The organism is Sulfitobacter sp. (assembly GCF_036960155.1).
In the GTDB taxonomy this organism is placed as follows: domain Bacteria; phylum Pseudomonadota; class Alphaproteobacteria; order Rhodobacterales; family Rhodobacteraceae; genus Sulfitobacter.
In genome coordinates this window covers 967,962-1,198,647 of sequence record NZ_JBALWB010000001.1, presented here as the reverse complement: position 1 = coordinate 1,198,647, position 230,686 = coordinate 967,962, and the positions used below count along the sequence as shown (strand labels likewise).

Here is a 230,686-nt window from a genome sequence, read left to right as displayed (position 1 = left end):
GGTAATGAAGTCACCCTGTTTCATGATTGCGAGTTCTCTGAGCTGACCCTGCGCCAGCTGCGCAATCTGCGCGAAGAGGATTTGGCCCCCTACGGTCTTAGGATGGATGTTTTCCGATTTGACGGTTCCTTCTTGTCCTTAGTTGTAGATCTACCAGAAGAAGCTGTTGATGGTCTCAAGCGCACGCATTTACTACGGATGGATGTCATCGTTGAGCTTGAGAAACCGATTGAAATTTTCGCCCGCCTAAACATCAAAAACGGGCCCAACACCGAACAAATTGTTCGCGAACTGGACCTGAGCAAAGATCAAATTGATGTCGAATTCGATCTGGCCTACTCAAATCTGAACGAACGCCGCGTTGAAGCCGCTTGGGTTGATCTGATTTTTGAGGGGCCAGAAATGAACCAAGTTGTACTGCGCGATCTGACGTTCTCACGTCGCCCACGCGCACAAATCTAATTACCAGTTTTACCACCCTATTCGGGTGACGGAGGATGTGATGACCAACCTTGTGCTGACCAAAACCCAAATGCGCCAAGGTGTCTGGGAAGGCATCCTAACTGGCGCATCCGAAGGCGGAGCGCTGCCCAAACTAGATGTCACGCATCAGGGCACACATGTGCAAGATGTCGCCATCGCGGCATTGGAAGCCGGAGCGGGCCATAGCGTACGGATTCCGATCCCGCCTGAGGCAATCACCGATGGTTTACAAACTCTGCTCATTGCCGATTCCGATACAGACGAACAGTTGGGCGCAATCACTTTGATGGCCGGAGAAGCACTTGGCGATGATCTGCGTGTTGAGGTCGATTTGCTGCGTGCCGAACTTGATATGCTGAAATGTGCGTTCCGGCGCCATTGTTTGGAAACAAGCTAGTCTGACCAAACGTAAAAGGCCGCCCTGTAACAGAGCGGCCTTTGCTTCAATCAATCAAAAGATATCTGACTGTTACTTGGAACCCAGCGCGGACAACCCTTTGAGGATATCGATGGCATAGGCCAGCTGGTAATCTTCTTCCCGTAGCTCTGCGGCTTCTTCAGCCTTTTCACGATCAGCTTTGATCTGGTTGATCTCGTCTTCGGTCAGGCTGTCGTTATTGAGGCTACCACGCAGGTCTGCCTCAGAACGCGAGCGGCGCGCTGGTACATTTTCATCTTCTTCGGTTTCTGCACTGCGTCGTGGCTGCGCTACAATGATGTCTGGTGAAACACCCAATGCTTGGATCGAACGACCTGACGGCGTGTAATAGCGCGCTGTTGTCAGGCGCATCCCGCCTTCATTGCGCAGCTGCATCACCGTCTGAACAGACCCTTTACCAAAGCTTTTGGTGCCGATGACAATCGCGCGGCGATGGTCTTGCAACGCGCCTGCGACGATCTCGGATGCCGAGGCAGAGCCACCGTTGATCAGGACCACAATTGGTTTACCTTCAGCCAAATCGCCCAAGCTTGCGTTGAACCGGTCTCCGTCGGCAGCTTCACGACCGCGCGTACTGACGATTTCACCTTCATTCAAGAAAGCATCTGAGACTTTGATCGCTTGATTAAGCAAGCCACCGGGGTTGTTACGCAAATCAATGACAAAACCATTGATCGCATCCATGCCGCCGGCAGTTTTAACTTTTTCGGCCAGCTGTTCTGCCAATTTGGGATAGGTATGTTCATTGAACGTACTGAGGCGCAGAACAACGCTGTCACCTTCCGTGCGCGACCGAACAACCGTTAATTCAATTGTGTCCCGCGTGATGGACACGTCAAACGGTTCAGATTCACCTTCCCGCACAATAGTGATTACGATGTCAGACCCCACAGGCCCCCGCATCAAATCGACTGCTTCATCCAGCACCAGCCCCAGCAGGCTTTCGCCGTCAACGTGGGTGATAAAATCGCCCGCTTCGATACCTGCCTCATCTGCTGGGGTGCCATCGATGGGCGAGACAACTTTGACAAAGCCCTCTTCTTGCGTGACTTCGATGCCAAGGCCGCCAAATTCGCCGCGCGTCTGTTCCCGCATTTTTAGGGCGTCTTTTGGTGACAGATAGCTGGAATGGGGATCAAGCGATGTCAGCATGCCATCAATCGCTGCCTCGATCAGCTCGGACGAGTCGACCTCTTCAACATATTGGGCGCGGATCCGTTCAAAGATATCACCGAAAAGGTCTAGCTGCTCATAGACGTTCTCGGTTTTGGCCGCCTCTTGTGCCAGCAAAGGTGCCGCGATCTGTGTTGTGGCGATAACGCCAGCAACCGTGCCACCTGCGGCAGCCATCAAAAACTTCTTCATTTAACTATCCATTCCTGTCGGTTCTGAACCAAGATGCGGGATCTTGGGGAACATTATCTTGTCTGACTTCTATATAGAGCGTTTCTGAGCGCGCAGTACCAGTGCCATCACCATCTGTTGACAATTCCCCGCCTGTCTCGGCACCACCCATCAACCCAATAGGCGCGCCAGCGGCAATTACCTGCCCAATTTCACCATAAACGGTTTCAAGACCAGCCAACACAAACAATGTATCTGCGCGGGGTTCGAGAATCATAACGTTTCCGAAGTTAAGCAGCGGACCCTGATAGCGGATCGTTGCAGCCGTGGGAGACGTAACAATTGCACGCGGCCTTGTCGCCAACAGCAATCCAGGGCGTTTGATACCTGCAGCATCTGCTTCGTTCATGCCACGCAGCACAAGGCTTTGAACAGGGAGCGGCAGTGCACCAATTTGCCCCTCGATGTTCACGGGAGTTTCAATATTGATATTCTCGCCTGTAACAATTTGCGACAGACCAGAGGCGAAACCATCAAGGGTTTCGGTTGAAGCGATCAGGATCGCGGTAGAAACCGGATCTTCGGTAAACCGCATTGGTAGATTGGTGCGCTCTGCCATGGCTTGGTTCAGGGCCGCGCGCGCTTCTTGAACGGCAGTCAGGCTGGCGCGCAGGCGTTCCTCGGCATCGGTTTGCAAGGTACGCAATGTTTGCACATCCTCCAAATCACGGCGCAGTTGGTCAGCGCGTTGATTTAGCGCAGGCGTAAGTTCGGCCAACAGCAATCCTGCGCGCGCAGTTCCGGTTGGTCCGTCAGGGTGCAACAGGACAGTTGGATTGGTTTGTCCAATGCTTTGCAACACTGCCAGCAGCTGACCAACTTCTTCGTCACGTGCTTCTAAACGTGCACTCAATTGTGCCTCGCGTATTGCCGCCTGTCTAAGCCCTGTGCGCATCGCGGCAAGTCCGGTTTCAAAAGCCTGGATCGTTCCGGTCAGAGCGCGCACCCTGTCTCGTGCACCATCAGCAGCATTCAGTTGCAGTGCCGCGTCTTCTAACATCCCAACAGCCGCGCGTGCCTGCGCTGCAGCATCGCTTTGTGCTGCAGCGGGTGTTGCAAGGGCAAATGCAAGAAGAGTGGCACGCAGAATCATGTGAGCAAGCTCTCGCCCGTCATCTCTGCCGGTTGATCCAATCCCATCAATGCCAACACAGTTGGCGCAAGATCAGCCAAACGCCCGGTGCGTAGGCCTGCATCTTTTGGTCCACCCACGACAACAACCGGCACGGGGTTTAGTGTATGCGCCGTGTGAGGGCCGCCTGTTTCAGGGTCGAACATCATTTCGCAGTTACCATGATCAGCCGTGACGATCATCGCACCGCCAACTTTTTCCAGCGCGTCTAACGCGCGGCCCAGCCCCCTATCAACGGCCTCACAGGCGACAATCGCAGCATCCAGATCACCTGTATGGCCAACCATATCAGGGTTGGCATAGTTCACAACGATCAGGTCATACTGTTCTTCAATGGCTTTCACGAATTGCTCAGTGACCTGTCCGCTAGACATCTCAGGTTGTAAATCATACGTCGCAACCTTTGGGGACAGCGGCATAAACCTGTCTTCGCCCACCTCAGGTTCCTCTGCGCCACCGTTCAAAAAGAACGTGACGTGCGGATACTTTTCGGTTTCAGCCAAACGGAATTGGCGCAGGCCCTTGGCCGCGACCCACGCGCCCAGCGTGTTCACGATCTCCGGTTTTGGATACATCGTGCTCATATACGCGGTGTGAGCAGATGAATACGCCGCCATCCCCATCACTGCAGACCAATCAACGCGCGCGCCCCGATCGAACGCATCAAATTCCGGTGCGGCCAATGCTTCCATAATTTCCCGCGCACGGTCTGCACGAAAGTTGAGGCAGAAAAAACCATCGCCATCTTGCGCGCCTACATACTCGCCGATCACGCAGGGCTTGATAAACTCATCTGTGGCACCAGCATCATAGGATGCCTGTACTGCTGCAGCGGCGTTTTCTACAGATGCGCCTGCTCCGGTCGCGATTGCCGCATAAGCTTGCTGTACCCGTTCCCAACGATTGTCGCGATCCAACGCGTAGTAACGACCTGTCAGTGTCACGACCCGAACACCTTTGGGCAATTCATCGAGCAAATGCGCCAGATCTTTAAGCGCGGATTGTGGTGCGACATCACGCCCATCCGTGAGCGCATGGATAACCACGGGAATACCTGCATCGTCCAGCGCACGCACCGCTGCGATCATGTGTGAGATATGCCCGTGCACCCCGCCCTGCGACACCAGCCCCATTAGATGCGCGGTACCGCCTGTCTGTTTCAGCGTTTTGATGAAATCTTGCATTGGCGCATGCCTAGCAAAGCTACCCTCTTCGATGGCCAGATCGATTTGACCCAAGTCCATGGCAACCACACGCCCCGCACCAATATTGGTGTGCCCAACTTCGGAATTACCCATTTGCCCACGCGGCAGCCCGACGTCTGGACCAAATGTAGTCAGGGTGGCAGACGGATAATTTTCCATCAACCTGTCCATATTGGGCGTTGCAGCGAGTAGCGGCGCATTGCCTTTCTGCGTCTCTCCGACGCCCCAACCATCGAGGATACATAAAACAACAGGTTTGAGGGACGACATAAATTGCAGGCTCCGACACAGAATTAGCGTTAGGGCCTTTTACCCACAGCATCGCAAGACGGGAACCTCTTTATGTATATCAGCTGCTGTTAGGTGGAATTATCCGTGTAATAGGCCCCCAAGGCTGCAGGTCGAACCAGCGGAAGACCTGAAATCTCGCATGGAACAGCTACCAAAATAAGGTCCACTGGGTGCCTCCGGCTGTTACGCCTTGGCGTCCTTGCTAAATCTACAGCACCTCCACCTCGGGGCATAAAGGGAGACAGAATATAATTCACATCGTTCTAAACATTTTTCTCTATGCAACTTTGATGCCCCTCCGGCGCGCTTTCTCGCAAACAAAAATTCGCCCAAATGGTTAATAAGTTACGAGATTCTGGTTAATCAGAACAATAACGGCCACCTGATACCCCATTTGGGTGATTATTTCTTACTGAGCGCCGCAGAACCCCATCTTGGCCTGCACCTCTTGCCCGCACGCCAAGCATTAGCCATAACAGCACAAACTAAACTCCCACACTCAAAGGGCCTGACATGACAGCGAACGCTCCCGAAATCCGCATCGTCGACACAAACAGAGTTGCCTGCGACGGCAGCGAAGGCGCATTGGGCCATCCGCGCGTTTGGCTGCAAATCCCTGCCGAAAAAGGCTGGGTTGAGTGTGGATATTGCGATTGCAAATTCATTCACAAAGACTTTGAAGGTAAAGTCTGAAGCACCTACTTCCATCACTGGGACTGCCACCAATTGTATACCTCATTCTGGCGATCGCCGGAGGCGTTATGCAATCGAGCGGCATCCCAGATCAATTTGTACGATCCCATGCTGTTTATCTGATCAATGGCCCCATCCACTAGGATTTCGCCTTGCCGCTGGATGATGAGGTGCGGACAGCATTGGGTGCACTCAACTATCCAGCGTTAGATGCTGTAAATGCTCAAACGTTAATCATCGGTTGGGGCCCGCAAACGTTCTATACAACTGTAGGCAACTATAGCGATATATCAGGCAACGCAATTTGGCGTGGGGTGTTCGGCGATACAAGCGTGATGCGGGTCGATGTGACCGGACATCTTCCTGAAAACCACAGTCTGCCACGCATTTTGCTCACCGACTTGGAATATCAACGCTTTTTGCAGGCTCTTGCAGACAGCTTTGCAGATACAATGGCATTACCACATAGCGGGCATACGGCCACTGACGCTTTCTTTCCGGCCAAAGGCACGTTCAACATACTGCAAACCTGCAATGTTTGGATTGGTCAGATACTACGGCAGTCTGGAGTGCGTTTTGGCATTTGGACACCCCTACCCCTGTCGGTGACCCTATCACATCGTTTGCACCATTCCGATTGATACTACCAAACTGCTGGAAGGTTCTGTCCGCTCATGGCAAAAGAAACATCACCGCATATAAGGAGCGCAGGCACATGGCATTTGGCAAAGGTCACCACCTTCATCTGATCGACGGCTCTGCCTTTATTTTTCGCGCCTATCACGCGCTGCCTCCGCTGACGCGGAAATCAGATGGTATGCCCATCGGCGCGGTTGCTGGTTTTTGCAACATGCTCCAGCGTTATATCGAGGGTAACACCGGCACTGATGCCCCTACCCACGTTGCCGTGATTTTTGACAAGGGCAGCCATACGTTCCGAAATGACATGTATGACCTGTACAAAGCCAACCGTGAGGCCATGCCCGAAGACCTGCGTCCGCAGATGCCGCTAACGCGCGAAGCAACCATAGCTTTCAACATCGCCTGCGAAGAAAAGGAAGGTTATGAGGCGGATGACATCATCGCCACGCTTTCCGTTCAGGCGCGCGAAGCGGGCGGGCGTTGTACCATCATCAGTTCGGACAAGGATTTGATGCAGCTGGTCGGCGGTGGTGTCGAGATGTTTGACGCGATGAAGAACAACCTGATTGACCGTGAAGGTGTTCACGCAAAATTTGGCGTCTATCCAGAGCGCGTTGTTGATGTTCAGGCACTCGCTGGAGATTCGGTTGATAACGTACCCGGCGCGCCCGGGATCGGGATCAAAACAGCCGCACTATTGATCAACGAATACGGCGATCTGGACACGCTGTTGGAGCGCGCAGGCGAGATCAAGCAACCCAAGCGTCGCCAGACACTGATCGATAACGTAGATCAAATTCGCCTCTCTCGCCGTTTGGTGCTGCTTGACGACAAAACGCCGCTCGACTTCACACTTGATGATCTTGAGGTCCGCGACCCTGATCCAGAAAAACTGATGACCTTCCTGACCCAGATGGAGTTCCGCACGCTCACAAAACGCATTGCGGATGCTCTCAAGGTCGAGGCCCCTGTCATTCCAGAACCTGCGCCCAGCGCGGGTGCGCCTGAGATCGAAACCGTGCCTTTCGACAAAGCCACCTACACGATGGTCGGCGACAAAGAGACCCTTCAAACGTGGATCGATAAGATTTATGCGCGCGGCTATGTTGCGGTCGATACCGAGACAACCGGCCTGAATGACATGACGGCTGATCTAGTTGGAATTAGCCTGTGCGTCCAAGCGGGCGAGGCTTGCTATATTCCCTTGATCCACAAAGCCAATCGCGGCGATGACCTGTTTGGGTCAGATGATTTGGCCGAAGGGCAGATGCCGTTCGAGGAAGCATTGCAAATGCTGACACCGATGCTTGCAGATCCTTCGATCCTCAAAATCGGGCAAAACATGAAATACGACGCAAAGATTTTTGCACAACTCAACATCGCCGTGACCCCGTTTGATGACACCATGCTGATGAGCTACGCCATGAACGCGGGCCTGCACGGTCACGGCATGGATACGCTGTCTGAACGCTACCTCAACCACACACCGATCCCGATCAAACCACTGCTGGGGTCTGGCAAATCTGCGATCACCTTTGACAAGGTTCCACTGGATGAGGCCGTGCCTTATGCGGCCGAAGATGCCGACATCACTTTGCGCCTATGGCAGCACTTCAAACCCGCCCTGCACCGTGCGCAGACCACCCGCGTTTATGAAACCTTGGAACGTCCCTTGGTGCCAGTGCTCATGCAGATGGAGCGTCATGGCGTCAAAGTAGACCGCGATACGCTGAGCCGTATGTCCAACGCATTTGCCCAAAAAATGGCGGGCCTTGAAGCTGAAATTCATGAGCTTGCTGGTCGTCCCTTCAATGTGGGTTCCCCCAAACAGTTGGGCGAAATTCTATTTGACGAAATGGCACTAGAGGGCGGCAAAAAGGGCAAGACAGGCGCTTATGCAACGGGTGTCGATGTGCTCGAAGACCTTGCAACCGAACATGAATTGCCCGCGCGCGTGCTGGATTGGCGGCAACTGTCCAAGCTGAAATCAACCTATACAGACGCGCTCCAAACGCACATCAACGCCGATACGGGCCGCGTACACACGTCCTATTCCATCACTGGCGCCTCGACAGGCCGCCTGTCGTCTACTGACCCCAACCTGCAAAATATCCCAATCCGTTCAGAAGAAGGCCGCCGCATTCGCGAGGCGTTTATCGCTGAAGAAGGCAAGACATTGGTTGCGCTGGATTACAGCCAGATCGAATTGCGCTTGTTGGCCCATATCGCTGATCTGCCTGCGCTAAAGCAGGCCTTTGAAGAAGGACAGGACATCCACGCGATGACCGCCTCTGAAATGTTCGATGTCCCTATGGACGAAATGACGCCCGATATCCGCCGCCAAGCCAAGGCGATTAACTTTGGTGTTATCTATGGCATCTCAGGATTTGGCCTTGCCCGTAACCTGCGTATCCCGCGCGCCCAAGCGCAGGGATTTATTGATCGCTATTTTGAGCGCTTCCCCGGCATTCGCACCTATATGGATGACACCAAGGCATTCGCAAAGGAGCATGGCTATGTTCAAACGCTGTTTGGTCGAAAAATAAACACCCCTGAAATTGCGGCCAAAGGTCCGCGTTCAGGATTTGCTGCACGTGCCGCGATCAACGCTCCGATCCAAGGCACCGCTGCCGACGTAATCCGCCGCGCCATGATCCAGATGCCAGACGCTATCGCCGATCTACCTGCCAAAATGCTGCTTCAGGTACATGACGAACTCCTGTTCGAAGTAGATAAGGGCGCAGAAGATGAGCTGATCAAAGTCGCGCGCGATATCATGGAAAACGCGTCTGATCCTGTTGTGAAGTTAGATGTGAAACTCACCGTGGATGCAGGCACTGGCAGCAACTGGGCACAAGCGCACTAATGGAGTTGCGCACCAGCAAGGAGCCGATCCTATACTCCTTTCGCCGGTGCCCTTATGCGATGCGCGCCCGCCTAGCCGTGATGGTATCTGGCGTTCAGGTAGAATTGCGCGAAATTGTCCTGCGCGATAAACCCCCAGCATTTCTTGCTGTTTCGGCGTCGGCTACTGTACCCTGCCTTGTTCAACGTGAAACAATTATTGATGAAAGCCTAGACATCATGTTTTGGGCGTTAAAGCAGAATGACCCAAGGGGTTGGCTTAATATGCCCGCTGCTTGCAAGGGTTGGATTGCACGCGCAGATGGGCCATTCAAACATGCTTTGGATCGTACAAAATACGCCAGCCGCTATCCAGATCAGGATGCTGAAGAACACCGCACAACTGCTTGTGCGTTTCTCGATGATCTTGATCAGGCGCTAAATCCATGGTTGTTTGAGCAACCCTCGCTTGCCGATTTCGCAATCCTGCCTTTCGTTCGTCAGTTTGCGTTTATAGACAAGCAATGGTTTGACGCTCAGCCATGGCCAAATCTGCACAGATGGTTGGAGATGTTCCTGAGTTCTGAAGATTTTCACGCGATAATGCATAAGTACCCTCAGTGGCAGCTAGACGACCCGCCTCTTATCTTGCGAGCCTGACAAAGATCGCCGTTATCATGGTGCTGCCGTGAGGCGAGCGACAATTCGGCGGACCAATGGTGCAGCGATCAGCACCGTGGGAAACGCAGCGGCCCAGCTAAACATCCATGAGGTCATCCACGCATCGAAAAATACATCCCCCTCGCCCACAGCACGAGATGTTGCGATCCCTGAGACGATACAGGACATTAAGCCCGACAAAAAAAACCAAATAACACAGGTGCAAAACGGCTGGGAATCATAGCATTTTCATCCAATCTAGTGTGGTCTCAGTTGGTGCATTTGGCGTGTATTCACCGCTGATCCACCCTTCATATCCTGCGGCTTTTAGCGCTGCAAACAGTTCTGCAAAAGCCACATCTCCGCTCCCAGGTGCTCCGCGGTTGGGTGTATCGCCTATCTGAACATGCCCAATCAGGTCCTTGTATGTCGTAAAAATAGCAACCGCATCACCATGGATCATTTGCGCGTGGTAACTGTCAAATTGCAGTTTTACGTTCGGCGAGCCAACTGCATCAATGATTTCAGCGGCCAATGCATAATTATTCAAATAGTATCCGGGCTGCGCATCGGGGCATAACGGCTCTAACATGAGGGTAAGACCCTTAGGGATTTCGGAAGTGGCCGATTTCAGGTTCCCAATCATTGTAGCTTTGGCATCAGATCCTTCTCCGACACCAGACATTACATGCAGCATGGGCACTTTCAGTTCCTGCGCATAACGGGTTGCACGCCGCATGTCGTAGGCAAATCGGCCTTCCCCGCCGATGGCTGCAGCAAAGCCTCGCGCTCCGCCTGTATAATTTGGCGGCGGCGCATTGATCAGAACCATTTGCAGCCCACCCCGCAGCAACGCCCGCTGGGTGTCTTTTGCGGCAACGTCATAAGGAAACAAAACCTCGACCCCTTTGAACCCAGCCATCGCAGCTGCATCAAAACGATCAAGATAGGGGAGTTCGGGCCAGAGATGGCTCAGATTTGCGGCTGGCTTCATTCGCGCAGTTATCCTTCTTGCGGCAATTCCACGGACGGGATGATTCTGAAGAACTCCCCATCCGACCACACGCCAAACCAACCGTCATAATGCACCCCAATATCTACCAGACGGTAAAAGCTTTTGCGATCAATCAAGGCCTCAAGGTTGCGGCGCACACTAACATATGGCGATGGTTCACCTGTGTTGGCATCGCGTACAAACCGCAATGGCGCATCAGGACCTGCGACAGTGACATCATCCAGATTGGTGGTGAAAGTCAGGCGTTGTGTGGTTCCCGCACCCGACGTTTCAAAGTCAACGGCAACAAAAGGCGCGTCTTGCACACGAATCCCAACCTTTTCGACAGGCGTCACAAGGAAGTAGTTTTCATCTTCCCGAATGAGAATCGATGCGAATAATTTTACCATTCCGGGCCGCCCAATTGGCGTTCCTTCATAAAACCACGTGCCATCACGCTGAATTTCCATATCAATGTCGCCGCAAAATGGAGGGTTCCATTGCTCAACAGGCGGCAATCCGCGTGATTTTGTCGCTTTAACCGCCTCAGCAAGGCTAGTTGCCGAGGGTGTCACGGTTTTTTGTCCACTCATTGCTTTTGCCATTCCATCATAACGAGATACACTTACATCATAACGATATAACCTGCACAGCGGAGAAGTCATGACCCAAGCAGATACAAAAGCGACCGAAGACATGGTCGAACAGATTGAAGCCTTGGGCGAAAAGCTGGGCGAAGCGCGCAAATCCATCACGGCGCGCTTTATCGGACAAGAGCGCGTTGTCGAACTGACACTCACAGCATTACTGTGTGGTGGGCATGGATTGCTTGTTGGGTTGCCCGGATTAGGCAAGACACGTCTTGTTGAAACACTAAGCACTGTGATGGGTATGGACGGCAAGCGCGTACAGTTCACGCCCGATCTGATGCCCGCTGATATTTTGGGCTCCGAAGTGCTGGACACAGACGACAATGGCACCCGCAGTTTCCGGTTTATCGAAGGGCCGGTTTTCTGTCAGCTCTTGATGGCAGATGAAATCAACCGCGCATCCCCTCGTACTCAGTCCGCCTTGTTGCAGGCCATGCAGGAAAAGACCGTCACGGTTGCTGGTCAAAATCGGTCTTTGGGCGCGCCCTTCCACGTGCTGGCCACTCAGAACCCAATTGAGCAGGAAGGCACCTATCCGCTGCCCGAGGCCCAGCTTGACCGCTTCTTAGTGCAAATTGACATCGACTATCCTGACCGCGCAACCGAGCGCGATATCCTGATTGCCACAACCGGCGAAACAGAAGCTGAGGCTGTTGAGGTTTTCACTGCGGCCGAATTGCTGAATGCTCAGAACTTGTTGCGCCGCATGCCTGTAGGCGACTCGGTTGTTGAAATGATCCTTGATTTAGTGCGCGCCTTCCGCCCTGACGAAGATGGCGTGAGCGCACGGGTGAAAGAAACCGTGGCATGGGGCCCCGGCCCGCGTGCTGCGCAGGCATTGATGTTGGCCGTACGTGCGCGTGCTCTGCTGCAGGGCCGTTTGGTCCCCTCAGCCGAGGACGTCATAGACATGGCGCGGCCCGTTCTGACCCACCGTATGGCGTTGAACTTTGCAGCAAGGGCGCGTGGTGATAGCCTGACCGCATTAATCGACGAAACCGCCGCCGCGCTTGCCGCGCCAAAGGCCGCAGTCGCGTGAGTGATCCCCTTTCCCTGCGCGCAAAGTCCGAGACCGAAGCCGCCGCGTTGCCAGCCCTTTTGGCGCGCGCCGAGCATTTGGCGGGTGCCGTCCTTTTAGGTGCCCATGGTCGACGCCGCGCAGGTTCAGGGGATGATTTCTGGCAGTACCGCCCCGCGCAAATTGGCGACAGTCGTCGCGCAATTGATCACCGCCGCTCTGGCATGGGCGACACAGAGTTCGTCCGCGAACGTGAATGGCAAATCGCACAATCAGTGATGTTATGGGTCGATCAAAGTGCGTCCATGCGCTTCACATCATCTGATGCAGTGCCGCAAAAAATTGACCGTGCAAGGGTGCTTGCGCTTGCCCTGGCGATACTGCTCAACCGTGGTGGAGAACGCGTTGGCCTAACAGGGACCGCATTACCGCCACGCGCTGGACGACCCCAAATCCTGTCTCTTGCAGCCATGTTTTGCAAAGATGACGACGCTGATTATGCTCCCCCAGAACACCGTGCGATGATTCCTCATGCCCGCGCCGTATTCATCTCTGATTTTATGGGGGATATCGATGGTGTCCGGACCGCCCTGACCAAGGCTGCAGATCGAGGGGTGCGGGGAGCTCTATGTCATGTTCTTGATCCTTCCGAGGAAGCATTCCCTTTCACAGGGCGCACAATTTTTCAAAGCATGGGCGGAACGCTCAGCCACGAAACGCTCAAAGCAAATGACCTCAAAGAGCGCTACCTAGAACGACTTGCCGAACGCAAAGCTGAGCTGCAATCACTTTGCGCCCTCACTGGCTGGCAATACGGCCTACACCATACAAACAGCACAGCCCAAGCCGGGCTACTTTGGCTTTATGGTGCTTTGGACGCGCGGGCGGTGGCAGCATGATTGTTTTGGGGCCAATCGGCTTTACTGCGCCGTGGCTTTTGCTGGCCTTGGCCGCGTTGCCTATTTTATGGCTGCTCTTGCGGGCTGTTCCCCCTGCACCAGTCAAACGACGCTTTCCCGGTGTGGCGCTTTTGTTGGGTTTAAAGGATGATGAAACTGTATCTGACCGCACCCCTTGGTGGTTATTGTTGTTGCGCATGTTGGTGGTCGCAGCAATTATTATAGGGCTTTCTGGCCCGGTCCTGAATCCTGAACAAGAACAGGTAAATGGCGATGGGCCTATCCTATTTGTGCTTGATGGTTCTTGGGCTGGTGCAACCCGTTGGCCACAACAACAAGAAGCCATCCAAGCACAACTAACCCGCGCCAGTCGCCTTGGCCGAACAGTCGGTTTTTTGACTCTAACAAGGCCTAAAACGCCTGTATTTCAATCGGCAGATGCTTGGCGCAGCAGGCTCGCGGGGCTTTCCCCTGCACCATGGCAACCCAGCAAAGATATGCTCGAAAGTGCTATTTCTGCAATTGCGCCAGTGGGTGATTTCGACACAGTTTGGTTCAGTGATACACTTGCGTATGAAGGCCGCGACGCGTTGCTAAATACTCTTCAACAACACGGTACAGTCGAGGCCTATCAAACCGCGCTTAATGTGGTGGGCATCCTGCCTGCAACCTATGAGGACGGCGCGGTTCAGTTACGTGTCCTTCGGGCCGCTGCGGGCCCCGAACGTGATGTGATTATTCAAGCACAGGGGCGCGATCCTGCTGGGAATGGCCGCATCCTTGCCTCAGCCACCGCAACGTTTGAGGATGGCGCAACCGAAGCTCAAACAGCCTTGGTTCTTCCATCAGAATTACGCGCCCGCATCACGCGATTTGATATCGCAGGACAACGTTCAGCTGGATCCAGCACCTTAAGCGATGACGGTTTGCGCCGCCGCGAGGTTGCGCTGATCTCGGCCCGTGAAAATCGGGAAGGACTAGAGCTGTTATCGCCGTTCCACTACATTGAACAAGCACTAGAACCGACCGCCGATCTGATTGATGGCTCGCTGGCGGATGTGCTGCCCGCCAATCCCGACGTAATTGTGCTGGCTGACGTGGCGACCCTCCCTGAGGCTGATATCTCGCCCCTAAACAAGTGGATTGAGAGTGGTGGATCGCTGGTCCGCTTTGCCGGACCACGCGTTGCAGCCAGTGATATATCTCGCATCGACGAAGATCCCCTAATGCCAGTACGTTTACGTGCAGGTGGTCGCAGTGTCGGAGGCGCAATGAGCTGGGGAGAGCCAAAGACGCTTTCGGCCTTTGCTGTTGGATCCCCGTTCTATGGGCTGAATGTACCCAGTGATGTCACCGTAAGCGCCCAAGTTATGGCACAACCTGATCCCACGCTGGCTGAACGGGTGATCGCATCCCTCAGCGATGGCACGCCGCTGGTCACGCGGAAAAACGTTGGCCAAGGGCAAATCATTTTGTTTCACGTTACAGCAACAGCAGAATGGTCCACCCTGCCGCTGTCAGGTCTGTTTGTCGAAATGCTGGAACGTCTTGCAGTGTCGTCTTCAGCGGCCAGCACAACCACTGCCGCACTTGAGGGAACAACATGGATACCGCGCCGCGTGTTGAATGGGTTTGGCGCGCTTTCGGATGCCGGTGCTTTGCCGGGTGTAGACGGGCCTATGCTTGTTGAAGCACCCACTGGCCCAATGCTTCCACCCGGTCTTTATACCTCGGGAGAGCGTACTCTTGCCCGTAACGTACTGACAGCCGGCGCAACGCTCACACGCAGCACTTGGCCTATCGATGTGCCTGTGCGCGGCCTCGCTGTTGCACCAGAGCAGCCTGTAGCGGGCTGGCTGTTGAGTCTCGCAATATTGCTGCTGCTTGCCGACGTGGTTGTGTCCCTTGCTTTGTCGGGCCGTCTACTGAATCGCAGCAATGCAACGGCTGCTGCCTTGGGCGCATTGCTGTTGTTTGGGCTTCCAGCGGATGCGCAAACAGCTGATGAAGAATTTGCATTGGCAGCAACTTCCGAACTGGTTCTGGGTCACATTATCACCGGAGACTCCAAAGTTGACGAGATCGCGCTGGCGGGCCTTAGGGGCCTCAGCGACACCCTGTTTTTCCGCACCTCCGTTGAGCCTGCAAATCCACTTAGCGTAAATATAGAGACTAACGAGCTGGCATTCTTTCCAATACTGTATTGGCCCATCACACCTAGACAACCGACGCCCTCAAAGGAAGCCTACGCCAAATTGAATAGCTATCTGCGTTCTGGCGGAATGATCCTGTTTGATACACGCGATGCAAATACCGCAAGTTTCGGCGCATCAAGCCCGAATGGGCGCAAACTACAAGAACTGGCAGCCCCCCTTGATATCCCTGCGTTAGAGCCGCTTCCAAGTGATCATGTCATCACCCGCACCTTCTATCTATTACAAGACTTTCCAGGTCGCCACGCGGGCCGCGATGTCTGGGTAGAGGCCGCTGATCCTAACGCTGAACAGATCGACGGGATGCCATTTCGCAATCTGAATGACGGCGTCACGCCTGTTGTCATTGGCGGCAACGATTGGGCGGCGGCATGGGCCGTCAATTCCGGCGGCGGACCTATGTTACCGGTCGGCCGCGGCTATAGCGGAGAGCGCCAACGCGAAATCGCCTACCGCTTTGGCGTTAATTTGGTGATGCATGTGCTCACTGGCAACTACAAATCTGATCAGGTCCACGTGCCTGCTCTGTTGGACAGGTTGGGCCAATGACATCTAGCATCGTATTTGATCCACTTGTCCCTTGGGCGCTCTTGGTCATGGTGGCCGTGATAACAGCGCTAGGCGTACTGCTGGCACTGATACGTGGCTTGCGTGGTTGGGGTTTGCGCGGATTGGCGGGCCTGGTGGTTTTGGCCGCGTTGTCCGGTCCCTCTTTCCAACAAGAAGACCGCGCGCCGCTCAGCGATATTGTTCTGATGTTGGAAGACGAAAGCGCCAGCCAACGTCTATCGGATCGTGCAGACCAAACAAGCACTGCAGCCAACAGGATTTCTGCGCAGATCAAAGCGCGTCCCAACACTGAGCTGCGCCGTATCACCGTGCCTGACGGGCAAGGCGACGCTGGTACAGAACTGATGACTGCCCTATCTGACGCATTGGCGGAGGAACCTCGCGCGCGCGTTGCCGGAATCATTGCACTGACCGATGGTCGTGTGCATGACGCTGATCTGCCAGTCGATCTACCTGCTCCCTTCCACGTGCTGCTAAGTGGCAAAGACACCGATTGGGACCGTCGCCTCAGCGTGATTGGCGCACCCGCATTTGCAATCATCGGTGAGCCTGTTGTTCTTACGCTACGCGTTGACGATCTGGGCGCGGCCCCCACAAGCGAAGGCTTTGCCGATCTAGATATTTCAATCGACAGCGACGAGGCCCAACGCTTTCGTGTGCCTATTGGTGAAGACCTTGAGCTGCCCGTTACCTTGCCACACGGTGGGCGGAACGTGCTGCGCTTTTCAGTGCCTAAAACCGATGGAGAACTGACAGACCGAAACAATGCGGCGGTGATCCAGATGAATGGTGTCCGCGACCGCTTGCGCGTGTTGCTGGTCAGCGGTCAGCCCCATGCGGGTGGTCGCACATGGCGCAACCTGTTGAAATCGGACAGCTCGGTTGATCTGGTGCATTTTACCATTCTACGCCCACCCGAAAAACAAGACGGCGTCCCTGTGTCAGAACTGTCGCTCATCGCGTTTCCAACGCGTGAGTTGTTTATGGAAAAGATCGATGACTTTGACCTGATCATTTTTGACCGCTACAAACGACGCGGCATCCTCCCTACATTGTACCTTGATAATATCGCAAACTACGTCCGCAATGGCGGTGCTGTTCTGGTCTCGGCAGGGCCGGATTTTGCCAGTGCAGACAGCCTGTACCGAACCCCTTTGGGCGAGGTTTTACCAGCGAGTCCTACCGCCCGCGTTTTGGATGAACCATATTTGCCGATTGTATCTGACCTGGGCAATCGCCATCCCGTCACATCCGAGCTGCCGCAGAACGGAGAATGGGGCCGCTGGCTGCGCCAAATTGACATCACAGCCACCTCTGGAGACATCGTGATGACAGGGATCGATGAACGCCCACTGCTGGTGCTTGATCGCGTCGAGGAAGGCCGCGTGGCACTGTTAGCTTCTGATCATGCATGGCTTTGGAGTCGCGGTTATGAGGGCGGCGGCCCTCAGTTGGAACTTTTGCGCCGTCTGGCCCATTGGATGATGGGTGAACCTGAGTTGGAAGAAGAGGCCCTGACGGCCAACGCCGAAGGCCAGACCATGTATATCGAACGCCGCAGCTTAAGCGAGGAAGTTCCCCCGCTGACAATCACCAGCCCTGATGGGACAGTAACCGAATTGCTGTTAGAACCTTCAGCCCCCGGCCGGTTTGGAGCTACATTTACTGGCTCTGAAATTGGTCTTTATAGGCTAGAGAACGGTGACCAAGTCAGCGTCATCGGCCTTGGTCCTGCAGCCCCACGCGAATTTGTCGAAACGATTGCCGATGCAACAATCCTGCAGCCAGCAGTCAAAGCATTGCGAGGCGGTGTTCAAGATATCGAAGATGGCTTGCCACGCATTCGCAATGTTCGCGCAGGCCGTCCTGCCGCTGGTCGCGGTTGGATTGGCTTCACACCGCGTGAGGCTTATGAAACGCGGGATGTGCGGCAAACACCCATCCTGCCCGGTTGGCTGGTCTTGCTGCTCAGCGGGGGACTAATTACCGCAGCGTGGTTGCGTGAAGGGCGTAGATAGTTCTGATGATCATTCGGGACCTGCATAGTGATGATTTTAAGGATGCGTTGCGGCTCTATCGAATTTTAACCCGCGATCCTGTACCTGTGTCGGACGATCCTGCGGACTTTGACGCGGTGTTAGATCACAATAGAACCCGAATTGTTGGAGTGGAACACCAAGATCAGATCATCGCGATGATCACACTGCACGTATTGCCAAACATGACATCCGGCGGCAGGCCATATGCTTTGATTGAGAACGTCGTTTGTGATCCTGAGCATCGCGGACAAGGTATTGGCCGCGCAGTTTTACAAGCAGGAATTGACCGTGCCCGTGACGCTGGTTGTTACAAAATCATGCTCATGACAGGCGAGGCCCGTGGCGTACGTGGTTTTTACGAAAGTGTCGGTTTCTCAGGCCACGAAAAACACGGTCTGATATTGCGTTTCTAAAGCAATATATGCGCCCAGATTGGCAACGCCAAAAGCGCCAAAACAACCTGCCATGTCATGATGTCAGCATATAACTCTGCGTCACCGCCCATCTGTTTGGCTACGATGTACCCGTTTGCGGCAGCTGGCGCTGCAAACACCAGAACACCCGCAAACACTTGAACAGACGGCAAATCTAATGCCGTTCCAAGTAGAACAAAGACGCTTGAGGCCAATACAGGCCGCATAAAGGCACCCAAACACACACGCCAATCGATCCGCGTGAGACGTCGCAAACTTATCGCGGCTCCAACCGCCATAAGCCCTACACCCAATGCGCCCCGTCCGATCATATCGAGTGTATCCGCGACAGGTACAGGCAGTGACACCCTACTAAGGTTCAACGTGAGGCCAATCGCACAAGCCTGAACCAGTGGATTGCGGATGAGTGTGTTCAAAATTCTGGAAATGCTCGCCTTGGACGGGCCAAAGGAAGCCAACACAACTATACATGTGATATTGATCAACGGGATCAGTACCGCGATTGCAATCGCCATGACGGCGATACCGCCCGGCAAGAACTGCTCTGCCGCCGCAAGCGCAACAAACGCGTTCCACCTGATGCTCCCTTGGAAAAGCGAGGTAAATGCTGCATTTCCCAGCTTCTGCTGAGGCAACAACCGTAGCGTCAGCGCCAACAACGCCAAAATGATTAACGTCCCGACAAGTGCAGCGCCAAATCCACCAAAACGGTCTAAAGACAAATCGGAGCGAGAAATGGCGAGGATCAGCGTCGCAGGGATAAGACCCCGAAACGATAGCGTCTCAATTGCGGCCCAACTGCCACGCGGTATGATGGCGGATTTCGCCAGCACATAGCCAGAGGCAATGATCAACAGCAGAGGTAAGATGGAGAGTGCAAGTGACATAGATGAGCAGTGTCACCAGCGCCGCAATTAGTCCAGCCGGATTTCAACGCTGGCACTGCGGCCTCTTGCGTCGATCACTGAAATGCGTGTGAACCCTTCGGCATCTAAGGCCAATACAGCATCACGTGCACGCAGGTGTGTAATCACTGGCAAACCGTTTACCAGCACAGTCAACGGTAACGCACCTGCCCGCAATTTGAGTGGCACACCAAAACCACTCCGCCTAAGGACCGCACCATCAGGCGGAAATGCGACAACGGGCCGATCAGGGCCCACTGCAAAAATAGCATCACGGCTGTGGAACTGGCGAAGTTGTTCAGGCAACTCCGCAGTTCCAACAATCAGTGCATCCTTTGGCGGCAGCGCAAGCGGGGCGCGTTCCGAGCTGATCCGTCCAAACGCTTCGAACAAGGCGGGAGCCGCAAGGGCACCGCCAAACACACCCGGTACAGGCGTCCCATCGGGACGTCCTAGCCAAACACCCACTACATGTCGCCCGTCAAATCCAACGGCCCACGCATCACGGTGACCGTAAGATGTGCCCGTCTTATACGCTATTTGACCCGCTGTGGCCGCTGACCCTTTAGGCGGCGCAATACCCGAAAGAATGTGGGACACCTGCCATGCAGCAACATCTGACATAAACCGAGTAGCCGTTTCATCTGACGCCTCTGACAGAACCTTCAAAGGCCGCGCCTGCCCCCCCTGGGCTATGCCAGCATACAGTTGGGCCAAGTCATGCAAGCTCATCCCGACACCGCCCAGCGCGACGGCTAAACCTGCCTTTCCCGATGGAAGCTGTGGCCGCGATCCAGCCCGTCGCAATCCAGCCATCAGTCGGGTTGGTCCCAATTCGTGGGTGAGCAGGACAGGTGGAATATTGAGAGACAGCGTTAAGGCATCGCGCACCGTGAGCATCCCGCGAAATTGGCCATCGAAATTCTGGGGCGCGTACCCGCCAAAACTCACAGGTGCATCGTTGATAAGGGTATCTGGATGCACCAGTCCTTCATCAAAGGCGAGACCATAAACCAGCGGCTTAAGCGTCGATCCTGGAGAGCGTTTCGCCGCCGTCATATCCACAAAACCAAGGGCGCCATCCTTGGACGCAAATACAGGCGACCCTACGTGAGCTAAGATTTCTCCGGTGGTATGGTCTGCAACCATGATCGCAGCCGAAACGCCGCGTTCCTGCCCCCAGATGATTCGCCGTGCTAATTCTTGCATGTTGCGCTGTAATTGGGCGTCAATTGTGGTGTCATGGCGCAAAGCCGCTGGGCGATCTCGGCGTAGCATCGCCGCCAGATGGGGCGCATCCTGCGGGATAGTACGCAAGGCACGTGGAATGTCAGGTTGGCGATTACCTGCGGCCAAACCCAGACGCTCCAACACTCTGGAACGTGCAGCATTAGCCGCTGCTGGTTGGCGGTCTGGCCTGCGCGCCTCTGGCGCTTGGGGTAGTGCGATCAAAAGTGCTGCTTCGGCTTGGGTTAGGCGATGCGGCTCTTTGCCGAACCACGCTAAGCTGGCCGCTCGCACCCCTTCAACAGCACCGCCATATGGCGCATGAAGCAGATACAAATTGAGGATTTCATCTTTGCTCAGACGCTGTTCTAGCGCCAAGGCAACGCGCATCTGACGCAGTTTGCCTGCCATGCTTCCCGTACCAGAGTTTTCCAGTAGCCGCGCCACCTGCATCGTCAGCGTCGATCCGCCCGAAACCACCTCACCATAACGCACTGCTTGTGTCCCAGCGCGGAGCAAAGCCCACAAATCTACACCGCCGTGCTGGTAGAACCGCTTATCTTCATACGCGATAAGCATCTTGATAAATTGCTGGTCAGTCTGGTCCACGCGCACGGCAAATCGCATACGGCCATCCTCGACCGGAAACGCGCGCAGCAAGGTGCCGTCGCGGGCCCGAACTTCTACTGCCACTTCGGACAGAACCGGGGGCAGGGTTGTTTGTGCAACCCAAATGTCCAGCCTGTCACGCCCATGCGCGGCCAGCCACAGCAGCACTGTGGCCACCGTCAGACAGGCGGCAATTCCTCTCATGGCGTAACGATCAACCGACCCGTTTCCGTATTCGCGCGGTACTCGGGGCGGTACATGTCAGACACAAGTGCTGCGGGATGATGATACTCCCCCGGTGTAACCGCGCGCACGACATAGGCCAGTTGGAAGGCTTCATCCCCTCTATGGTCAACTGCTGCCAAAAAGCGATCCGCTCGGAATTCGACATTCTGGGGATGGGTCGGTTTGATCCAATCAAGAGCCTTGACCGAGGCGCTGTTCAACAGATTGGGATTGACGATCTCAAATCCGCCGGGAAGGGGATCGTCGATCATCAATCGCGCACCGATCTCTTCAAACGGCTGTACGTCCAGAACGGCAACCAATCGCGTTCCCGATTTCACTGACCCTGTCACGGCTTCACCCTCCATCGTAAAGTACCTGCGGGTGAGCGCATAACCGTACCCACCTGCATCCGGAGCAACATTGGGAACTCCGTAGGAAGTTAGCGTGATATCTGTTGGTCCTTCGGCGATGTTTCGGATCAGTGATGTCGTCGGCGCGCGGTCGCTTATGGTTCGGACCAATTGACCAGTTACAGGCATGCTGTCGACCTCAATCCCCGCGAATGGTGCGCTATCCAATGCGTGGGCTGCCAGCACCACTTGCGCGGCTTCCTGGGTCGAAAGATTGCGGCCTACTTGCATCGATTGCGCCAGCCCGCCAAGATCGATCGCTTCACTGCGTGCTTCTGCAGCGAGCTTGAGCACCGCTGCGTGATCCCGCAAGCCACTGCCAAAATCATCGCGCCATAGTTTTTGATCTGGTGCCTTGAGAAGGAGTGCCCCTGCCCGCGCAAACATGCGATCTGCACGGGATGGATCTCCGTAAGCGGCCAAAGCTGCACCCAGTTGCGCAGCCGCCATAGGGGTAGAAAACGCAGCCGTCTTGGTATCGGCATAATACCGCAAATCGCCCATTTGAGCAGCGCCGGCACGTGCGAGCACCAACAGCGCATAAGCGATATCCTCACCGCCCGTATCAAAGTCGGGCGCAAAGTTGATGCGGTTGCGCAAATTGTCCAAAGCAGAGGCAAGCGCGGGTTGCGGCACAGCGTGACCTTGCGTCTGAGCGCGCCATAAAAAGTCGGTCACATAAGCATCAAGCCAGAATGCACCGGATTCGGCGCGCCATAACCCAAACGCTCCATTTGCCGATTGCCGGGCAAGAACACGTGAGATGCTGTCGGCAATCTTGGCGTTGATCTGTGCTGGCGCACCCAGACCTGTGTCCTCTGCCAGACCACTCAGATATAGTAATGGCAATGCACCAGAGGTGACCTGTTCGGTGCAGCCATAGGGATAGCGATCCAACTGGCGCAGCAAACCGGGCACATCAAAACGCGCAAGAGGTCCTGCAGTCAGCGTAGCGCTAGCCGTTCCCGCACGCAGACCAGTCAATGCCGCGGTATCAAAGGTGAACACCTCCCCAGCACCAAGGGTAAAGCGGCGCGTTGTTGCAACTTCGGGATCGTTAATCCGCACAGCCATCGCCAGTTCACGGCGCAGAACAGTGCCTTCAGGCGTTGTGAGTTGAACCGTGATTTTGTGATCGCCTATCTCACGCGCTGACAGATCAAGCGGCAGACGCAATGTCCCACCGTCAGAGATGTTCACCTCAGACGGCACCGAATCCATCGCAATTCCCGCATCGGCAAATACGTCGAGCGCCATCACGCCGCTTTCACCGCGCGTATGAATCATCTCAAGCAGCAATCTGCTTTTGTCTTGCGGAGCCATCAAGCGTGGTAGGCTCGCAGTTATGACAACCGGATCACGGGCGACAACGTCTTGAGTGGCATTGCCCACCGCTGTCTCGCTCCATACGACTGCCATTAGGCGAACCGTGCCGTTGAAAGCAGGCCGAATGACCTCGATCATTGCATTGCCATCAGCATCCACCCTGACTGGCCCACTAAAGAACGCCATCAACGCCTCGGTTGGTGGTGGCGATTGAATCTGCGCGGTGGCTACTGCATCCCCGCCTGAACGGGTGCTACCCATCGCGCCGTTTAACCCATCGATCAAACGTCCATAAACATCACGCAGCCCAACGCCCAAACGCCGTTGCCCAAAGTAGTGATCAGACGGATCAGGGACCTTGAAATCCGTCAGATTAAGAATACCCAGATCAACTGCGGCTAGCGTTACGTAAGCCGTCTCGCCTTGCGCAATCCCAGACACTTGAACTGGAACACGAAGGATACCTGCCTGCCCGTCCACTTCATCAGGGGCACCTAATGAGACATTCAATTGCTTGGTCGCAGGTAGAATACGAGCGTGTGCAATCCCAAGACTACGGGTTGGGTTTAGGCCCGCTTCTTCATTCATTGGGCGGATCACTGCGGCGCTCACATAAGCGCTGCTGCCCCAGTCTTCGGTCACTGTTAGGGGGATCACTGTTTCGCCCGCGCTTACGCTCAGAGTTTTTTGGTCGATCACCCGATTGGAAAGAACTGAAATCATGGCAACGCCAGCTTCGGGTGCGACAATCCTCAGGTTAGCGGTGTCCCCGACTTCATAGCTATCGCGGTCCAGTGACACTGCTAAGAAATCTGGCGTGGCAGAGCTGTCGCCTCCGCCGTACCAGCCCGATGCAACCGAGACCGAAGTAACCGCATATGGTTCGCTTAGGCTTTCTACTACCAATTCGTACTGGCCCCATTCTGTAGGCTGCGAAATGGCCGTTGGCTGAGCAGACAAAGTAAGCTCGCCGCTCGCTGAACGAATACGGCGTGTGATAGGTTCCCACGCCCAATTTCCACCGTTTTGATACCACTGATACCGCGTCTCGATGCGGTTAAAGGTCCAACGGACAGGCATTTCACCTTTGGTTGTGATGAGATCAAATTGCGCCTCAGCGCCCTCAGACAAAACGTCGTCGAATGCTGGTTTGATTCCAATCATTGAATTTTGCGGGGTTAGTGCCCGTGTCATGCGCCGCTCTACTGGGCGCCCTGAACCCTCAGAGATGCGCGCGACCAGAGACAACTCAAGAGGTTGGCTTGGCGCTTCATCAACTTTCGGCATATTGAGCAATAGACGCGCTGTGCCTCTTGCATCCGTGCGGGCCGGATCAAAATAGGTCGTGCGTGTGTTGAACCGTTGATCATGACGGCCAAACAGATACCCGTGATAGGCCTCAAGATGACGCGTTGTGCGCAGCCGCGCTTCGCCCTCAACCACCAGATCAGTTGCCGGTGCACCAAACAGGTATCGCGCATCTACTCCAAGCTGTGGCGCATCCCCAAGCTTTAGCGGCGCATCAGGCAAGGAAATATCAAATTCAATCCGGTCAGGCAGAAAATCCTCGACCAGAACGGTTTGAGATGACAGTGGCCCCTGCGCCGGGTCGGCAATCACGTCCAGACGCCATGCGCCGCGCGGTGCCTGATCCCCTATCGGCAAAGCAAACACATGCCCACCTGCAATAGCATTCGCACTCAATGCGCGGCTGTATTCCGCTCCATCAGGCCGTTTTAGCACGGCAACCAACGGTAAACCGTTCACCGCACGGCCCTGCGCGTCACGCGTCAGTACGGTTGCATATATTGTTCCGCCAACGCGATACGCCCCACGGTCAGTTGTAAGGAATGTGTCGACGGAAGGCGAAGGCGCACGGCCCTCCACTCCCCTGTCAGACAAATCAAACTCGGGATCAGTCAGCGATAAAAATGCGACATCACCTTGATTGTCATTCGCCAAAAGCAAGGCAGGCGCTGCTGCACCGCTGCCACGAGTCAGTCCCGCGGGAAAGTGAGCACGGCCTTGGGCGTCAGTCACCACCTCACCTAAAACGGCATTGGCGCGTGAGATTAAGCTAAGCGTGACACCACTGCGCACACCTGCATCACCAAGGCCCAGAACAGTGGCGTGTAACCCATCTATTCCCGACATCGTGCTTAAACCCAAGTCCGTGAGGATAAACCACTGCGTTGCAGCCGGATCATCATACGGATCAGCCCCTTTGATACTTGCTGTTAGCGCATAAATGCCTGCCGGTTGGTCGGCCAATGCATCGTTAAGCGGCAACCGTGTTGTCATCGCAGTATTGAGCGTGTTTTGCACAACGCCAGTACCGTTCCAGATATCCTGCGCGATCGTGGACGAAAAACTGTCTTCTTCATATTTGCTAAGCGGCTTACCAAAGTAGCTGTCTTGCATCGCTCTTAGCAGATTGCGGTCACTAACGCGGCGCAGCTTTAGCTCAACCGTGTCTGTGTTCACTGTCTCAATGGGCAAAGCAGCCTGTGAACTGCGAGGCAAAACATAAGACCGCCCCGCGAAACGGACCGAAGGGTCCCGGTCCCTAACATAAAGAGTGACAGATACGTCCTTGTGCAAAACTTCACCGCTGGCCGCTGGCAAGCCAGATCGGAAGGTCGCGGTATAGCGCTCGCCATGTGAAACGCCTTCAATGCAAAGCTCTCTTGCGCCAGTTTCCACAACCAATGTAGGGTTTTGAAGACGAACAAAGGGTTCATAATCAATTCCAGTTTTTACCAAATTTTCGGAGAATTCGGCGCAAATACGGGGTCGCGCACTGTTGTTGTCCACACGTGTATCGGTAATCCGGAACCCATATTTTCCAATTGCAATACCAAGCGCTTTTGCCAGCTCTTGCCGTGGCTCAGTCTCCTGCGCCAATCGCAGTGGCGCTATCATGTCGCGGCCTCGGTTGTTTGCCTCAAAGGCGCGGGCCATTAGATCAAGGGCCGTGACCTGCTCAGACTGCGTCTTGGCGCGTAGGAACGCATTGATGGATGCTGGCACAGCTTCGCGTCGAAGGCGACGAGCGAGATCGCGCGGGGTATCATCGCGCGGGCGCAAACCCAGCCATGCCATTTGCGCCCAAAGATCACCACGATCAGTTAATGCTACAGCACCACCCGCCCAACGGGCAGCAGCCCCAACATCCCCGCGCGAGATGGCCGCAGCCATCGCACCCATAATATCCTCTAGCGTATTGTTGCCAGCTAGATAGCGATCCGCATTGAATTGTACCAAGGTATCCGCAGCATCAAAGTCTGACGTTTTCAAAAACGCCAAATCATTTTTCCGAGATGCCGCTATTGTTTGAATTTCTGTTGGAGTGTTCAATTTGCGCGCTGATAGCGCGCCCTCAAAGAACTCTACTTCGGTCACATCAGATTTAGGAAAACAGGCATTCGAACGGGTGTTATATGTAAATGCGATGCACGCGGTCTGTGCATCACACGCCAGCGCACATGCCGTACGCGTAGTATCAAATAACGGACCCAAATCAGCACCGTAAAAATCGGCATCCTGTGTATAAACATACCGATGATCGGGCAGAGGTTCTTGCGCCATGCCCGCAGGAGCCAAGAGAGCAATCCAGAACATCGCTCCCGCCAAAACTTGCACAATACGCATGACAGAATCCTTTTTCCCTAAATACAGTCAGGGTGACATGTTGCCTATTACACAAGCAAGGGTATTGGCCTTAAGGCGATATTTACCTCCAGCAGCGCACAAACAAGTTTGCGACACGCTTCTAACGAGGGATGGATGAGCATACAGCAAAAACTCACCGAGGAACGGCGCGGCCGCTTGGCGGCTGAACGGCTTCTCGAACTCAAAAAAGCCGAGCTTTTTGCTGCTACCCGCAAAGTTGGCCGGAACAATCTGCAGCTTAACAACGAAATCGTGGACACACGCGCGTTGGTCGAAAGCATGGGCGAAGAGAATCGCAAAGTTAAATCTGACTTACAAGCCGCGCATCAGAAAATTGCTGTGGTGGAACGGCGTTTGTGGCATTCGATTTCTACAATCAAGGATGGTTTCGCGTTTTTCGACGGCGACAACCACCTCATTATGGCAAACGAAGCCTATTTAGCAGTTTTCGAGGGCCTAGAAGTAATCCAGCCGGGGGTGAACATCGTCACGATTCTGCAAGCCCTTACTGATGAAGGCATTGTGAACCTCAACGGCATGGAATCATCCGCTTGGCGGAAACGTTTGCTAACTAGGTTTCAGCAAGAAAAGCCGGATCCCGTGGTCATCCAACTTTGGAACGGCAATTACATCAAAATGGTCGATCAACGTGGCCCTAGCGGTGATATGGTATCACTCGGTCTCGATATTACGGCTACCGTAAAATACGAACGGGAACTGGATGCTGCAAGAGAATTGGCCGAGAGTGCTAACCGTGCAAAGTCGGCCTTCCTTGCAAACATGAGCCACGAAATCCGTACTCCTATGAACGGGGTTGTTGGAATGGCCGATCTTCTCGATGATACCATCCTGAACGAAGAGCAACGATTGTACGTTCAGACAATCAAAAATTCAGGCGAGGCCTTACTCGTTATCATTAATGATGTTCTCGATTACTCCAAGATCGAAGCAAATCGGCTTGAGCTAAATAATGAACCTTTTGATCTTGAGCGCGCCTGCCAAGAAGTGATCATGCTTTTACAACCCATGGCGCGTGAAAAGGGGCTGCAACTACTACTTGATTATGACCTATTCCTGCCAAGCGACCTATTGGGAGATGCTGGCCGTGTCCGTCAGGTCCTTACAAATCTCATCGGTAACGCCGTGAAGTTCACAACTGCGGGACACGTAATGATCCGCGTTACTGGTATGGCTGACGCGGATAATGGTACTGTTGCTGTACACATGGCAGTCGAGGATACGGGAATTGGCATCCCTGACCACATGACAGCGCATATTTTCGGCGAATTCAATCAAGTTGAAAACGAACGTAATCGTCAATTTGACGGTACTGGGCTGGGGCTTGCGATCACCAAACGTCTGGTCGAAATGATGAAGGGGGACATCTGGGTAACCTCTGAAGAAGGTATTGGGTCGTGCTTTGGATTCCGCGTTGAGATGGAGATCAATAAAAACGCCGACGCCGGGGCTCCTTCGATGCCACCGCAAATTCGCCGCGTTATGGTTGTAGATGATAGCGCAGCAAACCGCGCGATCCTTGAAAAACAGCTATTACAATTACAGTTGCAAACAATCCCTATTTCATCCAGCGATGCCGCGCTTGCCGCTTTGGATAAGTCGATTGATTTAATCATAACAGAGCACAATCCCCCCCACGTCGATGCACTATCATTGGCATCCGGATTGATAGATCGCGGCAGTGATGTTCCACTTGTTCTTCTCAGTGCTAGCCTTGTCAAACTAGAAGGAGACGCACGCGCAAGCCGGTTTTCTTCGATGATGCAAAAGCCATTACCACGTCGCGCGCTGTTTTCAGCGCTCAATCAAATCCCTCCAGAACCAAAGCATTTTCCGGCAAAATCAGTGCCCGCGCCAGTGCATCCGGGATCGCAAACGCCGCCCCAACAACAGCAAGAACTACGCAAGATGCGTGTTTTAGCTGCAGAGGATAATCGCACAAACCGGCTTGTGTTTAGCAAAATGGTCAAAGAATTAAACATCACATTGGAATTCGCCGAAAATGGCATTCAAGCGGTTGAAATGTATGAGAGTTTTAAACCTGATATTGTCTTTATGGACATTTCAATGCCTAAAATGGACGGCAAAGAGGCCACACAAGAAATCCGAAAAATCGAAACCTTAAGTGGCACGCACACTCCTGTGGTTGCGATGACAGCCCACGCATTACCAGATGATGATAAGTCCATTCTGGAAGCAGGCCTAGACCATTACTTGACCAAACCGTTGCGTCGGAAAATGATCGAAGATCACGTTATTCTTGCCCAACCAGAAGGGACAATTCCAGTCACAGAAATGATACCCTAGGCCTTTGCTTCCATCTTACCAAATCAACCGCATTTTTGGACCGGTTTGTGTTTTCGGGCAAGAACGTTCCCTTTTAAGGCCGAAAGGCGAATGCCAAACTGGGAACTCTCTATAAGATCAAATGGCCGTAAAAATTGGTTCTTTGCCAATGTCGCGAACACAACCAAGCTGTACTTCGTCGACTAAATTTCTAGTTTGCTGTTTTCAAGAAAACAGGACGGTCCGCAGTCGAAGTTTCCTTGTCAAAGGCATAACCACCTACATCAAACGAAGCCAAATCTTCGAGATCAGTGTAGCGGTTTTCCAAGGCCCAACGTGCCATCGCACCCCTCGCGCGCTTAGCAGAGAAAGAAATCATTTTCCGTACACCTTTTCGATCTTCTTCAAATCGTGGCGAAATGAAACGCAATTCTCCCAAAGCTGCTCGATCAACTGACTTCGAATATTCATCCGAAGCGAGGTTCAGAACTATGTTTGTCTGAACATCAGCAGCATCTTCGACCAATGCATTTGCGATCTTAGTCCCCCAGAATTTGTAAAGAGTTCCCGCCGAATGCCCCGGAACCTTTCGCCCCATCTCTAGTCTATACGCGCATACATCATCGGCCGGCCGTAAAAGCCCGTAAAGCCCCGAGAGTATTCTAAGCCGCCGTGTAGCTTCAGCCCGCGTGCCATCGTCCAAAGTTGCCATCTCTAAGGTTTTATAGACGTCGCCATCAAACATGTCGGCAGCGGCTTGCGCCTCGCCCGATTCCCGAGACCACGAAGAGAACCGCTCAGCGTTTAGTTTCGCAATTTTAGGTGAAACTTTCATCAAGTCTGCAATTTCAGTCTCTGACCAATTCCGCATTACCGCCATTAGCTCCTCAGCTTGATCGAGAAAACGAGGAGTAGTCGTTGCATGCCCAGCCGACCTGCCTTCGTTTAAGTTCTTAGCTGGTGATAGCAAAATTAACATAACGAACACTTTTCCTTCTTATAGGCGTTTTTAGAATTGAATGCAGAATTACCCTGATGATGGTTACATAGCTCTGCTGAGATTTTACACCAGAAATTGCACATAATTGCAGTTGAGGCACCCCTAGACTTGTAAACGCATAGTTTGGTGATTTTGGACCAGAGATATACGGGTTTGAGTAAGGAACTTCGGGTTTAAGTCAGTAAAAATGACAAGGTTAGATCGCATCAATTGGATGCAGTAGATCATACTATCCCATGGCCCCTATCCAGAAGTTAATCGGCGTCTTTTAGAACATCTAAAAACGCTGTCCCAAATCGTTCCGCACGACGGTCGCCCAAAAGTCGCTCGATAGCGCCAGCGTCTGCATTGCGCAGCTGCGCAACCTTAGCAAGCAACGACGCCGAACAGCTTAATGGCTTTTCTGTCCCCAATGCGCCACGTGATAGTTCCGCTTGTTTTTCCAACAACTGGTCATAGAGGGTCCCCGCGTCACGGCCTGCCAGCTTCAGGCGTTGCGGATGCATCATTTCGGCCTCACCGTTAATGACCTCCAAGAACGCGGCACCGTAACTGTCTAACTTCTTTGCACCAATTCCGTTCACGCCTGCCATCTGGTCCAGATTGGCGGGGCGGGTTTCGGCCATTTCGATTAACGTACGGTCGGTGAAAATGATATAGGCAGGTACTTTTGCAGCTTCTGCCAGACCGCGCCGCTTGGCCTTAAGTGCACTCAATAGCGGCGCATCTTCTTCATTCACCATTGCCTTGACTGCGGGGCGGCGCCCCGCGCCTGCCGCCTTGATGCTATCACGGCGTAAACTGATTTTTGCCTCGTCCCGCAAGATAGGTAATGCTGCGTCAGTCATGCGCAACGCGCCATGGCGGGCCGCATCGGGACGGATCAAATCTCGGCCCATCATTTGACGGAAAATGGCCTGCCACTCGGGTTTGGAGTATTCTTTCCCAACACCGTAGGTAGGCAATGACTGATGACCACGCTGCTTGACCTTATCAGTCTCGTTGCCAAGCAGAATATCTATCAAATGACCCGCGCCAAACCATTCTTCGGTGCGTAACATCGCTGACAGCCCTTTGCGAACAGCAGTTGTTCCATCAAATACATCAACAGGATTGTCACAAAGATCACAGCGGCCACAGGTGACCTCGGTTTCGTCGAAATACCCCAGCAGCGTCTTACGGCGACATTCCAACGCCTCCGCAAGCCCCAGCAAAGCATTCAGGCGCGCATGATCAGCGCTGCGCCGTTCAGGTGGTGCTGATCCTTCGTCAATTTGGGTGCGCCGTAGGCGGATGTCTTCGGGCCCAAACAACGTCAATGTCTCTGCAGGTGCACCGTCCCGCCCAGAACGACCAATCTCCTGATAGTAGGATTCGATGCTTTTAGGCAGGTCTGCATGCGCAACCCACCGGATATCCGGCTTATCAATGCCCATACCAAAAGCCACTGTCGCGGCTACAATCAAACCATCTTCTTGCTGAAACCGGCGCTCGGCGATGCGGCGGTCCTCAGCCTCCATACCACCATGATAGTGAATTGCGGTTTGCCCAACGTCATTCAGCGCCTTTGCGATGCCTTCAGTCTTGGCGCGGGTGCCGCAATAGACAATGCCTGATTGTCCGCGACGGGCCGCGGCAAAATTCAATATTTGATTCCGCGGGCTATTCTTTGCCGCAAACGCAAGATGAATATTTGGACGATCAAACCCACCCAAAAAGGAACGAGGTGCGGCGCCATCAAATAGCTTTTGGATGATTTCGGCCTGCGTCTCGGCGTCCGCTGTTGCCGTAAATGCCGCAAGCGGAACATCGAGCGCACGCTTTAGCTCTCCGATACGCAAATAGTCAGGGCGAAAATCATGCCCCCATTGGCTGACGCAATGCGCCTCATCCACAGCGATCAACTGTACACCAACCCGCTTGAGCATCCCCATGACAGATCCAGCTGCCAATCTTTCCGGTGCCATGTAGAGCAGTTTAAGCGTGCCCGCTTCCAACCCCTCCCAGACGGCGGCAGTTTCTTCTGGTGTATTGCCAGAGGTCAGCGCACCTGCGCCCACGCCAACTTCCTGTAGGGCGCGAACCTGATCACGCATCAGGGCGATCAACGGAGAGATCACCACGGTGACCCCCTCGCGCATCAACGCCGGAAGTTGGAAACACAGAGATTTGCCGCCGCCTGTGGGCATGATTGCCAACACGTTTTCACCGGCGGTCACTGCCTCAACGATCTCTTCTTGGCCGGGACGGAAGCCATCAAAGCCGAATACATCTTTTAGCAGCGGGGCAGCGCCGGACATAACTAAGACCTGAAGTTGGGAAATACAGCTTCCAGAGACTCACATATCGCCAAAGCAGGGGCAAGGGCTTCTCAGCCCTTTGCACCGTTTTTCAAACAGTCGTGAACCCTAAGATCAATAGAACAGCGCCGCGTTGTTGGTCAGCACAATCCGCGCAATTGCCACACCAATCAATACAGCAAGTGGCGCCAGGTCCATACCACCCATATTGGGCAACACACGGCGGATCGGCGCGTAAATTGGTTCAAGCAGACGATTTATCCCGTACCAAAGTTGCGCAACCAAGGGTTGGCGCGTGTTCAATACCTGAAAATTGATCAACCAAGACATCACCACATGGGCGATAATAAAGAACCAGAGGATGTTCAGCAAAAGCATCAAAATCATAAATATCGAAGTCACAGCATACGGTCCTTTTCCAAACGTCTGAACAGCAACTAAGCGCGCCATCCAAAAAGGACAAGGGTGCCGTGAGGTTTATAGTTGACGTTGCCTCGGCAAGGGTCATTTGACTGTGCCAAAGGAGACCCACAATGTTCCCGTTTATTCGACTATTTAAAGAGCTTTTTCTCGCCAGCCGTCAGCCCCGCTTTTCATCCCTGACCGAGACACACGTATCACACCATATGTGCTGGCCGCATGATTTGGACGGGTTTCTTGAACTGAATAATGGCCGCGCCCTGACATTATATGATTTGGGACGCGGCGCACTAGCCCAACGCGCGAGTTTAATAGCAATGTTGCGCCGCGAAAATTGGGCTTTGACCATGGCAGGGTCACACGTTCGGTTCCGGCACCGCATTCGCGGGTTTGAACGGTTTGAGATGCGTAGCCGCGCGGTATGTTGGGACGACAAATTCATCTATATTGAGCAGTCAATGTGGAAAAAGGACGGTAACTGCGCCAGTCACGTGCTTTATCGCGCGGCGGTCACAGACCACAACGGAATCGTCGCGGCCCCACGCGTTTTGACCTCTTTGGGGCTGGATGCGTCCTCTCCGCCCATGCCTGAGTGGATCGAAAGCTGGGTCCGCGCCGAAGCGATCCGCCCTTGGCCCCCTATGCAAGATAGCTGAGGCTACAGCAGTTTGCCTCATTCTCATTAGTTACAAACCGAACCTTGCGCCGCCGCATGCAGCCTGTTTTATGTTACTGTAAATGGGGAGAGACGGGTTATGAGTGCAATGTCAAAGCGCAAGCGTATTTGGGGATGGTATTTTTTCGACTGGGCCAGCCAGCCGTACAACACCCTTATACTTACGTTTATTTTCGGGCCATATTTCGCAGGCACATTATCAGACAACCTAATCGCCGAAGGAATGGCCAAAGACGCCGCCCGCGCACAAGCACAGGCTTATTGGGGCTGGGGCTTGGCAGTAACTGGTATTTTCATCGCTCTGCTTGCACCTGTTTTAGGTGCTATCGCTGATAATTCGGGTCGCAAGCTGCCTTGGATTTGGCTGTTTTCATTGATGTATTTCGTTGGCTCCGCTGCACTGTGGTGGACTGCGCCACAGGATTTCTCTGTCCTTTGGGCACTGTTCTTTTTTGGCATCGGCCTGATCGGGATGGAATTCGCGACGATCTTCACCAACTCCTATCTACCAGAACTAGATGACGACCCTGCCGAGCTGGGCCGCATCTCTGGTTCGGGCTGGGCGTTTGGTTATGTTGGTGGGTTGATCGCATTGGTGATCATGCTCCTCCTATTTCAGGCGACGCCAAATGGCACCACCCTCATTGGACTTAATCCGTTGTTCGGTATGGATACCGCCAGTAAGGCAGACACTCGGATTGTGGGGCCACTTTCTGCGATTTGGTTCGCCGTGTTTATGATCCCCTTCTTTCTGTTTACCCGCGATACGCACGCAGCGGACGCAAAGCGGTTAGTGATTGGCGACACTTTGCGCACTCTCGTCAAGACCCTCAAAGGCCTGCCAAAGCACCCTTCGCTGATGGCCTATCTGGGGTCGTCCATGTTTTATCGTGACGGGCTGAACGGTCTTTACACCTTTGGTGGTATTTATGCGCTGGGCGTATTGGGCTGGACCGTGACCCAGGTTGGGATTTTCGGAATTGTAGCGATAATCGCCGGTGCTGTTTTCTGTTGGATTTCAGGACGTGTCGACCGCAGGGTTGGACCTATGCCTGTGATTATTGTTTGCGTGAGTGTGCTGGTATTTGTATCCATTTTAATCGTAACAATCACGCCTCAGTCAATCCTGTTCATCTCCATATCTGAAGGAAGCAACCTTCCTGATGTCACCTTCTTTATTGCGGGTGCTGTGATTGGCGCTGCGGGCGGTGCCCTGCAGGCATCCTCACGCAACATGATGACACGTCAGGCAAATCCGGAACGCATAACCGAAGCATTTGGCCTTTATGCCCTATCTGGCAAAGCCACGTCATTCTTGGCGCCAGCTCTAATTGCAATAACAAGCCAGATCACGGGAAGCCAGCGGTTGGGTGTAAGTCCCGTTGTGGGGCTATTCATCATAGGATTGATTCTGCTAATCTGGGTTAAACCGAAGGGAGATTTTAGCAAATGAACATCCGAAAGCTAATGACAATTGCTGCCTTGGGCGTATTGGTTGCCAGCTGTGGCGGTGCCCGCGATATCAGCGGCACCAAAGAGCACAAACCTGAGTTGCCCACCATTGGAGAGCTTGCAGGACCACTTGCAAATGTTCAGGCCAAAAAGCTGTTCGGTACAAAATCTACAGCATCCCATCAGACCTCTGCTGCCTTTGGTAGCTACGCAAAGGGCTGTGTAGCAGGCGCAGAGCAGCTCCCCGAAAGCGGGCCGACATGGCAAGCCATGCGCCTTTCGCGCGGACGCAATTGGGGGCATCCAGAGTTGATCGATATGGTCAAAAAACTCAGCCAGTTTGCCGCTCAGCAACCCGGCTGGAACGGGTTGTATGTCGGTGATTTGAGCCAACCCCGTGGCGGCCCCATGTTGACAGGTCACCGCAGCCACCAGATCGGTTTGGACGCCGATATTTGGATGCTGCCTCCAAATTCCCTCAGCCTTACGCGCAAACAACGTGAGAATATCTCTTCTATCTCAACCCGCCGTGCCAAGGGCGCATATGTGAATAGTGCATGGACGCGTTCGCATCACCAGATCATCAAAGCAGCGGCCAAAGATCCGCGAACCGCACGTATTTTTGTGTTTCCTGGGGCAAAAGTGCAAATGTGTGCAGATGAGAAAGGCGATCGCAGCTATCTGCGCAAAATCCGCCCTTGGTACGGCCACCACTATCACTTCCATGTGCGTTTGGCCTGCCCCAAAGGTGCGCGCGGATGTCGCGACCAAAACCCACCACCAGCCGGCGATGGTTGCGCAGATGCGCGTGAATGGCAGGCAAACATCTTGAACCCACCAAAACCCAAGCCCGGGAAACCCGCAGCACCGCGCAAGGCGCGTCGCGAATTGGTTTTGGCTGATCTACCAGCTCAGTGCAAAGCTGTGCTCGACGCCAAGTGATTAGACTAGCGATGGTCCTTATCTGCCTGTGCGCAAGCGTGCAGGCAGAGCCATCACTCAAACACGTGGGCTCACTGCGTTGGGAGCAACCTGAACCTTGGTTTGGGGGTTGGTCTGGTATCGAGATCACAGACAATGGGTCGCGCATGACGGTCATCAGTGACCGAGGCCAAGTGACCCAAACAAAACTGCAGCGCACAAATGGACGTATTTCAGGCGTTGGTATCCTAAGTACAAAGCGCTTAGGGAAATCGGCTGGAGAAGCTTTGAACAAAAAGGCTGGTGACGCGGAGGGCCTCGCGATTGCAGACAACGGAAACGCATTTGTATCGTTTGAGCACCGCCACCGGATTATGCAGACCAATCTTATGACGGGCCGCACAAGCGGGCGAATCAACCTGCCTTTCAAAGACACGATGGGGGAGAATTCCGGCGTTGAGGCCCTTGCAATCAGCGCAGACGGGACATTGTTTGCTATGGTTGAACAGGCCCAATCAGGTGGGGCACCCTTTCCACTTTACGCGTACAAAAACGGCGCATGGCGCGTCAGTGCGCATATCCCAAGACGTGGTCCTTTTCGCCCTGTAGGGGCTGATTTTGACACCAAGGGCCGCCTATGGTTGCTAGAACGTGCAGTAACGCCATTAGGGTTTCGAAGCCGTATCCGTCTGTTTATCATCGACCCCAATGCGCCAAGCGAACACACTCTGCTGACAACCATTCCCGCACGTTATGACAACCTAGAAGGCATTAGCGTTTGGAACGCTAAAGACGGTCAAATGCATGTCACGCTGATCTCTGATGATAACTTCATGCACATCTTGCGCACTCAGATCGTGGAATACACCGTTGCAGAATAAGGTTGCACCAGTGAGCAAAGCCGCCTAAAGCCCGCCTGTCTGCGATCCTCGCAGGCCAAGTCGCCGCACCCTTGCAAAAAACGGTTATTATTATGACACGCACTCACCTACCAGGCATTATTGCCATGGCCACCATCGTTGTGGCCTCAAACATCCTCGTTCAATTCCTTTATGGAAACTGGCTGACGTGGGGTGCTTTCACCTATCCGCTAGCCTTCCTCGTGACCGACCTGATGAACCGCGTCTACGGAACAGCCGCTGCGCGCCGCGTTGTGTTGGTTGGTTTCGTTGTTGGCATCCTCTGCTCGCTGATCGGGACACAAATCATGGGCGAGTTCGGCCCGCTGGTTACTGTCCGCATCGCAATTGGTTCCGGCCTCGCCTTCCTTGTAGCGCAAATGCTGGACGTTGGTATCTTCGCGAGCCTGCGCAACGGCGCATGGTGGAAAGCACCTCTTGTTTCCACGCTTGTTGGCAGCAGCGTTGATACAGTGATCTTCTTCTCTATCGCGTTTTCTGGTGCACTGTCGTTTGTGCATCCAGCCACTGACGTGTCTTGGGCATCCGAAGTTCTGCCCCTGCTAGGCGTTGGTCCGGCGGCCCCTCTTTGGGTCTCGCTTGCCGTTGCTGACTGGGCGGTAAAGCTGTCGCTGGCACTGCTGGCGCTTATCCCATTCCGTATAATTACTGCGCGTTTGCGCGCCGTATAATTAACCAAAACTGGAAAAGAACACTGATCATCTGAGAAAATGCTTTGCGATTTGGAAAACTTGTGCAACGATTCAAGTGAGTTCAACAAATGTAAAGGAGGTGATCTAGTGTTAAGAACGGTACTGGAGAGAGGTGTCGGAACAGCTTTGGAGGTCGTTTGTTAGGGCAGCCCCTAGCACTCTAAAATCCGAAGTGGACCATCGGTCTAACCGATCCCACCTCCTATACAATTCGATTGGGCCGCTCTGTTTCAGGGCGGCCCTTTTCGCTTTTGAAGGCAATGCCCCTTCAACTCGCTCTCTAACACCCTATGTTGGCCGCTATGCTATATATCAATGACACCATCACTATTCAGGACTGGGAACTAACCGAGAGCTTCATGCGCGCCTCTGGTCCTGGAGGGCAGAACGTCAACAAAGTTTCTTCAGCAGTCGAATTGCGATTTGAAGCTGCAAGCTCACCCTCCCTTCCGTTGCCTGTCAAGAACCGCCTGCGTCGATTGGCAGGGCGGCGGTGGACCAATGAAGGGGCGTTGGTGCTGCAATGTGATGAAACGCGCAGTCAGGCCCGCAATCGTGAACTGATACGTGAGCGGCTCAAAGAGCTTATTGAAAAGGCAGTAACACCGCCCAAGCGCCGCATCGCAACGCGACCTACATTGGGCTCAAAAAAGCGCCGCCTGAAAGCCAAAAAGGTGCGCGGCGAAGTGAAGGCAATGCGTGGTAAAGTAGACCCTGACTAAGCTGCCAAAGTCAGCTTTTGCGCAATAGGTAGATATCCATGATCCAGCCGTGATCCGCGCGCGCTTGGGCCCGGGTCTGTTTGATCTTGGCAGACACCTCATTTAGCGGCCCTTCGATCACGATTTGCTCTTTCATGCCAACGTAAGCACCCCACCAGATGTGAATACATTTTGGATCAATCGCATCAAATGAACCGCCAGCGTCAAGCATAACGGCAACTGTATCTACGCCTTCGGGCCAACCTTCGTCGCATAGGCGGCGGCCCGTGGTAACAATAAACGGTGCGCCGATCTCATTTAGGACCGTTGCATGAGCTGCTGTGAGCGCCTGAAGGGACGTAATGCCTGGGATCACTTCGATCTGCGGCGCAGGGTCCAGTCGCGCCGCGATCCGTAGCGTGCTGTCATAAAGTGAGGGATCACCCCATACCAACAACGCAACCCGCCGTGCCGTGCCATGCGTGTCGATCGCTCCCTGCCAGACAGCGGCGATTGCGTCATGCCAATCATCGACACGTTGGCGGTAATCCAGCGTAGATTTATCGCGCACGGGCAATTCGAATTCAGCGATGTGTGTGTCAGTATTGGTTAGAACCTCGTCACAAATATCGCGGCGCAGTTGGGCAAGGTCATCCTTTCCTACGCCCTTATGTGGAATTAGGATCAGGTCTTGGGCGTTCATCGCTCGGATCGCCTGCAGTGTCAGGTGTTCGGGATTGCCAGTACCGATCCCAATCAGCGTGAGGTGAATGCTCATGCAGGGATCCTTGCGATCGCTTTGGTGCGTAGGTCACCCAGTACCCGCGCATCCGGAAATGTGCCGTCAAGCGACGCTTCATATAACACCGAAAAGGTCTCTAACGCGGGTAAATCCGCCAGAGTGATCTCACCAAATAAATATGCTGTCTTATCAGTCGCGCGGAAGGCTACTGTCTGCGCGCGCGTACAACCGGACATGCAATCAATTGGTTCGATTGTCAGATTAGGCAGCGCCACGCGCGCCTTTTCCAAGAACGCGTTGCTGTCTTCTGTGCAGGTTGTACACACGAACATTTTCACACCTCAGGCTCCGCAAGTGGGCCATAAAATATCAACGCAGGTGTGCTGGTTTTTGTATCCTGCAAATGCTGTGCCAATGTGGCTATTGTAAAACGCTCTAGCCGCTCGGCAGGGGTTGAGACGGCCTCGGCAAGCATGGCAGGCGTGTCAGCAGGCAGTCCGTGTTCAATCAATCGCGCAGCAAGACCAGCAAACGTGCGCTTGCCCATGTAAACAACTGTCGTCGCCATTGGATCGGCAAGTGCGGCCATGTTCACGTCAGGTGGCAAATCACCTGTCACATCCGCACCCGTGATAAACTGCACGCGCCGTGCCGTTAGGCGACGTGTCAACGGAATACCAGCAGTCGCCGCAGCTGCAGACGCGCTGGTAACACCGGGTACAATTTCGAACGGAATACCTGCTTCACGAAGAGCAGTGATTTCTTCCTCAAGGCGGCCGAACATGCCGCTATCCCCTGATTTAAGGCGAACAACCTTTAGATCAGCCTGCGCATATTCCACTAAAACGCGGCTCACATGGTCTTGTTTGGGGGACGGTCGACCAGCACGTTTGCCGACTCCGATCAAATCAGCATCCGTTCGCGCATGATTAAGGATTGGACCTGAAGACAGGTCATCAAACAGAACCACGTCCGCTTCTTCAAGGCGTTTAACCGCCTTAACCGTCAACAGTTCCGGATCACCCGGACCGGATGACACAAATGATACGAAGCCAGTCATGCTCCCTCCGCAATCAAGTGGAAGAAGGTACCAGAAACCTGCCCGCCACCGTCCATGCGACGGTACGTTCCCGTTTCTGGCACAGTGAGGCCGTTACTATCCGTGATTTGCGCAAGTGGTGTGTCCGGTTCTTCCAAAATAGTAGCATAATGGAATTCATGACCACGAAGCTGCGCACCTGCGTCCGCACCCGGAATTGCAGCGTTTAACGTCGCGCGGCGATACCCAAGGTGGAACTTTCGTTTCGCAAAAGAAGTCTCTAACCCGAGCAATCCAGCCATTTCATGCCGCACACCTTCTTTGTCGACCAGCCCTGCGCCCAGCGCCATATAGCCCCCACATTCACCGTGAACGTGACGGGTTTCGGCAAAGGCACGCAAACCATCGCGGAACGTTGTCGCAGCAGCAAGTTTTCCTGCGTGCAATTCCGGATATCCACCTGGCAGCCAGCAACTATCCGCATTGCTGTCTGGCGCTTCGTTTTTGAGTGGCGAAAACGGAATAACCTCAGCACCTGCTGCGCGCCATCCAGCCAAAAGGTGCGGATAGACAAAGGCAAAAGCGTTATCTTGGGCAAGCGCGATGCGTTGACCCGGTGGAATAATTTTCATCGGTTCAGTTACATGATCACGCGCGCCACGTGCGGCTGCACGCACGGCATCCAAATCAACATGCTCAGTCACAAATGCAGCGGCATCAGCCAAAATTTGGTCTAGGTTTTCTTGCTCTCCTGCTTGGACTAAGCCCAAGTGACGCTCGGGCAGTTCCATCTCGCTGCGCCGAGGTAAAACACCTAACACTGCAACCCCTGCCTGCTCCATTCCAACACGCACCAATGCCTCGTGGCGCGGTGATGCAACGCGGTTTAACACGACGCCAGCCAGCGTCACATCAGGGCGCATCATTTTGAAACCCAAGGCTGTTGCCGCCACCGATTGCGCTGCGCCAGATACGTCCAAAACCAAGACAACCGGCCAGCCCATATGCGCCGCGATATCAGCGCTAGCACCATTTCCCGATGCACCCTTGATCGCGACACCGTCAAACAGGCCCATTGATCCTTCGGCTAGGATAAGGTCGGCACCATCGGCATTGCCTACCAAACCTTCAATCCGCGCGCTTTCCATTGACCATGTGTCAATATTGAATGACGCGCGGCCCGACGCGGCAGTATGGAACGCTGGATCAATATAGTCTGGTCCACTTTTGAATGGTTGGACCGCGATGCCCTGCGCGCGAAAGGCCGCAAGCAGCCCCAACATCAATGTCGTTTTGCCCGTGCCTGACGCAGGGGCCGAGATCATCAAACCTGAAGGTATCATTCGGCCTCCGGAAAACGTGGTGAAGTTCCGACAGGACGAAAACGCCTATCATAATCCCCGGCATAGAGGCGACTTTCGCCAAATTCCTCAGCCCCCAGCGCATGCCCTACAAGGATCAGCGCAGTCCGTGCCATTTCTTCGCCTACTGCGGTTTGCAGAGTGGAAAGCGTGGCGCGCACGACGCGTTCGTCTGGCCAACTTGCGCGCCAAACCACCGCAACAGGGCAGTCTGGGCCATAATGCGGTGTCAATTCTTCGACAACACGGTCAAGTACGTGAACCGACAGATGGATCGCAAGCGTCGCGCCCGTTGCCGCGAAATTGGCAAGGGTCTCTCCTTCGGGCATTGCCGTTGCGCGGCCCGACGTGCGCGTTAGAATAACTGATTGCACCACACCAGGCAGCGTTAGCTCGGCAGCGAGAGTAGCAGCAGCAGCGGCGAAACTGGGTACTCCGGGGGTCACATCATAGGCGATGTCTAACGCACGCAACCGCCGCAGCTGTTCGCCCATCGCAGACCAGATTGACAGATCACCGGAATGAATACGCGCCACGTCTTGCCCGTTGGCATGAGCGGTCGCTATCTCATCCATGATTTCATCAAGGGACAAACGTGCAGTATTCACGATATGCGCGCCTTCAGGACAGTGGGCAAGAATGCCTTCGGGCACCAACGACCCCGCGTAAAGGCAAACAGGGCAAGCCGCGATCAGGTCGCGCCCGCGCAGCGTGATCAAATCAGCAGCACCCGGTCCTGCACCAATAAAATGTACTGTCACGTGTTATCCTCTTCCACATCGGCAATTGCCGCCGTTGCCATACCATCGCCCGAGATGACACGCGCCGCAACCAGCCGCGCATCAGGGCCTGCTGCCACCAATGCCGCCGCTTCGCACAAACTGCCAGTGCCAAACTTGTCCAAAATGCGTTGTGACTGGGTTGGTGTCATCATTTGCGCCATATCTTCACTGCGTACACCCAAACCCGGAACGCCCATAGCCTGCGCAAGTTCTTTGAAAACAGGTGCACGGGATTTAGCGCTTTCAGTGACAAGTGCTTCAATCGCGGTGCTTCCCGAAATTTCAAGAGCGCGCATCAGTGCGTCTTGCAAGGATGCCATCGAGGCACCACTGCGAAATCCAACACCTGCTGTTCTCACAGTGTCACGCTCCATTGCAAAATCGGGCGTGCTGCTGTCCAGCCCCGCATGGGTCCCAATGGCGTTGCTTGGGCGATATCAAACCGCATCAATGTGCCACCTTTGTCTGCATGTTCGGCTGCCAAAAGCGCCTCAGTTTCCAGCGTGACGCCATTCACGACCAACCGAGTACCTGTTGGCAAGAGTGAATAAAGTGTCTCTAACAAAGCCTTTCGTGCGCCTCCGCCGATAAATACAGCATCGGGGAGTTCCTGATCCGCTACCAGTTCTGCGGCCAACCCCTTGATGGCCTGCATCTTGTGGGACAGGCCGAAATCATCAATGTTCTTCTCAATATTTGCGATGCGGTTTTCGCGCTGCTCAAACGCGATGGAACGGCCACCGTTAAGGCACCACTCAATTGAGATAGACCCTGATCCAGCGCCAATATCCCACAATAATTCTCCGCCGCGCGGGGCAAGAGCACTAAGCGTCAGCGCACGCACGGGTCGTTTGGTGATTTGACCGTCATGCGCAAAGCAATCGTCAGGCAAACCAGAAGCGCGCGACAGCCCAACACCAGCGGGAAGGGAGACGGCCACAGCAACGGGCGCCGTGATATCGGTAAGATCAAAAGCATCGGCTTGCACATTACGAAGACGTTCATTCGGGCCACCCAACCGTTCCATAACAGTCATTGAAGCATTGCCAGCGCCCTCTTGGCACAGCCAAGATGCAAGCTCTGCAGGCGCATCACCGTTCCGCATCAGACAAATCATACGAGCATGAGGTGCCAAGACACTGCGTAACCGCGAAAGTGGTGCGGCGTGCAGGCCATGGCACGTGATTTCTTCCATGCGCCAGCCCAGCGCCGATGCCGCAAGTGTAAAGGTCGAAGGAGCTGGAAACGCGCGCCATTCACCACGCTGTAAATCGCGTACAAGACTTCCGCCAGCCCCATGCCAAAACGGATCGCCCGACGCAAGGACCGCAACGCGTTGGCCACGGCAGGTTAAAACGGGTGCCGTTGAAAATGGAATTGGCCATGCTTCCCCCCGAGATCCAACCTGCGCCAAATCCAAGTGCCTAGGGCCACCAAAAACAATATCAGCTGCGTCCAATGCAGCACGGCTTGCAGGTGATAGGCCGTCCAAGCTATCTTCGTTAAGACCGATAATGCTTAGCCAAGGATCAGACATCATGCGCGTCCTTCTTTTGGGTGGCACTACCGAAGCCAGTGCACTGGCCAAAACCCTGAAAATCGCCGAAATAGAGACTGTTTTTTCCTATGCAGGACGGACCAAGGTGCCCGTCGCCCAACCTGTTCCCACGCGCGTAGGCGGTTTTGGTGGGCTTGCGGGCTTGCAAGACTATTTGCGCGCTGAAAAGATCACCCATGTTGTAGACGCCACGCATCCGTTTGCCGCGCAGATGAGCCTGAATGCCCATAACGCTTGTCACTCGCTTGCCGTTCCGCTTTTGCGGCTTGAGCGGCCTGCATGGACCCCTCAAAGTGGGGACGATTGGGTTACCGCCTCCGACATTGAGGCCGCATGTGATGCTCTGCCAGTTGAACCCGCGTGTGTGTTCCTTGCGATTGGACGCATGCACGTCGATCTGTTCGCCCGCAAACCACAACATCATTACTTGCTGAGACTGGTAGATGCGCCCGCTCAACCCATTGCGCTGGCTCATCACACCGCGGTCATTGCACGCGGACCTTTCAACGTTTTCGAAGACACCCAACTGCTGCGGGATCACAACATTACCCACGTCGTGGCTAAAAATGCTGGTGGGATCGGAGCAGTTGCCAAAGTCGAAGCCGCGCGCAATTTGGGTCTGCGCATGATCATGATCGCGCGCCCTGAACTGCCGGATGGGCTTGTAGCCCCCGACAGTGCAACAGTTATGCGCTGGCTTGCTCATAGTGCTGAACGTGGCGTGTAAACATAGGGGCCAACACGGCGTGTCGCCGAGTTGCCAACCAAAACAACCGTCCGCATATCGGCCATATCCTCGGTTGCTTCACCCAAAGTGACCGTGTTGAGCGTTTGGTCAGCATGGCTCACGTTGCGGGCAAAGGTGATCAAGCGGTCTGGTCCACATTCACTGCGCAAAATCTCCAATGCCTCACCAAATTGATGCGGGCGGGATTTTGAGCGAGGGTTGTAAAATGCCATCGCAAAATCCGCACGCGACGCCATTCTCAGGCGGTGTTCAATCACACTCCATGGTTTGAGATTGTCGCTTAGGTTTATTGCGCAAAAATCATGCCCTAGTGGCGCGCCAGCGGCAGCCGCGGCCGCAAGCATCGCAGTGATGCCAGGTTGAACATTGATCTCAACACCTTCAAACTGGGGTTGTGCCTCCAAGGTTTCGAATACTGCTGAAGCCATCGCAAAAACGCCGGGATCACCGGATGAAACAACAACAACACGCGCGCCTTGTTGGGCAAGTGTCAGCGCATGGGTGGCGCGGTCAATTTCGACACGGTTATCGGTCGCGTGCAGCGTTAGCCCTTCACGTGGCTCGATGCGTTTGACGTAGGGAATATACCCAATGACATCCGTCGCCTGTGCAATCACATCACGCACTTCGGGTGTCACCAGCGTTTCACGTCCGGGGCCAAGACCCACAATGGAGACCCAGCCGCTCATGCGTCTGCTTCAGGGCGTCGGCCCTGCCCATGCACCAAAACAATTGCAAAATACGGGCAATCATCGTCAGCCACATCTTTCAGTTTCGCTATACGTTCTTGCGGCATAGTGCCTTTTTCGACCAGCCATGCGTCGTCCAACCGTCCTGTTGCCTCAAGTGCGCGGCGCACGGTCGGCAGATTACGGCCTGTCTTCATGATCACCAGTGCATCAGCACGTTTCATGTGTGAGACCAATTCTTCTTCGGGCAATGTAGCCATTAGAACGCTCATCACATCATCCCCCCACGTGAAGGGAGTATCCAAACTGTTCCAGCATCCCACCATTCCGGGAATCGCAGGAAGCACCTCAACCTCTGCGCGTCCCTGAAGGCGCGTGTGTAGGTGCATGAACGATCCATAAAAAAACGGATCGCCCTCGCACAGGACAACAACTTCGTGGTCTTTTGCCAACGCCTCAAGCTTGTCAGCCCATTCCGCATAGAAATCGACCATGAGCTGTTTGTATTCTTCTGAGCTGAAATGCAGTTCGGTTGTGACGGGATATTCCATTGGATATTCAGTCACATCATCGCGCAACATGCCTGCCACAATGCTTCGCGCCTGACCTGCACGACCTTTTTTGCGAAAGTACGCCACGTGTTTCGCACCCCGAATGGTGCGATCCGATTTCACGCTCATCAATTCTGGATCACCCGGCCCAAGGCCAGCACAAATTACTCTACCCATCGTTTATTCCACCCTGCTGGCAAGTGCGTTGATTGCGGCAACGGTCATGGCTGATCCACCCAACCGCCCTTTGACGATCATTGAAGGGACAGGAGTTGCAGCCATTAGCGCATCCTTACTTTCTGCAGCTCCGATAAATCCGACAGGGCAGCCGATGATTGCGGCTGGGCGCGGACAATCCGGATCTTCGAGCATGTTCAGCAAGTGAAATAATGCCGTAGGTGCATTACCAATCGCAACCAAAGCTCCGGCCAGATGCGGTCGCCACAGCTCAAGTGCGGCGGCTGAACGCGTGTTGGCCATTTCTTTTGCCATCTCTGGCACGCGGGCATCCCGCAACGTGCAGATCACCTCATTTTCGCGCGGCAGGCGTTTTCGCGTCACCCCTTCGCTGACCATATAGGCATCGCATAGGATCGGCGCGCCGTCTTCCAGGGCGGCGCGGGCAGCAATCGCCATGTCTGGGCTGAAATGCACAAATTCCTCTAATCCAACCATACCTGCAGCATGGATCATTCGTACGGCCACGATCTCTTCCTCGGGGGTAAATCGCCCCAGTGACGCTTCGGCACGAATCGTGGCAAATGACTGGCGGTAAATCTCAGCGCCATCAGTGATGTAGGTGTGGGGCATATTATAAATGGTCTTTCAGATCATCGGGGGAAAGGCCGGAGTATTCCGGTGTATCACCAGCATTTCCGTCTCTAATAAGGGCATATCCGTTAGCTTCTGCGGTCACAGTCAAAGGTGCCGTATGCGGGTTTGCACAGCCTTTGGTGCAGCCCGAGACATGCAGTGTTTGATTTGCGCCCAAATACGGCGCAAGGTTTTTGCTTAGGATACGCGTCTCGCCCAACGCCTGAGGGCAACTGGGCGCGCCAGTGCAAGCGGTGATGCGTAAAAACGGATCGGTAGGGTCGGTGATGATACCGTCGACATTAGGTAGTTCGCTTGTGTTTTCCACAAGGATCAAACGCCAAGGCGTTAACCGCAATGCGCCGTGGTTTGCCAGCGTCGAAAGAGTCTCGACACGCATTTGACCAAAGGCCAAGCCTACCAGTGCACCGCACGACGTATAGCCAGGCGCGGGAGCAAAGCGTACCATATTGCGCGGTGTCGTTGCGCCGTCAGGTACAACACCCTTAGCGACTAATTTTTTCATGCGGGTAACGTCCCCCGCGTTGACAACAAACCAACGCGCTAATGCGATAGCTTCGGCAATCGCATTAGCGGCAGTGACCCGTTTTCCTGACGTCATCCCCTCGGCGACCAAAATAAGCTGGCCATTTGCATCATTTTCCAGCCGAATATCAGACGATGCGTCCTGCAACACTGGCGCGCCAGCTGTATCAACTGCAAATCCAAACTTGCCCGGCAACTCAGGGGCGTCAGCTGCAGCAAGCGCATCAGTTAACATCGCGGCAAGGGTTTCTGTCTCATCACTTGGTTCCCAAAACGGGGTCACCAAAATATTGCGACGGCTTTCGACCTCAGGTGTGGGGTCAATCAGCCCCATCAGCTTCAGGCCTTCAATCAATACTGGGTGGTTTTCTGGAGACACGCCACGAATCTGCAAATTACCACGGCTGGACACATCAACCAGCCCGTTGCCATGAGCCGAAGCAAGTGACGCAATTCCATCTGCTTGTGCACGGCGCAACCGCCCTCCAAAGGGGCGCACACGTACAACCAAACCATCACCCGACATCATCGGGCGCAGTGCACCCGGGCACCAGCCTTTGACTTCATGGGCAATCATTCAGCCGCCTCCATCGCAACCGAGATCGAGTTACGCCGTGTCACCCATAAGCCCGCATCGCGCAATGCACCAAATCGGCTACGCATTTCTTCCAGTGCTTTTGGGTTCTCCAGCTGTAGGAATTCAATCAGATCAGCGCGTCCCAAAGTCGCGTCAAAATAGAGATCAAACAGGTGTGCAGGCACATTTCGCGTGAGGTGTGCAAAGGCCGCTAGGTTATCCAGTGTCGCGGCAATCTCAGCTCCACCGCGGAAACCATGGCGCATCATGCCATTCGCCCAGTCGGGGTTTGCAGCGCGCGCGCGGACAACCCGCGCAATCTCTTCGGGCATTGTGCGGGCGCGCGGTGCTCCCATTCGGGTGCTGTCCACATGATACAGGGCTGGCTCATCGGCGCCCAAATGCGCCATCGCGGCAGCAAACCCGCCCTCGTGTGTTGCATAATCCGAAGACAACAACACATCCGTTTCTGTCAGGTCCTGAATGTGGGCAAACGCATCTGCAGCACGCAGGCGGGCCTCAAGGCCTTCGCGATCCTGTTGCGCCTCACCCTTAGCATTCAGGGCCCATTCCGACCCCTTGAGCCACGCTTCGCCAGCTGCGGAACGCCCCTCAGGCGAATAATCCTGAAGCGCGCTTTCCATGTTCATGCCGTATAACCCAGGTTTAGGGCCAAATACGCGAGGCGCTGCCTGTTTATACGGGTTCATATCGTCTGCTTCTTCGCGCGCGGCTAGTGCCGCGGTGCCAGCCTCAAATAACCCTGCCAAACCGGGAAAGATATCACGGAACAGGCCTGATATCCGTAGTGTCACATCGATCCGAGGACGGTCCAACAACGTCAGCGGAACCACTTCAAATCCTGAGACACGCTCTGACCCATCATCCCATTTCGGGGCGAGCCCAGCGAGGTGCATCGCCATGGCAACTTCTTCACCAGCCGTGCGCATCGTGGCAGAGCCCCACAGATCGATAACCAACCCTTTTGGCCAATCGCCGTTGTCCTGCAAATGGCGACGCAGCAGTTCTTCGGCCAGTTTCACGCCTTGGGTATATGCCGCACGTGATGGTACTGCGCGCGGATCAACGGAGTATAAATTGCGCCCTGTTGGCAGCACATCCGATCGACCGCGGTACGGGGACCCAGACGGACCCGACGCGACACGCAGACCGTTCAGCGCAGTCAGCAGGCCATCGTTTTCGCCCTCAGCTGCACCAAAGATATGCAATCCATCGCCGTATTGGCTTTCTTTAATATCACAAACAAAACGGTCGATCCGCGTCATGGCTTCAGCTTCGCAAGCGTCTTCGGGAATACCTAAATCTTGTTCTACACCTGCTGCCTGCGCTTCTTCACGGATTGTACTGACCAGGCGGTCACGCCGCGCAGGATCAAGACCATCTGCCGTCGAGTATTCATCAAGCAGGCTTTCGAGACGCAAAAGTGCGTCAGGTGTTTCGCTTTGCGCCAAAGGCGGCGGAACATGGCCCAACGTGACAGCACCAATCCGGCGCTTTGCCTGCGCTGCCTCACCGGGGTCATTGACGATAAACGGATAGATCACTGGTAGGTCGCCTGTAAGAACCTCAGGCCAACACTCATCTGACAATGCGACCGCTTTACCGGGCAACCATTCGAGGGTCCCATGCGCGCCGACGTGAACCAACGCATGGTGACCCAGCGCACGCAGCCAAAGATAAAATGCCACGTAAGAGTGACGCGGCACACGGGCCAAATCATGGTAATCCGTATCACGCGCGGCAATTGCACCGCGTTCAGGTTGCAACGCGACCAATGCGTTACCGCAAGCTTGCGCAGGAAAATGAAACGCGCCATCTTTGAACAGAGGATCACTCTCTGGCTCTGCCCATGCGGTTTGCAAATCGTCTTGCAAGGCCTGAGGCAGTGCTTCCAACGCTGATTTGTAGTCATCGAGCGGCCACGTGATGTGGCTTTTTGTGAGTGATTTCCCAAACCCGATGGTTGGCGTAACTGCATAACCTGCATCAGCTAAAGTCATGAGCATGTCTTCAACACTGGCCAGCGCATCAAGGCCAACAGCATGCGCGATCTGGTCTTCACGACCGGGGTAAGTTGATAACACGAGGGCCAGTTTACGCTTGTTAGGCTCAGTTTTTGATAGGCGATGCCACCCATCGATGCGGTCGACTACAGCGTCAATTCTTACGGCATGTGCACGATGTGAAAAACGTGAGTATTGCAGATCAGGATCTTTTTTCTCGGGAGCTTTGAAACTGATAACACCAGTGAATAGGCGTCCATCAACCTCGGGCAGCACCACGTGCATCGCTAGATCTGCGGGGGAAAGGCCACGCTCGGACTCTGACCACTCCTTCTTGCGTGCGGTCGACAATGCCACCTGAAAAACTGGACAACCCTGTGCATCCAATGGCGATGTACCGTCTGCACCACGGCCTGAAAAGGCAGTGGCGTTAACGATCGCTACAGGGTTCAATTGCGTCAACGCTGATGGCAGAAAATCACGAGCGACAGGGGATTTAAGCGAAGGCGCAAAAACACCCACTGCGTTGTAACCACGTGCGCGTAATTTTCGGATTAGCCCGTCAACCGGAGCGGTGTCAGCCGCTGTCAGATAGCTGCGGTAGAATGTAACCGCTATTGTGTCGCCAGTTGGATCAACTGCGGCCAAAACCCCTGCATCGGGGTCGTAAAAACCGCAGTCTGGAACTGTTTTTGAGCCTATTACAGGTCCGGCATACAGGCCCGCTGCCAGAGCCAATTGCGCAAGCGCTGCTTGGGCGGCGACCGCCCCTCCTGCGTCACACAAGTGTTGCAAACGACGTAGCGTCGACACAGGCAAAGTTGAATGAGCATCAAGCGCAGCATCTTCGCGCCCGTCTGCAGGTAAAACAGCAAGTGCAATGCCGTTACGACGGGCAAAATCTTGCACCTGCATGATCCCGTAAGGCCAATAGTTTTCTCCGCCAATGAGGCGGATCAAGATGCCTTTTGCGCCTGTTAGGGTCTGTTCAACATAATTATCAACGGATGCCGGGTGGCGCAGGGCAGTCAGGTTACACAGGCGCAGCGTGGGTAGCTTGCCATCTGCTCCGCCTGCGCGATGCCAGCCTGCCGCGAAAGCGCCAAGGTCACTATCAGAAAACGAAAGCACCACCAGATCAGCAGGCGTTTGCCCCGGATCGTACGGCGTTTCCGTATCCTCTAGCCCATGGCTTTCGCGGAAGACGACATGCATGGTTTAGGCGCCCAGCGCCGCGTGAATGGCTTGTGCATCCACGTGATCATGCTCGGCGATGACAACCAATGCGCCATTGCGCGGCTCCGCACCCCATGGACGATCGAATTGGTGGCGAACACGCGCTCCAACGGCTTGGACCAACAATCGCATGGGTTTGCCTTTGACGGCCACGTATCCTTTTACGCGCAGGATGTGCTGGTCGTTGGCGAGCTTTTCGATGGCTGCAACAAGGGCCGCGGCATCCTCAATCTCTGGCATCGGGACAACGATTGTCTCAAAATCATCATGTTCGTGATCATCGTGGCCGTCGTGGTGCGATGGACGAGACGCCAGATCATCTTCGGCTTTTGCATTCAGTCCCAAAACAACATTCGGATCGATTACACCTTCGGACATTTCAAGGATCGGGATTTTGCGGGGACTTTCCGCTTCGATAACTGCACGGGCTTTTGCAAGCCCTTCGGGACCCGCGAGATCGGCCTTGGACATGAGGATAATGTCTGCACAGCTGATCTGATCTTCGAACACCTCAGAAAGGGGCGAATCGTGATCAAGGCTCTCGTCGGCTTTGCGCTGCTCGTCCACGGCATGGACGTCTGAGGCAAAGGTGCCAGCTGCAACAGCTTCGGCATCGGCAAGCGCAATCACACCGTCAACGGTAATCTTGGACCGAATAGCGGGCCAATCAAATGCTTTGAGCAGTGGCTTGGGAAGCGCAAGGCCTGAGGTTTCGATTATGATGTGATCGGGCCGAACAGGCATCGCCATCAAGGCCTCGATTGTTGGGATGAAATCATCCGCCACAGTGCAACAGATGCACCCATTGGCCAGCTCTACGATGTTTTCAGCAGGGCAATCAGGAATCGCGCAGGACCGCAAGATGTCACCATCCACACCGACTGTGCCGAACTCGTTCACCAAGATAGCAAGACGGCGACCTTTTGTATGAGTCATCAGGTGACGGATCAGCGTCGTCTTTCCGGAACCAAGGAAACCAGTGATTACTGTTACGGGGATTTTTGACAGGTCGCTCATTCGGCAGCCTCCAGTGGAAGGGTAAATGCAGGGATGCGCGCAACGCTTTGTTTGCGGAAAATTACGGGGCGTTCACGCCAAGGCACAAGGCCGTCGTCCGTGGCGGCATAGGCAGCGGCCCCAGCTAGGATATCTGGCGCGTCTTCTTCGGTCATGTGCCCATAAACATACGTCCACTTGCCCGGCTCTGACAGGGCAACGGCAGCACCTGTCTTGCAGGCGGACAAGCACTCAACACCAACAATCTGCACACCTTCTGGTGCTCCGGTCGCTTGCAATGCGCGGTGCAGGCGTGCTCCCGGGCGTTGGCTGTCGTCTTCGTGTACTTCGTCGACCTTACAAGTCGTGCACACGTATAATGTAGCTGTCATATTATCGTTTCCCTCAACCCGGGTTCTATCTCAAAAGAGAGGGCGCAGAAAGCGCCCCCCACTTATTCAACTATCACGGTAGCTTTGGCCGCAATTGGAGTGCCATCAACAGCCAGCGGCCGATGATCATTGGTATTGAGCGTTACCTCAATCACCACGTCACCTTTAGGCAAACTGTCCAAGTGCATCCACGGGCCATAAAGGCGGCCCAGTTTAACACCGTTGGCGTAAACATGGGCATGCCCTTCACCCTCAACATGGGCCAAGCTGGCTGATTTTGGTGCAAAGATAAAATTGCCCACCATAACGTGGAGATTATAGCCCGACATTGGATCCTGCATAACCATGATATCCAGTGTTGACGCATCAACTGCATCCATCTCAAGCGGCTGATCATGCATCATAGCGTGATCCATATCACCGTGGCCCATGGCGGCATGATCAATATCAGCCATCCCGCCGTGTTGCGCAGAATCGGTATGATCATGACCGTCGAAGGTAATGCCATTGCCTGCCGCCACGACAAACCCACCAGCCGCACCAAAGGTCAAACCAATCAGGAACAGTACAAACGTTCTCATGTAGGTACTCCTTTCAAGCCTGACGGCGCTGCTCTTTGTCGAGGAAATAGGCAGCAAAACAGCCTAGTATCGCCCAAGCAGCAAGACCTACACCAAAGGCACGTGCCGCAAAAAGTGCGCCAAGTTCGGTTGGAACGGGTCCTGAAAAGCTGTCAGGTTCTGGTGCACCGATCAAATGCGGTGCAGCAAGCAAAATCACTGCAACACCCCACATCGCCCAGTTGCGGCCAAAGGCCAACAACCACATGGCGATGCCAGCTGCTGCGACAGTTGCAAACCACCAAACCTGACGGGCTCCAACATCTGCGGCAGCCACACCCGGCACTTCAGGCGCCAAGGTAAGGCCTGGCGCGAAATGCACAGCGATAAAGCCCGCCACACCCCAGATGATGCCCGAACGTGCAGTAACATCTGCGCCGCGTTCTTCTGCGAGCAGCATCAGTGCCACAAGCATCATCGCGTAGCCAGTATAGGTTAGCATCGTGAAAACGATGGTCAGAAGATCACGCACCGGATCAAAGCCAGGCAGTTCTGGATGAGCAGAAACAGCCGCAGCACCAAAATGCACAAGTTCACCGCTCTCGTACAGCTCCGCATGGAGCAGCACAGGCTGAACAAACACTAACTGCAGCAGGCCGGCAATCAGACCTGCTGCAGCACCAGCGAACAACGCGCTGGTCAGCAATTTTGAAATCATGGGTTAGTGGCAGGGAAAGCCAGTAGCGTGACGCATGTCGTGCGCCGCGTCATGCAGAGTATTCGCCTGCAAGTGGCCTGTCATGGTGATGATGGCTACGCCAAGCACCAGAGCAAAAAGGGCTGGAAGAGCTGCGGACCGTGTAGCGGCGACTGCTTTAACTTCTTTATTCATCGTTCTTCTCCTCGTCGTCACACCCGACGACATGATTGTTTCACCTTTGCCCGGCAGGTCTCCTGGCTCGCGGGTCGTGGCCTTTGCCTGCCTTCCCAGCCCTTTTGGGGGCAAGTGGCGTAGTGACAAAAGCTCACCGCTTACAGTCGCGGGGGCGGCTCCAGATCAGGACACGAAATATCACGTATCCCTACTGCATTCCCTTTTTCGGTCCCCAAAAGGACACCAAGCACGGTCAGTTATGCGGATTCCCCAAGTCGACGCAAGACAATTCAAAGGCTCCATGCGATTTGAACCGATCCTTTCTGGTCATTATCCTATTCCCGACACATCATGGCTCAATGAAGACTGATCGCACCCTCACTGCAGTGATATTATTGCTCTGCGCATTGACGCTTTTTGACGCAATGGGTCTGATCATCAAACATCTGTCGCCCCGTTATGGTGCCGCAGAACTTGCGGCTTGGCGTAATACCTTTGGACTGATTCCCTCGTTGATTGTTCTTTTTACTTCACGCGATTGGCACGCGAAGGGGCGGATATGGAAAATACGTCAGTGGCGATTGGCACTTACCCGTGGAGTGATTCTCACGTTTGCCCAGTTTTCCTTTTACCTGTCACTTGGGCTGCTCACCTTTGCCACCGCATCAACAATCACCTACGCCAATTCGCTGTTTGCCGTAGCACTTGCTGCGGTTTTACTTGGTGAGAAGGTTGGGTGGATCAGGTGGAGCGCGGTTTTGATAGGCTTTGCCGGCGTTGTTTGGATTGTAAGGCCAGGAGGAGACTCATTCTCTCCGGCGGCCTTACTGCCGCTTGGGGCTGCCGCGTGCTACGCGCTGGTTGGCGTGACAGCGCGCGTGATGGATAGCGAAGTTCCCACTCCTCTTATCAACCTGTATTCCAGCGTTGTCGCATTGTTTGGTGCGCTCATTTTGGCGCTATTTATGGGCGGCTTCACACCGTTGGAACATTCAACCGATCTGCTTTGGATTATGGCCATGGGTGGTTTGGGGGGGTCAGCGGTATTGCTGCTGATCTCAGCTTACCGCCTAGCTGAACAAAGCAATCTAGCGCCCTTCAATTACTTTGGCATACCGTTGGCTTTTGTTCTGGGCTGGTTGTTCTTTGACGAAGCGCCTTGGTCTGAGCTGTTTCCCGGTGCACTGTTGATCCTCGCAAGCGGCCTGCTGATTGTTATCCGCGAGCGCCGCCTAAAACAGGCCTAAGTCTTTTTGCGGCAATATAGCTCTAATCGATGATGCACGACTTCATAGCCCAATTCCCGCGCGATCTCGTCTTGGAGTTGTTCAATCTTATCAGATTGGAATTCGATGACTTCTCCGGTGTCGACGTCCAAGATGTGGTCATGATGTTCTTCATGTGTTGTTTCAAACCGCGCACCGCCGCCTTCAAAAGAATGGCGATGCACCACACCCTGCTCTTCTAACACGGATAATGTACGGTAGACCGTCGCCAAAGAAACGGATGGCTCGACCGTTTTTGCACGTTCATGAAGCTCAACCGCGTCAGGATGATCTGTTGCTTCAGCCAAAACCCCGAGCAAGGCAATACGTTGACGTGTCACCCGAATGCCCGCTTTGCGCAACGCAGCAGTCATTTTTTCGGCCGTATCGCTTTCACTGCTCATCGGTTCCACCCCATATTCGCATCCGCCTACTATCTTTGAGAATCGTTATCATTCTTATTTACAGTTGTGAATAGTTCTCATATTCATTTTTGAAATATCACCGCTAAAGGGGATGAAAAATGTCAAACTTTTCCAATTCACTAAAAACCATCGTGATCGCCACCACCTTTTCCATGCTCAGCACGGCAGGATTCGCCCAAGAAAAATTCAAAGCCGTCACAACCTTTACGGTGATCGCGGATATGGCTCGCAATGTGGCGGGTGATGTGGCGGTGGTAGAGAGCATCACCAAACCGGGTGCCGAGATTCACGGGTACTCTCCAACACCGCGCGACATCATTCGCGCGCAGGATGCTGACCTGATCCTCTGGAACGGCATGAACCTCGAACTTTGGTTTGAACAATTCCTCTCCAATCTCAAAGATGTACCTTCGGCCACGCTCACGGACGGGATTGAACCGATCAGCATTACTGAGGGTGAATATGACGGGAAACCAAATCCACATGCGTGGATGGGCTTGGCCAATGCGTCAATTTACGTCGACAATATTCGCGATGCGTTTGTGGAGCATGATCCCAATAACGCGGATACGTATCGTGCCAATGCAGAAAACTATAAAGCTAAAATTACAGCAACCATCGCACCTTTGCGGGATGCTGTGTTAGCCGTACCAGAGCAGCAGCGCTGGCTAGCAACATGCGAGGGTGCGTTCAGCTATCTGATCCGCGATTTCGGCATGAAGGAACTATACCTGTGGCCGATCAACGCAGACCAGCAAGGCACACCGCAGCAAGTACGCCGTGTGATCGACACGGTGCGGGAATATAACATCCAGTCAGTGTTCTGCGAATCCACTGTAAATCAAGCGCCTGCACAACAAGTCGCACGCGAAACTGGGGCGCAATACGGCGGAGTTCTATATGTAGACAGCCTCACTGAGGCGGATGGCGAAGTGCCGACTTACCTCGACCTGCTGCGCGTCACATCCGAGACCATTGTAAAAGGCCTAACTGAATGAACACTGGCATTTCAGCAAAAGACGTCACTGTCACCTACCGCAACGGCAACACTGCCCTGCGCGATGCGACGTTTGAAATTCCAACTGGCACCATCACTGCATTGGTTGGTGTGAACGGCGCTGGAAAATCGACCCTATTCAAGGCAATTATGGGGTTTGTTCCGGCAGCCAAAGGCACGATCACAGTCCTTGGCATGCCTGTCAAAGAGGCCCTTAAGAAGAACATCGTTGCCTATGTCCCTCAATCCGAGGAGGTTGATTGGTCCTTTCCGGTGTTGGTGGAGGATGTTGTAATGATGGGCCGTTATGGTCACATGGGCTTCTTCCGGCATCCACGCAAATCAGACCATGCTGCCGTTACAGAAGCGCTAGGGCGCGTAAACATGATCGACTTTCGCCATCGTCAAATTGGTGAGCTTTCTGGTGGCCAGCGCAAGCGTGTCTTTCTGGCGCGCGCTTTGGCACAGGAAGGCCAAGTGATTTTGCTGGATGAACCCTTTACTGGGGTTGATGTCCAAACCGAAGATCAGATCATCGAACTGCTGCGAGAAATGCGCGACGAGGGTCGCGTGATGCTAGTCTCAACTCACAACCTCGGCTCTGTGCCTGAGTTTTGTGACCGCACGGTGTTGGTCAAGGAAACTGTTCTAGCCTACGGCACTACTGCTGAAACGTTCACTCATGATAATCTCGAACTCGCCTTTGGCGGCGTGCTACGCCACTTTGTGCTTAGTGGTTCGGATTTACATGATGATGACGATGCCCGCTCGATCCGTGTGATTTCGGACGATGAGCGGCCGTTTGTGGTTTATGGTCATGAGAACGAAAAAGAGGACGCAGAGTGATGGAAACCCTGCTCCTACCCTTCAGCTATGGCTACATGTTCAACGCCATGTGGGTCAGTGCGCTGGTCGGCGGTGTGTGTGCATTTTTGTCCGCCTATCTGATGCTCAAAGGCTGGTCGCTGATTGGTGACGCATTGAGCCACTCAATTGTGCCCGGCGTCGCTGGCGCGTATATGCTGGGACTGCCTTTTGCGTTGGGTGCATTCGCAGCAGGAGGTCTTGCTGCAGGGGCGATGCTGTTTTTGAACCAACGCTCTGGCCTCAAGGAAGATACAATTATCGGGCTGATCTTTACCTCGTTCTTCGGGTTGGGATTGTTCATGGTATCGCTGTCCCCAACATCTGTAAGCGTGCAAACCATAACGATGGGTAACATCCTTGCCATCACACCTTCAGACACTTTGCAGCTCGCGATCATCGGATTTGTCACGCTAGCCATACTATTGGCCAAGTGGAAGGACCTGATGGTCACCTTCTTTGACGAAAACCATGCGCGTTCCATCGGGCTTAAGCCGGACCTGCTCAAGGTGATCTTTTTCATGCTTTTATCAGCCTCCTGCGTTGCGGCATTGCAGACCGTGGGCGCGTTTCTGGTGATTGCGATGGTCGTCACGCCGGGCGCGACAGCCTATCTGCTGACGGACCGCTTTCCACGATTGCTTGTTGTGAGTGTCGCCATTGGCACAGGTACATCCTTTTTCGGAGCCTACCTTAGCTTTTTCGTAGACGGCGCGACGGGGGGCATAATCGTAAGTTTACAAACACTGATCTTCCTTGTGGCTTTTGTCTTTGCGCCAAAGCACGGTTATCTCGCTGCACGGCGAAAGGCGCGGGAGGCACTCCAGCCATGATTGATACACTCCTCCAACCCTTCCAATTCGGGTTTATGCAGAATGCGTTTGTGATGATGTTGATCATCTCTGTACCAACCAGTTTGCTGTCTTGTTATCTGGTGCTCAAAGGGTGGTCCTTGATGGGGGACGCCATCAGCCACGCTGTGTTGCCCGGCATTGTGGCTGCTTACCTTTTGGGGATTCCCCTTATCATTGGGGCCTTCTGCGCTGGGATGTTCTGCGCATTGGCTACAGGGTTCCTGTCCGAGAACAGCCGGATCAAACAAGACACCGTAATGGGTATCGTGTTCTCCGGCATGTTTGGGCTAGGAATTGTGATGTACACAAAGATTTCAACCGACATGCACCTTGATCACATCTTGTTCGGGAACATGCTGGGCGTTGAAGGTTCTGATTTTTGGACGGCTGGCCTGATTGCCCTATTTGTGGCTGTCATTGTGATCGCCAAGCGGCGCGACCTGATGCTGCATGCCTTTGATCCTGTACAAGCACAGGCCGTCGGCCTTTGGGTGGGCTGGTTACACTACGGTCTATTAGCGCTAATTTCATTGACGATTGTTGCGACACTTTCAGCGGTGGGGATCATCCTGTCGATTGGGCTGCTCATTGCACCAGGAGCGATTGCGTTCCTGCTGACCCAACAATTCGCGCGGATGCTGCCGATTGCTGTGGGTGTGACCATGCTCTCTAGCGTGTTAGGCGTCTATGCCAGTTTCTATCTGGATAGCGCCCCTGCCCCAACGATCATCCTGATTTTAACGATAATCTTCATCGTTGCATTTATTAGGTCAAACATCGTCACGCGCCGCGCATCAGCGCGTAATACATAATCCTCAGGCGTTAAAATTCTTGCCAGTCTCTTCTGTTGTGAGGTAATATCGTTCAGAATATTTTGGTTAGGTGCGCCCGCATCTGTTTCACGGACCGTCGTCAAACGACAACGTCTTGTGCATCTTGATCACCAATTCCGAACACACGTTTATAGCGGGCGATCTCATCTTCGGGCCCCATCGCCTTGTTTGGGTTATCAGACAGCTTGACCGTCGGGGAACCATTTGCGCTGACCGCTTTGCAAACAAGGCTGAAGGGTGCCAATGCGTCCTCGGGTACGAACCCGCGGAAGTCATTCGTGAGCAGCGTACCCCACCCAAAGGAGATCGCAGTCTTATCCGCGAATTGCCCGTGCAGTTCCTTAATCTTGGCGACGTCCAATCCATCGCTAAAAATGACCCGCTTTTCACGCGGGTCTTCGCCGCGCGATTTCCACCAATCAATCGCCTGCTGCGCAGCTGTTGCGGGGTCACCACTGTCGATGCGGATACCAGTCCAACCAGCGAGCCAATCAGGCGCATTATCAAGGAACCCCTGTGAGCCATAAGTGTCGGGCAAAATAATGCGCAAGTTGCCTTCGTGCTCTTCGTGCCAATCTTTCAGCACCTCATAGGGAGCTTGGAAAAGTGCATCGTCATCCTTGGCCAACGCGGCATACACCATCGGCAATTCATGGGCGTTTGTGCCAATCGCTTCCAGCTCCCGCTTCATTGCGATTTTACAATTAGACGTTCCGGTGAACTTGCTGCCTAGCCCTTCGTTCATGGCCTGAACACACCAATCCTGCCACAAATAGCTATGGCGGCGGCGGGTACCGAAATCAGCAATCGACAGGTTCGGCACATCACGCAGCGCCTCTACTTTTTCCCACACACGCGTCATCGCACGGGCATAGAGCACTTGCAGTTCGAACTTTTCCATACCGTTTAGAACCGCACGGCCACGCAGTTCCATCAGGATCGCAAGCGCCGGAATTTCCCAGAGCATGACCTCGTGCCATTTGCCCTCAAACGTCAGTTCGTATTGGTCACCTTTGCGTTCTAAGTGGTATGGCGGCAGACGCAGGTTCTCAAACCACTCCATAAAATCGGGGCGGAACATTTGGCGTTTGCCGTAGAAAGTATTACCGCGCAACCACGTAGATTCTCCACGACTAAGCGAAAGTGTCCGAACGTGGTCTAACTGCTCGCGCAATTCACCTTCATCAATGAGATGAGCCAATGGGATATGCTTTGATCGGTTGATCAAGCTGAACGTCACCTGCGTATCCGGCTTATTGCGGAATATGGATTGGCACATCAGGAGTTTGTAAAAATCAGTATCAATGAGCGACCGCACGATGGGGTCGATCTTCCATTTGTGATTCCAGACGCGTGTAGCGATATCAACCATTGGTATAGGCTCCGTTAGACCCGTGGTTTGTGACGTAAGCCGCGTGGGGGGGCAAGTGGTTAGTCTATTGAGACTCCGGCCCCTGACATTGCTTTGTTTGCTTGCTCCAAAGAGCCATCCATATCAATTGCGCGACACAAATCACTGTGCACATTCACTTTGAAGCCCAAATTCGCGGCGTCGACAGCTGAAAAGTTCACACAGAAATCCAACGCAAGGCCGACAAGTGTCACCTCATCAATTGCGCGTGTCCGTAAATACCCTTCCAGACCAGTTGGCGTTTTGTGGTCATTCTCAAAAAAGGCAGAGTAACTGTCGATAGCCGGGTTGTACCCTTTACGGATAATCAAATCGGCGCGGTCAACGTTCAACCCCGGATGGAAAGCTGCCCCTTCGCTGCCCTGGATACAGTGATCAGGCCACAAAACCTGCGCACCGTAGGGCATGTCGATCAAGGAAAACGGATCATGCTCTTTGTGGCTAGATGCAAAGGAAGAATGTCCTGCAGGATGCCAATCTTGGGTCAGGATCACCGCGTCAAATTGGCCTATCAGTTTATTTATGCCCGAAACGATTTCACTGCCGCCAGCCACGGCAAGGGCACCGCCATGACAAAAATCATTCTGAACATCGATGACTAAAAGAGCGTGCATGGTGTTTCCTTTGCGTAGGCGAAAATCAATATTCGTGTGATTTTACCCCACAGCCCCCTTGCACAACAGCCCTTACGGGGCCTATTTCCAAAACCATGTATACTATTGCCGCGCTCTACCATTTCGCCCGCTTTGACAATCCCGAAGCGTTAAAGCCACCGTTGCTCAAGCTGTGTCTTGATCATGCGATCACGGGCACATTGCTGCTGGCCCGTGAAGGAGTGAATGGCACAATTTCCGGACCATCCCAAGCTGCCGTTGATGCCGTACTTGCGCATCTACGCGCATTGCAGGGTTGTGCTGATCTGGAACACAAGATCGCCCACTCTGAAGTGCCCCCTTTTGGTAAAATGAAAGTACGACTGAAGCGCGAAATCGTGACTATGGGCCAGCCGGATGTCGACCCACTTGCGGGTACTGGCCATTATGTCGACGCCGAAGACTGGAACGAACTGATCGGCCGTGACGATGTTGCCGTGATTGATACGCGTAATGACTATGAGGTAGCGATTGGCACTTTTGAGGGCGCTGTAGATCCTGAAACCACCAGCTTTGGTGAGTTTCCCGCGTGGTGGGAAGCGAACAAACAACGTTTTCACAACAAGAAAATCGCGATGTTCTGCACAGGCGGCATTAGGTGTGAGAAATCAACAAACTTCCTGCTGGGTCAAGGCGTTGAGGACGTTTACCACCTTAAAGGCGGCATCCTGAAGTACCTAGAAGCAGTGCCACAAGAACAAAGTACATGGAATGGATCATGTTTCGTCTTCGACAACCGCGTAAGCGTGGAGCACGGTCTGAAACCCGGACCTCATTTGTTATGCTTTGGGTGCCGTCGCCCTATCCTACCCACCGATACGCAGCGTGATGGATATGAAGAAGGTGTGAGTTGTCACAATTGCGTGGAAGAAACTACGGAGGAAGACAAAATGCGGTTCCGCGAACGGCAAAAACAGATTCTACTGAGCAAACGTCGCAAGTGGTGACTTAGGCCGCCAAGGCAACCGTTTTACGGGGGCGACTACGTGACAGTAGCCACAAAATGATTGCGATATTGGCGCCATTCCAGACAATGCCATTGACGAATGCCAACGTGTAAGAGCCGCTCAAGTCATAGATCCAACCGGACATCCAACCACCCAGCGCCATACCCATAATCGTAGCCATCAACACAAACCCTACCCGCTCACCTGCCTCTTTGGCAGGCATATATTCACGTACGATCAGCGCATAGCTCGGCACAATACCGCCTTGGCTTAGCCCAAAAACCAGACTCACGAGGTAAAGCGACACCATTCCGCCTGCAGGCAAGTAGAGGAAGAGGGCAATGCACTGCAGAAATGATCCGATTAGCAATGTCCGAACGCCGCCTAGACGGTCAGCGAGCAACCCCGATAGGATACGTGACCCAACGCCGCCCAACAACATTAGCGACAACATTTGCGCTCCCACAGCTGGCCCAAACCCCAATCCAACACACAATGCCACGATATGGACCTGAGGCATCGACATGGCCACACAACACCCAATGCCAGCAATTCCCAACAGATACTGAAGCGCACGAGGAGAAAGCCCCGATGAACGTACATTGAGCGTTGAAGCCTGCTGGGCAGCAATCTGAACCTCGTCGGGCACACGGCGCTGCAATGTAAATGCAAGAGGAATCACCACCACTAGCGTTGTCACCGCCAAGACCAGATAAACGGTTCGCCATCCACTGTCTTGCAGCACACCTGCCAATACAAGCGGCCAGATTGCGCCGGACAAGTAATTTCCGGACGCCGTTATTGCCACCGCAATACCGCGGCGTCGCACAAACCAATGAGAGATATCTGCAATCAGTGGGCCGAACCCCACAGCCGAAGCAAAACCGACAATGAGCTGAGCAAGCGACAACATTATCAAAGAGGTCGAAAGTGTTGCCAACCCATATCCCAGCGCTGTTACAATGGTCGCAACAATGAGTGACCATGTGATACCAAAACGATCTACCGCTCGCCCAATCACATAGTTTCCCGTAGCAAACCCGATCATCGTCAACGTGTAGGGCAGTGAGGCCATCGCGCGGTTGCCGCCAAATTCTGTTTCGACCGCTGGCATGATCACGATGATTGCCCACATGCCTGCATTGATTACCGTTCCAACCAGCAAAGTGATCGCAAGACGACTCCATGAGTAACGGCTATCAGTGACGAGAATATCCATAAGCGGATGTGGCCACGAAGTATTTATGATAGCAAGCTTTACCTCCTGCTAACCACTCATATTGCTGTTAGCAGTTTGATAACTCCTGCCCAGCTATTCCTGTTCTTGGGTGAAATAGAGGTGGTGGATATGAGTGCGCAAGCAAACAGCGCGCCAGTCATCATTAAACGTAAAAAAATCGTTAAAGGCGGTGGGCACCATGGCGGTGCTTGGAAAGTCGCGTATGCGGATTTCGTAACCGCAATGATGGCGTTTTTTATGTTGATGTGGCTGCTGAACGCGACAACAGAACAACAACGCGTGGGGCTGGCGGATTACTTTTCGCCAAGCATTCCAATTGTAAAAGTCTCAGGTGGCGGTGATGGCACCTTTGGCGGAGAAAGCATCTTTTCGGAGATGGCTATTCCAAAGGATGGCACAGGAGATCCTTCTGTGAAGGAAGACAAATCGGGCAATGATCCTACTGCCGACGAAACAGCCGAGCAGGACATGGCATTCAAGAGCCTTGATGAGCTGCTAAAAGGGTTCGGCGGAGAATCTGCCGTTATGGAAAACCTGTTAGAGCACATCGTTACGCGGATCACCGATGAGGGTCTAGTAATTGAGGTCTATTCGCAAAACGATTTGCAAATATTCGAAGGTGATAGCGACAATCCTACGCAGTTACTCAGAGAGTTAGCCGTACTGATCGCTCAGATCAGCAAAACGGTGACTAATGAAATCGCCATAGGCGCGCATGTCCGAGCACAGGCATTGGTGTTGATCGACAATCCGGTTTGGAATCTATCACACCAGCGTGCAACACAGATGCGCTTGTTGTTAGAAGGACAAGGCATTCATCCCGACCGCATCCAACGCGTCACGGGCCACGCCGATCGAGAGGCTGTAGTGCGTGACCCAATGGCACTGCGAAATGATCGCATCGAAATAGTGTTGCTACGCGATATATCCTGACGCCAAGAAGTAGACTGCATTTTATCTGTTAGCCCGACATTAAATTATGTCGGGCTATTGATGCCGAGACAAAAGTAATCGGCAGAGCAGAAAGGCGTGTCTAATGACAATCTCATCTTCGTTGAACGCAGGTGTTGCAGGGCTTCAAGCCAATGCAACGAAATTGGCGAGTATTTCGGACAATATCGCGAACTCATCTACCTATGGATACAAACGTGTCCAGACTGACTTCGAATCCATGGTGATTTCGAACAACGGTGGAAATTATTCGGCTGGCGGCGTCAGCGCCAACACCACCCGCGAAATCGACCTAAATGGCTCTCTTGTTTCAACAAGTAATGCAACCGACCTCGCTGTGCGCGGCCGTGGCATGCTTCCAGTTGCCAACCTCACTGACTTGAGCGTCGGGGACACCAATATGCTATTAACGACAACAGGTTCCTTTTCCACAGATTCGGAGGGTTATCTGACGACAGACTCCGGTCTTGTCTTGCTGGGTTGGCCTGCGAGTTCAGACGGCAGTATCCCCACGTTCTCACGCGACAACGAAGATAGCTTGGAACCGATTCAAATTAATGCAAACCAACTCACTGGCGAGCCGACTACACAAATGACCCTTGGTGTTAACCTTCCAGCGACCGCAACTGTTGCAGACAGCGGCGCAGTATCAGAGCAACTTGCTATCGAGTATTACGGCAACCTTGGCACGTCCGAAAGCGTGAATGTCACCTTCACTCCTACTATTCCTGCGACAGGTTCCTCAAATGAATGGACGATGACCATGACGGACTCGGTTGATCCGAGTGTGACCATCGGTGAGTATGTCTTGACGTTTGCGGACGACCGTACAGCAGGCGGTACACTGGCATCAGTAACCACAGTGTCGGGTGGTGCGTATGATGCAACGACCGGTTCACTGATCGTGGACGTCGACGGTGGCCCCATGGAAATTGACATCGGTTTGATTGGTCAAACAGATGCATTGACGCAATTGTCAGATGCTTTCGCGCCCGTCTCAATTACTAAAGACGGCTCGCCAGTTGGCAACATTACGGACGTCAGTGTTGACGGAAACGGATATGTGCAAGCAACGTTTGATACTGGTGTAACACGTACCATCTATCAGGTGCCCTTGGTCGATCTCCCGAACCCGAACGGGATGATCGCACTAGATTCGCAAACCTACCGACCGTCAGTCGACAGTGGTTCATACTTCCTTTGGGATGCAGGTGACGGCCCCACAGGTGACATTGTTGCTTATGCACGTGAGGAATCGACCACTGATGTAGCGAATGAGCTGACATCAATGATCCAGACTCAGCGCGCCTATTCATCAAACGCAAAAGTCATCCAGACCGTCGATGAGATGCTCCAAGAAACCACCAACATCAAACGTTGATCTGACAAGGCCAAAGAAGGGGCAGTTGCCCCTTCATTGCTGATCACAGGAGAACACCATGTCAATTACAGGCGCCATGAACGCGGCTATTTCCGGACTACGCGCTGCGTCGCTCGGAACCGAAATAGTCTCGAACAATATCTCAAACGCTCTTACCCCTTCTTACGGTACGCGCAGCATGGACTTATCCGCTCTAAATTTTGGGGCAACAGGTGGTGTGCGCATCGATGGTATCAGCCGTCAGGTGAACGAAAGTGTCATCGCAGATCTTCGATCTGCAGATGCCGCCCAACAAAACAGTCAAACCGCAGTCGATTTTTTTCTACAGTTAGAAGACGCTATAGGAATAGCAGGGGATGAAAACGGGTTAAGCGGACGCCTCGCTTCATTTGAGGAAAGTTTAATAGCAGCAGCCAGCAGACCCGATTTGACGGAACGCTTGTCAGACACTGTCGCTGACGCCGGGCGCCTCGTTGATGGAATAGCCAACGCTGCACAAGGCATTCAAGACATGCGAACCAGCGCAGACACAAAAATCGCACAAGATGTCGCTACTTTGAACACTGCGTTGGAGCAAGTTGAGCAACTCAACATCCAAATCACTGCAAACCTATCTCGTGGCGGGAGCAGCCCGGCCTTACTCGATCAACGTCAATCGGTGTTGGACACCATTGGAGCGATTGTCCCTATCAATGCCGTTCCGCGCGATAATGGGGCCGTGGCCATCTACACTGACGGCGGTGCTGTTCTACTCGACATTACTGCTGCGACTATTGGTTTTGATCAACAAAACGTCGTTACCGAATTTCAAACATTGGAAGCCGGGACCCTTTCAGGACTCACTATGAATGGGCAAGACATCCGAACGAGTGCTCTTGCTGGCGGTAGCTTAGGCGGAAATTTTGAAGTTCGCGATACCTACGGAGTCGCGGCGCAGGAACAACTTGATGCTTTTGCACGCGATCTTGTGGAGCGGTTTGCTGATCCTGCTGTAGATTCCACGCTCAGCACCGGAGACCCCGGACTGTTTACAGACGCCGGGGCCGCATTTGACTCGGCGGATGAAGTCGGATTGAGCAGACGTTTGGCATTGAATTTCGCCGTTGATCCGGAGGCTGGAGGAGAAATTTGGAGGATTCGAGATGGATTGGGCGCGACATCTACCGGATTGGTAGGAGATTCAACACTACTGAACAGCCTTCAATCTGCATTAGAGACGTCGCGCATTCCTGCATCTGGTGATTTCGGTTCTGGGGCCCTTACTACAGCAGATCTGCTTTCTTCATTCTCTGGATCACTCGCTTCAACTCGAAGCAACGCGGAGCAGGACCTGACCTTCACTTCGGCGCGCTTTACGGAACTGACCCAGCTAAGCCTATCCGAAGGTGTGGATTCCGATAAAGAGCTGCAAAACTTGCTTATCCTAGAGCAGGCTTACGCCGCAAATGCCCGCGTCATCCAAGCGGCGGATGAAATGATTGAAACTCTAACGAGGTTGTAAAAAATGCAAACTGGTTCACTGGGTGATTTGGCCCAATCCTATGCCATGCAGTCCCGTAACACTGTACTAAAACAAGACATTCAGCGGCTCACTACCGAGTTGGCTTCAGGCCAAGTCGCTGATGTTCGTCAAGCTATCTCTGGAAATACGGCATATGCCAATGATCTAGAGAGGAGCCTGACCAAACTTGACGGGTATGATCTTTCAACAACGGAAGCAGGACAATTAGCTGGAGGAATGCAAAATGCACTTACTCGAATTGGCGATCTGAACACCGCGTTCCGAGACACCTTAGTCTCGACGGGCAGTTCGCCGCTCAGTGAGACATCAAACAACATCCTAACTCAGGCTGACAGCACGCTTGATGGAATCATTAACGCATTGAATACGTCCGTCAGCGGCCGTTCACTTTTTGCTGGAGCATCCACTGATATTCAGCCGATCGCACCAAAAGAAGATCTACTTGACGGTCTTCGCACCGCTGTGTCAGGAGCAAGCAGCGTGGATGATATCCTAACTGCTGCACAAGCATGGTTTGATGATCCTGCAGGGTTCGCTAGCATCGGTTATCAAGGTGCCGATACATCACTAGCGGCTATTTCGTTGTCAGAACAAGAAAGTACTCAACTAGACTTGCGGGGAGACAACGCCGTTTTCAAAGATACGCTGATGTACCTTGCGACAATTGCGTTGGCCGACGACCCGACCTTGGGTCTCACAGAAGCTCAACAAAGTGAATTGATCCAAAAATCAATCGGTACTGCAGTTAATTCAAGCGGTCAGATTATCAGTCTTCAAGCAGAAGTCGGGATTTCCGAAAGCAAAATCGAGACCGCGTCAGTTCGCAATAGCGCAGAACGATCGAGCTTGGAAATTGCCCGCAATGACCTTTTATCGATCGACCCCTATCAAGCAGCAACAGAACTGGAGCAGGTGCAATTTCAATTGGAAAGTCTTTTCGCAATCACATCCCGCATGTCGCAACTTTCATTGGTGAACTTCCTGTGAGGGCTCTGATAAAGTACTGTCTTTGCCTGTCCATTTTAATGTCTGTAGTTGGTTCTGCAGATGCAAGCTCTGTCAGAATAAAAGACTTAGTAGATTTCGACGGAGTTCGCGGCAACGATTTGGTGGGATACGGCCTAGTTGTCGGTCTTGACGGATCAGGTGACGGCCTCCGGAACGCACCATTCACAGAAGACATCATGACCAACATTCTGGAGCGTCTTGGCGTAAATGTAACTGGAGAACAGTTTCGACCCAAAAATGTTGCCGCAGTATTGGTAACCGCTACATTACCTCCGTTTGCGAGAGCTGGCGGGCAGATTGATATTACGGTTTCCGCCATCGGAGATGCAAAAAGCTTACTTGGAGGTACCCTAATCATGACTCCAATGAATGCTGCAGATGGTGAAATTTATGCCGTAGCACAGGGCACGATCATTGCCGGAGGGGTTACAGCCGAGGGTGACGGCGGGCAAGTCACCCAAGGCGTGCCAACATCAGGTACAATTCCGTCTGGCGCAAGAATTGAGCGAGAAATCGATTTCAAACTCAGCTCACTTCGCGATTTACGCTTGGCTTTGAGGGAAGCGGATTTCACAACAGCTGGCAGAATTGAACAGGCCATTAACCAAAACTTCGGGCGCAACGTCGCTGTTATGCTTGATAGCGGCACCGTCATGCTCGACGTTACGGCGACACGTGCTCGGTCTGTAGCGCATGCTTTGGGTCGTATTGAAAACATAGAAGTTGAACCCGAGCGCAAGGCGCGTGTTGTCGTTGATCAACGATCGGGCACAATCGTAATGGGTGAAGACGTGCGCATTTCTCGGGTCGCAGTGAGCCAAGGGAACTTGACCCTTCGCATTCAGGAAGAACCACTGGTGGCTCAGCCCAATCCCTTTGCTCAAGGCGAAACGGTAGTCGTACCGCGGACACGTGCGGCAATCGAAGAAGAACCTGGTATTGGGTTGGCAGAAATCCCATCAGGAGCGTCTCTTTCCGAAGTCATCGCAGGCCTCAACGCCTTAGGTGTTTCACCTCGAGATATGATTGATATCCTAAAGAGTATAAAGGCAGCAGGCGCATTACATGCTGAGTTTATTGTACGCTAAGACTGCCATCAAAATAGCTTTATCTGCTTGTGAAACAGTGCTGTCAGGCCGGGCCAAATTCCACACTGCGTCAGCAAAAGGGCCGATACAGCCGCTAGCGTCAACTGAGAAACAGCAAATGTTAATGCAACATCTACGCCATCTGTCGCGCGCAATAGAAAGATGCCGGCAAGGAACATCGTTGCTGTTATCCCCCCAAGCACGTCATAAAATGTCCCCCGGTCGACAATCCGCATCAACAAACCTGTAGCGCCAAATAAGACAGGGGCGGATTGCCCAATCACAAGCCAGATAAGAATCTCCCTAAATTCGGGTTCCAACGCCGTAGCAAGATACGATCCACCACTTATCACAAAAAGCGCCATAGCTCCCGATATCATAAGATATCCGAGATTGACCCGCGCGGCCGCGGCCCGAAATGGTGTTTGTTCCTGTGTGCTGGCCAGCGAGCTAAGTACTGGCTCCACCTTGTTCCCCAAAATTGCTAACGCCATTGGTAAGCAAAGTGATGCTATTCGAGCCAAGAAATATACATAAAGAACCTCGAACTCAATGATCCAGGGAACTACCAATACATCAACATACCGAGTGCTAAAGACAAATACGGCCTTCAACCCACTGCGCCGAAGCCCCTCGCCTTCTCTCAAAGAGAGATCAATCCGCTCTTCCATTTTCCCACTCCAACTTTAAATGCCACCCCTGACATCAAGAACAAGAAATAGGAGAAGTATGTGGCTAGACCGTTAACAACGGCGGGAGGGATTGCCACGATCATTGCGCATTTTGAAACGATTTCGTCTAAAAATAACTTCTTACAAGACTGCCTGCAATTAAGGCCCATCCATCTGCAACCACAAAGAATGCAAGTTTGAATGGCATAGAGACGACAGCTGGCGGCACCATCATCATGCCCATGGACATTAAGATAGCTGCAACAACTAAATCGATGATGAGAAACGGGAGATATATCAAAAACCCTATCTGAAAGGCACGCGATATCTCAGACAACATGAAGCTTGGAACAAGCACCGAAAGAGGCGCATCTGGGGTTGGCTGGGCCGATATAGTGTCCGGGCGCAGCTCTGCCATGGCAAAGAAAGTTTCAGGATCCAAACGCCCCGCCATAAAGATACGAAAAGGCTCTAATGTAAGTAAAAATGCTTGCTCTACATCGATCTCTTCACGGGTCAGCGGACCGATACCATTGCTCCATGCGGCTGTGAAAACAGGCTCCATGATGAAATAAGTGAGAAACAGAGCTAGGCTGACAATCAACATATTGGGCGGAGATTGTTGCAAGCCGATCGCTTGCCTTAAAATGGAAAGAACTGTCACCAAAAACGGAAAGCAGGTCACCATTATTGCTAATCCAGGCGCGAGACTCAGAACGGTAATAAGCGCGAATAATTGAATGGTGCGCGCAGATATTGATCCATCGTCGCCCAAAGATATCGACAAATCCTGAGCCTCAACCATGTTTGGCAAAAGCAACACCAAACAGATGCCCAGGCCAAGCACCATATTACGAGACATCAAAGGCCCTGCTGCATATCGACAACCTCGGTCAGCCGGACCATAAGTTGACCTTTCGTTTCACCATCCGCCTCTTCCAAAATGCCCCGCGCAATGAGCTTTTCACCAACATAAAGTTCTACCGGGTCGTCAACGCGCCGGTCCAAAGTCAGCACTGCGTTTTCACCCAACATTACTAGGTCGCGAATCAAAGGTCGCGCCTTTCCCACGCAAACCGTAACTTCGATCGGTACAGAGGTGAAAGGATTGGAGGAATCGGTGGCTAAGGTCGTTTGATCAGGCATCAAGCTACTCCTTTTGACTATGAAAATTAAATGCGATCATCGCGCTTGTGATCTCTTGGCAGACGGCATCCAAATTGATCTCTTTTTCGTGCGTATCTAACGCGACGAATATCTGCTGTGCGCTGAGGTGGTCATCTGGGATAAGAGAGATGGGCGAGTTCAATTCAACCCCTTCCAACAGATCTTCGAGCATCTGCGTGTTTTCGCTTGAGAACCGCAATGTTATCCGCGCCTCTGATTGGGCCGCACTTAATTCCATCAATTGTTCAACCACATGGGCGCGTAGAGCGGCCTTGATTGTCTGAGGGAGAAGCGATGCAATTATTTGCTCGAACATCGGTCTGAGACCCCGATTGAGACAGGTCAATGCTTCTTGATGCGAGAACGAAAGGTCGCGAAGTGTCGCAAGAAACTCAGCATCCAAATTCTTTTGCTCTGCAGAATGATTTGCATCTGCATCTGTCCAGCCAGCTTGATATCCGTCCTCAAAGGCCTGTAGTTTTTGATCTTCAACACGCTCTATCGGGACGGACTCAGCAGGTTGGCCATCTGCGTCAAGTGGGCTAAAATCAGCATACCTGTGGGCAATAGAGGTCATACTTTTTCCTCTTTATCTTCTAGCCATCCACGTAAAATTTCGACTGTCTCTTCCTGCCGTTCACCTATCATGCTCCGCAGACGCTCTACTGGATCTAATGCCTGTTCACCTCCAAGCTCGCTTGGAGCCAAGGTGCTAACGGCGCTAAACCCTCCCCCCATTTCCTCAGCCTCAATGACTGTTGGTAGGGTATTCCCATTCTGTTCGTTCCCTGTTGCTGGCAAGGCATTTGTTTCATTTACCAGCCTGTCTGGCGCGGGAAGCCCGGTAGATTGCCTGCTGAGTACAGGGCGAATGACGAATAACCCCAGAATTAAAGTCACGATCGCTAGAACCGCCATTTGAATGGCAGACAATAAATCAACATCAAATTGATCAATCAGAGCCACGCTAGCAGCTGTACCTGAAGGGGCCACGCTTTGAAGTGCCATTGATTTGAGAGTTATGACATCTCCCCGTTCAGCGTCAAAACCAACAGCGGATGAAATAAGTTCTCTCAACGCATCCAGCTCAGCATCATCACGCGGCTGGGAAACAGTTTCACCCACTTCGTTCAAATTACTTGTCTCATTCACCAAGACTGCGACTGATAACCGCTTTATTGCACCTGGTGCACGTATGATTTCACGTTCTGTTTCGGACACCTCGTAATTGATTCGTTCGCGCGTCTCGCTGTTTTGGGATGAAGATTTATCTCCTGCACCAGCTCCACCTTGATCAGGTAAATTGCTCGCTACAGTTACGTCACCCCCAGTTCCTTCGGCGGTATTGGTACGTTCTTCAGTATCACTACTGATCGCAACACGGCCTTTTGGATCATAGCTGTGTTCGCGAATCGCCTCACTTTCGGTCACCGTGTCAACGCTAACTTCGACTACGGCATTCCCGAAACCAACACGCGCTTCCAATAGGCGCTGAACGCGATCTCGTAAAACCTTCGCTTTGTCGTCGCCCCCTACTGTTGGGGCTGTTTCTTCTGTAGCGCCTATCAAGGCTCCATTTGCATCAATAACGGCGACATCTTCCGGCGAAAGCCCCGCCACCGCGGATGCCACCAAGAAACGAACGGCCTTACCTTGAGCAGGTGAAATACTGCCCCCATTTGGGGTAAGAGAGACGGAAGCTTTCGGAGTAACCCCTCTCTGAAAGGGGTTTGAACCGGTGCTCGCTATATGCACCCTTGCCATGGAAATAGATGGATTCGCGACAATGGTACGTGCCAACTCACCTTCTTTGGCACGCCAATATGCCGCATCAAACATCTGACTCGTCGTACCAAACCCAGTTAATTGATCTAACAGTTCGTATCCACGATTCCCGTTCGCAGGCAAACCCTCACTTGCCAATGTCAGACGCAGTTGATCACGTTGCTTATTATCAACAAAAATTGACCCACCGCGCACATCAAATACCACTCCGCGTTGCTCTAACGAACGAACAACGTCTCCTGCTGCACTACTTTCCAGTCCAGCATACAGTAGCGTCATACTGGGTGCGGTTGTCATCCGCGCCATAGCGAGGATTGCGAAAAACATCGCACCCGTCGCTGCAATTACAATGATTTGACGCTTGATCCCAAGCTTCATCCAAACATTCAGGTATTGCTGCACAATTGCCTCCGTCGCACCGAACGTTCTGTTCAGCTTCTCCAACAGAAATGCCCGAACGAGCTTAACAACCCGTTAGTGCAATCGCGTCTATATCGGTTTGTGTACCAAAGGATGGAGATACCATGGCTGACGAAGATCCCGCTGTTGAAGGCGACCCGCCGAAAAAGTCCAAAATGCCTTTGATCCTTGGCCTTGTGCTCGCACTTGTTGGGGGTGGAGGAGGATTTTATGCAACCTGGTCTGGTATGATTCTCGGCTCGAATGCGGATTCGCACGAAGTGGTTGAAGAAGAAGTCAAAGATCCTTTCGGCGACATTGCTTTTGTTGAAATTGATCCGATGATCATTTCAGTTGATGCAACCCCCACAAGAAGGCTGCTTCGATTTCGGGCTCAACTCGAAGTTCCCAAAAGCCACCAAGAGGATGTGACCAAGTTGTTGCCTCGAGTCGTTGATGTCCTCAACAGTTATCTTCGGGCACTCGAAGTCTCTGATCTCGAGGATCAAGCCGCGCTGACACGGTTGCGGGCACAAATGTTGCGCCGTGTTCAAGTTGTTACTGGCCAGGGCCGTGTAAACGATTTTTTGATCATGGAATTTGTACTAACATAAAGGACGCCAAGATGGATTTGATTGCAGATATTCTGTTGACAGCGGGGGCCATTGGCGCCGGAGTTTACTGCTTTGTTCTCGGTCGTAGACTGAATCGCTTTAACGACCTCGAAAAAGGAGTGGGCGGTGCGGTCGCAGTTCTATCTGCTCAAGTAGACGACCTGAACCGCACGTTGAATGCCGCACAGCAAACAGCTGCCACATCTGCAGCAACACTAACCGAATTGACCAAACGCGCTGAAGACATGTCACGCCAGTTAGAGTTTCAAATGGCATCGCTACATGATGTGCCAGCAACGCCAGAGCAAAAAATTGCGGCTCCAGAAGCCACCCCAATTCAACATGCTCCGGCTGCACCAATGTTTGCGCGCCGCGCCCACTCTGCAACAACAGGAGACACAGTATGAGACTCCCCAATTTTTTTCCAACAGGCGTTCCAGCGGGGCGCGGTTCTGTAACGGTGATTGCAGCACTTCTTTTGGCATCTGCAACTGTGAGATTGATCACTGGCGCGACTGGAGCTTGGGCTCAAAGCGGTCAACTCCCCACAAATCCGATGCCCAGCGTTCAGGCAGACTCTTCCGCCCAAATGCATGAAAAGACAGCAGAGCCTTCTCAAAAAGAAATAAAAACAGCCAGCGCTTCATTCAATGATAGGAGCGATGTATCAAGGTTGCTTCAGGCGTTGAATGAACGTGAGGCACTTGTAATAAAACGCGAAAAGCAACTTGAGATGCGGATGCGAGCACTATCGGTGGCGGATACCGAGATTGAAAAGCGGCTCAAAATTTTATCCGATACCGAACAAACTTTGCGCGCAACGCTTTCTCTTGCAGATGAAGCCTCTGAAAAGGACTTACTAAGGCTCACTACGGTATATGAAAGTATGAAGCCCAAAGATGCGTCAAAACTGTTTGAGGAAATGGAGCCGAATTTCGCCGCTGGTTTCCTCGGGCGCATGCGTCCGGACGTAGCAGCGCAGGTGATGGCAGGTCTTTCTCCACAAGTAGCCTACTCAATCAGTGTTATTTTAGCCGGCCGCAATGCAACTGTTCCAAAAACCTGATCTGTCGATGAGGTTTTTTTAACCACCACCTGCAACACTGCAACAAACAAAAATTGGGGACTAAAATGATCGGCATCATCGGCATCATCACTATTTTAATCATGGTTTTTGGCGGTTATCTGCTAGCCGGCGGTAAAATGGGAATCATCCTTAAGGCACTACCGTTTGAAATGATGATGATTTGCGGCGCTGCTGCTGGGGCCTTTTTTATCAGTAACGACGGTTCAGCAATAAAGCACACGCTCAAAGACATGGGTAAAGTGTTCAAAGGCCCTAAATGGAAACATGAGGATTATCAGGATCTTTTATGCATGCTCTTCGAGCTGATTAGATTGGCGCGCCAAAACCCCGTCGCTGTAGAAGAACATATAGAAAATCCTGAAGAATCCTCAATCTTCTCAAAGTACCCTAGAATTCTAAAAGACGGAGAGGCGATTGCACTTATCTGCGATACGATGCGTTCTGCTTCCATGAATTATGATGACCCCCACCAAGTAGAAGAGGTGCTGGACAAACGCATGGACGCAAATCGGGAGCATGCCTTGCATTCAAGTCACGCTCTGCAAGTGGTTGCAGATGGCCTACCAGCGCTGGGCATCGTCGCCGCTGTTTTGGGGATCATCAAAACAATGGGCAAAATCGATCAACCACCAGAGGTCTTGGGCAAATTAATTGGTGGTGCGTTGGTTGGGACCTTTTTGGGTGTTTTTCTAGCATACGGTTTTGTTGGTCCATTTGCAGCAAAGGTAGGTGATGTTATAAAGGATGAATCAAATTTTTATCTGCTAATTCGGGAGGTTCTGGTTGCTAACCTACACAATCACGCAACTAATATTTGTATTGAAGTGGGAAGGCAAAATACTCCTTCCCACTGCCGTCCAAGCTATAGTGATCTTGAGGAAGCGCTCAAAGCGCTCAAACAGAGTGCTGCATGAAAAACCTTTGGTTCCTGATAGCCGTCATTTGGGTTGCAACTGGAGAGGCTCACGCAGAAAAATTGATCTTACGGTCAGGTGATCACCCGACGTTCAGTCGCCTAACAATTCCAATTTTAGGTTCCCAGAAATGGGAAGGGCAGCAAACTGATAGTGGAGTCGAACTGACGTTTCTCGGCTTTTTGGACGGCTTTGAAATCGAGGGTGTATTCTCACGCATGCGGCGCAATCGTATTTCAAATATTACATCGACAGGCAGCACACTCACTCTCGAAGTTTCATGCGAATGTAACGCGACCGTTTTTCGGAGCGGTTCATTGTTGGTAATTGATGTTGCGGACAATGGCACGCAACTAGCTGGTCCTGCGCTCGAAAGGCATCCTAACGGTAAATTAAATTCCAAAAAACAACCTGAGAAAGTGACTAAAGTTGCACAACGCACATTACCCTGGATAGGCGGAAATTCACCTTTTGGCGGGTTAACTACATTGAATGCGGCTGGGGGGCCATCGCCGACCATGCCAGAGAAGACGGTTTCCTCGGAAACTAAAACAGCACTACTCGAGCAAACCCAGAAAAATCTAGTTGAAGAAGTTGCCAGTGCTGCGAGCGCTGGCCTTCTTGAAAGCCGTTATAAAACACCAGTAATCGCTCCAAATCAATATCACCCAGCACCAGCCAGCATAGAACCGCAAGCATTGCCCGATGTTCTTACGACGCCATCCAGAAATATGCGCATTACCAGCAGCATAGATCATCCTTTCACATCTTCCTACAAACAACACAATGAGCTTGATTCAGGAATCGAATGCCCAAGGCTTGATTTCCTTTCAGTTGAAACTTGGGGTAACGATGATGGTTTTTCGGCTCAAGTTGGCCCCGCTCGGGCCGCCTTAATGGATGCTCGGGATCAGTTAGATTTGGACTCCGCGCAAACCCTTGCCCAGCTTTACATATATTTTGGTTTCGGGGCTGAAGCACTTGATGTATTGAAACTCTTTCCGCCAGAAAAAAGAACTCATTTCGAGTTAACCGCCATAGCTGAATTTTTTGAATATGGAGCAGCAAGCTCTCCAAATTCACTTGGTGACTTTATAGAATGTTCCAGCAATATTTCTCTTTGGGCAAGTCTCAGTTTTCATGAAATTCCAACAGATATTCACGTCGAAACAAGTGCTGCTTTGCGGGCCCTTAATAATTTGCCCAAGCACTTGCGCCAGATCATTGCGCCGGCCCTCAGCCAACGACTCTTGAAATATGGAGATATACCCTCAGCATCTGCCGCAATGCGCAGTATTGAAAGGCTTGCTGACCCATTGCTGCCTGAAGCCCAAATGGCCCAAGCAAAACTTGCCGAAGAAGCGGGTAACTCAGCGGACTCTCTTCTGGAGGACGTTCTAAAGGCCAATACAACAAGCTCACCAGAAGCATTGGTAAAGATTGTGGAAGGAAAGTTGGCTAAAGACGAACCTCTTTCTTATGAAACAGCCACATTGGTAGAAGCTTATGTTCAAGAACTACGTGGAACTCCTATGGGAAGCAAACTTCAACAAACTCAGATCATCGCATTGAGTCAAACACAGCGTTTCCAAGAATCTCTAGTTGCACTTGATCAATTGAGCCCTTCAATTTCACCTCAGGTCGCCACAGAGCTCAGGGAGACTGTACTCGCACAACTGTCAAAGCGAGCAGACGATCTAGTTTTTTTGGAGCACGTCTTTGCTCAAAACGAGCAAGAACTGCATAATCTCGAAAACCCAACCAAACTACTCATCGCATCTCGGTTACTTGCGTTAGGGTTTCCGGCGCAGGTGCAGCACCTGATTGCAACTATTCCAAAGACACCGCGAAGTGACGCGCGACAGCTGCTAGCAGCCCGAGCCGCTCTAAGCTTGGGCCAACCATTTCAAGCGCAAGCTGAACTGATTGGTATAAGCGAACCGGCAGCTGCAATCCTATTGGCACAAGCAAAAGAGATGACTGGCGCTTTCAGCGAAGCATCCGAAATTTTTTCGAATAACAATGCACCCGAAAAAGCAATCCAAGCGGCTTGGTTGTCAGAAGACTGGCAAAATCCAACACTGCAAGAGGCTACTACGTTTGGTGCAATTTCCACATTGATGGGTCAGAAAGTACCGAAGGTTGACCCTGATCTAGGGCCCTTAGGCCTAGCTACCCGCGCACTGATGGAAAGCCGCGATGCGCGCGGCACGTTGCAAAAAATGCTTGATGAACCAATTGTGCAGATCACTCCAGATTCATGATGGAAACACGGATCTGGTGACAAAAAATAAACCATGACTCGATAGCCTGACCATGATCCGCAGAATGCGGCAATGTAGAGGTGCAAAATGCAATTAAATTGGTGCGGTATATGCGCATTTCTGGCGTCACTTACTGTGGCCTCCGGCTCTTCAGCAAAGAATACTATAGAGAACTACTTTGACGCTGCGGTACATCACGCCACTAGGGAAACCGTTGCTCCAAAGTCCACTTTGCGTGAGATTACCAGTATCGAAACTGATTGCGGTTCTGAAAGAGAATTTGTGTCAAGGACAGTAGGCATGAAAGGTCGAGAAGGTTGGCCTAATACTGAAGGTCAAGCTCATGAATATGTGTTTCACCATTTTAAGCGATGCATCCGAAGGTTTTCTGTAGTCTATTTCCAATTCCATTCCCGTTGGGATGATCACGCCTCTAATTCTGCTGAAAAGAAGTTCTTCTCAAAAATCAGTACATGGTATCCAAGTGCCCGCTATAACGAGTTTGGCGATTGGTTTCATATAACGGAAGCATACCATTTGCGAATCCAAAAACTCTCAATTCGTTACATGAGAACCCGCAGAGACGTTCGCAGTGGTTTGCACAATGCCACTTCAGCAATCTCAAAACTTAACAAATCAAAGCCCCAATCCCATCCAGTTGACCAACTGATCTGGTACAAAATTTTGTTGGCCATAGGCGGTGTCAACAGTGAGGAGCTTGCCCCAACGAAATCAACCATAAGTAGCGATCTTCTGCTGCGCTCTAAAGATTGGTGGGTAATGTGATTTTTTCCATACGCAACTTATTCCAACCAACTGTACTTTTAGCGGTAGCGCTCATGGCAATCATCGTGATGATGATTTTGCCCATGCCTGCTTGGGTTCTTGATACTGGTCTTGCTGCATCTTTTGCTTTAGCGATTCTCATTTTCACCGTCACTCTCTTCATAGAACGGCCTCTAGATTTCTCAGCCTTTCCTACGATCCTATTGGCCTCGTTGATGTTACGCCTTTCACTCAATGTGTCCTCAACGAAACTGATCATTGGGGAAGGACACACTGGTACCGATGCTGCCGGAGATGTCATTCAAGGTTTTGCCCAGTTTGTCATGGGAGGGTCTGTTTTCCTCGGCCTTGTTGTATTTAGCGTATTGTTGATCGTTAATTTCATGGTCATTAATAAAGGCGCAACCCGAATGGCAGAAGTTGGTGCTCGCTTTGCATTGGATGCAATGCCAGGGAAACAAATGGCCATTGATGCAGACATGTCTGCAGGAGCCATCGGTCATGAAGAAGCAAGAGAGAGGCGTTTACGGGAACAACAGGAAACAACCTTTTTTGGCTCGTTAGATGGTGCTTCAAAATTTGTCAAAGGCGATGCTATTGCAGGCCTCCTCATCACGTTACTCAACCTCATTGCAGGTTTGGTCATGGGGACCTTCGTGCATGATATGCCGATTGGGGATGCTTTTGAAACCTACGCCATTTTGACTGTAGGGGATGGCCTAGTTTCTCAAATTCCCGCTGTAGTTATCTCGATTGCTTCGGCGTTACTACTTGCCCGAGGCGGCGCACAAGGCTCTACAGACTTAGCTGTTTTTGACCAACTCACCAAACATCCCGCAGCATTGGCAACTGTAGCGTGTCTAATGGCGCTTTTTGCGTTTGTACCAGGCTTACCTTTTTTACCGTTTATCCTTGGTGCACTGGGGCTTGGGTACTTGTCATACCGAAAATACAGTAATGCCTTATCGGGTCCTGCAGAAATCGTGGAAGACGCTGGCGAGGGGACTCCTCGTGAAAAATCTCTTGGGGATGTATTGGAACTCGACGACATTCACGTCGAATTCGCTCCAGATCTCGTCAGTATGGTATTGGATCCTGGTACTGGCCTAGATGCTCGTATTGTGAATATGCGCACACACGTCGCATCTGTATTCGGCGTAATTCTTCCTGAAATTCGCCTGACAGATAATCCTGGCCTATCTTCCGGAACCTACCTGTTAAAAATTCAAGGTGTAGAGCAGGCGCGCGCCGAACTGAATCCAAATCAGGTTCTTGCGCTTGTACCTGAAAATACCAAAGCACTACCTTCAGGCATTGATACCGTCGAACCTGTTTATGGTGCACCGGCTCGCTGGATAAATATCAAAGATCAAGAAGATGCGGCAATCGCGGGGATTACGCTCGTCACTCCTGCCGAAATACTTGCCACCCATCTGTTAGAAGTCGTCAAACGCAACTTCCCACGCCTATTGACGTTGAAATCTTTGCGCCGCCTTCTTGAGGAAATGGTGAATATTTCGTCCCCTGTTCGGGCAGAAGCGAACCGAAAACTACTGGATGAACTAATTCCTGATAAGGTACCAATTGATGTCCTGCATTCAGTCTTACGTCTGCTGTTGGCCGAACAGGTTTCGATCAGAAACCTGCCTTTGATCCTTGAAGCGACGGCAGAGGCCCGTGGACAAAATTCCCAACCCGAAGCTATCTGTGAATTGGTACGTCAGCGATTAGGATTTCAACTAGTAGCAGAGATGCGACGGGTTGATGGTACATTGCCGTTGGTTCAACTTGCGCCTGAGTGGGAAGAGACATTTAGCGCTTATCAAGTGGACGCTGACAGAGGGCTAGACATTGCCTTGCCTCCGGATGTCTTTAACCAATTGGCAAACGGGGTTAGCCAAAAAATCAACGATGCTCAACAAAACGGAATTTACCCTGTTGTCGTAACCAACACACATCGGCGGCGGTTTCTCCATACCGTTATGCGTGCCAAAGGAATAAGCTCTCCGGTGTTATCGTTCGAAGAAATTGGGCTAGACGCACAACCATCTCTCGTCGGTGTTGTTCCAGCATGATGCAATCATTGGCAACAATAATGGAAATGGCCGACGCTGCTTTATGGCAAGGATTCGTGGTATTCTTGCGGATCAGTGCCTTGGTTAGTTTGCTTCCAGCTTTTGGGGAGCAATCAGTACCTGCCAAGGTCAAACTGGCGATTGCGATGGCTTTCACTTTCATCATTGCGCCTGCGGCTCCCCCCCCCCCGTTTTCGATGGATGTTGATACTCTTGTATGGATTTGCCTGACTGAAATTACTGCTGGCCTCCTCCTAGGAATCGGCATCCGCCTACTCGTGCTAGCGTTACAGACGGCGGGGTCGATTGCAGCGCAATCAACCTCACTTGCACAAATTTTAGGTGGCGCTGTCGCCGAGCCCGTACCCGCAATGGGGCATATCCTTGTTATGGGAGGCCTTGCATTGGCAGTCATGGCTGGGTTGCATGTCCGCGTCGCCGAGATGGCCATTCTTTCTTATGACATGCTTCCTATGGGGCAATTTCCGTTAGGTTCCGACGTCTCAGAATGGGGGGTCGATCGAATTCGATACGCTTTTTCATTAGCTTTCACTCTAGCCGCACCCTTTGTCATACTTTCAGTGTTATACAACGTCGCTTTGGGTGTAATTAACAAAGCTATGCCTCAACTTATGGTCGCTTTTGTTGGTGCTCCTTTGATCACTGCTGGCGGTTTGTTGGTTCTCGCTCTGGCTTCGCCTTTGCTTTTGTCCACATGGATCGATGCGCTCCATAGCTTTATAGCCAACCCGCTTAAGGCCGTTCCATGAGCGACAGCGAAGATCCGTCAGACAAAAGTTTTGACGCCTCCCCACAAAAGCTGCAAGATGCGCGTAAAAAGGGTGACGTAGCAAAATCAAATGACTTGCTAACCGCATGTGCGTATTTTGGCCTATTGATTGCACTTACTACTGTCGGCGCTCGTTCAATAGATACAGTCGCCTCCGCACTCATGACCTTGATCGATCAATCAGACTCTCTCGTACCGCTTTTCTTCAACGACAGGGCCGCTGCACCAGCGGGAGGGATCATAAAGGCAGTTGGCTTAGGTATGGCTCCCATTTTTGCGTTGCCAGCACTAGGTGTTATCTTGGCTCTTTTTGCTCAGCAAGCATGGGTATTTGCTCCAAGTAAACTTGAGCCAAAGCTCAGCAAAATCTCCATGATATCCAATGCCAAGAATAAATTCGGTCGAGACGGTATTTTTGAATTCTTAAAAAGCTTCGTAAAGCTTCTAATTTTTTCAACCTGTCTTGCCCTCTTCATTCGTGCTTGGCTGCCTCAAATGATCGGCGTCCTGCAAACCGACCCTCAAACGGTGATCACGCTCTTAGCCAAAATCTGCATCACATTCTTGAGTGTTGTTGTCGTCGTTTCTGGATTGATTGGTGGAATCGATGGCTTGTGGCAACACGCCTCTCATATGCGCAAAAACCGGATGTCCCGAAAAGAAATAACCGACGAAACTAAAAACAGCGAAGGCGATCCTCAACTGAAGCAAGAGCGCCGTCAGCGCGCATTTACGGCTTCACAAACACAAATGATGAAAGATGTTCCATCCGCCGACGTAATCATTGTAAATCCAACACACTATGCAGTTGCGCTTAAATGGAATCGATTGCCCGGTGAAGCACCTACATGTGTAGCAAAAGGTGTTGATGAAATTGCTGCAACAATCCGTCGTCTTGCATCAGAATCTGGTGTTCCAATCCATTCGGACCCCCCTACAGCACGCGCATTGCATGCCTCCGTCGAAATTGGCGCTCAGATCCGTCATGAAGATTATGCACCTGTTGCAGCAGCCATACGTTTTGCCGAAGAAATGCGGCGGCGAGCTAAGGGCGCCATATGAATAAGCAAACAGAACTTACCTCGATGAAAAAGCTGGTCGACATCAAGTACCGCCAGCAACAAGAAAGCTTTGCTCGGTTTCTCATACAGGAAAACCGCATACGGTCAGCCTTGACGCAATTGGACGTACAGTTCATCCAAAATCGCGCCACTGAAGATGTTTTGCACAAGGCCATTGGAGCAGATGTTCTTTGGCAGGCTTGGCACAGCCGAAAAAAACGTGAACTCAATCTACAATTGGCGCAAATTCTCGCAGTTAAGGAACGTCATGTCGCCCAGGTGCGTAAAGCATATGGGAAAGTCCTAGCGACCGATACACTATTAAAGAACGTAACCTTGGCGGCCAAACAGAAAAAGGCGCAATCCCAACTGGACCGCGCCATTACTTCATTGCTATTCTAGAGGGTGCTAGTAATCCTGACGCGCTATCTCAATGATCAGAACATCTTTACCGACATCCTTGCCCAAATCTTTTTGTGCGACCTCCCGTAGGGCTGTACGCAATCGATCCAACATAAGTGCATCGGTGAAATTTCCTTCAAATCCACCGACATTTGCGTGATCAAACAACACCTGCAAAAAGCTGTCACGTAACTTTGGTTCCCGTAGATAGACCGTATCAGTTTTACCTGCAGGCACCTCAATGCTCAAAGCTAAAACAACTAGCGCGGACACTTTTTCGTCCAGTACTATCGGTACAACAAATTGATTACTTAGCTTTACATATTCGCTTTCACCCTCACCGTTGGCATGTTCATCATCATGTCCTTCATCATCTTTGGTGTCTTCAACGTGATCACCCGCTTGCTCTTCTTCAGATGCAGAGGCTGTCTTTATGTCAGGAGCTGGGCGCAAGAAAACGCCAGCACCAACGCCGGCGCCAACACCGATCAGTAACAATACTAGGGGCAGAAGTTTCTTCATTTGGGTTACTCCTGATTAAAATGGTAGAATAGCATCGAGTACCTGCTGGCCTATACGTGGTTGTTGTACATCACTGATTTGCCCACGTCCGCCGTATGACACCCGCGCTGAGGCGATCTTGTCATATGTGATTTCATTCTGGCGTGAGACATCTTCTGGTCGTACGAACCCTGTAACCAACAATTCACGAAGCTCGAAATTCACTCTAAGCTCCTGACTACCCGAAATAGAAAGAACACCGTTGGGCAAAACATCAATCACTGTTGCAGCGATTCGTAGTTCCAACTTTTCATTTCGTTTAACCGAACCATCACCAGATGAACTGCTTTGTGAAGTGATGCCTACCAACTCATCTGATGAGGCCCCCTCGGGCAACTTTTGATTCAACCGCTGCGGCAAACCGAAGAGCCCTGGGACACTTAGATTTTCCGTACCAGAGCGACTTCGATCAGAGGAATTCGAGATTTCTGCCTGCTCGTCAATTTCAATGACCACCGTGAGAATATCCCCCCGCACAACTGCACGCCGATCACCCAGTAAAGACGCGCGCGATGGCGACCAAAGTGACGCAGCATCAACTGGGCGCCGCTCAACTATGACGGCTGGCAAACCCGGTTCGATCATTGCTCGTGCTTCAGGTGCCTCTAGCGCTGAAGTGAAGCTAGGTGGAGAACCAATATGATCTGCCCGAGCACAAGCAAGGGTTAGGCTAAGAACAGCAAGACCGCCAATTTTTAGAGTGGTATGCATTAAATCAGTTCCTTACTTGAATCGTGCCATCGTTCAAAACTTGACCAAAAATCGTTGCGCGGGAACCAAGATTCATCACGCGGATCCGGTCTCCTACTGCGCCTCGCTCCAATGCGCGACCTTCGGTGCTGATATTGATGCCATTTGCATAATAACGCAGCCCAACAATCTGGTTTCGTGTAATGATGGCTGGTGGACCTATGTCACCCACCAGAATGGGACGTCCGGCGTAAAGCGCTACGCGGGACTCTTGACCGATCACATCAGACAAACGCGCAAAACCCGTCACTAATTCTCCTGCTGCGAAAGTCACGTCCATTTCTGTGATGATATGATTAGGTCGTATTGTTCGGGCCGACACCACAGTGTCAGCAAAAGCGGGAAAGGCCAGTATCGTGGCCGAAACGATTCCAAGAGTTCTCATTATCGAACCTGCGTCGTTGCGCTCATCATCTGATCAACAGCAGAGATGACTTTTGCGTTCATTTCGTAGCCGCGCTGTGCTTCGATCAACTCGGTAATTTCGCGAACGGCATCAACCGAGCTGTCTTCAAGGTAGCCCTGCCTTAGGGTGCCTAGCCCGTCTTCGCCGGGAGATGAGACAAGTGCGGGACCTGAAGCTTCAGTTTCAAGAAACATGTTGCTACCTATTGCCTCAAGGCCTTTGGAATTCGTGAAACCCGTCAGCGTAAATTGTCCCAACAGCTGGGCCTCGGCTGCGTCATCGAAGTAGGCATACACCTCCCCGTCAGAATTGATCGAAATACTGCGCGCGTCAGAGGGAATCGTAATCTCGGGGCCCACAGCAAAACCTTCGGACGTGACAATAAGCCCATCACCAGTCCTTTTAAGACCGCCATCACGTGTATATGCGGTTTGCCCACTCGGCAGAGTCACTTCCAGATAACCCTGTCCGTCGATAGCAACATCCAAGTCACCTTGTGTCGCAGACAGCGATCCCTGTTGTAGATGTAAACTCACCGCGGCGGGACGCACGCCCAAACCAAGTTGCACACCTGTTGGCAGAACGGTGCCATCTGACGCGTTAACTGAGCCAGCACGTGCCATCTGTTGATAGTGAAGGTCAGCAAACTCCGCACGGCGGGCATTATAGCCAGTTGTACTCATGTTCGCGAGATTGTTAGAAATCGTCTCAACCCGCATTTGCTGAGCGCTCATTCCTGTTGCTGCAATTGTAAGGGCACGCATATGCTCTCTCCTTTAATTTGAGTCAGTGAGGGTTTTGACGGCCGCGCGAACACGCTCGTCCTCGGTCTGCAAAAAGCTTTGACCCATCTCGTAAGCGCGTTGAACCTCGATCATTCGTGACAATTCCAACAAGGGGTTCACATTAGACCCCTCGATGAAACCTTGGAGGACACGGGCATCTTCTGCGAGTTCATCACCCGCATCCGCGCGAAACATCACACCATCCTCTCGCACCATTTCAAGGGGCTCCAAGGGACGGACAATAGCCATTTGACCAAGGGGTATGCCATCCATGCTAAGCGTGCCGTCGGAAGACACTGCAAGCGTGCCAGCCCCAGCCGGAACGAATAGCGGCGCACGTCCAGCATCCAAAACAGGAAAACCATCTGGAGTGACCAACTGCCCCTCCGCATTTGGCGAAAAGGCCCCAGCACGACTAAGTCGATCCCCCATCGGAGTTTGGATAACAAAGTATCCGTCCCCCTCAATCGCGAAATCAAAGGTACCATTTGTCTGGCGTAACCCGCCCTGCTCAAAGGACGTTTTTCCGATATTCCCCTGGCCCATCGAAAGAGAAGGGCCTTGATCAATCGATTTAACGTATTCAGAGAAAATCACACCTTCGGCGCGAAAGCCTGTTGTGCTCGCGTTGGCGATATTATTCGCTACTACTTGCATTTCACGCTGCAGGCCGGATTGACGGCTCAACGTGATATATCCGGTACTTTCCATATTTATCCTCCAATGATGAGCGGAATGATTTGGCCGTGGAAGAATGCTACAAGTGTGTTGGTCATGAAGTGCATCGACATCCAGAAAACGACAGCAATGGCTGCCAGTTTTGGCACAAATGTCAGGGTCATTTCCTGTACTGATGTTAGTGCTTGAAACAACCCGATCGACACACCTGTAACCAGTGCTGCGACAAGGATTGGCAGCGAAATAATGAATGCTACCCAAAGCCCTTGCCGCATGGTGTCAAAGAACACCAATTCGTCCATCATTAGACAGGCATCCGCAGAATTTCCTGATATGCTTCTACAACTTTATTCCGCACGTTAACGGCGGTTTCGACGGCCAATTCAGTCTGGGCGAGAGCCTGCACCAAAGCATGAGGATCAGCATTTCCCATCATGTTCGACTGCGCAATTTGCTCAGATTTAGCCAACGTAGAAGCGAAATCTCCTGCGACCCCTTTAAGAGCCGCAAACGCACCTTCTTCACTCTCTACAGGTGTCGTTGCTGGTTTTGCAGATGTATAATTCTGGATCGCATTAAGTGAATTCAATTCCATTCTGGAACTCCTATTTTAAGTTTGGCCCACGGCCAGGTAAGCGCCTTAGCGACGCAATAGTTGCATTAAACTGCTCGACATTTTTCGTGCTTGATCAAACATCTTGAGATTTGCCTCATAGCTACGCTGGGCTTCGCGCGCGTCAGCCAGCTCGATCAATAGGTCGACGTTAGAGCCTGAATATTGCCCTGTTTCATCCGCCAGCGGATGAGCTGGGTCATAGACTTTTGACAATTCAGTTTGATCTAAACTCACGCGGCCCACTTCAACTTTTGAAATGCTATCGCCTTGCCCAAGAGCCGTTTCAAAAGATATCAATTTTCGGCGATACCCAGGCGTGTCCGCATTTGAGATGTTTTCTGACAAATGACGTAGGCGCTGGGCCTGAGCCTGCATACCACTGGCGGACACAGAACGGGCCGATGAAAAATCAGTCATAAAACTCTCTCCTATTTAGTCCGGCCAGCGACACGCAGCACATCAAGCGATGACTTATAAATCGCGAGCGCTCGATCATGGTGTGATTTGGCTTCAGCCGCCTTAAGCAACTCTGCCTCTAACGTGACTGAATTTTGGTTAAGATTGTCGCTGCCGCGCATATCAATCGGTGCCATCTCTTGATTGCTCGTGGAGCCATGCAAATGACCTTCGCGTGTGGCACGCTGGCTACCACCAGTTTCCGACGGCTTATAAAGCTCCGCAAATGGCGGCATTTGTTTGCCCACATATCCCGGAGTGTCAGCGTTCGCGACATTTTGCGAGATCAGCGCCTGACTCTGGCCCGCATGACGCGCCATGGCCGAAGCCGTCTGAAAGACTGTTAAATTTTCGAACATCGGGATTCTCCCTGCAGTAATTTCAATGAATGCTTAAGGGTGATTCCTTTAGAAACAGTGAGCAGCCGAAAAAAGGGACACAATGACAGACACATCACTTATCGATGGGCTAGTCGCCCACATCGCAGAATTAAGCCCTGTCCGCCCCGTTGGGCGCGTGAGCCAAGCTGACGGAGCGGCATTACATGTCACAGGCCTGACAAACCATGCATCAATAGGTGATGGCCTGCAGGTCTACAGAAAACGCGGTGCTCCGTTACGCGGTGAGGTTGTCCAAGTCATGGGAGACAAATTGGTCATGCTCGCTGAAGCTCCGCCGGAAGGGATAAGCATAGATGACCGGGTTGCTCTCCTGTCTCCCGGCGTGATTGCACCCTCGTCGGAATGGTTAGGTCGAATTATCGATCCAATGGGACGTCCCTTGGATGGCAAACCATTGCTGCGCGGTGCAATTGCACGACGCTTATTGTGCCCGCCACCTAGTGCTGCTGTTCGGCGGCCTTTTGGGCCCCGATTGAGCACTGGGTTGGCTGTTACAAATACCGTTCTACCCTTGGTAAAAGGTCAACGAATGGGCTTGTTTGCTGGTTCAGGTGTTGGGAAATCTACTTTGTTGGGGCAATTCGCCCGCCATATGACTGCAGATATCGTTGTTATCGCCATGATTGGTGAGCGCGGACGGGAGCTTCGTCATTTTGTAGATGAGGTGCTCGGTGCTGAGGGTCTCGCGCGCGCTGTCGTTGTTGCCGCAACATCCGACCAGTCGCCTCTTCTTAGAAGGCGCTGCGCACTGACCGCCATGGCGGTTGCCGAACACTATCGTGATGGAGGTCATTCAGTGCTTTTCCTTGCCGATTCGATCACACGGTTTGCTGAAGCTCACCGCGAGGTTGCCGTTGCAGCGGGAGAAGCACCTGTTTTACGAGGGTACCCTCCTTCAACAACCCACCTAATCACGTCTCTTTGTGAACGCGCTGGACCAGGGGCAGGAACGCAAGGCGATATTACCGCATTGTTCAGCGTGCTCGTTGCTGGATCAGACATGGACGAGCCAGTCGCAGACATTCTACGCGGCGTACTAGATGGGCATATTGTTTTGGATCGTTCAATTGCTGAGCGTGGGCGCTTTCCCGCAGTTGACGTCTTACGTTCGGTTTCTCGCAGCTTGCCTTCGGCGGCGAGTAAACGAGAAAACGCGCTAATAGCCCTCACCCGTAAGATGCTGAGCCTCTATGATGCCAACGCGATGATGATTAGAGCAGGTTTGTATACCCATGGGAGCGATCCGGATATCGATAAAGCGATTCAACTATATCCAGATCTAGAAAACTTTCTCGCTCGGGCCGAACCGGACGATGCCCAAAGAAGCTTCAGTCAGTTAGAGCTAATTTTCCGTCGGGCAGGACTCAGCGTAATTTAACGGCCAGTCAGTAACGTTAGAGCAATAGCGTTTGACGAAAACGTCGCGTTAAAGTCGGCGATCTGATTTCGAACAACATATTTGGTGACCAAATCTTGAACTAAGGTAGGGTCACTAAATGCACTTAGATCGTCCGTTCCAAACTCTTTGTTAGCCCGTTCTTTGAATACACCTAATTGCTGCTCCAGGTCTATTTCCCCAAAGGCACTGGGTAGGTTAAGCGCTTTTTCAAAAATATTTCGTAACGGCGCATCAGCCATAATGGAGTACCATTTAGCATCATTTGACATGTCATCTGCTGCCAGAGCACCCATTTCACGCTCTGCATAGAGCGCGAACCGCATAGATTCATTTTGGTCACCTGCAGCGATCTCAAATTCGATAGCCTCGTACTGACTAACTATTTTCTCAGCAAAGAGAGGTTCGCCAATCTTGAGGGTTTCCCCTGGCCCAAACCCAAAGGCAGCTGACAGTTCCTTGTAGTTTGGGTCAGTAAATCTGTTCGCTAGAGAATCCTCATTCGTTGTCCCCTCTTCCAGGATCTTGCGAATGAAGAACTGACTATTGATATCGTCGTGTAGACTAAATGCTCCCAGCACTACCGATAACAACCGGTAGTCGCTCACAAGATCTTCAGCCGATTCGACATTTCCTATGTTTTCACGAAAGTAGTCGCCGTCACGCTGGAGCTGGGCACTCTGAGTAAAGGCTTCGAATTGACTGTCATAGGTTTGCTGCAGAAACCGCCATCCGCCCAAACCAGAAATCGGAATAATAGGCTGAAACATCAGTTTGGCCGCACGGCCATTAGCCGCCCTTCTCGTGGTAACAACGCACGCAGTGCTTTTAGCGTTCGATAGTGCTGTTTATCGATAATGGCCTGGCTCGCTTCGGCCAACATCTTGCGGCTGTCGTCATCAGTGAAGATTTGGCTCAATTCTTCTACTTGCCGCAGCAATGGCAAGTGGGCGCTCTCAGCATCCTTATCCCCAGACAGCACAAGCTGCACAGCAAACAAGGCGCGCCGAACTGGCGTTTTGGCGTCTTCGGGATGAATTGCGTCTCTAAGGCGCAGAATTTTTGCATCGGGCGTCATAATGGCTAAACGGCTACGTCGATCACCGTTTTCAATGACAGCGCCGTTAACCAGCACTCTTTCTTTCGGACCCAACTTTAAGACAAGACCGCTCATATTGGTTTCCAATCTATTTCAAGCCGCGCAAAATTGCGGTGTTAACTTCGACAAGTGGCATGGCAGAATCTTCACGCCGTATGACCTTGCGGGTGTGATGATCCGTAAATTCGGCGAGGTATATTAAACGCGCACGCAGCTCATCAGGCAGCAAATTTCCTGAACTTGCTACGTCCATCCCTAGCTTTCGCCAGAGAGTTCGGTTTTCATGCAAAGCGTCAATCAACTTACCGAAATTTTTCTCTCGCATGGCTGCAGTTAACCGCGAGGTGATGCGCGCGATGACATCATATTCTGCCTTACGGGCTGATTTTAAAGGTGCGGCCGTGGGTGCATATCCACGCTGCGCAAGTTGTGTTGTATTCACGGCTGTCCCTACTCGTTACTGGCAGTGGAGGAGGCGCGCACATACGCGCCTCCAACCTATTTTACCGATCCACCGTTTAACGGAAGAGAGACATGATTGTTGAAGGTGCCTCATTGGCAATCGACAGCGCCTGAACACCCAACTGCTGCTGAGTCTGCAGCGCCTGAAGTTTGGCAGATGCCGCTTCCATATCCGTATCAACAAGGGCGCCAATACCGGTTGTCAACGAGTCAGACAGTTTGGACACAAAGTTGGCTTGATCGTCCAACCGCTTGGCTGAAGTACCAAGGGCCGCCGCACCAGTGATCGCCGCGTCTAACATAGTCGTCAGCTCGGTGTAGGTTGTCGCGGCGTCTGTCGTATCAGCAGTGCCCGTCAGGGTGATATCCGTAACGGACGCCTCAAGATCAGCCGTCGCGACGGTAATCGTCGTCGCTGTCGCCGCGCCCGCACCAATGCGGTTGATGGAGCCTACGACATCCAGACCAGCCGCACCATTACCATCCGTATCGGTATTCAACAGGTTCACACCGTTGAACTGAGAGCCAGCCACGATGGAATCGAGTTGCTCCTTCTTTGCTGCCATTTCGAGATCAATCTGCGCGAAGTCTGCAGATTCTGATTGTGCAGAAATCGCCAGCGCCTGCATCTCCTTGATCGTTTCCACGATCAATTCCGCACCCGCACTTGCCACGCCAACCGCGGATTGACCAACCGCAAGGCTGTCCTGAACGGCATCCAGACCAGATACATCTGATTCCATCACTTTGGAAATCGCCCAGACCGAAGCGTTGTCTTTGGCTGAATTGATGTCCTTACCTGTGGAGATCGCGTTTTGCGTATCCGCCAGGTTCATGTTGATAGATTTCAAAGTTTGCAGGGCAACCATTGCGCTGTTGTTTGTAAGAATGCTCGACATTGTAGCACGTTCCTTATTTTCGTGTCGACGCTTTGCGCCGGATAGCGTCCTCACTAATGTGGGACAGGAATGCCATACTGACCTTTACATCTGCCCGTTCAGGCAGTGTGCCATCCGTGTATCGGATGCATGGACAATATGTGCTTTGTCCGCTTTCTAAACTCTTAATGCGCACAATCGCTGTGCAGCGCATTTTATTAAACTGACCATCAGCTCATTCTGGGTTGGTTTACTTGCTGAAGTATCGTTCACAAAACTCACGCCCGCTTTTCCAGTTTCTGTGTAACTTGCGTTACAACACGCTTTTTACGGCCTTGTGCATCATAGGTATCTAGTGATGTCCGAACTTCCCGCAATGCAGCCAATCGCGCCGCTACCGAGCGAATCCCCTCCAGTGCACCATCCAGCAATAATTGGTTGCGTTTCAGCTTACCTTCTAATGGCACGATTTGTTCATGGTGGCTTTCATCACCTTCTGACAAAATCTCTACCAATTTTTCTTTTGCAGGTAATAGTGTCCCAAGCCCGTTCAGATCGCCATTGAGCAGAAAGGCCCGTTCTTGATCAAGAAGGGTATCAAGTTCGCTCAGTTCAATGTGTTCATCAGTCATGTGTTTGTTCCTTCAGAGCTTCAAAAAGTGATTCGGCCAGCCCAATACCGCCAGCTTTTACAATGTGCTTTGCCTGTTCCTGAATCAGGAACGAACTGAATTGATCTTCTCCCGCGCCACCTCCAAAGCTTTCGCTGGTTTGGCCAAGCCCGGCTGACTGCAACATTTCAGCCAAAAACGCAGCTTCAAGATTCTGTGCAGCCTCCATCAAAGCACTGTCGCGAGACGGGGGAGACGGGGGAGACGATGTTGTCGTTATTGGAACCGAGGCAGGAATCGGAATCATTCGAAATACTCCTTAAATTGGATCAATTTTCCTAAGCATGTGCCAAAAGCGGTAAACAACCGGTAAGGAAGAATGTGGTTAGTGTGTGCAGATCGAGGAAGAACCCCGAAAGGCACCAGAATGAATACAACTACTGTACAAGTCGGAAATGCGGCGACCAATGGAACAGCGCTTAAATCCACGCCTGATGCTGCTCGGGCCACAAAGGCTATTCCAGATGAACGTACAAACCACTCTGGAAAGGATCAGCCAGACTTTGCAGAATTGCTTGCAAATCTCTCAGAATCAGCTTCGGAATTGGCCGACAACGAACCAGAAACCCTTGAGGTTCCAGTACAGACAAACATAGAAGCAGATAAAAGCGTATCAACACCTGTCCCAGAAGATAGCGAAGTCCCCAGCGGAGGGTTCCAGGCAGATTTTGAGCAAGCAGAACAAGGCTCATCAGCACTTTCATCTATGGCAATTGAACCTAACGCGGTTCCTATCAATAGCCGTATGATTTCAATCAGTGAACCTGACACCATTCCATTCCCGTTTGCACCAATAGCTACTGCTGCGCAAAATCCACCAATTGGACTTTCTGAGCGGATCGCTTCTCAGCGCATTCAAGCAATTCAACAATTAGAATCTGTAACTTTAGCGCCAACAGCAACCGCAACCGCAGTGCCAACAGCAACAGCTACCGCAGCGTCAACAGCAACCGCAGCGTCAACAGCAACCGCAGCGCCAACCGCAACCGCAGCGCCAACAGCAACCGCAGCGCCAACAGCAACCGCAGCGCCAACAGCAACCGCAGCGGCAACAGCAACTGCAGCGCCAACAGCAACTGCAGCGCCAACAGCAACTGCAGCACCAACCGCAACTGCAGCGCCAGCAGCAACCGCAGTGCCAACCGCAACGGCAGCGCCAACAGCAACTACAGCGCCAAAAGCAATTGCAGCACCAACCGCAACTGCAATTTCTGACGTTAAAGGCCATGCTACAGTCAACATGCCTGCTCAGTTCGCGATGATAATGGGCACTACGTCAACAATCCCACAAAATGAGCTTAAAGCCGGAAACCCGCTTTCCTCCAGTGAAAACTCTTCAAGTGATCCTTCGAATCCAACCTCAAAGCTGGAAGTGCCTTCTGGAACTTCGATCCTTGTGAAGCCAAAGACTACTGCAGCAATTGGTCAAAGAGTTTTGGATCAAAGCATTACAGCAACGCCTCAAGCTCAGTCAGAAGCATTCATTGAATTGGCTCCAACGAAACCCGCACTATTTTCTGAACAGCCGAACGTGAAAACAGTCATGAATGAATCTTCGCTACCTCCAGAGAAAGTTATTTTGGAGAAATCAGCCGCGTCAACCCAAGTATCGCGGAGTCCAATGGAGGCCATTGTATCGCTGGCATCAACTCAATTGGACCAACCCAAAATGCCATCAAGTCCTGTTGAGACAGCTCAAAATGCAAATATTTCCCAACCAAATCCCGTTCTTGTTTCGACTATTGGAATAGCTGCGAAAGTTCCCGTTTCGAACCCTCGAACCTTAATAACTGAAACTGGTAGAACACAGGACAGAATCATCTCCGACTCAGCGAGATTTTCTCAATCATCCAGCCCTTCCAGTATTCCCGTTGATATGACTGCCACGCGCATACCAACACCATTAGCCAGTGTGCCTTCATCTCAGGCCAATTTCAGTCTACCGAACCCTTCAGAAAATCCGGCCACCGCCATGAACGTTTTGGCTGCGCCTGAAGTTTTCAATTTGGATACAACCCAGCCCCTCTCACAACCACTGAATAGCACAGGTCAACTGCGCGCCGACCTCGCCCCTCAAATCGCCCGACAATTGGCTGAGGTTGCTACGCAAGCCTCAAGTCGGCCAGTAGAAATCGCTCTCTCCCCCCATGAGTTGGGTCGTGTTCGGATGTCCATTGTTTCAGACGACAATGCGATCACAGTCAGCATCGTCGCTGAACGAGGTGAGACGATAGACCTGATGCGCCGGCATATTGATCAACTTGGTCAAACTTTCCGAAGTATGGGTTATCAACAGATCAATTTTGAGTTTGGGCAAGGAGCCCAAAACAGCGATCACGCTGAAGACGGCCGCCCCAGCGAACAGACCGATACCAAGAACGGTTTGGACCAAGGAACCGATCAAGTACTTGTTGAAGAATCAACCATTGCCCAACTTAACGCCGCGTCCACCGACGGCGTCGACATTAGATTGTAAGGAACAACTATGATTTCCAATTCCGTCACTTCAACAGCTGCTTCAACTGCCACGACCGCTGCTATTGCTGATGCTCAGTCCAGTGCAGTTTTGTCATCAGATTTTGAGACCTTCATCAAAATGCTGACCACGCAGGCCAAATACCAAGACCCCTTAGAACCTATTGATAGCTCAGAATATGCGGCTCAATTGGCGCAGTTTTCGATGGTCGAGCAACAGGTGCTTTCAAATGACCTACTCACTGCGCTTACGGACCAACTGGGCAGCGGAACCATGGGGCAAATGGCCAGTTGGATCGGCATGGAGGGGCGTACGGCTGCCCTTGTACCGTTTGACAGCGAACCGATTACGGTGCTGCCAACCCCTCCGGTAGGTGCGTTAGAAATGGAATTGGTGGTGTATAACGAGAGCGGAACTGAAATCGACCGTAGCTCTCTGCCCGTTTCATCTGATCCTGTTGTTTGGGCTGGTGTCCAGCAAAACGGACAGCCGGTTGATCCAGGGCTATATCGGTTCGAGGTTGAGGCAACAGGTGGCGGCGGCACCCAGTTACCAGCCACGCAAGCTGAAACATATGCGCGCATTATTGAAGTGCAAAACATTGGAAACGAGGCAGTAGTGGTTTTTGCTGGTGGTGCCGAAGCAACAGCCTCTAGCATCACCGCGTTGCGCGAAGGGACTTAACGGTCAGCGAGCATAAGTCCCGCATAAGCAAACGGCATTGCAGCCCTGCGCCACTGCCCCAACTCAAACTTTCGAAGAGGTGATTTTATGGCGGCGGGGTATGCCATGTCTGGTTGTTTTCCTTGCACCAATTGCGCAAGGAGTCCGCCACTATAACTTCCCATCGCGACACCATTGCCATGATAGCACATTCCGGAAAAAAGACCCTGTTGCTGGGGAATTGGGCCAACAAATGGCAATAGGTCACGCGCGACGCAAACCATCCCTGACCAATTGTGCGTTGCCTCGACCTCTTTCCACGCAGGAAACATGGCTTCAAAATCAGACCGTATTTTGACTAAGGCGCGTGCCTCTGCTTTGGAACCTGTCCTGAGCCCGCCACGCATTCCAAATAGGAATCGTCGATCAGGCATAAGTCGAAAATAATGTAAAAGATTACGGCTGTCATATGCCATCTGATCGGTAGTCCAGCCTGCGTCAAATAGCTCTTGTTCCGACAGTGGACGTGTGACGATAACATTTGACTGGGCTGGCATGTAGCGCGCTGACAGCCAATCTGGCAAGTCCTCGGATGAATACCCATTCGTGGCTACAATCACGCGATCAGCGTGAAGCGAATAGCCATTCACATCAAGTGTCCAACCTCCTGACTGTTTCATTATCTTCGATACAGAGCTGGATTCGAATATCACGCCTCCGGCAGCTTGCACGGCCTTTGCCAATCCCTTTATATATTTGCGCGGATTTAGACCAAAACCAGCCTCGATTGTGATACCCCCGTAGAACGGGCCAGCCATACCCAAAGCTGTGAGATCCTCCGTTCCATGAAGGTGATAAGGCACACCATAGTTTTCTTGCACGCTCAGACCGTAGCTCTCTAATTCACCCATATCTTTCGGCCGGTGCGCCAGCGACGTCTCGCCCCATGAATGTCTATCCACGTTGATGTTATGTGCCGCAATCGTTTCCTCAACCAACCGGATCGCAGCCAATTCTGTGCGGCGAAAATCAACGCGACCCTGTTTGCCAAAACGGCGATCCAGCGTTGTATCGCTAGCCATGCTGCCGCCGAGACAACAAAAGCCACCATTGCGGCCAGAGGCGCCCCAACCGATACGTTTCATCTCGAGAACTGTAACGTTGATCCCATCACGGGCCAAATGTAGCGCGGCCATCAGCCCAGTAAAACCAGCACCAATAATGGCCACATCTGTATGCCCCGATTCTTTGAAAACGGGAGCAGCAGGAATATCGCACGTGACATCCCACCAGCACTTCGTACGGGGGCCATCACCATAGGCGTACTCGTCAAATATTCGTTTCATGCCGTACGTTCGGCAGCCCGCGCATCTTTTTGCGCACGCACCGAATTGCGTTTAGAAATGAGCGATGCTGAAATCACCCCAACAGTCACAATCCCGATCATCAGCGTTGATAGGGCGTTAATCTCCGGCGAAACACCAAGGCGAACTGCGCTCCAAATCTTGATAGGTAGCGTTGTTGAGGACGGGCCAGATACAAACGATGCAATCACTAGATCATCAAGGCTAAGCGTAAAGGCGAGCAACCAGCCGGAAATCACAGCTGGCGCAATGATTGGCAAAGTGACCAGCCGAAAGGCGTCAAATCGGTTGCACCCCAGATCAAGCGCCGCCTCCTCCAACGAGCGATCGAAACTGACCAACCGTGAAGAAACCACAACTGAAACATAGCACATCGAAAACGTCGTATGAGCCAAAACAATTGTCAGCACACCCCGATCTAGCCCAATCCCGATGAACAAAAGAAGCAGCGATAAACCTGTAATAACTTCGGGCATAACAAGCGGCGCATAGATCATGCCAGAAAACAGCGTACGTCCAAAGAACCGGCCAGAGTTCACCAACACATAAGCCGCCATTGTTCCAAGGATCGTCGCGAAGGTAGACGAGATCACTGCAACTTTGATCGTTACCCACGCTGCATTTAGAAACGCCTCGTCACGCAACAACTCACCGTACCATTTGGTTGAAAACCCAGCCCAAACCGTAACCAACTTTGACGCATTAAAACTATAGATCACCAGAAGAATCATCGGTAAATACAGAAATGCAAACCCGAGAGTAAGCGACGTGATGTTGAATGGGCTTAGACGCTTCATGCTTCTGCCTCCGCCTGTTTTTGCTGGTTCCGTTGGAAAAGCACAATTGGGACAATCAGGATCAGCAGCAGGATCACCGCCACTGCTGATGCAACGGGCCAGTCGCGATTGTTAAAGAACTCTTCAAACAAGACTTTACCGATCATCAGCGTACCTGAGCCCCCCAAGAGGGACGGGATAACAAATTCACCCAACGCCGGAATGAACACCAGGAAACACCCCGCAATGATCCCGTTTTTCGATAAGGGAATCGTCACCAACCAAAACGCAGATAGACGAGAGCAGCCAAGGTCTTCAGCGGCTTCAATCAAGCTGCCATCAAGTCGTTCAAGCGCGGCATAAATCGGCAAAATCATGAAGGGTAAATAGGTATAAACGATGCCGATATAGACAGCATAGTTTGTGTTCAAGATTGTGAGCGGTTCCGAAATCAAACCTGTCCACAGCAAGAATTGGTTCAGCAAACCCTCATTGCTCAGGATTCCAATCCACGCATAGACGCGGATGAGAAAGGAGGTCCAGAAAGGCAGGATCACCAGCATCATCAACGTGGCGCGCCACTCGTCCGGGGCACGGGCCATCGCATAGGCCATCGGGTAGCCAACCAAGAGCGTCAGGAGGGTGGAAATAAATGCAATTTTCAGGCTGCTCAAATACGCTTTGTAATACAGATCATCTGTGGTCAAGAAGACGAAATTTTCGAAATCCAAACCCTTGATCAACGCGCTGAAGCCGTCCTTGATCGTTGGCGTATAGGGCGGAATTGCAAGCGCTATGTCTGACAAGGATATCTTGAAAACGATCAAGAAAGGGACCAAAAACAGTGCCAACAACCACGAGTATGGCACCGCAATTAATGCAAACTTACGCATCACATTCCTCCTCGTTCAGATTGCAAATTAGGCACTATCTGTAACTGCGCCACAGTGTCTAAAAAGATGCTCTCACATAAGCTCATTCGGCCAATAGCACCCCAGCGGTCGCGTTCCAGCGGATCCAAACAGGATCTTCCCATGTGATATCACGGCGCGATAGGCGACGTGTATTTGCGGTCTGCGCTTTTATGATCTGCCCACCAAGGAGCTCCACGTGATAGGTACTCAAGTTTCCAAGATACGCGATATCAAGAACTTTGCCCTGAACCGCATTTTCAGCCTCTGCAGGTTTGTCTTTGGTAATAGAAATCTTCTCTGGACGAATGGCGAGATGGCACTCCTGGCCCTCAGAAAATGGCAGCTCGGATGTCGCTAAAATGGGGGCCTGATCGCCGGACCAATCAACAAAATACTGCTCCTTGTTTGCAGCCTTTGCAGTGCCTTTGATAATATTCACATCACCGATGAAATCGGCCACGTACACACTATTGGGAGTCTCATAGATCCCGTCCGGTGTTGCAACCTGAATGATGCGACCTTCGTCCATCACTGCAACACGTGAAGCGACTGTCATCGCTTCTTCTTGATCGTGGGTGACGATGACAAACGTGGTGCCTGTCGTCTCTTGAATATCCATCAATTCAAACTGTGTATCCTGACGCAGCTTTTTATCTAACGCGCCAAGCGGTTCATCCAGTAACAACAGTTTTGGCCCCTTGGCCAAGCTCCGTGCGAGGGCGACACGTTGACGTTGCCCACCGGAAATCTGGTGAGGTTTACGTCGACCGAATTTTTCTAAACGTGTCAGCTTAAGCATTTCGGAAACGCGCGCATCAATTTTGTCTTTTGGGAGCTTGTCACGTTTTAGACCAAAGGCGATGTTCTCATAGACACTAAGGTGGGGAAACAGCGCATAGGATTGAAACATCATGTTCACTGCACGTTGGTTCGGCGGCACCGCAGCGATGTCCTGACCAGCCAGCTCAATTGTGCCTTCGGTTACGGTCTCAAACCCCGCTAACATCCGCATCATCGTGGTCTTGCCACAGCCCGATGGACCAAGAAGAGCAAAGAACTCTTTCTCGTAGATATCTTGTGTCAGGTTGTCGATTGCTACGAAATCGCCAAAGCGTTTTGTGACGTTCTTGAACCGGATGAGGGGTTTTTCCGACAGATCGTCCCAAGGGGCAAAAACAGTTGTACTCACGAGTGTTAATCCTTGTACGCCACAGTGGAAAAGACGGCACCGTTTGATGCCGCCTAAGTCGTTTTCAAATCAGGTACCGGATTTGATTTTTGTCCAGCTGCGTGTCACAACACGTTGCACCTTTGGCGGGTAAGGTCTGGTTGTGAACAAGTTCTCTAGCGTGGCCGCATCAGGATAAATCGCGGGATCGCCACTTACGTCTTCGACCAAAAACTCTTGTGAGGCCTTGTTACCGTTTGCGTAGTAAACATAGTTCGACGCCGCAGCCATGTTTTCCGCATCCATGATAAAGTTCAGGAACTTATGCGCCGCATCAGGGTTGGGCGCATCAACAGGAATTGCCATCTGATCAAACCACATCTGCGCACCTTCTTTGGCCGCGTTATATGCAATTACAACACCATTATCGGCTTCTGCGGCACGGTCACGCGCTTGCAAGATATCGCCTGACCAGCCCACAGCAACGCAAATGTCGCCGTTCGCCAGCGCGTTGATGTATTCAGAGCTGTGGAATTTCTGAATGAAAGGCCTGATTTTCGTCATGACCTCTTCGGCTTTTGCGATGACTTCCGGATCGTGGCTATCGGGATCTTCACCGATGTATTTCAAAGCCATTGGCAGCATTTCGGCTGGCGCATCAAGGAAATGCACACCGCATTCTGCCAGCTTGGACATGTTGTCTGGGTTTAATACCAGTTCAAGCGAATCGAGCGGCGCATCTGCGCCCAACAGTTCCTGCACCTTTCCAACATTCGCACCAATGCCGGTGGTGCCCCACATATAGTTGACCGAGTAAGCGTTATCAGGGTCATATTGTTCCGTGCGGCTTTCGACTACGTCCCACATATTTTCAATGTTTGGCAGCTTGGATCTGTCCAGCTTCTGGAAAGCGCCTGCTGTGATCTGGCGCTGCAGGAATGTACCTGAGGGAACAACAACGTCGTAACCTGAACCACCGGAAAGCATTTTGGTTTCCAGCAATTCATTGCTGTCAAAAACATCATAGATCAGTTTGATGCCAGTATCTTCTTCGAATTTGGCAAGCAGGTCTTCGTCAATATAGTCCGACCAGTTGTACACGCGAACTTCTTCGGCAAAGGCAGTGCCAGCCAATAAGGCTACAGCTGCGGTGCCCGTTAAAAGTGACTTAATCATTATGAGACTCCCATAGGTGACGCTGGGTTGATCCCAGCATTTGGCAAAAAGATGATCAAACTTCGCACCGATTGCCAAGCCAATTCAGGTTCGGTGACCCTAGCCTGAGCTGTTTTCGAAGAAATTTTTATCATCAGCCTAATCTATATACAGCACAGTAAGATTGACCGCGCAACAATTTGATCATATTTTCCGATAATCGTATTCCAACCTGATAGGGGCCCTTTCATGACCACCACTTCAAATCATCTCCCCACTGCTGAATTGCAAAAGCTGGATGCAGCACATCACATGCACCCCTTCACCACCAATGACGAGTTGAGCGGAATTGGTGCACGTGTGATCACCAGCGCAAAGGGCATTTATCTGCGTGATAGTGAAGGCAATGAGATTTTGGACGCCATGGCAGGTCTATGGTGCGTGAACATAGGATACGGTCGCGAGGAGCTGGTTCAGGCGGCTACACGCCAGATGGCCGAGCTCCCCTATTACAACACCTTTTTCAACACGACACACACACCAGCTATCGAACTGGCGGCAGAACTGGCCAAACTAGCGCCAGAAGGGTTGAACCATGTGTTCTTTGCTGGTTCGGGTTCCGAAGCCAATGACACAAATCTACGGATGGTCAGGACATATTGGGCGGAAAAAGGTCAACCCGAAAAATCCCATATCATCAGCCGTAAAAACGCCTATCATGGCTCTTCGGTTGGGTCGGGTTCATTGGGTGGTATGGCCTATATGCATGCTCAAGGCGGCATGCCGATTCCCGGAATTCATCACATTGGTCAACCTGATTGGTGGACCGAAGGTGGCAATCAAACACCTGAGGAATTTGGCCTTGCCCGCGCGCAAGAGCTTGAGACGAAAATCCGTGAACTTGGGGCCGAGAAAGTCGCCGCGTTTATTGCTGAACCAGTGCAAGGCGCGGGTGGCGTCATCATCCCGCCAGCAACCTACTGGCCCGAAATTCAACGCATCTGCGACAAGTATGATGTCCTAATCATCGCCGACGAAGTCATCTGCGGATTTGGACGCACAGGAAATTGGTTTGGCTCCACAACGATGGGAATCAAACCGCACATCATGACAATCGCAAAGGGTCTCAGCTCTGGATACGCACCCATCGGTGGATCAATCGTATGCGATGAAATTGCCGAAGTAATCAACGCCATCGAATTCAACCATGGCTACACCTATTCAGGGCACCCCGTTTGCGCAGCGGTTGCATTAGCAAACTTGAGAGTCATGCAAGACGAGAACATTTTAGATCACGTAAACAACGTGGCTGCCCCCGCGCTAAACGCCGCGTTGGAAAAGCTGGCAGAACATCCGCTGGTTGGTGGAATGAACGTTCAAGGCATGATGGCCTCGCTTCCCCTGACACCCAACAAGGAAACCCGCGCCGATTTTGAAATGGACAAAGGCACCGTAGGGTTTTTTTGCCGCGAGCGCTGCTTTGCCAATGGTTTGGTGATGCGTCACGTAGGGGATCGCATGATCATCTCTCCACCATTGGTCATCACGCCGGATGAGATCGACATCTTTCACACACGTGCGAAACTCGCCTTGGATGAAACATATAAGGCGCTCAAGGATGGCGACATGTTGAACGTAGCATCCTAAGAGCCGCAGATTGCGGTGTGAGTTAATCATGCCCAGTCTGCCTTACGAACAGGCAAAATGCCTGAATTCGCATATTCATCAGGTAATTCGCCCTGAATTTCCTCAGATTATCGAATTTCAACGTTATCCAGTTGCAAAGCTGATCACAGGCGCGTTTACTTTGATCCAATGTTGAAAATAACAACAACCACGGGGAGCCAAAAATTTGGCCGATACTAAAAGTAGCAACGCGTTCGTTGAATTTGAACGTGTGCAAAAGAGTTACGACGGTGAAAACCTTGTCGTAAAAGATCTTAATCTCAGCATGCCCAAAGGCGAATTTTTGACGATGCTCGGTCCATCAGGCTCCGGCAAGACAACTTGCCTGATGATGCTAGCTGGTTTTGAAACGGCAACCCATGGTGATATTCGCCTTGATGGTGTGTCAATTAATAACATTCCGCCTCACAAACGCGGAATTGGCATGGTATTTCAAAACTATGCACTCTTTCCGCACATGACAGTTGCCGAAAACCTCTCCTTCCCGCTGGAAGTGCGCAAGATGGGGAAATCCCTGCGCGAAGAGAAAATCACGCGTGCACTTGGCATGGTCCAGATGAACGATTTTGCGGGCCGTCGCCCTGCACAACTTTCTGGTGGCCAACAGCAGCGGATCGCACTTGCACGTGCGTTGGTTTTTGAACCTGAACTGGTTCTGATGGATGAGCCGCTGGGCGCGCTCGACAAACAGTTACGCGAAACACTGCAGTTTGAGATCACGAATCTGGCACACGATCTGGGCATTACCGTGGTTTATGTGACCCACGATCAAACCGAAGCGCTCACAATGTCTGACCGCGTTGCCGTGTTTGATGATGGTCGCATCCAGCAGCTGGCACCGCCAGACAAGCTGTATGAAGAACCTGAAAACAGTTTCGTTGCGCAGTTCATCGGTGAAAACAACACCCTTGAGGGCGTTGTCAAAGAGATCAAAAATGGCGTGGCACTTGTTCAGCTAGACAGCGGCGAGATCATCGAAGCCAAACCGATCAACGTGACCCAAGCAGGTGAACGTACCCGTGTTTCAATCCGGCCAGAACGCGTCGAATACAACAAAGAACGTATGCGAGAAGGCGCGTTTACCTTGAAGGCCGAAGTGCTGGAGTTCATCTACATGGGTGACATTTTCCGCACGCGCCTACGGGTTGCTGGTCGCGACGACTTTGTTGTCAAAACACGTAACGCACCGGATCAGGATCGCCTTACACCGGGCACCCAGATCGAAATTGGCTGGTTGCCTGAGGATTGCCGCGCGCTAGACGCTTAAGGTCTACCGCGCAGGTCATATCGCGCAGCCTATGGCTGCGTGATCTATAAGAGGCGACAACTAAACCCGTTGTTGCCGCCTTGGAATATACCAACGGGATAAAACTGGGAGACTCTAAATGAACCTCACAAAAACATTGTTGGCCACCACTGCACTAACTGTTGCAGCTGGCATGGCGCACTCTGACGAAATGACGATCGTATCATGGGGCGGTGCTTACTCTAAGTCACAGCAAAACGCCTATCACACACCTTACACGGAAAAGACTGGCGTAAAGATCATCAATGATGAATCTTCTGCCGAAGCCGTTTCCAAGCTGCGCGCGATGAACGAAGCTGGTAACGTGACATGGGACGTTGTTGACGTTGTTGCTGCTGACGCTCTGCGTCTGTGCGACGAAGGTCTGGCGATGGAAATCGACCCTGACACAATGTTGGCCGATGCACCTGATGGCACAAAAGCCTCCGAAGATTTTGGCGAACTGTTGGTTGGCGACTGCTTCATCCCACAGATCGTGTATTCCACAACTTTTGGCTATCGCACTGACCTGGTCGGCGACACCGCGCCAACAGACATCTGCGCAATTTTCGACACCGACGCCTACCCGGGCAAACGTTCGCTCGAAAAACGTCCAATCAACAACATGGAATGGGCATTGCTCTGTGACGGCGTTGCAAAAGGCGAAGTCTATGACGTTCTGGAAACCGATGAAGGTCAACAGAAAGCTCTCGATAAGCTGGCAACTATCAAAGACGACGTGATCTGGTGGTCCGCTGGTGCAGACACGCCACAGCTGCTTGCTGATGGTGAAGTTGTTATGGGCTCCACATACAACGGCCGCCTGTTTTCACTCATTGCTGAGCAAGACCAGCCAGTTGCCATGTTGTGGGACGCACAAGTATTCGATCTGGACGGTTGGATCATCCCAACAGGCCTGAGCGAAGAGCGTCAAGCACGCGCACTGGACTACATCATGTTCGCAACAGACACACAGCGTCTGGCCGATCAGTCCAAGTGGATCTCTTACGGTCCTGCACGCAAGTCATCCGCACCACTGGTTGGCAAGCACGCAGAACTGGGCATCGAAATGGCACCACACATGCCTACCGACCCAGCGAACGCAGCGAACACGTTCCTGTATAACTACGAGTTCTGGGCAGACTACCGTGACGACATCGACGCCAAATTCCAGGCGTGGTTGGTAAAATAAGCTACCTTTAGCTTTAGGAGAGGGCCTATCGCGGCCCTCTCCACACATCATTCGTTAGTTACTTTACTACTTCCGACCAAGCCGATGGGGACACCATGAGCGAAGCAACACCAGCCCAAACAGCATCATCATCCGCCGCCGAAGCGCGCATAGCGGATGCCGCCCATACAGGGCCAATGCTCGCCGCCGATGGCACTCCTTTGAAAAAGTCGCTTAACCGCGCACTGCGGTTACAGAAAATGAGGGCTTTGGCCCTGATCGCGCCCTTGCTTATCTTTGTCTTGGTCACGTTTATCGCGCCAATCGCCGATATGTTGTTCCGCTCTGTTGAGAACGAGATCGTCTCCGAGACTCTGCCGACCACGACACAAATGCTAGTCGAATGGGACGCGGAAGGTACTGAGATTCCCGGAGAGCCAGTATTCGAAGCACTCTATGACGACATGTTCTTTGCCAAAGAAGCAAAGCTGCACACACGCCTTGGGTCCCGCCTCAATTATGAACTGACAGGTGTTTCATCTCTGTTCCGTAAATCAGGCCGCAAGATCGATGACATGGGTGAAGTCTATCAGGATCAGTTTGAAGGCCTTGATGCCTTTTGGAAAACCAATGAAAACTGGGCCAGCTTTATGGCCAGTGATGCATGGGTTGCCGCCATGGCAAACTGGAAAAAAACAGATGGCGCACAGCCCGCGTTTGAGTTGCGCGATGGAGTAGCAGAAATCTTGCCGGCAACTTCGGCCAGCTACTTGCGTTTTGCAGACTTCATCCAGAACGTAGATGAAGACAATCTTTACAAAGAAGACCCATGGGCTATCGTCTATTCCTCCCTGCACAGTGATCTGACAGGTGAGAACGGTGTATCTTCTTATACGGGTCCCGCTGCGACAAAACTCCAAGCAGCCGCAGCTGCCGCCTCAACATTCGAGACGGTCAACTTCTCCGAAGCATTTAAGAAGATCGACAAAGACTGGCACGATCTGGAAGTATGGCAGACGATCAAGGTCTACACACCAAAATACACGTCCGGTTACTTTTTGAACGCAGTAGATCGGCAGAAATCTGTTGAAGGCGTCGAAAAGCGCCCAGAAAACCAACGCATCTACGGCATCCTGTTCTTCCGCACGATGGTAATGTCAGTAGCTATCACACTGTCCTGCATTTTACTGGGCTACCCCGTTGCATGGATCCTTGCCAACCTGCCCGCACGCCAAGCCAACCTGTTGCTGATCCTAGTACTGTTGCCGTTCTGGACCTCACTCTTGGTTCGGACATCGGCGTGGAAGGTCATGTTGCAACAACAGGGTGTGATTAACGACACGCTTGTTTGGCTCGGTATTGTTGCAACCGATGACCGCTTAGCTCTGATCAACAATCAAACAGGCACGATCATCGCGATGACGCACATCCTGCTGCCGTTTATGATCCTGCCGCTTTATTCGGTTATGCAAACGATCCAGCCCACGTATCTGCGCGCCGCAAAAAGCCTTGGTGCAACGAACTGGACCGCCTTCTGGCGTGTCTACTTCCCGCAATCCATCCCAGGTATCGGCGCGGGCAGTATTCTCGTGTTCATCCTTTCGATTGGTTACTACATCACACCTGAAATCGTAGGCGGGACATCTGGTACATTCATCTCGAACCGGATCGCCTATCACATCTCCAGCTCTCTGAACTGGGGCTTGGGTGCTGCACTTGGTGCGATCCTCTTGGCAGCGGTTCTGCTGCTGTATTACGCCTACGACAAGATCGTCGGCATCGATAACGTGAAACTCGGATAAGGAGCAGACCCATGGTTGCACTCACACCCATCTCGCGCACCGAAACGAGCTTTTATGTTCCGGTTGTTGCAGCTTTCGGCGCCTTCTTTGGCGTCTTCATCGGCACTGGTCAGGGCAACCTGATCGCCGGCGTCCTTGGCGGCGCTATTCTCATGGCTGTCATTGCCTTTGTGCTGACAAAAATCATCAAACAAGAAAGAGCAGGCCGTTGGGGGCTTACCGTGCTCGGTGCCCTTGGTGGTTTTGCCTTCGCTGGCCTGCCTGGCCTATTTATCGGTACGTTTTTTGGCTGGTTCTTTGGATTCCTGATCTTCTGGCTATATGAAGGTCGCTATCGCGCAAAAGTGGCACCTTACCTGACACCTGGCCAGGTGCTGTGGCACTTTGCCTTCCGCACGATCTGTGGGTCCATCTTTGTGTTCCTCATCACGCCAATCCTTGTTGTGATGCCGCTTAGCTTTAACGCGCAGGATTTCTTCACGTTCACACCTGAAATGTTGCGTTTTGATCCCGCAGGTTACTCACTCAAGCACTATCGTGACTTCTTTACTAATGACGCATGGCAGGACGCGATGAAGAACTCGCTGCGGATCGCACCTATGGCTACGATTCTGTCAGTGACGTTTGGTACATTAGCCGCAATTGGCCTTAGCCAGCCACACGTACCATTCCGCCGCGCAATCATGGCAATTCTGATTTCACCAATGATTGTGCCGCTGATCATTTCGGCTGCTGGCATGTACTTCTTCTACAGCCGTATCGGCCTGCAAGGTACATACATCGGCGTTGTGCTTGCGCACGCAGCTCTTGGTATTCCGTTTGTGATTATCACAGTGACCGCGACATTGGTCGGCTTTGACAACTCTCTAACGCGGGCCGCTGCAAACATGGGTGCAAACCCTGTGACTACGTTCTTCCGCGTTCAAATGCCGCTGATCTTACCGGGTGTGATCTCGGGTGGCCTGTTTGCTTTCATCACCTCGTTTGATGAAGTTGTTGTTGTTCTGTTTGTCGGTTCTGCTGGACAAAAGACGCTACCATGGCAGATGTTTATTGGTCTGCGCGAACAAATCAGCCCAACGATCCTAGCCGTTGCGACGATCCTTGTCGGTATTTCGATCTGCCTACTGACCGTCGTCGAAATGTTGCGCCGCCGTTCCGAACGGATGCGCGGTATGTCACCGACTTGATTTAAGACGCTCAAGCAAGCGGGGAGAGGCGTAGCCATCAGGCACCTCTCCCTGCGCCACCTGCCACCCACGCACAGCATTCACCGTCAACGGCCCGATTTTCGCGTCGATCTTTTGGGTATCAAATCCCTGCGCAGTGAGCTCTTTTTGCAGCTCGATCCGTTCAACATAACTAAGCGCACGATCCTGCGTCGGCCAACCGCCCTGCAGACGCCCTGCACCAGCAATACGATCCGATAGATGGCCCACTGCAATTACGTAGGCATCCGCGGTATTGTAGCTTTCCAGCACTTCGAAATTCTTGAACACCATAAATGCTGCACCTTCTGCTCCTGCAGGCAACAGAATTGACGCGGGGCCGTGATCTAGGACAGCTGTTCCATTGATGTCAAAAACACCCAAATCAGCCCATTCGGTTGGTGATTTGGTCACATCGCGATTGGCGAGCAGATAATAAAACCCTTTGGGCACACTCACCTCTACACCCCACGGTTGCCCCGTCATCCATCCATTCTCCTTGAGGTAGGCACTGGCAGAAGCCAGCGCATCACGCGGATCAGCACCCCAAATGTCCCGCTTGCCATCACCAGTCCAATCAACGGCGTGATCAATAAAAGAACCCGGCATAAACTGGGTATGCCCCATCGCGCCAGCCCAACTGCCATTGAGGTTCCCCAACGTGGTATCTCCGCTTTGAACGATTTGAAGGGCCGCGATCACTTGGATCTCGAAAAACTCCGCGCGGCGCGCATCATACGCAAGCGACGCCATTGACGTTAATACAGGATCACCGCCCTTGAACGTGCCATAAGCGCTCTCCAGCCCCCAAATCGCCGTGACGATTTCTGCTGGAACCCCATACCGCGCCTCAATTTCATCCAACGCTTTTTGTTGACGTTTCAACGCCGCCTTTCCGTTGCTTACGCGCAAGTCCGACACAGCGGTCTCTAGGTAATCCCATATTGTTTTTGTGAATTCTGATTGGTTACGGTCGCGCTCAACAACCTTCGGCGCGTAGGACACGTTAGCCATCGCCGTATCAAAAACCGAAGGTGTGATCCCAGCAGCAATGGCCTTGGGTTTAAACGTTTCTATCCAATCCTGAAGACCTGCATCGCTGCGGTGAACTGCATCCCGCGGTACCGTTGTTTGCGCCCCAACAGGAAGCGCCAAAGACATCAAAAGAAGTGAAATAAAACGCATGGTGGACCCCTAAAGCATCGTTGCCGGATCGACCCTAACCACATTCATTTGCCGCGAAAAGCGTTAGCCAGAGATTGGGCGGTCTTTAGCCCTTTCCTCAGCCTCTGCGCGCATCACAGCAACAAAGTCGCGCAGTAATGGAACGCGTCGGGGTCTGAAGTTTCCACCTGTCAAGGAGAGGTCGCACATCCGGTCCAATCGGAATGCTCGAAAACCTGACCGCAGGTGGCACCACGCCAACAGCATGTGGGCGTTCTGCATAAAAACAATGCTGAGCGGATCAACACTACGCTCTGTAACGTCGCCCTTTCCATCTTCATACTCAAAAGAAACAGTAGCCTCATCCCAAGTCGCAGCGCGCAAAGCCTTCACATCAATACTAGGTTGTGGCGGACGAACAAACCGACGCGCATCAAGGACAGCATGTTGCAATCGATGGGTTTGACGCGCGGGCAAACGGGCCTTGAGCTTGGACAGCGCGGTCTGTGCCGCTTCGGCTAGCGCAGGATCACCAATCACTGTCACCTCCCTCAGGCCCAGTACGAGGGCTTCCAACTCGTCATCGGAAAAGGCCAATGGCGGCAGCGCTGCATCCTCAATCAGTGTGTACCCAAAACCTGCTTCACCATCGATCACAGCCCCCAATCCCCGCAATGCATCAATGTCGCGGTAGATCGTGCGCAATGACACGCCTGTTTCATCCACCAACGTCGAAGCCGTAACAGGCGCACGCAAACGGCGCATCAATTGCATCAGTTGAAACAAGCGGTGTGTACGGGTCATTTTGCATCCTTTCTTTAACTGCCATTCTTTCACAGCATCCTGTCATTTTCTGTCAGCAATGCTTGCTAGACAAGCCCAGACATTCACAAAGGAAAAGATCGTGATCAAACTCTACACATTCGCCGCAGGACTTGGACAATTCAGCTATAGTCCGTTTTGTACAAAAGCGGGCTGGTTGCTGAATTTGGCTGGCGTCCCATGGGAGCGGCACGACATGCAAGATCCACGTAAAATGCCGCTGGGAAAGCTGCCTGCGATTGGCCTAAAGGACGGCACCATCATTCCAGACAGCGACAATATCCGTACCTATCTGGAAAAGCAGGGGCATGATTTTGACGCTGGTTTGTCAGCGCGTGATAAGGCGACTTCGCGTGCCTTCATCCGGATGACCGAAGAGCACATCTACTTTCATCAAGTCATGGACCGTTGGGGCGATGATGCAAATTGGAACGTCATTCGGGAGGAGTATTTCGGCTTCCTACCACCCATCCTACGACGCATTGTTCCTTCAAAGCTGCGAAAAGACCTGATGCGCACAATGAAGGGTATAGGATTAGGCCGTTTCACCGTTCAGCAACGGCTAGAGCGGATCGAGCCGGATTTACTCGCCATCTCCGCTCAGCTGGGTGACCGCCCTTATCTGTTTGGCGATACGCCGACGGCAGCGGATGCCACCGTCGGCGCATTTATGAACGCAATCATGGCTTCACCTGTGCCAACTCCACTATCGCGGCGCGTTTCACAAGATCCGATCCTTGGCGCTTATGCGGCGCGGTGCGCTACCGCGATGGGCTAGTTGCGGCTGCGCGTTACCTTACGCTTAGTTGCTGCCTTCTTACCCTTCGCCTTCGTCCCTTTTCGGCGCGGGCTACGACCTGCAGGGCTTCGTCTGCCCTGCGGGATTTTTTCGCCTTCGATATCGAGTAACTCTAGCGCAATGCCGCCTGTGACTGGCGTGACTTCGGCCAAACGCACTGTCACCCGCTGGCCAAGGCCGATCGTCATGCCCGTATCCGCCCCCATAAGCGTCCCTGCGTCTGCATCGTGATGGAAGTATTCACGCCCGATATTGCGCATCGGAATCAACCCATCTGCGCCCGTCTCATCCAGTTTTACAAATGCACCAAAACGCGCGATGCCGCTAATCCGGCCTGTCATCTCATTGCCAACACGTTCAGACAGAAATGAAGCAAGGTAGCGATCAGTTGTGTCACGTTCGGCAACCATTGAACGCCGCTCGGTATCGGAAATATGCGTACCTGTGGCCTCTAGATCTTCGATGTCATGTGGCGACAAACCGTCCTTACCCCAACCATGGGCAGTGATCAGCGCACGGTGCACCAGCAAATCCGCATAACGACGAATAGGCGACGTAAAGTGAGCGTATGATCGCAACGCCAATCCAAAGTGCCCAATATGATCAGGACCGTAATAGGCCTGCGTCATCGACCGCAAAGTAGAGATGTTGATCAGCTCTGCATCGTCGCTTCCAGCAGCCTGATCCAACAGACGGTTTAGGTGCGCTGTTTGCAACACCTGCCCCTTGGCAAGCGTATAGCCAGCCGCCGCAGCAGTCTCACGCAAGGAGTCGAGCTTTTCTGGAGTCGGTTCTTCGTGCGTGCGAAACAGCAACGGCGTTTTCTTAGCGATCAAGGTTTCTGCGGCGGCAACATTTGCCAGAACCATACATTCTTCGATCAACCTGTGCGCATCCAGCCGCATGCGAAAATTGACCGAGCGAACAGTGCCATCTTCATCTAGTTCAATGCGCCGCTCCGGCAGATCGAGATCAAGCGGCTGCCGACGTTCACGCGCTGCAACCAATGCCGCATAAGCGGCGTAAAGTGGCTTTAGAACAGTCTCTAATAAGGGTTCTGTACGCTCATTCGTGTTGCCATCAATTGCCTCTTGCACTTCTTCGTAATGCAGACTGGCAGGGGAGCGCATAAGGCCGCGATGGAAATCATGGTGCAGCTTATTGCCCTCGGCATCCAGCACCATCCGCACGGCGATACAGGCACGCTCAACCCCTTCATGAAGCGAGCAAAGATCACCAGACAGGCGATCCGGCAACATAGGAACAACGCGGTCAGGGAAATAGGTCGAGTTCCCCCGCTTGCGCGCTTCACGGTCCAATGCGGAATTCGGCGTCACATAAGCAGACACATCCGCAATCGCGACCCACAGGATATGACCGCCCTTGTTGGCCGGATCGGTATCAGCCTCAGCAAAACACGCATCATCATGATCACGTGCGTCTGACGGATCAATGGTAATCAGAGGGACTTCTCGCAGGTCTTCGCGGCCTTTTAGGCCTTCCGGCTCGGCGGTATCGGCCTCTGCAATGACGTCATCAGGAAAATCATCTGGGATGCTGTGCTGATGAATGGCGATCAGTGAAACTGCCTTTGGCGCGGATGGATCACCAAGACGTTCAACAATACGCGCACGCGGCAGACCCATGCGGCCCTTTGGACCAGCCAGTTCAGCCTCAACAAGTTCACCCTCTTTAGCACCACCTGTGGCATCCGAGGGGACAGCCCATTCTTTGTCAGCACCTTTATCAATGGGCAGAATGCGCCCGCCTTCCGCATGTTTGCGGAAGATGCCGATGATCTTTTTAGGATTGGTTCCAATACGGCGGATCAAGCGACCTTCATAAGGATGCGCCTCGCCCTTAACCAAGGTAAGGCGCGCCAGAATGCGATCACCCTCGCCCAGCGCCGGATCACCAGCGCGCGGGATCATCAGAACGACAGGTTCTTGCCCTTCGCCCGTCCATTCCATCGGTTTCGCAAAAAGGTCGCCATCACCATCCGGCCCGGTGACCATCAGTACACTTACTGGCGACAAACGTTCTGGGTCATTGTAGGAATTCTTGCGCTTTTCCAAATGGCCTTCGGCCTCTAGCTCCTTCAAGAGCTGTTTCAGATCTATGCGCGCAGACCCTTTGATGCCGAATGCCTTGGCGATATCGCGCTTGGCAGTCAGGGTTGGGTTTTCCTCGATCCAGCTTAGGATCTCTTGCTTGGTAGGGATATTTTTCATGGGTTGGGCGTAACACGCACTTGGGCGCGCGTCACATTAATTTAGGTCTGCAACAGTATCCACATCCTGCAATGTCGCGACATGGCTAATTTTGTGGTCGGGAAGTGACGCTTTTGTATCTATCAGTGCATGTTCAGAGGACCACCGGACCCCCTTAAATATCGTTGGCGGAATCGCCCGACTGCGACGCAACCCTATCAGCCAATATCCGCCATCTGGCGCAGGTCCAAATACAGCATCATTGTTGCCCAGCGCCTTAAACGCTTCAGCGATCCGTGCAGCAGTAATGTCAGGAATGTCGCCACCAATCACACAAACAGGACCAGATGGTGCGCAACGCAACGCCCGTTCCATTCGGTCACCCAAAGTGCCGCTGCCTTGGGGAATGCGCTGCAAGTGCATAGGCCAAACGCGCGAAATCATGCCAGCGCGGTCAGGTGCCACGGCCAGCACCACGTTCCAACGCGGATCATCTATGCGGCGCAGCAATCGGCGCACCTGATGGCGAAACCACCAAGCTGCACCAACCATACCAATATCGCGACCAAGCCGTGTTTTAACACGGCCCGCACGCGGCTCTTTGAGCATGACAATCAATGTACGGTTCACGAAATCTGTTCCATCATCTGATGGGGTTCGTTTTCATCAGATCGATCAAAGCCCAACTTGGTGTAAAACCCAACCGCATGAGCCAGCGTACCACCCACAACACGATCCGCACTGTTCGTATGCACATGGGCTGTTGCGATAGGTATGCCCTCCTGTTGTGCAAGTAGATGCAAACGGTTCGTATCCAAGGCACCCACTTCACATTTGGCGGTACAATGTTGCTCACCGCCAAACACTTCATGGCGCAACGCATAGCAAACCTGCAGGTGTTCGGGTTGGTCGATCTGGATCAAGCGAAATAATCTCTCAAAATGCGCGAATAGATCGTCTTTAGCTCATGGATATGATCAACACGAACGTGTTCGTCCACTTGGTGCATCGATTGCCCGACAAGGCCGAATTCCACAACAGGGCAGTGCGATTTTACAAACCGTGCATCTGATGTTCCGCCAGTTGTGGACAGCTCTGGAGAAACACCAGTAACCGCCTCAACGGCCCCTGCAACCATCGCTGAAAGATCACCCGGCGGGGTGATAAAGCTCTCTCCGGAAATTTTCACAAGCGTCTCGATCTCTACGCTATACGCCTCACGGATCGCGACAACTTCTTCCTCGATCCATGCGCTTAGGCTTGCGCCTGAGTGGGTATCGTTAAAGCGGATGTTCACTGCTGCGGTACATTCGGCAGGGATAACATTGGTGGCCGGGTTGCCTGTATCAACCGTTACAACTGCCAATGTTGATTGATCAAAATGATCTGTACCTGTGTCCAGTTCATGACTGGCCAATCTGTCCATCAGTCGCATCATTGGCGGTAGTGGATTATTAGCGCGATGAGGGTACGCCGAATGACCTTGTTTCCCGATCACTCGGAACTTGACCGTCATAGAACCACGACGACCAATCTTGATCATCTCGCCCATCGTATTGGGGCATGTCGGTTCACCAACCAGACAGACATCCATCCGCTCACCGTTGTTTTCCATGTATTCCAACAACGCCAACGTGCCATCAATTGATTCGCCTTCTTCATCACCCGTTATGGCGATCACGATCGAACCATCTGGCGGAGTTTCGCGCACAAAATCCACCGCCGCAGCCGCAAATGCAGCCACGCCAGATTTCATATCCGTGGTACCGCGTCCGTACATAATGCCGTCTTTGATCTGCGCACCGAATGGTGGCATCGTCCATGCGGCTTCATCCCCGACAGGCACCACATCTGTGTGACCGTTAAAACCAAAACTTCGCGTGTTACCCTGCGCGCCCCAACGCGCAAAAAGATTGCGAATACCGCCCCGATCCGCCCATGCACAGGTGAAACCCGCATCACTGAGCAGTTCATGTAGAATATCCAATGCGCCCTCATCTGCTGGTGTGACAGAAGGGCAGCGGACCAAGGCCGCGGTCAGATCTACGGGGTCAACTGGGGTGAATTGGGACATGCGCCGAGGCTCCTTAGGTAACTCAAAACCCTTATCTATCCTGTGGTGCAAAAGTGCCAGCCCTTCGGCACCCCACGAAATCCCACTTCATTTATGTCAAAATTGTGGTAACCTGATTGATAATAATGACCCGAGGCAGGGCATGAGCAGTTCCATCACCTGAAAACAGGGATGGATACGTCCGAAAAACGGACATGATTGGAACAGGGGTGTACCTCTGTCTAGCTGCGACTTGTGCTGTCTCATTGAATGGTTTGAGGCAGTGATATGGTAACAGCATCCGAACTCGACATAGAGACAGTGCGTGAGGGCACCAGTGCCATCGATATGGCGCAGGAGATCTTTGGCAGCGGCGTGACCGTAACCGGCGCCACGTACTACGGTGATATCGACAGTGCGGGCATCTATTCAGGCGGCGATACGACATCACCCGGCGTGGTTCCCGGTGACAGCGGCCTGATCATGTCCACTGGCAACGCGGAGGACTTTACCAACGAAGCGGCTTCCGGCGGGAACGGCACGAACACCAACGGCAATAATGGCAACGGGAACGGTGTCGGGAACGGAAATGGTGGCGGGAACGGAAATGGTGGCGGGAACGGAAACGGAAACAACGGGAACGGAAACGGGAACGGCGGCAGCGGTAACACGAGCAGTGCCGGCGCAGACCCAAACCAATCCCCGAGCACATCGACGAACACATCGGGCACCAATAACTTTAGCCAGTACAACAATGCCGCCGGCGGTACGACCTATGACGCATCGACGCTAGATGTGGATTTTATCCCCGACAGTGACACGCTGACGATGCAGTTTGTCTTCAGCTCGGAGGAATATCCGGAATTCGCCAATTCGATCTATCAGGACTTCTTTGGTGTTTGGGTCAACGGGCAATTTGTAGAGCATGACGTGGGCGATGGGGAAACGGATCCGCTCAACATCTCGACCACCAACAACATCAACATGTATGTCGACAACACCAATGACGACTACAACACCGAGATGGACGGATTTACCATCACGCTCACCCTAACGATGACCGTGATCCCGAACCAGACCAATTCGATCCGGATCGCGCTGGCGGATGTGGGCGATAGCCAATACGATTCAAACGTGCTGATCGCAGGGGACTCCCTCCAGACCAATCTGGTTGCTATCTCGGATGATGTGAATGTCTATCCGGACGGCACTACAACCCTCGATGTTCTAAGCAACGACATCAATAACACGCCCGGAACCACCCTGACGGTAACCCATATCAACGGTCAGGCCGTTACTGTGGGGAGCACCGTCACATTGCCTACAGGACAGGTTGTTACGCTGAATGCCGATGGTACCTTCAACGTTGTGGGCGACGGCGATGTAGAAAATTTCAACTTTACCTACACAATCGACAACGGCACCGATACGGACGTGGGTTTCGTCAATGCCACTTCGGTTCCGTGTTTTGTGGCTGGAACGCTCATTGCTACACCCGACGGTGATCGCCGTGCTGAAACCTTGGTGCCTGGTGACATGGTCATGACCAAAGATGACGGCGCACAACCCCTGCGATGGATTGGTTCACGCAGGGTCGCCGCGGAAGGTGATTTTGCCCCAATCCATATTCGCGCGAACACGCTGGGCCAGCATCGCGATCTTCTGGTCTCGCCGCTGCACCGTGTATTGATCAAAGACATCCTCGCTGAGCTGCTATTTGGTGAGGCCGAAGTACTGATTGCCGCACGCGATCTGCTCAATGATCACTCAATCACCCGCCGCGAAGGTGGCGAAGTGACCTATGTGCATCTGTTGTTTGACCGCCATCAAGTTGTCTTTTCTGAGGGTTTGGAAACCGAAAGCTTCCTGCCGGGACCACAGACAGCAACCAGCTTTGAGGCTGAGGTAGTTGAAGAAATTTACAACATATTCCCCGAGTTAGACCCTGAAACTGGCGCTGGTTATCCAACTGCGGCGCGCCGCACCCTGAAACGTTATGAGGCGGAGCTATTGCGCGCCGCGAAGGTGGCATAAATGACTTGGCTTGCGCTTACTGACCATACTGACCGCCGCTTGTCTCTTCGTGGACTTGGGCAAGAAAAACGAAATGCACCAATACTAGCGGACGTGCCCGGACAAACATTGAACCGTGGTAGCATCGTGTTTGAAACTCAGGTTTCTGAAGACAGCAAGCCGCAGGTTCTTTTCGGTTACACAACACCTCATCCCAAACATCGAAGCCTGGTGTTTCAGGCGATCCCCGGTGGCGGTGTTGCGATGGTCCATGTGCAGGGTGATGATATCGCCCATGCCGCTATTGCGCACAAAAACGCTGGCCGCGCGGAAATCCTGCGCCTGACTTATGCGTGGGACATCAAATACAACTGGGGCCGCCTGACACTAGAACAAGTTGGCGAAGGCGCTGTTACCAGCGTTGCGGTTGAAAACCCTCTTCCTTTGACGCTTGAGGATCTGCGGGATCTTATGTTGGGGCGCGGTCAGCAAGATTATGCGCCCGACATGGTGTTCGCAGCGCTCTCTGACCAGATCGAACCAATTGGCGTAGGTCCAACGCTGTCACCTGATACGCCCGTTGCCACACCGTGGGGGTACCGCAATGTCAGCACCCTAAAACGAGGCGATACTGTTTACACAGCCGAAGGCGAAATCGTGCCAGTTCTGCAGACAATATCGCGCACTGTACCTGCACGGGGCAGCTTTGCTCCGATCCGGATGCGCGCGCCGTATTTCGGGCTCCAGGATGACATTATCATCGCGCCTGAACAGCATGTTGTCATTGACGGACCCGAAGTAGAATACTTGTTCTCGTGTGAGAAGGTCCTCACACCTGCACGCAATCTGGTGAATGGGTTTGCCGCGCGGACCGAACCTAGTGCGCATCTTACAAGCTACACACAGTTGATCCTACCTAATCACGAAACGATCCTTGCAGGTGGTGCCCCATTAGAGAGCATGTACATCGGACGCATGCGCCGCGACACACATCAGCTTGCCTCTAGCGTACTGTTCGGTGTGGACCGTCAAGATTTACCAGAGCACAAAGCACCGTCACACAAGGTTCTCAAATGGTATGAAGCCATCCATCTGGCCAAACGCCGCGCCGCTTAGCGGCTAGTCAAAGAACGGCGTCATCTGTGCCACGATAACCGAATTTTCTTCTAGCGCGCGTTTCATCAATGCGCGTTCTTCTTCGTCAATCTCATGACCTTCGGCTTCACGCTCTGCTAATGTGCCATATCCGCTCACATCCAACGGCGCGGTGTCCGCTTGTTTGAGGATCGCAACAGTCTCACGCACGGCCTCTGCTTCGTCGATGCCAGACGCAAAACACATCAGCGCAGCGCCCGTTGCCTTTTCCGGCAGGCCGTCTCCGGTCTTACGGCCGATCTCAACCAACAAGGTATAGACCTGCTGGCGCGAGGGTTTTTTAGGTTTCTTTTCGTCAGACATAGCAAAATAGCCTTAGCTCAAGGGAAATGAAGACCTAGACGGTCATTCCCGATTTGAAAAGCCCAGACCTATTCGCATTTGCGCAACATGCTGATGCGTGCGCCTTTTTGGATCACGGCAATGCCTGTTTCGGTCTTCATGATCATAATGCGTCGATGCCAAGGTGCACCATCCGCACGGCAGATCGCATCATATAGCGTAGCTTCCATACCACTCACTGCAACCGGATCACGCAGGGTACATCGGCTACCCAAGGCGAAAAACACGTTTGAAGTCAGAAGAACCGCACCGCCATCCTTGCCGATATCTTTGCAATCCCAACTGTCGCCAGACGAATGATCAGGCCGATAGCGTCCATCGTAGGGTCCCGCCCCTGCTGGAACTGCCAATGCAGCCAGCAGCAGGAGCAGAAAGAACCGCATCAGTCGCGCAGCAGTTCATTGATAGATGTTTTGGAGCGTGTCTTTTCATCAACGCGCTTAACGATGACAGCGCAATACAGGTGAACACCGTTTGTGGACGGCATGGAGCCAGCCACAACAACCGAACCTGATGGCACTTCGCCGTATGTGACTTCGCCTGTTTCACGGTTTAGAATTTTGGTTGATTGGCCGATGAACACGCCCATACCCAAAACTGATCCTTCGCGAACGATGCAACCCTCAACAACTTCTGAGCGCGCACCGATAAAGCAGTTATCTTCGATGATCGTTGGACCAGCCTGCATCGGCTCAAGCACGCCGCCAATGCCTACGCCACCAGACAAGTGTACGTTCTTACCAATCTGCGCGCAGGACCCGACGGTCGCCCATGCATCAACCATGGTTCCGCTGTCCACATAGGCACCAATGTTCACAAAAGATGGCATCAACACAACGCCCGGCGCGATATAAGCTGACTTGCGTACTACGCAGTTTGGAACGGCGCGAAAGCCCGCTTCTTTCCACTCTGCCTCGCCCCAGCCTTTGAATTTACTGTCGACTTTATCCCACCAGCCAGCGCCTTGTGGGCCGCCTTCGTGGTGTTCCATGTCCTTGATCCGAAAACCCAACAGAACAGCCTTTTTGGCCCACTGGTTTACATGCCAGTCACCGCTGTCTTGCTTTTCCGCTACGCGCAGCTTGCCCGTATCAAGCGCGGCAAGCGTTGCTTCAATCGCGTCGCGCTGTTCACCAGTGGTGGCAGATGAGATGCTGTCGCGGTTTTCCCACGCGGCCTCGATGGCTGTTTCAAGCTGTGCATTGGACATGTCGGAACTCCGTATAAAAAGAATTGTTAGCTGGCGCTATACGCGCAGCAGCCTTTCCACGCAATCCTCACGACCGACCCTCTACAGTAAGATTGCGAAAATCACCCTCATGCGGACTTACGCACAATGCCATAGTCAATACGGCCAATCACGTGCATTGTGCGCCGGAACTAAGAATTTCGAGGACTTAAATGACTAACAAATCCAAACACCCATTACGCGATGCCCATACAGACCGTGACGCGGCTGATGGCGTTCCCATTACGCCACAAACCCAAGCACCAGCTTATAAACTTGCGTTCAATGACTTTGATTTCATGTGTCGCGACGAACTGCGTCCCGTTCGCCTACAGCTCGAATTACTGAAACCAGAAATGATGTTGGACGAATACGGAGTCAAATCAACAATTGTCCTATTTGGCGGCGCACGCATTCCCGAACCTGCGAAAAAGGATACCGCTCGCACTAAAACGTTGGCTGATTTGTCGCGATTCTATGATGAAGCCCGCGAGTTTGCGCGCCTGATGACGCTAAAGTCAAAAGAGAGCGGCGGACAAGAGGATGTCGTGGTGACGGGTGGCGGGCCCGGTGTAATGGAAGCGGGCAACCGAGGCGCAGTTGATGCCGACGGTGTATCGATCGGCCTGAACATTGTTTTACCGTTTGAGCAGGCGCCAAACGAATACGTAACGCCAGACCTGTGCTTTAACTTCCACTATTTCGCGATACGCAAAATGCATTTCTTGATGCGCGCAAAAGCGATCTGCGTGTTCCCCGGTGGATTCGGCACCTTGGACGAAACGTTCGAAGCACTCACATTGATCCAGACAGGCCGGATGCAGCGTGTGCCATTCCTGCTGTTTGGTCGCGAATTTTGGGAAAGCATCATCAACTGGGATGCGCTTGCCGATGCGGGTACTATTTCTGCCGAAGACCTTGATCTGTTCCGTTTTGTAGAAACGGCGCAAGAGGCGGTAGACCTGATTGAAAACTGGGGCGAACCTTCGGCACGCGAAAGTGTCCCCGGCAGATAATCAGTTAAACAGTTCTTGAGGCAGCTCACACAATGCGACGTGATGGGGCAGTGTCTCAAGGACATGTTTGCCATCGTCTGTATCGCGGATGGAATAGCCATAGCCAGCAAGGCGGTGCTTCCATTCGCGGGCAGATAGGGCCACTGCACGTTCGCGGGAAACCATCTGCATGACTTCATCGGTGACGAAGGCGTCTTGTTTGATAATGATCGACATTGTTTCTCTCCTGATTATCTCTTCTCAGGAAACAGTCTCGTACTGCAGAGTGTCAGGAATCGGATACGATTGTGGCCGAAGATTGGTTTTTTGCCCCCTGAAGGTAGAAAAGGACGAAGAAACGCCTGAATCATCCATTTTTGACATCCCTTTGCGGTGTGTTTCAACGCAAGTTCGCAGCAGAAAATGTTATTTTTCCATTAAAATACAATAGGATAGAAAACCATCACATAAGAGTACCTGAATATACCTGCACATTGCTCAGAGGCCGGAATTTATCCACTTTTTCTATACGCAACGGGCAGCTAAAGGCACAAGACGCCACAAAACCTGACCCAAGACCAAAAAACGGGATGCGCGATTCACGAATCCCGAACTGCTGCGCACCCGAATACGATTCAATTGTATCTGATTTGCAAACAACCAAAGCGGCTAGCGTCGGCAAACTATCTAGCTGCGTGTCACGCCTGCCTCGGCCTCGATCTGACGGCGAGATTTACGTGCCCGTTCGGTCTCAGACTTGAGCTGACCGCAGGCGGCCATGATATCTTCACCCCGAGGTTTACGTATCGGGGAAGCATAACCTGCCTTGTGAACAATGTCCGAGAACGCGCGGATACGGTTATTGGAAGACCGCGTATACGGAGCACCCGGCCATTCGTTGAATGGGATCAGGTTGATCTTGGCGGGAATACCTTCGATCAACTTCATCAGACGGTGGGCGTCTTCGTCGCTGTCATTGATTCCGTGCAACATCACATATTCAAACGTGATCCGTTCGGAATTTGAGACCTTTGGGTATTCGCGCAATACGTCCAGCAATGCTTCGATGTTCCAGCGCTTGTTGATTGGAACAAGCGTATCGCGAACTTCGTCAGTTGTTGCGTGGAAGGATACAGCCAATTGGCAGCCAATTTCTGCAGCGGTACGTGCGATCTCTGGCACAACACCCGATGTGCTGAGGGTAATACGGCGGCGCGACAGCTGGATGCCTTCTGGATCCATCGCGATCTTCATCGCGTCCCGCACGTTTTCGAAATTATACAGCGGCTCGCCCATGCCCATCAAAACGATGTTGGACAACCGACGTGCTTCATAAGTGCGCGTGCCGCTTTTGGGCCATTCATCCAGATCATCACGGGCAACCATAACCTGGCCAATGATTTCCCCAGCGGTGAGGTTACGCACCAATTTTTGCGTTCCTGTGTGACAGAACGAACAGGTCAGCGTGCATCCAACCTGCGAACTCACGCACAACGTGCCGCGATCAGCCTCGGGGATATAGACCACCTCAACCTCATGACCGCCTGCAATCCGCACCAGATATTTGCGCGTGCCGTCTGTGCTAACTTGTTTGGTCACCACCTCTGGCACTTCAACAACAAAATGCTCGGCCAGTTCAGCGCGGAAGGTTTTGCTGAGGTTTGTCATGGCCTCAAAGTCGCGCACACCCCAATTGTAGATCCATTGCCAAATTTGGCCGACCCGCATCTTGGCCTGTTTTTCTGGCGTTCCAATAGCGATCAGCGCATCACGCATTGCATCCCGAGTCAGGCCAACAAGGTTCTGTGGACCTTCTGGTAGCTTGCGCGGGATGGTGTGAACGTCTTGGGTAATTGGTGCAGACATGAGGCGAATCCTATGAGGGGTTGGGTGCTATATAGGTGCTCTGTACATAAAATGAAAACAGCCCCGCCCAAGGATGGGCAGAGCTGCATAAATTCTATGGGTCGTTTTAGCCGCCGCAGCGTTTGGCCGCATCCTCAACCGCTGCAGTAAAGCCTAGCAGGGAAAAGGTATCTTCGGTTCTTGTGCCGCGACCGGAACGGCCTGTCAGCTTAGCATCTGCGCCACGCTTCATCGCAGTGATGATCTTGTTATCGTCCGATGTAGTCGCAGGCCACGCCCACTCACCTTCGGTGAACAACTCAAACGTTGAACCCGAAATATCCAAATTAACAGTAGAGCCGCTGGCGAATGGATAACCACCCGTAAAGGCAACCTGCCCTTTGGCGCCAGCGCTGGGGCGATAAAACACCATCAGCAAAATTTGGCCACGGTTCACAGCAACAACACGCCCATCGCGCGAGTTCACGGTTTCCTTGGGTGTTGAAACGCCCCAACATTCGGTTGGGTTATCCTCAACGAATACGCTCCAGTCGGTTTTTGCCGCGACACGGTTACTGCTCTGGCTTTGCGCCCAAGCGCCGCCGGCAATCAAACCTGCCATCAGTGCAGCACATACACCCGTTTTCAAAAATGCCATCTATCCAAATCTCCAGCCGTCTTGTTGCCTCAACATATAATGCAAATCCACGCTGTGACCGCTTTTGAATGGGCCATTCTATTGCTATGGTTTACGTTCTTCTCGACACCAAGCACCATAGCGCGAAAGACGCGAGTGGCGAAACCCCGCATTGGCAGGTTTTCGCCCATAAAAACTGTTAAAAGGAACCTACTATGACAGCTCCCGCACCGTTTGCCGAAATTTGGCGTGGCCCATTTCTGGAAAGTGTCCATTCCGGGCATGCCGTTATTTGCGATGCTACTGGCCAAATTGTTGATGCTTGGGGTAATCCTGATCTTGTTGTTTTGCCACGAAGCTCTTCGAAAATGATCCAAGCATTGCCTTTGGTTCGTTCCGGTGCTGCCGATGCTTTTGGTCTGACAACGCGGCAATTGGCCTTGGCGTGTGCATCGCACCAAGGCGCACAAATTCATGTTGATAGTGTTGGCGATTGGCTGAAGGGCCTCGGGCTAGGAGATGACGATTTTCGCTGTGGCACCGAAGAGTCACGTGACCGAGCAGTGATGGAAGCGCAAATCCGCGCCCATGAAAAACCTTGCCGCATTCACAACAACTGTTCAGGCAAGCATGCAGGATTCTTGACGCTCACCAAACATTTGGAAGGTGGTCCAGATTACACCAATCCAGATCACCCCGTTCAACGCGCCTGCCTTGAGGCGTTTGAGGATGTGACGCAACAAACAAGCCCGGGCTTTGGCATCGACGGCTGCTCGGCACCGAATTACGCCGCCACATTGCACGGTGTTGCTCGTGCTATGGCCCATTTTGCTGCCGCATCTGATGACAGCCCAGAGGCCCGCCTACACCAAGCGATGCGGCTGCACCCTGAATTGGTTGCAGGTGAAGGACGTGCCTGCACCGAATTGATGAAGGCCTGTGATGGCAAGGTCGCATTGAAAACGGGTGCAGAAGGCTTTTTCATCGCGATCTTACCTGAAAAGGGCTTGGGTATCGCGCTCAAAGCAGCTTGTGGCACAAGCAGAGCAGCCGAAGCCGCAATTGCCGCGCTGCTTGTCCGTCTGGGTGTGTTGGATGCAAACCATCCTGCAACGCTCAAACGGATCAACGCTCCAATCAAAAACTGGGATGGATTGGTTACGGGCGTTCTGAAACCCGCTGCTGGCTTGCTGTAATAGCTGCCTAGCTAGCAAAATCTACCTGACTGTATCCTTGCACAAACAAGAGTGCAGTCAGGTCGCCAAAATTGATCCGCACATTACACTGAGCAGCAACAGATGGTTTTGCGTGAAGGGCAACACCCATGCCCGCCAGCGTCAACATCCCCAGATCATTGGCACCATCGCCAACCGCGATCACATCATCCTCAGTTATTCCTAACCGCGCTGTGATCTCTTCAAGGGCATCGATCTTAGCCTGCTTTCCAAGGATCGGCATCCCGACCTCTCCAGTTAACGCGCCATCTGCGAGCAACAAAGTATTGGCGCGGTTTTCGTCAAATCCCAACTGCCCCGCTACTTGCGCGGTGAATGCGGTAAAACCACCCGAAACCAGCGCAGCATAAGCGCCCTGTGATTTCATTGTCGCGAGCAGAACTTTACCACCGGGCATCAACGTGATCCGTTCATCCAGCACTTTTGCAATCACACCTTCAGGCAAACCTTTCAAAAGGCCCACCCGCTCGTTCAACGCACCGTCAAAATCCAGTTCACCGTTCATAGCGCGTGCGGTGATGTCTTTGACACGTTCACCAACACCAGCCTCATCAGCCAGTTCATCAATGCATTCCTGCTGGATCATGGTGCTGTCCATGTCTGCGAGCAGCATCTTTTTGCGGCGCGCCTCAGTCGGGACAATAACCAGGTCAACACCCATGCTTTGACAGGTTTCCCAAACCTCCCAAAGGTTGTCTGGCATCACGCCTAGCGAAAACTCTGCCGCTTCATCCGGACTAAGCCATACAGCATCCCCACCGCCCCAAGCATTACGCAATGATTCAACTAGGGCAGGATCAAGATTACGCGCGGTTGGCGCAGTAAGAAGAACGGCTGTATACATATTCAAGTTTCCGATCAGCAGCAGGGACGTCGCAAAAAAGCTATTAAGCGGCGTTTTACCGTCGAATACGTTCGTGTGCCAGAGGGCAATGGCCGAGATGCAACAGCAGGTCAGCCCGGATCAATGCAGTTACCTGGCGATCATCTGTCCCGTACATGAATTTAGACCGCTGATTGATCAGCGTCACTTGCCCCATCCGGTTGTAGCGTAGCCCAAACGTAGGAATTCTTGCCACCCTTCTTAGCTTGATACATCGCTAAGTCTGCAGCATTCATGATGCCACTCGCTGAATTGCTGTGGGCTGGGAACAGTGCGACCCCAATGCTCATGCGTATTTTGCAGTCATGGTCCGCAAGGGTAAACAAACCATGGCAAGCCTCTAACAGCTTCTTCGCAAGCCGCTCACATTCTTCGGTGGTACTTCGGTCCGGTAGAATAAAGCAAAATTCATCACCACCTAGGCGGCAGGGCATGTCACGGCCCTGCATGAGATAGCGAAATCTATTGCCCAACTCTGTAAGAACCTGATCCCCAATGCCGTGCCCCAGCAAATCGTTGATTTGTTTAAACCCATCAAGGTCAGCAAAGATTACCGCGAACTCACGACCAGAATCTGTACTTTGACGGACGATATCGTCCAAAAAGCTAACGGCGTAACTGCGGTTTGGTAATCCGGTCAAACTATCATGTTGGGACATATGAATGAGCTCTTGCTTAAGCTGTTCCCGTTCAATGGCCAGTTCTTTGAATTCAACAAGAGCGTTGGCCATTTGACCAATCTCGTCCCTACGCTCAGCCACGGAAACGTTCACATTCAGGTCGTTCTTGGCCAGACTATTTAGCACACCCGTCATCGTTACTATTGGATGAGAAAGATCCGTAGCAAGGAGGTATCCTAAAATGGTGACGGCAAGTATCACCGCAATGCCCGCCAAAATGAGAAAAAGCGCCAAGTCATATACTGGCGCCAACACTTCTTGCCTATCCATCTCTGCAAGAACCGCCCAATTCACTCCCATAATATCAACCTGCGTAAAGGCGGACAGCACGGGAATACCACGGTAGTCTTCAACAAAATGAACGCCGTCTCTGCCTTCAAATGCAAATTCAACTGAGGACGTATCTACGGTTGTTGAAAGAATGCTGCGGCTTCCGATAAATCGGGAGTCACTGCGCATCAAGTTATCCGAACCAACAAGATAAATTTCGCCAGTCTCACCCATTCCCGCCTTAACATGCATGATAGCGTTGATGGCCTCGATAGAGATCTGAAATGCCAAAACACCCAAGTACTTGGCATTTTCGTCGAACACTGGTGATGCGACAAAGCCAGCTAACTGCCGGTTGCTAGGCCCATAATGGGTGAAATCAGAAAAGGCCAAAAGCGCGCGCGGCTGATCACTAAGAGACTGCACCTGATTTATGCGCTCAAAAAGATCGGCAAGCGATAACATGTCAGGCCTGTCCGAAACATTGGCCGCGAAATCGCTTTCTTTTTTAACTGTGTAAATAATATCTCCCCTGGGGGAGATCATAAGGATGTCATGAAATTGGTCGGTTCCTACCAAACTAACAAAAGGCGAGTGAAACCTGCGGTGACTGGCGCTGTACTGTGATCCATCTTCGGCCGTTAAAAGACCAAACTCCTGCCCGATAGAGAATGGGTTGAGGTCAATATAGTGCCTTTGAAGATACGTTTTTGGCGACCCATCGATTTGATCCCATGATGTTTGAAATTCCTGCAATGCATCAACAACAAGATCGCTTCGCGCATGGAACAACAGGCTATTTTCGATACTAGTGAAGTGCCTGTTCAAGGTTGTTGTTCGAGATTCTAGCAGCGATACAAGCTTTTCAGTAGATTGCTGTTTCACTACAGAGACAGCACTTCGATAGACGGTAGCGCCCATAACAAGGGCAGAGATCAGGGCAAAGCAAATAATAACGAGAGGGAACTTTATCGGGATTCTCAGGTTTCGAAGCACTATTGGGCACCTATCAAAAATTTATACTAACTAAGCAGTTACAAGAAGATCACATTTGGAAACTAAGAAACAGGGCGCATTTGGATGCCGTAACGACCGCCTTCTTCTCACATCCTCGATGCTTCAGCTGCGTCGCTTTTCCGCCCATCGGAAACATGCGTTCCGGTATCACATCGATCATGGCTACAATTGCGACAAAGCATCCGTTTTTGCCTGTTGCTGTTTTTACTGGGCTTCCGTATGTCGTCAGGTGGGACACCCTTCCCCAACGAAGGGCAATTATCTGTAAGGATAGCATCAATGGCTACTCAGCAACCGACCACGCGGCCGGCAAATCCGCGTTTTTCTTCTGGCCCCTGTGCCAAACCCCCCACATTTGAATTGGCAAAACTGTCTGACGCGCCTTTGGGCCGCAGCCACCGCGCCGCGCCCGGCAAAGCAAAACTGCTGGCCGCAATCGAGACAACCCGAGAGGTTCTCGGTGTACCTGCTGATTACAAGATCGGCATCGTACCCGCCTCCGACACTGGCGCATATGAAATGGCAATGTGGAACCTTCTGGGTGAACGTCACGTTGAGATGCTCGCTTGGGAGAGCTTTGGTTCTGGTTGGGTTACCGACGCGCTGAAACAGCTTAAGATTGACGCGACCGAAAAAACCGCGCCCTACGGTGAGATCGTCGATCTAGACGGTGTGAACTTTGATAACGATGTTTGCTTTACGTATAACGGCACCACATCTGGCGTCCGTGTGCCAGCCGCGTTTGATATTCCTGCCGACCGCGCTGGCCTAACACTGTGCGACGCAACATCCGCTGCTTTCGCCATGGACCTGCCATGGGATCGCTTGGACGTCACAACATTCAGCTGGCAAAAAGCGTTAGGCGGCGAAGCTGCTCATGGCATGCTGATCCTGTCTCCGCGTGCTGTTGAGCGACTGGAAAGCTACACTCCTGCATGGCCCCTGCCAAAGATTTTCCGCTTGACCAAAGGTGGCAAACTGATCGACGGTATATTTACTGGTGCAACGATCAACACACCTTCCATGCTGTGTGTCGAAGACTACCTGTTTGCGCTTGATTGGGCGAAATCAGTTGGTGGCCTGAATGGCATGATCGCACGTGCCGATGCAAACACTGCAGCGGTTACAGCATTTGTTGAAACACACGACTGGATCGAATTCCTCGCGGTTGATCCTGCGACACGCTCCAACACGTCTGTATGTCTCAAGTTCAACGACGCACGCATCACCGATGGCCCTGCATTCGCCAAAGCCGTTGCAAAGCGTTTGTCGGATGAAAACATCGCTCTCGACATCGGCGCATACCGTGACGCGCCAGCTGGCCTGCGCATCTGGTGTGGTGCCACCGTCGAGACAAGCGATATCGAAGCCATGCTTCCGTGGCTCGATTACGCATTCAACGCTGAACTCAACGCATAATTGCGTGAAACACTCGTGCCCTGCGGTTGATCCGTAGGGCACGCTCCTTCACGCACATCCCCTATTCCATTTAAAGGACCTCAATCATGGCGCCTAAAGTACTCATCTCCGACAGCCTCAGCGAAGCAGCTGTTCAAATATTCAAAGACCGCGGCATCGACGTGGATTTCCAACCGACATTGGGCAAAGACAAAGACAAACTGCTCGAAATCATCGGCAACTATGATGGCCTTGCCATCCGCTCTGCCACCAAAGCCACCGAGAAAATCATCGCGGCTGCCACCAACCTCAAGGTTATTGGCCGCGCTGGTATCGGTACAGACAACATCGACAAAGACGCCGCATCCAAAAAGGGTGTGATCGTCATGAACACGCCTTTCGGCAACATGATCACCACAGCCGAGCACGCCATCGCGATGATGTTCGCAGTGGCACGTCAAATCCCTGAGGCATCCGCCTCTACCCATGCCGGGAAATGGGAAAAATCCAAATTTATGGGTGTTGAGCTGACAGGCAAAACACTGGGCGTGATTGGTGCAGGCAACATTGGTGGCATCGTTTGTGATCGCGCACGTGGCCTGAAAATGAAAGTTGTGGCCTATGACCCCTTCTTGGGTGAAGAAAAAGCTGCGAAAATGGGCGTTGAGAAGGTTGAGCTCGAGGAACTTCTTGCACGCGCTGATTTCATCACGCTGCACGTTCCATTTACGGACCAGACAGCAAACATCCTCAGCCGTGAGAACCTTGCGAAAACCAAAAAAGGCGTTCGCATCATCAACTGTGCACGCGGCGGTTTGGTCGACGAAGAAGCGCTGGCTGACATGCTGAAATCCGGTCACGTTGCTGGTGCAGCGTTTGACGTGTTTAAAGTCGAACCTGCCAACGAAAACCCACTGTTTGATCTGCCTAACGTTGTCTGCACACCGCACCTTGGTGCCGCAACAACCGAAGCACAGGAAAACGTAGCGCTGCAAGTGGCCGACCAAATGGCTGACTTCTTACTGACTGGCGCCGTGAGCAACGCGCTCAACATGCCGTCAGTTACTGCCGAAGAAGCACAGGTAATGGGTCCATGGCTCAAGCTATCCGGTCACCTCGGTTCCTTCATTGGTCAGCTCACTGATGAGCCGATCAAAGCAATCAACATCCTGTATGACGGTGTTGTTTCCGAAATGAACCTTGATGCACTGAACTGTGGCGTTGTTGCAGGCATCATGAAGCGCGCCAACCCTGACGTGAACATGGTATCTGCACCTGTTGTTGCAAAGGAAAAAGGCATCCAGATTTCTACGACAAATCAGGACAAGTCCGGCGCCTTTGACGGCTACATCAAAGTGACCGTTGTTACGGACAAACGGGAACGCTCCATCGCGGGCACTGTTTTCTCGGATGGCAAGCCGCGCTTTATCCAGATCAAAGGCATCAACATCGATGCCGAAGTTGGCCAACACATGGTCTACACAACCAACGAAGATGTTCCGGGCATCATCGGTACACTTGGCCAGACCATGGGCGAAAACGGCGTAAACATCGCGAACTTTACGCTTGGACGTGCTGATGTGAAGGGCGAAGCGATTGCGCTGCTTTACGTTGACGAGCAGATCCCTGCGCCCGTTGTGAAAAAGCTGCATGAGACAGGCCTGTTCAACCAGATCAAGTTGCTGGAATTCGACGTCGCCTAAGCGTATCGATAGATTAACTGAAAGGCGCAACTCTGACGGGGCTGCGCCTTTTTCATTGGAGAGCACATGACCAAGCCTATTTATGCCATCGGCGACATCCACGGACAACACGCTGAACTGATCCGCGTTCTCTCCCTTATTGAGGCTGACGGCGGACCCGATGCCGAGATCGTGTTTATCGGGGATTATACTGACCGTGGGCCAAATTCAGCTGGCGTGCTTGATGTGTTGATCCAAGGCTTGGCTGCTGGGAAACCTTGGCGCTGCCTGAAAGGTAACCATGACCGCATGTTCAGTTGGTTCATGCGCGATTATCCCCATCACGATGCCTACCTACCTGTGTACATATATTGGCTTCACAGCCGTTTGGGCGGGGATACGACGATGGCCTCATATGGTGTCGAAATGAAAGAGACCGACCGCCAAACCGCAGTACATGCGCTGGCGAAAGCCGCTGTTCCGCAGGCACACGTTGATTTCCTGAACAGCCTTGCCCACAGCTATGAGACTGATGATCTATTCTTTGCACATGCGGGCATTCGCCCTGGCGTGCCATTAGGTGAACAAGACGAAGAAGACCTGTTGTGGATTCGCAAAGAGTTCCATGTTGATACGCGTGACCACGGCAAACTGATTGTTCATGGCCATACCCCTATTGAGGCTGCCACGCACTATGGCAACCGCGTGAATGTTGATGCAGGTGCTGGATACGGTAAACCATTGGCAGCTGTTATTTTTGAAGGCCGTGAGTGTTGGTCGATTACGGATCAGGGGCGGGTGCCTTTGGTGCCTTCAGACGTAAACGCCAACTGAGAAACACAAGCGCCCAAAACAAAACTCCCTTCCCATGCGCGGACAACGTCTGGCGACCTGAAAAAGTTATCAGACGAACCAACTCGTCCAGCATGGGTGGGGGGCCGACAACCCATTGGCGCGGCAGCCCCTCAAAAAGAAATTGGTAAAGCGCATAATACACTTGCGGCGACAACCACACAAAAACCCAAAACAGAAACATCCCGAAGGCGATACGCGCGGGGCCCTTGCGCGCGCTCATCAACACATAACCAAGTGCAAAGAGCGCGGTAAACATCCCCAGCGAAACCGCCACGACAGCCAAACGACCATAGGTACTTAGCGTGTGAAAACTGTCTTCAGAATACATCCTGCGATTCATACCTTTATTTCGGCACACTGGCCATAAATCTGACGGGACGTATCGCCTGACAACTGTGGGCAAGCAAATTAAGCTATCCCAAATTCATTCGGGAGAGAGAATATGTCAGATGATATCGTAATCCTAAGCGGTGCCCGCACAGCCATCGGCACATTTGGCGGCGCTTTGGCTGGCACGCCGACCACCACATTGGGTGCAACCGTGGCACGCGAAGCATTGGCTCGTGCTGGTGTAGAGGGTGCAGAGATCGGGCATGTTATGTTCGGCAATGTCATCAACACCGAGCCGCGCGATATGTACCTTAGCCGTGTTGCCGCTATGGAAGCAGGTGTGCCAGACGCAGTCCCCGCAATGAACGTGAACCGCCTGTGTGGTTCTGGCGTTCAGGCGATCATCTCTGCTGTGCAATCCCTTATGTTGGGTGATGCGGAATTCGCACTGGCTGGCGGCGCAGAAAGCATGAGCCGCGCGCCCTATATTCTACCCGCCGCGCGTTGGGGTCAAAAGATGGGCGATGTCGCCTCCCTTGATATGCTGTTGGGCACGTTGAACTGCCCATTCGGCACGGGCCACATGGGCATCACAGCAGAAAACGTAGCGGGCGAACATGATGTCACCCGCGCGGAACAAGACGCCTTTGCCATGCTGTCCCAAGAACGCGCAGCAGCCGCTATTGAAGCAGGGTATTTTGCTGAGCAAATCGTCCCTGTCCAAGTACGCAAAGGCCGCGAAACTGTTGCCTTTGAAGTAGATGAACATCCCAAGGCAACCACGTTGGACAAATTGGCTGGCTTACGTCCTGTCTTTCAAAAGGATGGCTCGGTCACTGCAGGCAATGCATCTGGCATCAATGATGGCGCTGCTGCACTTGTTCTTGCGCGCGCCTCTTCCGCCGAAGCCAAAGGGCTGAAACCCCTCGCGCGCATTATTGGCTATGCCCATGCTGGCGTGCGTCCTGAGGTGATGGGCATTGGTCCTATTCCAGCGGTAACAAAACTATTGAAAAAGACGGGCCTAAGCGCTGGCGACTTTGATGTGATCGAAAGCAACGAAGCCTTTGCGTCTCAGGCTTTGGCCGTAAGCAAGGAGCTTGGCTTTGATCCAGCACGTGTAAACCCGAATGGCGGGGCAATTGCCCTAGGCCACCCGGTGGGCGCAACCGGAGCGATCATCACCGTGAAAGCCTTGTACGAATTGCAGCGGACCAACGGTAAGCGCGCGTTGATTACAATGTGCATCGGTGGTGGTCAGGGTATCGCACTGGCAATCGAACGGATCTGACTTCGAACTTAGCAAAGGGCCGATGCGTTAAGTATCGGCCCTTTGCTATTGGTTTTCTGCTGGGGAAAAAAGACTAACCCAACGCGCCAAAAATTGCGATTATGCCTGTCGCCGCACCCGCGCCCAGAACAGCTGCAAGCACAATGTACCGCTTGAACGGCTTGGGTGATGGAGGCAACGTATCGCTTTGACGGATCAATGCGGCCTCAACCAAGGCAGGTAAACGTGGGCCAAATCGCGACAATACACGCGCCGTTTTGGCAAGGTCACTAAAGATCGCCTTTGGGCCAATGGATTTTGTGATGTAATTCGTTACAATCGGCGCTGCGACCTGCCAAATATTCATCTGAGGGTTAAGCGAACGCGCAACCCCTTCCACCACAACCATTGTCCGCTGAAGCAAGATCAGCTCGGTACGTGTTTCCATGCCAAAACGCTCAGTTACTTCAAAAAGATATGCAAGCAGGCGCGCCATCGAAATGTGGTCTGCATCCATACCAAAAATTGGCTCACCTACGGCACGCAATGCCCGCGCAAATTCATCGACATCCTTATCCGCAGGCACATAACCCGCTTCAAAATGCACCTCGGCCACGCGTTTGTAATCCTTACGGATAAACCCATAAAGAATTTCTGCGTAAACGCGGCGGGTGTATTCATCGATGTGGCCCATGATGCCAAAATCAAGCGCAATGAGGTTGCCATTTTCTGCAACCTTCAGGTTCCCCTGATGCATATCACCGTGGAAGAAACCATCGCGCAAAGCGTGTTGCAGGAACAACGCAAGGATACGCTCGGACAGCTCAACCCGATCAACGCCAATCGCGTCAATCGCGTCATTATCACCCAAAGACACACCCTCGGCCCAGCCAAGGGTCATGACACGACGGGCAGAATAGTCCCATTTGATCTCGGGCAATTCAAATCCGGCGTCATCTTTGGTGTTCGCCGCGTATTCCGATGCAGCAGAGGATTCGAGACGTAGGTCTAACTCTCCCTGAACAACGCCATCAAAGTGTTCGATCACATCCATAGGGCGCAAACGGCGGGAGCCAGGCGAAAACAGCTCAACCATCCGTGCGGCGAGGTAGAACGCGTCGACATCCTTTTGGAATGCTTTTTCGATACCCGGGCGCAGGACCTTTACAGCAACATCTTCGCCTGTGCTGATCAGTCGCGCTTTGTGCACCTGCGCAATGGATGCGGCTGCCACGGGTTCGCTGAATTCAGAAAACATACTGTTGATAGATCGGCCTAGCTCTTTTTCGACTTCGGCCTTGGCCGCCTTTGTGTCGAACGGCGGCAACTGGTCCTGAAGAACCCGCAGCTGCAGCGCCATTTCGTCACCGACAACATCAGGACGGGTCGAAAGAATTTGACCAAATTTGATATAGGCTGGGCCCAGCGCCGTCAGCGCGCGCGTGGCCGGCTTTAGATTTGGATCGCCCTTGTAGCCCAGCGGCTTGAACGGAATGGCCAAAGCCTTCGCAACAACACGCACAGCTTTAGGTGCCTCAAATGCGTCCAGAACAAAGTTCATCGCGCCGGTCCGCTCTAGCGTGGCACCAGTACGGATCAATCGCCAGATATTGTGAATACCGCGCATTTAGATTTTCCAACCGGAATGAAGCGCCGCAATACCCATCGTCATATTGCGGTACTTGGCGTTCTCAAATCCTGCAGTACGCACCATTCCAAGGAATGTCTCCTGATCAGGAAAATTGCGTATCGATTCAACGAGGTATTGATAGCTGTCGCGGTCATTGGCGATCATGTGGCCCATCTGCGGAATCACATTAAAGCTGTAGAGGTCATACGCCTTTTGCATCATCGGATTGGGCAGTTGGGAGAACTCCAACACCATCAGACGACCACCAGGTTTGAGCACACGATACGCTTCATTCAAAGCAACCTGAGGGCGCGTAACATTCCGGATGCCAAAAGAAATTGTGTAAACATCAAAAGTACTGTCCTCAAACGGCAGGTCCATTGCATCGCCAACAACCCAATCAAGACTGTCTTGCATGGCTTCGGCCTCGGCGCGCTTACGCCCTTCGATCAGCATTCCCTCAGTCAGGTCACATACCGTTGCATGGCCTTGGCCAGCGCGTTTGAGGAATTTGAACGACACGTCACCCGTACCACCCGCTACATCTAGCAGCTTTTGACCCGGGCGCGGGGCGAGCCAATCCATCATCGCTTCTTTCCAGATGCGGTGGATGCCCATGCTCATCACGTCATTCATAACGTCATATTTGTTGGCAACATCCGTAAAAAGACTGCGAACCTTGCCCGCCTTTTCATCCTCTAGGATAGTCTGGGCACCAAAGTGGGTTGTATTCTCGGTCATGCGCTTGATCCTGATCTTGTTGCTTTGCAGATATAGCCTCAAGTAGGGAGGTGCAAACTGCCATTTGACGCAGCCCAAAAGGACACGGAATATGGAGCACTTAAGCGGTATCCTAGATACGCTGACATCAATCTATCGCGCGGCGCGTGATGGGCCGACCATTTTCTTTCCGGTTTTCATTTTTGGATGCGTGCTGATTTGGATCAAATGGAGATTCATTGCCAAAGGGACAAAGAGCGCTGCAAAAGCTAACTATGAAGGTTGGGTCACTGACGCCATTGAGCAAGATCACGACTTGCGGACAGTTCTGGTCATGAAGCCAATCAAGCTTTTACGCGTTGCTGTTTATTCTTTGCTTTTCTTCGGTGGAGGTGCGTTATTCTATTGGATGGTTGTGCTATCAAAGCCCGATATTTCAACAGAAGACTGGCTTGTCTTTGGTATCATGTTGGCCTTCAGCGCCTTAGGGTTTTGGATGCTATGGCTTTCGTTTACCCGCATCACTCTGTTCTCTGATAGAATTGAAAGAACATCGCTTCTAAGAAACCGTTTCATAGGACCCCTGTCTGAAATCGACAACGTTAAGCCCATTCGCAAGACAATAGCGGGAGGGATTTATGTATACTTTTCCGACGGAAGACGCCTTAGAATAGTTGCACGGATGTCAGGCTATCGCCAGTTGCTAGAGCGCTTGTCCAAGGATGACCCTAAACTGCGAATGATGACCAATCACTACAGCAACCAAGCCAAAAAGGTGCTTTGATGCCCGAACTTCCTGAAGTTGAAACCGTCCGCAGAGGGTTAGCCCCGGTGATGGAAGGTACAGTCATCGAACAAGCGGATGTGAACCGCCCCGATTTACGCTGGCCATTCCCCGAGAATATGGCGGAGCGGCTGACAGGGCAACGTGTTGAACGATTGCGGCGTCGGTCAAAATACATCCTTGCAGACCTAAGTTCGGGCGAGACATTGTTGATCCATTTAGGGATGTCTGGGCGGATGCTCATTTCTGGTGATCCCCTTGGCCAATTTACGCATGACCACCCCGCCGCTCAAAAACACGATCATGTGGTGTTTCACATGGAAAGCGGCGCACGAATTACCTTTAATGACCCCCGCCGTTTTGGCGCGATGGACCTGTTAGAGACGGCTACCGCTGAACAGCACAAGCTATTGGCGGTTCTGGGACCAGAGCCTCTCAGCAACGATTTTCACGAGTCGATTCTTATTGAGGCCTTCAAAGATCGCAACACCCCCGTGAAATCCGCCCTGTTAGATCAACGAATTGTTGCTGGATTGGGCAATATTTATGTCTGTGAGGTTCTTTTTCGAGCAAATATTAGCCCAAAGCGTAAGGCGGGCCAGATTGCCACAGCACGTGTTGGCGCCATGGTTCCCATCATTAGAACGGTGCTTGAGGAGGCTATTGAAGCAGGTGGCTCTTCTTTGAAAGATTTCCGGCAAGCCGATGGAGAGCTTGGATATTTTCAACATTCTTTTGACGTTTACGGAAGGGAAGGTGAACCGTGCCGCCGAGAGGCTTGTTCCGGCATAATCACACGGGTTGCGCAATCGGGGCGATCCTCTTTCTACTGTCCTAAATGTCAAAGATAACTTGAACCCTATCACCGCCATGGTATGCACTAGCGTCTGAGCAACAACAAAAGGGCCGCACACATGGCTTATGAAACGATCATTCTGGACGTCGACAATCACGTAGCTTTGGTCACGCTGAACCGTCCTGACGCGCTGAATGCGCTAAATGATCAATTGATGAGCGAGTTGGCAGACTGCCTGAAAAGCTGTCAGGAAAATGACAAAGTGCGCTGCATCGTTGTGACAGGTTCGGAAAAGGCATTTGCTGCCGGTGCCGACATCGCGATGATGAAAGAAAAGTCGTTTGTCGATGCATTCTCGGGCGATCTTTTCACACCCGAAACAGATCAAATCATGCGAGTTCGCAAGCCTATTATCGCTGCAGTGTCAGGCTATGCGCTGGGCGGTGGCTGCGAGCTGGCGATGATGTGTGATTTTATCATCTGTTCAGAGACTGCAAAATTTGGCCAACCTGAAATCAACCTTGGTGTTGTTGCAGGCATTGGCGGCACCCAGCGTTTAACGCGCATTGTGGGTAAGTCAAAAGCGATGGACATGAACCTCACCGGACGTTTCATGGATGCTAATGAGGCCGAACGTTCCGGCCTTGCCTCTCGCGTTGTTCCCGTGAAAAAATTAATGGAAGAAGCCTTAGGCGCAGCCCAGAAAATCGCTGAGAAATCTATGATCTCCGTGATGGTTGTCAAAGAATCAGTGAACCGCGCATATGAAGTTCCTTTGCGTGAAGGTTTGCTGTTTGAGCGCCGCATGTTCCACGCCCTTTTTGCAACAGAAGACCAAGAAGAAGGCATGGGCGCCTTCCTAGAAAAACGAGAAGCGCAGTTCCGCGATCGGTGAGCCTGACTGCCATTACTAGATGGATGCAGTGCGGCCTTTGATACTATTCAGTTGATGATATCAAAGGTCCTCTATCAGATGTCGACACGCAACCGTCTTAATCAGCCATAAGGCGACCCAGTCGCAAAGCCTGATATTCTAACGCCATCTGGTCTCGTACTTTTTTATTAAGCTCGTTTTCTTGCCGGGTCAGCTCTTTGCCGATTTGTTCGCGCGAATACAAAACCTTGGACGGGTTTGGCAAAAGCAATTTCGCATCCCGTTCTCTAATTTGTTTTTGAATGTCGACGCCCTTCTTGATGACCGCTTCTGACCCGGAACCAATGTACCCTAAATAGGGACCAAGTACGCTCAAGCCGCCCAGACTCGCGACAGCGCCGCCAACGCCTACAGCTTGGCCCACAAATTGTGGGTCGTTGTTTTCCAAAGCGTTCAAAAACCCATCAAGCTTTACGAGAACATTAGTTGCATTGGTGGCAGTCCCCAATTTCCCTTTGGCGTCTTTGTAATCCTTACTAAAGTCAGACCATCCCCGTTTTCTTAAATTTCCCATATCTTCGTTCCACGCCATAAATTCCGTAGCGCTGTCAACGGCATCAAAAAGGTCGGCGACCCTGAATAACGTTGGATCTGGCCCTTTGCCTGTGCGTGTTTTTAGTTCATCCTCTTTGGCAATTGACTGCAAAGAGGTCTTTTTCATGCCATCAACAAAGGTTTTAAAACCACGCATCAATGGCCCCGCTGTCGCCCCTGATGCGCGAAGCTTCGCCATTTCTTGCCCGGCTGCACAAAGCGCAGCACCCCGCAATGCGTCAACGTCTTTTACCAATGAAGCCAAGGCATTCTTGGTCTTGGCCAATTGCGTCATCTGATCTTCTATTGAACTAATACATGCGTCGATCTCTTTTGAGTTAGCAGATTGCGCATTTTTCAATGCCCGCTGAGCAAAGATAGGCGTGTCATTGTATGCATCCTCAAGATACGTCGCCATCTGAGTGTTGGCTTTTTTCAACCCATCCGTTTTTGGTAGGGCATTTGCTTCTTTACGCAGCTGACCCAAGGATGCAGCCAAAGTATCCTGCGCTATGCCAAGGCGTCTTTCAGCCCCCTTAATCGTCGCTTGAATCTGTGTTACTTGGCCATCAAGTTGCGCGATTTCCGCCCGTTTTGGCGCACGTACAACCCGGTCAAACCGATCTCGTTCTGCCAACAGCACCTTCAATCTTTTACTATAATTACGGTGCGCACTGTTGTTTGCTATCGCTTGTTTAACTTCGCGGCGGCTCAGGCCCGCGTTGTTTTCAAAACTATCTTCAATGGCCGATACGCGCCCTACATAATCAGCAATGGAATCCTCCAATGGAACGCCTTTTTGAAAGGTCCCTTTTTCTCCAAATTTTGGGGAGGTTTCAATTTGACCCTTGTCATGGACATATCGGACCATTTCGCCAACAGCCTTCTTCTTTGCAGCCAATTCAGAAAGTTGTTGGGTCTGAGTAACCTTAAGACCTGCGATCTCGTTAGCGATAGGATCGATAGCACCTTGCGCCGCCGCTACCTTTTCGATGGCTGCGGTGGCGCGTGCAAGTTGGTCGTGCGCGGGCTGCAAGCTTTTGCATTGCTCCGCACTAGCCTTAAGGTCCCGCGATTGTTTCTTAAAGCTACCGGCCACGGCATCCCGGGTATCAATCCTCTTTTTCAGTGTCCGAACGAAATCATACAAGGATTTCGCCTGTTTCTTGCCCGGCATCGCAACGTTCCCGTTTGGACCACCATAACCCACCGCAGGATTGTGTATGATTGTAAGTCCCTTAGACCGTAAATGTGATCCACCAGACATTTTGCCAAATGCCATCGCCACGTCGAGTTGGATCGAGCCGTCTGCATTGATACGATCAAGGTATCGTTTGCTGTCAGGAGAGGGTGTATTCAGATCAAGCCGCCAATCCTGCAAATTGTTCTTCATGTTAAAGAATTCTTTATCCAGCTTTTTGGCCTCCGCCGCTGTGAGCTGCCCTGCTCCGGTTGGCTCCAAGGGTTGAACATAAAGCCCAAGTGACGACGCATTGTCATAATAGGGTGAGACCCTGTAGAGCAGCAGGATTGGCGCGGATTTAGTGGTCGTTGTTATTTCACTGGTCTCGCCGTCATTTCCCGTACTCATGTTTTTCAAAGGTTCGGTGACACGGTTCTGCAACGCCTCAGTGATGGAACTACCGCCCTTTGGCGTTGGCGGTGCAACCCTAGGCCCTTTGCGTTTGAATACTTGCTTGCGCGGTGCGGGAACATATTCAAACACCAATTCAAACGTCTGAATTTCCTGCAAATTATAACTGCAATCTTTAACCTGCGCCTGCGCAGGTGACAGGGCGCAAAAAGACGCGCCAAACGAAACGATGAATAAACCAAAAAAAGCGTGTCGCATTTTAAAAGGTCCTATTGCTGAAATGCATTGAACTTATTCTGATCCCGCCACGATATGCGCGGCGAGACTGCCGTCATAATATCTTGCGCGAAACCCAAAAGGGCTGTCAGCCAACGGAAAGGAAACGGTCCATTCAGGACCCAATCCTCCAAGGGTAACATCGACAATGAGACCGCCCGCATTTTCGACAGCGCCCGGCGTGGCATAGATGTGAAGGCCATCCTCAAGGGTTTCGAGCAGATCAAGTGGAACAACCGCATCCCCTGTCCGCAAACTAACTGAACGGATCAACTTAAGAGCCCCATCCGCAAGATAACCATCGATCTGGTCTAATCGGCCAGAGATTTTCTCGGCCAATGCATTCTCAACATGCACGTTGGCTTCGATATCAAGGCCAAACAACAAACCACCATCTTCGGCGAAGGGCTGTAGTTCCAATCGAGTCGCAATCCAAATGCCCGTACTGTCGGGTTCGGAGAAAGGGCCAACAGCAAACCGTGTGTCAGTTGTCGCCGCAAACGGGCTGACGACGTTTTGATGGGCCGCTTTTACGCTTGCCTGCCGCAAAATAATACCCTCGCGGTCGGGCCATTCGGCTGCAGTAATTACATTGGAAAACTTAACTGGATCAGCAGGATCAAAAGAATAGGTTGGGTAAAATCGGGGCTGGATACTATCATTTTTCTTCATCCAATCCTCTAACCGAAAAGTGAAACCGTGCAACCATCCGGGGATAGCGTAGGGATCATCACGGCCTAAGGTGTCCATGTTTGCATAGGAAGGATGGCACCAGTGTGCAGCATTCCAAATCAGGCGGGAATTTGCAGCATATTGGGTCCGTCGATCACCCTCCGCAACTTCGTCAATATAGTCTTGAACCATTGCCGAAAACCGCTCTGTAATTTCGTTTTTATCGAACCAGTCACGGTCGCTCAAAGCTGTGCAGAAAATTTGGTCTGTGTCATTGAATTTTATGCCGAAATAATCTTGCGTCGTTAAGCCAAGTATATGCCGCAGGTAGTCTTCGGGTCGCGCCAACAAACGAGAGGCCTGGCGCGCCGAAAAGCTGTTCCATTGAGGCAAAAGAAATGTTGGCGTTGGGCCTTGCTCTCCTGCGAGGTAAACAAATGCCAGCCACCCTGCCGCACGGACCGGGATCCCATCCATGACAAGGTTATATGCGACATCGTTCAATGCTGCTGCGATATGTGTATTGTAATTTGTAAGTATGTCACGAAACAGCGCATCCGTCTCGGGATCGCGCTCAAGAAACAGGTAGGGCAAAGCCGTCATCGCATTAATATTCGAATTGGCTTCGTGACGACGTTCGACAGCGACAACCTGATGAATGTAGTCAATGGCAGGACGGTATCCAGTTACGGCCAACCGCTCTGCCAATTTGTAGGTTTCTATATCTGCTGGATCGGCCCAAGCAAAATCCTCCGACATTGGGCTGCCCACCACGACATCCCACAGCTGCCAAATATCCACCGCCACATTTTTCATCAATGCGTCGTATAGATCATCTCCAAAAAGGCGTGATTTTGCCGCTGCGTAAAGTCGATTTGCATCCTCCGGCCTCCCGACACCAACCAAAATATCAAGCGCTAAGCTAATTTGCGTTCTGGTCCGAGAGTCTATCTGTTTTTGCGCGTCACTCTGGGCATCGTATTCTGGTAGACTGGCAAAGGTGCTGGCAGCGGCTTGAAGTGTACTATGCGCCCAATCGCGCGCAGCGTCAGTCTGCTCGATCGACACGGCGGGACGGGACACTGGACGGGATCGGTAACGTTGATTATGAGTTTCGCGCGGCGCGATAGATGCCGCTAGGGAGGCGAATACTTCGATTGGCCGAGCAGGAAATTCCTCGACTACCACCATCTCACCGTCTTTTTGCGCGACAGCCAGAATACCTGCGTTTGGGGGGTAACCTTGGGCGCCCAAAGATAGCGGCTGAACTAGCAAGGCTATTGTCAGGGCAATACTAAACAGACGCGATTGTTTGAGCATATCAAAACGTCCTTTCATTTCTTTCGTATCTTCAGGGACGGTTCGGTTACGCTTTGTGCGTCCTTAGTGAGGCAGTTTGGTGGTGTGCCACCGCCACAAAAACAAACAACTCCTGGAGGGCAAAAACACTTACCCATAGGGATGTACTCACATCCTTCACGTGCCTCACAAGCTGCGGAAATCTTAAGGCCAAGTTCCAATTCGATACTCAATCCCGAGGCCGACAAAAATCCCTGCCTGAATTGAACCTGGCATTGGTCCGTCGGCGCGGCACAATGATAGGGCCCTTCATCCAGATCTTGGATCAGCATGCACTTAGTGGAAGTGAAGCAAGACAGATGGTCGATATCGGCACAAATTTCCGCTGATTTGACAGGAAAACTTAACATAAAAATAATAAAAAGCGCCAAAACGTTAGAACTAAGGATTCGGCCAGTCATAATTGGCTACCTCATTTAGTCAGAGTTTAATGAAGCAACTTTTAGCACATTTTGGCTTATCAGGCAAATCTACGGCCTCGCAGTGCCCGAGATTGCGCTCTTTGCTCGCAAGGCAGCCAAGACGGTCCTTACCTTAAGAAAGCAGAAAAAATACGTTTTAGGATGGCTTTCACTGCGTTGCATCACGCCTATCTTTACAACCGCCCCCAATCCCCGCTATAGGCCTCCTCATACATGCGCGTGCAGCCCGCTCTGGCTAGAATCACCTATCTGGGTTTTATCCAGTCTGGGTTTGGCGTCGCGCTTTGACATAAACCGAATTAATAGGATGATCCTCATGGCAAACACCCCACAGGCGAAAAAACGCGCACGTCAGAACGAAAAGCGCTTTGCGATTAACAAAGCACGTCGTTCACGTATCCGCACATATATCCGCAAAGTCGAAGAAGCGATCGAATCTGGCGTTAAAGACGACGCAGTTGCCGCATTGCGCGCAGCTCAGCCTGAGCTGATGCGCGGCGTGACAAAAGGTGTTTTCCATAAAAACACTGCATCACGCAAAATGTCGCGTCTGGCCGCACGGGTCAAAGCGATCGCCTAAAGAATCGGGCAAAAGACTTTTCTGCACAGGCGTCACCATTGGTGGCGCCTGTGTTGTTTTAGGGTCCTCTTTCACAGGGCCGTGAGATTCTTTTTCTGCAAACTCAGAGTCAACAAATAAGATCAGTTGAACCGCACACTCCCACCTTGCTACGAAGGGTGAGCGATTCACATCGCGGGGGGACAGACCCGACGCACCGAGATCATTTTGCTAGAAGTGAAATTCGGTTTTGAAGGTTTCTCTCAATGTCCACGCTGGGCACTTGAGTAGAATTGCAGATGATGCTGCCAGCACATCTGCCTGTCACAATATCAGGACGATGTCGTTCAATCTGTTTTGGCGCAAATGCGCATCTCAGGTTTGTTCGCATCATATTAACAGTCTAAGGACAAGGTCGGTTTCCGCTGGGACCCGGTACGGCCTCCTTTTGTCCAAAGACTGGTTTGGTGGTTGTCGCTTTGGCGACATAATTGATGGTGGTAGGTAAAGAATGACACGAGACGAATGGGGCAACGTCAAACAACGGCTTCTTAAGACAGTCGGGCAGAATAACTACACAACATGGATTGATCCGTTAGCGCTTGGCGAGCTTCAGGCTGGCATTGCAACGGTTCATGTTCCCACTACCTTTTTTGGAAACTACGTCAGCCAGAATTTTTCCGATCTCATCCTGCATGAGATGAAAGCCGTTAACGCTACGCTATCGCGGTTGAACTTTGAAGTTGCAGGCAAAACGCCAAAACCTGTTACACGCCAGACAGATGCCATCACCGCCCCCCGTTCTGCCGCTCCAAAGGCACCTGCCACAGCAACCCGTTACACCGCCCCTCTGGAAAGACGTTTTTCATTCGATACTTTTGTTGTCGGTAAACCAAACGAATTGGCCCATGCTGCAGCACGCCGCGTTGCCGAAGGCGGCCCCGTCACCTTCAATCCGCTGTTTCTGTACGGTGGTGTAGGATTGGGTAAAACACACCTGATGCACGCCATTGCCCAAGAACTTCAGACTCGCAAACCAGAACTAAACGTTCTTTATCTATCTGCTGAACAATTCATGTACCGTTTTGTTCAAGCATTGCGCGATCGCAAGATGATGGATTTCAAAGAAATCTTCCGCACCGTCGATGTACTGATGGTGGACGATGTCCAGTTCATTGCAGGCAAAGACAGCACCCAAGAAGAGTTCTTTCACACGTTCAATGCGCTGGTGGATCAAAACAAACAGATCATCATATCAGCAGATCGCGCACCACAAGACATCAAAGACCTGGAAGAGCGTGTTAAATCGCGTTTACAATGTGGCTTGGTCGTCGATCTACACCCAACAGATTATGAGCTGCGCCTTGGCATCCTTCAGACCAAAGTAGACATCCACCGCGCATCCTACCCTGAACTCGAGATGGATGATGGTATCCTTGAGTTCCTTGCGCACCGGATCTCCACCAATGTGCGTGTTCTTGAAGGTGCTTTGACGCGTCTCTTTGCCTTTGCGTCCCTTGTTGGCCGACGCATTGATATGGAACTGACGCAGGATTGCCTCGCTGATGTTCTACGCGCATCTGAGCGAAAAATTACAGTCGAAGAGATTCAACGTAAGGTTTCTGATCACTACAACATCCGCCTGTCCGACATGATCGGGCCAAAGCGTTTGCGCAGCTACGCACGCCCGCGTCAGGTTGCGATGTATTTGTGCAAACACATGACCAGCCGCTCCTTGCCTGAAATCGGTCGCCGGTTTGGCGGTCGTGATCACACGACAGTCATGCACGGTGTTAAGCGGATCGAAGAGTTGAAAGTATCTGACGGGCAAATCGCCGAAGATCTTGAGCTTTTGCGCCGTGCATTAGAGGCCTAAAGCGCCTCAAAGATGCAGCGATGCCACAGGGCGGCCTTTCAGGGGGTCGCCTTTTTCGTATCAGGTTCGTTAAGCCTTGTGATTGGCCGTGAAGCGGGTACTTTGACGGCTCTCAATCCTGCATAATGGAGATAGGTATATGAAATTCAGCATCGAACGCGCCGCGTTGCTTAAGGCCGTCTCACAGGCACAGTCCGTGGTTGAACGGCGCAACACAATTCCAATTCTTGCGAACGTCCTGATCGAAGCAGAAGGCAGCGATGTTTCTTTCCGCGCTACTGATCTAGATATCGAGGTCGTCGACAAAGCACCGGCGCAAGTTGAACGCGCAGGCGCAACAACCGTTGCCGCAACCACGCTGCATGAGATTGTGCGTAAGCTTCCTGATGGTGCGCTGGTTTCCTTGACCGCTGACACTGCTGCTGGTCGCTTAACGGTTGAAGCTGGCCGCTCAAACTTCTCGCTTGCGACATTGCCCAAGGAAGATTTTCCTGTGATGGCATCATCCGAGTATGCATCCAATTTCTCAGCAGGTGCTGCCGTACTACGCCGCCTGTTCGACAAATCAAAATTCGCAATTTCCACCGAAGAGACGCGCTATTATCTCAACGGTGTTTACATGCACATCGCAGATGGTGATGGCGCTAAGGTGTTGCGCTGTGTCGCAACTGATGGCCACCGTTTGGCCCGTATTGATGCGGACATGCCAGAAGATGCAGCCGACATGCCCGGCGTGATCGTACCACGCAAAACTGTTGGTGAGCTGCGCAAGTTACTTGAAGACGACGACATGAAAATCGCCGTTTCCGTGTCTGAGACGAAAATCCGTTTTGCCACACCACAGATCACCCTAACGTCCAAAGTTATCGACGGTACATTCCCCGATTATACGCGTGTCATCCCGCAGGGAAACACACGTAAACTCGAAGTTGATGCGGCAGATTTTGCGCGTGCTGTTGACCGTGTAGCAACCGTTAGCTCCGAACGCTCACGCGCGGTTAAGCTGCAACTTGATGAAGATCGTCTGATCTTGTCTGTGAATGCTCCTGATAGCGGTGCCGCCGAAGAAGAACTGGCCGTAGCCTATAGCGACGAACGCCTCGAGATCGGATTTAACGCGAAATACCTACTGGAAATTGCCAGCCAAGTGGACCGCGAAAATGCTGTATTCTTGTTCAACTCATCAGGCGATCCGACCTTGATGCGTGAAGGAAACGACACATCTGCCGTATATGTTGTTATGCCAATGCGTGTATAAAGGGATTGGGATTTTTATAAAATTCCGATCGCTTCTCTGCACCAAGACATTTTATGTGCCCAAAATGGCACCTAGGCACAGTATGAAAATGGAAGGCCCTCGCTGATGGCTGGTCTTTTCCTTTCAAACATCACCCTGTCCCATTTCCGCTCCCATAAACGGGCGGTGATTGACGTGGATGGCCGACCGGTTGCCATCCACGGCAATAATGGTGCCGGAAAAACAAATATCCTAGAAGCCGTCTCTCTGCTGTCCCCCGGGCGCGGCCTGCGACGGGCAAGCGCACAGGACATGACCCGCCGACCTGAAGGCATAGGTTGGAAGATCACTGCAATCTTGCACGGCCCATTGGGTGTCAGCGAGATTGAGGTCGTTTCTGAACAAGGTGCAGCGCGGCAGGTTCGCATTGACGGCAAGTCCGCACCACAAACCGCGCTAGGACGCATTGCGCGGGTGTTGTGGCTTATCCCCTCAATGGATCGGTTGTGGATTGAGGGGGCAGAAGGCAGAAGACGGTTTTTGGACCGCATGACCCTCAGCTTCCTGCCTGATCACGCCGAAGTTTCACTCGCCTATGAAAAGGCCATGAGAGAGCGTAACCGTCTCCTCAAGGATATGGTGCGAGAGCCGTCATGGTACGCCGCGCTTGAAGCGCGGATGAGCGAGACAGGCGTTGCCATCCATCAAAACCGCCTTCATGCATTGCGCGCCTTGTCACAGGCCCAGGATGCTGCGGAAACGTCCTTTCCTACTGCGACACTGACCCTTGAATGTGACATGCCCGATAGCGTTGAGGGTTTGCGCAGCGCGCTTTCTGATGGCCGTATGCGCGACCTATCCGCTGGCCGCACTCTCGTTGGTCCTCATCGTACAGACCTGTTTGGAGAGTACGCTGCCAAAGGGGTGGCCGCCCGCGATTGCTCAACTGGGGAACAAAAAGCGCTATTGGTTTCATTGATCCTTGCAAATGCGCGCGCGTTGGCCGCCGATTTTGGCGCACCACCATTATTGTTGCTTGATGAAGTCGCCGCACATTTGGACACAGACCGCCGCGCCGCCCTTTATGACGAGATCGCAGCCCTTGGCGCACAGGCCTGGATGACAGGCACCGAAGATGGTCTCTTCCAGGCTATGGGCACCCGCGCACAAACGCTTTTGGTGAGCGAAACAGACGGTGTATCCAACGTTTCTGCGCCTTCGAATTTCCCCTCTTAACTTCACACAAAATCTTGTGTCATTCGCGTGACATTAGCCTCTGAAAACGGTATATTTCGGGGATTGAATAACAGGATGGTACCAATGTCCGAGACTGACCAGACACCAGAAGAATATGGCGCAAATTCCATCAAAGTTCTCAAGGGCTTGGAAGCTGTTCGCAAGCGCCCCGGAATGTATATCGGTGACACCGATGATGGCTCAGGTCTGCACCACATGGTGTACGAAGTTGTGGACAACGGCATCGACGAAGCATTGGCTGGTCACGCCGATCATGTTGCCGTCACCATCCACGACGACAGCTCGGTTTCCGTCTCAGATAACGGGCGTGGCATTCCGGTAGGAATACACGAGGGAGAAGGCGTTTCCGCGGCCGAGGTCATCATGACCCAGTTGCACGCTGGCGGTAAATTTGACAGCAATTCATACAAAGTATCGGGTGGTCTGCACGGTGTTGGTGTGTCTGTGGTGAACGCCCTAAGCGATTGGCTAGAACTGCGCGTCTGGCGCGATGGTAAAGAGCATGTTGCGCGTTTTGAGGGTGGTTATACCACCAAGCACCTTGAAACTCTGGGTGACACAGACCGCAAAGGCACCGAAGTGCGCTTTCTCGCGTCTACCGATACATTCTCGAACCTCGAGTACTCTTTTGAAACGCTGGAAAAGCGCCTTCGTGAACTGGCGTTCCTTAATTCTGGCGTCAAAATCATCCTGCGCGATGAACGCCCCACTGATGCGTTAGAAAGCGTGCTTTACTATGATGGTGGCGTCAAAGAATTCGTCAAATATCTTGACCGCAACAAGTCTTCTATTCTGACGGAACCTATTTTCTTTATCGGCGAAAAAGACGACATCGTCGTCGAAGTAGCGATGTGGTGGAATGACAGCTACCATGAGAATGTTCTGCCGTTTACTAACAACATTCCCCAGCGCGATGGTGGCACCCACATGGCGGGCTTTCGCGGGGCTCTGACGCGGACCATTAACAACTATGCGCAAAGCTCTGGCATTGCGAAGAGGGAAAAGGTTACCTTTACTGGTGATGACGCACGCGAAGGTCTGACCTGTGTATTGTCTGTCAAAGTGCCCGATCCAAAGTTCTCCTCTCAAACCAAAGACAAGCTGGTGTCATCCGAAGTGCGCCCCGCGGTTGAGGGTTTGGTGAATGAAAAGCTGTCCGAATGGTTCGAAGAGAACCCCCAGATTGCCAAGATCGTGGTAAGCAAGATCATTGAGGCTGCGCACGCCCGTGAGGCCGCCCGCAAAGCGCGTGATCTGACACGCCGCAAAACGGCAATGGATGTGAACTTCCTCGCTGGTAAGCTCAAAGATTGTTCAGAAAAAGACCCATCCAAAACCGAAGTCTTCCTTGTGGAGGGTGACTCAGCTGGAGGTTCTGCGCAAACAGGCCGCGACCGTCAGACACAGGCGATTTTGCCACTGAAGGGTAAGATCCTTAACGTGGAACGTGCCCGTTTTGACCGGATGCTTGGTAGCCAAGAGATCGGCAACCTTGTGATGGCGCTGGGAACGGGCATTGGCCGCGATGAATTCAATATCGACAAACTGCGGTACCACAAGATTGTCATCATGACAGATGCGGACGTGGATGGTGCACACATCCGAACGCTTTTGCTGACGTTCTTCTATCGTCAGATGCCTCAATTGATCGAAAATGGTCACCTCTATATTGCACAGCCCCCGCTCTACAAAGTGTCCCGCGGGAAATCCGAGGTTTACCTCAAAGATCAGGCCGCAATGGAAGAATACCTGATTCAACAGGGCATTGATGGCGCGATGCTGCGTCAGGGGAACGGCGAAGAAATCAGCGGTCAGGATTTGACTCGAGTTGTTGATCACGCGCGGCAACTGCGTCGCGTCCTAGAAGCTTTCCCGACCCATTATCCACGCCACATCCTTGAGCAGGCAGCGATTGCCGGTGCCTTTGTACCCGGTGCCGTAGATAATGACCTGCAAGGCGTCGCTGATAAAGTAGCTGCACGCCTGAACCTGATTGCGCTTGAATACGAAAAAGGCTGGCAGGGTCGCATCACCCAAGATCACGGCGTCCGGTTGGCTCGCATTCTGCGCGGTGTCGAAGAAGTACGCACCCTAGATGGCAAAATGCTGCGCGGTGGCGAAGCACGCAAATCCGGTACGTTCACAGAGCATCTGCAGGACGTCTACAATTTGCCTGCAACGTTAGTGCGCAAAGATCGCAACCAATTGATCAATGGCCCGATGGACCTGCTCAATGCGGTTCTTTCCGAGGGCGAAAAAGGCCTGTCACTGCAACGTTACAAAGGTTTGGGCGAAATGAACCCCGACCAACTGTGGGAAACCACCCTAGACCCTGACGCGCGTACGTTGTTGCAGGTCAAGGTTGCGGATATGGCCGAAGCTGATGACTTGTTCACCAAACTGATGGGCGATGTGGTTGAACCGCGCCGCGAATTCATCCAACAAAACGCGCTTAACGTCGAAAACCTCGACTTCTAAGACGCCGCGATTGGCCTCGCTAGCTTGTCCCTGTCACAAGCTAGCGAGGTTTCGCCCATCCAGCGGATTGCCGCACAATTCAATCCCCCCTCTGTGTTTCGTCCTTTCGTGCTTGTGGTAAGGTTTATGCCTAACCCAATGTTGTTGAAATTCAATCTCTTGATCAACACCGTCAGCCCCTGCCTCGAAGAGGATTGAAGATGAGTGCGACAGCCCACAAAACCGCCCCCATGCCCGCCGATATTCTAGCTAGAAAAGGTGGCGCTCCGTTGGTTAGCTTAACTGCCTACACAACACCTATGGCCGAGGTCATGGATGGCATTTGCGATTTTGTTCTTGTTGGCGATTCAGTGGGTATGGTCCTGCATGGGCTATCTTCAACGTTGGATGTGACCATGGAAATGATGATCATGCATGGAAAAGCTGTTCGTCGTGGTCTGACCCGATCCATGCTGGTGATCGACATGCCTTTTGGCAGTTATGAAGAAAGCCCGCAGCAAGCATTTGCGAATGCATCACGTTTGATGCGTGAAACTGGTGCCGGAGCGGTCAAGCTAGAAGGTGGTGAGGTTATGGCACCAACAATCGCCTTTTTGACCCAACGCGGTATTCCCGTAATGGCTCATATCGGCTTAACGCCACAGTCCATTCATACGCTAGGTGGATATAAGGTGCAGGGTCGTGGCGACACAGGCGACCAATTGATAACTGACGCCGATGCTGTTGCCGAGGCGGGCGCCTTTGCGGTTGTGTTGGAAAAAGTGCCTGAAAGTCTCGCAGATCAGATCACACGCAGCGTTGCGATCCCCACCATTGGCATCGGGGCATCCGCAAATTGTGACGGCCAGATCCTCGTAGTGGATGATATGCTAGGCTTGTTTACAGCCTTCAAGGCAAAGTTCGTAAAGCGCTATGCGCATCTAGGTGATGACGCAAAATCTGCCATGCAGGTATATGCAGATGAGGTCACCTCACGGGTCTTTCCGGGGCCGGAACATGTATATTCAGATAAGGTGCCAAAGGCATGACTCCTACAATCATTCGAACCTTGAAAGAGTTGCGCGAAGTTGTTGCTGGCTGGAAAGCTAAAGGCGAAACCGTTGGCGTTGTGCCAACAATGGGTGCCTTGCATCAGGGTCACCTGAGCCTTGTCAGAGCAGCAAAAGATGAATGTGATCGGGCAATCGTGACGATTTTCATCAACCCAAAACAGTTCAATAATCCGGAAGATTATGAAAACTATCCGAGAACTGAAGAAGAAGACGCGCGGAAATTAGTCTCGCTCAAGGCCGATGTTGTTTATGTACCAGACGGCGAACAGATGTACCCATCCGGTTTTGCCACAACCGTTTCCGTAAAAGGAATAACGCAGAGTCTATGTGGGGCACACCGTTCAGGCCATTTTGACGGGGTCGCAACAATTGTAACCAAGCTGTTCACACAAACCCAAGCAAAAAAAGCCTATTTTGGCGAAAAAGATTACCAGCAATTACAGGTCGTTACACGGCTGGCATTGGATTTGGACCTGCCAATAGAAGTCATCGGCTGTCCAACCATTCGCGAAGAAGACGGTTTGGCCATGTCATCGCGTAATCTCCTGTTGTCAGATCGTGCACGCACTTGGGCCCCAGAACTTCACCGCGCCATGGAAGAAATGGCCGAAGGTTTGCTGTCCGGCGGAGATCACGCCTCCCTGAAAGCTGCTGCAATCAAGCGGATCGAACGCGCGGGATTCTCTGAGATTGAATACCTTGACCTGCGAACAGCAGATAAGCTGGAACTGGTAGAAAAACCAGATAAGCCAACTCGCTTACTAGCGGCAGCATGGCTGGGCGGTGTGCGATTGATCGACAATATTGCAGTACAATAACTTGGTTTGGCGTCCGGCGGCTCTTTGACCTGCACCCAGCAGAGAATTTCGAAGATCGAACTGCTCTCCTCCAAGCATCTCCCCTGCATTGAGTACGTCGACACTAGTCGCACACCTCACAATTGAGTGATTGCTCAAATATTCCTATTGAGTGATTGCTCAAACTCATCCTATACCGACGCTAACGCTCAACAAGAGCGGACTAAGATCTTAGGAGAGACCAATGACAACCTTCACCACGCACACACCAGAATCCGCGCCAGAAGCATCAAAACCACTGATCGCAAAATCCATGGCCGCAAATGGCCGCCTTCCTGGCTTGCACGCGGTACTCTCTCAAGCACCAGAAGTGTTTGAAGCCTATCAAGATCTGCACAAGCACTTCATGAATTCCAGCCTTGATAAGGACGAACTGACAGTTGTCTGGCAGTCCATCAACGTTGAAAACAGCTGCCACTATTGCGTTCCTGCACACACAGGCATCGCCAAGATGATGAAAGTGGACGACGTAATCACAGAAGCACTGCGTAACGAAACACCTCTGCCAAATGCACGTCTCGAAGCGTTGCGTACCTTTACGCTGCAGCTGGTCCGTGACCGTGGCTTTGTTTCTGATGAAAATGTTCAGGTGTTTTTGGACGCCGGATTTACTAAACGGAACATCCTTGAGGTTATTCTGGGCTACAGCCAGAAAATCATTTCGAACTACACAAACCACTTGGCCCAAACGCCTGTAGACCAAGTATTTGAAAAATTCGCTTGGAAAAAAGTCTAAGATCAAACAAACGGCCCCGCGCATGTCGTGGGGCCGTTTGCTAGAAAGTTACTTTGATGCAACCACCTCATAATTCCGACCCTTTTACTGCCTTCTGGCAGTCATTCGTCGTTCTACCTTTGTGGGTAAAGCTGTGGGTGGGTCTACTTAGTACAGTAAACATGGCCAGTTTGGCGTTTATTAGCCAACCCTCTGGCGGCTTGATCGCCGCGCTGGTGTTTGCTGGCATTGGCCTAAGTATGATTGCAGCAATCTATTGCGGCGGGTTATCGCGGCTGGTCGGCCTAGGGCATATCATCGCGTGGATGCCATTGATCTTTATGCTTGTTTTTTCGCCACCACTGGCAACGGGCGCTTATAGTGCCTATTTGACATTACTACTGGTCATAAACACCGTCTCACTGGTGTTTGACATCAACGACTTCCGCCTTTGGCTCGCTGGCGAGCGTGCGGTTTTTGCCTGAGGAGGCGTTATGAACACTCAATCTTCCCCCCTTCGCATCGATATTATTTCCGACGTTATGTGCCCTTGGTGCGTTATCGGATATCGGCAACTTGCACAGGCGTTAGACGCCACAGGCGTGTCACATGAAATTCACTGGCACCCGTTTGAGTTAAACCCGAATATGCCTGCCGAAGGCCAGGATGGGGCTGAACATATCGCCGAAAAATACGGCTCAACCCCTGAGCAATCCAAACAAAACCGCACGCACATGACAGCGCTTGGTGCCGAACTGGGGTTCGAATTCGGATTCCAAGACGGGTTTCGGATGCACAATACCTTCAATACACACCAACTGCTGCATTGGGCCGGTGAGCTAGAGCGTAAACAGGACCTCAAAGAGGCTCTCTTTTCCGCGCATTTCACACACCGCCGCGATCTATCTGATGCTGATGTTCTGGCAGATGTTGCTGGCGAAATCGGGCTGGACCGCGCCGAAGCAGTTGCCGTTCTGAAGGACCAACGTTTCGCCAAATCTGTGCGAGATGTAGAAGCGTTTTGGGTTCAGCAAGGCATTCAAGGCGTGCCAGCCGTAGTCTTTGACCGCCAGCACCTTGTCACTGGTGCACAGGGTGTGGAAAACTACACAAGTATTTTGAACCAGATTGTAAAAGAAGACGCCTAATATCATGTCCCGCGCCACTCCATATGATCGTGATAAAACGTTGGATGCCGCCATGTCCCTGTTCTGGGACAAGGGGTATCATGCGACGTCTTTGAAGGATCTTGAGGTGGCGCTGGCCATGAAACCCGGCAGCATCTATGCGGCATTCAAAAGCAAAGAAAACCTCTACCTTCTTGCGCTAGAGCGATACTTTACGAATTCTAGGGATTTCTTTCGCAGAAAGGCAGAGCAGGCAGAAACCCCGTTGCAGTTTTTGGCTGATCATCTGCGTGGTTTTGCGTTGCTAGCAAGTGGTGATGCAGCTCGACAGGCCTGTATGTTAACCAAAACAATGGTGGATACGCGGTCAACAGATGTAACTCTCGCAGAGCAGTCACGTCAGTACCTTCTCGCAATGCGAACAGAAATCGCCAACGTATTTGAGGCGGCAAAGGCTTGCGGCGAGCTGTTTGAAAACGCCGATCCCAATCGGCTGGCCCGTCGCTATCAGGCCAATCTCACTGCACTGCGTTTGGAGTTGCACCAAGGCATAGACCAGTCAGAACTGAATGAGCTGGCCGAGGATATGGCGCGCGAAGTCGAAGCCATTCGGCGCTAGGGTTCAAACAGTCATCTTGCGTAAACGTAACGCATTGCTGAGTACAAACAACGAAGACATCCCCATCGCACCTGCAGCCAGCCCCGGTGATAAAAGAATGCCAAAGAACGGGTACAACACGCCCGCCGCAACCGGAATAAGCGCCACGTTATACCCAAAAGCCCAGATCAGGTTTTGACGGATATTTCGCATCGTTTTCCGTGACGCCGCTACCGCGACGGCAACCGATGCAGGGTCTCCGCCCATCAACACAACATCAGCGGCGTCCATCGCGACATCCGTACCTGTGCCCACTGCGATCCCGATATCAGCATGGGCCAGCGCAGGCGCATCGTTGATACCGTCACCAACAAAGGCAACAACATCACCGTCGCGGCGCAAACTATCCAACGCTTCAATCTTACCTTCTGGCAACACCTCAGAAATTGTCGTCTCAATACCAAGCTCATCCGCGAGATGATCAACCGCCGCAGCGCCATCCCCACTAATCAGCGCTACACGCAAACCACGCAATTTAAGGAGTCTGATAGCTTCCTTTGCGCTTGATTTAGTTTTGTCAGAGATCGCGAGCATGGCAAGCGGTTGACCGCTACGCGCAGCAAAGAAGACGGTTTGCCCTTTTGCCTGCGCAGCGTCACGCTCTACGTCAAAAGAGGTCAAATCAACGCCAAGCTCGGTGAGCCAGCCATGTTTTCCGACATGTATTTGTATTCCATCAACGTAACCCATCACGCCGCGCCCCAGCAGAGCAGTCGCGCCTGTTGCCTCAGGGAAGGTCATCCCCGCCGCAGCATCCACAATGGCCCGAGCAGCCGGATGCTGAGAGGATGCTTCGACAGAAGCAATGGCCGCCAGTGCGGAATCTCGATCTATCCCCTCCGCTGGCATGATACCAACCAATGTTGGCCGTCCTTCAGTGAGAGTTCCTGTCTTGTCAAAAGCAACCAGCGTCGCGCTCTGCAGATGTTGAAGCGCATTTCCCGTTCGAAACAACACACCAAGTTCAGCAGCACGGCCCGTACCAATCATAATTGATGTTGGTGTTGCCAGCCCCATCGCACAAGGGCACGCAATAATCAAAACCGACACTCCAACGACCAACATAAAGGGAAGTTGAGGTTCAGGTCCAACAAGGCCCCACACTATCATTGTCACCACAGCAGCAATCAACACCGCAGGAACAAACCGCAATGTGACCTGATCGACTAGCGCCTGAATGGGTAGGCGCGCGCCTTGTGCCGTTTCGACCAGCCGGATGATCTGAGCAAGCTTGCTGTCTTTGCCTGTCGCTGTGGCACGGCAGATCAACGTGCCCTCAGTGTTGATCGTTCCACCAGTAACCAGATCACCCGCGCCCTTGCTTACTGGCATTGGTTCTCCGGTCAGCATGCTTTGATCTACATCGCTAACGCCATCGACTACTTCACCATCTGATGCGATCCGCTCTCCCGCACGCACCATAAATTGCTGTCCAGTGATCAACGCACCTACGGGACGTTCCTCCCATTTCCCGTCAATATCTACGCGCACTAAATCAGGGCGCAGACCGATCAATCGCTCGATTGCGGCACCTGTACGCGTCTTCGCACGCGCCTCGAGCCAGCGGCCCAGCAGGATCAAAACGATGATGACACAAGCGGATTCAAAATAAACTGCTCTGGATTGTTTTGGCAGCAATTCAGGCGCTGCTAATACAAAAGCAGAATAGGCAAATGCGGCGCCAGTCCCTAAGGCGACAAGACTGTTCATATCCGGCGCACCACGAAACAGTGCGGGTATCCCACGCTTAAAGAAACGCGCACCGGGCCCGATGAGTAACAATGTGGTCAATACAGATTGAAGTTGCCATGAAGTCTCGGTGCCAATGCTATTATGAATCGCATGGTGTATCGCCGGAAACAGATGGCTTCCCATCTCAAGGATGAAAACGGGCAGTGCCAATGCAGCCGCAAAAAGAGTTGAACGCCGCAAAACAACAACGTCATTTTCTTTAGCTTCACGGCGCGCGGCGACATCCTCGTCGGCTTTTAATGAACCCGGATAACCAGCCCGCTCGAGTGCTGCAAAAGCATCCTTTAGGGCCTTAGCTGAATTTGCTGTGAAATATGCGCTTTCGTCAGCAAAGTTCACTGCGGCATCAGCGATGCCATCAACCTCTTCTAGAGCTTTTTGGGCGCGTGCAGCACACGCGCCGCACGACATATTTTCTATACGAATTTGAAAACTATCAGACATTGAACGCCCCTATGCAGGATGCGACAACCGAGGAATGTCGGTTACATTGCGCCTTTTTTGCCTTCATCGTCAGGCTTCACTTCCGCATCTATAATCTCAGCTTCTACAATCGTCACGGTCTCTTCGTCAGGTGCGACACTATCGGCAATAGTGTTATCTTCCAGCGCACCAACGATCAGCGGCAACATTTGCACACCAGCTGGCATTGCAACTTCAGACAAAGGAGGCCGCTTCCACTCTAGCGTGTCAAAGCTAGAGCAGTTTTCGCAAATCGGTTTCCACTCGTTATGGATGTGCTGACAACTGTTACAAATCCACTGCGGACCACGAGGAACTGCAATCGCACGTGCCAACCAGCCTTTGACAACCGTATCAGTTGCGCCCTCACCCCGTTCAATCACTGCCATCAACGTCACCGAGCGCGCATCAGGATCGGTTTCAACCAAATCGCCCAGCGCACGGCGGGCAGCAGGGAAATCCTCATTTGCGATGTTTAGCTCAGCAAGCAGCATCTTGGTTTCGGGATGAGATGCCTTAGATTTCGTCAACACACCAAACCGCTTGAGGCGGGCTGCTGGCGTCTCATCAGGTGCTATCGCAGCAAATGCAGCTGCCAAGTCCGGATGCGGGCATACTTCCCATGCTTTTTTCAGTACACGTGTCGCATAGCGAGGTTTGTTCTGATCAATATAGCTGTGCGCCGCCATAACTGCTGCAGGGATCAAATCAGGAGACAAGCGGTTTGCTTCGATAGCAGTCTCACGTTTTTCGATTGTACTGCCTTCATCAAGAAGATCTTTAGCAGCGGACAGCGCCAGAACAGCATCGCGGCGTTTGTGAACGTCACGCGGTAGCTGACCATTACGCAGCTTCGCACTCAGTGTCTTACGCGCTCCCGTCCAGTCTTCTTTTTCAGCTTGAAGGCGGAGCAACACGTCGCCCGTCTCTTCATGCTTGGGCTTAAGGGCGAACGCCTTTTCTGCAAGATGCAGAGCAGTTTCATTGTCGCCCGCTGCCAGCTTTTGTTTCATAATGCCGCGGACACCCACAAACCGCGTCTGCTCATTTTCGACCAGCTTGCGATATGTCTCTTCCGCTTTTTTGGTGTCGCCCGCCATCTCTGCTGCTTGAGCCGTCAATAAGTTCGTTAGTTCGGGCTTTTTCAAGTATTTGTCTGCTTTCGCAGCTTTCGCCATCGCTTGTTGACCGTCACCGCTAGCGAGTGCCATCAAACCTTCGGACAGCGCATCAAAACCTTTGCGTTCACGATTGCGATCGAAATAACGCGACAGTGCAGTTTCATCACCGTTTAGGAACTTCCAACCAGCAAACAAAAGGCCCAGCACTTTGAGGAACAGCCAGACAACAAACACCAGCAGAACCAGCAACAAGACAGATTCCAATGGACCAGGGCTCAGTTCGTAGCCAAACGCGCGGATTTGAGTGCCGCCGTCAGCTTCGAGCAGAAATCCTGCTCCCCACGCCAAAGCGCCCACAACGCCAACAAAGAAGATAATTTTGATCAGGGACCAGAGCATATTGTTTTCCTTAGTCTGCCGTCAGGCGTTTTGCCAAAGCATCAATTGCCGCGCGCGCAGCAACGCGGGCGTTAGCCGCCGCACGCCAATCTGCAATTGCGGCCTGCGCTTCTTCGGGCAGGGTATCAAGTTCAGTCAAAGCAGTGGTTAAATCACCCGACTTAAGTGCAGCCTCGGCACGCGATAGAACGGCGTCCGGATCATCCCCTTCGCGCGGCGCAACGGATCGCGCACCAAGGGACCGTTTTAGGAAACTGCCCAAACCTTGCTGGCCATCGTCAACGCCACTGGCACGTGCCGCAGCAAGTGCCGCGCGCGCCTGATCAGGGTATTCATTTTGTAATGTGTTAAGCGCAGCAACCCCGTCCGCAGCTGCGTCACGCAGCGCTGGATCAATCTCACCCAGATCAAGTCCCTCAAGCGTGGCAACAGCATCCAGGAATGGTTGGCCTGCATCCATCGCTGACACGATCGTGGTGATCGCAGCCTGTGCAGCAGCAGCTTTGGCAGCTTCTGCGGTGGCCTGCTCAACAGTTTTGGCATTGCTTAACAGCGCTTCAACGGATGATCTTAGTGCTTCAAGTTCAGCAGCTGACGCATCGCTGCCTCCTGATCCAACACCTACGGGGCCCTCTTCAAGTTGGGAAATCCGAATTTCAATATCAGCAAGTTGTGTCTCAAGTGGCGTCAAGTCAATTGCGGGCGCCTTGGTTGTTTCTAGTTTTGCAAGGCGTTCTTGTTGTGTGTTCAAGTCGTTGCGCAGTCTGTTGGTAATGTCGGCATCGCTATTACCAAAAAAGTCCATCTCGCCAGCCAAGAAACCCAGACCACCTGCGATAATCCCCCCCAGTACCAGCGGGAAAAATCGGTTTTCCTGCTCTGGAGCGGCGACAACTGGTGCAGGTTCGACTCTTTCTGGGACGACGTCTACTTCGTCTGTTACAACATCCTGCCGATCATCTAGAATCTCGTCGTCTAACTCAGCCAGTGTATCCTCTACAGGCTGATCAATATCCGAGCTGACATCTTCCACGCTCTCGTCAGTACCTTTAACACCGTCTTCACTAACCACATCGGAGGACGTCTCATCCTCAACAATCGCGGCGTTTTCAACTATGGATTCTGCTGCCTTGCTCTTCGGAGATTTAATCTTTGAAGGACTGGTCTTTTTCGATGACGCCACAACATTTACCTTTTCGATTCTTGCCCTCAGCACGGAGCCAGCATTGCAACCTTATCCGGCAACCTCACGCCCCTCAAGGCAGGCTGAGCGCCCGACACAGCTTTTCAACCGCTTTACCCATATATACTGCCCGTGGGGTGCCCAATATGAGCAACCCTGCAGTCTTTTCCCCGCGAAATGGCTCTGCGACGGCCTCACTCAGCGCGACAATATGCGCATCTTTCAGGCCCCCGTTCGCTTCTTGAATCAACTGTTCGCCTGTTCGGGGCGAAAAAACTGGCACAATGCAGGGTCCTGACAAAGCAAGAACCGCATCATGTTCCAATGGTAACAACCGCTGATTATACAGGGCAATATGTCGTGTGCGAATACCGCCTTGGTTCAACGTTTGCGCAATGTTTCCACGGGTATGTACACCCGCGAGGTGGATCAACTCACGCTTTGAATCTAACGCGCGTAATGTTACCAGCAGTTCTTGTGCTGTATCCCCCGCCTGAAAGGCGCTCCAACCTCGTGCATTCGCCCGCTGAGTTGTCTTGGCACCTACGCAATACGCAGTGCGCCCCATCCCGTCAGGAGAATATAAGACGCCATTTGACGAGGAGAAGATCACTGCCTGTTCAGCGCTGAGGGAAACCTTGCTTCCCGTGCTAACAATTTCCAACAAGGGCGAGATCACAACATTGACTCCAGCCAACGCACCGGAATCCAGCGAAGTTGCAAATTCTTCCGCACTTTCGCGTGGACGGGTCAAAAGAAGGACAGGCGGAGCCAAGGGTGATGGTGCTCTCAGGATTGTTTGCCGGACGCTAGAGTGTTACCTGCGCAGTGTCCTCTTCGCAACGGAAACAACCCATTTATGACCTCGATGACGATCCTTGGTATTGAGAGCAGCTGCGATGATACCGCTGCAGCCGTGTTGCATGGATGGGCTGGCGCTGCTGACGTGTTATCATCTGTTGTGATGGGGCAAACGGCCCTTCACGCAGATTTTGGTGGGGTTGTGCCAGAAATCGCCGCGCGTGCACATGCTGAAAAGCTGGATTTGTGCGTCAATCAGGCCTTGAAAGATGCGGGTATTGGGTTGGATGCTATAGATGCTGTGGCCGTAACTGCAGGTCCAGGTTTGATCGGCGGCGTTGTGTCCGGCGTAATGTGCGCCAAAGGCATTGCGTTAGCGAGGGGCCTGCCGCTGTATGGCATAAACCATTTGGCTGGCCACGCCCTTACGCCCCGCCTGACAGATGGCGTGACATTTCCATATCTGATGCTGCTGGTTTCAGGTGGCCACTGCCAATTCTTAATTGTGTCGGGACCAGACAAGTTCAAACGCCTTGGTGGTACAATTGATGACGCCCCCGGAGAAGCCTTTGACAAAGTGGCCCGGCTGATCGCCCTGCCCCAACCGGGCGGTCCATCTATTGAAATGCGGGCAAAAGCGGGAGATGCCAAACGTTTCAAACTGCCTCGGCCGATGCTGGACCGTGCGGGATGCGATATGTCTTTTTCCGGATTAAAAACGGCCGTACTGCGACAACGCGACAAACTTTTGACTGACGCCGCGATGGCATCCCAAGATCAAGCCGATCTTGCAGCAGGGTTTCAAGCGGCAGTTGTTGATGTCCTTGCTGAAAAAACCCGCCGCGCATTGACTGAATATGCACCTCTAACCAACGTGCGCAGCATCTGTGTTGCGGGAGGTGTCGCAGCCAACATGGCCATTCGGGACGCATTGAAACATGTTGCGCAAGAATTTGACGCTGCCTTTATCGCGCCACCACTTGCCCTATGTACAGATAACGCAGCCATGATTGCCTACGCCGCATTAGAGCAGATGGGGACGCGGGAGCCAGATGGCATGGGATTATCCGCACGCCCTCGTTGGCCATTGGATCAGACAGCCCCTGCGATGTTAGGCAGCGGCAAAAAGGGAGCCAAAGCATGAGTATTTCTGTTTTGGGCGGGGGCGCTTTTGGCACTGCATTGGCGATTGCTTTGGCGGGTCAGGGTCCCATCACGCTTTGGGCACGAGACCCAAGTGATATGGAAACAAAACGCGAAAACACCAAACGCCTCCCCAATTGCCCCTTTCCAGATCAGATGGCAGTTACAGGAAACCTTGCGCAGGCCCTTTCTGCACAAACGATACTCCTCGCATTACCGATGCAAAAATTACGCAGCTTTCTGCGTGATCACGCGTTGGACTTGAATAGCAAAACACTGGTTGCCTGTTGCAAAGGTGTTGAGCTGGCGACGGGGGCTGGTCCAGTTCAAATCATCACCGAAGAAGTTCCAAGCGCACATGCAGCGATCCTAACAGGCCCCAGCTTTGCTGCTGACATTGCGCGCGGATTGCCAACGGCACTGACTTTGGCCTCGCAAGACGAGGACATAGCCCGCCGTCTGCAAAAACAACTTACGACACCAACACTTCGACTGTACCGAACCACTGACACAGTTGGTGCAGAACTGGGTGGCGCGTTAAAGAATATCGTGGCGATCGCCTGCGGGACAGCGATGGGTGCAGGTATGGGCGAAAGCGCGCGCGCCGCCCTGATGACGCGCGGTTATGCCGAAATGCAACGGATGGCAGCGTACCGTGGAGCAGATGCCGATACGCTCGCGGGCTTGTCCGGTTTTGGAGACCTCACATTAACTTGTACTTCTGAGGGGTCGCGCAACTATCGCCTTGGGCTTAGCCTTGGGCGCGGTGAAACCTTTGATGCAAACACCACTGTTGAAGGCGCTGCAACTGCACGCGCCGTTGCGAAGGTGGCAAAAACTGCAGGATTGGAAATGCCGATCACAATGGCCGTTGCTGGCCTGCTGGATAAATCGTTAGATGTAAACGCGGCTGTAAATAGCCTGCTCAACCGACCCTTAAAGGAAGAATGAAATGCTTGTTTGTTTGATGGCCCGTGACAAAGCTGGCGCGCTGAATGTGCGGATGGAAAACCGGTCTGCCCACGTGGATTACCTCAAAAGCACCGATCACGTGCACCTTGCTGGTCCGCTGATTGATGCAAATGGTGACATGTGCGGATCTATGATTGTTCTGGATGTGCCCGACATAGCCGCAGCAGAAAACTGGGTCGCAAATGACCCCTACGGCAAAGCAGGATTATTCGAGAGCGTCACATTGACCGAATGGAAAAAGGTGATTGGCTGATGACCTACTGGTTGTTCAAATCCGAGCCATCGGTCTGGGGCTGGAACGATCAAGTGACCAAAGGTGACGTTGGCGAAGAATGGGATGGCGTGCGAAACTATCAAGCGCGCAATTTCATGCGTGAGATGACAGTGGGCGATCTGGGCTTTTTCTATCATTCCCAAAAAGAAAAAGCTGTTGTCGGGATCGTGGAGGTTTGCACTGCCGCCCATCCTGACAGCAGCACGGATGATCCGCGTTGGGAATGTGTGGATATCCGCGCGCTCCGCCCATTCACCCAGCCTGTGACACTTGGTGAGATAAAAGAAACCCCAGAACTGGCCGAGATGGCACTGGTCCGCAGTTCCCGGTTATCGGTGCAGCCCGTAACGGAGGCTGAATGGCAGTTGGTTTGCGGTATGGGCAAAACCCAACCATAGATTTTTACCCTTTTTCGCGGCAGTATCTCCCATGAATGAAACATAGGGGGCGGATTGATGGGCTTTTTAGCAGTGATTTTAGCCGCGGCAGCCGGTTTTGCCATTGGTGCCGGATGGTACATGGCGCTTGCAAACCCTTGGATGGCGGCAGCTGGTATCAAGCAAGGGCCAGATGGCAGACCCGAAGGTGACTCACCACTTCCTTATATCATGGCCGCTGTAGCAATGTTGTTGGTATCGGGCATGATGCGGCACATGTTTGCGTTGTCAGGGATCGACACAGTAGGCGAAGGTTTGACCTCCGGTCTTGGGATCGGCCTGTTTTTTATCAGCCCATGGATCATGATCAACAACGCGTATGGAAATCGACCATTCCGCCTCACACTAATTGATGGCGGGTACGCGACGATTGGCTGTACTGTGATTGGTCTAGTGCTAACACTATTCTAATCAGTGTGGCGTTTATCCACGAAAAAAGGGTTCCGGCACCCCGCCAGAACCCCTTCTCACCCCGCGTGCTCCCTAAGAACCCACACACGTATTCGAAATATGTTCTGGCCGTACTGGCCGATGAGTTAGTTCTAGACCAGCTCACATATTTTCTCAAGAAATCAATAGGATCAAATGGTCCCATAAAAGAAACGCCCGCTTAACCAAGCGGGCGTTTGATCGTTCAGCCCTTAATTCAGCCTTACTTGTACACGGCTTCTTTGCCGAAGTGCTTTGTCAGCATGTAGTAGATCACTGCGCGGTATTTGTTGCGCTCGGATTTACCGTAAACTTCAATAACCGAGTTAATAGCTTCCATCAGGTTTGGACCATCTGGCAAGCCCAATTTCTTCATCAAGAAGTTGTTTTTGACTGTTTCCAACTCAGAAGGCTGGGTGCCCGCAACTGTGGATGCATCAGCGTTATAAATCGCCGGACCACAGCCGATGGTTACTTTGGTCAACAAATCCATGTCTGCTTCCATGCCGCATTTATTCTTCAGGTCGTCCGCGTATTTCGCGATCCACTCGTCCCGCTTACCCATTTGATAGTCTCCTTAGTTGAACGGTTTGACTATTGTGCCAAACTTCACCCGAACCCTAGTCCGAAAATGTCCCACCCTGAAAGGAATTTTTGCCCGGGCTTTTCCCCATGCCTAGCGGCACAAGCCAAAGCCCGTGTTTTGCAGGTGAAAATGGTCAGCGTGCAAGCTATTATAGGTAGGGCCCAAAGTGACGCGAAACCACGTACAGGCAGACGCATTCGCGCGTCACAAGAACATCGCGTTTTTCACGGAACCGTTCCAATCTTTCAGCAAGCTTATACTTGATCCGTCCGCCAGCACAAAACCGCTGATATCAATTGAATCCGCTGTGGCGTGCGTGCTCATCCTGTTGGTTCCACCCGAACTGGTCCGCATTGCGCGACATGAATAGCTGGAGAAATGTGTGATCTGCGCAAGATTTTGACCAAACAACTCCTGCGCAGCAGGTTGTAACCCATGCCGTGCCCACATCGCCAATCGCAAGGCGGTCTGGCAACGGGTGTTTACAGGTTTCAAACTGGCCCCCGCGACACTGCTAAGCCCTACTTGTGGGACGATACCACATTGCGCGTTTTCGACAAAGCCGGGCTTCCTTTGTACCTGCGCGCCAGTTTCGAGGGCGGTAAGGCATAGGGCATCATCAGCCAAACTGCGCCGCAATTTCCAACCCGTAAGCGAGGTTATCTGATCAGTGACCACCAATGGCTTCAACGGGTTCCAAGCATTTGAGAGAGGCGTGTTGGGGTGCAACATCAATTGCCATGCACCCAATGCAATCGCGCCAACGATAAAACACAAAAGCGCCGCCCAGTGGAAAACTGGGCGGCGCTTGTAGGGGTATGGATCGCTCAAGGTTTGAGCCCGCGATTAGTAGCGGTAGTGCTCTGGCTTGAACGGACCATCAGGCGAGACGCCAATGTAGGCCGCTTGCTCTGGGGCTAGTTTGGATAGTTTTACGCCGATCCGGTCTAGGTGCAGACGTGCCACCTTTTCATCCAGATGTTTGGGCAGGATGTACACTTCGTTGTCGTAGTGCTCACCACGGGTCCACAGTTCTATCTGCGCCAATACCTGATTGGTAAACGATGCGGACATCACAAATGACGGGTGGCCTGTCGCGTTGCCAAGGTTCAGCAGGCGACCCTCCGAGAGCAGGATCAAGCGGCTACCAGATGGCATCTCGATCATGTCGACCTGTTCTTTGATGTTTGTCCACTTGTGGTTTTTCAAGGCAGCAACTTGGATTTCGTTGTCGAAGTGGCCGATGTTACCAACAATCGCCATGTCTTTCATCTCGCGCATGTGCTCGATGCGGATCACGTCTTTGTTGCCTGTGGTCGTGATGAAGATATCTGCAGAGTCGACCACATCTTCGATCAATACAACTTCAAAGCCGTCCATCGCAGCTTGCAATGCACAGATCGGGTCAACTTCGGTTACTTTCACACGCGCACCTGCACCGCTAAGGGACGCAGCAGAGCCTTTGCCTACGTCACCGTAGCCCAGGACAACAGCAACTTTGCCAGCCATCATCGTATCAGTTGCACGGCGAATGCCATCCACAAGAGATTCTTTACAGCCGTATTTATTGTCGAACTTCGACTTAGTCACAGAGTCGTTGACGTTGATCGCAGGGAACGGAAGCTGGCCGTTCTTGAACAGATCATACAGGCGGTGAACACCTGTTGTTGTCTCCTCAGAGACGCCAACAATCTGGTCGCGCATTTTGGTGAACCAACCGGGAGTCGCGGCCATACGTTTTTTGATTTGCGCAAAAACCGCAACTTCTTCTTCCGAAGTTGGAACCTCGATCAGGTCCGTCTCGCCATTCTCAACACGCGCACCAAGCAGGATGTAAAGGGTCGCATCCCCGCCATCATCCAAGATCAGGTTTGGACCATCTTCGAACATGAACGACTTATCCAAGTAGTCCCAATGCTCTTCGAGAGACTGGCCCTTAATCGCGAACACTGGCGTACCACCAGCAGCAATCGCAGCAGCTGCGTGATCTTGGGTAGAGAAGATGTTGCAAGACGCCCAACGCACATCAGCGCCCAGCGCTACCAGCGTTTCAATCAAGACAGCTGTCTGGATCGTCATGTGCAGGGATCCCACAATGCGCGAACCCGTCAACGGTTTTGCTTCACCAAATTCTGAACGCAGCGCCATCAGGCCCGGCATTTCAGTTTCAGCAATATCCAGCTCTTTGCGACCAAAGTCAGCAAGGGCGATGTCTTTTACGATATAGTCATTGGCCATCGGGGGCGCTCCTTCATATCTCTTTGACAGCGCGCATACCATTGCGCGCCCTCCATCGCAATCTGCGCAGCACTCACATCACTGCGATTGCAGTTCGTCCTATTTTCGGTGTTATCTGCGTACTTGAAAGAAGCTTAGGACGGATCGGCGATCTACGCGGCCGAAAGTATCAAACAAGGAGCCACAGATGGCGCAACAACCCCGCGCTTGGCAGCGTATGTTATCAGGCCGCAGGTTGGACCTGTTGGATCCAACCCCTGTCGACATCGAAATCGAAGATATCGCACACGGGCTGGCATTTGTTGCGCGCTGGAATGGTCAGACAAAGGGTGATTTTGCCTACTCCGTCGCTGAACACTCCCTTCTTGTTGAAACCATCTTTGGTCGCATCGCCCCTGCGGCGCCCGCAAAGTGGCGCTTGGCCGCCCTGCTGCATGACGCACCCGAATATGTGATTGGTGACATGATCTCGCCTGTGAAGGCCGCAGTGGGCCCAGATTACGGCGCGCTGGATGAGCGGCTAGAGGCCGCAGTTCATATTCGGTTCGGCCTACCCGCAAAAGTACCTGCATCCGTCAAAAAGCAGATCAAGAAAGCTGACCGCATTAGCGCTTGGATGGAAGCAGTACAGATCGCAGGGTTTGACGCGGCCGAGGCTGACCGGTTTTTCGGCAAGCCCGATCCTTCGCTCATGGAGGGGTTAGAAATCACACTACGTCCGCCCGTAGAAGTGCGGGTTGATTTCACCCGTCGCCACGTAGAATTACTGGAGAAAATGCCATGATCACAGTTCGCCCCGCTACACGCTTTGACACAGGTTCGATGGCTCAGTTGTTAAACGAAATTATCAAAATTGGCGGCACAACAGCGATTGTACGCCCAGTTACAGGTGATGATTTAGCCGAATGGATGACGTCCTCTCCTGATCACTCAGCGTGGCATGTCGCGCTGGATGCATCCGAGCACGTTGTTGGCTTTCAGTGGATTGAATCCAGCTCAAAGCTACCACCAGAGGCGGCTGAGATCGCAACTTTTGTTCAGGTTGGCCAAACAGGTCTTGGCATTGGTTCTGCGTTGTTTAATGCCACTGAAAATGCGGCTAAGAGCCTAGGATACGTCTGGATTCGCGCCAATATTCGCGCCGATAATGAGGGCGGCCTCACGTATTATCAAAGCCGCGGTTTTCGCGACTATGGCGTGATCGAAGGGTACGAAATGACGGATGGTACGCTGGTCGACAAACGCCTCAAACGATACGACGTTTAACGCGGGCTGCGTTTCGCCAGTATTCTTTGCAGCGTTCGGCGGTGCATGTTCAGGCGGCGCGCAGTTTCCGAGACATTGCGATCACACAGTTCATAGACCCGTTGGATATGTTCCCAACGTACGCGATCCGCACTCATCGGGTTTTCCGGTGGGGGCGGTAGATCATCACCCGTGGCCAAAAGTGCGTTTGTGATGTCTGTCGCATCAGCGGGCTTGGAGAGGTAATCCGTTGCACCAATCTTGACGGCAGCAACCGCAGTCGCAATCGCGCCATACCCAGTCAGGACAACAACCCGTGCATCGGGCCGCTTTTCTCGCAAAATTTCAACGACATCTAATCCGTTGCCATCTTCGAGACGCAGATCACATACCGCATATGCTGGTGGCCGCGCGGTCGCGATTGCACGACCAGCCGCAACAGACCCTGCTGTCTCTACTTCAAACCCACGTTTTTCCATTGCTTTGGCAAGACGACGCAGAAACGGTTCGTCGTCGTCTAACAACAACAGAGATTTATCAGGTCCAAGGTCGATCAGGTGTTCTTGTGACATAGCAGCGGCCTTTTTCAAGTCAGGTATAATAACTATACCCAAGATATGGTCCCGTTATGTCTTCCGTCAAATGTGATCAACAAAGCAACCAATCTTATCGGCCATTTGCTCTGGTGTCAGATCGCGGCGGAAAAACGCAAGGAACCCGTGTTCTGGTGTTACCAAATAGCTGAAAGTCGAGTGATCTACAATGTATTCACCGTCTACGGGTGGGTGAGCCTGGTAATATGTGCGGTATGCTTTGCTCGCGCCGGCCACCTGTTCTTTACTTCCCGTCAGTCCAATCATCCGCGGATGCATCACATCTGCATAGTCCCGCACAACTTCTGGTGTATCGCGCTCAGGATCGATGGTGATGAATACAGGAGTGACCATGTTGCCGCGCTCTTCGAGGACTTCGATAGCGGACGCGTTACGGTCTAGATCCAGCGGGCAAACATCGGGGCAATACGTGTAGCCAAAGTAGATTAACGTCGGCTCGGTAATCACTTCTTCACTTGTTACAGTCTGCCCATCCCCGTTTACCAAGGTGAAAGGTCCGCCCAGATCACCCGCAACAGTGCCCGCACCACAAGAAGCAAACTGATCATCTCCATTACCGCCACTTAGAAAAAGCATAGCGAGCAGACCTGCTCCAGCTACGAGGACAGCGGCAATTGCGGCGATACGGATCATATTTTGCTCCTTTGTGCACAACTGTGTTGCGCACCCTTGATGGTGAATTGCGACAGACCTACGCTAGGGCCAATACAATGCAAGTCACATTTCAGTGGAGCGCGCAGATGCCGCAGTCAACAATCCGCCCTATGGGCGAGCGAAAAAGGGCCGATTGGGTTCGCTTGCGCACCATGATTTATCTCCGGTGGGTCGCAGTCGCTGGGCAATTCGCTGCAGTTACAATTGCTCCTCAACTGTTTGGCCTACAACTAGAGCTTGGCTGGTGCTATTTTGCTATTGGGGTTTCAGTGATTGGCAATCTAATTGCCACATTCCTCTTTCCAGAGAATACGCGGCTGTCCGAACACCAAAATCTAGCAATGATCATCTTCGACTTGCTACAGCTTAGCTTTTTGTTGTTCCTCACTGGCGGACTAAACAACCCTTTTACCCTACTTCTGCTTGGCCCTGTAACGATCTCGGCTGCTGCTCTTAGCTTACGATCTACCCTAGGGCTCTGTGCTATCGCGATCGTAAGTGTGACCCTGTTGGCCTATTTTCATATTCCCCTTCGCACACAATCTGGAGACATCCTTCAAATCCCGCAATTGTTCATGTTTGGGCAATGGATCGCACTGATCATCGCTGTCATTTTCACCTCAGCATATTCTCGGCGGGTCACTTCGGAGGTTCACCTGATGTCGGACGCATTGACCGCGACACAGCTGGCATTAGCCCGCGAACAAAAACTGACAGATCTAGGTGGCGTTGTGGCCGCCGCCGCTCATGAATTGGGAACTCCGCTAGCTACCATCAAAATAGCCAGTGCTGAATTGGTCCATGAACTAAGCGAACACCCCGAGCTACGCGAAGATGCTGAGCTGATTGTTCAACAAACAGACCGATGTCGCGACATTCTACGCGATATGGGCCGCGCCGGAAAAGACGACCTTCACATGCGTCAGGCCCCCCTCATCACCGTTGTAGAAAGCGCGGCAGAACCCCATATGGATCGGGGCAAGGTCGTCCTTTTGAATACCCTTAGCGCGATAGGCTCAACTGGCACGCAACCCGCAATTTTGCGCATGCCCGAAATTATCCATGGTCTACGAAATCTCGTTCAAAATGCCGTAGATTTTGCGGAAACTACAGTATGGATCGAACTCCGTTGGAACGCTGATACAATCACGGTTCGTATTTTGGATGATGGCATGGGTTTTCCCACCCAGCTATTGGGGCGATTGGGAGATCCCTTCATGGGCCGTCGCAGGCGTGCCAAACGCGACACAACTAGGCCCGAATATGAAGGCATGGGGTTAGGTCTGTTTATTGCGAAGACACTGTTGGAAAGATCCGGTGCCAGCCTGCGCTTTGCGAACGGTATTGATGAAGCTGGGCCCTTGGGAAAACAAGTCGGAGCCGTTGTCGAAGTCCGGTGGCCTCGCAAATCCATTGATGCTCAAGACGGAAATAACGCAATCTCGACCGGGCTCAATACCCGATTTGATGAAGCTTAGAATTGAAAAATTAACCTTTCCTTAAGGATGGACACGCAAAAGTTGAAAGCATTGTGACCCACTGTTGGAGACGCACTTGTTGAACGATTTGGTTTTAGTATTTTTTGTTGTGCTACCTACGGCCGCATTGAGCGTATGGTGGGTCTTGCGATCCGCGCAAACTACTCCGGAAATGATCGAACCTGAACTACCTATGGTCTTGTTCAAAAACGGCACGGTCGAGCATGCCTCAACTGCTGCGCTTGATCTGCTTCCCATCACAATAGGGTCGCACAGTTGGCAAGATTTGGTCGAGATTTTTCTTCCACGTTACCCAAATTTTCCAGTCACACTTCAATCTAAGGGAAGTGCCAAAACAACATTATTTGGAAAATACGATTCAAGCCAACAAGCCTATACAATCCAGATCAACTGGCTCAAAAACGGAGCCGCACTTACGTTTCGGAAGACTGAGGCAGCGCATGGTGACACTGCAATTATTCAAGAACTTGAATTCCTGCGAGGCGTCACAAACAGTGCCCCACATCCCGCATGGAAAACCAACAGTACTGGTGTCGTAGTGTGGTACAATAAAGCCTATTCCACCCTTGCAGAAAAATTACCCGATGGCGAATTCAGAGCAACACAACCCATATTTGACCTGCCTGAACAACCAGTCGAGCAAGCCCCAAATCGCATCAAACTTGCTCTTTCAGGAGACGATCCTGCGGAATGTTTCGATGTCTGTTTTAGACCGCATGACCACGGTACAATCCACCACGCCACATCTCGCACAGCGCTGATCAAGGCCGAAGAAGCGCAAAAGGAATTTGTTCAGACACTGGCCAAGACGTTTGCACATCTTTCCATCGGTCTTGCGATTTTTAATCGTGACCGGCAATTGGCCTTGTTTAATCCCGCTCTTATTGACCTGACTGGTCTCTCGGCCTCCTTCCTCAGCCCACGTCCAACCATAGATACCTTTTTTGATGCCATGCGTGAAAACCGCAAAATGCCAGAACCAAAGAACTACAAATCTTGGCGTCAACACATGGCCGATCTAATTAATGCTGCTGAAATCGGCACTTTCGAAGAGGCTTGGACCCTTGAAACGGGTCAAACATACCGTGTGAAAGGACGCCCTCACCCCGATGGGGCCATCGCATTTCTTTTTGAAGATATCAGTGCAGAAGTTTCGCTCACTCGGAATTTCCGCGCTGAGCTCGAACTTGGGCAAAGCCTTGTTGATTCCTTCGAAGACGCCCTAGCTGTCTTTTCCCAATCGGGCGCCCTCACTTTTTCGAACAAAGCATATGACCTTCTCTGGGGCTTTCAGTTCGATACCAGCTTTGCTCATGTTACAATCGCGGACGCCATCAAGCTTTGGAAAGAAAAATCATCCCCAAATCCTCTCTGGGGGGATTTGCACGATTCCGTAATGTCGCTGGAAGATCGAAATGCATGGGATATGCCTGTTAGGATCAGAGGACAGTTGCCCATGCAATGTAAGGTCGTTCCAATTGCATCTGGTGCGACCGTGATCCGTTTTTCTCGTCAAACTGCGCCAGACGCCCTTGTCCGGACTTTGACTAAGAACAGTCCAACTGGCTGAGAGCTCTTTCATGCGCCGCGCATGACCGTTAGTTTGGTGGCATGCAAATCACCACACACCTCACCACACCGGACGAAACTGCCGCACTTGCCCAGCGCCTAGGTCCCCTCCTTAAGGCTGGGGATACAGTTCTTCTCACTGGAGATGTTGGGGCAGGAAAAACACATTTTGCCAGATCCCTCATTCAATCATTGCTGGCGACACACGAAGATGTCCCTTCCCCGACATTTACGTTGGTGCAGGTATATGATGCGGCGTCCGGCGAAGAAATATGGCATGCTGATCTTTACCGTCTTAGCGATCCAACAGAGACCGAAGAACTTGGCCTTACGGATGCCATGGAAAATGCTATTTGCTTGATCGAATGGCCTGACCGGCTGGCTGATTTACGACCCAATGATGCGCTGGACATCACTCTCGCTGCGACCGATGTTGAAGAACACCGCATCCTGACCGCGACATGGTCGGCCTCCCGCTGGGATACAAAACTGACTGACTGGATTCTATGACAGACCGCGCACATCAAATGACTGAATTTATCAACGTTTCGGGGTGGGAAAATGCCACCCGCTTGTTGGTGGCTGGCGATGCCTCCAACCGCAGGTACGAACGTTTGACAAGGCCAAGCGGCGAAACACTCATCCTTATGGATGCCCCACCCGAAAAAGGCGAGGATGTGAAACCCTTCATCGCCATTGCGCAACATTTGCGTAGTATAGGCCTAAGCGCGCCTGCCATCTTACATCGTGACGAAGCTCACGGATTTCTATTGATCGAAGACCTAGGAGATGATCTTTTTAAGCAGGTTATTGCCCGCGATCCTTCGCTTGAACTTCCGCTATATGAGGTTTCAGTTGATGTACTGACAACATTACACGCGGCGCCAATGCCACCGTTAAAACCCTACGATACAGCGACCATGACAAAATTCGCGGCGCGGGCATATGAGTGGTATTTATTTGGCCTCACCGGAGCAAAGGATACGCCAGAACAGACCGTGTTCGAACAACTGATGGAAGACCTTCTTGCCCCGCTTAAAAAGGTCCCACCTGTTTTAATTCAGCGCGATTACCATGCAGAAAACCTTTTGTGGCTACCCGAAAGAGACGGCCCAGCAAAGGTTGGGTTACTGGATTTCCAAGACGCCATGAGCGGGCATCCCGCCTACGACCTTGTTTCAATTCTTCAAGACGCGCGCAGGGATGTTCCACCACAGATCGAGGCTGAAATGATTTCACGGTATCTGGCTCAAAACCCCCAAGACGAAACCGGGTTCCTTGCGGCTTATGCTATTCTAGGGGTTCAGCGAAACATGCGTATTATTGGTGCATTTGCGCGGCTATGCATTGATTTGGGTAAACCAAGTTATGTTGATTTGATCCCGCGTGTTTGGGAGTTTGTAGACCGAAATTTGGCGCATCCTGCCCTTGCATCAATAGCACCACATATTCACAGCACCATTCCCGCCCCAACACCCGAAAACCTCGCTTTCCTCAAATCGAAATGCGCTGTATGAGCCTGCCTGTTATGCTTTTTGCCGCCGGTTTCGGCACTCGAATGAAACATCTGACGGCGGACTGCCCTAAACCTATGGTAATGGTCGCAGGTCGCCCATTAATTGATCATGCCTTGGCTTTGGTGGATAGTATCGCTCCCCCCGTTATTGTCGCAAACCTCCATTACCTTCCAGAGCCTTTGCTAGCGCATCTAGTACCCAAGGGTGTGAAAACGATTATTGAGCAACCCGACGTTCTGGAAACAGGCGGCGGCCTGCGCAATGCTTTGACCTTGCTGGGAAACGGACCTGTTATCACGATGAACCCTGATGCCATCTGGAACGGCCCTAACCCGCTAGGCCTGTTACTGGACGCGTGGGATCCTATGCGAATGGATGCATTGCTTATGGGAATTCCCCCAGAAAATGCACTGGAACATGGTGGTGGTGATTTCGACATCGACGCTGACGGTCGCCTCACCCGTGGCACTGATGTGGTTTATGGCGGTGTCCAGATCATCAAGACCGATCTCTTAGAAGACATTCATGAAAGCTCATTCTCACTCAATCTGGTTTGGGACAAGATGCTGGAAAAAGGTACGTTGCACGGTATCCGTTATTCCGGTCGATGGTGCGATGTAGGCCACCCTGGTGGCGTGACAACAGCCGAAGGACTGCTTACCGCTGATGTTTGATCCCCAAGACTCTGCGCGCGTATTCGGCCTGCCATCCGGAGTTGATTTCCCTCAAATGTTGGTTCAGGGCCTCCTTCATCGATTTAGAGGACAGCCTCCTGAGGCTCTCGCGCGTGTCGAGCTGTTGGTAAATACACAACGCATGGCACGCCGCCTGCGCACAATGTTTGAGGATGGTCCAGCCATCCTGCTACCGCGCATTCGTTTGTTGACCGATCTAGAATCTTTGGCCCCTAGCGTTATCATCCCCCAAGGGGTGCCTGCCCTGCGTCGCCGATTGGAGCTCATCGGGTTAATCTCGGCCTTGCTTGAAAAATCGCCCAACCTCGCTTCACGGGCGTCTCTTTATGATCTGGCCGATAGCCTCGCCAAACTGATCGATGAAATGCAGGGCGAAGGGGTAACACCTGACGCCATCGCTGATTTGGATGTGACCGATCAATCGGGCCATTGGGAGCGCGCAAAGGTATTTCTTGGGATCGTCCAAGACTACCTTAACCTGACAGACGCTATGCCCGACAAAGAAGCCAGACAACGCGCGCGTGTTCATGGCATTGCCGCTCTTTGGGCAGAGCACCCACCAAAGCATCCCATCATTATCGCAGGCTCTACTGGCTCTCGCGGTACGACGATGTTGCTCATGCAGGCCGTTGCACGACTGCCACAAGGCGCATTGATCCTACCAGGGTTCGATTTTGATTTACCGCCTGAGGTTTGGGCCGCCTTAGACGATCCAATGATCTCCGAGGATCACCCCCAGTATCGTTTTTACCACCTGATGAAGGGGTTCGGGGATACACCTAATTCCGTCATAAGCTGGCATAAGTGTGCAGCGCCATCTGCTGCACGAAACAAATTGGTTTCCCTATCATTAAGACCCGCACCCGTTACAGATGCGTGGCGGATCGAGGGACCTCGCCTTGAGGATCTTACTGAGGCGACACAAGATATGACGCTGGTGTTGGCCGAAACACCCCGCGCCGAAGCGTTAGCGATTGCTTTGCGCCTTCGAAAAGCAGCGGAAGACGGCCAAACTGCCGCGCTGATTACGCCAGACCGGATGTTGGGACGCCGCGTAACCGCAGCCCTTAGCCGATGGGATATTTTGCCTGACGATAGCGCAGGTACGCCGTTGCATCTCTCTCCACCCGGAAGGTTTCTGCGCCATGCGGGCGCATTAATGTCGCGGCGATTGGATGCAGAGGCATTTCTAACTCTGCTCAAACATCCGCTCACCCACAGTGCAGATGAACGCAACATGCATCGCCTTTATACCCAACGGTGCGAGCTGGCGATCAGGCGACATGGTCTGCCCTACCCTGAACCGGATGCCTTTGTAGCCCTGTGTGAAAAATCTGTTCCCGACGACGCGGGGATGCAACGATGGGCCGCTTGGGCGGCTGCGGCAATGATGGGGCATCAAGATCGTGATCCCCATCCGTTATCCCATTGGGTCGAACTGCACATGAAACTTGCTGATGGACTGGCCGCTGGACCGTCCGCCAGTGACGCCCATGAGTTATGGCAGCAAAAGGCGGGCAAGGAAGCGCGCCGTGTGATGCAGGAATTAGAAGCTGAAGCGGGTTACAGCACACAGTTAACCGCTGCAGATTACGGCGATTTGGTTGGCGCGTTGCTGGCCGCTGGTGAGGTGCGCGATCGTGACGCCCCACATCCCGACATCATGATCTGGGGCACGCTTGAGGCTCGGGTCCAAGGTGCAGACCTTGTTATCCTTGGTGGCTTAAATGACGGAACATGGCCCGAGGCACCCCCACCCGATCCATGGTTAAACCGAAAGATGCGCAATGATGCGGGGCTGCTGCTGCCAGAACGCCGTGTTGGTCTTGCCGCACATGATTACCAACAGGCCATCTGCGCCAACGAGGTCTGGATTACACGGGCAATCCGTTCTGAGGATGCTGAAACCGTGCCTTCCCGCTGGGTAAACCGTTTGGGTAACTTGATGACGGGGCTGCCAAAACAAGGCGGCGTGAACGCGTGGAAAGCAATGACCGCACGTGGCGATTATTGGCTGGGGCAGGCCCGCGCATTGGAGGCTGTTGACCGTGTTCCTTCTGCGCCACGCCCTTCTCCACGTCCACCGTTAGCCGCCCGTCCCCGCAGCCTGTCTGTCACTCAGATCAAGACGCTTATCCGCGATCCTTATGCAATTTATGCGCGCCATAGCCTTCGCTTGCGCGCGCTTAGCCCGCTGGTGCAATCGCCCGATGCGCCACTACGCGGGACCGTAACGCACACGGTAATGGAACATTTTGTGAAGTCGGTTATGGCCGACTCCGATAACCTCAATCGTGTCCACCTGCTGGAAATTGCACAAACGATTTTGGATGACCTAGTCCCATGGCCCGCTGCACGCACGATCTGGCTGGCCAAGCTGGCCCGCGTGGCGGATTGGTTCATCGCGGCCGAGGCAACCCGCCTTGGAACTGCGAAACCCATCGCATTTGAGGATGATGCGCGGGGCATTTTGGAGTTAGCGGATCTTGGCTTCACGCTCAGCGGTGTGGCGGACCGGATTGACCAAAACGCCAACGGCGACATCCAAATATACGACTACAAGACGGGTAAGCCCCCCACAGACAAACAGCAGAAACATTTCGACAAACAACTTCTGATCGAAGCCGCCATGATGGAAGAAGGCGCGTTCAAAAAGATCGGTGCGGCTCCCGTTTCACGTGCAACATTTATCGGCCTTGGCAATCCTCCAATCGAAATCGATGCGCCGCTGGAGGAAGAACCCCCGCATGTCATATTGGCAAACCTTCGCAAGTTGATCGCCGCCTACCTAGACCCTGAACAAGGCTTTACCGCCCGTCGCATGATGGAGCGCGATGGCTTTGCCGGAGATTACGATCACCTGGCACGTTACGGCGAATGGGATGGATCAGACCCTACAACGCCCGAGGATCTGACATGAACGATCTACCCGAATGGAACGATGCCACACGTGCGCAAATCACAGCAGCGCGACCGGACACGTCAACATGGCTCAGCGCAAATGCTGGGTCTGGCAAGACGCGTGTATTAACGGACCGCGTGGCACGGTTGTTGCTGGAAGAGGTCAAACCGCAACACATCCTTTGTCTCACTTACACCAAAGCCGCAGCATCCGAGATGCAAAACCGCCTGTTCAAACGGCTGGGCGAATGGGCGATGATGGAAGACGATGCCCTACGCGACGGACTGCGCGATCTGGGAATCTTGAAGGATATTCCGCAGGAGCAACTCCGCGAGGCGCGCACTCTTTTTGCCCAAGCGATCGAAACGCCGGGTGGTTTAAAAATTCAAACCATCCACTCTTTTTGTGCCTCCCTTCTGCGCCGCTTTCCGCTGGAGGCTGGTGTCAGTCCCCAATTCAAAGAGATCGAAGACCGCGCCGCCGAACTGCTGCGCGCTGAAATTCTCGACATTATGGCCGAAGGGGACGAGGCAACATTGGTCGCCGATTTGGCTGATCAGTACACTGGCGAAAGCTTTGCCTCGCTAACCCAAGCGATCACAGGAAAACGTGAACTGTTTGATGATCTGCCAGATGACCTAAACAGCCTTTTCGATCTACCCGCTGATTTCGACATTACCGCCCTGCCCCGTGATGTTATGGACGTTGCCGTCGCGCGCTGGATGCCGGATGCGATAGGTATCCTATCCTCTCAAAAAGCCGTGACTATGACGCGGCTAGCGGACGGCTTGCGCGGGATCAATTTTGAGGAACCAACTCTCGGGGACCTGAACAGGCTTAAGGGCCTGATGCTGACGCAAAAGCTGGAGCTGCGCAAAAGTTTCCCAACCAAAGGCGCAAAAGACGAACTGGGCCCGATGCTGAGCCCGTTTGAGGATTTGGCCCAGCGCGCATTGGAAGCCCACGATCTACAAATGCGGGCGCGCAACGTTGCCCGCACAGGTGCATTGCACCGTTTCGCAACGACCTTCATCACCCGTTATGAGGCCGAAAAACAACGACGCGGCTGGTTGGATTTCGACGATCTGATCTTGCGCGCGCGTGCATTACTCAATGATCCAAAAGTTGCTGCATGGGTGCTTTATCGCATTGATGGCGGCATTGATCACATTCTGGTGGATGAGGCGCAGGATACATCACCACGTCAATGGGATGTCATTGAAAAACTTGCCGATGAATTTGCCTCTGGTGAAGGTGCGCGCGGCGAGGAAACCGCCCGAACATTGTTTGTTGTTGGTGACAAAAAGCAATCAATCTATTCATTCCAAGGGGCTGATCCGCGTGAGTTTGACCGCAAACGTACAATGTTCCAAGAAAACCTTGAGGCGGCCAATCTAAGTTTCCAAAACCAAAGCCTTGATTATTCTTTCCGCTCGTCCCCCGCGATTTTGCGTGCAGTGGATCAAACATTCAACACACTCCCCGATCCCCGCATGGACGAGGCGATGATCCACTTGGCGTTCAAAGACGCCCTGCCCGGTCGCGTTGATTTGTGGCCACTGGTCGAGCCGACCAAAGACAATGAAGACGAACCTGATTGGACTGATCCAGTGGATCGCAAAAGCCAGCAACATCACACCGTTGTTTTGGCCGAACAGATCGCTGATCAAATCAAACATCTTGTTGAGGGCGAGCATTACATCCCCGATGAAGCAGATGATCGCAGCATGATCCGCCGCCGCATTACAGCGGGTGATTTTCTTATTTTGGTGCGCGGACGTAAAACGGGCCTGTTTTCCGAAATCATCCGCGCATGCAAGGTTGCCGACCTGCCAATTGCGGGCGCAGATCGGTTAAAAGTTGGCGCTGAACTGGCTGTGCGCGATATTGGTGCACTACTGTCTTTTCTTTCCACACCAGATGACGGTCTATCCCTTGCGACTGCCTTGCGCTCACCGTTGTTTCGATGGGACGAGCAGGCCATATTTACCCTGTCACACTACCGCCCTGAAAAGCTGGATTTATGGCAAAGCCTGCGGACGCAGGAAGAACGTTATCCTGAGACGCTTGCCGCTCTTCACGATCTGCGCGGGCAAGTTGATTTCCTGCGGCCCTACGATTTGATCGAACGTATCCTGACCCGCCATGGCGGACGTAATCACCTTCTGGCCCGCATGGGTACCGAAGCAGAAGACGGAATTGATGCGCTCCTGGGTCAAGCGCTCGCCTACGAGCGTACCGAAGTTCCAAGCCTTACGGGATTCCTTGAGTGGATGCAGGCCGATGATCTGGAAATCAAACGCCAGATCGACAGCGCCTCGGATCAGATCAGGGTGATGACAGTTCACGGAGCAAAAGGGCTGGAAGCGCCTATTGTAATCTTGCCCGACACTGGCCTGAAGAAGAATGACATCCGAGATGAGATTATCAAACTGGATGGCGTCCCAATTTGGAAACCAAACGCGCCAGAAATGACCAAAGGCATCGCCACTGAAATTGATAGCCTGAAAGAAGCCCAAACACAGGAAAACCTTCGCCTGCTGTATGTCGCTATGACGCGCGCAGAGAAGTGGCTGATTGTTGCGGCAGCAGGTGGATTACCAAAAGACGGCGGAAGCTGGTACCAGATGACGGAAGAAGCCCTAGGGCATCTGAATGCGGTTCCATTTACCCAAGGCCCGGCAAGCGGTATCCGCCATGAAGAGGCTGGGTGGGATACCCTGCCGATCATTGAAATTCAACGAAAAGCGTCAATAACCCCAGTACTAGAGCCTATTTTTGAAACCAACCCACCTGCGCCAAGCGCGCGTTCAGAGGTGTTGTCACCTTCTGATCTAGGTGGTGCAAAAGCACTCGCTGGTGAGGCCGGAATGGATGAGGAAGCGGCCAAAGCATATGGTAGTTTGGTGCACATGCTTCTGGAAAACCTCGCGCCCCTTGATCCAACATTACGTGCGGACGCTGCTGAGCAATTGTTGCGCAATTCTGATCCAGAAACCTCTCAAATGGCTTTATTAGAGACTATTTCAGTGCTGGATAACCCTGCCTTGACGCATGTTTTTTCAGACGACGCGCTGGCAGAGATCGCAATCTCTGCCGATCTAAACAAAACCCGCCTATACGGCATCATCGACCGATTGATTGTAGAACCCGATCGTGTGCTGGCAGTTGATTTCAAAACAAACCGCACTGTGCCAGATGATTTTCAATCCTGCCCTGAAGGATTGTTGCGTCAAATGGGTGCTTATTCACATGCTTTGCAGGCGGTTTATCCTGACCGCGTTGTGGAAACTGCCATCTTGTGGACCACCTCAGGTAGGTTGATGTCATTGCCGCACGAAACCGTGACAAAGGCGCTGGTCCGTACAGGTTACCTTGACGCAGACAGTCAGCCTTCTTAGGTATCATTCAGACCCGAACCCATGGAGAGCATAATGGCAACCATTTCCGTTACCGACGACACATTCGACAGCGAAGTGAAAAATTCCGATATCCCAGTAGTTGTGGATTTTTGGGCCGAATGGTGCGGCCCATGTAAGCAGATTGGACCAGCCCTAGAAGAATTGTCCGCTGAAATGGACGGCAAGGTAAAGATCGTCAAAGTTAACGTAGACGATAATCCGAACTCACCTGCGCAAATGGGTGTTCGTGGCATTCCTGCGCTATTCATCTTTAAGAACGGCGAAGTGGTCTCAAACATGGCAGGTGCACGCCCAAAGGCAGCACTGCAAAGCTGGATCGAAGAATCCATCTAAACCGACCATCGGTAAAATTAGAAAAGGGCGCTCTTTCGGGGCGCCCTTTTTCATTTACACTGGCCAGCCAAAACGCCTTAAGCGCGCTGCAATGCGCTCTTCAGCTTCGGGTCTGCCTGCATTGATGCTGTTCTTTTGCCAATACCAATGCAGATAGGCGACGTAATCTGGCTCAGTATGTTTCACCTCAGCAAAGCTGGCAGCGAGATCATCAAGGTTAGCTTGAACTGCGATATGGTGAAAATCTGTCTTGCGGAATAGCAATGCGGGCTTGCCAAATAGATACCCGTTGAATGCCACGCTAGAGTTTTGGGTGACAATATAATCGCATCCCAGAATGAGATCGCTCATGCTACCGATTTGGACGGTTAATCGTGCATGAGATTTTTCCAACGCTTCCAACGCTTGGGTTTCTGAAGCGCTATAGCTCTCACTTGGATGAAGCGTTGCGATAACGGGACACTCTGTTTGCGCAAGGCAGTGCTTAACCATCTCAATCGGGCTACAAATTTGGAACGGCCGGTGATCCAATAGCTTCCCCTGCAAAGGGACATAGACAAAACCGTCCTTTTTCGTATTTTTAGGTGCGCCTCCAAAAAGGCGGCTTTGCCAGAACTTATAAAACCGTTCAGCCTTTGCGGCATCTGAACTGTCAGGTTCAAAAGCCGTTTGCGCAACGTCCCAAGACCACCGTTCAGCGCTTTGTTCAATCTGCCAGAAGGGGTAGTGATAAACGCGTCGAAAGCACAATCCACGTTCATTTAATGGCGATTTTATATGGTTTAACGACCATTCGGTTCCACCGCGCTGGCCCTCCGAGCCAAAGGGCACATATTGGACCTCTAGACCCGCGCGTGACACCACGTTAGCGAGTTTTCCAATAAAATTATGCTTGCCTGCTTGCGCACTCTGGCACAGCTCCGGTTCCATATAAAATGTGACAAAATCAGGTGTGGTCATGGTTTGTACGCTATCGCCCAGCGCGGCACGCAACAAGGGCTGCCCTTGTCCCATAGCGGCTCTCACGCCATATAGATTGCAACGAACGGAGGCATCATGACACGAGACGAATTTCCCGGTTGGCACGGTACAACCATCATTGGCGTCAAGAAGGACGGCGAGGTCGTAATCGCAGGGGACGGGCAAGTCAGCCTTGGCCAAACTGTGATCAAAGGCACCGCACGTAAGGTCCGCAGGCTTAGCCCCGGTGGGTATGACGTGGTTGTTGGCTTTGCGGGATCCACAGCAGACGCATTCACCCTGCTAGAGCGCCTTGAGGCGAAGCTGGAAGCGACACCCGGTCAGTTGGCGCGCGCAAGTGTCGAGTTGGCCAAGGATTGGCGCACAGACAAGTACCTCCAAAAACTGGAGGCGATGCTGATTGTCACTGATGGCACTGAGCTGCTGATCATTACAGGCGCTGGGGATGTCCTAGAACCAGAACACAACATCGCGGCAATTGGATCTGGCGGTAACTTTGCCTTGGCCGCGGCGCGCGGGTTGTTTGACAGTGACCGTAACGCAGAGGCCGTTGCCCGCGACGCGATGAAAATCGCATCCGATATTTGCGTTTACACCAACGGTAACCTCACCGTGGAGAAAATTAAATCATGACCGATCTGACACCACGCGAAATCGTCTCCGAGCTGGACCGCTTTATCATCGGTCAGAATGACGCAAAGCGCGCTGTCGCCGTGGCGCTGCGCAATCGGTGGCGCTGCCGCAACCTGCCTGACGATATCCGCGCAGAGGTTTACCCGAAGAACATCCTGATGATTGGACCCACTGGCGTTGGAAAAACCGAGATCTCACGACGTCTCGCTAAACTGGCCCGCGCACCATTTCTAAAAGTTGAAGCGACGAAATTCACTGAAGTTGGCTATGTCGGTCGCGATGTGGAGCAGATCATCCGTGACCTACTGGATGCCGCTATTGCGATGACACGCGAGCATATGCGCGAAGACGTAAATGCGGGTGCTCAAAAAGCCGCAGAAGAGCGTGTGATTGATGCCATCGCTGGTCCAGACGCGCGCGAAGGCACACGCAATCTGTTTCGTAAAAAGCTGCAGGACGGTCAGTTGGATGATACCATGATCGAACTTGAGGTTGCTGATACCTCCAACCCGTTCTCGGCCATGGAAATCCCCGGCCAACCCGGTGGTGGTGGCATGGGCATGATGAACCTTGGTGATATGTTCGGAAAGGCTATGGGAGGCCGCACGTCAAAGAAGCGCCTTACCGTTGCTGAAAGCTACGAAGTTCTGATCGGTGAAGAAGCTGACAAACTGTTGGATGATGAAACCGTCACCCGCGCTGCCATCGAAGCGGTTGAACAGAACGGCATCGTGTTCCTTGATGAGATCGACAAGGTCTGTACACGTGCCGATGCGCGCGGAGGTGATGTGAGCCGCGAAGGCGTGCAGCGTGATCTGTTGCCCCTGATTGAAGGCACAACCGTCAGCACCAAACATGGTCCAGTGAAAACCGACCACGTGTTGTTCATCGCGTCGGGTGCGTTCCATATCGCAAAACCATCAGACTTATTGCCTGAGCTTCAGGGTCGTTTACCGATCCGCGTTGAACTGCGTGCGCTGACCGAAGAGGATTTTGTACGCATACTGACGGAAACCGACAATGCGCTAACCCTGCAATACACTGCGTTGATGGGCACAGAAGATGTCACTGTCAGTTTTACTGCAGACGGGATTGCCGCCCTTGCCAAGATCGCAGCAGATGTGAACCAATCCGTAGAAAACATCGGTGCGCGGAGGCTTTACACGGTTATGGAACGTGTATTCGAAGAGCTTAGCTTTACAGCGCCAGATCGCGGCGGTGATGTCATTGTAGTGGATGCTACATTTGTTGACACCAATCTGGGCGAGCTGGTGAAATCCACAGATCTAAGCCGCTACGTGCTTTAACCTCTTCCCATTTTCCCATGCGCCTGCGACCAAGGGCGCATGGGCTATCTCAACTTCCTCATTACCAATCGGCTGTTCCTGCTAGCCGGGTTTCTGCTGACTTTCACCTCGTCTTTTGGGCAGACTCATTTCATTTCTCTTTTTGCGAGTGAGATTAAGGGAGCTGTTGGCCTGACGGATGGCGCATGGGGCGGCATCTACACCATTGGGACCACTCTTTCAGCGGTTACGATGATATGGGCGGGTGCGTTGACGGACCGTTTTCGCGTTCGACAGTTGTCACTTTGGGTCATGTTGTCACTTGCTGCGGCCTGTTTGGCGATGGCGCTTGTACCCAACAGCTTCATTCTTGTTTTTGTGATCTACGCGTTGCGCCTGATGGGGCAGGGCATGCTATCGCAATTGGGGGCGGTGGCCATGTCACGCTGGTTTGTTGCGGCAAGGGGGCGCGCATTGTCGTTATCCTCTATGGGGTTCGCTGTGGGACAGGCGGTTTTGCCCATTATCTTCGTCGTCATCTTGGGAAGTTGGCAGTGGCGCAACCTTTGGATATTGGCCGCTCTTTGTGTGCTCGCCATGATACCCGCAATACAGATATTGCTCCGTCAGGAACGCACCCCCCAATCTATGGCAGATGATACGCAAAGCCTTGGCATGGGTGGCCGCCATTGGACGCGGGCACAGATGCTGCGTCATCCTCTGTTCTATATTCTCTTTCCACTGATCTTAGGGCCTGCAGCTTGGGGTACTGCATTGTTTTTCCAACAGGTTCATTTCACCGAAGTAAAGGGTTGGAGCCTAGGTGCCTATGTTGCCCTCATGCCTATCTATACAGTCTCAAGCATCAGTTTTACGTTCATCACAGGCTGGGCCATTGACCGCTTTGGTGTGAAATGGATCATTCCATTCCAGCTGGTACCATTTGGGATTTCATTTCTGGTTTTGGCCTACGCCGATACCATCTTTATGGCGGGTGTTGGCCTTGTCATCTTTGGTGTCGGGCAGGGGACCCAGGGCACTTCAACAGCAGCATTCTGGTCGGTATTTTACGGAACAAAAAACCTAGGGGCGATCAAGGCCGCTGCCGCTGCGTTGATGGTTTTCGGATCAGCAATCGGGCCGGGGATATCCGGCGCGTTCATCGATTACGGGATCGACTTTCCTGATCAAATGATACCGTTTGCGTTCTTTTATTTTGGAGGGGCCGTATTGGCGGGTTTGGGTATCTTGAGATACCAGCGCGACCTACCTGTGGCGCCGTAGATAGACATAATACGCGCCACCGCCACCATGGCTGATGTGGGCCTGTGCGATCTGTAGAACAACCGATTTCATAGGCTGCATGGCCAACCATTGCGGTACCTGATGGCGCAATACGCCGTGACGCACTGGAATAGGGCCACCTTCATCGCGCTGTTTGCCTTTGCCAGTCACCACAAGAATCAACCGTTTGCCCTGAGTATGGGCGTTCATCACAAACCCCGTCAGGGCAGGGTGGGCGCGATCCAATGTCATGCCATGCAGGTCGATCTTTCCCTCTGGCTTTAGCTTGCCGCGCTTAAGTTTCACAAATGACTTTTGATCCATCTGCACTGTGGCTTGGCGAATGTGATCATGGATTGCAGGTGCGAGATCAAAACTAACTGAATGTTTCTTTCCCGCTGGTTTTCCAAACACAACCGCATGCGCTTTGCGAATATTACGCGGTTCCGGCGCAGGCAGGCTGGTGTCTTGATCAAATAGCTTCGCCTCCAGATTGCTCCGCTCCATTCGCTGCGTATTTGCGCGTACACGATCCCAAAGCTCTTGATCTTCTGCTGTTAGCCGCCGGCGCTTCATATCGCGCTTTCCGGCAGCAGGGCATAGGCGCGCTGGATGGGCATAAGCACCATCAACCGGCCTGGATCACGCAATGTGCCTGCTTCTCGGCCTGCTTGGTCACCCGTACCAAAGAACACATCAGCACGTTGTGCACCCTTGATCGCAGACCCCGTATCTTGTGCGATCATCAATCGACGCAGGGGTGTTTTACCGTCCTTTTCAATCCACACAGGAGATCCAAGGCGGATAAAGGACGGGTCAACGGCAACGGTACGCATTGTGGTAATGGAACGGTTCATCGCGCCGAGCGGGCCTTTATCCGCTGGTACTTTGCTGACTTCGCGAAAGAACACATAGGACGGATTGTGATACAGCAGCTCCTGACCATCCACAGGGTTTCGACGTACCCAATTTTTGATCACTTGCGCGCTAACCTGATGGGGCTGATAAACACCACGGCGCACCAGTTCTTGGCCGATTGAACGGTAGTTATGCCCGTTTGAGCCCCGATACCCAACGCGCAAAGCTTTGCCATTGGGCAATCGGATACGACCGGAACCTTGGATTTGGAGAAAGAACAGCTCAACCGGATCATCAACATACGCGATCACCAATCCCCGACCATCCATCACGCCACTTTCAAGAATGGCACGGCGCGGCAACCAAGGGCGGTTTTGCCGCGCTTCTGCAGGCATTTTATAGACAGGGAAACGAAAGCGATCTGTGCGGGTGAGGGAGCCATCAAGTTCCGGCTCAAAGTAACCCGTAAACAGGGCTTCCTTACCATCACTCATGAGAACAGGGCGAAACAGCAGTTCAAAAAAGTCACGTGGATTAGGGCCAGACTTGGCATAGGCACAAATTGCACCCCAATCAGGATCTTTCATATCTTTGCAGGTGTTGAGGAATGTCGCAAAAGCTGCAGCATGGTCGTCCTTATCCCAGCCTTCCAACTGGTCAAAGGACAGCACTTCATATTTCACTTCAGACGCCAAAGGCCCCGCCAAAAGCGAGGCCCAAAGAATGGCACTGATGCGAAGCGCGCATGCTACCCGTCTGTAGAAACCAAGAACCAATTCGGATCATCCGAGCCCATAATGCGGGCAAATACCCACGTGTCTTTTTGCTTTTTAGCATCAGTGATGCTGCCTTCAACAATCTCGCCTTCTTTATTGCGCACTGCCTGTGTCAACTCTGCCACAAACCGCAATGTCAGCTCTGCTTCATTTGTGTCAGGATCAAGCGTCACATTCTCAAGCGTCATTTCACGCACGCCGATAAAGTTGGCCTCAATTGTCAGGCCCAGATCTTCGCGGGCTGCGATACCATCAACAAAACTTTCGTACACGTCATCAGAGAGGAACGGCTTAATCTCGTCGAGTTCTCCTTGCTCAAATCCCATGACGATCATTTCATATGCGCCACGTCCACCCGCCAGAAACTCTGTCACGTTGAAAGACGGTTCTATGCGTTTCATCTTGGTCAACGCGACGGCTTCGGATGTTCCTTCGTCAAAATGATCGGTAATGTCTAGATCGGGACCGCCTTCGATTACCTCAAAGGTTGGGCCACTGCGTTTGGCCTGTTGTACAGGCAACGGTGGTTTTTCAAAACCTTCCCGCGTACCCAGCACGTTTTTCAGCCGCAGGATAAGGAAAACCGCTATTGCGGCGAGCACCAGAAGCTGGATTAACGGTGAATTCATATGAACCTCTTGAGGACTAGGCGTGGAAACAATCGTCTGAGCACCTTATGTAGGTGTGAAGGGGGCTCAAGTCCACTGTAGCCCCTGTGAAAGGAAGCAATTACATGTGGCTTTTATTCGCATTTATCATCGTTCCGGTGATCGAGATTGCGTTGTTCATTAAAGTTGGCGGGTTTATTGGCCTGTGGCCAACCCTTTTGATCGTCGTTTTGACGGCCATTGCTGGTACATATTTGGTCCGAAGTCAGGGACTTAGGGCACTTGGCCAGTTGCAATCATCGTTCGGTGATCTGCGTGATCCGACAGAACCACTGGTGCACGGTGCTATGATCCTGTTTTCTGGGGCACTTTTGTTGACTCCGGGCTTTTTCACGGACGCCGTCGGGTTTGCATTGCTGGTTCCAGCCGTCCGCCATGCCGTATTCACGGCCATCCGCGCACGCATCAACATTCAAGGCTTTGGTACACCGGGCCAAAATCCGCAGTCCCCACAGCAAAACACGCCAAGAGGTAGTGACATTATTGACGGTGAATTCGTTGAGTTGCCTGATGATGATGCACCCAAAGGAAACTCGGGATGGACAAAAAACTAAGACATTGAGCGCTTTGGCCTGACCTGCTAAGCCAAGCTGATTAAATTCCAACCTCCAAAGAGGAGCACTATTATGGCCGAGGCCGAAGCAACACCAACACCAACTGCAGGACCGCAACTGCGCGTTTTGGGACAATTCATTCGTGATATGTCATTTGAAAACATAATGGCCCAAAAGGGTGCACCAAGCGATGTGCAGCCCGATGTTCAGGTTCAAGTGAACCTTGATGCAAAAAAGCGTACTGCGGATAACCAGTACGAGTCATCAATCAAACTGAACGTGACATCAAAGGCCAAAGGCGCGGACACAACGCTGTTTATGCTTGAGATCGACTATGTCGGTATCTTTGACATTACGGATGTTCCAGAAGACCAGCTGCACCCATTCCTGCTGATCGAATGCCCACGCATGATCTTCCCGTTCCTGCGCCGCATCGTGAGCGATATTACACGTGACGGTGGCTTCCCGCCGCTGAACCTAGAGAACATCGATTTTGTATCGCTTTACCGCAACGAAATCGCACGCCGTCAAGCAGAAGCACCTGCGCCAACAGCAGACGCGTAAACTTTAGGTTTTAAGCCATAATACATCGCCGCCCAATTTGCTGACAAACTCAGCATGGGCGGCGTTTTCTTTTTCAGAAAGACGTGATGGTAAAGGGGTGGCGCGTGGACGCGCAGACCATTCTGAAGTGTCATCGCCTGCTTTTGGTTCTGCCCGCGTCGATAGACCAAAATCAGGCTGTTTGCCCCCGATCAGCTCGAGATACACCTCAGCTAGAATTTCACTATCAAGAAGCGCGCCGTGCAGGGTACGCGATGAGTTGTCGATGCCAAAACGTCGACACAAAGCATCCAACGACGATGGAGAGCCCGGGAATTTTTTGCGTGCGATAGCAAGAGTATCAACCGCCTGCTCCCATGGAAGCTGACGAAGGCCCATTTTACCCAGCTCAAAGTTCAGGAACTTCATGTCAAATGCGGCATTGTGGATGATCATTTTGCTGTCACCAACAAAATCCAAAAACGCTTGTCCAACTGCCGCAAACTTTGGTTTATCCCTTAGGAACTCATCTCCAAGGCCGTGCACCTCAAATGCATCAGCGGGCATGCCGCGCTCGGGGTTTATATACTGGTGATAGGTGTTGCCTGTAGCAACATGGCCCATCAGCTCAACCGCTCCAATTTCAACGATGCGATCGCCAGTTTTGGGATCAAAGCCCGTTGTTTCGGTATCTAATACGATCTCACGCATTCAACTTGCTCCTGATGGTCTGAACAATGGTTTGCACCTGCTTAGCGGCGTGTTCAAGCGTGTCTGTTGCTATTACATACGTCGCGCGGTCGCATTTTTCCCGTGCAGGCATCTGTTTTGCTTTGATGGCCAGAAATTGATCAAGGGTCATGGTGCCGCGCTCCATAACCCGGGCCTGCTGCGTGACGTCATCTGTAAACACACATGCGGTCGCATCCATGCGCGCATCACCGCCTGTTTCAAACAACAGAGGTATGTCCAACACCACAATGTCGGCATCCACCTGCGCCAGAAAAGTACTTCGGTCCTGCCCGACAAGCGGGTGAACAATTTCTTCGATTCGTTTGAGGGCTAAAGGATCTCGGCCGATGAAATCCTTTAGGGCAGGGCGCGATACACTCCCGTCTACGATTGCATCTGGGAAGGCTTTGGAAATTGGCTCAACAGCTGCACCACCTTTGGAATAAAGGCGATGTACTGCCGCATCCGCATCCCACACAGCGCACCCTTGATCGGCAAACATTTGTGCGGTTGTCGATTTCCCCATTCCAATGGAACCTGTCAAACCCAGTAAGAACATCAACGCAGCGCCGCCGTGCGGGTTGCGCGATCTACTTCAGGACGTTTACCAAACCAACGTTCAAATCCTGGTACAGCTTGGTGCAACAACATCCCAAGGCCATCGACGGTGACACATCCATATTCTTCAGCAGTTTGAAGCATTTTTGTTTTTAGAGGCGTATAGACAAGATCAGTGACAATTGTATGAGGACGCAACCCGTCTAGCGGCACACGCAACTCAGACTTACCGATCATCCCTAGCGATGTCGTGTTAACCAATAATGCAGCATCATCAACCATGTTGCCTGCCTTGACCCAGTCAAACACTCGGATACGGTTGCCGAAATCCCGTTGCAATTGTTCAGCCCGCACACGTGTCCGGTTAGACAGGTATATCTCCGGTACTCCGGCATCAATAAGGGAACAAATCACAGCACGCGCAGCCCCTCCTGCACCCAACACGGCTGCTGGGCCTGACCGAGGGTTCCAATGTGGCGCACCAGCCTTTAGGTTTTCAATAAATCCATAACCATCTGTATTATCAGCATGAATTTTACCATCTTTTCTAAAAATCAGTGTGTTTGCTGCACCGATGAGGATAGCCCGATCTGTCACCAAATCAGCGATCCCCATCACCTTTTCTTTGTGGGGGATCGTTAAGTTAACACCGACAAATCCCGCCTTGGGAAGGGTTCGCAGGACAGATTCCAAGTTTTCTGGCGAAACATCCATAGGGATGTAATGACCCGCTATTCCATATGTCTTGAGCCAATGACCGTGCACTTGCGGGGATTTAGAATGTGCGATTGGGGATCCGATAACACCAGCCAAAGGAATACGTTTCAATTCAGTCATTGGGCTATTTCTCCGCGCAGGGTGAGGTAGTTCAGAATTTCCAACAAGGGCATACCAAGGACATTAAAGTAATCCCCCTCAATGCGCGAGAAGAGCCGTACACCTTCTTCTTCTAGCTTGTACGCACCAACAGCATGCTGAATGCTGTCCCAGTTGCGTTCAACATAGTCTTGTAAGTACGCATCACTTGCATCTCGCATCCGCAAACGAACCACACCTACCTGGCGCCAAACTGGCTTTCCGCTTTCATAAATTACAGCAGCGGACAAAAGCGTGTGCCGATCACCGCGCATGGTTTTCAGCTGTAACAACGCGTCATCGGCGGATTTTGGTTTACTCATCAATGTTCCCGCATGTTCGAGAACCTGATCACACCCAATAACCAACGCGCCGGGGTTCTTTTCACTGATCTTTGCAGCTTTCATTTCGGCCAAAGCATCTGCAATATCACGGGGCGGCGCACCCTCTGCGATAAGTGATGCTTTAATCATCTCTTCATCTACGCGCGCGATCTGTACCTCGTGTTTTACAGCAGCTTGGTTCAGCATCTGGGTACGGATGGCAGAACCGGAGGCAAGGATGATGTGGACACTCATGGGGATAACTCATGCATAATCTAAAGAAACTGTTAATGACAACTTGTCGACAATTACCAGTTTGGGTTCAAGAGGGGGATAAGCGATGACTTCCACCCAGTTTGGCCCAGATTCCTCCACCGTGGAAAAGGATAATTTAATGATTTAGTAACTTTCGTTAACCATAGAAACTACACAGATTTATCCACAAGCGTGGTCTTGATTTTTGGTAGCTAAGCTCATGTTTCTATAAAGTAAATTATAATATATAATTGTTCTTCACACTACCTATCAACTTGCTCTTTCAGCACCAGCGATCTGTGGATAACAATTTAATCCACAAGTTTGGGCGTCCCTACTTAAATCAACAATCTTTCTTTCTATCTTTATTATTATAAAGAGAAGACCAAGAGCGGAGAGAATGACATGGCCGATATCCTCAGTGCAACCTATCCTTGGATCAAGGGTTTCCATATCATCTCAGTGATTTCATGGATGGCAGCGTTATTCTACCTTCCGCGCCTGATGGTCCATCACACCGAACAGGTAGGCCTAAGCGGTGAGACACATAAAATTTTTGCCAAGATGGAATACAAATTGGCAAAAGTGATAATGAACCCAGCAATGATGGCAACTTGGATGTTTGGACTACTGTTGGTTTCAACACCTGGAATTGTCTACTGGGGTGATGTGTGGCCCTGGACCAAAGGCGCTGCTGTGATCGCGATGACAGTGTTTCATATGTGGCTGATGGGCCAGATGAGAGGATTTCAGCTTGGTGAAAATACCGTGACTGGTAAGCAATACCGGATGATGAACGAAGTCCCGACGCTGCTGATGGTCATCATTGTGTTTTCGGTTACCGTAAAATTCTGACAGAGCCGTAGATTGACAGCACGGGCACATCGTCGTAATGGTTCCGCACGTCCTCGTCCGAGGAACGTATTGCCCGATAACATTCAAGACCGACGAGCCAGTGCGATAGTGCACGGCTAAGGATATTTTCATGACACTCGAAACACTTAACCTTGCTGATCTAAAAGCGAAATCTCCCAAAAGCCTGCTCTCTATGGCTGAAGAGCTTGAGATCGAAAATGCATCCACGATGCGCAAAGGCGAGATGATGTTCCAGATTCTGCGTGAACGCGCAGACGAGGGATGGGAAATTTCAGGTGACGGTGTTCTTGAAGTTTTGCAAGACGGTTTTGGTTTTCTGCGCTCTCCCGAGGCTAACTATCTACCTGGTCCGGATGACATCTACCTGTCGCCTGACATGATCCGCCAGCATTCCTTGCGGACCGGAGATACCATTGACGGGCTGATTAAGGCCCCTGACGATACCGAGCGTTACTTCGCCCTGACCGAGGTTACACTCATCAACTTTGAAGACCCTGAGAAGGCGCGTCACAAGGTTGCATTTGAGAACCTCACGCCGCTTTATCCGGATGAGCGTCTGATTATGGAAGTCGACGATCCGACTATTAAAGATCGCTCCGCGCGTATCATTGATCTGGTTGCGCCAATCGGCAAGGGACAGCGTTCCTTGATTGTGGCACCGCCGCGTACTGGTAAAACTGTTCTGCTGCAGAACATCGCAAACTCGATCGAGAAGAACCATCCAGAGTGCTATTTGATCGTTCTACTGATTGATGAACGTCCTGAAGAAGTTACCGACATGCAGCGCTCAGTTAAGGGTGAAGTTGTTTCTTCGACATTCGATGAACCGGCAACCCGTCACGTTGCGGTTTCAGAAATGGTAATCGAAAAAGCCAAACGTCTGGTTGAGCATAAGCGTGACGTTGTCATCCTGCTCGATTCCGTAACCCGTCTGGGCCGTGCGTTTAACACCGTTGTTCCATCATCCGGTAAGGTTCTTACTGGTGGTGTAGATGCAAATGCTCTGCAACGTCCAAAGCGCTTCTTTGGTGCTGCGCGTAACATCGAAGAGGGTGGATCTCTTACAATCATCGCAACGGCGTTGATTGATACAGGTAGCCGCATGGATGAAGTCATCTTTGAAGAATTCAAAGGTACGGGTAACTCTGAAATCGTTCTGGATCGTAAGATTGCGGACAAACGCGTCTTCCCAGCGATCGACATCCTGAAATCAGGTACACGTAAAGAAGAACTGTTGGTTGATAAAATTGACCTACAGAAAACATTCGTTCTGCGCCGTATTCTGAACCCGATGGGTACAACAGATGGAATTGAATTCCTGATTTCAAAGTTGAAACAAACCAAGACAAATTCAGACTTCTTTGACTCGATGAATACCTAAACTTCACATTAATTCAAAGGCTTAGGTCTATGGATACAATATTTGCCCAAGCAACAGCAGTGGGCCGCGCAGGGGTGTCCATTGTGCGGGTTTCCGGCCCGTTGGCACATGATATATGCGCAAAAATGACCGGATCGCTGCCAAAGCCCCGGTCGTCCGCATTGCGTATGGTGAAAGATCATGAGGGAGATTTTATTGATCAAGCCCTCATATTGTCATTTGTTGGTCCGGATAGTTTTACAGGTGAAGATGTTGTCGAGCTGCATCTCCACGGAAGTATTGCAATCGTACGTCGAGTGCTGGAAGTCCTTGGTGACTTTTCGGGTTCTCGTTTGGCAGAACCTGGAGAATTTACACGCCGCGCGTTGGAAAATGGGCGGCTTGATTTGGTTCAAGTCGAAGGCTTGGCTGATCTGATCGAAGCTGAAACTGAGGCGCAGCGCAAGCAGGCACTTCGGGTTCTGTCAGGTGCGTTAGGTTCAAAAATTGAGGAATGGCGCAGGTCGCTGATCCGTGCCGCGGCTCTGCTCGAAGCGACAATTGATTTTGCGGATGAGGACGTTCCCGTAGACGTGAGCGATGAAGTTCATGAGTTACTTCACAGTGTTGATGCTGCACTGACTCTTGAAATTGACGGTACTACCGCCGCTGAAAGAATTCGTTCTGGTTTTGAAGTGGCGATCATAGGATCGCCAAATGTTGGTAAATCAACCCTCCTTAATCGACTAGCAGGTCGAGAAGCGGCTATTACATCTAGCATTGCGGGCACGACACGGGACGTGATCGAAGTTAGGATGGATCTAGGTGGTCTTCCTGTAACTCTGTTAGATACAGCAGGGATACGTGAAAGTTCCGATGAAATCGAAACTCTTGGGATAGAACTGGCTTTGCGTCGGGCGGCCGGAGCTGATCTACGCGTTTTCTTGCTTGATGAGGGAGATGTAACGCCGTTTACGCCAAATCCAGATGATGTCGTAGTAAGGTCAAAAGCTGATTTGACTGGAGATTGTTATCCGGCAATTTCGGGGAAATCTGGAGCTGGCGTTGATCAATTATTGTCTGCGATAGAGAAAAGTTTGGAAAAACTGGCTTCGGGAGCTGGTTTGGCAACACATGAACGCCATGCAAGAGCCATGTCGACATCAAGAGAGAGTCTACAGACAGCACTGCAATTGTTGAAAAACGGCCCTGACCAATATGATATTGTTTCTGCAGAACTAAGAATTGGAATCCATGCTTTGGAAGTTTTGGTAGGTCGTATTGATGCTGAGAATCTGCTAGATGAGATATTCGCAAGTTTTTGTCTTGGAAAATGAGGATTGTTTCACGTGAAACATTTTGACGTTATAATTATTGGCGGCGGTCACGCCGGAACAGAGGCCGCACATGCGTCCGCGCGAATGGGCGCGAACACGGCTCTTTTGACGATGTCACGTGACACAATTGGCGTGATGTCATGTAATCCAGCTATTGGTGGGTTAGGTAAGGGGCATCTAGTTCGGGAAATTGACGCATTGGATGGCGTTATGGGCCGTGTGGCAGATGCGGCGGGAATTCAATTTCGGTTGCTGAATCGTAGGAAAGGGCCAGCTGTTCAAGGACCTAGAACGCAAGCAGATCGAAAAATTTATCAAAAATCCATGTTGGCAGAAATTGAAGCCCATACAAATATCACTATTATTGAAGGTGAAGCTGTAGACTTCATTATGGAAGGTGAAAGGGTTGCAGGAATAACAACAGCTGATGGTTTGAGTCTTACAGCTGCCGCGGTCATTCTAACCACCGGGACATTTTTGAGGGGTATTATCCACATCGGTGACGTGCAGAAACCTGGCGGACGAATGGGAGATAATTCTTCACGCAGGCTAGCAGAGAGAATTGACGAATTTTCATTAAAGTTGGGTCGCCTAAAAACAGGCACGCCACCTAGGTTAGATGGACGAACAATAAATTGGGACGGACTAGAGATGCAGGCAGCGGACGATGTCCCAAGCCTGTTCTCATTCATGTCAAATTCTGCGCTGTCGCGCCAGATTTCATGTGGCATTACCCACACCAACGAAAAGACACATGACATTATTCGGGAAAACCTCAATAAGTCAGCGATGTATGGAGGTCACATTGATGGCGTCGGTCCTCGCTACTGTCCGTCGATTGAAGATAAGGTAGTCAGATTTTCCGATAAAACCTCTCATCAGATTTTTCTGGAACCTGAAGGTCTCTCCGACCCGACTATATACCCTAATGGAATTTCGACTTCTTTGCCTATTGCTGTTCAGGAAGAGTATGTTCGTTCTATCGTGGGACTCGAAAATGTTGAAATCCTTCAACCGGGCTACGCAATCGAATATGATTATGTTGATCCGCGTGCTTTGCGGCAGACGCTGGAGCTAAAAACAGTTCCTGGCCTATACCTCGCTGGTCAAATCAACGGAACGACAGGATATGAGGAGGCAGCGGCACAAGGTCTGGTAGCCGGATTGAACGCAGCGCTTGCAAGTAAGGATCGTGAAGAGATCACCTTCAGCCGTACAAATAGCTATATTGGTGTGATGGTCGATGATCTAACTACGCGCGGTGTCACTGAGCCATATAGAATGTTTACCTCCCGTGCGGAATTTCGGCTGTCCTTGCGTGCTGATAACGCTGACCAGCGATTGACTGGGCTGGGGATAGAGTTGGGATGCGTCTCAAAAACTCGGGAAGCGGTCTTTCTGGGGAAAATGGATAAGTTAGTTGAATGTAGAAATTTGCTGGAAGTGAAGACGTTTACGCCAAAGGAAGTTAGATCCTCTGGTATTTCGATAAGTATGGACGGTCAGCGTAGAACTGGTTTTCAGTTGTTGGCTTTCCCTGACGTGAATTTTGAAGACATACGCGCTCTCGACCCCAGTCTTGGAGCTATTCAGGAAGAGATAGGGACGCAAATTTCCAGAGACGCGTTGTATGCTAATTACATTAAGCGACAAGAAAACGATGTAGCTCTACTTAGGAAAGACGAGGGTGAGCGGATACCATATGACTTTGATTACGCTCCAATTGATGGCTTGTCTAATGAACTAAAGTCGAAACTCATTTCTTCAAAACCTGAAAATCTTTCGCAGGCTGCGCGCATAGATGGAATGACGCCAGCTGCGCTCACTCTTTTGCTGGCGCTACTTCGTCGAGCTAGAACTAGAAAGTCGGCATAAATATGAGCTTGAGTGTAGATAATGTTTCACGTGAAACATTGGTTCGTTTACGAGAGTTTGAGGCTCTCGTTCAAAAGTGGACAAAGAAAATTAATCTCGTATCCAGAAACGATGCAGAGCAAATTTGGGAACGACATATAGTGGACTCGGTTCAGATATATGATTTGGCTCCTAAGGACGGATTGTGGTTGGATATTGGTAGTGGTGGAGGGTTTCCGGGCATTGTTGCAGCAATAATAGCAAAAGAAGTGTCGCCGGAAAGATCATTCGTGCTTGTAGATAGTGATCAAAGGAAATGTGCATTCCTCCGAACAGCGGCGCGTGAATTGAGCCTGAATGTCAAAGTAATATCTGATCGCGTTGAAAAAATTGAACCTCTGAACGCGGCGGTAATGTCCGCGCGTGCGTTGGGTGATTTGGATAGCTTGTTGGGTTATGTCGAAAGGCACCTCGAAGTAGGCGGAACGGCGCTGTTTCCCAAAGGAATATCTTGGAAAAACGAGCACGCCATTGCACAAGAACATTGGTCCTATGAGATTGAGGCGATAAAAAGTGAAACGAATTCCGATGCTACAATCTTAAAGATTAAGGAGCTTACGAGTGTCTGACCTGTCACGGCCTAAAGGGCCAAAGATTATCGCAATTGCCAACCAGAAGGGTGGTGTTGGTAAGACAACGACGACGATTAACCTCGCCGCGGCACTCGCTGAGAAAGGCCAGCGAGTGTTAGTGATTGATCTCGATCCGCAAGGGAATGCGTCAACAGGACTTGGGATTGGTCTAGATAACCGTGAATTCACTACGTATGAATTGCTCCTTGAAGATATCGATTTGAATCAAGTCATTCTGAAAACCCAAACAGAAAACTTGTATATCGTTCCGGCAACTGTCGATCTTAGTTCTGCTGATTTGGATTTGCTGTCGAATGAAAAACGCAGCTTTCTGCTACATGATGCATTGAGGCAAACCCAAATGGATGCCTTTAATTTTGGCTATATTCTGATTGATTGCCCACCGTCCCTTAATCTTTTGACAGTCAATGCGATGATCGGCGCGCATTCAATATTAGTCCCGCTTCAGAGCGAGTTTTTTGCCCTGGAAGGGCTTTCTCAGCTCATGTTAACAATTCGCGAAATTCGTCAAACTGGCAATAAGGACCTGCGGATTGAAGGCGTCGTTCTGACAATGTACGATAGACGCAATAATTTATCCCAACAGGTTGAGCAAGACGCACGGGACAATTTGGGGGATTTGGTGTTTAAAACTATGGTCCCACGGAATGTTCGAGTAAGCGAAGCGCCAAGTTATGCGATGCCAGTACTATCCTATGACACCAATTCAAAAGGTGCCAAGGCTTACCGAGATCTCGCAGATGAATTGATGAGCAATAATAACGATACAGCGAAAGAGGTGCAGCATGTCCAATAAACAAGAGCGTAAAAGAGGTCTCGGCCGCGGGCTATCTGCATTGATGGCGGATGTGAATGACACGGAAACAGTTGCTGCGCAGGGCGTGACATCAGCGGATCAGCTGGTTCCGATTGAACGGATTTCGCCAAACCCAGATCAACCACGCAAACAATTTGTCCAAGGCGATTTGGACGACCTCGCGGCTTCTATACGTGAAAAAGGCGTTTTACAGCCGTTGATCGTTCGCGCACGCGACGGCGGGACTTATGAAATTGTAGCGGGTGAGCGCCGCTGGCGTGCTGCGCAGATGGCACAACTTCATGCGCTGCCTGTTATCGTGCGTGAATTCAGCGACATCGAAGTTCTAGAAGTTGCGATCATCGAAAATATTCAGCGTGCTGATTTGAATGCTGCAGAAGAGGCTGCAGGATATAGGCAATTGATGGATAAATTTGGCCATACACAAGAAAAGATGGCCGAAGCACTGGGAAAAAGCCGTAGCCATATCGCTAACCTACTTCGTTTGTTGAACTTGCCCATGCCTGTTTTGGAGCTTTTGCGTGAAGGTGAGCTGAGCGCTGGTCATGCTCGTGCACTGATACCTTCACAAGATCCACTGAAACTTGCCCAACAAGTTATCAAGGGTGGATTGTCTGTACGTGCTACAGAGGCATTGGTGAAAAATGAACTGTCAGGAGATGCTAAGAGCAAGCCTACGGGGTCCTCCAATACAGATGAAAAGGATGCTGATACCAAGGCGTTGGAAGGTGATCTTTCAGCAAACCTAGGAATGAATGTTTCGCTTAGCCATAAGCCTGGTCAAGAGAACGGCCAACTTACGGTGCATTATAAAACCTTGGATGAGTTGGATGAGCTTTGCCGTTTGTTGAGCAGCACCTAAGCGTTTAACATTTCAGAAATTACTGAATTTAGAACTCTAAATCCTTGATCTGTAACGATTAATCTATGTTTTGAAGTTACCACCATCTTGATATCGGTGAGATGGGCGATCACGCGTTGATCCAGTGGCTTTTGTGTTAGTGAAGTGTATCGATTTAGATCGATACCTTCACGCAACCGCATGCCCATCAACAAAAACTCAGTTGCTTCGTCGGCGCGGTTCATTTTCTCACGGCTTTGTTCGGCTGAGTTAGCCGAAACAGCGTCGAGCCAACGTTTTGGATTACTATAGCAAACCGTGGCGTGTCGGGTGCCATTTTGGGTTAACCGGCCGTGCGCGCCAGGTCCGATCCCAAGGTAGTCGCCGTAGCGCCAATAGATAAGGTTGTGGCGGGACTGCGCGCTATCAGATGCATGGTTTGATACTTCGTAGGCGGGCATACCAGCAGAGCCACAAATATCTTGTGTCATATCAAACATATCAGCGCCGAGGTCTTCGTCAGGTAGGCCGCGCAGTTTTCCAATCGCGTATCGATCACCAAATGCTGTGCCGTCTTCTATGGTTAGTTGGTAGAGAGAAAGATGATCTATAGATAGTGTTAGAGCCTGTTTCAGTTCAGCTTCCCAATCACTCAAGGATTGGTTTTGTCGCGCATACATCAGATCAAAACTGACACGCTCAAAAGTGTTTCGCGCGACATCAAAGGCTGCCAACGCTTCGGAGACAGTATGGATACGACCGAGACGTTTTAGATCATTGTCATTGAGGGCTTGAATGCCCATCGATATCCGTGAAACGCCGCCATCGCGATATGCGACAAACCGACCCGCCTCAACAGAACCGGGATTAGCTTCGAGCGTAATCTCCAGATCGTTAGCTGTAGGCCAGAGCCTTTTTATCTCTTCGATCACAGCCGCAACTGTATCGGGATTCATCAAGCTAGGTGTGCCGCCCCCAAAGAAGACGGAGGTGACTGTTCGGCCCTGCGTCTCTTCTGCGTAGCGCTTTAACTCAGATAGATATGCTGTCTTCCATGCTGCTTGATCAATGTTGCGCGAAACGTGGCTATTGAAGTCGCAATAGGGGCATTTGGCCTCGCAGAACGGCCAGTGAATATAGATGCCAAAGCCACCTTGCTGCCAATCATCAATCAAGCTGCATACTCACTCGAAACACTGGGCGAGTAGCTTGGTGAATGCATCTGCGCGGTGACTCATGGTGTTTTTTTCATCATGGGTCATTTCAGCAAATGTTCGCGTTTCGCCAGTGGGTTGGAAGATTGGATCATACCCGTGTCCTGTCTCGCCTCGCATCGGCCAGACAAACGTACCGTCAACAAAGCCTTCGACAACTTCGTCGTGCCCATCAGGCCACGCGAGTACCAGCGTCGCACAAAACCTTGCGGCGCGCGGATGTGGAGCATCGGCTTTTTCCAGCAAGTCATGGGTTTTGTGCATGGCCATAACAAAATCGCGGCCATTAGGCGTTTCGGCCCAGTCGGCGGTATAGACGCCAGGGGCATTATCCAAAGCAGCAACTTGAATTCCGCTGTCATCAGCTAAAGCAGGGAGGCCAGTTGCCTTTACCGCTGCTTGTGCCTTTATCCGTGCGTTGCCGATGAACGTATCTTCGGTTTCTTCAGGCTCATCCAACCCCAGTTCCTTGGCACCAACCACGGTGATACCAAGGGGAGCGAACAACTCCTGCATTTCTTCGAGCTTGCCCGCGTTGTGCGTGGCAATCAAAATGCGGTCGCCCTCAAATTTGCGACTCATGCGCAGGCAGCTTTCTGGATCGCAGTCAATTCTGCTATACCTTTCTCTGCCAGATCGAGGAGCTCGTTCATCTGTGCGCGAGAATAGGTCGAACCTTCGGCGCTCATCTGGGTTTCAATCATCTGACCGCTTTCAGTCATGATAAAGTTTCCGTCAACACCAGCTTCAGAGTCTTCTGGATAGTCGAGATCTAGAACAGGCTGGCCCGCATAAATGCCGCAGCTGATTGCAGCAACAGGATCAACAAGTGGATCGGTGATTACATCGCCGGCCTTCATCAATTTGTTGACCGCAAGACGAAGTGCAATCCAACCGCCAGTGATGGACGCGCAACGGGTGCCGCCATCTGCCTGCAGAACATCACAATCCACAGTGATTTGACGTTCGCCCAATGCTACGCGATCGACACCAGCGCGCAATGAACGCCCGATAAGGCGTTGGATTTCTACAGTGCGGCCGCCTTGCTTACCGGCCGCGGCCTCGCGGCGCATACGTGTGTTTGTAGCGCGGGGTAACATGCCATATTCGGCGGTGACCCAGCCAAGGCCAGAACCTTTGATGAACGAGGGTACGCGCGCTTCGATCGTAGCTGTGCATAATACATGGGTATCCCCCATCTTGATCAAAGCGGAACCTTCGGCGTGCTTCGTGAAGCCGACTTCCACTGATACGTTGCGCATTTCGTCAAGTTTCCGACCGGATGGGCGCATGGGGTATTCCTTTTATTTGATTTAGCCCTCGGGATACCGCTCGATCCCTTGCGGATGCAACCCCCGCCGCCTTAATGTACGCATATGACAGACACATCAGGCCTTTTGCAGGAAATGAACGATCGCTCGCGCGAGGTGTTCCGACGGGTAGTCGAGGGATATCTGGCGAATGGCGATCCTGTGGGTTCCCGGACGTTGACGCGCGACTTTTCCGAAAAGGTGAGTGCTGCAACAATTCGTAATGTGATGCAGGATCTTGAGTATCTTGGATTGCTTGATAGTCCACATGTGAGTGCAGGCAGAATACCTACCCAGCTTGGTCTGCGAATGTTTGTGGATGGATTGCTAGAAGTAGGTAATCCCGATGATGGTGATCGTGCGTTGATCGATGCGACTATGGGGCGTAACGAGGATGATGTTGGCGGGATGCTGGATCGTTTGGGAACTGCATTGTCTGGTGTAACGCAAGGGGCATCGCTGGTGCTGGCGCCTAAACACGAAGCACCGATAAAGCATATTGAATTTGTTTCCCTGGCGCATGACCGCGCCTTGGCGGTTCTGGTTTTCTCTGACGGTCATGTTGAAAACCGCCTGTTCAGCCCACCCGCTGGGCAAACACCTAGCTCAATGCGGGAGGCGGCGAACTTCCTCAACTCACTGGTTGAAGGAAAAACACTGAGCGAGCTTCAAAGCACGATCAAAGTCGAGATGGGCAAGCGTCGCCAGGAGATTGATACGCTGGCTGCAGAGCTGGTTGAAAGCGGGTTGGTGATTTGGGAAAGTGGCGAGGGCCATCCGGAGCGGTTGATTGTGCGCGGCCGCGCAAATTTGCTGACCGACAGCGGCGAAGTTCAGGACTTGGAAAAGGTTAGAACCCTGTTTGATGACCTTGAACGCAAGCGCGACATCGCTGATTTCCTCGAACTTGCCGAAGATGGCGACGGTGTGCGCATTTTTATTGGCTCTGAGAACAAACTTTTCTCACTTTCGGGTTCCTCTTTGGTCGTTTCACCTTATATGAACTCTGATCGTAAGATAATTGGCGCGGTGGGTGTAATTGGCCCTACGCGCCTGAACTATGGACGTATCGTGCCGATTGTGAATTACACGGCGCAACTGGTTGGAAAATTGATTTCCGACCGGAGTTAGAGGTGGAAGATGGCAGACCCGAACGACTTTTTAGATGATCCCGAAGCAGCGGAAGCAGAGGCCTACGCCTCTGAGATGGAAGAAATTGACGAGGGCGAACTGGCTCTCGAAGAAGTCATGGCGGAGCGTGACGAATACAGAGACCGCTTTATGCGGGCGCTGGCCGATGCGGAAAATGCCCGCAAGCGGTCAGACAAAGACCGTCGTGATTCCGAAAACTATGGTGGCTCCAAGTTAGCTCGTGATATGTTGTCGGTTCATGACAACATGAAGCGCGCATTGGAAGCCGCGACCGAAGAGCAGCGCACCATTTCCGGTCCGCTGCTGGAAGGTATCGAACTTACGATGCGCGAGCTGATTTCAGTGTTTAAGAAACACGGGATTACGCCGATCACGCCCGAAGTTGGCGATCGCTTTGATCCCAAGCTACATCAGGCAATGTTTGAAGCACCTGTTCCAGATACCAGAGCAGGAGACATCATTCAGGTGGCTGCTGAAGGTTTCATGTTGCATGACCGCTTGCTGCGTCCCGCACAGGTTGGTGTTTCTTCAACGCCAAGCTAAGGCTTTCGAGTAACGTAAACTTCAAGTTCTGTAAAAGAGGCGGTCATGTTTTGGCCGCCTCTTTTAGTTTGTAGATTAGGTCCAATGCTTCGCGCGGGGTTAGCTCGTCGGGCAGGATTTCTCCCATGAGCGCTTCAACAGCAGATTCTTTCACTGGGGCAGGAGGCATGGTGGGAGTTGTAGAAAACAACGGCAGATCATCGATCAGCGTTTTCTGCGTAGCGCCGCCTTCGCGCTCCCCTTTTTCAAGAGCCTCCAGGACAACACGAGCGCGGGCAATTACCGGAGCTGGCAGGCCCGCAAGCTGGGCAACTTGAACACCGTAAGAGCGATCCGCCGCACCTTTCTTCACCTCGTGAAGAAAGATCACCTCGCCCTCCCACTCTTTCACGGTGACGGTGGCATTATCGACGCCGTCTAGCTTTCCCGCGAGTGCTGTCATCTCGTGATAGTGAGTCGCAAATAATGCGCGGGCACGGTTTACGTCGTGAAGATGTTCCAGCGTGGCCCATGCGATAGATAACCCATCATAGGTTGCGGTGCCGCGGCCGATTTCATCCAGAATAACCAAGGCACGGTCGTCCGCCTGATTGAGGATGGCGGCGGTTTCCACCATCTCGACCATGAAGGTAGAGCGACCACGCGCCAAATCATCCGAGGCACCAACACGGCTAAACAACTGACTGACTAAGCCGATATGCGCTGAGTGGGCAGGAACATAACTGCCCATTTGTGCGATCAACGCCATCAACGCGTTCTGACGTAGGTATGTCGATTTACCGGCCATGTTTGGACCCGTTAGCAACCAGATGGCGGCGTCTGTGTCAGCGCTAAGGTTACAGTCATTGGCGACAAACGGCGTACCAGATTGCCGCGCCAATGCACGTTCAACAACTGGATGGCGTCCGCCCTGAATATCAAACGCGCGGGAGTTATCGACCGTGGGCCTGACCCAGTTTTCAGATTTTGCCAAATCAGCCAGCGCTGTGGCCAGATCAAGTTCTGCCAAGGCACCAGACGTTGCGCCGATCTCTCCTGCATTGTCTAGAATGGCTTTTCTTAGGGATTGATAAAGCGTTTTCTCTAACTCCACTGCGCGATTGCCGGCGTTAAGAATTTTGGTTTCAAGCTCGGATAGTTCAACCGTCGTGAAACGCACCTGGTTCGCGGTGGTTTGGCGGTGAATGAAGGTTTCGGATAACGGCGGCGACAACATCTTTTCCGCATGTGTTGCCGTTGTCTCAATGAAGTAACCGAGAACGTTGTTGTGTTTGATCTTTAGAGCCGAAATGCCCGTATCAGTGACGAATTGTGCCTGCATGGCAGCGATGACTCCGCGCCCTTCATCACGTAGTTCTCGCACTTCGTCGAGGTCTTCACGGTAACCCGTTGCGATGAAACCTCCATCTCGAACCAGCAGTGGCGGTTCGGCGATCAACGCTTCGTCCAACAGCGCAACAAGATCATCATGGCCTGCTAGATGTTCAACAGCTGTCTTCAGGAGTTCTGGAAGGTCTGTAGATGAAAGCGTTTCGTTCAAATAGGCCGCTTCGGAAAGCCCATTGCGGATAGCCGCCAAATCACGAGGTCCACCGCGATCTAGTGAGAGGCGTGATAGCGCGCGTTCAAGATCGGGAACTGCGCGCAATCGATCACGGATGTCTTGGGAACTGCGCGTATTATCTGCAGCAAACTCAATCGCGTCCAGACGTGCACTAATAGTCTCTAACACGCGGGACGGGCTAGAAATGCGCCGTTCCAACAGACGAGCGCCTACTGCCGTAACCGTGCGATCCATAACGGACAAAAGCGACCCCGCTCGGCCACCTGTCAGGGCATGGGTTAACTCAAGATTGCGCCGGGTAGCTGCATCAATTTGAACAGTGCGGGCTTCGGTTTCTTTGACGGGTTTACGCAGCAACGGCAGATTGCCCTTTTGCGTCATGTCTAGATATTCGATCAACGCACCCATCGCGGATACTTCTGCCCGGTTAAAGCTGCCGAATGCATCTAGTGACGATACCCCAAAGAGGGCACAGATCCGAGCTTCCGCGCCCGTGCTGTCAAAACTAGCGCGGGCAAGATCAGTTACCGACAAACCGAATTCAGTCTCTAATTCACGATATTCAGTCTCTTTACCTTCAGCGACCAACAACTCAGATGGGGCTAATCTGGCCAGTTCGGGGCCCAAACGAACCAAGGGCAGGCTCATGACGTGGAACGCACCAGTTGAGATATCGACCCAAGCTAATGCATGCGCATCGCGGACATCGGCAAAGGCAGCAAGGTAGTTGTGTCGACGGGCTTCCAGCAGGGACTCTTCTGTTAAGGTGCCGGGCGTAACAAGGCGAACAACATCGCGTTTCACGATAGATTTGTTGCCGCGCTTTTTTGCCTCGGCAGGTGTTTCCAACTGCTCTCCAACGGCAACGCGGAAACCTTTGCGGATCAACGTCAGCAGATATCCTTCGGCTGCGTGAAACGGCACGCCGCACATCGGGATATCGGCACCATTGTGTTTGCCACGTTTAGTGAGCGCGATGTCCAATGCTTCAGCGGCCGCCACCGCGTCATCAAAGAACATTTCGTAAAAATCGCCCATGCGGTAAAAGAGAAGTGCATCCGGATAACCGGACTTAATCTCGAGATATTGGGCCATCATCGGTGTGACAGTGCCTGTGGTCATCAACTTCTCCCTCACATGCAACGTCCTTACAAAACCACAAGACTGTAGGGAAGGGGTCGTTCTTGTGGACGATTTTCGTCATTGTGATAAAACAGGGTAGTAAAGTCCTTCAAGAGACGAACGAGCGCGTGAAAAACAAGATTGATCTTACCAGCGATCCAAGCGAGCTGTTCCTTAATCCATGGCAGGATGAGGGGCTAAAACTGCTGCGCGAGCCTGAGTTTCTGTGGCGCGAAATTCCCGCGGCCAAGATTGTTGGTTTTGCGGTCAGCGAGTACCGCGCGATCAATCAGAAAATCCGTTCCTTCACAGAGACAACACGCCGTCAGCGTACATTCCGAACTGCTGTTGAAATCAACACTGTGCCTGTCGTCATTGACGGCGCGCAGTTTCGAAAATCGTCCTTGATGGCGAGCGGTAAACTGGTTCTTTCCGGTGCCTCAGGTACGCGACTTCTTAATGGCTATCGTTGGGATCATGAGGCGGCGGAGTTTGATCCGGAGGAAAAGCTAAAGTTGTTTTTCGAAACCTGTCAGCGGGCAAACAAGGGAAAAACCCTGCCAGTTGAGACCACCTTTTTAGAGAACGATATTCACTTTGCGATCGAGTGTCGCAACACCTTCAACTTTTATCACTTCATCACCGAGTCGTTAGCCCAGCTCACAGTTTTAGATGAGGTTGGATTTCAAGGGAATGTCTATTTTCACTACCCTAACAATGAAGAAAAGCGCGGTAGCTTTGCGGAGGCATTTGTTTCTGCGCTGTTCCCAGAGTTCGCGGGGCGTGTGTTTTTCGAACGAGCGCCAAAGGAATACAATCTGGTTTTGACCGCGTTTGATATGACCCATGGGCTTGGGCAGGTATCCAAGCCTGAGGTTGCGGGAATTGAAAAACTAATGCCGCGGGCTGGTGGTAAAAAATTGGAGCTGTCCGGTGCGGAGGGTCAACTTACCCTAGGAATGAACGCTGTCAGCAGTTCGCTGATCGCATTGCGTGCGCGCGCGTTCAAATTGATTGAAGGCCATGATTTCAGCTATTTGCCCAAACGGTTCTTTATTGAGCGCTCTGACCACAGTAGCCGGAGCCGCCCACTAGAGGGCGAGAACAATCTAATTGAGCAGTTGCAGAGTGTAGGGTTTGAAAAGATTTCTTTTGAAAACCTGACTCCGTTGGAGCAGGTCGCCATTATGGCGCAGGCTGAGATGATGGTGTCCACTCATGGTGCAGGTTTTACCAATATGTTGTTCGCCAACTCTGACGCGTTTGTCATCGAATTGGGAACGTTACAGACCGCCCGCTATCGGTGGAAAGATTTCTGGCCGCTCGCCCACGCGTCACAGTGTCATTACGTGAGCTTTTTTGCTGATTTTAATACTGATGATCCATTGCAAGAACCAAAATTTGAACAGGATGGAATTGTTCCAGTCCGGTTGTGTGACGATGGGGTGGCTCAGGTCATGTCGTTTGCTATGACAATATTGGGTCATACTCCTGAGCCCCTCAATTCCGATGCATTAGGCAAATTGGGCCGCCGAGTGTTGCGCAGTGGCGCAGCCGCACAAGCGATTACGTTGTTGGAAACGCATCGTGAAATGATTTCTGGCAATCTGGATTTATGCCTTTTGATGGCGGATTGCCATAAGGATCTGGGCGAGACCAAATCAGAGCTCGTGGCGCTTGATCTTGCGTTTCATGCGGATGTCAGCCGTTGGCAAACGCTGATCCGTATCTTTTGGTGCGCTAGTAATTGTGACCGACCGCAGGTGGTGCGTTGGGCACTTGCATTGCTGGAACGTGATTTTCCCGACAGATACGAAGCATTTGTTAGCAATCATGAGTGGGTTCGCTTCGTCGCATGATTGTGTGGGGCCGCGTGGCCCGCTATGACGGGTTAAACAAAATTGAAGGTGCCAGCCCGTGACCAGAACCAAAGTAACATCCGAAGAGGCGCTTGCCTTCCATCTTGAGCCAACACCGGGCAAGTTTGAAATCACGGCCACTGTGCCGATGACAACGCAGCGGGATCTATCGCTGGCGTATTCACCAGGCGTTGCTGTCCCTTGCGAAGCAATCGCAGCAGACCCGCAACTGGCATATGATTACACAAATAAGGGTAACCTTGTTGCCGTTATTTCAAACGGGACTGCGGTTCTGGGGCTTGGGAATTTGGGGGCGTTGGCGTCCAAACCCGTAATGGAAGGTAAGGCGGTTCTTTTTAAGCGCTTTGCAGATGTGAACAGCATCGACATCGAACTGGACACTGAAGACACCGAAGCGATCATCAGCGCAATAAAGTTGATGGAGCCAACATTTGGTGGCATCAACCTTGAAGATATCAAAGCGCCCGAGTGTTTCATTATTGAACAGCGTTTGAAGGAAGAGATGGATATCCCTGTCTTCCACGATGACCAACATGGCACTGCTGTGATCTGTGCGGCTGGGTTGCTCAATGCGCTTAAGATCTCGGGCAAGAAAATCGAAGACGTTCGCATCGTACTGAACGGTGCCGGCGCGGCTGGCATTGCGTGTCTTGAACTACTCAAGTCGATGGGTGCGCAGCACAACAACTGTATCATGTGCGATACGAAAGGCGTGATTTATCAAGGCCGGGCCGAGGGCATGAACCAGTGGAAATCTGCACATGCGGCAAATACAGAAACACGTACATTGGCCGAAGCAATGTCAGGTGCTGACGTATTCTTGGGTGTTTCTGTCAAAGGTGCTGTTACAGCTGATATGGTCGCAAGCATGGCGGATGATCCAGTTATCTTTGCGATGGCAAACCCTGATCCAGAAATCACACCCGAAGAGGCCCACGCGGTACGCGCGGATGCAATCGTTGCTACAGGGCGTAGCGATTATCCAAATCAGGTGAATAACGTATTGGGCTTCCCGTATCTGTTCCGCGGGGCGCTAGACATCAACGCACGTGCGATCAACGATGAGATGAAAATAGCCTGTGCACATGCGCTTGCTAATCTTGCGCGCGAAGACGTCCCTGACGAAGTAGCGCTAGCGTACGGTAAAAACCTCAGCTTTGGTCGTGATTACATTATTCCAACGCCGTTTGATCCGCGCCTTATCCACCGTATCCCGCCTGCAGTTGCACGGGCAGGGATGGATACAGGGGTGGCTCGCCGTCCGATCATTGATATGGAAGCATATGAGCAGGGCCTGAAATCACGCCTTGATCCAACTGCTAACATCATGCGCGGCATCAATACACGCGCACGTGCAAATCAGGCGCGGATGATTTTTGCTGAAGGTGACGATCCCAAGGTATTGCGCGCGGCAGTGATGTATCAACGACAGGGCTTGGGCAAAGCGCTTGTTGTGGGCCGCGCAGATGATGTGAAACAAAAGCTGATTGCGGCTGGGCTTGAAGATGCCACACGCGAATTGGAAATCGTTAACGCTGCCAACACACAGCACTTGGATTTGTACAAATCGTATCTCTATGAGCGTCTCCAGCGTCGCGGATTTGACAGTAAAGATATCCATAGGCTTGCAGCGCGTGACCGCCATGTATTTGCATCCCTGATGCTGGCGCATGGGCACGGTGATGGATTGGTAACTGGGGCGACGCGGAAATCCGCGCATGTTCTTGACCGGATCAACCACGTTTTTGATGCAAACGCCGAAGGAGGCGCCACGGGTATCACTGCCCTACTGCACAAGGGGCGTATTGTTTTAATCGGTGATACTCTGGTGCATGAGTGGCCAGAAGCGGAGGATTTGGCAAATATTGCTGAAAGTGGCGCACGTGTAGCGCGGCACTTGGGCATGGAGCCACGTGTTGCATTTGTGAGCTTTTCTACATTTGGCTATCCGGTGTCAGAGCGGGCGGAAAAAATGCAACAAGCGCCTGATGTACTCGACGCGCGCGGTGTCGATTTCGAATATGAAGGCGAAATGGCCGTCGATGTTGCTATGAATGCGGAGAGCCAGAAGAATTACCCGTTCTCGCGTCTCACTGGGCCAGCAAACATTCTCATTGTGCCTGCGCGTCACTCGGCGAGTATCTCAGTTAAATTGATGCAAGAGATGGCTGGTGCCACAGTGATTGGTCCAATTTTGACCGGTTTGGATCAGTCTATTCAGATTGCGTCTTCGACCTCTACCACAAACGATATCCTCAATATGGCAATTCTTGCAGCGTGTAAGATAGGCGGATGATCTGGAACCTTGGTTCGATCAACATCGACAATTTCTATGAGGTCCCTCATTTGCCCGCACCGGGTGAAACACTTGCCTCCGTCAGCTATGGTTTTGGGCTGGGCGGCAAGGGTGCAAATATGTCTGTGGCTGCAGCGCGCGGAGCTGCGCGCATTTCACATATTGGTGCGATAGGACCCGAGGGGCATTGGACGCTGGACCGTCTAATGGAATACGGCGTTGATACGCCGCATATTTCACAGATCGAAGTACCAACTGGTCATGCAAATATTGTTGTCGACAGCAGTGGCGAAAACAATATCGTCTTGTTCCAAGGGGCCAACGTGAAGTTGACCGAGGCAATGATCGGTAGAGCCCTTAGCGCGGCATCAACGGGTGATTTTCTGTTGATGCAAAATGAAACCAATGGTCAGGAATACGCTGCCGAGACCGCTCGGTCATTGGGGCTGCGTGTCGCTTATGCGGCTGCGCCCTTTGAGGCGGACGCGATTGGGCAGCTGTTGGAGTGGATTGAGTTGCTGATCTTGAATGAGATCGAAGCGGCACAATTGGAAGTAGCAACAGGCAAATCGGTTGGTGCTCTTGGCGTGCCGGATGTTGTGGTTACGCTGGGCGCTCAAGGATGCAAATGGGTCTCTAACGCGGGTGAAAAGTGTTTTGATGCCTATCCTGCGGAGGCCGTGGATACGACGGGCGCAGGTGACACATTCACGGGGTATCTGGTCGCAGGTTTGGATCGTGGTCTAGACATGGAAACCGCGATTGATTTGGCTCTGAAGGCTGGTGCGCTGATGGTGACGCGTCGCGGAACTGCTGATGTGATCCCGGATCTCAAAGAAATCCAGGATCATTTTGGTCTTTAGCCAGCGAATGGCGCGGCAGAACCCCATAGCTCTTTGACACGCTGATCACGACCACATGCGTTGCGGTAGGCTTTGTATGCCTTTGCCTTGGTTTTAGGGCCAAAGCGCGTGATGACGATCTTTTTCCCTTTGGCGTAATCCTGGTGAGAGGCATCTGCAGGAAAAAATTCCGCTGCGCCTAAAACCGGAGTAACAATTTTCTGACCTAGATCAGCCTGCGCTTTAGCTTTTGCTTGCTGTGCGGCAGCTTTTTGGCTGCCAGTAGCAAATATTGCAGTCCGGTAGCTGGGGCCACGATCACAAAACTGGCCGCCTGCATCTGTCGGATCAACCGATCTAAAGAACATGTTCAGAAGCTGCCCTGCGCTGACAACGCTTGGATCAAAAGTAATCTGCACTGCCTCGTAGTGACCGGTTCCACCCGATGTAACCTGTTTGTAGGTGGGGTTCGCCGTTTTACCACCTGCAAAACCGGACACGGCTTCTTTTACACCTTTGACCTTTTCAAAGTCAGCTTCGACACACCAAAAGCAGCCGCCCGCTACGGTCAGTGTTTCTGAACCTGCAGCATGGGATGGCGTAGCCTGAAACAATAGCCCGATGGTGATGAAACCGGCCAATGCGATTGATTTGAGATTGTTGAGTGTGCTCATGGTGCGCTCCTTTTTTTATTATGCTGACGGGTCATTTGATGTTTCGCAACGGGCGATTGATGTTCTCACGGGGTGGTGATTTTAGTTTACCGTTATGCGGGCGGTGCTATGAATTAGATCAGTTCAACACAATCTAAGGATACCCCCTATGCGTATTGCGATGTGGTCCGGTCCACGTAACCTAAGCACGGCAATGATGTATTCATTTGGCACACGTAGTGATTTTGCGGTGATGGACGAGCCGTTTTATGCGCCATATTTGGATGTTTCAGGCACGGATCATCCAATGACGGATGAGATCATTAAAGCACATGAAACTGATCCAATGCGTGTTGCGCAAAGTTGTGAACAAGATGGCACGCCGCATCTTTATATGAAGCACATGCCGCACCATATGTTGGACGGGTTTCCAATGGAGTGGGCGCAAGAATGTGTAAATATCCACTTGATCCGCCATCCTGCGCGGGTCATTGCCAGTTACGCGGCAAAGCGTGAGGCGCCCACGCTGGAGGATATCGGGTTTATCCAACAGTCAACGCTTTATGGAAAACTTGGTGGTCTTGTAGTTGATAGCGATGACATCCGGGCGCAGCCCGAGGTTATGTTGCGCGCGATTTGCGATGCTATTGATCTACCGTTCGATTCGGCGATGTTGCACTGGCCAGCGGGGCCTCGATCAGATGACGGCATATGGGCAAAACATTGGTACGGCGCAGTTCATAACAGTACGGGATTTGCCGGTGCTGAGGGGACATTGCCGGAAGTGACAGCAGAACTGCAGCCCGTGCTTGATGCGGCACTGCCCTATTACTTCGGGTTACATCAGCAACGCCTTTCCCCGTGAATAGCAGCAGAGAGATGTTAGATGTTCAGCGTTCGTAAATAGTATCTATGTAATCTTGATTACGTAGTCCGGTTTCCGGTTTAGTAACGAGTAGGCGGTCCGAGCAATCATTCGTTCGGGCCGTTCGTTTTAAAATTTTTAACGAGTTGGTTTGAAAATGAATGGCCCTATCAGATCTCTCTGATAGGGCCATTATCTTATTTTAGTCGCTGATCGCGTGCTGCCAGCAGCTTGAGGCGCAGTGCGTTTAGCTGAATAAATCCAGCCGCGTCTTTTTGGTCATAGGCACCTGCATCGTCTTCAAATGTTACGTGCGCTTCGGAATACAGGCTGTGATCCGACCAACGGCCAACCGTGCGAACGTGACCTTTATACAGTTTCAAGCGAACCGTACCCGTGACATGGGTCTGGCTTGCGTCGATCGCGGCCTGCAGCATTGTACGCTCTGGGGAGTACCAGAAGCCGTTATAGATCAGTTCTGCGTATTGCGGCATAAGCTGGTCTTTTAGATGCATCGCGCCACGGTCAAGCGTGATTGATTCGATCCCACGGTGCGCCTCAAGCAGCAATGTGCCGCCGGGCGTTTCGTAGATGCCCCGTGATTTCATACCAACGAAGCGACCCTCAACCAGATCAAGGCGGCCACAACCGTGCTTGCCGCCCAGTTCGTTGAGCTTGGTTAGGACTTCGGCAGGGGAAAGGGCTTCGCCGTTAATGGAAACAGCATCGCCGCGCTCAAAACCAACTTCGATGTATTCCGGAGTATCAGGTGCCTCTTCTGGGCTTACGGTGCGCTGATAGACGTATTCGGGTGCATCGACTGCCGGATCTTCAAGGACTTTGCCCTCAGAAGAGGTGTGCAAGAGGTTCGCATCAACTGAGAATGGCGCTTCGCCACGTTTGTCTTTTGCAACCGGGATCTGGTGCTCTTCGGCAAATTCCAGCAGCTTGGTACGGCTGGACAGGTCCCATTCGCGCCACGGTGCAATCACTTTGATGTTTGGATCTAGCGCGTAGGCGGCAAGTTCAAAACGAACCTGATCGTTGCCTTTGCCTGTTGCACCGTGCGCAACCGCATCAGCGCCTGTTTCGTGTGCGATCTCAACCAGACGTTTGGAAATCAGCGGACGGGCGATGGATGTCCCTAGCAGGTACAACCCTTCGTAAACCGCGTTGGCGCGAAACATTGGGAAGACAAAGTCACGTACAAATTCTTCACGCACGTCTTCGACATAGATTTCTGACGCACCCATCATCTCAGCTTTGGCGCGGGCTGGTTCCAGCTCCTCACCTTGACCAAGGTCAGCGGTAAAGGTGACGACCTCACAACCATACTCGGTTTGGAGCCATTTCAGGATGATCGAGGTATCAAGGCCACCGGAGTAGGCGAGTACAACTTTCTTGGGCGCGGACATGATGTTTTCCTTTGTCGAGTTTCGCGCGTGGCGTAACGGGTTTTATGCCGCACGGCAAGGCAGATGGGTTTATTGACGGTACTAGGATACAGACCTATCCAAGACACTCACCCTGAAAAAGGCAGCAACACATGAACGAAGATTTTCAAATGGGTGCAATTGCTGCCACACGCGCGATGCGTAGCGTGTTCCCAGCAACGCCATTATTAAAGAACGAACACCTGTCTGATCGGTACGGTGCGGATATTTATCTCAAACGAGAAGATCTAAGTCCTGTACGTTCTTATAAGCTGCGCGGCGCGTTCAATGCGATGCGCAAACTGATACCTGAGCATCAAGTTTTTGTCTGTGCGTCTGCGGGTAACCATGCGCAGGGCGTTGCGTTTATGTGCAGCCATTTTGGTGTGCGCGGTGTGATTTATATGCCTGTTACGACACCGCAACAAAAGATCCAAAAAACCAAGATGTTTGGCGGCGATCAAATTGAGGTGCGCCTTGTCGGTGACTATTTTGACAAGACACTGGATGAGGCGCAGCGTTTTTGTGCCGAAGAGGGTGCATATTTTCTGTCCCCCTTTGATGATGATAACGTGATTGAGGGGCAGGCATCGGTTGCTGTTGAGATAGAAGATCAATTGGGCCGCGCACCGGATCACATCATTCTACCTGTTGGCGGTGGTGGATTGTCCGCTGGTACTCGAACGTTTTTTGGAGATCGATGCCGATATACTTTTGTTGAGCCTTCAGGCGCGCCTAGCCTTGGGCGTGCCTTGGAGGAGGGCGCTCCGGTGGATGTTTCGCCGATCAATACATTTGTTGATGGCGCTGCAGTGGCCAAAATTGGTGTGCGGACGTTCGAAAAACTCAAAAATGTGCAACGAAGTGATGTTGTGCATCTCTCTGAGGATCGAATTTGCGTTAGCATGGTCGAGATGTTGAATGTGGAGGGTATCGTGCTGGAGCCAGCAGGTGCCCTTAGCATTGAGGCGCTGGGCGAAGTTGCAGATCAGATCAAAGGAAAGACCGTGGTTTGCGTTACCTCCGGTGGTAACTTTGATTTTGAACGCCTTCCCGAAGTGAAGGAGCGCGCGCAGCGTTATTCTGGCCTCAAGAAGTACTTTATTTTGCGGATGCCCCAACGGCCCGGCGCCCTTAAGGAATTTCTGAGTATTCTGGGCCCAGATGACGACGTTTGCCGTTTTGAATACCTCAAGAAATCAGCGCGTAACTTTGGTTCTGTTTTGATAGGAATTGAAACGCCAACAGCGGATGCCTTTCCGCGCTTTCTGGCACAATTAGATGACGCAGGGTTTACGTATACAGATATCACAAATGATGAGACGCTTGCCCAATTCGTGATTTAGGGAGGCTGGCATGGATATTTCGGGTAAATCGGTTGTTGTAACTGGAGGTGCCAGCGGCATTGGTGCTGCGCTGGCGCGGCAAGCGGCACAAGCTGGTGCACAGGTGTGCATCGCGGACCTGAATATCGATTTGGCGCAGAGTGTTGCTGATGAGATTGGCGCCATATCTGTTGCCTGTGATGTTACCAAAGAGAGCGAGATCATCCATGCGATCCGTTCGGCTGAAGCAGCCCATGGTCCGGTGGATATTTTTGTGTCCAATGCGGGATTGGGGCGCGGCGATCCTAGCCATGCAGCATCCGCATCTGACGCGGATTGGATGCTGAATTGGAACGTACACGTCATGTCTCATGTTTGGGCTGCGCGGGCGTTACTGCCAGCGATGATTTCCCGCGGTTCGGGGCATTTTGTGAATGTTGCTTCTGCGGCTGGATTGCTCAATCAGATTGGTGACGCGGCCTATTCAGCAACAAAACATGCCGCTGTAAGCTTCGCGGAATCGCTTCTTATTTCCCACGGGGATGACGGTATCGGCGTTTCGGTGGTTTGCCCCCAATATGTGGCGACGCCATTACTGGGTCTGGGGGACGCTGATGCACAAGGCAACTTGTTGACTGCCGGGGACGTTGCCACATCTGTTTGGCAGGGGGTAGTAGACGGCACATTTGTGATTATGCCGCACCCAGATGTGGCCAAATACAATGCTTTGCGTGGTTCTGATCCATCTCGCTGGATCAAGGGTATGCAGATGCTACGTGCCAAAGCGATGAACGAACAGGGTGGCATTAAGGTCAGCAGTTTTTACAAGCTAATCTAGGATACATCACCACTTTCCAAACCGGCGAGGAACAATTTACTGCTGTCTTCGTAGCACTGGAGAATGGGCGGCAAATCAATTTCATCGGCGTGGCCATTGGCTGCGCTGGTTTCCCCGATTTGGCATAGCTCTGAAAATGTGGTGAACCCCAAATTCAATGCGCTACCCTTGAGAGCATGAAGGTCTTCTCCAAGCGATTCAATCTGCGGCGCTGTACGCAATTTTTCGATCATTTCCGAAACTTCTTCGATGAATATCTCAACGACCTCGGGAAAGGCGTCTTCACCTATCTCTTCGCGTAGCATTTTTATCCTGGTCCAGTCGATCATGCCAAGTCTCCTCATCAACCTCTGCTTGTAATTCAAAAGGGTTAAAGGAGAGTAATGAACTCCAACTCGGTTCGCTTCACGGACTGTTAAGGTCAAAGGGTTAGAGACTTTCAAAGTCCGCAGAGTGAAAGATCTATGCCCATTGCACCGTTAAACCCAGTGAACCTGTCTGAATTACCTAATGGTGGTGCGATCCAACGTGTGTTGGTCGTGGATGACAGTAAGCTTCAAAGAAAGCTTCTTACGCTGTCTCTAAAGCGTTGGGGGTTTGAAGTTATGGAGGCTGAAAGCGGTGCGGAGGCATTGAAATTGGCGGCGGAGCGTCGGCCGGACCTTGTGTTGAGCGATTGGATGATGCCGGGAATGACAGGCCTTGAGCTTTGTCGCAGATTTCGTGAGATGCACGGAGAAGAATATAGTTATTTTATCCTGCTGACATCCAAGAGCGAAAAGGATGAGGTGGCGCTTGGATTAGACAGCGGTGCAGATGATTTTCTGACCAAGCCTGTAGATAATAATGAACTTCGGGCGCGCATCACTGCAGGAGAACGCTTGATTGAAATGCAACGTTCTATGGTTCAGGCCAATCGCGCGTTGAGCGAAACACTGGGTGAGTTGCAGCAACTTTACGACAATATCGATAGTGATTTGCAAGAGGCCAAAAAGCTTCAACAGTCCTTGGTCAAAGAACGGTTCCGCGCCTTGCCTGTTGGGGATGTGTCGCTTTTATTGCGATCATCCGGACATGTTGGTGGTGATTTGGTTGGCTTTTTTGAGGCGGGTCCGCAACACGTGGGACTGTACGCGCTTGATGTGTCCGGCCACGGCATTAGTTCGGCATTGATGACCGCTCGTTTGGCTGGATACCTTTCCAGCGCCGCACCGGATCAGAATGTGGCATTGTGCAAAAACGAAAAAGGTGAGTATGTGCCGCGCGCACCTGATGAGGTGGTTGCAGATCTCAATGATCTGGTCTTGGACGAGATGGAGACAGAGCACTATTTTACGCTTTTGTTGGCGTTTGTTGAATTGCAAACGGGCCACATAGTTTTGTCGCAGGCTGGTCATCCGCATCCTGCCGTCCAGCGCGCAAATGGCGAGATAGAACAGTTCGGCCCGGGAGGATTTCCAGTCGGGCTATTGTCTGGGGTGAGTTTTGCTAGATTTGAATTAGATCTCAAGCCAGGTGACCGGATTCTGATTTTGTCTGATGGTGTTACAGAATGCCCCGGGCCAACCGGTGATATGCTGGGGGAGGAGGGCCTATCGGTGCTTATGGATGATCTAGCGTCAACACGAGGGCCCGCATTTCTTGAGGCGCTCATTTGGCGCCTCACAGAGTTTAACGGGAGCGAAGACTTTCCCGACGATGTTTCTGCAATCTTATTTGAGTATCAGGGATTGGACCCTGCATAAGCGCGCAAGAACATCCTGTCCCCATCATTACCGAGGGCAGAAATTGCATCATCTGCATCCAAAATCAGTGTCTCATGGTATTGCTCGATTGGATCATGTAACTGGCGTGTGGGTTTCGCCACAAAGATAGTGCATAGTTTTTCGGCCCACAGATCGTACTCGGGCATAAACACATATCGGCGAAATGCCCCTAGGCGCCTTGGTTTACTGATAGACCAACCAATTTCTTCCCGAACTTCCCGATAGAGAGCTTGTAGCGGGCTTTCACCAGGATCAATGCCGCCACCCGGAAGTTGAATGTCAAAGTCCCTATCGGTTTCTGCGGTTAATAAAAACCTCCGCCCGATTGGTAAAATTGCGTAGGCACCTGGCCTCAAAGTATAGCGTTGGCCACGGCGCGGCACCTCTCCGATACGTCTGATCATTTCCAACCCCTTTTTGTCACGGCTTGCCCGCCCTACATAGACACGGTATGCCAAGCGCTTCGCGGTAAGGATAGACGAAAATGACAGATGCAAACAGCACCGGGTGGGACGATACGGTTTTGCCGTTCCAACTTGATAACTCAGATATTCGTGGACGTATTGCGCGTTTGGATACTGCATTGGGCGGTATTCTCGAACAGCATAATTACCCTCCGCAAGTTGAAGCGTTAGTAGCAGAAATGGCGCTATTGACCGCGCTAATCGGTCAGACAATGAAATTACGTTGGAAATTGCAGCTTCAGGTTCAGTCAAATGGCCCTGTGCGGATGATTTCAACAGATTATTATGGCCCCGAGGCGGATGGGGCGCCGGCGCGTATTCGTGCTTACGCCAGCTATGATGCCGAAGGCCTGACCGATGGCGCGCCGATTGATCAGGTCGGTGACGGGTACTTCGCTGTGATGATTGATCAGGGCAAGGGAACGACGCCGTATCAGGGGATTTCGCCTCTCTCAGGAGAAAGTCTGGCTAAATCTGCTGAAGGGTATTTTGCCCAATCCGAACAGTTACCGACACGGTTTGAGCTTAGCTTTGGTAAATCCACAATGGCGGATGGACCAGAACACTGGCGCGCTGGCGGAGTGATGTTGCAACACATGCCAAAAGCATCGCCATTTGCTGCGCAAGCCGAGGGGACAGGAGAAATTTTGCAACCTGTCGACTTATTAGATGATGACGAAACCGAAAACTGGGGTCGTGTGAATATTCTGTTAGATACAGTGGATGATCTAGAACTTATCGGCCCTACGCTGGAGCCCTCGCAGGTATTGCTGCGTTTGTTCCACGAAGAACAGCCCCGCGTGTTTGATAAACAGCGTGTGCATTTTGGGTGTACTTGTTCAGAGGACCGTGTGCGGCAAAGCCTTTCGATCTATTCTGCGCAAGATATTGGCACGATGACAACTGATGATGGGCGCGTGACTGCCGATTGCCAGTTCTGTGGTGCGCATTATGATATTGATCCCCTGACAGTAGGGTTTGAAGCGGAAAAGGATGCATAAGCGTCTCAAACACTTTCAGACGGCGCTGGCGCAAACAGGTGTTGGGTCGTCCGATTTTGATCTCAATCCCGAAACAGTCCTGCCCGCAGGTCGCAAGCTGCGCCCGGCAGGTGTTCTTGCTCCGATTGTCGAAGATGAAAATGGGCTAAGCGTGCTGCTCACGAAACGATCGGCAGCGTTAAAGCACCACCCGGGGCAAATTGCCTTTCCGGGGGGTAAGCAGGACGACGGGGACGTCGATGTGGTTGCCGCTGCCTTGCGGGAAGCTCATGAAGAGATTGGGTTGCCGCCTGAATGTGTTGAGGTGCTGGGTCGTTTGCCGCCGCATGAAACGGTAACAAGCTTTCATGTGACGCCTGTAATTGGGTTTGTGAAATCTGAATTCACGTTACGGCCAGAACCGGGTGAGGTGGATGAGGTTTTCTCTGTCCCGCTCGATCATGTGCTCAATCCTGATAACTACCTGATCCAATCGCGACCATGGCGCGGGCAGATGCGCCACTATTTTATTGTGCCTTACGGCCCCTACTACATCTGGGGCGCAACAGCGCGTATGCTGCGTGCATGGACAGAAATTATTCAAAAATAACACCTGAAGACGCGCCATGGCTGACATTGCCATCGGCGCGCGCAGTGTGTGACGCGATTGCCGGTGGTGGTCATCAAATTTTCTATGTTGGCGGTTGTGTGCGTAATGCTCTTTTGAGGGTACCAACAAGCGATGTTGATATGGCGACCAGCGCGACACCTGCAGAGGTGATTTTTTTGGTTGAGGCCGCTGGGCTGAAGCCTGTTCCAACCGGTATTGATCACGGAACCATCACAGTAGTGTCGGGCGGTGTTGGCTATGAGGTGACGACGTTTCGACGTGATGTCGAAACGGATGGGCGACGAGCTGTTGTAGCGTTTTCCACTGATATTTCAGACGATGCCCGCCGTCGCGATTTTACGATGAATGCGCTGTACGCTGATCGGGATGGGCAAGTATTTGACCCACTAGGTGGGCTGGATGATCTGAGTGATCGGCGGGTGCGGTTTATCGAAAACGCGGATGACCGCATTCGCGAAGATTATCTTAGAACGCTTCGCTATTTCCGATTCCATGCATGGTATGGAGATACCTCTGAAGGAATGGATGCCGATGCTCTTTCCGCGATAGGGTCTAATCTAGAAGGATTAGAGACTCTTTCATCAGAGCGGGTAGGGGCTGAGATTCATAAGTTATTGGATGCCGTCGATCCATCCACTGCTTTGGCTGCGATGGCTCAAACTGGAGTATTAGGCGCCATTTTGCCCGGATCAGACATCCGCTTTGCGCTGTTGATGATTCATGGGTCTGACAGCCTGACGTTAACACCTGATTGGGTAGGGCGCCTTGTATCCCTTGGCGGTGTGGCGACACCCGAAAAGCTACGTTTAAGCAAGGCTGAGCAGCGGAAATACGAGGCCATTCGGTCAGCTGCATATGAAGGAATACCTTTATTAGAGACTGCTTATGAGCACGGAGTGGGGGTGGCAACTCAGGCGTATCTAATTCGGTGTGCAATCGCTGAAAACATACCAGATGTTTTGCTTGTCGAGGGTTTGAAAAATGCCGCTGCACAGATTTTTCCTGTTTCGGCGAAACACTTGATGCCCATGTACCAGGGTGCTGCACTGGGTTCGCGGTTGGCTCTGCTAAAACAGGCATGGATCGCGTCAAAATTCAAACTAAGCCAAAAAGAGCTGCTTGCGCTGCACGACACCTAAGACTGCGATGGCCTTTGGTCGCGGGTAGGGGATACAGTTGTCCTGATAGTAGCGAAGGCACAGCACATGTTTCGATATTTTGAAAACCTTGTGGACCCTTATGTGGACTACCCCAAAGAGGACCGCCCGGCGCGGGATTTGTGGTCGTTTTTCCTTGTCTATAGTCAGCCATTCAAAAAAGTTTTTGTGCTGACTGCTTTCATGTCAATTCTTGTCGCGGCGATCGAAGTTGGACTGATTTACTATATGGGGCGCATCGTTGATGTGCTTGAGCGGGGCCCAGAAGAGATGTGGGCTCGTCATGGTACTGAACTGATCATCGTTGCATTGCTGATCGTTTTTGTGCGTCCGGTTCTTCAAGCGTTTGACGTCGCACTGATTAATAATGCAATTTTGCCAAACTTCGGGACGCTCATTCGTTGGCGGGCGCACCGCCAGGTGTTGCGCCAGTCCGTTGGCTGGTTCGAGAATGATTTCGCAGGTCGCATCGCCAATAGGATCATGCAAACACCGCCCGCCGCAGGTGAAGTCGTGTTTCAAGCATTTGACGCACTTTCCTTTTCTTTGGCTTACCTGATCGGCGCCGCAATTCTGCTAAGCACGGCTGATCCGCGGCTGTTGGTGCCACTGGTGATTTGGTTTGCGATTTATCTGGTGCTGTCGCGCTGGGCGATCCGCCGGATTGGTCCAGCGTCAAAGGCAGCATCGGACGCGCGTTCTGCGGTCACGGGACGTGTGGTTGATGCCTATACAAATATCCACTCGGTCAAGATGTTTGCACATCATGACAGCGAAGAAATATACGCCAAAGAAGCGATTGAGGAATCCCGCCGAACATTCCAAGTGGAACAACGGATTTTCACAACGATGGATTTCTGTTTGGTGATGCTGAATGGCATATTGATTGTTGGTATTGTGGGATGGGCGCTGGCGCTTTGGGTCCAAGGTGAAGCCAGCGTAGGAACTGTAGCTGCGGCGGCGACGTTGACGCTTCGTTTGAATTCGATGACGGCGTGGATCATGTGGGCGCTGTCTGCATTCTTCCGTCAACTTGGTGTTGTTGCTGAGGGAATGGAGACTATTGCCCAGCCAATTACGCTTGTTGATGCGCCGGATGCCACACAACTTACCCTCACGAATGGCCGTATTGAGATGACAGAATTGACGCATCATTATGGGCGTACATCGGGCGGCTTGAACGCGATTGATCTAACTATCGAACCAGGTCAAAAGGTTGGCTTGATTGGCCGTTCGGGTGCTGGAAAATCGACACTACTTAAGCTTCTTTTGCGTTTTTATGACGCCGAGGCAGGTTTGATCAAGATTGATGAGCAGGATATCACGAGCGTTACGCAGGACAGTTTGCGTCGCCAAATCGGTATGGTTCAACAAGACAGCGCATTGCTGCATCGTTCTGTTCTGGAAAACATTCGCTATGGTCGACCTGACGCGAGCGAAGCCGATTCGATAAAGGCAGCACAACAAGCCGAAGCACATGAGTTTATTCTGGGTCTACAAGATCCAGAAGGACGTAGCGGTTATGCTTCTCGTGTTGGGGAACGTGGTGTGAAGTTATCGGGGGGGCAACGTCAGCGAATTACGCTGGCCCGTGTTATTCTTAAAGATGCGCCAATCTTGTTGTTGGACGAGGCGACAAGTGCGCTGGACAGTGAAGTAGAAGCTGCGATCCAGAAAACCCTGTACGGCATGATGGAAGGAAAGACAGTGATTGCAATTGCTCATCGCCTTTCAACCATCGCGCGGATGGATCGCATTCTGGTACTGGATGAAGGTCAAATTGTAGAAGATGGCGATCATAGCGCGCTTTTGGCTTCAGGCGGGCTATATGCCCAGTTCTGGGCACGCCAATCTGGTGGGTTCTTGAAAACGGAAGATGAAGACACGTGAATATCGGAAATTGGATAGACGCCTTTCGCCCCGCAAATGGCCCACCTCCGCAAACGCTTGGTGCGTTCATGCGGTGGTGTTTGTCGGGGGCATGGCCAGCACTTTGGCTTGCCGCGGCTTTGTCGGCAGCGGCTGGCGCGCTTGAAGCAGGCACTGCACTGATCCTTGGGTGGGTCATTGATGCCACGGTGACAAGTGGCCCAGAGGCGTTCTTTGATGGGCGCAACATTGCAATGATCGCGATTTCGATGGGGTTTTTCCTAATCGCACGCCCGCTGTTTTTTGGCCTATCTGCTGGGGCAAACGCGATTATCGTTCAGCCGAATGTGAACCCTTTGGTGTTGTCCAGGTTACACCGTTGGTCATTGGGGCAGAACGTCACCTTTTTCGATGATGATTTTGCAGGTCGGATTGCTCAAAAACAAATGCAGGCTGCGCGGGCCGTGACCGATGTAGCCTCAGAAATGATCAACGTCGTCGCCTTTGCACTGGCTTCTCTTTTTGGTTCGGTTCTGTTGCTGACGGCGATTAACGGCTGGGTTGCTGTGGGCCTCGCTGTTTGGCTTTGTTTCTATTTTGCACTGATCCGGTGGTTCATGCCACGTATTCGGATGCGATCTGCCGCGCGCGCTGGCGCACGCTCGATGGTGTCAGGGCAGGTTGTTGATACGATCACGAATATCAAAACGGTCAAGCTATTTGCCCATGATGATCACGAAGATCGCGCGGCGCTGGATGCCATGCAGAGCTTTCGCACGCGTGCGCTAGAATTCGGTTATCTGGCTGCAGGATTTCGTTTTTCTCTGATGAGTCTTGCGGGCATTTTGCCAGTCCTGCTGATTGGCGCAACTGTCATGTTGTGGCAACGCGATATGGCCAGCGCAGGTGATATCGCCGCTGCAGGTGCAATTTCGATTCGAATTGCCCAGATGACAGGGTGGGTCAGTTTCACAATGATGGCGATCTATTCCAATGTCGGTGAGATCGAAGACGGGATGCGCACGCTCACACCTCGCACGAGGCTGGAGGATGGTGATCATGCCAAGGCACTAAAAGCGAACTTTGGTGAGGTAAGTTTTGAGGGTGTTGGATTTGCTTATGGCCGTGCAACTGGCGGGATTGAAAAGATCGACCTGACGATTGGTGCTGGTGAGAAACTAGGTGTTGTGGGCGCGTCGGGGGCAGGGAAGTCTACCTTGGTTTCCTTGATGCTTAGGCTCTATGACGCTGAATCGGGCCGTATTGTAATCGACGGACAGGACATCCGTGACGTGACACAGGAAAGTCTGCGCCGTTCTATCGCGATGGTCACGCAGGAGACGGCGATGTTCAATCGTTCTGCACGTGACAATATTCTATACGGCCGCCCCGACGCTTCTGATGACGAAATGATTGCAGCAGCTAATCAGGCGGAAGCTCATGAATTCATCCTTGAGCTGGAAGACCACAAGGGACGTACCGGATATGACGCGCATCTGGGGGAACGCGGCGTGAAACTGTCCGGCGGGCAGCGGCAACGGATCGCACTGGCCCGCGCAATTATCAAAGATGCCCCAATTTTGGTTTTGGACGAAGCGACAAGTGCGCTTGATAGTGAGGTTGAAGCCGCGATTCAAACCGCATTGGAACACGTGATGGAAGGCAAGACGGTTATGGCGATTGCACACCGTCTTTCCACCCTGCGAGAAATGGATCGAATTGTTGTGTTAGATCAAGGGCGGATCGCTGAAGCAGGTACGCATGATGAGTTGTTGGCGCTGGGCGGTCTCTATTCCGGATATTGGGGGCGGCAATCTGGTGGGTTCTTGGATATCAAGGCTGCGCAATAGGGACTAGCCGCCGCGCGTTAGCATCGCTATGGCGGGGACATGACAGAATATAAAATTACACGCCTTGGTATCTACGGTGACGGTATTGCCGAAGGTCCAGTCTTTGCCCCGATGACACTTCCAGGTGAGGTGGTCACTGGAACGCTTGAAGGGGCTACCCTAACTGACGTGAAAATTATCACGCCCTCAGATGAGCGCGTTGCGCCGTCGTGCCGCCATTTTAAGGCGTGCGGCGGTTGCCAGCTTCAACATGCGTCAGATGATTTGGTTGCTGATTGGAAGACTGATCTGATTGCGCAGGCACTGGCGGCGCAGGGGCTCCGTACGGAAATCCGCCCGATTGTCACGTCACCTGCACAGTCACGGCGACGTGCAACATTCGCAGCGCGGCGCACCAAAAAGGGAACAATGTCCGGCTTTCACGGGCGCGCATCCGGTACTGTGGTTGAGATACCTGATTGCAAACTGGTTGAGCCAGAATTGCTAACAGCCCGCGAAATTGCCGAAGCTTTGGCTGTGTTGGGGGGGAGCCGAAAGGCTACGTTAGCTGTAACGGTCACAACGTCTCCACGCGGATTGGACATACAAGTAAGTGGCGGCAAACCGATTGATGGCCCGCTGAGGATTACATTGGCAGGCCTGTGTGAAACCCGTGGTTTTGCACGTTTGACGTGGGATGATGAAGTCATTGCGCAGCGCGCGCCGCCTGTTCAGCGTTTTGGTGCGGGCGATGTTTGCCCTCCTCCTGGCTCATTTTTGCAGGCGACAGCCCACGGCGAAGCACAACTATTGGCTGCGGTGCAAGAAATTGTGCATGGCGCCAAACGTGTAATTGACCTGTTTGCTGGATGTGGAACGTTCACTTTGCCGTTGGCAGAGAATGCCGAAGTCTATGCCGTAGAAAGTGAAGCATTGATGCTTGAGGCGATGGATAAAGGATGGCGCATGGCAAAGGGTCTTAAGACCGTGACCCATTCTGCCCGTGATCTTTATCGTCGTCCGCTGTTGCCAGATGAATTCAAGAAATTTGATGCCGTTGTCATGGATCCGCCGCGTTCGGGTGCAGAAGCACAAACCGCTGAGATTTTGCGTTCCGACATAAAGCGCGTCGCATATGTGTCCTGTAATCCAGTGACATTTGCCCGTGATGTTGCGCAAATGGTTGCTGCTGGCTTTACATTAGATTGGGTGCAGCCCGTTGATCAGTTCCGTTGGTCGTCTCATGTCGAGCTTGCGGCACAACTTTCGCGCGCATGAATCACACCAAATTGAACATTTAGGCGCGTTTTTAGAAATTGACGTATTTGTGAACTGCCAGTTTTTTGATATAGTGTAGTCAATAATAATCCGACAACGGATGAGGCAGCAGGCATATGAAACGTAGACATCTAATTTTGGGTGGCGCAGCAGTTGCGACACTTGGGGCGTGTTCCCCTGGTAAATTCAAGCGGTACAGTGGTCCGAGCGTAACGGGCGTCGTCGTCAATAAAGGCGAGCGGAAGATGTATCTTCTGAACAAAGATCGTGTATTGCGGGACTATGACATCTTTCTCGGCTTTGCCCCAGAGGGGCATAAACAGGTCGAAGGTGACGGGAAAACACCCGAAGGCATCTACAGGATTGATCGCCGAAATCCGAATAGCCGTTTTCATCTGTCGCTTGGTATCTCGTATCCAAACGCGGATGATGTGCGTGCAGCGAGAGCTTTGGGAAAGTCACCCGGAGGGGAGATTTTCATTCACGGACAGAGACATCCAATGCGATTGGATAAAGGCGACTGGACGTGGGGTTGCATTTCCGTGAGTAATCAGGAAATGGAAAGACTCTACGCGATGATTGAAGACGGCACGCCGATCTCAATCAATCCGTAAAGGCGATAGGCTGATCCTTTCTTTGATCAGTTGCCCATCACCAAAGTCCACCAGATCTTACCGTTTTTCTCTTGGAACCACGAAAAGCCCATTTTGGTCGCGTCAGGCGATACAATGATGCGGCGTGTATCTGGCTGAGACATCCAAGCTCCAAGTGTTTCGAGTTCGGATTCGTATGTCTCAGAGATGACTTCACCAACGAGATTGCCGGAAAAGCCAACACGACGAACGCGATCAAGCGGCGAAGAGCCATCTGATCCGAAGTGCCATGGACGATTTTGAACTTGCATGTCTCTGGAGTGGGTCGCCGCAGCGGCAGTCAGTTGAGAATCAAGTGCAACAGGTCCCAAAGCAGATGCGCCGCGTAGTGAGTTTACGGAATCAAGCATTCGGAACGGAATTTTGGCTGCATCACGTTGGGTGATCTTATATGCAGTTGGTACTGGCTGCCCATCAGAGCCGATAGGCGTTGCGGCAGGCTGGCATGCGGACAAAGCCACAACAGAAACTAATAAAAGTGTAAAAAGACGGATCATTACGGTGCTCCAAGCCCAAATTGATAGATTTGCCATACATGCTGAGGTGCAACAGTTCAAATAGACTTCGCGGTGAACCGCCTATCTGACGCGGGTTTGATTTGAAAACGTGTCTTTAGCGCAATATATGAACATTACGAGATTTTTTAGCGGGAGACATGAAATGTCAGACCATAGTTTTAAGATAAATACCCGTCGCGGGTTCCTTGCAGGGAGCGCTGCAATGCTGGCGGCGCCCGCAATTGCGCAAACCACTGGTGCAAATGTGAACGGTCAAGCGACTACTGAGACAGAGCGAGATATCAACGAAGTTGTTCGGCGCAATATTTCTAGTTTCCGGACGCTTGATTGGCAGCCATATTTTAACAATACCAAAAACGGCGCAATTCTCGTCGATATTGATAGCCGCGCAGTACACTATTGGTCAGAAGATCAGACCACGTACAAATTATATCCTTCAAGTGTGCCGCTGACCCAAGAACTGACGCGCCGCGGAAGGACTGTGGTTACGCGTAAGGTTGAAGGTCCAAGCTGGCGCCCGACACCGTCGATGTTAGAGCGCAATCCTGAATGGCCCAAGTTCATCGGGCCTGGTCCTGAAAACCCACTGGGTACACACGCATTGTACCTTTCGTGGACGTATTACCGAATCCATGGAACTCACGATACGCGGAAAATTGGTCGTCGGTCGTCTAATGGCTGTATCGGGCTCTATAATGAGCACATTGCTGAATTGTTTGGTAAGGCCAAAGTTGGCACACAGGTGTTGCTAATTTGACGACAACTTGTCGATACTCTTAATGTGATGCTGAATGAATGTTCCATTTTAATGATAGATGCTATTAACGAAACATCACTTGGTTTAGTTTTAGGTGCGGTTCATGCTGAGAATCGTGGCGCACCATCTTCTGGAGGTTATTTACTATGAAAAAACTCGTACTCGCAGCCGCTCTGATCGCCGCTGCTTCTTCCGCATCTGCTGGTTCACTTGCAGACCCAATCATCGAAGCACCTGTAATCATCGAAGAAGCTGCAAGCTCCTCCGCTGGTGTCATTGTTCCACTGCTTTTGCTGGTTCTGGTTGCAGCAGCTATAGCTGACTAAATTTTCGGTCTTTGACTGAATGCAAAAGAGGCGGTGCAATGCACCGCCTTTTTTACGTTTAATGAATATTGAACGGCTGATTGGCTCAACCGAGCATTAGATCCAGCCCAATAGGTTTTCACGGATCACGTTGGATAGCGCTGCAATGTGGGCGTCATCATCGTTGAGGCATGGAATGTAGGTGAATTTCTCACCACCAGCTTCTTCGAAGCTTTCAAAAATCTCTTCGTTAATCTCTTCCAATGTTTCGATGCAGTCAGCAGAAAATGCAGGTGCACAAACGGCGATGTTCTTTTTGCCTTGCTTAGCCAACCGTGCAACTTCTTCAACAGTATAGGGCTGCAACCATTCTTCAGGCCCAAACTTGGACTGGAAGGTTGTTTTGATCTCTGTGTCTTCCCAACCCAAACGCTCTTTTAGCAGGCGCGTCGTTTTTTGGCATTGGCAATGATAGGGGTCGCCCTCCATCAAGTAGCGCTGTGGTAGGCCGTGATAGGAACAGAGCAAAATATCTGGACGTGTTTCAAGCTCGGCGTATTTTGCCTCAACAGACTTGGCCAATGCATCAATATAGTCAGTTCTTTCAAAGTAAGGCGGTACCGTCCGGCTGGCAGGCTGCCATTTTTCTTTTCCCAAGGCCTCAAAGAACTTGTCACAGGCTGTAGCTGAGGTTGCGCCTGCATAGTGCGGGTAAAGGGGAAAGAAGAGAATTTTTTGACACCCTGCTGCAACCATCTTTTCTACTTTGCTCTGAGTGGATGGATTTCCGTAACGCATGCAGAAATCAACCATGACATCATCGCCATAGGATTTCTCCATCTCAGCAGCAATTTTGACAGTCTGCGCTCTTGTGATTGTCAGTAGTGGGCTTTCATCGTCGACTTCGTTCCAGATGGATTTATACGCAGCACCTGATGCAAACGGGCGTTTCGTGAGGATAACCAGCTGGAGCAATGGCTGCCAAAGCCATGGAGAGTAATCTACGACACGTCGATCTGACAAAAACTCACTTAAATAGCGGCGCATGGACCAATAGTCGTGATTGTCTGGTGTGCCCAGATTGGCGACAAGTATGCCAATTTTCGGGCTTTGAATCTTTGGGTGATCTGCGTCGGCATGTGCGGGGCATGTTGCTGTCATTGGGCTATCCTACGTGATGTTGGCTTTGACATAGATCTATTCCGCACGGGGTCAATCATGCAGCGGTTTTTCCGGTGTGCCGAGCGCGTCCGCGAGGCGTTGTTGCGCCGATCCGGGGCGAAGGGGCTGTGGCTGTGACGCATCGGGCGACCATCCTGTGAGAACTTGAAGTTCAAAGCTGGCGTTTAATCTACCGGATGGGGCAGAGAAATGTTGAGCATAGAGCCGTTGAGCCTCTTGGAAGACGCTCCGCCGTGTCGGGCGACGCAGGCGCGCGGTCAAAACATTGGTTTCACCCATTGCACGCAGGTCATGCATAAGGTGCCAGATGTCTCGGTACTCGACGTTTAGGGTCGCTGTGTCAGCAACAGGTAGGGCAAATCCGGCACGCTGAAGAAGCCCGCCCAGATCCCGCAGCTCGGGCAGTGGCGCGATGCGGGGCGATAGCCCGCCACTTACGGATATTTCGGCCTCACCTAAGGCGCGACGCAACTCTTGTAATGTGTCGCCGCCAAAGCTGATGGCGATGAACAGGCCATCAGGACGAAGTGCGCGGCGACATTGAATGAGTTGTCCAACAGGATCGTTCGCCCAATGCAAACCCATCGAGTGGATCACTAAATCATGTGTTTGTGGCTCTAGATCTAGGATTTCTGTGTCTGAAACAACCTTGGCAGCGGGGTGTTGAGCGGCCCAAAAAATGGGAAAGCTGGTTACAACCGCTGAGGCCGTAAACGACTTATTAACCATACTCAGACGATCCTGAAGTTCATCTGCTGCTGCAGCGTGCAGAAACATTCCGTCCGGTGTGGCACGTGCGCGACGCCTGATCAGGGACGCTGTGTCTGTCATTGGTGTTGTCATGGGAGGTACATAGGCTGATGCTGGCACAACTTCAAACAGCTGTATCGCTGATCTATCCGCCGCGGTGCATAACTTGCGGCGATATGGTGGAAAGTGACTTTGGTCTGTGTGGCCCATGTTGGCGTGACACTTCGTTTCTTGGCGGCGTGATCTGTGATGGGTGCGGTACACCCCTTACATCCGGCGGACAGGGGACTACACATCATTGTGATGATTGTATGCAGGCACCCCCGCCATGGGTGCAAGGGCGCGCGGCGCTTGTTTATCGTGACACTGGACGCAAGATGGTGCTGGCGCTTAAACATGGTGACCGTCAGGAAATGGCGCGACCTGCCGGCCTTTGGATGGCGAATATGGTGCGCCAGATGTTGCCAGAGGGTACGTTGATCGTACCCGTCCCTTTGCATTGGTCGCGATTATTAAAGCGAAGATATAACCAATCGGCCCTTTTGGCCCATTCTGTAGCTAAAAAGCTTGAGTTGCCGTGGTGTCCGGATGCCCTTGTGCGTGTCCGTCGAACAATCTCATTGGAGGGGTTAAGCCGTGATGCGCGCTTCGCGGCGC

222 protein-coding genes, 1 pseudogene and 1 riboswitch (2 of these 224 only partly in view) are annotated in these 230,686 nt (G+C 52.2%); of the genes and pseudogenes, 117 read left to right on the top strand and 106 right to left on the bottom strand.

Features of this window, described 5'->3' with window-relative positions; genetic code table 11:
- Positions 1–462, top strand: partial view of a DUF6478 family protein gene (locus tag V7775_RS05985; RefSeq protein ID WP_335750941.1) — the 3' portion only. The gene continues 312 nt to the left of window position 1, outside the view; only the last 462 of its 774 coding nucleotides appear in the window; its start codon lies beyond the left edge, outside the window; its stop codon occupies positions 460–462.
- Positions 463–502: 40 nt separating this feature from the next.
- Positions 503–880 (top strand): hypothetical protein, encoded by a 378-nt coding sequence (locus V7775_RS05980; protein ID WP_335750940.1) that lies wholly within the window; start codon positions 503–505, stop codon positions 878–880.
- 72 nt (positions 881–952) lie between these two features.
- Here the strand turns inward: V7775_RS05980 and V7775_RS05975 are convergent, their stop codons facing one another.
- Genes V7775_RS05975 through gpmI form a run of 3 tightly spaced genes read right to left on the bottom strand, consistent with a single transcriptional unit; the run spans position 953 to position 4,933 of the window.
- Positions 953–2,287, bottom strand: a complete 1,335-nt coding sequence (locus tag V7775_RS05975; protein ID WP_335750939.1) for a S41 family peptidase — start codon at positions 2,285–2,287, stop codon at positions 953–955.
- Positions 2,288–2,291: 4 nt separating this feature from the next.
- Positions 2,292–3,419: a murein hydrolase activator EnvC family protein gene (locus tag V7775_RS05970; protein WP_335750938.1), complete on the bottom strand. Its 1,128-nt coding sequence runs from the start codon at positions 3,417–3,419 to the stop codon at positions 2,292–2,294.
- Positions 3,416–4,933, bottom strand: a complete 1,518-nt coding sequence (gene gpmI / locus V7775_RS05965) for a 2,3-bisphosphoglycerate-independent phosphoglycerate mutase (protein WP_335750937.1) — start codon at positions 4,931–4,933, stop codon at positions 3,416–3,418. Before gpmI ends, V7775_RS05970 begins: the two co-directional genes overlap by 4 nt.
- A gap of 534 nt (positions 4,934–5,467) precedes the next feature.
- Here gpmI and V7775_RS05960 point away from each other — a divergent pair.
- The 4 genes from V7775_RS05960 to V7775_RS05945 all read left to right on the top strand — a co-directional run bounded on the left by V7775_RS05960 (position 5,468) and on the right by V7775_RS05945 (position 9,793).
- The gene (locus tag V7775_RS05960) at positions 5,468–5,647 is read left to right on the top strand and encodes a zinc-finger domain-containing protein (RefSeq protein WP_335750936.1); all 180 of its coding nucleotides are present in this window, start codon (positions 5,468–5,470) and stop codon (positions 5,645–5,647) included.
- A gap of 152 nt (positions 5,648–5,799) precedes the next feature.
- Positions 5,800–6,288: a DUF2459 domain-containing protein gene (locus V7775_RS05955; protein WP_335750935.1), complete on the top strand. Its 489-nt coding sequence runs from the start codon at positions 5,800–5,802 to the stop codon at positions 6,286–6,288.
- A gap of 74 nt (positions 6,289–6,362) precedes the next feature.
- Positions 6,363–9,155: a DNA polymerase I gene (polA, locus tag V7775_RS05950; RefSeq protein ID WP_335750934.1), complete on the top strand. Its 2,793-nt coding sequence runs from the start codon at positions 6,363–6,365 to the stop codon at positions 9,153–9,155.
- On the top strand, positions 9,155–9,793 hold the full coding sequence (locus V7775_RS05945; RefSeq protein WP_335750933.1) for a glutathione S-transferase: 639 nt from the start codon (positions 9,155–9,157) through the stop codon (positions 9,791–9,793). The genes polA and V7775_RS05945 overlap by 1 nt, the downstream gene beginning before the upstream one ends.
- Positions 9,794–9,808: 15 nt before the next feature.
- On the opposite strand, the gene V7775_RS05940 is transcribed toward V7775_RS05945, so the two are convergent.
- Genes V7775_RS05940 through V7775_RS05930 form a run of 3 tightly spaced genes read right to left on the bottom strand, consistent with a single transcriptional unit; the run spans position 9,809 to position 11,380 of the window.
- Complete coding sequence (locus V7775_RS05940; protein WP_443070088.1) at positions 9,809–9,982, bottom strand: DUF2798 domain-containing protein; 174 nt, start codon at positions 9,980–9,982, stop codon at positions 9,809–9,811.
- Positions 9,983–10,031: 49 nt separating this feature from the next.
- A complete protein-coding gene (locus V7775_RS05935; RefSeq protein WP_335750932.1) occupies positions 10,032–10,787 on the bottom strand; it encodes a hydroxypyruvate isomerase family protein in 756 nt (251 codons plus the stop codon).
- An 8-nt stretch (positions 10,788–10,795) separates the two neighbouring features.
- Positions 10,796–11,380: a DUF1285 domain-containing protein gene (locus tag V7775_RS05930; RefSeq protein WP_335750931.1), complete on the bottom strand. Its 585-nt coding sequence runs from the start codon at positions 11,378–11,380 to the stop codon at positions 10,796–10,798.
- Between the two features lie 70 nt (positions 11,381–11,450).
- On the opposite strand from V7775_RS05930, the gene V7775_RS05925 reads away from it, so the two are divergent.
- From V7775_RS05925 to V7775_RS05905, 5 genes are read left to right on the top strand one after another with little or no spacing between them, the layout of a single operon-like run.
- On the top strand, positions 11,451–12,476 hold the full coding sequence (locus V7775_RS05925; RefSeq protein WP_335750930.1) for an AAA family ATPase: 1,026 nt from the start codon (positions 11,451–11,453) through the stop codon (positions 12,474–12,476).
- Entirely contained in the window at positions 12,473–13,354 is an 882-nt protein-coding gene (locus V7775_RS05920) for a DUF58 domain-containing protein (protein ID WP_335750929.1), read from the top strand. Before V7775_RS05925 ends, V7775_RS05920 begins: the two co-directional genes overlap by 4 nt.
- Positions 13,351–16,116: a DUF4159 domain-containing protein gene (locus V7775_RS05915; protein WP_335750928.1), complete on the top strand. Its 2,766-nt coding sequence runs from the start codon at positions 13,351–13,353 to the stop codon at positions 16,114–16,116. The genes V7775_RS05920 and V7775_RS05915 overlap by 4 nt, the downstream gene beginning before the upstream one ends.
- On the top strand, positions 16,113–18,155 hold the full coding sequence (locus V7775_RS05910; RefSeq protein WP_335750927.1) for a hypothetical protein: 2,043 nt from the start codon (positions 16,113–16,115) through the stop codon (positions 18,153–18,155). The genes V7775_RS05915 and V7775_RS05910 overlap by 4 nt, the downstream gene beginning before the upstream one ends.
- Before the next feature lie 5 nt (positions 18,156–18,160).
- Positions 18,161–18,589 carry a GNAT family N-acetyltransferase gene (locus V7775_RS05905; RefSeq protein ID WP_335750926.1) on the top strand — a complete coding sequence of 143 codons (429 nt, stop codon included), beginning with the start codon at positions 18,161–18,163 and terminating at the stop codon, positions 18,587–18,589.
- On the opposite strand, the gene V7775_RS05900 is transcribed toward V7775_RS05905, so the two are convergent.
- From V7775_RS05900 to V7775_RS05890, 3 genes are read right to left on the bottom strand one after another with little or no spacing between them, the layout of a single operon-like run.
- On the bottom strand, positions 18,586–19,497 hold the full coding sequence (locus tag V7775_RS05900; RefSeq protein WP_335750925.1) for an AEC family transporter: 912 nt from the start codon (positions 19,495–19,497) through the stop codon (positions 18,586–18,588). The two genes, V7775_RS05905 and V7775_RS05900, sit on opposite strands and share 4 nt — an antisense overlap.
- 27 nt (positions 19,498–19,524) lie before the next feature.
- Positions 19,525–21,555 (bottom strand): penicillin-binding protein 1C, encoded by a 2,031-nt coding sequence (gene pbpC, locus V7775_RS05895; RefSeq protein WP_335750924.1) that lies wholly within the window; start codon positions 21,553–21,555, stop codon positions 19,525–19,527.
- On the bottom strand, positions 21,552–26,966 hold the full coding sequence (locus tag V7775_RS05890) for an alpha-2-macroglobulin family protein (protein WP_335750923.1): 5,415 nt from the start codon (positions 26,964–26,966) through the stop codon (positions 21,552–21,554). The genes pbpC and V7775_RS05890 overlap by 4 nt, the downstream gene beginning before the upstream one ends.
- A 135-nt stretch (positions 26,967–27,101) precedes the next feature.
- Between V7775_RS05890 and V7775_RS05885 the strand changes: the two genes are divergently transcribed.
- The gene (locus tag V7775_RS05885; protein WP_335750922.1) at positions 27,102–29,312 is read left to right on the top strand and encodes a response regulator; all 2,211 of its coding nucleotides are present in this window, start codon (positions 27,102–27,104) and stop codon (positions 29,310–29,312) included.
- A 190-nt stretch (positions 29,313–29,502) separates the two neighbouring features.
- On the opposite strand, the gene yaaA is transcribed toward V7775_RS05885, so the two are convergent.
- The 3 genes from yaaA to V7775_RS05870 all read right to left on the bottom strand — a co-directional run bounded on the left by yaaA (position 29,503) and on the right by V7775_RS05870 (position 32,993).
- The gene (gene yaaA / locus V7775_RS05880; RefSeq protein ID WP_335750921.1) at positions 29,503–30,270 is read right to left on the bottom strand and encodes a peroxide stress protein YaaA; all 768 of its coding nucleotides are present in this window, start codon (positions 30,268–30,270) and stop codon (positions 29,503–29,505) included.
- Positions 30,271–30,545: 275 nt separating this feature from the next.
- Complete coding sequence (gene recQ, locus V7775_RS05875) at positions 30,546–32,591, bottom strand: DNA helicase RecQ (RefSeq protein WP_335750920.1); 2,046 nt, start codon at positions 32,589–32,591, stop codon at positions 30,546–30,548.
- A gap of 114 nt (positions 32,592–32,705) precedes the next feature.
- Positions 32,706–32,993: a YggT family protein gene (locus V7775_RS05870; RefSeq protein ID WP_335750919.1), complete on the bottom strand. Its 288-nt coding sequence runs from the start codon at positions 32,991–32,993 to the stop codon at positions 32,706–32,708.
- Between the two features lie 131 nt (positions 32,994–33,124).
- On the opposite strand from V7775_RS05870, the gene V7775_RS05865 reads away from it, so the two are divergent.
- From V7775_RS05865 to arfB, 6 genes are all read left to right on the top strand, one after another.
- On the top strand, positions 33,125–33,667 hold the full coding sequence (locus V7775_RS05865) for an acyl-CoA thioesterase (protein WP_335750918.1): 543 nt from the start codon (positions 33,125–33,127) through the stop codon (positions 33,665–33,667).
- Positions 33,668–33,766: 99 nt separating this feature from the next.
- Positions 33,767–35,140 carry an MFS transporter gene (locus V7775_RS05860; RefSeq protein WP_335750917.1) on the top strand — a complete coding sequence of 458 codons (1,374 nt, stop codon included), beginning with the start codon at positions 33,767–33,769 and terminating at the stop codon, positions 35,138–35,140.
- On the top strand, positions 35,137–36,081 hold the full coding sequence (gene mepA / locus V7775_RS05855; protein WP_335750916.1) for a penicillin-insensitive murein endopeptidase: 945 nt from the start codon (positions 35,137–35,139) through the stop codon (positions 36,079–36,081). The genes V7775_RS05860 and mepA overlap by 4 nt, the downstream gene beginning before the upstream one ends.
- 11 nt (positions 36,082–36,092) lie before the next feature.
- Complete coding sequence (locus V7775_RS05850) at positions 36,093–36,941, top strand: esterase-like activity of phytase family protein (protein ID WP_335750915.1); 849 nt, start codon at positions 36,093–36,095, stop codon at positions 36,939–36,941.
- A 92-nt stretch (positions 36,942–37,033) separates the two neighbouring features.
- Positions 37,034–37,651 (top strand): queuosine precursor transporter, encoded by a 618-nt coding sequence (locus V7775_RS05845; protein ID WP_335750914.1) that lies wholly within the window; start codon positions 37,034–37,036, stop codon positions 37,649–37,651.
- A gap of 323 nt (positions 37,652–37,974) precedes the next feature.
- Positions 37,975–38,394, top strand: coding sequence for an alternative ribosome rescue aminoacyl-tRNA hydrolase ArfB (gene arfB, locus V7775_RS05840; protein ID WP_335750913.1), 420 nt, complete (start codon positions 37,975–37,977; stop codon positions 38,392–38,394).
- A 10-nt stretch (positions 38,395–38,404) separates the two neighbouring features.
- Here the strand turns inward: arfB and cobF are convergent, their stop codons facing one another.
- Genes cobF through cbiE form a run of 7 tightly spaced genes read right to left on the bottom strand, consistent with a single transcriptional unit; the run spans position 38,405 to position 43,834 of the window.
- Positions 38,405–39,151 carry a precorrin-6A synthase (deacetylating) gene (gene cobF / locus V7775_RS05835; protein ID WP_335750912.1) on the bottom strand — a complete coding sequence of 249 codons (747 nt, stop codon included), beginning with the start codon at positions 39,149–39,151 and terminating at the stop codon, positions 38,405–38,407.
- The gene (locus V7775_RS05830; protein WP_335750911.1) at positions 39,148–39,447 is read right to left on the bottom strand and encodes a DUF1636 family protein; all 300 of its coding nucleotides are present in this window, start codon (positions 39,445–39,447) and stop codon (positions 39,148–39,150) included. Before V7775_RS05830 ends, cobF begins: the two co-directional genes overlap by 4 nt.
- 2 nt (positions 39,448–39,449) lie before the next feature.
- Positions 39,450–40,175, bottom strand: a complete 726-nt coding sequence (cobA, locus tag V7775_RS05825) for a uroporphyrinogen-III C-methyltransferase (RefSeq protein WP_335750910.1) — start codon at positions 40,173–40,175, stop codon at positions 39,450–39,452.
- Positions 40,172–41,497 carry a cobyrinate a,c-diamide synthase gene (locus V7775_RS05820; RefSeq protein WP_335750909.1) on the bottom strand — a complete coding sequence of 442 codons (1,326 nt, stop codon included), beginning with the start codon at positions 41,495–41,497 and terminating at the stop codon, positions 40,172–40,174. Before V7775_RS05820 ends, cobA begins: the two co-directional genes overlap by 4 nt.
- Positions 41,494–42,276, bottom strand: coding sequence for a precorrin-4 C(11)-methyltransferase (gene cobM / locus V7775_RS05815; RefSeq protein WP_335750908.1), 783 nt, complete (start codon positions 42,274–42,276; stop codon positions 41,494–41,496). Before cobM ends, V7775_RS05820 begins: the two co-directional genes overlap by 4 nt.
- Positions 42,273–42,656, bottom strand: a complete 384-nt coding sequence (locus tag V7775_RS05810) for a cobalamin biosynthesis protein (RefSeq protein ID WP_335750907.1) — start codon at positions 42,654–42,656, stop codon at positions 42,273–42,275. The genes cobM and V7775_RS05810 overlap by 4 nt, the downstream gene beginning before the upstream one ends.
- On the bottom strand, positions 42,653–43,834 hold the full coding sequence (gene cbiE, locus V7775_RS05805; protein ID WP_335750906.1) for a precorrin-6y C5,15-methyltransferase (decarboxylating) subunit CbiE: 1,182 nt from the start codon (positions 43,832–43,834) through the stop codon (positions 42,653–42,655). Before cbiE ends, V7775_RS05810 begins: the two co-directional genes overlap by 4 nt.
- A gap of 1 nt (position 43,835) precedes the next feature.
- Here cbiE and V7775_RS05800 point away from each other — a divergent pair, with 1 nt between their 5' ends.
- A complete protein-coding gene (locus V7775_RS05800) occupies positions 43,836–44,582 on the top strand; it encodes a cobalt-precorrin-6A reductase (RefSeq protein WP_443070087.1) in 747 nt (248 codons plus the stop codon).
- Here the strand turns inward: V7775_RS05800 and cobJ are convergent.
- The 10 genes from cobJ to V7775_RS05750 all read right to left on the bottom strand — a co-directional run bounded on the left by cobJ (position 44,558) and on the right by V7775_RS05750 (position 53,879).
- The gene (cobJ, locus tag V7775_RS05795) at positions 44,558–45,292 is read right to left on the bottom strand and encodes a precorrin-3B C(17)-methyltransferase (protein WP_335750905.1); all 735 of its coding nucleotides are present in this window, start codon (positions 45,290–45,292) and stop codon (positions 44,558–44,560) included. The two genes, V7775_RS05800 and cobJ, sit on opposite strands and share 25 nt — an antisense overlap.
- Positions 45,289–46,020 (bottom strand): precorrin-2 C(20)-methyltransferase, encoded by a 732-nt coding sequence (locus V7775_RS05790; protein WP_335750904.1) that lies wholly within the window; start codon positions 46,018–46,020, stop codon positions 45,289–45,291. The genes cobJ and V7775_RS05790 overlap by 4 nt, the downstream gene beginning before the upstream one ends.
- A gap of 3 nt (positions 46,021–46,023) precedes the next feature.
- Positions 46,024–46,653: a precorrin-8X methylmutase gene (locus V7775_RS05785; protein WP_335750903.1), complete on the bottom strand. Its 630-nt coding sequence runs from the start codon at positions 46,651–46,653 to the stop codon at positions 46,024–46,026.
- A 1-nt stretch (position 46,654) separates the two neighbouring features.
- A complete protein-coding gene (gene cobG, locus V7775_RS05780; RefSeq protein WP_335750902.1) occupies positions 46,655–47,779 on the bottom strand; it encodes a precorrin-3B synthase in 1,125 nt (374 codons plus the stop codon).
- Entirely contained in the window at positions 47,776–51,018 is a 3,243-nt protein-coding gene (gene cobN, locus V7775_RS05775) for a cobaltochelatase subunit CobN (RefSeq protein WP_335750901.1), read from the bottom strand. Before cobN ends, cobG begins: the two co-directional genes overlap by 4 nt.
- 3 nt (positions 51,019–51,021) lie before the next feature.
- Positions 51,022–52,056 carry a cobalamin biosynthesis protein CobW gene (gene cobW / locus V7775_RS05770; protein ID WP_335750900.1) on the bottom strand — a complete coding sequence of 345 codons (1,035 nt, stop codon included), beginning with the start codon at positions 52,054–52,056 and terminating at the stop codon, positions 51,022–51,024.
- Positions 52,053–52,427, bottom strand: coding sequence for a DUF1636 domain-containing protein (locus tag V7775_RS05765; RefSeq protein ID WP_335750899.1), 375 nt, complete (start codon positions 52,425–52,427; stop codon positions 52,053–52,055). Before V7775_RS05765 ends, cobW begins: the two co-directional genes overlap by 4 nt.
- A gap of 62 nt (positions 52,428–52,489) precedes the next feature.
- On the bottom strand, positions 52,490–53,008 hold the full coding sequence (locus V7775_RS05760; RefSeq protein ID WP_335750898.1) for a hypothetical protein: 519 nt from the start codon (positions 53,006–53,008) through the stop codon (positions 52,490–52,492).
- Positions 53,009–53,021: 13 nt separating this feature from the next.
- Positions 53,022–53,705 carry a CbtA family protein gene (locus V7775_RS05755; RefSeq protein WP_335750897.1) on the bottom strand — a complete coding sequence of 228 codons (684 nt, stop codon included), beginning with the start codon at positions 53,703–53,705 and terminating at the stop codon, positions 53,022–53,024.
- A 3-nt stretch (positions 53,706–53,708) separates the two neighbouring features.
- A complete protein-coding gene (locus tag V7775_RS05750; protein WP_335750896.1) occupies positions 53,709–53,879 on the bottom strand; it encodes a CbtB domain-containing protein in 171 nt (56 codons plus the stop codon).
- A gap of 35 nt (positions 53,880–53,914) precedes the next feature.
- Positions 53,915–54,124, bottom strand: a riboswitch (cobalamin riboswitch).
- A 45-nt stretch (positions 54,125–54,169) separates the two neighbouring features.
- On the opposite strand from V7775_RS05750, the gene V7775_RS05745 reads away from it, so the two are divergent.
- Complete coding sequence (locus tag V7775_RS05745) at positions 54,170–55,108, top strand: DMT family transporter (RefSeq protein ID WP_335750895.1); 939 nt, start codon at positions 54,170–54,172, stop codon at positions 55,106–55,108.
- Here the strand turns inward: V7775_RS05745 and V7775_RS05740 are convergent.
- On the bottom strand, positions 55,105–55,530 hold the full coding sequence (locus V7775_RS05740) for a Fur family transcriptional regulator (RefSeq protein ID WP_335750894.1): 426 nt from the start codon (positions 55,528–55,530) through the stop codon (positions 55,105–55,107). The genes V7775_RS05745 and V7775_RS05740 overlap by 4 nt on opposite strands.
- Before the next feature lie 173 nt (positions 55,531–55,703).
- Here V7775_RS05740 and V7775_RS05735 point away from each other — a divergent pair, with 173 nt between their 5' ends.
- The 4 genes from V7775_RS05735 to V7775_RS05720 are packed head-to-tail and all read left to right on the top strand — an operon-like array spanning position 55,704 to position 59,078.
- On the top strand, positions 55,704–56,549 hold the full coding sequence (locus V7775_RS05735) for a metal ABC transporter substrate-binding protein (RefSeq protein WP_443070095.1): 846 nt from the start codon (positions 55,704–55,706) through the stop codon (positions 56,547–56,549).
- Positions 56,546–57,394 carry a manganese/iron ABC transporter ATP-binding protein gene (locus tag V7775_RS05730; RefSeq protein WP_335750892.1) on the top strand — a complete coding sequence of 283 codons (849 nt, stop codon included), beginning with the start codon at positions 56,546–56,548 and terminating at the stop codon, positions 57,392–57,394. The genes V7775_RS05735 and V7775_RS05730 overlap by 4 nt, the downstream gene beginning before the upstream one ends.
- Entirely contained in the window at positions 57,394–58,245 is an 852-nt protein-coding gene (locus V7775_RS05725; RefSeq protein WP_335750891.1) for a metal ABC transporter permease, read from the top strand. The genes V7775_RS05730 and V7775_RS05725 overlap by 1 nt, the downstream gene beginning before the upstream one ends.
- Positions 58,242–59,078 (top strand): metal ABC transporter permease, encoded by an 837-nt coding sequence (locus tag V7775_RS05720; protein WP_335750890.1) that lies wholly within the window; start codon positions 58,242–58,244, stop codon positions 59,076–59,078. Before V7775_RS05725 ends, V7775_RS05720 begins: the two co-directional genes overlap by 4 nt.
- Before the next feature lie 100 nt (positions 59,079–59,178).
- Here the strand turns inward: V7775_RS05720 and pncB are convergent, their stop codons facing one another.
- A complete protein-coding gene (pncB, locus tag V7775_RS05715; protein WP_335750889.1) occupies positions 59,179–60,471 on the bottom strand; it encodes a nicotinate phosphoribosyltransferase in 1,293 nt (430 codons plus the stop codon).
- A 59-nt stretch (positions 60,472–60,530) separates the two neighbouring features.
- Positions 60,531–61,124: a bifunctional nicotinamidase/pyrazinamidase gene (gene pncA / locus V7775_RS05710; RefSeq protein ID WP_335750888.1), complete on the bottom strand. Its 594-nt coding sequence runs from the start codon at positions 61,122–61,124 to the stop codon at positions 60,531–60,533.
- A 95-nt stretch (positions 61,125–61,219) separates the two neighbouring features.
- Between pncA and trhO the strand changes: the two genes are divergently transcribed.
- Positions 61,220–62,110, top strand: coding sequence for an oxygen-dependent tRNA uridine(34) hydroxylase TrhO (gene trhO / locus V7775_RS05705; RefSeq protein ID WP_335750887.1), 891 nt, complete (start codon positions 61,220–61,222; stop codon positions 62,108–62,110).
- A 1-nt stretch (position 62,111) separates the two neighbouring features.
- Here trhO and V7775_RS05700 read toward each other — a convergent pair whose 3' ends face one another.
- Positions 62,112–63,329, bottom strand: a complete 1,218-nt coding sequence (locus V7775_RS05700) for an MFS transporter (RefSeq protein WP_335750886.1) — start codon at positions 63,327–63,329, stop codon at positions 62,112–62,114.
- 129 nt (positions 63,330–63,458) lie between these two features.
- Between V7775_RS05700 and V7775_RS05695 the strand changes: the two genes are divergently transcribed.
- The 5 genes from V7775_RS05695 to V7775_RS05675 all read left to right on the top strand — a co-directional run bounded on the left by V7775_RS05695 (position 63,459) and on the right by V7775_RS05675 (position 69,300).
- Positions 63,459–64,283: a flagellar motor protein MotB gene (locus tag V7775_RS05695; protein WP_335750885.1), complete on the top strand. Its 825-nt coding sequence runs from the start codon at positions 63,459–63,461 to the stop codon at positions 64,281–64,283.
- A gap of 103 nt (positions 64,284–64,386) precedes the next feature.
- On the top strand, positions 64,387–65,682 hold the full coding sequence (locus tag V7775_RS05690) for a flagellar hook protein FlgE (protein ID WP_335750884.1): 1,296 nt from the start codon (positions 64,387–64,389) through the stop codon (positions 65,680–65,682).
- Positions 65,683–65,740: 58 nt separating this feature from the next.
- The gene (flgK, locus tag V7775_RS05685) at positions 65,741–67,183 is read left to right on the top strand and encodes a flagellar hook-associated protein FlgK (protein WP_335750883.1); all 1,443 of its coding nucleotides are present in this window, start codon (positions 65,741–65,743) and stop codon (positions 67,181–67,183) included.
- Between the two features lie 27 nt (positions 67,184–67,210).
- Positions 67,211–68,191, top strand: a complete 981-nt coding sequence (locus V7775_RS05680) for a flagellin (protein WP_335750882.1) — start codon at positions 67,211–67,213, stop codon at positions 68,189–68,191.
- A gap of 38 nt (positions 68,192–68,229) precedes the next feature.
- Positions 68,230–69,300 (top strand): flagellar basal body P-ring protein FlgI, encoded by a 1,071-nt coding sequence (locus V7775_RS05675; RefSeq protein WP_335750881.1) that lies wholly within the window; start codon positions 68,230–68,232, stop codon positions 69,298–69,300.
- A gap of 8 nt (positions 69,301–69,308) precedes the next feature.
- Here the strand turns inward: V7775_RS05675 and V7775_RS05670 are convergent, their stop codons facing one another.
- The 5 genes from V7775_RS05670 to fliF all read right to left on the bottom strand — a co-directional run bounded on the left by V7775_RS05670 (position 69,309) and on the right by fliF (position 73,301).
- The gene (locus V7775_RS05670) at positions 69,309–69,971 is read right to left on the bottom strand and encodes a hypothetical protein (protein ID WP_335750880.1); all 663 of its coding nucleotides are present in this window, start codon (positions 69,969–69,971) and stop codon (positions 69,309–69,311) included.
- 127 nt (positions 69,972–70,098) lie between these two features.
- Positions 70,099–70,833, bottom strand: coding sequence for a flagellar type III secretion system pore protein FliP (gene fliP / locus V7775_RS05665; RefSeq protein WP_335750879.1), 735 nt, complete (start codon positions 70,831–70,833; stop codon positions 70,099–70,101).
- Complete coding sequence (locus V7775_RS05660; protein WP_335750878.1) at positions 70,833–71,117, bottom strand: FliM/FliN family flagellar motor C-terminal domain-containing protein; 285 nt, start codon at positions 71,115–71,117, stop codon at positions 70,833–70,835. The genes fliP and V7775_RS05660 overlap by 1 nt, the downstream gene beginning before the upstream one ends.
- A 4-nt stretch (positions 71,118–71,121) precedes the next feature.
- On the bottom strand, positions 71,122–71,715 hold the full coding sequence (locus tag V7775_RS05655) for a hypothetical protein (protein ID WP_335750877.1): 594 nt from the start codon (positions 71,713–71,715) through the stop codon (positions 71,122–71,124).
- On the bottom strand, positions 71,712–73,301 hold the full coding sequence (gene fliF, locus V7775_RS05650) for a flagellar basal-body MS-ring/collar protein FliF (protein WP_443070094.1): 1,590 nt from the start codon (positions 73,299–73,301) through the stop codon (positions 71,712–71,714). The genes V7775_RS05655 and fliF overlap by 4 nt, the downstream gene beginning before the upstream one ends.
- 146 nt (positions 73,302–73,447) lie before the next feature.
- Between fliF and V7775_RS05645 the strand changes: the two genes are divergently transcribed.
- From V7775_RS05645 to V7775_RS05600, 10 genes are all read left to right on the top strand, one after another.
- Positions 73,448–73,936, top strand: coding sequence for a flagellar basal body-associated FliL family protein (locus V7775_RS05645; protein WP_335750875.1), 489 nt, complete (start codon positions 73,448–73,450; stop codon positions 73,934–73,936).
- An 11-nt stretch (positions 73,937–73,947) separates the two neighbouring features.
- The gene (locus V7775_RS05640; protein ID WP_335750874.1) at positions 73,948–74,343 is read left to right on the top strand and encodes a hypothetical protein; all 396 of its coding nucleotides are present in this window, start codon (positions 73,948–73,950) and stop codon (positions 74,341–74,343) included.
- Positions 74,340–75,002, top strand: a complete 663-nt coding sequence (locus tag V7775_RS05635) for a MotE family protein (RefSeq protein WP_335750873.1) — start codon at positions 74,340–74,342, stop codon at positions 75,000–75,002. Before V7775_RS05640 ends, V7775_RS05635 begins: the two co-directional genes overlap by 4 nt.
- Before the next feature lie 65 nt (positions 75,003–75,067).
- Entirely contained in the window at positions 75,068–75,937 is an 870-nt protein-coding gene (gene motA / locus V7775_RS05630; RefSeq protein ID WP_335750872.1) for a flagellar motor stator protein MotA, read from the top strand.
- The gene (locus tag V7775_RS05625; protein WP_335750871.1) at positions 75,934–78,201 is read left to right on the top strand and encodes a hypothetical protein; all 2,268 of its coding nucleotides are present in this window, start codon (positions 75,934–75,936) and stop codon (positions 78,199–78,201) included. The genes motA and V7775_RS05625 overlap by 4 nt, the downstream gene beginning before the upstream one ends.
- Before the next feature lie 87 nt (positions 78,202–78,288).
- Complete coding sequence (locus V7775_RS05620; protein ID WP_335750870.1) at positions 78,289–78,987, top strand: hypothetical protein; 699 nt, start codon at positions 78,289–78,291, stop codon at positions 78,985–78,987.
- A 53-nt stretch (positions 78,988–79,040) separates the two neighbouring features.
- Positions 79,041–81,062 (top strand): flagellar biosynthesis protein FlhA, encoded by a 2,022-nt coding sequence (gene flhA / locus V7775_RS05615; RefSeq protein WP_443070086.1) that lies wholly within the window; start codon positions 79,041–79,043, stop codon positions 81,060–81,062.
- 20 nt (positions 81,063–81,082) lie between these two features.
- A complete protein-coding gene (locus V7775_RS05610; RefSeq protein ID WP_335750868.1) occupies positions 81,083–81,832 on the top strand; it encodes a flagellar biosynthetic protein FliR in 750 nt (249 codons plus the stop codon).
- Positions 81,829–82,914, top strand: a complete 1,086-nt coding sequence (locus V7775_RS05605; protein WP_335750867.1) for an EscU/YscU/HrcU family type III secretion system export apparatus switch protein — start codon at positions 81,829–81,831, stop codon at positions 82,912–82,914. The genes V7775_RS05610 and V7775_RS05605 overlap by 4 nt, the downstream gene beginning before the upstream one ends.
- On the top strand, positions 82,911–83,315 hold the full coding sequence (locus V7775_RS05600) for a hypothetical protein (protein ID WP_335750866.1): 405 nt from the start codon (positions 82,911–82,913) through the stop codon (positions 83,313–83,315). Before V7775_RS05605 ends, V7775_RS05600 begins: the two co-directional genes overlap by 4 nt.
- A 6-nt stretch (positions 83,316–83,321) precedes the next feature.
- On the opposite strand, the gene V7775_RS05595 is transcribed toward V7775_RS05600, so the two are convergent.
- The 9 genes from V7775_RS05595 to V7775_RS05555 are packed head-to-tail and all read right to left on the bottom strand — an operon-like array spanning position 83,322 to position 87,926.
- Positions 83,322–83,837, bottom strand: coding sequence for a flagellar basal body-associated FliL family protein (locus V7775_RS05595; RefSeq protein WP_335750865.1), 516 nt, complete (start codon positions 83,835–83,837; stop codon positions 83,322–83,324).
- A 15-nt stretch (positions 83,838–83,852) separates the two neighbouring features.
- A complete protein-coding gene (gene flgH / locus V7775_RS05590; RefSeq protein WP_335750864.1) occupies positions 83,853–84,587 on the bottom strand; it encodes a flagellar basal body L-ring protein FlgH in 735 nt (244 codons plus the stop codon).
- A 4-nt stretch (positions 84,588–84,591) separates the two neighbouring features.
- Entirely contained in the window at positions 84,592–85,011 is a 420-nt protein-coding gene (gene flgA / locus V7775_RS05585) for a flagellar basal body P-ring formation chaperone FlgA (protein ID WP_335750863.1), read from the bottom strand.
- Entirely contained in the window at positions 85,011–85,796 is a 786-nt protein-coding gene (flgG, locus tag V7775_RS05580) for a flagellar basal-body rod protein FlgG (RefSeq protein WP_335750862.1), read from the bottom strand. Before flgG ends, flgA begins: the two co-directional genes overlap by 1 nt.
- A gap of 12 nt (positions 85,797–85,808) precedes the next feature.
- Positions 85,809–86,528 (bottom strand): flagellar hook-basal body complex protein, encoded by a 720-nt coding sequence (locus V7775_RS05575; RefSeq protein WP_335750861.1) that lies wholly within the window; start codon positions 86,526–86,528, stop codon positions 85,809–85,811.
- Between the two features lie 2 nt (positions 86,529–86,530).
- Positions 86,531–86,800 (bottom strand): flagellar biosynthetic protein FliQ, encoded by a 270-nt coding sequence (locus tag V7775_RS05570; RefSeq protein WP_335750860.1) that lies wholly within the window; start codon positions 86,798–86,800, stop codon positions 86,531–86,533.
- Positions 86,800–87,090 carry a flagellar hook-basal body complex protein FliE gene (gene fliE, locus V7775_RS05565; RefSeq protein WP_335750859.1) on the bottom strand — a complete coding sequence of 97 codons (291 nt, stop codon included), beginning with the start codon at positions 87,088–87,090 and terminating at the stop codon, positions 86,800–86,802. The genes V7775_RS05570 and fliE overlap by 1 nt, the downstream gene beginning before the upstream one ends.
- Before the next feature lie 45 nt (positions 87,091–87,135).
- Positions 87,136–87,528 carry a flagellar basal body rod protein FlgC gene (gene flgC / locus V7775_RS05560; RefSeq protein WP_335750858.1) on the bottom strand — a complete coding sequence of 131 codons (393 nt, stop codon included), beginning with the start codon at positions 87,526–87,528 and terminating at the stop codon, positions 87,136–87,138.
- 11 nt (positions 87,529–87,539) lie between these two features.
- Positions 87,540–87,926, bottom strand: coding sequence for a FlgB family protein (locus V7775_RS05555; protein WP_335750857.1), 387 nt, complete (start codon positions 87,924–87,926; stop codon positions 87,540–87,542).
- Positions 87,927–88,008: 82 nt separating this feature from the next.
- Between V7775_RS05555 and V7775_RS05550 the strand changes: the two genes are divergently transcribed.
- Positions 88,009–89,346, top strand: coding sequence for a FliI/YscN family ATPase (locus tag V7775_RS05550; protein ID WP_335750856.1), 1,338 nt, complete (start codon positions 88,009–88,011; stop codon positions 89,344–89,346).
- Here the strand turns inward: V7775_RS05550 and V7775_RS05545 are convergent.
- The 7 genes from V7775_RS05545 to V7775_RS05515 form a co-directional block, all read right to left on the bottom strand.
- Complete coding sequence (locus V7775_RS05545; RefSeq protein WP_335750855.1) at positions 89,343–90,134, bottom strand: DUF1217 domain-containing protein; 792 nt, start codon at positions 90,132–90,134, stop codon at positions 89,343–89,345. The genes V7775_RS05550 and V7775_RS05545 overlap by 4 nt on opposite strands.
- Positions 90,134–90,538 (bottom strand): flagellar biosynthesis repressor FlbT, encoded by a 405-nt coding sequence (gene flbT, locus V7775_RS05540; RefSeq protein ID WP_335750854.1) that lies wholly within the window; start codon positions 90,536–90,538, stop codon positions 90,134–90,136. The genes V7775_RS05545 and flbT overlap by 1 nt, the downstream gene beginning before the upstream one ends.
- A 13-nt stretch (positions 90,539–90,551) precedes the next feature.
- A complete protein-coding gene (flaF, locus tag V7775_RS05535) occupies positions 90,552–90,905 on the bottom strand; it encodes a flagellar biosynthesis regulator FlaF (protein WP_335750853.1) in 354 nt (117 codons plus the stop codon).
- A 76-nt stretch (positions 90,906–90,981) separates the two neighbouring features.
- On the bottom strand, positions 90,982–91,824 hold the full coding sequence (locus V7775_RS05530; RefSeq protein ID WP_335750852.1) for a flagellin N-terminal helical domain-containing protein: 843 nt from the start codon (positions 91,822–91,824) through the stop codon (positions 90,982–90,984).
- A 257-nt stretch (positions 91,825–92,081) separates the two neighbouring features.
- Positions 92,082–92,435 (bottom strand): hypothetical protein, encoded by a 354-nt coding sequence (locus tag V7775_RS05525; RefSeq protein WP_335750851.1) that lies wholly within the window; start codon positions 92,433–92,435, stop codon positions 92,082–92,084.
- Positions 92,428–92,721, bottom strand: a complete 294-nt coding sequence (locus V7775_RS05520; protein ID WP_335750850.1) for a rod-binding protein — start codon at positions 92,719–92,721, stop codon at positions 92,428–92,430. The genes V7775_RS05525 and V7775_RS05520 overlap by 8 nt, the downstream gene beginning before the upstream one ends.
- A 617-nt stretch (positions 92,722–93,338) precedes the next feature.
- On the bottom strand, positions 93,339–93,716 hold the full coding sequence (locus V7775_RS05515) for a hypothetical protein (protein ID WP_335750849.1): 378 nt from the start codon (positions 93,714–93,716) through the stop codon (positions 93,339–93,341).
- On the opposite strand from V7775_RS05515, the gene V7775_RS05510 reads away from it, so the two are divergent.
- Positions 93,715–94,950 carry a flagellar hook-length control protein FliK gene (locus tag V7775_RS05510; protein ID WP_335750848.1) on the top strand — a complete coding sequence of 412 codons (1,236 nt, stop codon included), beginning with the start codon at positions 93,715–93,717 and terminating at the stop codon, positions 94,948–94,950. The genes V7775_RS05515 and V7775_RS05510 overlap by 2 nt on opposite strands.
- A 9-nt stretch (positions 94,951–94,959) precedes the next feature.
- Positions 94,960–95,634, top strand: a complete 675-nt coding sequence (locus V7775_RS05505; RefSeq protein ID WP_335750847.1) for a flagellar hook capping FlgD N-terminal domain-containing protein — start codon at positions 94,960–94,962, stop codon at positions 95,632–95,634.
- Here the strand turns inward: V7775_RS05505 and V7775_RS05500 are convergent.
- The 5 genes from V7775_RS05500 to V7775_RS05480 form a co-directional block, all read right to left on the bottom strand.
- Entirely contained in the window at positions 95,631–96,959 is a 1,329-nt protein-coding gene (locus tag V7775_RS05500; protein WP_335750846.1) for an NAD(P)/FAD-dependent oxidoreductase, read from the bottom strand. The two genes, V7775_RS05505 and V7775_RS05500, sit on opposite strands and share 4 nt — an antisense overlap.
- On the bottom strand, positions 96,956–97,774 hold the full coding sequence (locus V7775_RS05495; protein WP_335750845.1) for an ABC transporter permease: 819 nt from the start codon (positions 97,772–97,774) through the stop codon (positions 96,956–96,958). The genes V7775_RS05500 and V7775_RS05495 overlap by 4 nt, the downstream gene beginning before the upstream one ends.
- Positions 97,771–98,646, bottom strand: coding sequence for an ABC transporter permease subunit (locus V7775_RS05490; protein ID WP_335750844.1), 876 nt, complete (start codon positions 98,644–98,646; stop codon positions 97,771–97,773). Before V7775_RS05490 ends, V7775_RS05495 begins: the two co-directional genes overlap by 4 nt.
- Before the next feature lie 82 nt (positions 98,647–98,728).
- Complete coding sequence (locus tag V7775_RS05485; RefSeq protein WP_335750843.1) at positions 98,729–99,856, bottom strand: ABC transporter ATP-binding protein; 1,128 nt, start codon at positions 99,854–99,856, stop codon at positions 98,729–98,731.
- A 69-nt stretch (positions 99,857–99,925) separates the two neighbouring features.
- On the bottom strand, positions 99,926–101,011 hold the full coding sequence (locus tag V7775_RS05480; protein WP_335750842.1) for a polyamine ABC transporter substrate-binding protein: 1,086 nt from the start codon (positions 101,009–101,011) through the stop codon (positions 99,926–99,928).
- 228 nt (positions 101,012–101,239) lie between these two features.
- Here V7775_RS05480 and V7775_RS05475 point away from each other — a divergent pair, with 228 nt between their 5' ends.
- The 5 genes from V7775_RS05475 to V7775_RS05455 all read left to right on the top strand — a co-directional run bounded on the left by V7775_RS05475 (position 101,240) and on the right by V7775_RS05455 (position 108,124).
- A complete protein-coding gene (locus V7775_RS05475) occupies positions 101,240–102,637 on the top strand; it encodes an aspartate aminotransferase family protein (RefSeq protein ID WP_335750841.1) in 1,398 nt (465 codons plus the stop codon).
- A 205-nt stretch (positions 102,638–102,842) separates the two neighbouring features.
- The gene (locus tag V7775_RS05470; protein ID WP_335750840.1) at positions 102,843–103,943 is read left to right on the top strand and encodes an ABC transporter ATP-binding protein; all 1,101 of its coding nucleotides are present in this window, start codon (positions 102,843–102,845) and stop codon (positions 103,941–103,943) included.
- 118 nt (positions 103,944–104,061) lie between these two features.
- On the top strand, positions 104,062–105,153 hold the full coding sequence (locus V7775_RS05465) for an extracellular solute-binding protein (protein WP_335750839.1): 1,092 nt from the start codon (positions 104,062–104,064) through the stop codon (positions 105,151–105,153).
- A 95-nt stretch (positions 105,154–105,248) separates the two neighbouring features.
- Positions 105,249–106,934 (top strand): ABC transporter permease, encoded by a 1,686-nt coding sequence (locus V7775_RS05460; protein WP_443070085.1) that lies wholly within the window; start codon positions 105,249–105,251, stop codon positions 106,932–106,934.
- An 11-nt stretch (positions 106,935–106,945) separates the two neighbouring features.
- The gene (locus tag V7775_RS05455) at positions 106,946–108,124 is read left to right on the top strand and encodes an ABC transporter permease (protein WP_335750838.1); all 1,179 of its coding nucleotides are present in this window, start codon (positions 106,946–106,948) and stop codon (positions 108,122–108,124) included.
- Here the strand turns inward: V7775_RS05455 and V7775_RS05450 are convergent.
- Both V7775_RS05450 and V7775_RS05445 read right to left on the bottom strand, forming a co-directional pair.
- The gene (locus V7775_RS05450) at positions 108,113–109,327 is read right to left on the bottom strand and encodes a lytic murein transglycosylase (RefSeq protein WP_335750837.1); all 1,215 of its coding nucleotides are present in this window, start codon (positions 109,325–109,327) and stop codon (positions 108,113–108,115) included. The genes V7775_RS05455 and V7775_RS05450 overlap by 12 nt on opposite strands.
- A gap of 63 nt (positions 109,328–109,390) precedes the next feature.
- Positions 109,391–110,110 carry a helix-turn-helix transcriptional regulator gene (locus tag V7775_RS05445; RefSeq protein ID WP_335750836.1) on the bottom strand — a complete coding sequence of 240 codons (720 nt, stop codon included), beginning with the start codon at positions 110,108–110,110 and terminating at the stop codon, positions 109,391–109,393.
- A 100-nt stretch (positions 110,111–110,210) separates the two neighbouring features.
- On the opposite strand from V7775_RS05445, the gene V7775_RS05440 reads away from it, so the two are divergent.
- Positions 110,211–110,906 carry a glutathione S-transferase family protein gene (locus tag V7775_RS05440; protein WP_335750835.1) on the top strand — a complete coding sequence of 232 codons (696 nt, stop codon included), beginning with the start codon at positions 110,211–110,213 and terminating at the stop codon, positions 110,904–110,906.
- Here the strand turns inward: V7775_RS05440 and rnr are convergent.
- From rnr to dapE, 4 genes are read right to left on the bottom strand one after another with little or no spacing between them, the layout of a single operon-like run.
- A complete protein-coding gene (gene rnr, locus V7775_RS05435; RefSeq protein ID WP_335750834.1) occupies positions 110,903–113,158 on the bottom strand; it encodes a ribonuclease R in 2,256 nt (751 codons plus the stop codon). The two genes, V7775_RS05440 and rnr, sit on opposite strands and share 4 nt — an antisense overlap.
- Positions 113,159–113,194: 36 nt before the next feature.
- Positions 113,195–113,767: a TIGR04282 family arsenosugar biosynthesis glycosyltransferase gene (locus tag V7775_RS05430; protein ID WP_335750833.1), complete on the bottom strand. Its 573-nt coding sequence runs from the start codon at positions 113,765–113,767 to the stop codon at positions 113,195–113,197.
- Positions 113,764–114,060, bottom strand: coding sequence for a hypothetical protein (locus V7775_RS05425; protein WP_335750832.1), 297 nt, complete (start codon positions 114,058–114,060; stop codon positions 113,764–113,766). The genes V7775_RS05430 and V7775_RS05425 overlap by 4 nt, the downstream gene beginning before the upstream one ends.
- On the bottom strand, positions 114,057–115,211 hold the full coding sequence (gene dapE, locus V7775_RS05420; RefSeq protein ID WP_335750831.1) for a succinyl-diaminopimelate desuccinylase: 1,155 nt from the start codon (positions 115,209–115,211) through the stop codon (positions 114,057–114,059). Before dapE ends, V7775_RS05425 begins: the two co-directional genes overlap by 4 nt.
- A 267-nt stretch (positions 115,212–115,478) precedes the next feature.
- Here dapE and V7775_RS05415 point away from each other — a divergent pair, with 267 nt between their 5' ends.
- Positions 115,479–117,224, top strand: a complete 1,746-nt coding sequence (locus V7775_RS05415) for a Hint domain-containing protein (protein WP_335750830.1) — start codon at positions 115,479–115,481, stop codon at positions 117,222–117,224.
- Entirely contained in the window at positions 117,225–118,319 is a 1,095-nt protein-coding gene (locus V7775_RS05410) for a Hint domain-containing protein (RefSeq protein ID WP_335750829.1), read from the top strand. It abuts the gene before it with no gap.
- A gap of 3 nt (positions 118,320–118,322) precedes the next feature.
- On the opposite strand, the gene V7775_RS05405 is transcribed toward V7775_RS05410, so the two are convergent.
- The 3 genes from V7775_RS05405 to dapD form a co-directional block, all read right to left on the bottom strand.
- Positions 118,323–118,661, bottom strand: a complete 339-nt coding sequence (locus V7775_RS05405) for a hypothetical protein (RefSeq protein ID WP_335750828.1) — start codon at positions 118,659–118,661, stop codon at positions 118,323–118,325.
- A 68-nt stretch (positions 118,662–118,729) separates the two neighbouring features.
- Positions 118,730–119,083, bottom strand: a complete 354-nt coding sequence (locus tag V7775_RS05400) for a hypothetical protein (protein WP_335750827.1) — start codon at positions 119,081–119,083, stop codon at positions 118,730–118,732.
- Positions 119,083–119,910, bottom strand: coding sequence for a 2,3,4,5-tetrahydropyridine-2,6-dicarboxylate N-succinyltransferase (gene dapD / locus V7775_RS05395; RefSeq protein ID WP_335750826.1), 828 nt, complete (start codon positions 119,908–119,910; stop codon positions 119,083–119,085). Before dapD ends, V7775_RS05400 begins: the two co-directional genes overlap by 1 nt.
- 191 nt (positions 119,911–120,101) lie before the next feature.
- Here dapD and V7775_RS05390 point away from each other — a divergent pair, with 191 nt between their 5' ends.
- The gene (locus V7775_RS05390; RefSeq protein WP_335750825.1) at positions 120,102–120,944 is read left to right on the top strand and encodes a TIGR00730 family Rossman fold protein; all 843 of its coding nucleotides are present in this window, start codon (positions 120,102–120,104) and stop codon (positions 120,942–120,944) included.
- Here the strand turns inward: V7775_RS05390 and V7775_RS05385 are convergent, their stop codons facing one another.
- The 3 genes from V7775_RS05385 to V7775_RS05375 all read right to left on the bottom strand — a co-directional run bounded on the left by V7775_RS05385 (position 120,945) and on the right by V7775_RS05375 (position 123,426).
- A complete protein-coding gene (locus tag V7775_RS05385; protein WP_335750824.1) occupies positions 120,945–121,160 on the bottom strand; it encodes a hypothetical protein in 216 nt (71 codons plus the stop codon).
- Positions 121,161–121,610: 450 nt separating this feature from the next.
- Positions 121,611–122,789 (bottom strand): 23S rRNA (adenine(2503)-C(2))-methyltransferase RlmN, encoded by a 1,179-nt coding sequence (rlmN, locus tag V7775_RS05380; protein ID WP_335750823.1) that lies wholly within the window; start codon positions 122,787–122,789, stop codon positions 121,611–121,613.
- A 106-nt stretch (positions 122,790–122,895) separates the two neighbouring features.
- Entirely contained in the window at positions 122,896–123,426 is a 531-nt protein-coding gene (locus V7775_RS05375; protein WP_443070084.1) for an invasion associated locus B family protein, read from the bottom strand.
- A 194-nt stretch (positions 123,427–123,620) separates the two neighbouring features.
- Between V7775_RS05375 and V7775_RS05370 the strand changes: the two genes are divergently transcribed.
- On the top strand, positions 123,621–124,601 hold the full coding sequence (locus tag V7775_RS05370; RefSeq protein WP_335750822.1) for an asparaginase: 981 nt from the start codon (positions 123,621–123,623) through the stop codon (positions 124,599–124,601).
- Positions 124,602–124,608: 7 nt separating this feature from the next.
- Here the strand turns inward: V7775_RS05370 and serB are convergent, their stop codons facing one another.
- Positions 124,609–125,484, bottom strand: coding sequence for a phosphoserine phosphatase SerB (serB, locus tag V7775_RS05365; RefSeq protein ID WP_335750821.1), 876 nt, complete (start codon positions 125,482–125,484; stop codon positions 124,609–124,611).
- Between the two features lie 161 nt (positions 125,485–125,645).
- Positions 125,646–127,469 carry a diguanylate cyclase domain-containing protein gene (locus V7775_RS05360; RefSeq protein WP_335750820.1) on the bottom strand — a complete coding sequence of 608 codons (1,824 nt, stop codon included), beginning with the start codon at positions 127,467–127,469 and terminating at the stop codon, positions 125,646–125,648.
- A gap of 300 nt (positions 127,470–127,769) precedes the next feature.
- Here V7775_RS05360 and V7775_RS05355 point away from each other — a divergent pair, with 300 nt between their 5' ends.
- The 3 genes from V7775_RS05355 (at position 127,770) to V7775_RS05345 (ending at position 131,404) form a co-directional block, all read left to right on the top strand.
- A complete protein-coding gene (locus V7775_RS05355) occupies positions 127,770–128,909 on the top strand; it encodes a phosphoserine transaminase (RefSeq protein WP_335750819.1) in 1,140 nt (379 codons plus the stop codon).
- 86 nt (positions 128,910–128,995) lie between these two features.
- On the top strand, positions 128,996–130,591 hold the full coding sequence (gene serA, locus V7775_RS05350) for a phosphoglycerate dehydrogenase (RefSeq protein ID WP_335750818.1): 1,596 nt from the start codon (positions 128,996–128,998) through the stop codon (positions 130,589–130,591).
- Between the two features lie 66 nt (positions 130,592–130,657).
- A complete protein-coding gene (locus V7775_RS05345) occupies positions 130,658–131,404 on the top strand; it encodes a metallophosphoesterase family protein (RefSeq protein ID WP_335750817.1) in 747 nt (248 codons plus the stop codon).
- Here V7775_RS05345 and V7775_RS05340 read toward each other — a convergent pair.
- The gene (locus V7775_RS05340; RefSeq protein ID WP_335750816.1) at positions 131,352–131,753 is read right to left on the bottom strand and encodes a hypothetical protein; all 402 of its coding nucleotides are present in this window, start codon (positions 131,751–131,753) and stop codon (positions 131,352–131,354) included. The genes V7775_RS05345 and V7775_RS05340 overlap by 53 nt on opposite strands.
- 114 nt (positions 131,754–131,867) lie before the next feature.
- Here V7775_RS05340 and V7775_RS05335 point away from each other — a divergent pair, with 114 nt between their 5' ends.
- Positions 131,868–133,046, top strand: coding sequence for an acetyl-CoA C-acyltransferase family protein (locus V7775_RS05335; RefSeq protein WP_335750815.1), 1,179 nt, complete (start codon positions 131,868–131,870; stop codon positions 133,044–133,046).
- 73 nt (positions 133,047–133,119) lie between these two features.
- On the opposite strand, the gene ubiB is transcribed toward V7775_RS05335, so the two are convergent.
- Both ubiB and ubiE read right to left on the bottom strand, forming a co-directional pair.
- Positions 133,120–134,652 carry a 2-polyprenylphenol 6-hydroxylase gene (gene ubiB, locus V7775_RS05330; protein ID WP_335750814.1) on the bottom strand — a complete coding sequence of 511 codons (1,533 nt, stop codon included), beginning with the start codon at positions 134,650–134,652 and terminating at the stop codon, positions 133,120–133,122.
- Positions 134,653–135,396, bottom strand: coding sequence for a bifunctional demethylmenaquinone methyltransferase/2-methoxy-6-polyprenyl-1,4-benzoquinol methylase UbiE (gene ubiE, locus V7775_RS05325; RefSeq protein ID WP_335750813.1), 744 nt, complete (start codon positions 135,394–135,396; stop codon positions 134,653–134,655). It abuts the gene before it with no gap.
- Between the two features lie 64 nt (positions 135,397–135,460).
- On the opposite strand from ubiE, the gene V7775_RS05320 reads away from it, so the two are divergent.
- From V7775_RS05320 to V7775_RS05310, 3 genes are all read left to right on the top strand, one after another.
- Positions 135,461–136,159: a hypothetical protein gene (locus V7775_RS05320; RefSeq protein ID WP_335750812.1), complete on the top strand. Its 699-nt coding sequence runs from the start codon at positions 135,461–135,463 to the stop codon at positions 136,157–136,159.
- The gene (gene mutM / locus V7775_RS05315) at positions 136,159–137,010 is read left to right on the top strand and encodes a bifunctional DNA-formamidopyrimidine glycosylase/DNA-(apurinic or apyrimidinic site) lyase (protein ID WP_335750811.1); all 852 of its coding nucleotides are present in this window, start codon (positions 136,159–136,161) and stop codon (positions 137,008–137,010) included. Before V7775_RS05320 ends, mutM begins: the two co-directional genes overlap by 1 nt.
- Before the next feature lie 63 nt (positions 137,011–137,073).
- Positions 137,074–137,850, top strand: a complete 777-nt coding sequence (locus tag V7775_RS05310) for an enoyl-CoA hydratase (protein WP_335750810.1) — start codon at positions 137,074–137,076, stop codon at positions 137,848–137,850.
- A gap of 97 nt (positions 137,851–137,947) precedes the next feature.
- Here V7775_RS05310 and V7775_RS05305 read toward each other — a convergent pair whose 3' ends face one another.
- Together V7775_RS05305 and V7775_RS05300 are read right to left on the bottom strand one after the other, a co-directional pair.
- A complete protein-coding gene (locus tag V7775_RS05305) occupies positions 137,948–140,275 on the bottom strand; it encodes a hypothetical protein (protein WP_335750809.1) in 2,328 nt (775 codons plus the stop codon).
- 33 nt (positions 140,276–140,308) lie between these two features.
- The gene (locus V7775_RS05300) at positions 140,309–142,285 is read right to left on the bottom strand and encodes a hypothetical protein (RefSeq protein WP_335750808.1); all 1,977 of its coding nucleotides are present in this window, start codon (positions 142,283–142,285) and stop codon (positions 140,309–140,311) included.
- A gap of 777 nt (positions 142,286–143,062) precedes the next feature.
- On the opposite strand from V7775_RS05300, the gene rpsT reads away from it, so the two are divergent.
- The 11 genes from rpsT to V7775_RS05245 all read left to right on the top strand — a co-directional run bounded on the left by rpsT (position 143,063) and on the right by V7775_RS05245 (position 154,523).
- Positions 143,063–143,326, top strand: coding sequence for a 30S ribosomal protein S20 (rpsT, locus tag V7775_RS05295; protein WP_335750807.1), 264 nt, complete (start codon positions 143,063–143,065; stop codon positions 143,324–143,326).
- Between the two features lie 490 nt (positions 143,327–143,816).
- The gene (gene dnaA, locus V7775_RS05290) at positions 143,817–145,181 is read left to right on the top strand and encodes a chromosomal replication initiator protein DnaA (RefSeq protein WP_335750806.1); all 1,365 of its coding nucleotides are present in this window, start codon (positions 143,817–143,819) and stop codon (positions 145,179–145,181) included.
- A gap of 139 nt (positions 145,182–145,320) precedes the next feature.
- A complete protein-coding gene (gene dnaN / locus V7775_RS05285) occupies positions 145,321–146,439 on the top strand; it encodes a DNA polymerase III subunit beta (RefSeq protein WP_335750805.1) in 1,119 nt (372 codons plus the stop codon).
- A gap of 105 nt (positions 146,440–146,544) precedes the next feature.
- Positions 146,545–147,654, top strand: coding sequence for a DNA replication/repair protein RecF (recF, locus tag V7775_RS05280; RefSeq protein ID WP_335750804.1), 1,110 nt, complete (start codon positions 146,545–146,547; stop codon positions 147,652–147,654).
- A gap of 84 nt (positions 147,655–147,738) precedes the next feature.
- The gene (gyrB, locus tag V7775_RS05275) at positions 147,739–150,153 is read left to right on the top strand and encodes a DNA topoisomerase (ATP-hydrolyzing) subunit B (RefSeq protein WP_335750803.1); all 2,415 of its coding nucleotides are present in this window, start codon (positions 147,739–147,741) and stop codon (positions 150,151–150,153) included.
- A 200-nt stretch (positions 150,154–150,353) separates the two neighbouring features.
- Positions 150,354–151,181 carry a 3-methyl-2-oxobutanoate hydroxymethyltransferase gene (gene panB, locus V7775_RS05270; protein WP_335750802.1) on the top strand — a complete coding sequence of 276 codons (828 nt, stop codon included), beginning with the start codon at positions 150,354–150,356 and terminating at the stop codon, positions 151,179–151,181.
- On the top strand, positions 151,178–152,023 hold the full coding sequence (panC, locus tag V7775_RS05265; protein WP_335750801.1) for a pantoate--beta-alanine ligase: 846 nt from the start codon (positions 151,178–151,180) through the stop codon (positions 152,021–152,023). The genes panB and panC overlap by 4 nt, the downstream gene beginning before the upstream one ends.
- 223 nt (positions 152,024–152,246) lie before the next feature.
- Positions 152,247–152,798: a carboxymuconolactone decarboxylase family protein gene (locus tag V7775_RS05260; RefSeq protein ID WP_335750800.1), complete on the top strand. Its 552-nt coding sequence runs from the start codon at positions 152,247–152,249 to the stop codon at positions 152,796–152,798.
- 161 nt (positions 152,799–152,959) lie between these two features.
- Positions 152,960–153,262: a hypothetical protein gene (locus V7775_RS05255; RefSeq protein WP_335750799.1), complete on the top strand. Its 303-nt coding sequence runs from the start codon at positions 152,960–152,962 to the stop codon at positions 153,260–153,262.
- A 9-nt stretch (positions 153,263–153,271) separates the two neighbouring features.
- Positions 153,272–153,925 carry a DsbA family oxidoreductase gene (locus V7775_RS05250; RefSeq protein WP_335750798.1) on the top strand — a complete coding sequence of 218 codons (654 nt, stop codon included), beginning with the start codon at positions 153,272–153,274 and terminating at the stop codon, positions 153,923–153,925.
- Between the two features lie 4 nt (positions 153,926–153,929).
- Entirely contained in the window at positions 153,930–154,523 is a 594-nt protein-coding gene (locus tag V7775_RS05245; protein ID WP_335750797.1) for a TetR/AcrR family transcriptional regulator, read from the top strand.
- 3 nt (positions 154,524–154,526) lie between these two features.
- Here the strand turns inward: V7775_RS05245 and V7775_RS05240 are convergent, their stop codons facing one another.
- The 4 genes from V7775_RS05240 to V7775_RS05225 form a co-directional block, all read right to left on the bottom strand.
- On the bottom strand, positions 154,527–156,758 hold the full coding sequence (locus V7775_RS05240) for a heavy metal translocating P-type ATPase (RefSeq protein ID WP_335750796.1): 2,232 nt from the start codon (positions 156,756–156,758) through the stop codon (positions 154,527–154,529).
- A gap of 41 nt (positions 156,759–156,799) precedes the next feature.
- Positions 156,800–158,296, bottom strand: a complete 1,497-nt coding sequence (locus V7775_RS05235; protein ID WP_335750795.1) for a heme biosynthesis protein HemY — start codon at positions 158,294–158,296, stop codon at positions 156,800–156,802.
- Positions 158,297–158,306: 10 nt separating this feature from the next.
- Complete coding sequence (locus V7775_RS05230; RefSeq protein ID WP_335750794.1) at positions 158,307–159,479, bottom strand: COG4223 family protein; 1,173 nt, start codon at positions 159,477–159,479, stop codon at positions 158,307–158,309.
- A 73-nt stretch (positions 159,480–159,552) separates the two neighbouring features.
- Positions 159,553–160,254 carry a uroporphyrinogen-III synthase gene (locus V7775_RS05225; RefSeq protein ID WP_335750793.1) on the bottom strand — a complete coding sequence of 234 codons (702 nt, stop codon included), beginning with the start codon at positions 160,252–160,254 and terminating at the stop codon, positions 159,553–159,555.
- A gap of 84 nt (positions 160,255–160,338) precedes the next feature.
- On the opposite strand from V7775_RS05225, the gene tsaD reads away from it, so the two are divergent.
- From tsaD to V7775_RS05200, 5 genes are read left to right on the top strand one after another with little or no spacing between them, the layout of a single operon-like run.
- Positions 160,339–161,424 carry a tRNA (adenosine(37)-N6)-threonylcarbamoyltransferase complex transferase subunit TsaD gene (tsaD, locus tag V7775_RS05220; protein WP_335750792.1) on the top strand — a complete coding sequence of 362 codons (1,086 nt, stop codon included), beginning with the start codon at positions 160,339–160,341 and terminating at the stop codon, positions 161,422–161,424.
- Positions 161,421–162,374 (top strand): NAD(P)H-dependent glycerol-3-phosphate dehydrogenase, encoded by a 954-nt coding sequence (locus V7775_RS05215; RefSeq protein ID WP_335750791.1) that lies wholly within the window; start codon positions 161,421–161,423, stop codon positions 162,372–162,374. The genes tsaD and V7775_RS05215 overlap by 4 nt, the downstream gene beginning before the upstream one ends.
- Before the next feature lies 1 nt (position 162,375).
- Positions 162,376–162,648: a YciI family protein gene (locus V7775_RS05210; protein WP_335750790.1), complete on the top strand. Its 273-nt coding sequence runs from the start codon at positions 162,376–162,378 to the stop codon at positions 162,646–162,648.
- Positions 162,648–163,067 carry an EVE domain-containing protein gene (locus V7775_RS05205; RefSeq protein ID WP_335750789.1) on the top strand — a complete coding sequence of 140 codons (420 nt, stop codon included), beginning with the start codon at positions 162,648–162,650 and terminating at the stop codon, positions 163,065–163,067. The genes V7775_RS05210 and V7775_RS05205 overlap by 1 nt, the downstream gene beginning before the upstream one ends.
- A gap of 57 nt (positions 163,068–163,124) precedes the next feature.
- Positions 163,125–163,517, top strand: a complete 393-nt coding sequence (locus tag V7775_RS05200) for a DUF1761 domain-containing protein (RefSeq protein WP_335750788.1) — start codon at positions 163,125–163,127, stop codon at positions 163,515–163,517.
- Positions 163,518–163,758: 241 nt separating this feature from the next.
- On the opposite strand, the gene V7775_RS05195 is transcribed toward V7775_RS05200, so the two are convergent.
- The 3 genes and pseudogenes from V7775_RS05195 to ahcY all read right to left on the bottom strand — a co-directional run bounded on the left by V7775_RS05195 (position 163,759) and on the right by ahcY (position 166,359).
- Positions 163,759–164,100: a DUF2853 family protein gene (locus V7775_RS05195; protein ID WP_335750787.1), complete on the bottom strand. Its 342-nt coding sequence runs from the start codon at positions 164,098–164,100 to the stop codon at positions 163,759–163,761.
- Positions 164,101–164,211: 111 nt separating this feature from the next.
- Positions 164,212–164,853: pseudogene (locus V7775_RS05190) on the bottom strand (extensin-like domain-containing protein).
- Between the two features lie 114 nt (positions 164,854–164,967).
- Entirely contained in the window at positions 164,968–166,359 is a 1,392-nt protein-coding gene (gene ahcY / locus V7775_RS05185; protein WP_335750786.1) for an adenosylhomocysteinase, read from the bottom strand.
- A gap of 187 nt (positions 166,360–166,546) precedes the next feature.
- On the opposite strand from ahcY, the gene V7775_RS05180 reads away from it, so the two are divergent.
- Together V7775_RS05180 and V7775_RS05175 are read left to right on the top strand one after the other, a co-directional pair.
- The gene (locus V7775_RS05180) at positions 166,547–167,143 is read left to right on the top strand and encodes an HD family hydrolase (RefSeq protein ID WP_335750785.1); all 597 of its coding nucleotides are present in this window, start codon (positions 166,547–166,549) and stop codon (positions 167,141–167,143) included.
- Positions 167,140–167,625, top strand: coding sequence for a GNAT family N-acetyltransferase (locus V7775_RS05175; protein ID WP_335750784.1), 486 nt, complete (start codon positions 167,140–167,142; stop codon positions 167,623–167,625). Before V7775_RS05180 ends, V7775_RS05175 begins: the two co-directional genes overlap by 4 nt.
- Here the strand turns inward: V7775_RS05175 and V7775_RS05170 are convergent.
- Together V7775_RS05170 and V7775_RS05165 are read right to left on the bottom strand one after the other, a co-directional pair.
- Positions 167,622–168,176, bottom strand: coding sequence for an ActR/PrrA/RegA family redox response regulator transcription factor (locus V7775_RS05170; protein ID WP_335750783.1), 555 nt, complete (start codon positions 168,174–168,176; stop codon positions 167,622–167,624). The genes V7775_RS05175 and V7775_RS05170 overlap by 4 nt on opposite strands.
- A gap of 66 nt (positions 168,177–168,242) precedes the next feature.
- Positions 168,243–168,851, bottom strand: a complete 609-nt coding sequence (locus V7775_RS05165) for an SCO family protein (protein ID WP_335750782.1) — start codon at positions 168,849–168,851, stop codon at positions 168,243–168,245.
- Between the two features lie 107 nt (positions 168,852–168,958).
- Between V7775_RS05165 and regB the strand changes: the two genes are divergently transcribed.
- From regB to trxA, 8 genes are all read left to right on the top strand, one after another.
- Positions 168,959–170,350 carry a sensor histidine kinase RegB gene (regB, locus tag V7775_RS05160; protein ID WP_335750781.1) on the top strand — a complete coding sequence of 464 codons (1,392 nt, stop codon included), beginning with the start codon at positions 168,959–168,961 and terminating at the stop codon, positions 170,348–170,350.
- 76 nt (positions 170,351–170,426) lie between these two features.
- Positions 170,427–171,941: a PAS-domain containing protein gene (locus tag V7775_RS05155; protein ID WP_335750780.1), complete on the top strand. Its 1,515-nt coding sequence runs from the start codon at positions 170,427–170,429 to the stop codon at positions 171,939–171,941.
- A 41-nt stretch (positions 171,942–171,982) separates the two neighbouring features.
- Positions 171,983–172,450, top strand: a complete 468-nt coding sequence (gene tsaE / locus V7775_RS05150) for a tRNA (adenosine(37)-N6)-threonylcarbamoyltransferase complex ATPase subunit type 1 TsaE (protein WP_335750779.1) — start codon at positions 171,983–171,985, stop codon at positions 172,448–172,450.
- Positions 172,447–173,457, top strand: a complete 1,011-nt coding sequence (locus tag V7775_RS05145) for an aminoglycoside phosphotransferase family protein (protein WP_335750778.1) — start codon at positions 172,447–172,449, stop codon at positions 173,455–173,457. The genes tsaE and V7775_RS05145 overlap by 4 nt, the downstream gene beginning before the upstream one ends.
- Positions 173,445–174,131, top strand: coding sequence for a nucleotidyltransferase family protein (locus V7775_RS05140; RefSeq protein ID WP_443070083.1), 687 nt, complete (start codon positions 173,445–173,447; stop codon positions 174,129–174,131). The genes V7775_RS05145 and V7775_RS05140 overlap by 13 nt, the downstream gene beginning before the upstream one ends.
- Positions 174,124–177,072, top strand: a complete 2,949-nt coding sequence (gene addB / locus V7775_RS05135) for a double-strand break repair protein AddB (protein ID WP_335750776.1) — start codon at positions 174,124–174,126, stop codon at positions 177,070–177,072. Before V7775_RS05140 ends, addB begins: the two co-directional genes overlap by 8 nt.
- Positions 177,069–180,455 (top strand): double-strand break repair helicase AddA, encoded by a 3,387-nt coding sequence (gene addA / locus V7775_RS05130; protein WP_335750775.1) that lies wholly within the window; start codon positions 177,069–177,071, stop codon positions 180,453–180,455. Before addB ends, addA begins: the two co-directional genes overlap by 4 nt.
- 21 nt (positions 180,456–180,476) lie before the next feature.
- A complete protein-coding gene (trxA, locus tag V7775_RS05125) occupies positions 180,477–180,809 on the top strand; it encodes a thioredoxin (RefSeq protein ID WP_335750774.1) in 333 nt (110 codons plus the stop codon).
- 54 nt (positions 180,810–180,863) lie between these two features.
- Here the strand turns inward: trxA and V7775_RS05120 are convergent, their stop codons facing one another.
- Positions 180,864–181,823: a hypothetical protein gene (locus V7775_RS05120; protein ID WP_335750773.1), complete on the bottom strand. Its 960-nt coding sequence runs from the start codon at positions 181,821–181,823 to the stop codon at positions 180,864–180,866.
- 42 nt (positions 181,824–181,865) lie between these two features.
- On the opposite strand from V7775_RS05120, the gene hslV reads away from it, so the two are divergent.
- From hslV to V7775_RS05105, 3 genes are read left to right on the top strand one after another with little or no spacing between them, the layout of a single operon-like run.
- Complete coding sequence (gene hslV, locus V7775_RS05115; RefSeq protein ID WP_335750772.1) at positions 181,866–182,423, top strand: ATP-dependent protease subunit HslV; 558 nt, start codon at positions 181,866–181,868, stop codon at positions 182,421–182,423.
- Positions 182,420–183,730 carry an ATP-dependent protease ATPase subunit HslU gene (gene hslU / locus V7775_RS05110; RefSeq protein WP_335750771.1) on the top strand — a complete coding sequence of 437 codons (1,311 nt, stop codon included), beginning with the start codon at positions 182,420–182,422 and terminating at the stop codon, positions 183,728–183,730. The genes hslV and hslU overlap by 4 nt, the downstream gene beginning before the upstream one ends.
- A gap of 39 nt (positions 183,731–183,769) precedes the next feature.
- Positions 183,770–184,993, top strand: a complete 1,224-nt coding sequence (locus V7775_RS05105) for an MFS transporter (RefSeq protein WP_335750770.1) — start codon at positions 183,770–183,772, stop codon at positions 184,991–184,993.
- Here the strand turns inward: V7775_RS05105 and V7775_RS05100 are convergent.
- The 3 genes from V7775_RS05100 to V7775_RS05090 all read right to left on the bottom strand — a co-directional run bounded on the left by V7775_RS05100 (position 184,976) and on the right by V7775_RS05090 (position 187,256).
- Positions 184,976–185,569 carry a Smr/MutS family protein gene (locus tag V7775_RS05100; RefSeq protein ID WP_335750769.1) on the bottom strand — a complete coding sequence of 198 codons (594 nt, stop codon included), beginning with the start codon at positions 185,567–185,569 and terminating at the stop codon, positions 184,976–184,978. The two genes, V7775_RS05105 and V7775_RS05100, sit on opposite strands and share 18 nt — an antisense overlap.
- Positions 185,566–186,534: a murein transglycosylase A gene (gene mltA / locus V7775_RS05095; protein WP_443070082.1), complete on the bottom strand. Its 969-nt coding sequence runs from the start codon at positions 186,532–186,534 to the stop codon at positions 185,566–185,568. Before mltA ends, V7775_RS05100 begins: the two co-directional genes overlap by 4 nt.
- A gap of 65 nt (positions 186,535–186,599) precedes the next feature.
- A complete protein-coding gene (locus V7775_RS05090; protein WP_335750768.1) occupies positions 186,600–187,256 on the bottom strand; it encodes a Tim44/TimA family putative adaptor protein in 657 nt (218 codons plus the stop codon).
- 104 nt (positions 187,257–187,360) lie between these two features.
- Here V7775_RS05090 and V7775_RS05085 point away from each other — a divergent pair, with 104 nt between their 5' ends.
- Positions 187,361–187,849: an FxsA family protein gene (locus V7775_RS05085; RefSeq protein WP_335750767.1), complete on the top strand. Its 489-nt coding sequence runs from the start codon at positions 187,361–187,363 to the stop codon at positions 187,847–187,849.
- Between the two features lie 72 nt (positions 187,850–187,921).
- Entirely contained in the window at positions 187,922–188,413 is a 492-nt protein-coding gene (secB, locus tag V7775_RS05080; RefSeq protein ID WP_335750766.1) for a protein-export chaperone SecB, read from the top strand.
- A gap of 3 nt (positions 188,414–188,416) precedes the next feature.
- Here secB and dnaQ read toward each other — a convergent pair whose 3' ends face one another.
- From dnaQ to V7775_RS05060, 4 genes are read right to left on the bottom strand one after another with little or no spacing between them, the layout of a single operon-like run.
- Entirely contained in the window at positions 188,417–189,103 is a 687-nt protein-coding gene (gene dnaQ, locus V7775_RS05075; RefSeq protein ID WP_335750765.1) for a DNA polymerase III subunit epsilon, read from the bottom strand.
- The gene (gene coaE, locus V7775_RS05070; RefSeq protein ID WP_335750764.1) at positions 189,096–189,683 is read right to left on the bottom strand and encodes a dephospho-CoA kinase; all 588 of its coding nucleotides are present in this window, start codon (positions 189,681–189,683) and stop codon (positions 189,096–189,098) included. The genes dnaQ and coaE overlap by 8 nt, the downstream gene beginning before the upstream one ends.
- On the bottom strand, positions 189,683–190,519 hold the full coding sequence (locus tag V7775_RS05065; protein WP_335750763.1) for a shikimate dehydrogenase: 837 nt from the start codon (positions 190,517–190,519) through the stop codon (positions 189,683–189,685). Before V7775_RS05065 ends, coaE begins: the two co-directional genes overlap by 1 nt.
- A complete protein-coding gene (locus V7775_RS05060) occupies positions 190,516–191,115 on the bottom strand; it encodes a Maf family protein (protein ID WP_335750762.1) in 600 nt (199 codons plus the stop codon). Before V7775_RS05060 ends, V7775_RS05065 begins: the two co-directional genes overlap by 4 nt.
- A gap of 405 nt (positions 191,116–191,520) precedes the next feature.
- Between V7775_RS05060 and V7775_RS05055 the strand changes: the two genes are divergently transcribed.
- The 7 genes from V7775_RS05055 (at position 191,521) to V7775_RS05025 (ending at position 198,874) form a co-directional block, all read left to right on the top strand.
- Complete coding sequence (locus V7775_RS05055; protein WP_335750761.1) at positions 191,521–191,970, top strand: CopD family protein; 450 nt, start codon at positions 191,521–191,523, stop codon at positions 191,968–191,970.
- A gap of 130 nt (positions 191,971–192,100) precedes the next feature.
- Entirely contained in the window at positions 192,101–193,372 is a 1,272-nt protein-coding gene (gene rho, locus V7775_RS05050) for a transcription termination factor Rho (protein WP_335750760.1), read from the top strand.
- Positions 193,373–193,401: 29 nt separating this feature from the next.
- Positions 193,402–194,688, top strand: a complete 1,287-nt coding sequence (gene mnmE, locus V7775_RS05045; RefSeq protein ID WP_335750759.1) for a tRNA uridine-5-carboxymethylaminomethyl(34) synthesis GTPase MnmE — start codon at positions 193,402–193,404, stop codon at positions 194,686–194,688.
- A gap of 12 nt (positions 194,689–194,700) precedes the next feature.
- On the top strand, positions 194,701–196,563 hold the full coding sequence (gene mnmG / locus V7775_RS05040) for a tRNA uridine-5-carboxymethylaminomethyl(34) synthesis enzyme MnmG (RefSeq protein ID WP_335750758.1): 1,863 nt from the start codon (positions 194,701–194,703) through the stop codon (positions 196,561–196,563).
- Positions 196,564–196,565: 2 nt separating this feature from the next.
- Positions 196,566–197,171, top strand: a complete 606-nt coding sequence (gene rsmG / locus V7775_RS05035) for a 16S rRNA (guanine(527)-N(7))-methyltransferase RsmG (protein ID WP_335750757.1) — start codon at positions 196,566–196,568, stop codon at positions 197,169–197,171.
- Positions 197,164–197,991 carry a ParA family protein gene (locus V7775_RS05030; RefSeq protein WP_335750756.1) on the top strand — a complete coding sequence of 276 codons (828 nt, stop codon included), beginning with the start codon at positions 197,164–197,166 and terminating at the stop codon, positions 197,989–197,991. Before rsmG ends, V7775_RS05030 begins: the two co-directional genes overlap by 8 nt.
- On the top strand, positions 197,981–198,874 hold the full coding sequence (locus V7775_RS05025; RefSeq protein ID WP_335750755.1) for a ParB/RepB/Spo0J family partition protein: 894 nt from the start codon (positions 197,981–197,983) through the stop codon (positions 198,872–198,874). Before V7775_RS05030 ends, V7775_RS05025 begins: the two co-directional genes overlap by 11 nt.
- Here the strand turns inward: V7775_RS05025 and hemW are convergent.
- From hemW to rph, 3 genes are read right to left on the bottom strand one after another with little or no spacing between them, the layout of a single operon-like run.
- Positions 198,871–200,028 carry a radical SAM family heme chaperone HemW gene (gene hemW, locus V7775_RS05020; RefSeq protein WP_335750754.1) on the bottom strand — a complete coding sequence of 386 codons (1,158 nt, stop codon included), beginning with the start codon at positions 200,026–200,028 and terminating at the stop codon, positions 198,871–198,873. The two genes, V7775_RS05025 and hemW, sit on opposite strands and share 4 nt — an antisense overlap.
- Before the next feature lie 9 nt (positions 200,029–200,037).
- A complete protein-coding gene (rdgB, locus tag V7775_RS05015; protein WP_335750753.1) occupies positions 200,038–200,649 on the bottom strand; it encodes an RdgB/HAM1 family non-canonical purine NTP pyrophosphatase in 612 nt (203 codons plus the stop codon).
- Complete coding sequence (gene rph, locus V7775_RS05010; RefSeq protein WP_335750752.1) at positions 200,646–201,359, bottom strand: ribonuclease PH; 714 nt, start codon at positions 201,357–201,359, stop codon at positions 200,646–200,648. The genes rdgB and rph overlap by 4 nt, the downstream gene beginning before the upstream one ends.
- Before the next feature lie 84 nt (positions 201,360–201,443).
- Here rph and hrcA point away from each other — a divergent pair, with 84 nt between their 5' ends.
- Both hrcA and V7775_RS05000 read left to right on the top strand, forming a co-directional pair.
- Complete coding sequence (gene hrcA / locus V7775_RS05005) at positions 201,444–202,508, top strand: heat-inducible transcriptional repressor HrcA (RefSeq protein ID WP_335750751.1); 1,065 nt, start codon at positions 201,444–201,446, stop codon at positions 202,506–202,508.
- 9 nt (positions 202,509–202,517) lie between these two features.
- Entirely contained in the window at positions 202,518–203,072 is a 555-nt protein-coding gene (locus tag V7775_RS05000; protein ID WP_335750750.1) for a nucleotide exchange factor GrpE, read from the top strand.
- Between the two features lie 43 nt (positions 203,073–203,115).
- Here V7775_RS05000 and mutS read toward each other — a convergent pair whose 3' ends face one another.
- A complete protein-coding gene (gene mutS, locus V7775_RS04995; protein ID WP_335750749.1) occupies positions 203,116–205,758 on the bottom strand; it encodes a DNA mismatch repair protein MutS in 2,643 nt (880 codons plus the stop codon).
- Between the two features lie 128 nt (positions 205,759–205,886).
- On the opposite strand from mutS, the gene V7775_RS04990 reads away from it, so the two are divergent.
- Genes V7775_RS04990 through V7775_RS04980 form a run of 3 tightly spaced genes read left to right on the top strand, consistent with a single transcriptional unit; the run spans position 205,887 to position 210,797 of the window.
- Positions 205,887–207,617: a glycosyltransferase family 61 protein gene (locus V7775_RS04990; protein ID WP_335750748.1), complete on the top strand. Its 1,731-nt coding sequence runs from the start codon at positions 205,887–205,889 to the stop codon at positions 207,615–207,617.
- A gap of 58 nt (positions 207,618–207,675) precedes the next feature.
- Positions 207,676–209,934 carry an NADP-dependent malic enzyme gene (locus tag V7775_RS04985; protein WP_335750747.1) on the top strand — a complete coding sequence of 753 codons (2,259 nt, stop codon included), beginning with the start codon at positions 207,676–207,678 and terminating at the stop codon, positions 209,932–209,934.
- The gene (locus tag V7775_RS04980; protein ID WP_335750746.1) at positions 209,931–210,797 is read left to right on the top strand and encodes a ribokinase; all 867 of its coding nucleotides are present in this window, start codon (positions 209,931–209,933) and stop codon (positions 210,795–210,797) included. Before V7775_RS04985 ends, V7775_RS04980 begins: the two co-directional genes overlap by 4 nt.
- Here the strand turns inward: V7775_RS04980 and msrA are convergent.
- Complete coding sequence (gene msrA, locus V7775_RS04975; RefSeq protein ID WP_335750745.1) at positions 210,794–211,450, bottom strand: peptide-methionine (S)-S-oxide reductase MsrA; 657 nt, start codon at positions 211,448–211,450, stop codon at positions 210,794–210,796. The genes V7775_RS04980 and msrA overlap by 4 nt on opposite strands.
- A gap of 148 nt (positions 211,451–211,598) precedes the next feature.
- Between msrA and V7775_RS04970 the strand changes: the two genes are divergently transcribed.
- Positions 211,599–212,294 carry an HAD family hydrolase gene (locus V7775_RS04970; RefSeq protein WP_335750744.1) on the top strand — a complete coding sequence of 232 codons (696 nt, stop codon included), beginning with the start codon at positions 211,599–211,601 and terminating at the stop codon, positions 212,292–212,294.
- A gap of 197 nt (positions 212,295–212,491) precedes the next feature.
- Here V7775_RS04970 and V7775_RS04965 read toward each other — a convergent pair whose 3' ends face one another.
- A complete protein-coding gene (locus V7775_RS04965; RefSeq protein WP_335750743.1) occupies positions 212,492–213,709 on the bottom strand; it encodes an argininosuccinate synthase in 1,218 nt (405 codons plus the stop codon).
- 131 nt (positions 213,710–213,840) lie between these two features.
- Between V7775_RS04965 and ilvA the strand changes: the two genes are divergently transcribed.
- The gene (gene ilvA, locus V7775_RS04960) at positions 213,841–215,073 is read left to right on the top strand and encodes a threonine ammonia-lyase IlvA (protein WP_335750742.1); all 1,233 of its coding nucleotides are present in this window, start codon (positions 213,841–213,843) and stop codon (positions 215,071–215,073) included.
- 10 nt (positions 215,074–215,083) lie between these two features.
- A complete protein-coding gene (locus tag V7775_RS04955; protein WP_335750741.1) occupies positions 215,084–215,890 on the top strand; it encodes an SDR family oxidoreductase in 807 nt (268 codons plus the stop codon).
- On the opposite strand, the gene V7775_RS04950 is transcribed toward V7775_RS04955, so the two are convergent.
- Entirely contained in the window at positions 215,887–216,219 is a 333-nt protein-coding gene (locus tag V7775_RS04950; RefSeq protein ID WP_335750740.1) for an Hpt domain-containing protein, read from the bottom strand. The genes V7775_RS04955 and V7775_RS04950 overlap by 4 nt on opposite strands.
- 135 nt (positions 216,220–216,354) lie before the next feature.
- On the opposite strand from V7775_RS04950, the gene V7775_RS04945 reads away from it, so the two are divergent.
- On the top strand, positions 216,355–217,635 hold the full coding sequence (locus tag V7775_RS04945) for a PP2C family protein-serine/threonine phosphatase (RefSeq protein ID WP_335750739.1): 1,281 nt from the start codon (positions 216,355–216,357) through the stop codon (positions 217,633–217,635).
- Here the strand turns inward: V7775_RS04945 and V7775_RS04940 are convergent.
- Positions 217,614–218,060, bottom strand: coding sequence for an NUDIX hydrolase (locus V7775_RS04940; protein ID WP_335750738.1), 447 nt, complete (start codon positions 218,058–218,060; stop codon positions 217,614–217,616). The genes V7775_RS04945 and V7775_RS04940 overlap by 22 nt on opposite strands.
- A gap of 80 nt (positions 218,061–218,140) precedes the next feature.
- Between V7775_RS04940 and hslO the strand changes: the two genes are divergently transcribed.
- From hslO to V7775_RS04905, 7 genes are all read left to right on the top strand, one after another.
- Positions 218,141–219,121, top strand: coding sequence for an Hsp33 family molecular chaperone HslO (gene hslO / locus V7775_RS04935; RefSeq protein WP_335750737.1), 981 nt, complete (start codon positions 218,141–218,143; stop codon positions 219,119–219,121).
- Entirely contained in the window at positions 219,114–219,710 is a 597-nt protein-coding gene (locus V7775_RS04930; RefSeq protein WP_335750736.1) for a CoA pyrophosphatase, read from the top strand. Before hslO ends, V7775_RS04930 begins: the two co-directional genes overlap by 8 nt.
- Positions 219,686–220,870 carry a CCA tRNA nucleotidyltransferase gene (locus V7775_RS04925; RefSeq protein WP_335750735.1) on the top strand — a complete coding sequence of 395 codons (1,185 nt, stop codon included), beginning with the start codon at positions 219,686–219,688 and terminating at the stop codon, positions 220,868–220,870. The genes V7775_RS04930 and V7775_RS04925 overlap by 25 nt, the downstream gene beginning before the upstream one ends.
- Before the next feature lie 66 nt (positions 220,871–220,936).
- Positions 220,937–222,778 (top strand): ABC transporter ATP-binding protein, encoded by a 1,842-nt coding sequence (locus tag V7775_RS04920; RefSeq protein WP_335750734.1) that lies wholly within the window; start codon positions 220,937–220,939, stop codon positions 222,776–222,778.
- A complete protein-coding gene (locus V7775_RS04915; RefSeq protein WP_335750733.1) occupies positions 222,775–224,607 on the top strand; it encodes an ABC transporter ATP-binding protein in 1,833 nt (610 codons plus the stop codon). Before V7775_RS04920 ends, V7775_RS04915 begins: the two co-directional genes overlap by 4 nt.
- A gap of 39 nt (positions 224,608–224,646) precedes the next feature.
- Complete coding sequence (locus V7775_RS04910) at positions 224,647–225,864, top strand: class I SAM-dependent RNA methyltransferase (RefSeq protein WP_335750732.1); 1,218 nt, start codon at positions 224,647–224,649, stop codon at positions 225,862–225,864.
- Positions 225,865–225,980: 116 nt separating this feature from the next.
- Positions 225,981–226,478: a L,D-transpeptidase family protein gene (locus V7775_RS04905; RefSeq protein ID WP_335750731.1), complete on the top strand. Its 498-nt coding sequence runs from the start codon at positions 225,981–225,983 to the stop codon at positions 226,476–226,478.
- 26 nt (positions 226,479–226,504) lie between these two features.
- On the opposite strand, the gene V7775_RS04900 is transcribed toward V7775_RS04905, so the two are convergent.
- Positions 226,505–227,014, bottom strand: a complete 510-nt coding sequence (locus V7775_RS04900) for a CAP domain-containing protein (protein WP_335750730.1) — start codon at positions 227,012–227,014, stop codon at positions 226,505–226,507.
- Between the two features lie 163 nt (positions 227,015–227,177).
- On the opposite strand from V7775_RS04900, the gene V7775_RS04895 reads away from it, so the two are divergent.
- On the top strand, positions 227,178–227,792 hold the full coding sequence (locus V7775_RS04895; RefSeq protein ID WP_335750729.1) for a L,D-transpeptidase: 615 nt from the start codon (positions 227,178–227,180) through the stop codon (positions 227,790–227,792).
- Between the two features lie 146 nt (positions 227,793–227,938).
- Positions 227,939–228,118 (top strand): hypothetical protein, encoded by a 180-nt coding sequence (locus tag V7775_RS04890; protein ID WP_335750728.1) that lies wholly within the window; start codon positions 227,939–227,941, stop codon positions 228,116–228,118.
- A 96-nt stretch (positions 228,119–228,214) separates the two neighbouring features.
- Here V7775_RS04890 and hemH read toward each other — a convergent pair whose 3' ends face one another.
- On the bottom strand, positions 228,215–229,258 hold the full coding sequence (gene hemH / locus V7775_RS04885) for a ferrochelatase (protein ID WP_335750727.1): 1,044 nt from the start codon (positions 229,256–229,258) through the stop codon (positions 228,215–228,217).
- Positions 229,259–229,309: 51 nt separating this feature from the next.
- Entirely contained in the window at positions 229,310–230,110 is an 801-nt protein-coding gene (locus V7775_RS04880; RefSeq protein WP_335750726.1) for a methyltransferase domain-containing protein, read from the bottom strand.
- A gap of 29 nt (positions 230,111–230,139) precedes the next feature.
- Here V7775_RS04880 and V7775_RS04875 point away from each other — a divergent pair, with 29 nt between their 5' ends.
- Positions 230,140–230,686: the 5' portion of a ComF family protein gene (locus V7775_RS04875; protein WP_335750725.1), read on the top strand. It continues 182 nt past the right edge of the window; the window shows 547 of its 729 coding nt (coding positions 1–547); the start codon lies at positions 230,140–230,142; its stop codon lies off the right edge, out of view.

Bases quoted from the DNA above. Each gene is read 5' to 3' on its own strand.
- V7775_RS05980 (WP_335750940.1), top strand. From the start codon at position 503: ATGACCAACCTTGTGCTGACCAAAACCCAAATGCGCCAAGGTGTCTGG.
- V7775_RS05975 (WP_335750939.1), bottom strand. From the start codon at position 2,287: ATGAAGAAGTTTTTGATGGCTGCCGCAGGTGGCACGGTTGCTGGCGTT.
- V7775_RS05970 (WP_335750938.1), bottom strand. From the start codon at position 3,419: ATGATTCTGCGTGCCACTCTTCTTGCATTTGCCCTTGCAACACCCGCT.
- gpmI (WP_335750937.1), bottom strand. From the start codon at position 4,933: ATGTCGTCCCTCAAACCTGTTGTTTTATGTATCCTCGATGGTTGGGGC.
- V7775_RS05960 (WP_335750936.1), top strand. From the start codon at position 5,468: ATGACAGCGAACGCTCCCGAAATCCGCATCGTCGACACAAACAGAGTT.
- polA (WP_335750934.1), top strand. From the start codon at position 6,363: ATGGCATTTGGCAAAGGTCACCACCTTCATCTGATCGACGGCTCTGCC.
- V7775_RS05945 (WP_335750933.1), top strand. From the start codon at position 9,155: ATGGAGTTGCGCACCAGCAAGGAGCCGATCCTATACTCCTTTCGCCGG.
- V7775_RS05940 (WP_443070088.1), bottom strand. From the start codon at position 9,982: ATGTCCTGTATCGTCTCAGGGATCGCAACATCTCGTGCTGTGGGCGAG.
- V7775_RS05935 (WP_335750932.1), bottom strand. From the start codon at position 10,787: ATGAAGCCAGCCGCAAATCTGAGCCATCTCTGGCCCGAACTCCCCTAT.
- V7775_RS05930 (WP_335750931.1), bottom strand. From the start codon at position 11,380: ATGAGTGGACAAAAAACCGTGACACCCTCGGCAACTAGCCTTGCTGAG.
- V7775_RS05925 (WP_335750930.1), top strand. From the start codon at position 11,451: ATGACCCAAGCAGATACAAAAGCGACCGAAGACATGGTCGAACAGATT.
- V7775_RS05915 (WP_335750928.1), top strand. From the start codon at position 13,351: ATGATTGTTTTGGGGCCAATCGGCTTTACTGCGCCGTGGCTTTTGCTG.
- V7775_RS05910 (WP_335750927.1), top strand. From the start codon at position 16,113: ATGACATCTAGCATCGTATTTGATCCACTTGTCCCTTGGGCGCTCTTG.
- V7775_RS05905 (WP_335750926.1), top strand. From the start codon at position 18,161: ATGATCATTCGGGACCTGCATAGTGATGATTTTAAGGATGCGTTGCGG.
- V7775_RS05900 (WP_335750925.1), bottom strand. From the start codon at position 19,497: ATGTCACTTGCACTCTCCATCTTACCTCTGCTGTTGATCATTGCCTCT.
- pbpC (WP_335750924.1), bottom strand. From the start codon at position 21,555: ATGAGAGGAATTGCCGCCTGTCTGACGGTGGCCACAGTGCTGCTGTGG.
- V7775_RS05890 (WP_335750923.1), bottom strand. From the start codon at position 26,966: ATGCGTATTGTGCAAGTTTTGGCGGGAGCGATGTTCTGGATTGCTCTC.
- V7775_RS05885 (WP_335750922.1), top strand. From the start codon at position 27,102: ATGAGCATACAGCAAAAACTCACCGAGGAACGGCGCGGCCGCTTGGCG.
- yaaA (WP_335750921.1), bottom strand. From the start codon at position 30,270: ATGTTAATTTTGCTATCACCAGCTAAGAACTTAAACGAAGGCAGGTCG.
- recQ (WP_335750920.1), bottom strand. From the start codon at position 32,591: ATGTCCGGCGCTGCCCCGCTGCTAAAAGATGTATTCGGCTTTGATGGC.
- V7775_RS05865 (WP_335750918.1), top strand. From the start codon at position 33,125: ATGTTCCCGTTTATTCGACTATTTAAAGAGCTTTTTCTCGCCAGCCGT.
- V7775_RS05860 (WP_335750917.1), top strand. From the start codon at position 33,767: ATGAGTGCAATGTCAAAGCGCAAGCGTATTTGGGGATGGTATTTTTTC.
- mepA (WP_335750916.1), top strand. From the start codon at position 35,137: ATGAACATCCGAAAGCTAATGACAATTGCTGCCTTGGGCGTATTGGTT.
- V7775_RS05850 (WP_335750915.1), top strand. From the start codon at position 36,093: ATGGTCCTTATCTGCCTGTGCGCAAGCGTGCAGGCAGAGCCATCACTC.
- V7775_RS05845 (WP_335750914.1), top strand. From the start codon at position 37,034: ATGACACGCACTCACCTACCAGGCATTATTGCCATGGCCACCATCGTT.
- arfB (WP_335750913.1), top strand. From the start codon at position 37,975: ATGCTATATATCAATGACACCATCACTATTCAGGACTGGGAACTAACC.
- cobF (WP_335750912.1), bottom strand. From the start codon at position 39,151: ATGAGCATTCACCTCACGCTGATTGGGATCGGTACTGGCAATCCCGAA.
- V7775_RS05830 (WP_335750911.1), bottom strand. From the start codon at position 39,447: ATGTTCGTGTGTACAACCTGCACAGAAGACAGCAACGCGTTCTTGGAA.
- cobA (WP_335750910.1), bottom strand. From the start codon at position 40,175: ATGACTGGCTTCGTATCATTTGTGTCATCCGGTCCGGGTGATCCGGAA.
- V7775_RS05820 (WP_335750909.1), bottom strand. From the start codon at position 41,497: ATGATACCTTCAGGTTTGATGATCTCGGCCCCTGCGTCAGGCACGGGC.
- cbiE (WP_335750906.1), bottom strand. From the start codon at position 43,834: ATGTCTGATCCTTGGCTAAGCATTATCGGTCTTAACGAAGATAGCTTG.
- V7775_RS05800 (WP_443070087.1), top strand. From the start codon at position 43,836: ATGCGCGTCCTTCTTTTGGGTGGCACTACCGAAGCCAGTGCACTGGCC.
- cobJ (WP_335750905.1), bottom strand. From the start codon at position 45,292: ATGAGCGGCTGGGTCTCCATTGTGGGTCTTGGCCCCGGACGTGAAACG.
- V7775_RS05790 (WP_335750904.1), bottom strand. From the start codon at position 46,020: ATGGGTAGAGTAATTTGTGCTGGCCTTGGGCCGGGTGATCCAGAATTG.
- V7775_RS05785 (WP_335750903.1), bottom strand. From the start codon at position 46,653: ATGCCCCACACCTACATCACTGATGGCGCTGAGATTTACCGCCAGTCA.
- cobG (WP_335750902.1), bottom strand. From the start codon at position 47,779: ATGATTGCCCATGAAGTCAAAGGCTGGTGCCCGGGTGCACTGCGCCCG.
- cobN (WP_335750901.1), bottom strand. From the start codon at position 51,018: ATGCATGTCGTCTTCCGCGAAAGCCATGGGCTAGAGGATACGGAAACG.
- cobW (WP_335750900.1), bottom strand. From the start codon at position 52,056: ATGAGCGACCTGTCAAAAATCCCCGTAACAGTAATCACTGGTTTCCTT.
- V7775_RS05765 (WP_335750899.1), bottom strand. From the start codon at position 52,427: ATGACAGCTACATTATACGTGTGCACGACTTGTAAGGTCGACGAAGTA.
- V7775_RS05760 (WP_335750898.1), bottom strand. From the start codon at position 53,008: ATGAGAACGTTTGTACTGTTCCTGATTGGTTTGACCTTTGGTGCGGCT.
- V7775_RS05755 (WP_335750897.1), bottom strand. From the start codon at position 53,705: ATGATTTCAAAATTGCTGACCAGCGCGTTGTTCGCTGGTGCTGCAGCA.
- V7775_RS05750 (WP_335750896.1), bottom strand. From the start codon at position 53,879: ATGAATAAAGAAGTTAAAGCAGTCGCCGCTACACGGTCCGCAGCTCTT.
- V7775_RS05740 (WP_335750894.1), bottom strand. From the start codon at position 55,530: ATGAGCAGTGAAAGCGATACGGCCGAAAAAATGACTGCTGCGTTGCGC.
- V7775_RS05735 (WP_443070095.1), top strand. From the start codon at position 55,704: ATGCTCAGCACGGCAGGATTCGCCCAAGAAAAATTCAAAGCCGTCACA.
- V7775_RS05730 (WP_335750892.1), top strand. From the start codon at position 56,546: ATGAACACTGGCATTTCAGCAAAAGACGTCACTGTCACCTACCGCAAC.
- V7775_RS05725 (WP_335750891.1), top strand. From the start codon at position 57,394: ATGGAAACCCTGCTCCTACCCTTCAGCTATGGCTACATGTTCAACGCC.
- V7775_RS05720 (WP_335750890.1), top strand. From the start codon at position 58,242: ATGATTGATACACTCCTCCAACCCTTCCAATTCGGGTTTATGCAGAAT.
- pncB (WP_335750889.1), bottom strand. From the start codon at position 60,471: ATGGTTGATATCGCTACACGCGTCTGGAATCACAAATGGAAGATCGAC.
- pncA (WP_335750888.1), bottom strand. From the start codon at position 61,124: ATGCACGCTCTTTTAGTCATCGATGTTCAGAATGATTTTTGTCATGGC.
- trhO (WP_335750887.1), top strand. From the start codon at position 61,220: ATGTATACTATTGCCGCGCTCTACCATTTCGCCCGCTTTGACAATCCC.
- V7775_RS05700 (WP_335750886.1), bottom strand. From the start codon at position 63,329: ATGGATATTCTCGTCACTGATAGCCGTTACTCATGGAGTCGTCTTGCG.
- V7775_RS05695 (WP_335750885.1), top strand. From the start codon at position 63,459: ATGAGTGCGCAAGCAAACAGCGCGCCAGTCATCATTAAACGTAAAAAA.
- V7775_RS05690 (WP_335750884.1), top strand. From the start codon at position 64,387: ATGACAATCTCATCTTCGTTGAACGCAGGTGTTGCAGGGCTTCAAGCC.
- flgK (WP_335750883.1), top strand. From the start codon at position 65,741: ATGTCAATTACAGGCGCCATGAACGCGGCTATTTCCGGACTACGCGCT.
- V7775_RS05675 (WP_335750881.1), top strand. From the start codon at position 68,230: ATGTCTGTAGTTGGTTCTGCAGATGCAAGCTCTGTCAGAATAAAAGAC.
- V7775_RS05670 (WP_335750880.1), bottom strand. From the start codon at position 69,971: ATGGAAGAGCGGATTGATCTCTCTTTGAGAGAAGGCGAGGGGCTTCGG.
- fliP (WP_335750879.1), bottom strand. From the start codon at position 70,833: ATGTCTCGTAATATGGTGCTTGGCCTGGGCATCTGTTTGGTGTTGCTT.
- V7775_RS05660 (WP_335750878.1), bottom strand. From the start codon at position 71,117: ATGCCTGATCAAACGACCTTAGCCACCGATTCCTCCAATCCTTTCACC.
- V7775_RS05655 (WP_335750877.1), bottom strand. From the start codon at position 71,715: ATGACCTCTATTGCCCACAGGTATGCTGATTTTAGCCCACTTGACGCA.
- fliF (WP_443070094.1), bottom strand. From the start codon at position 73,301: ATGAAGCTTGGGATCAAGCGTCAAATCATTGTAATTGCAGCGACGGGT.
- V7775_RS05645 (WP_335750875.1), top strand. From the start codon at position 73,448: ATGGCTGACGAAGATCCCGCTGTTGAAGGCGACCCGCCGAAAAAGTCC.
- V7775_RS05640 (WP_335750874.1), top strand. From the start codon at position 73,948: ATGGATTTGATTGCAGATATTCTGTTGACAGCGGGGGCCATTGGCGCC.
- V7775_RS05635 (WP_335750873.1), top strand. From the start codon at position 74,340: ATGAGACTCCCCAATTTTTTTCCAACAGGCGTTCCAGCGGGGCGCGGT.
- motA (WP_335750872.1), top strand. From the start codon at position 75,068: ATGATCGGCATCATCGGCATCATCACTATTTTAATCATGGTTTTTGGC.
- V7775_RS05625 (WP_335750871.1), top strand. From the start codon at position 75,934: ATGAAAAACCTTTGGTTCCTGATAGCCGTCATTTGGGTTGCAACTGGA.
- V7775_RS05620 (WP_335750870.1), top strand. From the start codon at position 78,289: ATGCAATTAAATTGGTGCGGTATATGCGCATTTCTGGCGTCACTTACT.
- flhA (WP_443070086.1), top strand. From the start codon at position 79,041: ATGGCAATCATCGTGATGATGATTTTGCCCATGCCTGCTTGGGTTCTT.
- V7775_RS05610 (WP_335750868.1), top strand. From the start codon at position 81,083: ATGGAAATGGCCGACGCTGCTTTATGGCAAGGATTCGTGGTATTCTTG.
- V7775_RS05605 (WP_335750867.1), top strand. From the start codon at position 81,829: ATGAGCGACAGCGAAGATCCGTCAGACAAAAGTTTTGACGCCTCCCCA.
- V7775_RS05600 (WP_335750866.1), top strand. From the start codon at position 82,911: ATGAATAAGCAAACAGAACTTACCTCGATGAAAAAGCTGGTCGACATC.
- V7775_RS05595 (WP_335750865.1), bottom strand. From the start codon at position 83,837: ATGAAGAAACTTCTGCCCCTAGTATTGTTACTGATCGGTGTTGGCGCC.
- flgH (WP_335750864.1), bottom strand. From the start codon at position 84,587: ATGCATACCACTCTAAAAATTGGCGGTCTTGCTGTTCTTAGCCTAACC.
- flgA (WP_335750863.1), bottom strand. From the start codon at position 85,011: ATGAGAACTCTTGGAATCGTTTCGGCCACGATACTGGCCTTTCCCGCT.
- flgG (WP_335750862.1), bottom strand. From the start codon at position 85,796: ATGCGTGCCCTTACAATTGCAGCAACAGGAATGAGCGCTCAGCAAATG.
- V7775_RS05575 (WP_335750861.1), bottom strand. From the start codon at position 86,528: ATGGAAAGTACCGGATATATCACGTTGAGCCGTCAATCCGGCCTGCAG.
- V7775_RS05570 (WP_335750860.1), bottom strand. From the start codon at position 86,800: ATGATGGACGAATTGGTGTTCTTTGACACCATGCGGCAAGGGCTTTGG.
- fliE (WP_335750859.1), bottom strand. From the start codon at position 87,090: ATGGAATTGAATTCACTTAATGCGATCCAGAATTATACATCTGCAAAA.
- flgC (WP_335750858.1), bottom strand. From the start codon at position 87,528: ATGACTGATTTTTCATCGGCCCGTTCTGTGTCCGCCAGTGGTATGCAG.
- V7775_RS05555 (WP_335750857.1), bottom strand. From the start codon at position 87,926: ATGTTCGAAAATTTAACAGTCTTTCAGACGGCTTCGGCCATGGCGCGT.
- V7775_RS05550 (WP_335750856.1), top strand. From the start codon at position 88,009: ATGACAGACACATCACTTATCGATGGGCTAGTCGCCCACATCGCAGAA.
- V7775_RS05545 (WP_335750855.1), bottom strand. From the start codon at position 90,134: ATGTTTCAGCCTATTATTCCGATTTCTGGTTTGGGCGGATGGCGGTTT.
- flbT (WP_335750854.1), bottom strand. From the start codon at position 90,538: ATGAGCGGTCTTGTCTTAAAGTTGGGTCCGAAAGAAAGAGTGCTGGTT.
- V7775_RS05530 (WP_335750852.1), bottom strand. From the start codon at position 91,824: ATGTCGAGCATTCTTACAAACAACAGCGCAATGGTTGCCCTGCAAACT.
- V7775_RS05525 (WP_335750851.1), bottom strand. From the start codon at position 92,435: ATGACTGATGAACACATTGAACTGAGCGAACTTGATACCCTTCTTGAT.
- V7775_RS05520 (WP_335750850.1), bottom strand. From the start codon at position 92,721: ATGATTCCGATTCCTGCCTCGGTTCCAATAACGACAACATCGTCTCCC.
- V7775_RS05510 (WP_335750848.1), top strand. From the start codon at position 93,715: ATGCCTGCTCAGTTCGCGATGATAATGGGCACTACGTCAACAATCCCA.
- V7775_RS05515 (WP_335750849.1), bottom strand. From the start codon at position 93,716: ATGTTGACTGTAGCATGGCCTTTAACGTCAGAAATTGCAGTTGCGGTT.
- V7775_RS05505 (WP_335750847.1), top strand. From the start codon at position 94,960: ATGATTTCCAATTCCGTCACTTCAACAGCTGCTTCAACTGCCACGACC.
- V7775_RS05500 (WP_335750846.1), bottom strand. From the start codon at position 96,959: ATGAAACGAATATTTGACGAGTACGCCTATGGTGATGGCCCCCGTACG.
- V7775_RS05495 (WP_335750845.1), bottom strand. From the start codon at position 97,774: ATGAAGCGTCTAAGCCCATTCAACATCACGTCGCTTACTCTCGGGTTT.
- V7775_RS05490 (WP_335750844.1), bottom strand. From the start codon at position 98,646: ATGCGTAAGTTTGCATTAATTGCGGTGCCATACTCGTGGTTGTTGGCA.
- V7775_RS05480 (WP_335750842.1), bottom strand. From the start codon at position 101,011: ATGATTAAGTCACTTTTAACGGGCACCGCAGCTGTAGCCTTATTGGCT.
- V7775_RS05475 (WP_335750841.1), top strand. From the start codon at position 101,240: ATGACCACCACTTCAAATCATCTCCCCACTGCTGAATTGCAAAAGCTG.
- V7775_RS05465 (WP_335750839.1), top strand. From the start codon at position 104,062: ATGAACCTCACAAAAACATTGTTGGCCACCACTGCACTAACTGTTGCA.
- V7775_RS05460 (WP_443070085.1), top strand. From the start codon at position 105,249: ATGAGCGAAGCAACACCAGCCCAAACAGCATCATCATCCGCCGCCGAA.
- V7775_RS05455 (WP_335750838.1), top strand. From the start codon at position 106,946: ATGGTTGCACTCACACCCATCTCGCGCACCGAAACGAGCTTTTATGTT.
- V7775_RS05450 (WP_335750837.1), bottom strand. From the start codon at position 109,327: ATGCGTTTTATTTCACTTCTTTTGATGTCTTTGGCGCTTCCTGTTGGG.
- V7775_RS05445 (WP_335750836.1), bottom strand. From the start codon at position 110,110: ATGACCCGTACACACCGCTTGTTTCAACTGATGCAATTGATGCGCCGT.
- rnr (WP_335750834.1), bottom strand. From the start codon at position 113,158: ATGAAAAATATCCCTACCAAGCAAGAGATCCTAAGCTGGATCGAGGAA.
- dapE (WP_335750831.1), bottom strand. From the start codon at position 115,211: ATGTCCCAATTCACCCCAGTTGACCCCGTAGATCTGACCGCGGCCTTG.
- V7775_RS05415 (WP_335750830.1), top strand. From the start codon at position 115,479: ATGGTAACAGCATCCGAACTCGACATAGAGACAGTGCGTGAGGGCACC.
- V7775_RS05410 (WP_335750829.1), top strand. From the start codon at position 117,225: ATGACTTGGCTTGCGCTTACTGACCATACTGACCGCCGCTTGTCTCTT.
- V7775_RS05405 (WP_335750828.1), bottom strand. From the start codon at position 118,661: ATGTCTGACGAAAAGAAACCTAAAAAACCCTCGCGCCAGCAGGTCTAT.
- V7775_RS05400 (WP_335750827.1), bottom strand. From the start codon at position 119,083: ATGCGGTTCTTTCTGCTCCTGCTGCTGGCTGCATTGGCAGTTCCAGCA.
- dapD (WP_335750826.1), bottom strand. From the start codon at position 119,910: ATGTCCAATGCACAGCTTGAAACAGCCATCGAGGCCGCGTGGGAAAAC.
- V7775_RS05390 (WP_335750825.1), top strand. From the start codon at position 120,102: ATGACTAACAAATCCAAACACCCATTACGCGATGCCCATACAGACCGT.
- V7775_RS05385 (WP_335750824.1), bottom strand. From the start codon at position 121,160: ATGTCGATCATTATCAAACAAGACGCCTTCGTCACCGATGAAGTCATG.
- rlmN (WP_335750823.1), bottom strand. From the start codon at position 122,789: ATGTCTGCACCAATTACCCAAGACGTTCACACCATCCCGCGCAAGCTA.
- V7775_RS05375 (WP_443070084.1), bottom strand. From the start codon at position 123,426: ATGGCATTTTTGAAAACGGGTGTATGTGCTGCACTGATGGCAGGTTTG.
- V7775_RS05370 (WP_335750822.1), top strand. From the start codon at position 123,621: ATGACAGCTCCCGCACCGTTTGCCGAAATTTGGCGTGGCCCATTTCTG.
- serB (WP_335750821.1), bottom strand. From the start codon at position 125,484: ATGTATACAGCCGTTCTTCTTACTGCGCCAACCGCGCGTAATCTTGAT.
- V7775_RS05355 (WP_335750819.1), top strand. From the start codon at position 127,770: ATGGCTACTCAGCAACCGACCACGCGGCCGGCAAATCCGCGTTTTTCT.
- serA (WP_335750818.1), top strand. From the start codon at position 128,996: ATGGCGCCTAAAGTACTCATCTCCGACAGCCTCAGCGAAGCAGCTGTT.
- V7775_RS05345 (WP_335750817.1), top strand. From the start codon at position 130,658: ATGACCAAGCCTATTTATGCCATCGGCGACATCCACGGACAACACGCT.
- V7775_RS05340 (WP_335750816.1), bottom strand. From the start codon at position 131,753: ATGTATTCTGAAGACAGTTTTCACACGCTAAGTACCTATGGTCGTTTG.
- V7775_RS05335 (WP_335750815.1), top strand. From the start codon at position 131,868: ATGTCAGATGATATCGTAATCCTAAGCGGTGCCCGCACAGCCATCGGC.
- ubiB (WP_335750814.1), bottom strand. From the start codon at position 134,652: ATGCGCGGTATTCACAATATCTGGCGATTGATCCGTACTGGTGCCACG.
- ubiE (WP_335750813.1), bottom strand. From the start codon at position 135,396: ATGACCGAGAATACAACCCACTTTGGTGCCCAGACTATCCTAGAGGAT.
- mutM (WP_335750811.1), top strand. From the start codon at position 136,159: ATGCCCGAACTTCCTGAAGTTGAAACCGTCCGCAGAGGGTTAGCCCCG.
- V7775_RS05310 (WP_335750810.1), top strand. From the start codon at position 137,074: ATGGCTTATGAAACGATCATTCTGGACGTCGACAATCACGTAGCTTTG.
- V7775_RS05305 (WP_335750809.1), bottom strand. From the start codon at position 140,275: ATGCGACACGCTTTTTTTGGTTTATTCATCGTTTCGTTTGGCGCGTCT.
- V7775_RS05300 (WP_335750808.1), bottom strand. From the start codon at position 142,285: ATGCTCAAACAATCGCGTCTGTTTAGTATTGCCCTGACAATAGCCTTG.
- rpsT (WP_335750807.1), top strand. From the start codon at position 143,063: ATGGCAAACACCCCACAGGCGAAAAAACGCGCACGTCAGAACGAAAAG.
- dnaA (WP_335750806.1), top strand. From the start codon at position 143,817: ATGACACGAGACGAATGGGGCAACGTCAAACAACGGCTTCTTAAGACA.
- dnaN (WP_335750805.1), top strand. From the start codon at position 145,321: ATGAAATTCAGCATCGAACGCGCCGCGTTGCTTAAGGCCGTCTCACAG.
- recF (WP_335750804.1), top strand. From the start codon at position 146,545: ATGGCTGGTCTTTTCCTTTCAAACATCACCCTGTCCCATTTCCGCTCC.
- gyrB (WP_335750803.1), top strand. From the start codon at position 147,739: ATGTCCGAGACTGACCAGACACCAGAAGAATATGGCGCAAATTCCATC.
- panB (WP_335750802.1), top strand. From the start codon at position 150,354: ATGAGTGCGACAGCCCACAAAACCGCCCCCATGCCCGCCGATATTCTA.
- panC (WP_335750801.1), top strand. From the start codon at position 151,178: ATGACTCCTACAATCATTCGAACCTTGAAAGAGTTGCGCGAAGTTGTT.
- V7775_RS05260 (WP_335750800.1), top strand. From the start codon at position 152,247: ATGACAACCTTCACCACGCACACACCAGAATCCGCGCCAGAAGCATCA.
- V7775_RS05255 (WP_335750799.1), top strand. From the start codon at position 152,960: ATGGCCAGTTTGGCGTTTATTAGCCAACCCTCTGGCGGCTTGATCGCC.
- V7775_RS05250 (WP_335750798.1), top strand. From the start codon at position 153,272: ATGAACACTCAATCTTCCCCCCTTCGCATCGATATTATTTCCGACGTT.
- V7775_RS05245 (WP_335750797.1), top strand. From the start codon at position 153,930: ATGTCCCGCGCCACTCCATATGATCGTGATAAAACGTTGGATGCCGCC.
- V7775_RS05240 (WP_335750796.1), bottom strand. From the start codon at position 156,758: ATGTCTGATAGTTTTCAAATTCGTATAGAAAATATGTCGTGCGGCGCG.
- V7775_RS05235 (WP_335750795.1), bottom strand. From the start codon at position 158,296: ATGCTCTGGTCCCTGATCAAAATTATCTTCTTTGTTGGCGTTGTGGGC.
- tsaD (WP_335750792.1), top strand. From the start codon at position 160,339: ATGACCTCGATGACGATCCTTGGTATTGAGAGCAGCTGCGATGATACC.
- V7775_RS05215 (WP_335750791.1), top strand. From the start codon at position 161,421: ATGAGTATTTCTGTTTTGGGCGGGGGCGCTTTTGGCACTGCATTGGCG.
- V7775_RS05210 (WP_335750790.1), top strand. From the start codon at position 162,376: ATGCTTGTTTGTTTGATGGCCCGTGACAAAGCTGGCGCGCTGAATGTG.
- V7775_RS05205 (WP_335750789.1), top strand. From the start codon at position 162,648: ATGACCTACTGGTTGTTCAAATCCGAGCCATCGGTCTGGGGCTGGAAC.
- V7775_RS05200 (WP_335750788.1), top strand. From the start codon at position 163,125: ATGGGCTTTTTAGCAGTGATTTTAGCCGCGGCAGCCGGTTTTGCCATT.
- V7775_RS05195 (WP_335750787.1), bottom strand. From the start codon at position 164,100: ATGGGTAAGCGGGACGAGTGGATCGCGAAATACGCGGACGACCTGAAG.
- ahcY (WP_335750786.1), bottom strand. From the start codon at position 166,359: ATGGCCAATGACTATATCGTAAAAGACATCGCCCTTGCTGACTTTGGT.
- V7775_RS05180 (WP_335750785.1), top strand. From the start codon at position 166,547: ATGGCGCAACAACCCCGCGCTTGGCAGCGTATGTTATCAGGCCGCAGG.
- V7775_RS05175 (WP_335750784.1), top strand. From the start codon at position 167,140: ATGATCACAGTTCGCCCCGCTACACGCTTTGACACAGGTTCGATGGCT.
- V7775_RS05170 (WP_335750783.1), bottom strand. From the start codon at position 168,176: ATGTCACAAGAACACCTGATCGACCTTGGACCTGATAAATCTCTGTTG.
- V7775_RS05165 (WP_335750782.1), bottom strand. From the start codon at position 168,851: ATGATCCGTATCGCCGCAATTGCCGCTGTCCTCGTAGCTGGAGCAGGT.
- regB (WP_335750781.1), top strand. From the start codon at position 168,959: ATGCCGCAGTCAACAATCCGCCCTATGGGCGAGCGAAAAAGGGCCGAT.
- tsaE (WP_335750779.1), top strand. From the start codon at position 171,983: ATGCAAATCACCACACACCTCACCACACCGGACGAAACTGCCGCACTT.
- V7775_RS05145 (WP_335750778.1), top strand. From the start codon at position 172,447: ATGACAGACCGCGCACATCAAATGACTGAATTTATCAACGTTTCGGGG.
- V7775_RS05140 (WP_443070083.1), top strand. From the start codon at position 173,445: ATGCGCTGTATGAGCCTGCCTGTTATGCTTTTTGCCGCCGGTTTCGGC.
- addB (WP_335750776.1), top strand. From the start codon at position 174,124: ATGTTTGATCCCCAAGACTCTGCGCGCGTATTCGGCCTGCCATCCGGA.
- addA (WP_335750775.1), top strand. From the start codon at position 177,069: ATGAACGATCTACCCGAATGGAACGATGCCACACGTGCGCAAATCACA.
- trxA (WP_335750774.1), top strand. From the start codon at position 180,477: ATGGAGAGCATAATGGCAACCATTTCCGTTACCGACGACACATTCGAC.
- V7775_RS05120 (WP_335750773.1), bottom strand. From the start codon at position 181,823: ATGGGACAAGGGCAGCCCTTGTTGCGTGCCGCGCTGGGCGATAGCGTA.
- hslV (WP_335750772.1), top strand. From the start codon at position 181,866: ATGACACGAGACGAATTTCCCGGTTGGCACGGTACAACCATCATTGGC.
- hslU (WP_335750771.1), top strand. From the start codon at position 182,420: ATGACCGATCTGACACCACGCGAAATCGTCTCCGAGCTGGACCGCTTT.
- V7775_RS05105 (WP_335750770.1), top strand. From the start codon at position 183,770: ATGGGCTATCTCAACTTCCTCATTACCAATCGGCTGTTCCTGCTAGCC.
- V7775_RS05100 (WP_335750769.1), bottom strand. From the start codon at position 185,569: ATGAAGCGCCGGCGGCTAACAGCAGAAGATCAAGAGCTTTGGGATCGT.
- V7775_RS05090 (WP_335750768.1), bottom strand. From the start codon at position 187,256: ATGAATTCACCGTTAATCCAGCTTCTGGTGCTCGCCGCAATAGCGGTT.
- V7775_RS05085 (WP_335750767.1), top strand. From the start codon at position 187,361: ATGTGGCTTTTATTCGCATTTATCATCGTTCCGGTGATCGAGATTGCG.
- secB (WP_335750766.1), top strand. From the start codon at position 187,922: ATGGCCGAGGCCGAAGCAACACCAACACCAACTGCAGGACCGCAACTG.
- dnaQ (WP_335750765.1), bottom strand. From the start codon at position 189,103: ATGCGTGAGATCGTATTAGATACCGAAACAACGGGCTTTGATCCCAAA.
- coaE (WP_335750764.1), bottom strand. From the start codon at position 189,683: ATGTTCTTACTGGGTTTGACAGGTTCCATTGGAATGGGGAAATCGACA.
- V7775_RS05065 (WP_335750763.1), bottom strand. From the start codon at position 190,519: ATGACTGAATTGAAACGTATTCCTTTGGCTGGTGTTATCGGATCCCCA.
- V7775_RS05060 (WP_335750762.1), bottom strand. From the start codon at position 191,115: ATGAGTGTCCACATCATCCTTGCCTCCGGTTCTGCCATCCGTACCCAG.
- V7775_RS05055 (WP_335750761.1), top strand. From the start codon at position 191,521: ATGGCCGATATCCTCAGTGCAACCTATCCTTGGATCAAGGGTTTCCAT.
- rho (WP_335750760.1), top strand. From the start codon at position 192,101: ATGACACTCGAAACACTTAACCTTGCTGATCTAAAAGCGAAATCTCCC.
- mnmE (WP_335750759.1), top strand. From the start codon at position 193,402: ATGGATACAATATTTGCCCAAGCAACAGCAGTGGGCCGCGCAGGGGTG.
- rsmG (WP_335750757.1), top strand. From the start codon at position 196,566: ATGAGCTTGAGTGTAGATAATGTTTCACGTGAAACATTGGTTCGTTTA.
- V7775_RS05025 (WP_335750755.1), top strand. From the start codon at position 197,981: ATGTCCAATAAACAAGAGCGTAAAAGAGGTCTCGGCCGCGGGCTATCT.
- rdgB (WP_335750753.1), bottom strand. From the start codon at position 200,649: ATGAGTCGCAAATTTGAGGGCGACCGCATTTTGATTGCCACGCACAAC.
- rph (WP_335750752.1), bottom strand. From the start codon at position 201,359: ATGCGCCCATCCGGTCGGAAACTTGACGAAATGCGCAACGTATCAGTG.
- hrcA (WP_335750751.1), top strand. From the start codon at position 201,444: ATGACAGACACATCAGGCCTTTTGCAGGAAATGAACGATCGCTCGCGC.
- V7775_RS05000 (WP_335750750.1), top strand. From the start codon at position 202,518: ATGGCAGACCCGAACGACTTTTTAGATGATCCCGAAGCAGCGGAAGCA.
- mutS (WP_335750749.1), bottom strand. From the start codon at position 205,758: ATGACCACAGGCACTGTCACACCGATGATGGCCCAATATCTCGAGATT.
- V7775_RS04980 (WP_335750746.1), top strand. From the start codon at position 209,931: ATGATCTGGAACCTTGGTTCGATCAACATCGACAATTTCTATGAGGTC.
- msrA (WP_335750745.1), bottom strand. From the start codon at position 211,450: ATGAGCACACTCAACAATCTCAAATCAATCGCATTGGCCGGTTTCATC.
- V7775_RS04970 (WP_335750744.1), top strand. From the start codon at position 211,599: ATGCGTATTGCGATGTGGTCCGGTCCACGTAACCTAAGCACGGCAATG.
- V7775_RS04965 (WP_335750743.1), bottom strand. From the start codon at position 213,709: ATGTCCGCGCCCAAGAAAGTTGTACTCGCCTACTCCGGTGGCCTTGAT.
- ilvA (WP_335750742.1), top strand. From the start codon at position 213,841: ATGAACGAAGATTTTCAAATGGGTGCAATTGCTGCCACACGCGCGATG.
- V7775_RS04955 (WP_335750741.1), top strand. From the start codon at position 215,084: ATGGATATTTCGGGTAAATCGGTTGTTGTAACTGGAGGTGCCAGCGGC.
- V7775_RS04950 (WP_335750740.1), bottom strand. From the start codon at position 216,219: ATGATCGACTGGACCAGGATAAAAATGCTACGCGAAGAGATAGGTGAA.
- V7775_RS04945 (WP_335750739.1), top strand. From the start codon at position 216,355: ATGCCCATTGCACCGTTAAACCCAGTGAACCTGTCTGAATTACCTAAT.
- V7775_RS04940 (WP_335750738.1), bottom strand. From the start codon at position 218,060: ATGATCAGACGTATCGGAGAGGTGCCGCGCCGTGGCCAACGCTATACT.
- hslO (WP_335750737.1), top strand. From the start codon at position 218,141: ATGACAGATGCAAACAGCACCGGGTGGGACGATACGGTTTTGCCGTTC.
- V7775_RS04930 (WP_335750736.1), top strand. From the start codon at position 219,114: ATGCATAAGCGTCTCAAACACTTTCAGACGGCGCTGGCGCAAACAGGT.
- V7775_RS04925 (WP_335750735.1), top strand. From the start codon at position 219,686: ATGGACAGAAATTATTCAAAAATAACACCTGAAGACGCGCCATGGCTG.
- V7775_RS04920 (WP_335750734.1), top strand. From the start codon at position 220,937: ATGTTTCGATATTTTGAAAACCTTGTGGACCCTTATGTGGACTACCCC.
- V7775_RS04910 (WP_335750732.1), top strand. From the start codon at position 224,647: ATGACAGAATATAAAATTACACGCCTTGGTATCTACGGTGACGGTATT.
- V7775_RS04905 (WP_335750731.1), top strand. From the start codon at position 225,981: ATGAAACGTAGACATCTAATTTTGGGTGGCGCAGCAGTTGCGACACTT.
- V7775_RS04900 (WP_335750730.1), bottom strand. From the start codon at position 227,014: ATGATCCGTCTTTTTACACTTTTATTAGTTTCTGTTGTGGCTTTGTCC.
- V7775_RS04895 (WP_335750729.1), top strand. From the start codon at position 227,178: ATGTCAGACCATAGTTTTAAGATAAATACCCGTCGCGGGTTCCTTGCA.
- V7775_RS04890 (WP_335750728.1), top strand. From the start codon at position 227,939: ATGAAAAAACTCGTACTCGCAGCCGCTCTGATCGCCGCTGCTTCTTCC.
- hemH (WP_335750727.1), bottom strand. From the start codon at position 229,258: ATGACAGCAACATGCCCCGCACATGCCGACGCAGATCACCCAAAGATT.
- V7775_RS04880 (WP_335750726.1), bottom strand. From the start codon at position 230,110: ATGACAGACACAGCGTCCCTGATCAGGCGTCGCGCACGTGCCACACCG.